199 protein-coding genes, 2 tRNA genes, 9 pseudogenes and 1 riboswitch (2 of these 211 cut by a window edge) are annotated in these 225,145 nt (G+C 70.7%); of the genes and pseudogenes, 106 read left to right on the top strand and 104 right to left on the bottom strand.

Annotated elements, in window-relative coordinates:
- Positions 1 to 175, bottom strand: the 5' portion of a protein-coding gene (locus ACIBJC_RS17300; protein WP_399292838.1) for a Ku protein. Its footprint begins 845 nt before the window's first position; 175 of the gene's 1,020 nt are visible here — the first part of the coding sequence; it begins with the start codon at positions 173 to 175; its stop codon lies off the left edge, out of view.
- A gap of 70 nt (positions 176 to 245) precedes the next feature.
- Here ACIBJC_RS17300 and ligD point away from each other — a divergent pair, with 70 nt between their 5' ends.
- Positions 246 to 1,139: a non-homologous end-joining DNA ligase gene (gene ligD, locus ACIBJC_RS17295; RefSeq protein ID WP_399292836.1), complete on the top strand. Its 894-nt coding sequence runs from the start codon at positions 246 to 248 to the stop codon at positions 1,137 to 1,139.
- 57 nt (positions 1,140 to 1,196) lie between these two features.
- On the opposite strand, the gene ACIBJC_RS17290 is transcribed toward ligD, so the two are convergent.
- On the bottom strand, positions 1,197 to 2,072 hold the full coding sequence (locus ACIBJC_RS17290) for a nuclease-related domain-containing protein (RefSeq protein ID WP_399292834.1): 876 nt from the start codon (positions 2,070 to 2,072) through the stop codon (positions 1,197 to 1,199).
- 189 nt (positions 2,073 to 2,261) lie between these two features.
- On the opposite strand from ACIBJC_RS17290, the gene ACIBJC_RS17285 reads away from it, so the two are divergent.
- The 5 genes from ACIBJC_RS17285 to ACIBJC_RS17265 all read left to right on the top strand — a co-directional run bounded on the left by ACIBJC_RS17285 (position 2,262) and on the right by ACIBJC_RS17265 (position 7,518).
- Positions 2,262 to 2,636, top strand: a complete 375-nt coding sequence (locus ACIBJC_RS17285) for a zinc-ribbon domain-containing protein (RefSeq protein ID WP_399292832.1) — start codon at positions 2,262 to 2,264, stop codon at positions 2,634 to 2,636.
- Positions 2,637 to 2,858: 222 nt separating this feature from the next.
- Complete coding sequence (locus tag ACIBJC_RS17280; protein WP_399292830.1) at positions 2,859 to 3,290, top strand: SH3 domain-containing protein; 432 nt, start codon at positions 2,859 to 2,861, stop codon at positions 3,288 to 3,290.
- A 115-nt stretch (positions 3,291 to 3,405) separates the two neighbouring features.
- The gene (locus ACIBJC_RS17275; protein ID WP_399292828.1) at positions 3,406 to 4,800 is read left to right on the top strand and encodes an FtsW/RodA/SpoVE family cell cycle protein; all 1,395 of its coding nucleotides are present in this window, start codon (positions 3,406 to 3,408) and stop codon (positions 4,798 to 4,800) included.
- A complete protein-coding gene (locus ACIBJC_RS17270; RefSeq protein WP_399292826.1) occupies positions 4,797 to 6,254 on the top strand; it encodes a penicillin-binding transpeptidase domain-containing protein in 1,458 nt (485 codons plus the stop codon). The genes ACIBJC_RS17275 and ACIBJC_RS17270 overlap by 4 nt, the downstream gene beginning before the upstream one ends.
- A gap of 25 nt (positions 6,255 to 6,279) precedes the next feature.
- A complete protein-coding gene (locus tag ACIBJC_RS17265) occupies positions 6,280 to 7,518 on the top strand; it encodes an amidase family protein (RefSeq protein ID WP_399292824.1) in 1,239 nt (412 codons plus the stop codon).
- Here ACIBJC_RS17265 and ACIBJC_RS17260 read toward each other — a convergent pair.
- A complete protein-coding gene (locus tag ACIBJC_RS17260; protein ID WP_399292822.1) occupies positions 7,436 to 8,335 on the bottom strand; it encodes an ADP-ribosylglycohydrolase family protein in 900 nt (299 codons plus the stop codon). The two genes, ACIBJC_RS17265 and ACIBJC_RS17260, sit on opposite strands and share 83 nt — an antisense overlap.
- A gap of 116 nt (positions 8,336 to 8,451) precedes the next feature.
- Between ACIBJC_RS17260 and ACIBJC_RS17255 the strand changes: the two genes are divergently transcribed.
- Both ACIBJC_RS17255 and ACIBJC_RS17250 read left to right on the top strand, forming a co-directional pair.
- Entirely contained in the window at positions 8,452 to 9,378 is a 927-nt protein-coding gene (locus tag ACIBJC_RS17255) for an alpha/beta fold hydrolase (RefSeq protein ID WP_399292820.1), read from the top strand.
- Positions 9,379 to 9,498: 120 nt separating this feature from the next.
- Positions 9,499 to 10,443: a diiron oxygenase gene (locus ACIBJC_RS17250; RefSeq protein ID WP_399292818.1), complete on the top strand. Its 945-nt coding sequence runs from the start codon at positions 9,499 to 9,501 to the stop codon at positions 10,441 to 10,443.
- A gap of 1,227 nt (positions 10,444 to 11,670) precedes the next feature.
- Here the strand turns inward: ACIBJC_RS17250 and ACIBJC_RS17245 are convergent.
- Positions 11,671 to 11,994, bottom strand: coding sequence for a hypothetical protein (locus tag ACIBJC_RS17245; RefSeq protein ID WP_399292816.1), 324 nt, complete (start codon positions 11,992 to 11,994; stop codon positions 11,671 to 11,673).
- Positions 11,995 to 12,197: 203 nt separating this feature from the next.
- Between ACIBJC_RS17245 and ACIBJC_RS17240 the strand changes: the two genes are divergently transcribed.
- From ACIBJC_RS17240 to ACIBJC_RS17220, 5 genes are all read left to right on the top strand, one after another.
- A complete protein-coding gene (locus ACIBJC_RS17240) occupies positions 12,198 to 13,025 on the top strand; it encodes a helix-turn-helix domain-containing protein (RefSeq protein ID WP_399292814.1) in 828 nt (275 codons plus the stop codon).
- 14 nt (positions 13,026 to 13,039) lie between these two features.
- Positions 13,040 to 13,237: a DUF397 domain-containing protein gene (locus ACIBJC_RS17235; protein WP_399292812.1), complete on the top strand. Its 198-nt coding sequence runs from the start codon at positions 13,040 to 13,042 to the stop codon at positions 13,235 to 13,237.
- 21 nt (positions 13,238 to 13,258) lie between these two features.
- On the top strand, positions 13,259 to 13,453 hold the full coding sequence (locus ACIBJC_RS17230) for a DUF397 domain-containing protein (protein WP_399292810.1): 195 nt from the start codon (positions 13,259 to 13,261) through the stop codon (positions 13,451 to 13,453).
- An 11-nt stretch (positions 13,454 to 13,464) separates the two neighbouring features.
- Positions 13,465 to 13,758 (top strand): hypothetical protein, encoded by a 294-nt coding sequence (locus ACIBJC_RS17225; protein WP_399292808.1) that lies wholly within the window; start codon positions 13,465 to 13,467, stop codon positions 13,756 to 13,758.
- A 107-nt stretch (positions 13,759 to 13,865) separates the two neighbouring features.
- Positions 13,866 to 15,107, top strand: a complete 1,242-nt coding sequence (locus ACIBJC_RS17220) for an NlpC/P60 family protein (RefSeq protein WP_399292806.1) — start codon at positions 13,866 to 13,868, stop codon at positions 15,105 to 15,107.
- A gap of 67 nt (positions 15,108 to 15,174) precedes the next feature.
- Here the strand turns inward: ACIBJC_RS17220 and ACIBJC_RS17215 are convergent, their stop codons facing one another.
- A complete protein-coding gene (locus ACIBJC_RS17215) occupies positions 15,175 to 15,966 on the bottom strand; it encodes a helix-turn-helix domain-containing protein (protein ID WP_399292804.1) in 792 nt (263 codons plus the stop codon).
- A gap of 95 nt (positions 15,967 to 16,061) precedes the next feature.
- On the opposite strand from ACIBJC_RS17215, the gene ACIBJC_RS17210 reads away from it, so the two are divergent.
- Positions 16,062 to 16,913, top strand: coding sequence for an NAD(P)H-binding protein (locus ACIBJC_RS17210; protein WP_399292802.1), 852 nt, complete (start codon positions 16,062 to 16,064; stop codon positions 16,911 to 16,913).
- Positions 16,914 to 16,940: 27 nt separating this feature from the next.
- Here ACIBJC_RS17210 and ACIBJC_RS17205 read toward each other — a convergent pair whose 3' ends face one another.
- The 5 genes from ACIBJC_RS17205 to ACIBJC_RS17185 all read right to left on the bottom strand — a co-directional run bounded on the left by ACIBJC_RS17205 (position 16,941) and on the right by ACIBJC_RS17185 (position 22,893).
- The gene (locus ACIBJC_RS17205) at positions 16,941 to 18,176 is read right to left on the bottom strand and encodes a styrene monooxygenase/indole monooxygenase family protein (RefSeq protein WP_399292800.1); all 1,236 of its coding nucleotides are present in this window, start codon (positions 18,174 to 18,176) and stop codon (positions 16,941 to 16,943) included.
- Between the two features lie 89 nt (positions 18,177 to 18,265).
- Entirely contained in the window at positions 18,266 to 18,904 is a 639-nt protein-coding gene (locus ACIBJC_RS17200) for a GTP-binding protein (protein WP_399293203.1), read from the bottom strand.
- A gap of 106 nt (positions 18,905 to 19,010) precedes the next feature.
- Positions 19,011 to 19,424: a DUF742 domain-containing protein gene (locus ACIBJC_RS17195; protein WP_399292798.1), complete on the bottom strand. Its 414-nt coding sequence runs from the start codon at positions 19,422 to 19,424 to the stop codon at positions 19,011 to 19,013.
- Positions 19,421 to 19,927, bottom strand: coding sequence for a roadblock/LC7 domain-containing protein (locus ACIBJC_RS17190; protein ID WP_399292796.1), 507 nt, complete (start codon positions 19,925 to 19,927; stop codon positions 19,421 to 19,423). The genes ACIBJC_RS17195 and ACIBJC_RS17190 overlap by 4 nt, the downstream gene beginning before the upstream one ends.
- On the bottom strand, positions 19,924 to 22,893 hold the full coding sequence (locus ACIBJC_RS17185) for a nitrate- and nitrite sensing domain-containing protein (protein ID WP_399293201.1): 2,970 nt from the start codon (positions 22,891 to 22,893) through the stop codon (positions 19,924 to 19,926). The genes ACIBJC_RS17190 and ACIBJC_RS17185 overlap by 4 nt, the downstream gene beginning before the upstream one ends.
- Before the next feature lie 457 nt (positions 22,894 to 23,350).
- Here ACIBJC_RS17185 and ACIBJC_RS17180 point away from each other — a divergent pair, with 457 nt between their 5' ends.
- Positions 23,351 to 24,133: a hypothetical protein gene (locus tag ACIBJC_RS17180; RefSeq protein ID WP_399292794.1), complete on the top strand. Its 783-nt coding sequence runs from the start codon at positions 23,351 to 23,353 to the stop codon at positions 24,131 to 24,133.
- 85 nt (positions 24,134 to 24,218) lie between these two features.
- Here ACIBJC_RS17180 and ACIBJC_RS17175 read toward each other — a convergent pair whose 3' ends face one another.
- Positions 24,219 to 24,713 carry a MarR family winged helix-turn-helix transcriptional regulator gene (locus ACIBJC_RS17175; RefSeq protein ID WP_399292793.1) on the bottom strand — a complete coding sequence of 165 codons (495 nt, stop codon included), beginning with the start codon at positions 24,711 to 24,713 and terminating at the stop codon, positions 24,219 to 24,221.
- A 208-nt stretch (positions 24,714 to 24,921) separates the two neighbouring features.
- Between ACIBJC_RS17175 and ACIBJC_RS17170 the strand changes: the two genes are divergently transcribed.
- On the top strand, positions 24,922 to 25,770 hold the full coding sequence (locus tag ACIBJC_RS17170; RefSeq protein ID WP_399292791.1) for a lysozyme: 849 nt from the start codon (positions 24,922 to 24,924) through the stop codon (positions 25,768 to 25,770).
- A gap of 73 nt (positions 25,771 to 25,843) precedes the next feature.
- On the opposite strand, the gene lon is transcribed toward ACIBJC_RS17170, so the two are convergent.
- Positions 25,844 to 28,279, bottom strand: coding sequence for an endopeptidase La (lon, locus tag ACIBJC_RS17165; RefSeq protein ID WP_399292789.1), 2,436 nt, complete (start codon positions 28,277 to 28,279; stop codon positions 25,844 to 25,846).
- Positions 28,280 to 28,635: 356 nt separating this feature from the next.
- On the opposite strand from lon, the gene ACIBJC_RS17160 reads away from it, so the two are divergent.
- The 14 genes from ACIBJC_RS17160 to ACIBJC_RS17095 all read left to right on the top strand — a co-directional run bounded on the left by ACIBJC_RS17160 (position 28,636) and on the right by ACIBJC_RS17095 (position 45,035).
- The gene (locus tag ACIBJC_RS17160; RefSeq protein ID WP_399292787.1) at positions 28,636 to 29,211 is read left to right on the top strand and encodes an RNA polymerase sigma factor; all 576 of its coding nucleotides are present in this window, start codon (positions 28,636 to 28,638) and stop codon (positions 29,209 to 29,211) included.
- On the top strand, positions 29,208 to 30,161 hold the full coding sequence (locus tag ACIBJC_RS17155; protein WP_399292786.1) for a zf-HC2 domain-containing protein: 954 nt from the start codon (positions 29,208 to 29,210) through the stop codon (positions 30,159 to 30,161). The genes ACIBJC_RS17160 and ACIBJC_RS17155 overlap by 4 nt, the downstream gene beginning before the upstream one ends.
- On the top strand, positions 30,158 to 31,045 hold the full coding sequence (locus tag ACIBJC_RS17150) for an ABC transporter ATP-binding protein (protein WP_399292784.1): 888 nt from the start codon (positions 30,158 to 30,160) through the stop codon (positions 31,043 to 31,045). The genes ACIBJC_RS17155 and ACIBJC_RS17150 overlap by 4 nt, the downstream gene beginning before the upstream one ends.
- A complete protein-coding gene (locus ACIBJC_RS17145; protein ID WP_399292783.1) occupies positions 31,042 to 32,415 on the top strand; it encodes a hypothetical protein in 1,374 nt (457 codons plus the stop codon). Before ACIBJC_RS17150 ends, ACIBJC_RS17145 begins: the two co-directional genes overlap by 4 nt.
- Positions 32,412 to 33,020 (top strand): hypothetical protein, encoded by a 609-nt coding sequence (locus ACIBJC_RS17140; protein WP_399292781.1) that lies wholly within the window; start codon positions 32,412 to 32,414, stop codon positions 33,018 to 33,020. The genes ACIBJC_RS17145 and ACIBJC_RS17140 overlap by 4 nt, the downstream gene beginning before the upstream one ends.
- Before the next feature lie 114 nt (positions 33,021 to 33,134).
- Positions 33,135 to 33,854, top strand: a complete 720-nt coding sequence (locus tag ACIBJC_RS17135) for a spermidine synthase (RefSeq protein WP_399292779.1) — start codon at positions 33,135 to 33,137, stop codon at positions 33,852 to 33,854.
- Positions 33,855 to 33,953: 99 nt separating this feature from the next.
- Positions 33,954 to 34,691 (top strand): response regulator transcription factor, encoded by a 738-nt coding sequence (locus tag ACIBJC_RS17130; RefSeq protein WP_329829404.1) that lies wholly within the window; start codon positions 33,954 to 33,956, stop codon positions 34,689 to 34,691.
- Between the two features lie 152 nt (positions 34,692 to 34,843).
- The gene (locus ACIBJC_RS17125) at positions 34,844 to 35,926 is read left to right on the top strand and encodes an ATP-binding protein (RefSeq protein WP_399292776.1); all 1,083 of its coding nucleotides are present in this window, start codon (positions 34,844 to 34,846) and stop codon (positions 35,924 to 35,926) included.
- A gap of 292 nt (positions 35,927 to 36,218) precedes the next feature.
- Positions 36,219 to 40,085 carry a multifunctional oxoglutarate decarboxylase/oxoglutarate dehydrogenase thiamine pyrophosphate-binding subunit/dihydrolipoyllysine-residue succinyltransferase subunit gene (locus tag ACIBJC_RS17120; RefSeq protein ID WP_399292774.1) on the top strand — a complete coding sequence of 1,289 codons (3,867 nt, stop codon included), beginning with the start codon at positions 36,219 to 36,221 and terminating at the stop codon, positions 40,083 to 40,085.
- 472 nt (positions 40,086 to 40,557) lie between these two features.
- The gene (locus ACIBJC_RS17115; RefSeq protein ID WP_399292772.1) at positions 40,558 to 42,324 is read left to right on the top strand and encodes an ATP-binding protein; all 1,767 of its coding nucleotides are present in this window, start codon (positions 40,558 to 40,560) and stop codon (positions 42,322 to 42,324) included.
- A gap of 84 nt (positions 42,325 to 42,408) precedes the next feature.
- Positions 42,409 to 42,828: a roadblock/LC7 domain-containing protein gene (locus ACIBJC_RS17110; protein WP_399292771.1), complete on the top strand. Its 420-nt coding sequence runs from the start codon at positions 42,409 to 42,411 to the stop codon at positions 42,826 to 42,828.
- On the top strand, positions 42,825 to 43,178 hold the full coding sequence (locus ACIBJC_RS17105) for a DUF742 domain-containing protein (protein WP_399292769.1): 354 nt from the start codon (positions 42,825 to 42,827) through the stop codon (positions 43,176 to 43,178). Before ACIBJC_RS17110 ends, ACIBJC_RS17105 begins: the two co-directional genes overlap by 4 nt.
- Positions 43,159 to 43,773 (top strand): GTP-binding protein, encoded by a 615-nt coding sequence (locus ACIBJC_RS17100; protein ID WP_399292767.1) that lies wholly within the window; start codon positions 43,159 to 43,161, stop codon positions 43,771 to 43,773. The genes ACIBJC_RS17105 and ACIBJC_RS17100 overlap by 20 nt, the downstream gene beginning before the upstream one ends.
- Entirely contained in the window at positions 43,770 to 45,035 is a 1,266-nt protein-coding gene (locus ACIBJC_RS17095; RefSeq protein WP_399292765.1) for a cytochrome P450, read from the top strand. The genes ACIBJC_RS17100 and ACIBJC_RS17095 overlap by 4 nt, the downstream gene beginning before the upstream one ends.
- Here the strand turns inward: ACIBJC_RS17095 and ACIBJC_RS17090 are convergent.
- Positions 45,016 to 45,666: a TetR family transcriptional regulator gene (locus ACIBJC_RS17090; protein ID WP_399292763.1), complete on the bottom strand. Its 651-nt coding sequence runs from the start codon at positions 45,664 to 45,666 to the stop codon at positions 45,016 to 45,018. The genes ACIBJC_RS17095 and ACIBJC_RS17090 overlap by 20 nt on opposite strands.
- 175 nt (positions 45,667 to 45,841) lie before the next feature.
- On the opposite strand from ACIBJC_RS17090, the gene ACIBJC_RS17085 reads away from it, so the two are divergent.
- Positions 45,842 to 46,588 carry an SDR family NAD(P)-dependent oxidoreductase gene (locus ACIBJC_RS17085; RefSeq protein WP_399292761.1) on the top strand — a complete coding sequence of 249 codons (747 nt, stop codon included), beginning with the start codon at positions 45,842 to 45,844 and terminating at the stop codon, positions 46,586 to 46,588.
- A 58-nt stretch (positions 46,589 to 46,646) separates the two neighbouring features.
- Here ACIBJC_RS17085 and ACIBJC_RS17080 read toward each other — a convergent pair whose 3' ends face one another.
- A complete protein-coding gene (locus ACIBJC_RS17080; RefSeq protein WP_399292759.1) occupies positions 46,647 to 47,333 on the bottom strand; it encodes a transcriptional regulator in 687 nt (228 codons plus the stop codon).
- Positions 47,334 to 47,714: 381 nt separating this feature from the next.
- Positions 47,715 to 48,704, bottom strand: coding sequence for a threonine/serine dehydratase (locus tag ACIBJC_RS17075; RefSeq protein ID WP_399292757.1), 990 nt, complete (start codon positions 48,702 to 48,704; stop codon positions 47,715 to 47,717).
- A gap of 156 nt (positions 48,705 to 48,860) precedes the next feature.
- On the opposite strand from ACIBJC_RS17075, the pseudogene ACIBJC_RS17070 reads away from it, so the two are divergent.
- Both ACIBJC_RS17070 and ACIBJC_RS17065 read left to right on the top strand, forming a co-directional pair.
- Positions 48,861 to 49,598, top strand: a pseudogene (locus ACIBJC_RS17070) (transposase); the annotation flags it as partial.
- Between the two features lie 402 nt (positions 49,599 to 50,000).
- Positions 50,001 to 50,741: an NUDIX domain-containing protein gene (locus tag ACIBJC_RS17065; protein WP_399292755.1), complete on the top strand. Its 741-nt coding sequence runs from the start codon at positions 50,001 to 50,003 to the stop codon at positions 50,739 to 50,741.
- Positions 50,742 to 50,743: 2 nt separating this feature from the next.
- Here ACIBJC_RS17065 and ACIBJC_RS17060 read toward each other — a convergent pair whose 3' ends face one another.
- A complete protein-coding gene (locus tag ACIBJC_RS17060) occupies positions 50,744 to 50,881 on the bottom strand; it encodes a hypothetical protein (protein WP_399292753.1) in 138 nt (45 codons plus the stop codon).
- On the opposite strand from ACIBJC_RS17060, the gene ACIBJC_RS17055 reads away from it, so the two are divergent.
- Positions 50,880 to 51,146: an SDR family oxidoreductase gene (locus ACIBJC_RS17055; RefSeq protein WP_399292751.1), complete on the top strand. Its 267-nt coding sequence runs from the start codon at positions 50,880 to 50,882 to the stop codon at positions 51,144 to 51,146. The genes ACIBJC_RS17060 and ACIBJC_RS17055 overlap by 2 nt on opposite strands.
- 30 nt (positions 51,147 to 51,176) lie before the next feature.
- On the opposite strand, the gene ACIBJC_RS17050 is transcribed toward ACIBJC_RS17055, so the two are convergent.
- On the bottom strand, positions 51,177 to 52,508 hold the full coding sequence (locus tag ACIBJC_RS17050) for a tetratricopeptide repeat protein (protein ID WP_399292749.1): 1,332 nt from the start codon (positions 52,506 to 52,508) through the stop codon (positions 51,177 to 51,179).
- Positions 52,509 to 53,799: 1,291 nt separating this feature from the next.
- On the opposite strand from ACIBJC_RS17050, the gene ACIBJC_RS17045 reads away from it, so the two are divergent.
- A complete protein-coding gene (locus tag ACIBJC_RS17045; RefSeq protein ID WP_399292747.1) occupies positions 53,800 to 54,063 on the top strand; it encodes a delta-aminolevulinic acid dehydratase in 264 nt (87 codons plus the stop codon).
- On the opposite strand, the gene hemC is transcribed toward ACIBJC_RS17045, so the two are convergent.
- The 14 genes from hemC to ACIBJC_RS16975 all read right to left on the bottom strand — a co-directional run bounded on the left by hemC (position 54,056) and on the right by ACIBJC_RS16975 (position 77,206).
- Positions 54,056 to 55,000, bottom strand: coding sequence for a hydroxymethylbilane synthase (hemC, locus tag ACIBJC_RS17040; RefSeq protein ID WP_399293199.1), 945 nt, complete (start codon positions 54,998 to 55,000; stop codon positions 54,056 to 54,058). The two genes, ACIBJC_RS17045 and hemC, sit on opposite strands and share 8 nt — an antisense overlap.
- A 92-nt stretch (positions 55,001 to 55,092) precedes the next feature.
- The gene (gene fxsT, locus ACIBJC_RS17035; protein WP_399292745.1) at positions 55,093 to 58,602 is read right to left on the bottom strand and encodes an FxSxx-COOH system tetratricopeptide repeat protein; all 3,510 of its coding nucleotides are present in this window, start codon (positions 58,600 to 58,602) and stop codon (positions 55,093 to 55,095) included.
- Positions 58,599 to 59,894, bottom strand: a complete 1,296-nt coding sequence (locus ACIBJC_RS17030; protein WP_399292743.1) for a CHAT domain-containing protein — start codon at positions 59,892 to 59,894, stop codon at positions 58,599 to 58,601. Before ACIBJC_RS17030 ends, fxsT (ACIBJC_RS17035) begins: the two co-directional genes overlap by 4 nt.
- The gene (locus ACIBJC_RS17025) at positions 59,884 to 61,911 is read right to left on the bottom strand and encodes a hypothetical protein (protein WP_399292741.1); all 2,028 of its coding nucleotides are present in this window, start codon (positions 61,909 to 61,911) and stop codon (positions 59,884 to 59,886) included. The genes ACIBJC_RS17030 and ACIBJC_RS17025 overlap by 11 nt, the downstream gene beginning before the upstream one ends.
- A gap of 7 nt (positions 61,912 to 61,918) precedes the next feature.
- Entirely contained in the window at positions 61,919 to 62,887 is a 969-nt protein-coding gene (locus ACIBJC_RS17020; RefSeq protein WP_399292739.1) for an AAA family ATPase, read from the bottom strand.
- Between the two features lie 107 nt (positions 62,888 to 62,994).
- Positions 62,995 to 63,417, bottom strand: coding sequence for a CU044_2847 family protein (locus ACIBJC_RS17015; protein WP_399292737.1), 423 nt, complete (start codon positions 63,415 to 63,417; stop codon positions 62,995 to 62,997).
- 145 nt (positions 63,418 to 63,562) lie between these two features.
- The gene (gene fxsT / locus ACIBJC_RS17010; protein WP_399292735.1) at positions 63,563 to 66,601 is read right to left on the bottom strand and encodes an FxSxx-COOH system tetratricopeptide repeat protein; all 3,039 of its coding nucleotides are present in this window, start codon (positions 66,599 to 66,601) and stop codon (positions 63,563 to 63,565) included.
- 78 nt (positions 66,602 to 66,679) lie between these two features.
- The gene (locus ACIBJC_RS17005; protein WP_399292733.1) at positions 66,680 to 68,083 is read right to left on the bottom strand and encodes an aKG-HExxH-type peptide beta-hydroxylase; all 1,404 of its coding nucleotides are present in this window, start codon (positions 68,081 to 68,083) and stop codon (positions 66,680 to 66,682) included.
- Positions 68,080 to 69,381 (bottom strand): FxsB family cyclophane-forming radical SAM/SPASM peptide maturase, encoded by a 1,302-nt coding sequence (locus ACIBJC_RS17000; RefSeq protein ID WP_399293197.1) that lies wholly within the window; start codon positions 69,379 to 69,381, stop codon positions 68,080 to 68,082. Before ACIBJC_RS17000 ends, ACIBJC_RS17005 begins: the two co-directional genes overlap by 4 nt.
- Positions 69,382 to 69,511: 130 nt before the next feature.
- Positions 69,512 to 69,841 carry an FxSxx-COOH cyclophane-containing RiPP peptide gene (gene fxsA / locus ACIBJC_RS16995; protein WP_399292731.1) on the bottom strand — a complete coding sequence of 110 codons (330 nt, stop codon included), beginning with the start codon at positions 69,839 to 69,841 and terminating at the stop codon, positions 69,512 to 69,514.
- A gap of 35 nt (positions 69,842 to 69,876) precedes the next feature.
- Complete coding sequence (locus tag ACIBJC_RS16990; protein ID WP_399292729.1) at positions 69,877 to 73,359, bottom strand: SAV_2336 N-terminal domain-related protein; 3,483 nt, start codon at positions 73,357 to 73,359, stop codon at positions 69,877 to 69,879.
- 7 nt (positions 73,360 to 73,366) lie between these two features.
- Complete coding sequence (locus tag ACIBJC_RS16985; RefSeq protein ID WP_399292727.1) at positions 73,367 to 74,440, bottom strand: AAA family ATPase; 1,074 nt, start codon at positions 74,438 to 74,440, stop codon at positions 73,367 to 73,369.
- Positions 74,441 to 74,567: 127 nt separating this feature from the next.
- Entirely contained in the window at positions 74,568 to 76,688 is a 2,121-nt protein-coding gene (locus tag ACIBJC_RS16980; RefSeq protein ID WP_399292725.1) for a trypsin-like peptidase domain-containing protein, read from the bottom strand.
- On the bottom strand, positions 76,685 to 77,206 hold the full coding sequence (locus ACIBJC_RS16975) for a CU044_2847 family protein (protein ID WP_399292723.1): 522 nt from the start codon (positions 77,204 to 77,206) through the stop codon (positions 76,685 to 76,687). Before ACIBJC_RS16975 ends, ACIBJC_RS16980 begins: the two co-directional genes overlap by 4 nt.
- Before the next feature lie 153 nt (positions 77,207 to 77,359).
- Between ACIBJC_RS16975 and ACIBJC_RS16970 the strand changes: the two genes are divergently transcribed.
- On the top strand, positions 77,360 to 77,542 hold the full coding sequence (locus tag ACIBJC_RS16970; protein WP_003961784.1) for a DUF6104 family protein: 183 nt from the start codon (positions 77,360 to 77,362) through the stop codon (positions 77,540 to 77,542).
- 36 nt (positions 77,543 to 77,578) lie between these two features.
- Here the strand turns inward: ACIBJC_RS16970 and ACIBJC_RS16965 are convergent, their stop codons facing one another.
- On the bottom strand, positions 77,579 to 78,388 hold the full coding sequence (locus ACIBJC_RS16965; RefSeq protein ID WP_399292721.1) for a hypothetical protein: 810 nt from the start codon (positions 78,386 to 78,388) through the stop codon (positions 77,579 to 77,581).
- A gap of 149 nt (positions 78,389 to 78,537) precedes the next feature.
- Here ACIBJC_RS16965 and ACIBJC_RS16960 point away from each other — a divergent pair, with 149 nt between their 5' ends.
- Entirely contained in the window at positions 78,538 to 79,449 is a 912-nt protein-coding gene (locus ACIBJC_RS16960; protein ID WP_399292719.1) for a DUF4097 family beta strand repeat-containing protein, read from the top strand.
- A gap of 1 nt (position 79,450) precedes the next feature.
- Positions 79,451 to 80,416: a helix-turn-helix transcriptional regulator gene (locus ACIBJC_RS16955; RefSeq protein ID WP_399292717.1), complete on the top strand. Its 966-nt coding sequence runs from the start codon at positions 79,451 to 79,453 to the stop codon at positions 80,414 to 80,416.
- A gap of 39 nt (positions 80,417 to 80,455) precedes the next feature.
- Here ACIBJC_RS16955 and ACIBJC_RS16950 read toward each other — a convergent pair whose 3' ends face one another.
- Together ACIBJC_RS16950 and ACIBJC_RS16945 are read right to left on the bottom strand one after the other, a co-directional pair.
- Positions 80,456 to 80,869 (bottom strand): hypothetical protein, encoded by a 414-nt coding sequence (locus ACIBJC_RS16950; RefSeq protein WP_399292715.1) that lies wholly within the window; start codon positions 80,867 to 80,869, stop codon positions 80,456 to 80,458.
- A 94-nt stretch (positions 80,870 to 80,963) separates the two neighbouring features.
- Positions 80,964 to 81,095 carry a hypothetical protein gene (locus ACIBJC_RS16945; RefSeq protein WP_399292713.1) on the bottom strand — a complete coding sequence of 44 codons (132 nt, stop codon included), beginning with the start codon at positions 81,093 to 81,095 and terminating at the stop codon, positions 80,964 to 80,966.
- A 620-nt stretch (positions 81,096 to 81,715) separates the two neighbouring features.
- Between ACIBJC_RS16945 and ACIBJC_RS16940 the strand changes: the two genes are divergently transcribed.
- Both ACIBJC_RS16940 and cyaB read left to right on the top strand, forming a co-directional pair.
- Positions 81,716 to 82,567, top strand: a complete 852-nt coding sequence (locus tag ACIBJC_RS16940; RefSeq protein ID WP_399292711.1) for a helix-turn-helix domain-containing protein — start codon at positions 81,716 to 81,718, stop codon at positions 82,565 to 82,567.
- 19 nt (positions 82,568 to 82,586) lie between these two features.
- Positions 82,587 to 83,180, top strand: a complete 594-nt coding sequence (gene cyaB / locus ACIBJC_RS16935; RefSeq protein ID WP_399292709.1) for a class IV adenylate cyclase — start codon at positions 82,587 to 82,589, stop codon at positions 83,178 to 83,180.
- Between the two features lie 22 nt (positions 83,181 to 83,202).
- Here cyaB and ACIBJC_RS16930 read toward each other — a convergent pair whose 3' ends face one another.
- From ACIBJC_RS16930 to ACIBJC_RS16905, 6 genes are all read right to left on the bottom strand, one after another.
- On the bottom strand, positions 83,203 to 83,799 hold the full coding sequence (locus ACIBJC_RS16930; RefSeq protein ID WP_399292707.1) for a Clp protease N-terminal domain-containing protein: 597 nt from the start codon (positions 83,797 to 83,799) through the stop codon (positions 83,203 to 83,205).
- Positions 83,799 to 84,008, bottom strand: a complete 210-nt coding sequence (locus ACIBJC_RS16925; RefSeq protein WP_329829357.1) for a helix-turn-helix domain-containing protein — start codon at positions 84,006 to 84,008, stop codon at positions 83,799 to 83,801. Before ACIBJC_RS16925 ends, ACIBJC_RS16930 begins: the two co-directional genes overlap by 1 nt.
- A 92-nt stretch (positions 84,009 to 84,100) precedes the next feature.
- On the bottom strand, positions 84,101 to 85,054 hold the full coding sequence (locus tag ACIBJC_RS16920) for a zinc-binding dehydrogenase (protein ID WP_399292706.1): 954 nt from the start codon (positions 85,052 to 85,054) through the stop codon (positions 84,101 to 84,103).
- Between the two features lie 88 nt (positions 85,055 to 85,142).
- Positions 85,143 to 86,729 carry an alkaline phosphatase D family protein gene (locus ACIBJC_RS16915; RefSeq protein ID WP_399292704.1) on the bottom strand — a complete coding sequence of 529 codons (1,587 nt, stop codon included), beginning with the start codon at positions 86,727 to 86,729 and terminating at the stop codon, positions 85,143 to 85,145.
- A complete protein-coding gene (locus ACIBJC_RS16910) occupies positions 86,726 to 87,304 on the bottom strand; it encodes a phosphoesterase (RefSeq protein ID WP_399292702.1) in 579 nt (192 codons plus the stop codon). Before ACIBJC_RS16910 ends, ACIBJC_RS16915 begins: the two co-directional genes overlap by 4 nt.
- Positions 87,305 to 87,505: 201 nt before the next feature.
- Positions 87,506 to 88,723 (bottom strand): NADP-dependent malic enzyme, encoded by a 1,218-nt coding sequence (locus tag ACIBJC_RS16905; protein WP_399293195.1) that lies wholly within the window; start codon positions 88,721 to 88,723, stop codon positions 87,506 to 87,508.
- A gap of 477 nt (positions 88,724 to 89,200) precedes the next feature.
- Between ACIBJC_RS16905 and ACIBJC_RS16900 the strand changes: the two genes are divergently transcribed.
- From ACIBJC_RS16900 to ACIBJC_RS16890, 3 genes are read left to right on the top strand one after another with little or no spacing between them, the layout of a single operon-like run.
- Complete coding sequence (locus ACIBJC_RS16900) at positions 89,201 to 90,157, top strand: ABC transporter substrate-binding protein (RefSeq protein ID WP_399292700.1); 957 nt, start codon at positions 89,201 to 89,203, stop codon at positions 90,155 to 90,157.
- A 36-nt stretch (positions 90,158 to 90,193) separates the two neighbouring features.
- The gene (locus ACIBJC_RS16895) at positions 90,194 to 91,147 is read left to right on the top strand and encodes an amino acid ABC transporter permease (RefSeq protein WP_399292698.1); all 954 of its coding nucleotides are present in this window, start codon (positions 90,194 to 90,196) and stop codon (positions 91,145 to 91,147) included.
- 5 nt (positions 91,148 to 91,152) lie between these two features.
- On the top strand, positions 91,153 to 91,905 hold the full coding sequence (locus tag ACIBJC_RS16890; RefSeq protein WP_399293193.1) for an amino acid ABC transporter ATP-binding protein: 753 nt from the start codon (positions 91,153 to 91,155) through the stop codon (positions 91,903 to 91,905).
- Positions 91,906 to 92,072: 167 nt separating this feature from the next.
- Here ACIBJC_RS16890 and ACIBJC_RS16885 read toward each other — a convergent pair whose 3' ends face one another.
- Positions 92,073 to 92,855, bottom strand: coding sequence for a class I SAM-dependent methyltransferase (locus tag ACIBJC_RS16885; protein WP_399292696.1), 783 nt, complete (start codon positions 92,853 to 92,855; stop codon positions 92,073 to 92,075).
- Between the two features lie 97 nt (positions 92,856 to 92,952).
- Between ACIBJC_RS16885 and ACIBJC_RS16880 the strand changes: the two genes are divergently transcribed.
- Positions 92,953 to 93,582 (top strand): CGNR zinc finger domain-containing protein, encoded by a 630-nt coding sequence (locus ACIBJC_RS16880; RefSeq protein ID WP_399292694.1) that lies wholly within the window; start codon positions 92,953 to 92,955, stop codon positions 93,580 to 93,582.
- Here the strand turns inward: ACIBJC_RS16880 and sodX are convergent.
- Positions 93,486 to 93,938 carry a nickel-type superoxide dismutase maturation protease gene (gene sodX / locus ACIBJC_RS16875; protein ID WP_399292692.1) on the bottom strand — a complete coding sequence of 151 codons (453 nt, stop codon included), beginning with the start codon at positions 93,936 to 93,938 and terminating at the stop codon, positions 93,486 to 93,488. The genes ACIBJC_RS16880 and sodX overlap by 97 nt on opposite strands.
- Before the next feature lie 149 nt (positions 93,939 to 94,087).
- Here sodX and sodN point away from each other — a divergent pair, with 149 nt between their 5' ends.
- Complete coding sequence (gene sodN, locus ACIBJC_RS16870) at positions 94,088 to 94,483, top strand: superoxide dismutase, Ni (RefSeq protein WP_329829348.1); 396 nt, start codon at positions 94,088 to 94,090, stop codon at positions 94,481 to 94,483.
- Between the two features lie 386 nt (positions 94,484 to 94,869).
- Here sodN and ACIBJC_RS16865 read toward each other — a convergent pair.
- Positions 94,870 to 95,189: pseudogene (locus ACIBJC_RS16865) on the bottom strand (hypothetical protein); the annotation flags it as partial.
- 102 nt (positions 95,190 to 95,291) lie between these two features.
- On the opposite strand from ACIBJC_RS16865, the pseudogene ACIBJC_RS16860 reads away from it, so the two are divergent.
- Together ACIBJC_RS16860 and ACIBJC_RS16855 are read left to right on the top strand one after the other, a co-directional pair.
- A pseudogene (locus ACIBJC_RS16860) lies at positions 95,292 to 96,625 on the top strand (ISL3 family transposase).
- 142 nt (positions 96,626 to 96,767) lie between these two features.
- Entirely contained in the window at positions 96,768 to 97,310 is a 543-nt protein-coding gene (locus ACIBJC_RS16855) for an NUDIX hydrolase (RefSeq protein ID WP_399292690.1), read from the top strand.
- Positions 97,311 to 97,314: 4 nt separating this feature from the next.
- Here the strand turns inward: ACIBJC_RS16855 and ACIBJC_RS16850 are convergent, their stop codons facing one another.
- Positions 97,315 to 98,634 (bottom strand): helix-turn-helix domain-containing protein, encoded by a 1,320-nt coding sequence (locus ACIBJC_RS16850; RefSeq protein ID WP_399292688.1) that lies wholly within the window; start codon positions 98,632 to 98,634, stop codon positions 97,315 to 97,317.
- A 154-nt stretch (positions 98,635 to 98,788) separates the two neighbouring features.
- On the opposite strand from ACIBJC_RS16850, the gene ACIBJC_RS16845 reads away from it, so the two are divergent.
- From ACIBJC_RS16845 to ACIBJC_RS16820, 6 genes are all read left to right on the top strand, one after another.
- Positions 98,789 to 99,232 (top strand): ATP-binding protein, encoded by a 444-nt coding sequence (locus ACIBJC_RS16845; RefSeq protein WP_399292686.1) that lies wholly within the window; start codon positions 98,789 to 98,791, stop codon positions 99,230 to 99,232.
- The gene (locus tag ACIBJC_RS16840) at positions 99,220 to 100,332 is read left to right on the top strand and encodes a radical SAM protein (protein ID WP_399292685.1); all 1,113 of its coding nucleotides are present in this window, start codon (positions 99,220 to 99,222) and stop codon (positions 100,330 to 100,332) included. The genes ACIBJC_RS16845 and ACIBJC_RS16840 overlap by 13 nt, the downstream gene beginning before the upstream one ends.
- 3 nt (positions 100,333 to 100,335) lie before the next feature.
- On the top strand, positions 100,336 to 100,473 hold the full coding sequence (locus ACIBJC_RS16835; protein ID WP_399292683.1) for a hypothetical protein: 138 nt from the start codon (positions 100,336 to 100,338) through the stop codon (positions 100,471 to 100,473).
- A gap of 77 nt (positions 100,474 to 100,550) precedes the next feature.
- Positions 100,551 to 101,360, top strand: a complete 810-nt coding sequence (locus ACIBJC_RS16830; protein WP_399292681.1) for an aminoglycoside phosphotransferase — start codon at positions 100,551 to 100,553, stop codon at positions 101,358 to 101,360.
- 292 nt (positions 101,361 to 101,652) lie between these two features.
- Positions 101,653 to 101,817 (top strand): transposase, encoded by a 165-nt coding sequence (locus ACIBJC_RS16825; protein ID WP_399292679.1) that lies wholly within the window; start codon positions 101,653 to 101,655, stop codon positions 101,815 to 101,817.
- A gap of 193 nt (positions 101,818 to 102,010) precedes the next feature.
- Complete coding sequence (locus ACIBJC_RS16820) at positions 102,011 to 102,772, top strand: hypothetical protein (RefSeq protein ID WP_399292677.1); 762 nt, start codon at positions 102,011 to 102,013, stop codon at positions 102,770 to 102,772.
- A gap of 53 nt (positions 102,773 to 102,825) precedes the next feature.
- On the opposite strand, the gene ACIBJC_RS16815 is transcribed toward ACIBJC_RS16820, so the two are convergent.
- From ACIBJC_RS16815 to ACIBJC_RS16805, 3 genes are all read right to left on the bottom strand, one after another.
- Entirely contained in the window at positions 102,826 to 103,938 is a 1,113-nt protein-coding gene (locus ACIBJC_RS16815) for an ATP-binding protein (protein WP_399292676.1), read from the bottom strand.
- Positions 103,939 to 104,712: 774 nt separating this feature from the next.
- Entirely contained in the window at positions 104,713 to 105,111 is a 399-nt protein-coding gene (locus tag ACIBJC_RS16810) for a RidA family protein (protein WP_399292674.1), read from the bottom strand.
- Positions 105,112 to 105,269: 158 nt separating this feature from the next.
- Entirely contained in the window at positions 105,270 to 106,268 is a 999-nt protein-coding gene (locus tag ACIBJC_RS16805; protein ID WP_399292672.1) for a LysR family transcriptional regulator, read from the bottom strand.
- Positions 106,269 to 106,539: 271 nt separating this feature from the next.
- On the opposite strand from ACIBJC_RS16805, the gene snpA reads away from it, so the two are divergent.
- Entirely contained in the window at positions 106,540 to 107,202 is a 663-nt protein-coding gene (gene snpA, locus ACIBJC_RS16800) for a snapalysin (protein WP_399292670.1), read from the top strand.
- Between the two features lie 110 nt (positions 107,203 to 107,312).
- Here snpA and ACIBJC_RS16795 read toward each other — a convergent pair whose 3' ends face one another.
- The 4 genes from ACIBJC_RS16795 to ACIBJC_RS16780 all read right to left on the bottom strand — a co-directional run bounded on the left by ACIBJC_RS16795 (position 107,313) and on the right by ACIBJC_RS16780 (position 111,402).
- On the bottom strand, positions 107,313 to 107,762 hold the full coding sequence (locus ACIBJC_RS16795) for a DUF6304 family protein (RefSeq protein ID WP_329829337.1): 450 nt from the start codon (positions 107,760 to 107,762) through the stop codon (positions 107,313 to 107,315).
- A 236-nt stretch (positions 107,763 to 107,998) separates the two neighbouring features.
- The gene (locus ACIBJC_RS16790) at positions 107,999 to 108,586 is read right to left on the bottom strand and encodes a GNAT family N-acetyltransferase (protein WP_399293191.1); all 588 of its coding nucleotides are present in this window, start codon (positions 108,584 to 108,586) and stop codon (positions 107,999 to 108,001) included.
- A 187-nt stretch (positions 108,587 to 108,773) separates the two neighbouring features.
- Positions 108,774 to 109,823 carry a family 2 encapsulin nanocompartment cargo protein polyprenyl transferase gene (locus tag ACIBJC_RS16785; RefSeq protein WP_399293189.1) on the bottom strand — a complete coding sequence of 350 codons (1,050 nt, stop codon included), beginning with the start codon at positions 109,821 to 109,823 and terminating at the stop codon, positions 108,774 to 108,776.
- A 166-nt stretch (positions 109,824 to 109,989) separates the two neighbouring features.
- A complete protein-coding gene (locus ACIBJC_RS16780; protein ID WP_399292667.1) occupies positions 109,990 to 111,402 on the bottom strand; it encodes a family 2B encapsulin nanocompartment shell protein in 1,413 nt (470 codons plus the stop codon).
- Positions 111,403 to 111,601: 199 nt separating this feature from the next.
- Here ACIBJC_RS16780 and ACIBJC_RS16775 point away from each other — a divergent pair, with 199 nt between their 5' ends.
- Positions 111,602 to 112,534: a 1-aminocyclopropane-1-carboxylate deaminase/D-cysteine desulfhydrase gene (locus tag ACIBJC_RS16775; protein WP_399292665.1), complete on the top strand. Its 933-nt coding sequence runs from the start codon at positions 111,602 to 111,604 to the stop codon at positions 112,532 to 112,534.
- An 80-nt stretch (positions 112,535 to 112,614) separates the two neighbouring features.
- Here the strand turns inward: ACIBJC_RS16775 and ACIBJC_RS16770 are convergent, their stop codons facing one another.
- Positions 112,615 to 114,216 (bottom strand): Na+/H+ antiporter, encoded by a 1,602-nt coding sequence (locus ACIBJC_RS16770; protein ID WP_399292663.1) that lies wholly within the window; start codon positions 114,214 to 114,216, stop codon positions 112,615 to 112,617.
- 155 nt (positions 114,217 to 114,371) lie between these two features.
- Between ACIBJC_RS16770 and ACIBJC_RS16765 the strand changes: the two genes are divergently transcribed.
- The 3 genes from ACIBJC_RS16765 to ACIBJC_RS16755 all read left to right on the top strand — a co-directional run bounded on the left by ACIBJC_RS16765 (position 114,372) and on the right by ACIBJC_RS16755 (position 116,357).
- Complete coding sequence (locus tag ACIBJC_RS16765; RefSeq protein WP_399292662.1) at positions 114,372 to 114,632, top strand: UBP-type zinc finger domain-containing protein; 261 nt, start codon at positions 114,372 to 114,374, stop codon at positions 114,630 to 114,632.
- Between the two features lie 241 nt (positions 114,633 to 114,873).
- Positions 114,874 to 115,287 carry an anti-sigma regulatory factor gene (locus ACIBJC_RS16760; protein WP_329829332.1) on the top strand — a complete coding sequence of 138 codons (414 nt, stop codon included), beginning with the start codon at positions 114,874 to 114,876 and terminating at the stop codon, positions 115,285 to 115,287.
- Positions 115,284 to 116,357 (top strand): SigB/SigF/SigG family RNA polymerase sigma factor, encoded by a 1,074-nt coding sequence (locus tag ACIBJC_RS16755; protein ID WP_399292659.1) that lies wholly within the window; start codon positions 115,284 to 115,286, stop codon positions 116,355 to 116,357. The genes ACIBJC_RS16760 and ACIBJC_RS16755 overlap by 4 nt, the downstream gene beginning before the upstream one ends.
- A gap of 85 nt (positions 116,358 to 116,442) precedes the next feature.
- Here ACIBJC_RS16755 and ACIBJC_RS16750 read toward each other — a convergent pair whose 3' ends face one another.
- Entirely contained in the window at positions 116,443 to 116,874 is a 432-nt protein-coding gene (locus tag ACIBJC_RS16750) for a hypothetical protein (protein ID WP_399292657.1), read from the bottom strand.
- 130 nt (positions 116,875 to 117,004) lie between these two features.
- Here ACIBJC_RS16750 and ACIBJC_RS16745 point away from each other — a divergent pair, with 130 nt between their 5' ends.
- A complete protein-coding gene (locus ACIBJC_RS16745) occupies positions 117,005 to 117,973 on the top strand; it encodes a diacylglycerol/lipid kinase family protein (RefSeq protein ID WP_399292655.1) in 969 nt (322 codons plus the stop codon).
- 316 nt (positions 117,974 to 118,289) lie between these two features.
- On the top strand, positions 118,290 to 118,547 hold the full coding sequence (locus tag ACIBJC_RS16740; RefSeq protein WP_004937597.1) for a WhiB family transcriptional regulator: 258 nt from the start codon (positions 118,290 to 118,292) through the stop codon (positions 118,545 to 118,547).
- A gap of 214 nt (positions 118,548 to 118,761) precedes the next feature.
- Here ACIBJC_RS16740 and ACIBJC_RS16735 read toward each other — a convergent pair whose 3' ends face one another.
- Together ACIBJC_RS16735 and ACIBJC_RS16730 are read right to left on the bottom strand one after the other, a co-directional pair.
- Complete coding sequence (locus ACIBJC_RS16735) at positions 118,762 to 120,267, bottom strand: histidine kinase N-terminal domain-containing protein (RefSeq protein WP_399293187.1); 1,506 nt, start codon at positions 120,265 to 120,267, stop codon at positions 118,762 to 118,764.
- 356 nt (positions 120,268 to 120,623) lie between these two features.
- The gene (locus ACIBJC_RS16730) at positions 120,624 to 121,697 is read right to left on the bottom strand and encodes an SIS domain-containing protein (RefSeq protein WP_399292653.1); all 1,074 of its coding nucleotides are present in this window, start codon (positions 121,695 to 121,697) and stop codon (positions 120,624 to 120,626) included.
- 188 nt (positions 121,698 to 121,885) lie between these two features.
- On the opposite strand from ACIBJC_RS16730, the gene nagB reads away from it, so the two are divergent.
- The 9 genes and pseudogenes from nagB to ACIBJC_RS16685 all read left to right on the top strand — a co-directional run bounded on the left by nagB (position 121,886) and on the right by ACIBJC_RS16685 (position 138,628).
- The gene (gene nagB, locus ACIBJC_RS16725) at positions 121,886 to 122,668 is read left to right on the top strand and encodes a glucosamine-6-phosphate deaminase (protein ID WP_399292651.1); all 783 of its coding nucleotides are present in this window, start codon (positions 121,886 to 121,888) and stop codon (positions 122,666 to 122,668) included.
- Between the two features lie 115 nt (positions 122,669 to 122,783).
- Complete coding sequence (locus ACIBJC_RS16720) at positions 122,784 to 127,142, top strand: LamG-like jellyroll fold domain-containing protein (protein ID WP_399292649.1); 4,359 nt, start codon at positions 122,784 to 122,786, stop codon at positions 127,140 to 127,142.
- A gap of 202 nt (positions 127,143 to 127,344) precedes the next feature.
- Positions 127,345 to 134,199 carry a polymorphic toxin-type HINT domain-containing protein gene (locus ACIBJC_RS16715; RefSeq protein WP_399292647.1) on the top strand — a complete coding sequence of 2,285 codons (6,855 nt, stop codon included), beginning with the start codon at positions 127,345 to 127,347 and terminating at the stop codon, positions 134,197 to 134,199.
- A 76-nt stretch (positions 134,200 to 134,275) separates the two neighbouring features.
- The gene (locus ACIBJC_RS16710) at positions 134,276 to 134,539 is read left to right on the top strand and encodes a hypothetical protein (protein ID WP_399292645.1); all 264 of its coding nucleotides are present in this window, start codon (positions 134,276 to 134,278) and stop codon (positions 134,537 to 134,539) included.
- A 722-nt stretch (positions 134,540 to 135,261) separates the two neighbouring features.
- Positions 135,262 to 136,509 carry a helix-turn-helix domain-containing protein gene (locus ACIBJC_RS16705; protein WP_399292643.1) on the top strand — a complete coding sequence of 416 codons (1,248 nt, stop codon included), beginning with the start codon at positions 135,262 to 135,264 and terminating at the stop codon, positions 136,507 to 136,509.
- Positions 136,510 to 136,666: 157 nt separating this feature from the next.
- Entirely contained in the window at positions 136,667 to 137,005 is a 339-nt protein-coding gene (locus ACIBJC_RS16700) for a hypothetical protein (RefSeq protein ID WP_399292641.1), read from the top strand.
- Entirely contained in the window at positions 136,998 to 137,285 is a 288-nt protein-coding gene (locus ACIBJC_RS16695) for a hypothetical protein (protein ID WP_399292639.1), read from the top strand. Before ACIBJC_RS16700 ends, ACIBJC_RS16695 begins: the two co-directional genes overlap by 8 nt.
- Positions 137,286 to 137,453: 168 nt before the next feature.
- Positions 137,454 to 137,795, top strand: a pseudogene (locus tag ACIBJC_RS16690) (hypothetical protein); the annotation flags it as partial.
- Between the two features lie 68 nt (positions 137,796 to 137,863).
- Positions 137,864 to 138,628: a barstar family protein gene (locus tag ACIBJC_RS16685; protein ID WP_399292637.1), complete on the top strand. Its 765-nt coding sequence runs from the start codon at positions 137,864 to 137,866 to the stop codon at positions 138,626 to 138,628.
- Positions 138,629 to 138,711: 83 nt separating this feature from the next.
- On the opposite strand, the gene ACIBJC_RS16680 is transcribed toward ACIBJC_RS16685, so the two are convergent.
- The 4 genes and pseudogenes from ACIBJC_RS16680 to ACIBJC_RS16665 all read right to left on the bottom strand — a co-directional run bounded on the left by ACIBJC_RS16680 (position 138,712) and on the right by ACIBJC_RS16665 (position 143,437).
- Positions 138,712 to 139,890 (bottom strand): IS30 family transposase, encoded by a 1,179-nt coding sequence (locus tag ACIBJC_RS16680; RefSeq protein WP_399293185.1) that lies wholly within the window; start codon positions 139,888 to 139,890, stop codon positions 138,712 to 138,714.
- 293 nt (positions 139,891 to 140,183) lie between these two features.
- Positions 140,184 to 141,494 (bottom strand): tyrosine-type recombinase/integrase, encoded by a 1,311-nt coding sequence (locus ACIBJC_RS16675; RefSeq protein WP_399292635.1) that lies wholly within the window; start codon positions 141,492 to 141,494, stop codon positions 140,184 to 140,186.
- Positions 141,494 to 141,685 carry a helix-turn-helix domain-containing protein gene (locus tag ACIBJC_RS16670; RefSeq protein ID WP_399292633.1) on the bottom strand — a complete coding sequence of 64 codons (192 nt, stop codon included), beginning with the start codon at positions 141,683 to 141,685 and terminating at the stop codon, positions 141,494 to 141,496. Before ACIBJC_RS16670 ends, ACIBJC_RS16675 begins: the two co-directional genes overlap by 1 nt.
- Positions 141,682 to 143,437 (bottom strand): annotated as a pseudogene (locus ACIBJC_RS16665) (replication initiator). Before ACIBJC_RS16665 ends, ACIBJC_RS16670 begins: the two are co-directional and overlap by 4 nt.
- A gap of 310 nt (positions 143,438 to 143,747) precedes the next feature.
- Between ACIBJC_RS16665 and ACIBJC_RS16660 the strand changes: the two are divergent.
- The 6 genes and pseudogenes from ACIBJC_RS16660 to ACIBJC_RS16635 all read left to right on the top strand — a co-directional run bounded on the left by ACIBJC_RS16660 (position 143,748) and on the right by ACIBJC_RS16635 (position 146,759).
- Positions 143,748 to 144,188 carry a GntR family transcriptional regulator gene (locus ACIBJC_RS16660; RefSeq protein ID WP_399292631.1) on the top strand — a complete coding sequence of 147 codons (441 nt, stop codon included), beginning with the start codon at positions 143,748 to 143,750 and terminating at the stop codon, positions 144,186 to 144,188.
- Between the two features lie 643 nt (positions 144,189 to 144,831).
- On the top strand, positions 144,832 to 145,215 hold the full coding sequence (locus ACIBJC_RS16655) for a type II toxin-antitoxin system RelE/ParE family toxin (protein WP_399292630.1): 384 nt from the start codon (positions 144,832 to 144,834) through the stop codon (positions 145,213 to 145,215).
- Complete coding sequence (locus ACIBJC_RS16650) at positions 145,212 to 145,550, top strand: helix-turn-helix domain-containing protein (protein ID WP_200305578.1); 339 nt, start codon at positions 145,212 to 145,214, stop codon at positions 145,548 to 145,550. Before ACIBJC_RS16655 ends, ACIBJC_RS16650 begins: the two co-directional genes overlap by 4 nt.
- A 35-nt stretch (positions 145,551 to 145,585) precedes the next feature.
- Positions 145,586 to 145,801 (top strand): annotated as a pseudogene (locus tag ACIBJC_RS16645) (helix-turn-helix domain-containing protein); the annotation flags it as partial.
- Positions 145,802 to 145,953: 152 nt separating this feature from the next.
- Positions 145,954 to 146,358 (top strand): annotated as a pseudogene (locus ACIBJC_RS16640) (ParB/RepB/Spo0J family partition protein); the annotation flags it as partial.
- Positions 146,355 to 146,759, top strand: coding sequence for a DUF6896 domain-containing protein (locus tag ACIBJC_RS16635; RefSeq protein ID WP_399292629.1), 405 nt, complete (start codon positions 146,355 to 146,357; stop codon positions 146,757 to 146,759). The pseudogene ACIBJC_RS16640 and the gene ACIBJC_RS16635, both read left to right, overlap by 4 nt.
- Before the next feature lie 133 nt (positions 146,760 to 146,892).
- Here ACIBJC_RS16635 and ACIBJC_RS16630 read toward each other — a convergent pair.
- The 3 genes and pseudogenes from ACIBJC_RS16630 to ACIBJC_RS16620 form a co-directional block, all read right to left on the bottom strand.
- Positions 146,893 to 147,546, bottom strand: a pseudogene (locus ACIBJC_RS16630) (site-specific integrase); the annotation flags it as partial.
- A gap of 21 nt (positions 147,547 to 147,567) precedes the next feature.
- Complete coding sequence (locus ACIBJC_RS16625; RefSeq protein WP_399292628.1) at positions 147,568 to 147,813, bottom strand: hypothetical protein; 246 nt, start codon at positions 147,811 to 147,813, stop codon at positions 147,568 to 147,570.
- The gene (locus ACIBJC_RS16620) at positions 147,801 to 148,052 is read right to left on the bottom strand and encodes a hypothetical protein (protein WP_399292627.1); all 252 of its coding nucleotides are present in this window, start codon (positions 148,050 to 148,052) and stop codon (positions 147,801 to 147,803) included. Before ACIBJC_RS16620 ends, ACIBJC_RS16625 begins: the two co-directional genes overlap by 13 nt.
- Before the next feature lie 273 nt (positions 148,053 to 148,325).
- On the opposite strand from ACIBJC_RS16620, the gene ACIBJC_RS16615 reads away from it, so the two are divergent.
- From ACIBJC_RS16615 to ACIBJC_RS16600, 4 genes are all read left to right on the top strand, one after another.
- Positions 148,326 to 149,045: an XRE family transcriptional regulator gene (locus ACIBJC_RS16615; protein ID WP_399293183.1), complete on the top strand. Its 720-nt coding sequence runs from the start codon at positions 148,326 to 148,328 to the stop codon at positions 149,043 to 149,045.
- A gap of 2 nt (positions 149,046 to 149,047) precedes the next feature.
- On the top strand, positions 149,048 to 149,518 hold the full coding sequence (locus ACIBJC_RS16610) for an NUDIX domain-containing protein (protein WP_399292626.1): 471 nt from the start codon (positions 149,048 to 149,050) through the stop codon (positions 149,516 to 149,518).
- A 1,150-nt stretch (positions 149,519 to 150,668) separates the two neighbouring features.
- Positions 150,669 to 151,025, top strand: coding sequence for a hypothetical protein (locus ACIBJC_RS16605; protein WP_399292625.1), 357 nt, complete (start codon positions 150,669 to 150,671; stop codon positions 151,023 to 151,025).
- A complete protein-coding gene (locus ACIBJC_RS16600; RefSeq protein WP_399292624.1) occupies positions 151,025 to 151,489 on the top strand; it encodes a DUF4304 domain-containing protein in 465 nt (154 codons plus the stop codon). Before ACIBJC_RS16605 ends, ACIBJC_RS16600 begins: the two co-directional genes overlap by 1 nt.
- 162 nt (positions 151,490 to 151,651) lie before the next feature.
- Here ACIBJC_RS16600 and ACIBJC_RS16595 read toward each other — a convergent pair whose 3' ends face one another.
- On the bottom strand, positions 151,652 to 152,374 hold the full coding sequence (locus ACIBJC_RS16595; protein WP_399292623.1) for a GntR family transcriptional regulator: 723 nt from the start codon (positions 152,372 to 152,374) through the stop codon (positions 151,652 to 151,654).
- A gap of 150 nt (positions 152,375 to 152,524) precedes the next feature.
- Between ACIBJC_RS16595 and ACIBJC_RS16590 the strand changes: the two genes are divergently transcribed.
- Entirely contained in the window at positions 152,525 to 152,722 is a 198-nt protein-coding gene (locus ACIBJC_RS16590; RefSeq protein WP_399292622.1) for a hypothetical protein, read from the top strand.
- A gap of 7 nt (positions 152,723 to 152,729) precedes the next feature.
- On the opposite strand, the gene ACIBJC_RS16585 is transcribed toward ACIBJC_RS16590, so the two are convergent.
- From ACIBJC_RS16585 to ACIBJC_RS16570, 4 genes are all read right to left on the bottom strand, one after another.
- Entirely contained in the window at positions 152,730 to 154,253 is a 1,524-nt protein-coding gene (locus ACIBJC_RS16585) for a glycoside hydrolase family 3 protein (protein ID WP_399292621.1), read from the bottom strand.
- A gap of 7 nt (positions 154,254 to 154,260) precedes the next feature.
- Entirely contained in the window at positions 154,261 to 155,130 is an 870-nt protein-coding gene (locus ACIBJC_RS16580) for a carbohydrate ABC transporter permease (RefSeq protein ID WP_399293181.1), read from the bottom strand.
- A 41-nt stretch (positions 155,131 to 155,171) separates the two neighbouring features.
- Complete coding sequence (locus tag ACIBJC_RS16575; RefSeq protein WP_399292620.1) at positions 155,172 to 156,164, bottom strand: carbohydrate ABC transporter permease; 993 nt, start codon at positions 156,162 to 156,164, stop codon at positions 155,172 to 155,174.
- Positions 156,165 to 156,301: 137 nt separating this feature from the next.
- On the bottom strand, positions 156,302 to 157,585 hold the full coding sequence (locus ACIBJC_RS16570) for an extracellular solute-binding protein (protein ID WP_399292619.1): 1,284 nt from the start codon (positions 157,583 to 157,585) through the stop codon (positions 156,302 to 156,304).
- 239 nt (positions 157,586 to 157,824) lie between these two features.
- Between ACIBJC_RS16570 and ACIBJC_RS16565 the strand changes: the two genes are divergently transcribed.
- The 5 genes from ACIBJC_RS16565 (at position 157,825) to ACIBJC_RS16545 (ending at position 165,080) form a co-directional block, all read left to right on the top strand.
- Positions 157,825 to 158,589 (top strand): GntR family transcriptional regulator, encoded by a 765-nt coding sequence (locus ACIBJC_RS16565; RefSeq protein ID WP_329829689.1) that lies wholly within the window; start codon positions 157,825 to 157,827, stop codon positions 158,587 to 158,589.
- A gap of 215 nt (positions 158,590 to 158,804) precedes the next feature.
- The gene (locus ACIBJC_RS16560) at positions 158,805 to 161,024 is read left to right on the top strand and encodes a carbon starvation CstA family protein (RefSeq protein WP_399292618.1); all 2,220 of its coding nucleotides are present in this window, start codon (positions 158,805 to 158,807) and stop codon (positions 161,022 to 161,024) included.
- Positions 161,021 to 161,239 carry a YbdD/YjiX family protein gene (locus tag ACIBJC_RS16555; protein WP_399292617.1) on the top strand — a complete coding sequence of 73 codons (219 nt, stop codon included), beginning with the start codon at positions 161,021 to 161,023 and terminating at the stop codon, positions 161,237 to 161,239. The genes ACIBJC_RS16560 and ACIBJC_RS16555 overlap by 4 nt, the downstream gene beginning before the upstream one ends.
- 104 nt (positions 161,240 to 161,343) lie before the next feature.
- A riboswitch (cobalamin riboswitch) is annotated at positions 161,344 to 161,486 on the top strand.
- A 145-nt stretch (positions 161,487 to 161,631) separates the two neighbouring features.
- Positions 161,632 to 164,058, top strand: coding sequence for a ribonucleoside-diphosphate reductase subunit alpha (locus ACIBJC_RS16550; protein ID WP_399292616.1), 2,427 nt, complete (start codon positions 161,632 to 161,634; stop codon positions 164,056 to 164,058).
- Complete coding sequence (locus ACIBJC_RS16545; protein WP_399292615.1) at positions 164,058 to 165,080, top strand: ribonucleotide-diphosphate reductase subunit beta; 1,023 nt, start codon at positions 164,058 to 164,060, stop codon at positions 165,078 to 165,080. The genes ACIBJC_RS16550 and ACIBJC_RS16545 overlap by 1 nt, the downstream gene beginning before the upstream one ends.
- Positions 165,081 to 165,180: 100 nt before the next feature.
- Here the strand turns inward: ACIBJC_RS16545 and ACIBJC_RS16540 are convergent, their stop codons facing one another.
- On the bottom strand, positions 165,181 to 165,930 hold the full coding sequence (locus ACIBJC_RS16540; protein ID WP_399292614.1) for an SDR family oxidoreductase: 750 nt from the start codon (positions 165,928 to 165,930) through the stop codon (positions 165,181 to 165,183).
- 220 nt (positions 165,931 to 166,150) lie between these two features.
- Between ACIBJC_RS16540 and ACIBJC_RS16535 the strand changes: the two genes are divergently transcribed.
- Entirely contained in the window at positions 166,151 to 167,071 is a 921-nt protein-coding gene (locus ACIBJC_RS16535) for a D-alanyl-D-alanine carboxypeptidase family protein (RefSeq protein WP_399292613.1), read from the top strand.
- Positions 167,072 to 167,220: 149 nt separating this feature from the next.
- Here ACIBJC_RS16535 and ACIBJC_RS16530 read toward each other — a convergent pair whose 3' ends face one another.
- The gene (locus ACIBJC_RS16530) at positions 167,221 to 167,748 is read right to left on the bottom strand and encodes an ATP-binding protein (protein ID WP_399292612.1); all 528 of its coding nucleotides are present in this window, start codon (positions 167,746 to 167,748) and stop codon (positions 167,221 to 167,223) included.
- Between the two features lie 177 nt (positions 167,749 to 167,925).
- Here ACIBJC_RS16530 and ACIBJC_RS16525 point away from each other — a divergent pair, with 177 nt between their 5' ends.
- Both ACIBJC_RS16525 and ACIBJC_RS16520 read left to right on the top strand, forming a co-directional pair.
- The gene (locus ACIBJC_RS16525; protein WP_399292611.1) at positions 167,926 to 168,771 is read left to right on the top strand and encodes a Scr1 family TA system antitoxin-like transcriptional regulator; all 846 of its coding nucleotides are present in this window, start codon (positions 167,926 to 167,928) and stop codon (positions 168,769 to 168,771) included.
- The gene (locus ACIBJC_RS16520; protein ID WP_399292610.1) at positions 168,768 to 169,043 is read left to right on the top strand and encodes a DUF397 domain-containing protein; all 276 of its coding nucleotides are present in this window, start codon (positions 168,768 to 168,770) and stop codon (positions 169,041 to 169,043) included. Before ACIBJC_RS16525 ends, ACIBJC_RS16520 begins: the two co-directional genes overlap by 4 nt.
- 89 nt (positions 169,044 to 169,132) lie before the next feature.
- On the opposite strand, the gene ACIBJC_RS16515 is transcribed toward ACIBJC_RS16520, so the two are convergent.
- Positions 169,133 to 169,987, bottom strand: coding sequence for an alpha/beta hydrolase (locus ACIBJC_RS16515; RefSeq protein ID WP_399292609.1), 855 nt, complete (start codon positions 169,985 to 169,987; stop codon positions 169,133 to 169,135).
- 292 nt (positions 169,988 to 170,279) lie between these two features.
- Between ACIBJC_RS16515 and ACIBJC_RS16510 the strand changes: the two genes are divergently transcribed.
- Entirely contained in the window at positions 170,280 to 170,882 is a 603-nt protein-coding gene (locus tag ACIBJC_RS16510) for a TetR/AcrR family transcriptional regulator (RefSeq protein WP_399292608.1), read from the top strand.
- A 119-nt stretch (positions 170,883 to 171,001) separates the two neighbouring features.
- Here ACIBJC_RS16510 and ACIBJC_RS16505 read toward each other — a convergent pair whose 3' ends face one another.
- The 3 genes from ACIBJC_RS16505 to prcB all read right to left on the bottom strand — a co-directional run bounded on the left by ACIBJC_RS16505 (position 171,002) and on the right by prcB (position 173,410).
- Complete coding sequence (locus ACIBJC_RS16505) at positions 171,002 to 171,601, bottom strand: DinB family protein (protein ID WP_399292607.1); 600 nt, start codon at positions 171,599 to 171,601, stop codon at positions 171,002 to 171,004.
- Positions 171,602 to 171,669: 68 nt separating this feature from the next.
- Positions 171,670 to 172,551 (bottom strand): aminoglycoside phosphotransferase family protein, encoded by an 882-nt coding sequence (locus ACIBJC_RS16500; protein ID WP_399292606.1) that lies wholly within the window; start codon positions 172,549 to 172,551, stop codon positions 171,670 to 171,672.
- 4 nt (positions 172,552 to 172,555) lie between these two features.
- Positions 172,556 to 173,410 carry a proteasome subunit beta gene (gene prcB, locus ACIBJC_RS16495; protein ID WP_399292605.1) on the bottom strand — a complete coding sequence of 285 codons (855 nt, stop codon included), beginning with the start codon at positions 173,408 to 173,410 and terminating at the stop codon, positions 172,556 to 172,558.
- Between the two features lie 164 nt (positions 173,411 to 173,574).
- Between prcB and ACIBJC_RS16490 the strand changes: the two genes are divergently transcribed.
- From ACIBJC_RS16490 to ACIBJC_RS16475, 4 genes and pseudogenes are all read left to right on the top strand, one after another.
- Positions 173,575 to 175,053 (top strand): translation initiation factor 2, encoded by a 1,479-nt coding sequence (locus ACIBJC_RS16490; RefSeq protein ID WP_399292604.1) that lies wholly within the window; start codon positions 173,575 to 173,577, stop codon positions 175,051 to 175,053.
- 31 nt (positions 175,054 to 175,084) lie between these two features.
- Positions 175,085 to 175,465: pseudogene (locus tag ACIBJC_RS16485) on the top strand (DUF2809 domain-containing protein); the annotation flags it as partial.
- 270 nt (positions 175,466 to 175,735) lie between these two features.
- Positions 175,736 to 176,779: a GlxA family transcriptional regulator gene (locus tag ACIBJC_RS16480; RefSeq protein ID WP_399292603.1), complete on the top strand. Its 1,044-nt coding sequence runs from the start codon at positions 175,736 to 175,738 to the stop codon at positions 176,777 to 176,779.
- A gap of 157 nt (positions 176,780 to 176,936) precedes the next feature.
- Positions 176,937 to 179,063 (top strand): transglycosylase domain-containing protein, encoded by a 2,127-nt coding sequence (locus tag ACIBJC_RS16475; protein WP_399292602.1) that lies wholly within the window; start codon positions 176,937 to 176,939, stop codon positions 179,061 to 179,063.
- Here ACIBJC_RS16475 and def read toward each other — a convergent pair.
- From def to ACIBJC_RS16435, 8 genes are all read right to left on the bottom strand, one after another.
- Complete coding sequence (gene def / locus ACIBJC_RS16470) at positions 179,060 to 179,716, bottom strand: peptide deformylase (protein ID WP_399292601.1); 657 nt, start codon at positions 179,714 to 179,716, stop codon at positions 179,060 to 179,062. The two genes, ACIBJC_RS16475 and def, sit on opposite strands and share 4 nt — an antisense overlap.
- A gap of 219 nt (positions 179,717 to 179,935) precedes the next feature.
- On the bottom strand, positions 179,936 to 180,940 hold the full coding sequence (locus tag ACIBJC_RS16465) for a tetratricopeptide repeat protein (protein WP_399292600.1): 1,005 nt from the start codon (positions 180,938 to 180,940) through the stop codon (positions 179,936 to 179,938).
- Positions 180,941 to 181,035: 95 nt separating this feature from the next.
- The gene (locus ACIBJC_RS16460) at positions 181,036 to 182,325 is read right to left on the bottom strand and encodes an HD-GYP domain-containing protein (RefSeq protein WP_399292599.1); all 1,290 of its coding nucleotides are present in this window, start codon (positions 182,323 to 182,325) and stop codon (positions 181,036 to 181,038) included.
- Positions 182,322 to 183,851, bottom strand: a complete 1,530-nt coding sequence (locus ACIBJC_RS16455; RefSeq protein ID WP_399292598.1) for an HD-GYP domain-containing protein — start codon at positions 183,849 to 183,851, stop codon at positions 182,322 to 182,324. The genes ACIBJC_RS16460 and ACIBJC_RS16455 overlap by 4 nt, the downstream gene beginning before the upstream one ends.
- Positions 183,852 to 184,067: 216 nt before the next feature.
- Positions 184,068 to 184,439, bottom strand: a complete 372-nt coding sequence (gene rsrA / locus ACIBJC_RS16450; protein ID WP_399292597.1) for a mycothiol system anti-sigma-R factor — start codon at positions 184,437 to 184,439, stop codon at positions 184,068 to 184,070.
- Positions 184,436 to 185,095, bottom strand: a complete 660-nt coding sequence (locus ACIBJC_RS16445; RefSeq protein WP_365812177.1) for a sigma-70 family RNA polymerase sigma factor — start codon at positions 185,093 to 185,095, stop codon at positions 184,436 to 184,438. Before ACIBJC_RS16445 ends, rsrA begins: the two co-directional genes overlap by 4 nt.
- 249 nt (positions 185,096 to 185,344) lie before the next feature.
- Entirely contained in the window at positions 185,345 to 186,139 is a 795-nt protein-coding gene (locus ACIBJC_RS16440; RefSeq protein ID WP_399292596.1) for an alpha/beta family hydrolase, read from the bottom strand.
- 22 nt (positions 186,140 to 186,161) lie between these two features.
- A complete protein-coding gene (locus ACIBJC_RS16435) occupies positions 186,162 to 186,977 on the bottom strand; it encodes an SOS response-associated peptidase (RefSeq protein WP_399292595.1) in 816 nt (271 codons plus the stop codon).
- Positions 186,978 to 187,152: 175 nt separating this feature from the next.
- On the opposite strand from ACIBJC_RS16435, the gene ACIBJC_RS16430 reads away from it, so the two are divergent.
- The 4 genes from ACIBJC_RS16430 (at position 187,153) to ACIBJC_RS16415 (ending at position 190,842) form a co-directional block, all read left to right on the top strand.
- A complete protein-coding gene (locus tag ACIBJC_RS16430) occupies positions 187,153 to 187,866 on the top strand; it encodes a M50 family metallopeptidase (protein WP_399293178.1) in 714 nt (237 codons plus the stop codon).
- Between the two features lie 132 nt (positions 187,867 to 187,998).
- Positions 187,999 to 189,348, top strand: coding sequence for a 3-phosphoshikimate 1-carboxyvinyltransferase (aroA, locus tag ACIBJC_RS16425; protein WP_399292594.1), 1,350 nt, complete (start codon positions 187,999 to 188,001; stop codon positions 189,346 to 189,348).
- Between the two features lie 4 nt (positions 189,349 to 189,352).
- On the top strand, positions 189,353 to 190,363 hold the full coding sequence (gene rsgA / locus ACIBJC_RS16420) for a ribosome small subunit-dependent GTPase A (protein ID WP_399292593.1): 1,011 nt from the start codon (positions 189,353 to 189,355) through the stop codon (positions 190,361 to 190,363).
- A 155-nt stretch (positions 190,364 to 190,518) separates the two neighbouring features.
- Positions 190,519 to 190,842: a multidrug efflux SMR transporter gene (locus ACIBJC_RS16415; RefSeq protein ID WP_329829283.1), complete on the top strand. Its 324-nt coding sequence runs from the start codon at positions 190,519 to 190,521 to the stop codon at positions 190,840 to 190,842.
- Here the strand turns inward: ACIBJC_RS16415 and ACIBJC_RS16410 are convergent.
- The gene (locus tag ACIBJC_RS16410) at positions 190,808 to 191,551 is read right to left on the bottom strand and encodes a TetR/AcrR family transcriptional regulator (RefSeq protein WP_399292592.1); all 744 of its coding nucleotides are present in this window, start codon (positions 191,549 to 191,551) and stop codon (positions 190,808 to 190,810) included. The two genes, ACIBJC_RS16415 and ACIBJC_RS16410, sit on opposite strands and share 35 nt — an antisense overlap.
- Before the next feature lie 129 nt (positions 191,552 to 191,680).
- On the opposite strand from ACIBJC_RS16410, the gene hisN reads away from it, so the two are divergent.
- Together hisN and ACIBJC_RS16400 are read left to right on the top strand one after the other, a co-directional pair.
- Positions 191,681 to 192,481 carry a histidinol-phosphatase gene (hisN, locus tag ACIBJC_RS16405; protein WP_399292591.1) on the top strand — a complete coding sequence of 267 codons (801 nt, stop codon included), beginning with the start codon at positions 191,681 to 191,683 and terminating at the stop codon, positions 192,479 to 192,481.
- Between the two features lie 407 nt (positions 192,482 to 192,888).
- The gene (locus ACIBJC_RS16400; protein WP_399292590.1) at positions 192,889 to 193,293 is read left to right on the top strand and encodes a cyclic nucleotide-binding/CBS domain-containing protein; all 405 of its coding nucleotides are present in this window, start codon (positions 192,889 to 192,891) and stop codon (positions 193,291 to 193,293) included.
- 164 nt (positions 193,294 to 193,457) lie between these two features.
- Here ACIBJC_RS16400 and ACIBJC_RS16395 read toward each other — a convergent pair whose 3' ends face one another.
- A complete protein-coding gene (locus ACIBJC_RS16395; RefSeq protein ID WP_399292589.1) occupies positions 193,458 to 194,909 on the bottom strand; it encodes a catalase in 1,452 nt (483 codons plus the stop codon).
- 144 nt (positions 194,910 to 195,053) lie between these two features.
- On the opposite strand from ACIBJC_RS16395, the gene ACIBJC_RS16390 reads away from it, so the two are divergent.
- Positions 195,054 to 195,470: a Fur family transcriptional regulator gene (locus tag ACIBJC_RS16390; protein WP_329829278.1), complete on the top strand. Its 417-nt coding sequence runs from the start codon at positions 195,054 to 195,056 to the stop codon at positions 195,468 to 195,470.
- A gap of 107 nt (positions 195,471 to 195,577) precedes the next feature.
- Here the strand turns inward: ACIBJC_RS16390 and ACIBJC_RS16385 are convergent.
- From ACIBJC_RS16385 to ACIBJC_RS16370, 4 genes are all read right to left on the bottom strand, one after another.
- A tRNA-Met gene (locus tag ACIBJC_RS16385) sits at positions 195,578 to 195,651 on the bottom strand.
- Between the two features lie 120 nt (positions 195,652 to 195,771).
- Entirely contained in the window at positions 195,772 to 197,742 is a 1,971-nt protein-coding gene (locus ACIBJC_RS16380; RefSeq protein ID WP_399292588.1) for a tetratricopeptide repeat protein, read from the bottom strand.
- 193 nt (positions 197,743 to 197,935) lie between these two features.
- Positions 197,936 to 198,009: transfer RNA gene (locus tag ACIBJC_RS16375), tRNA-Met, on the bottom strand.
- Between the two features lie 43 nt (positions 198,010 to 198,052).
- Entirely contained in the window at positions 198,053 to 200,998 is a 2,946-nt protein-coding gene (locus ACIBJC_RS16370) for a UPF0182 family protein (RefSeq protein WP_399293176.1), read from the bottom strand.
- A 125-nt stretch (positions 200,999 to 201,123) separates the two neighbouring features.
- On the opposite strand from ACIBJC_RS16370, the gene ACIBJC_RS16365 reads away from it, so the two are divergent.
- Positions 201,124 to 201,684 carry a PPA1309 family protein gene (locus tag ACIBJC_RS16365; RefSeq protein ID WP_399292587.1) on the top strand — a complete coding sequence of 187 codons (561 nt, stop codon included), beginning with the start codon at positions 201,124 to 201,126 and terminating at the stop codon, positions 201,682 to 201,684.
- 106 nt (positions 201,685 to 201,790) lie between these two features.
- On the opposite strand, the gene ACIBJC_RS16360 is transcribed toward ACIBJC_RS16365, so the two are convergent.
- The 4 genes from ACIBJC_RS16360 to ACIBJC_RS16345 form a co-directional block, all read right to left on the bottom strand.
- On the bottom strand, positions 201,791 to 202,879 hold the full coding sequence (locus tag ACIBJC_RS16360) for a PDZ domain-containing protein (protein ID WP_399292586.1): 1,089 nt from the start codon (positions 202,877 to 202,879) through the stop codon (positions 201,791 to 201,793).
- A gap of 105 nt (positions 202,880 to 202,984) precedes the next feature.
- Positions 202,985 to 203,155, bottom strand: a complete 171-nt coding sequence (locus ACIBJC_RS16355; protein ID WP_329829274.1) for a hypothetical protein — start codon at positions 203,153 to 203,155, stop codon at positions 202,985 to 202,987.
- Positions 203,156 to 203,374: 219 nt separating this feature from the next.
- Positions 203,375 to 203,833, bottom strand: coding sequence for a molybdenum cofactor biosynthesis protein MoaE (locus ACIBJC_RS16350; protein ID WP_399292585.1), 459 nt, complete (start codon positions 203,831 to 203,833; stop codon positions 203,375 to 203,377).
- A 99-nt stretch (positions 203,834 to 203,932) separates the two neighbouring features.
- Complete coding sequence (locus tag ACIBJC_RS16345; protein ID WP_399292584.1) at positions 203,933 to 205,045, bottom strand: SDR family oxidoreductase; 1,113 nt, start codon at positions 205,043 to 205,045, stop codon at positions 203,933 to 203,935.
- 237 nt (positions 205,046 to 205,282) lie between these two features.
- On the opposite strand from ACIBJC_RS16345, the gene ACIBJC_RS16340 reads away from it, so the two are divergent.
- Positions 205,283 to 206,782, top strand: coding sequence for a zinc-dependent metalloprotease (locus ACIBJC_RS16340; protein ID WP_399292583.1), 1,500 nt, complete (start codon positions 205,283 to 205,285; stop codon positions 206,780 to 206,782).
- A complete protein-coding gene (locus ACIBJC_RS16335; RefSeq protein ID WP_399292582.1) occupies positions 206,779 to 207,318 on the top strand; it encodes an NUDIX hydrolase in 540 nt (179 codons plus the stop codon). Before ACIBJC_RS16340 ends, ACIBJC_RS16335 begins: the two co-directional genes overlap by 4 nt.
- Before the next feature lie 90 nt (positions 207,319 to 207,408).
- Here the strand turns inward: ACIBJC_RS16335 and ACIBJC_RS16330 are convergent, their stop codons facing one another.
- The 4 genes from ACIBJC_RS16330 to ACIBJC_RS16315 form a co-directional block, all read right to left on the bottom strand.
- Positions 207,409 to 208,167, bottom strand: a complete 759-nt coding sequence (locus ACIBJC_RS16330; RefSeq protein WP_399292581.1) for an AIM24 family protein — start codon at positions 208,165 to 208,167, stop codon at positions 207,409 to 207,411.
- A 15-nt stretch (positions 208,168 to 208,182) separates the two neighbouring features.
- Complete coding sequence (locus ACIBJC_RS16325) at positions 208,183 to 208,863, bottom strand: AIM24 family protein (protein ID WP_399292580.1); 681 nt, start codon at positions 208,861 to 208,863, stop codon at positions 208,183 to 208,185.
- 13 nt (positions 208,864 to 208,876) lie between these two features.
- Positions 208,877 to 210,466, bottom strand: a complete 1,590-nt coding sequence (locus ACIBJC_RS16320; RefSeq protein WP_399292579.1) for a TerD family protein — start codon at positions 210,464 to 210,466, stop codon at positions 208,877 to 208,879.
- 186 nt (positions 210,467 to 210,652) lie between these two features.
- The gene (locus ACIBJC_RS16315; RefSeq protein WP_399292578.1) at positions 210,653 to 211,297 is read right to left on the bottom strand and encodes a M48 family metallopeptidase; all 645 of its coding nucleotides are present in this window, start codon (positions 211,295 to 211,297) and stop codon (positions 210,653 to 210,655) included.
- Between the two features lie 180 nt (positions 211,298 to 211,477).
- On the opposite strand from ACIBJC_RS16315, the gene ACIBJC_RS16310 reads away from it, so the two are divergent.
- Together ACIBJC_RS16310 and ACIBJC_RS16305 are read left to right on the top strand one after the other, a co-directional pair.
- Positions 211,478 to 212,623: a TOMM precursor leader peptide-binding protein gene (locus ACIBJC_RS16310; RefSeq protein WP_399292577.1), complete on the top strand. Its 1,146-nt coding sequence runs from the start codon at positions 211,478 to 211,480 to the stop codon at positions 212,621 to 212,623.
- Positions 212,624 to 212,665: 42 nt separating this feature from the next.
- Complete coding sequence (locus ACIBJC_RS16305) at positions 212,666 to 214,132, top strand: ABC1 kinase family protein (protein WP_399292576.1); 1,467 nt, start codon at positions 212,666 to 212,668, stop codon at positions 214,130 to 214,132.
- 15 nt (positions 214,133 to 214,147) lie between these two features.
- Here the strand turns inward: ACIBJC_RS16305 and ACIBJC_RS16300 are convergent, their stop codons facing one another.
- The 5 genes from ACIBJC_RS16300 to ACIBJC_RS16280 form a co-directional block, all read right to left on the bottom strand.
- Positions 214,148 to 214,342, bottom strand: coding sequence for a hypothetical protein (locus tag ACIBJC_RS16300; protein ID WP_399292575.1), 195 nt, complete (start codon positions 214,340 to 214,342; stop codon positions 214,148 to 214,150).
- A gap of 105 nt (positions 214,343 to 214,447) precedes the next feature.
- Complete coding sequence (locus ACIBJC_RS16295; protein WP_399292574.1) at positions 214,448 to 214,771, bottom strand: hypothetical protein; 324 nt, start codon at positions 214,769 to 214,771, stop codon at positions 214,448 to 214,450.
- Positions 214,768 to 215,136, bottom strand: a complete 369-nt coding sequence (locus tag ACIBJC_RS16290; RefSeq protein ID WP_384847670.1) for a WhiB family transcriptional regulator — start codon at positions 215,134 to 215,136, stop codon at positions 214,768 to 214,770. The genes ACIBJC_RS16295 and ACIBJC_RS16290 overlap by 4 nt, the downstream gene beginning before the upstream one ends.
- A gap of 172 nt (positions 215,137 to 215,308) precedes the next feature.
- Entirely contained in the window at positions 215,309 to 215,644 is a 336-nt protein-coding gene (locus ACIBJC_RS16285) for a hypothetical protein (RefSeq protein WP_399292573.1), read from the bottom strand.
- A gap of 182 nt (positions 215,645 to 215,826) precedes the next feature.
- Positions 215,827 to 218,118 (bottom strand): ATP-dependent DNA helicase UvrD2, encoded by a 2,292-nt coding sequence (locus tag ACIBJC_RS16280; protein ID WP_399292572.1) that lies wholly within the window; start codon positions 218,116 to 218,118, stop codon positions 215,827 to 215,829.
- 162 nt (positions 218,119 to 218,280) lie between these two features.
- Between ACIBJC_RS16280 and ACIBJC_RS16275 the strand changes: the two genes are divergently transcribed.
- Complete coding sequence (locus ACIBJC_RS16275) at positions 218,281 to 218,523, top strand: mycoredoxin (protein ID WP_399292571.1); 243 nt, start codon at positions 218,281 to 218,283, stop codon at positions 218,521 to 218,523.
- Between the two features lie 78 nt (positions 218,524 to 218,601).
- Here the strand turns inward: ACIBJC_RS16275 and nudC are convergent, their stop codons facing one another.
- The 4 genes from nudC to ACIBJC_RS16255 form a co-directional block, all read right to left on the bottom strand.
- Positions 218,602 to 219,546 (bottom strand): NAD(+) diphosphatase, encoded by a 945-nt coding sequence (gene nudC, locus ACIBJC_RS16270; RefSeq protein ID WP_329829257.1) that lies wholly within the window; start codon positions 219,544 to 219,546, stop codon positions 218,602 to 218,604.
- A gap of 112 nt (positions 219,547 to 219,658) precedes the next feature.
- Positions 219,659 to 221,053, bottom strand: coding sequence for a dipeptidase (locus ACIBJC_RS16265; protein ID WP_399292570.1), 1,395 nt, complete (start codon positions 221,051 to 221,053; stop codon positions 219,659 to 219,661).
- 10 nt (positions 221,054 to 221,063) lie between these two features.
- Complete coding sequence (locus ACIBJC_RS16260; protein ID WP_399292569.1) at positions 221,064 to 224,786, bottom strand: UvrD-helicase domain-containing protein; 3,723 nt, start codon at positions 224,784 to 224,786, stop codon at positions 221,064 to 221,066.
- A gap of 147 nt (positions 224,787 to 224,933) precedes the next feature.
- On the bottom strand, positions 224,934 to 225,145 hold the 3' portion of the coding sequence (locus ACIBJC_RS16255) for an ATP-dependent helicase (protein WP_399292568.1). It continues 3,175 nt past the right edge of the window; 212 of the gene's 3,387 nt are visible here — the last part of the coding sequence; the start codon falls outside the window, past its right edge; its stop codon occupies positions 224,934 to 224,936.

Here is a 225,145-nt window from a genome sequence, read left to right as displayed (position 1 = left end):
CGGGGGTCGCCACCTCCTCCTGGTCCAGTTCGCAGACCTTCCGGTAGCGGATCCGGCCGCCGTCCGCCTTGTGGATCTGGCGGAAGGAGATGGAGTGGTTCTCGGTGGCGTTCACCAGCTTGATCGGGATGCTGACCAGCCCGAAGGAGATCGCGCCGTTCCATATGGATCGCAAGGTTCCGCACCTTTCATCCAGGAAGAAGAGGTAAGCGAGGTTCCCGATGAATGTATGGGATTCTCATCTTATGACGCCTGTCACCGAGGTGGAGGGGCGGCGCCTGGCCCTGAGCAATCTGGACAAGGTCCTGTACGCCGCCACCGGCACCACCAAGGGCGAGGTCCTGCACTATTACGCCCGTACGGCGGCCCCTCTGCTGGCCCATCTCAGCGACCGCCCCGTCTCCTTCCTCCGCTATCCGGACGGGCCCGACGGTCAGCTCTTCTTCACCAAGAACCCGCCGCCCGGCACCCCCTCCTGGGTGCGGATCGCCGCCGTACCCCGCCGGACGGCCGACACCGGGAAACAGGTGGTGGTGGAGGGCCTTGCGGCGCTGATGTGGGCGGCGAACCTGGTCGTGGAGTTCCATACGCACCAGTGGCGGGCCGAGGCGCCCGAACGCGCCGACCGGCTGGTGTTCGACCTCGATCCCGGGGCGCCCGCGACCGCCGTCGAGTGCTGCGCGGTGGCGCTCTGGCTGCGCGGGCGGCTGCGCGACGACGGGCTCGCCGCGTATGTGAAGACCTCGGGGTCCAAAGGGCTCCATGTGCTCGTACCGCTGGTACGGACGCCCTCGGCGGAGGTCTCCGCCTACGCGAAGGGCCTCGCCGTCGAGGCCGAGGCCGCGCTGCCGGAGCTGGTGGTGCACCGGATGAGCCGGTCGCTGCGGCCGGGGAAGGTCTTCGTCGACCACAGCCAGAACGCCGCCGCGAAGACGACCGCGGCGCCGTACACCCTGCGGGCGCGCCGGGAACCGACCGTCTCCACGCCGCTGACCTGGGAAGAGGTCGAGCGGTGCACGGCCGCCTCGGAGCTGGTCTTCCGGCTGGACGACATCGCCGCGCGGCTGGAGCGGTACGGGGACCTGCTGGGGCCGCTCGCCGCCGGGGAGGGGGCCGGGGAGCTGCCGCCGCCCGCCTGATGTCCTCCTCTTGCCCGCCTGATGCTCTCTTGAAGGCGGCACCTCCTGGGGACGGCCCTACACGCGTCGCCAGGTGTGGCGGTTCCTCGCCGTCGCGTACAGCGTCTCGATGTCCGCCGGTTTCAGTACGCCGCCGAGCGAGGCCAGCGCCGGAATATCCGTCTCGCGCAGGATCCGTACGTCCGGCGGGGCCGGCAGGGCGCGGGGCGGGTGCGCCTCCACCACGGCCAGTACGGGGCGTACGGCCGTGGCCAGCGCGAGCGAGGCGCGCTCCGCGTCGCGGCGGGCCCAGCGCAGGTGCGGCAGCGGTTCGCCGCGCCCCGTGGTGACCAGCGGGTCGTCCACCCGGACGCGGCGGCCACCGGCCGCGAGGGTCCGTACGGTCAGGACACCCGCCGGGCCGATCGCCAGGTGGTCGATACGGGCGGCGCCGGGGAGCGGGATCGAGTGCAGGACCCGCCAGCCCGCGCCCTCCAGGGCGTCGAGCGCCGCGCCGAGGACCTGCTGGGCCGCCAGCTCCGCGCGGCGGGGGTCCTGGCGGCGCCACAAGACGGAAAGGGCCGAAAGAGCCGGGAGAGCCGAAAGGGCCGGGAGCCGCTGTCTCCGGACGGACTCCTCGGGGTCCTCGGGTTCCTCGTCGTCCAGTACGGCGTGCAGCGCCTCGCCCGGCCGGTTGGGTGCCAGATCGTCGTCGGGGTGGAGCGAGAGCCGGTCGAGTTCGGCGGGGGTCGGCACGGGGGCCGGTCCCACGGTCACCTCGCCCGCGAGATACGGCGCCAGCGCGGCCAGTACGTCCTCGCGGCCCGCGCCGGTGAGCAGATTGACCCGGCCCGTGCCCTTGTCGTACCAGGCGACGGCCGTGCCGTCCCGTCTGCTGACGTAGAGCCGGTCCCGGCCCCGCCGGTACCCCGGTGTGACGCGTAAGCGAGTCATGACGCCCCCATCCCCCGCACCATGGGAACAGCAGTCCCACCGCGCGGGCAAGAGCACGGGAGGGCACCTGCCTGCCCGGACCGCCCGGACTGCCCGGACCGCCTGGACTGCCCGGACTGCCCGAAGCCGGTGGCGTACGGCACACTCTCCTCGAACGCTCTCGGCCATTCCCAGGTAAGGAATCGACTCATGATCATCTTTGGCACCAAGGGGTACCTCTACCAACTGGCGATATTGACGCTGGTCTGCGGCCACTGCGGGAACCCATCGGCGCACACCCTCAGGAAGCGCGTCACCAAGTTCACGCTCTTCTTCATCCCACTGTTCCCGTTCTCCACGAAGTTCGCGACACAGTGCACGTTCTGCGGCGTGGACCAGCAGATCTCCAAGGAGCAGGCCGACCAGCTCCTCGCCCAGAGCGCGGAGCACAACGCCGGCGGCCAGCAGTACGGGCAGCCCGGCGGCGCCCCGGCGTACGGGCAGCCGCAGCCCGGACAGCCCGGACCGTACGGACAGCCGGGGCAGCCGGGGCAGCCCGGACAGGGGAATCCTTACCAGCGGTGAAACGGGGCCATCGCCCCCCTGCCCCTCCGGCCCGGCCTGCCTTCCGCCACCCCTTGACCTGAACCTTTCTGGCGATTTGCACCGTATTGCGGACCCCGAGTGACGACCCTAGCGTGATCACACGAGCACGAGCCACCTGCCGGAATCACCGGCCCCTCGCCCCTCAGATTCGATCAGGTTCGATTCGGTTCGGTTCGGTTCGATCAGGTTCAAGGAGCCACCATGCCCCCGCGTTCCCTCCGCCGCACCGCCGCCGCCCTCGTCGTCGCCACCGTCACCGCCGCGACCCTCGCCACCGCCGTCGCACCCGCCGTCGCGCGAACGGCCGATGACGGGGCGCCGGCCACCGGAACGGCGGCCACGGGCACCGGGGCGTCCACCGGAACGGCCGCCGCCGACTCCCCCCGCGTGGTCCCCGGCAGGTACCGGGGCGAGGTCGTCGCCAGGGCCGGGCTCATCCTCCGCGACAAGCCGACCCGCGCCGGCCGGGACATCGGCGAGCTGCCCTACGGCACCATCGTGCGGATCTTCTGCAAGGTGGAGGGCGGGTCCGTGGACGGCAACGACCACTGGTACCTCCTCGCCGACGGCAGTTACGCGTGGGCGTCCGCCCGCTACATCCGCAGCCTCGACGAGATCCCGCACTGGTGCTGACGGACCGTCCATGAAGGAGGGCCGCCCGCACCACGCGGCGCGCCCGTGAAGGCGGCGTGCCGCATGAATCCGCATAAGCGGACATAAGTCGCGCCGCCTTGCTACGTTGCGAGGCATGACCGCAACGAGGGCGGACGCTCCCCCACCCGAGCTACGTCTCCCCAAGCGCCGCGGCGTCGAACTCTCCCTGCTCCTCTGCGCCGTCCTCATCTCCGTCTTCGGTTACGTCGCCGTCGGCCTCGGCAAGGACCGCGCCGTGCCGCCGGACGCGCTCGGTTACGGCGCCGGCCTCGGCGCGCTCGCGCTCCTCGCGCACCTCGCGGTCCGCCTGCGCGCCCCGTACGCGGATCCGCTGCTGCTCCCCATCGCGATCCTGCTCAACGGGCTGGGCCTCGTCCTGATCTACCGGCTCGACCTGGAGACCCCGGACGACCGGGCCGCGCCCACCCAACTCGTCTGGTCCACCCTGGGCGTGGCCCTGTTCATCGCCGCCGTCGTGTTCCTGCGCGACCATCGCGTGCTGGCGCGGTACGCGTACCTCTCCGTCGCCACCGCGCTCTTCCTCCTCGTCGTGCCGATCGCCTTCCCCGCAGTGAACGGGGCCAAGATCTGGATCAGGTTCGGCGGATTTTCCTTCCAGCCCGGCGAGTTCGCGAAGATCCTGCTCGCCGTCTTCTTCGCCGCGTATCTCGCCGCCAACCGCAACGCCCTGACGTACACGGGCCGGAGGTTCCAGTTGCCCATGGGGCGGGTCCTCGGTCCGCTGGTGGCGATCTGGCTGCTCAGCGTTCTGGTCCTGGTCCTCGAACGGGACCTGGGCACCTCGCTGCTCTTCTTCGGGCTGTTCGTGGTGATGCTGTACGTCGCGACGGGGCGCACCGGCTGGATCGCGGCCGGTCTGCTGCTCGCCGCGGTCGGCGCCTACGCGGTCGGCTCGCTCGAACCGCATGTCCACAGCCGTGTGGAGGACTGGCTCCACCCGTTCGCCTCCATCGCCGCGGGCCAGGGTCCCGGGCAGCTCGCCCAGTCGCTCTTCGCGTTCGCGGCGGGCGGGATGTTCGGTACGGGGCTCGGGCTCGGCCGGTCCATCCTGATCGGCTTCGCCGCCAAGTCGGACTTCATCCTGGCGACGGCGGGCGAGGAGCTGGGGCTGGTCGGGCTGACGGCCCTCTTCCTGCTGTACGCGCTGCTGGTGGCCCGCGGCTTCCGCGCCGGGCTCGCGCTGCGCGACCCGTTCGGCCGTCTCCTCGCCATCGGCCTCTCCTCGCTCCTGGGCCTCCAGGTCTTCGTCATCGCGGGCGGAGTGATGGGGCTGATCCCGCTGACGGGGATGGCGATGCCGTTCCTGGCGCAGGGCGGCTCGTCCGTCGTCACGAACTGGATCATCATCGCGCTGCTGATGCGGCTCAGCGACTCGGCCCGCGGCCCGGTGCCGGGGCCGGCGCCCGCACCGGCCCCGGACAGAGCCCCGGGCCGCGCCCCGGACACGGCCTTCGAGGGGCCACGATGACCCGCTGCATCCGGTGGACCGCCGGCTTCTTCCTCCTTCTCCTCGCCGCGCTGCTCGTCAACGCGGCCAGGATCCAGGTGGTCGACGCGGACTCCCTCGACCACAACCCCGCCAACCGCCGTGACACCGTGGCCCGTTACTCCCAGAAGCGCGGCGACATCCTGGTCGACGGCAAGGCCGTCACCGGCTCCAGGGACACCGGGGAGCATCTGCGGTACGAGCGCACGTACCTCCACGGCCCGCTGTACGCGCCCGTCACCGGCTACGCCTCCCAGACGTACGGCACGACGCTCCTGGAGAACGCCGAGGACCCGATCCTCTCCGGTACGGACCCGATGCTCGCCCCGTTCCCCTTCTGGAACGACATCACCCGCAGCCGGCAGCCCGGCGGCGACGTCGCCACCACGGTGAACGCCTCGATGCAGCGCGCCGCGTACGAGGGGCTCGCCGGGCGGCGGGGCGCGGTCGCGGCGGTCGAGCCGTTCAGCGGGCGGATCCTGGCGCTGGTCAGCAGCCCGTCGTACGACCCGGGGGCGCTCTCAGGCACGGGGAGGAGCGTGGCGGACGCGTGGGCGCGGCTGAACGGCGAGAGCGCGCAGCCGATGCTCGACCGGGCCATCCGGGGGACGTATCCGCCCGGCTCCACCTTCAAGATCGTGACGGCGGCGGCAGCGCTGGACTCCGGGACGGTCACGGACCCGGACGCGCCGACCGACATCGCGGAGCCGTACGTCCTGCCGGGCACCGGCACCACGCTCCCCAACGAGGCGGAGGGATGCGACCGGGCGTCACTGGCGTACGCGATCCAGTGGTCCTGCAACACGGTGATGGCCGGGCTCGGGGTGCGGACCGGGCAGTCCGACATGCTCGACACCGTACGGAAGTTCGGCTTCAACGACACCGGGATCAGGATCCCCTCCGAGGTCGCCGCCTCGCACTTCGACACCCGGATGAGCGACGACCAGCTCGCGCTGTCGTCGATCGGACAGTTCGACACCCGGGCCACGCCGCTCCAGATGGCGATGGTCGCGTCGGCGGTGGCGAACGGCGGGGACCTCAAGTACCCGTACCTGGTGGACCGGACGCTCGCCGCGGACGGCGACATCGTCTCCCGTACGGGACAGCGCTCGTACGCCCGCGCGATGAACCCGCTCACGGCGCAGCGGCTGCGGACGATGATGATCGACGCGGTGGAGGACGGTACGGGGTCGAACGCGGCGATCGACGGGGCGACGGTCGGCGGGAAGACCGGCACGGCGCAGCACGGGGTGGACAACACCGGTACGCCGTACGCCTGGTTCATCGCCTGGGCCCAGTCGGGCACCTCGGGCCGGCCGGGGGTCGCGGTGGCGGTGGTCGTGGAGGACGCGGAGGCGAAGCGGACGGACATCAGCGGCGGGGGCGACGCGGCGCCGATCGCGCGGGCGGTGATGGAGGCGGCGCTGCGAGACTAGGGCCGTTATGGACCTGGGGGGATTCATGAGCGAACCACTGGAGCCGGTCGCGGAAGCGCTCGCGCGGATCGGGCGGCTCGACCCCGCGCTCCACGCCTTCCTCGACGTATGGGACGAGGAGGCGCGGGAACGGGCGGCGCGGGTGGACCGCGCGCTGCCCCTCGCGGGGACGCCGTTCGCGGTGAAGGGGCCGTCCGGGATCCGGTCGTACGCGGCGGGGCGGCTGATCGCGGCGGGCGCCGTGCCGGTCGGTTCGACGGCGGTGCCGGGGCCGGGTACGCACTGGCAGACCTGGGGGCAGGGCAGGAGCGGCCGTACGGTCAACCCGTACCGCGCGGACCGTACCCCCGGCGGCTCCTCGGCCGGTGCGGCGGTGGCGGTCGCGGCGGGGATGGTCCCGCTGGCGACGGGGAGCGACGGCGCCGGTTCCGTGCGGATCCCGGCGGCGTGGTGCGGGGTCTTCGGGCTGAAGACGACGAACGGCCTGCTGCCCTCACCCGACCGTACGGGGCTGGCCTCGGCGGGCGTCCTCGCGCGTACGGCGGCGCAGGCGCGCGGGTATCTGCGGTGGGTCCTGGACGGCCCCGAGGACGTGCCGCCGGTCCCGCTGCCCGTCCCGGCGGTGTACTCGGCGGATCTGGGCTTCGCCGCGGTGGATCCGCAGGTCGCGGCGGTGGTACGGGCGGCGGTGGACCGGCTGGCGGCGGCGGGGGTGGTACGGCTCGACACGCGTCGGCGGCCGTTCGCGCTGCTCGACCCGTGCGAGGCGTGGCAGGCGATACGGGGCGGCGCGCGGCCGGAGGCGACAGAGGCGGTACGGGCCGGGCCCGGGGAACGGCCGGCGGCAGCGGTACGGGCGGCCGAGGTACGAGCGGAGAACGACCGGCGGCTCGACGCCCTGTTCGCCCGTACGACGCTGCTGCTCACCCCGGTCACCCCGAACCGCCCGCATGGTCACGAGGGTCCGGGCGAGCAGTACTCCACGGCGCTGACCTGGGCGTTCAATGTGAGCGGGCATCCCGCGGCCAGCATCCCCGCCGGGTTCACGGCGGACGGCTGCCCGGTGGGGCTGCAACTGGTGACGGAGCGGGGGACGGAGGCGGCGCTGCTCGACATCGCCGTCGCGGCCGAGGCGGCCGAGGCTGCCGAGGCGGTGGCAGTGGGGTCGGCCACGGCTCCGGCTACGGCAGCGGCTCGCGTCGCTCCCGCCACCGCGCCGGTACCGAGCCCGTCCCCGTACGGGCCGCGACGATGCCCCCGGTGATGGCGCAGGTCGTGTCGGTGTCGCCGAACCCCTCCACCGTGGACCAGAGCGCGGCCGTCAGGTCGTCGCGGTGGCGGGCCGCCGTCCAGACCGCGAAGGGGACGGTGTCGTCGGCGCGGATACGCCGGCCGCTGCCGAGCAGGTCCGCCGCCTCGCGGGGCTCGGTGGTGAAGGGCAGCTCCGCCGCGCGGGCCAGGCCGTCCCGTACCGGGCCCTCCGGGGTGGCGCGGGCGACGGCCGCCACGGTGAGTTCGGACCGTACGGACAGGGCCGCCGCCACGGCGACCGCCACCGCGCCCGCGATGCCCTGCGGGTGGACGTGGGTGACCTCGGCCGACAGGACGGCCTGACGCGCGACCTCGGCGAGGTCGCCCGCGAACCGGGCGCCGAGCGGCGCCACCCGCATCGCCGCGCCGTTGCCGAGGCTGCCGCCCTCGAAGAGGCCGGGCGCCAGCGTGCGCCAGTCCTGCGGCCGGTCGAGCAGGGCGGGGAGCAGCATGTGCATGCCGTGGCCGTAGCCGCGCCCCGGGCCCGACTCGTACGCGAGGGCGAACGCCGAGGCCAGCCGGTCCTGTTCGACGGTGCCGTGCTCGTCCAGGACACGGTGGAGGGCGAGGGCCATGGCCGTGTCGTCCGTCCAGGGCCACTCCAGCTCCTGGGGCGTGACCCGGGCCTTGATCTCCTCGTACGCGCGGTCGTGGTCGCGGAAGAGGGGGAACCAGCGTTCGCCGAAGGCGTCGCCCAGGGCGAGCCCTTCCAGGCTGCGGCGGGCGGCTTCGCGGTCAACACCTGTTCGTCGGGCGGTCATACGCACCATGGTGCCGCGCGGGCCCGTTTCTTCGGGCTCTTATCCATTATGGGCTCATGGAAGGCCCGATTCCCTCGTTCCGGCGGACGATCTTATCGTCCAACGGCCGTACTACCGTGAGCCGCATGCCCCCCTCCTCTCTCTCCTCGCCCCTCCATGCCCATGACCACGGCGGCGAAGGACCGCCCCTCGTCCTGCTGCACGGCTCGGGCCGTTCGCTCGCCGACTGGGACGCCGTCGCGCCGCTGCTCACGCCGCACCACCGGGTGCTCGCCGTCGATCTGCCGGGGCACGGACGCTCCCCGGACGCGGGTGAACTGTCCAACGGGGGCTGGTCGTTCGCGGCGGCCTGCGAGGCGATCGAGCAGACCGTGGCGGCGTACGGTCTCTCCGGCGCCCTGCCCGTGGGGCACTCCCTCGGCGGCATGATCGCCCTGCACCTCGCGGCATCCGGCGCTGCTCCGGGCTCGTCTCCTGGCGCAGCTCCCGGGGCCGTGAACCTCGACGGCTTCTGGTGGAGCCGGCTCGCGCACTACCCGGGCCTCGACCCGGCCGCCGTCACCACGGGCCTCGAACGGATCGGCGAAATGGTGCGGTCGGCCGCGGGCCGGATCGCACCCGCCGAGTACGTGGAGCAACAGGTGGCGTACGCGGGCACGTTCGGCGTCCCGCGCGACCGCGCCGAGGCGACCGTCCGCGCCTCGGCGCGCGCACTGCCCGACGGCACCTTCCAGACGCTGCCCCTGCGGGAGACGGCGCTGGAGATGTTCGACGCGCTGGACACCCTCGACCTGTTCGCGCTGGCGCGCCGCGTCCCGTGCCCGGTGCTCTGTGTACGGGGACGGCGCGCGGGGCCCCCGACGCCGGGCATGGAGTGGTTCGAGGAGCTGACGGCCTCGCACGCGAAGGGCCTGGACGGGGACCTCGCGGCGCTCGCGGAGGAGCGTACGCACCCCACCTACACGGAGGACATCGACGCGACGCACGCGATGCTGCTGGAGGAGCCGGAGGCGGTCGCCGCGCTGCTGCTCACCTTCACCCGCACGCTCTGACGCACCGCACAAGGGATCGGCACACAAGGGATTGACGACCTTACTGACAAGTAGTCTCATAAGGGGTGACCGCCGGTAACACCAGTCGTCCGCCAGCCGTGACCGTGAGGTGCGCCCGCCATGACACCAACAACACCAGCGACCGAACGCGACGTACAGCTCCTCCGCGACGCGCTCGGCCCGCTCCGCGACCGCGAGCAGGTCGCGGAGCGGCTCCTCGAATCCTCCGCCAAGCACTCCTTCGACCCCGACAGGGAACTCGACTGGGAGGCACCGCCCGAGGATGGAAAGTGGTACTGGCCGCCCGAACTGGTCTCGCTCTACGACACGCCCCTGTGGCACACGATGCCCGAGGAGCAGCGGATGGACCTGGCCCGGCACGAGGCCGCGTCACTCGCCTCCCTCGGCATCTGGTTCGAGATCATCCTGATGCAGCTCCTGGTCAGGCACATCTACGACAAGCCCGTGACCAGCAGTCACGTCCGGTACGCCCTCACCGAGATCGCGGACGAGTGCCGGCACTCGATGATGTTCGCGCGGCTGATCCAGAAGGGCGGGGCGCCGACCTACCCCGTACCGGGCAGGTACCACAACATGGCGCGCGTCCTGAAAACGGTCTCCACCACCCCGGGGTCCTTCGCGGCCACGCTCCTCGGCGAGGAGATCCTCGACTGGATGCAGCGGCTGACCTTCCCGGACGAGCGGATCCAGCCCCTCGTACGCGGGGTGACCCGGATCCATGTCATCGAGGAGGCACGCCATGTGCGGTACGCACGCGAGGAGTTGCGGCGCCAGATGGTGACCGCGCCGCGCTGGGAGCAGGAGTTCACCCGGCTGAGCTGCGGCCAGGCGGCCCGGGTCTTCTCGGTCTGCTTCGTCAACCCGCAGGCGTACGCGAACGTCGGACTCGACCAGCGCGCGGCCGTCGCCCAGGTCAGGGCGAGCGGCCACCGGCGCGAGGTCATGCAGGCAGGCGCGAAGCGGCTGACGGACTTCCTGGACGACATCGGCGTACTACGCGGCCCGGGCCGCAAGCTCTGGCAATCCTCGGGCCTGCTGCCCTGAGCCGGGGCGGGGGGCGGGGGGCGGGGGGCGGGGGGCGGGGGGTGGGGGGTCTGTTGGGGTGGGGGGTCTGTTGGGGTGGGGGGTCTGTTGGGGTGGAGGGTCTGTTGGGGTGGAGGGTCTGTTGGGGTGGAGGGTCTGTTGGGGTGGAGGGTCTGTTGGGGTGGAGGGTCTGTTGGGGTGGGGGGTCTGTTGGGGTGGGCCGGTGGTGTCTCATGGCGGGCGGTCCGCCCCCTCCCTGGTCCGATGATCGCGGCTCCGGGGTGTGCGTCAAGGGCGCTCCTACGTCGCGTCGGCTTCGCCGATTCCGCTTCGCTCCACCCTTGACCCACACCCCTCCACCGCTGGAAAAGGCGTGGGGAGGGGGCGGGGGGGGGAGGGGTCCCCTGGGAAACACGGCTGTACTCCCGCTCCGTTCCAGGCTTGCGGGTGGGTTCGCCCTGCGGGGCGCGCGGTCGTGGAGTGGGGCGGTGGCGGCTTTCGTCAAGCGGCTCTCCGCCGGATGACGGTTGGGCTTCATGCCCCGCTGGTCACCCGTCGTGGGTGGGAGGGGTCGGGTGGAGTCGGGGCGGATGTGACGTGTGGGACGGGAGAGGTGCCCAACGGGGAAGTGTGTGCCGAGAGTCCCGCATAGGTGCGCTGGCTGCACGCAGTCACGGAACAACGGAGCCAACCCCCCAATCAGCCGGGGCAAACTGGGGCATAACGCATGCTTTATGGATGGGGAAGCGCCCTATCGGCCACCAAGACCGCGCCCTGCCCCCGCACCGCATCCTGCCCCGGCACCCCACCACCCCGGCTCCGCCAAGTCGGCCCTCTCCGTCAAGTCGGTCCCGGCCACGTCGCATTCACCACCGACCCCACCCACGGCGAATGACCAGCGGGGCATGAAGCCCAGCGCACGACCGGTCGGCGGACGCTTGACGAAACCCGTCACCGCCCCACTCCACGAATGCGCGCCCCGCAGGGCGAACCGGCCCGCAAGCCTGGAACCGACCCCAGGGACATCGGTGTTTCCCAGGGGACCCCTCCCCCCCGCCCCCTCCCCACGCCTTTTCCAGCGGTGGAGGGGTGGGGGTCAAGGGTGGCCGGAGGCCATCGGCGCAGCCGACGCGACAAAGGAGCGCCCTTGACGCACACCCCGGAACCGCGATCATCGAACCAGGGAGGGGGCGGACCGCCCGCCATGAGACACCACCGGACCGCCGCGACAGACCCCCAGCCCCTCGCTCACGCCGCCGGGGCGCTCACCTCGGGTGCGAGCCACACCACTCGGGACGCGCACCCGTCACCACGCCCGAAGTACCGCGCCACATTCTCCGGCGCCGCGAGCCGCAACTGCCCGCCGCCGCCCACCCGCGTCACCTCGGCCCCGCCGTCCTCGTGCGCCAGCCCCCAGGCCACGACGGCGGCGTCCCGGTCCCACTCACCCTCCCCGTCGCGGTACTCCACAACGACGGCGAAGAGCCGGGGCGCGGTATCGCGCACGAGTGCGCACAACTCCCTCTCGTAATCGAACGAGTTCAGGGCGGAGTCCTGCGGCGATACGGTCATGACGATCCCCTTCGGTAGGCACACCCGTCCGCCCGCCCGAGACACAGCAGGGCGCGGCGAAGCGAAGACACCTTGCGGCGTGGCCACTTGCTGTGGCGTGCTTCACACCGTAACGACGTCACTATGATTCATCTACCTGCCTGAGGAGAGAGCATCCAAATGAGTGAGGGAGAAAAATGCGCCCGAAGCACCTTCCTGCCACTGTGCGACAGCGGCGTCTCGGCGCTGAACTGCGCAGGCTCCGTCAGCAGGCTGAGCTAACAACGGCCCAGGCGGGCGAGCTGGACGGTTCCTCGCAGCCGCGCATCAGCAGTATCGAATCGGGCCGTTACGCAGTAGGCGCGGATCGGGTCCGCTCCCTGGCCCGAAGCTATAGCTGCACGGATGAGGCGTACATCGAGGCACTCACCGAGATGACCGGAGGACGGACACGTGGCTGGTGGGACGAGTACCGCACCCTGATGCCGCCGGGCGCCCTCGATCTGGCCGAACTCGAACACCACTCCACGTCGATGCGGACCTCAGCCATGGGTCACGTCCCCGGGCTGCTCCAGACCAGGGCCTACGCCCACGCTGTCATCAGCGATGTCGTACCGCCGTTCGCACCCCACGAGGTGGAACACCGGGTCTCGTTCCGGATCAAGCGGCAGGTGGCGGTGTACGGAGAGAACCCGAAGCCGATGACGACCGTCCTTCATGAGGTCGCCCTGCACATGGGGTTCGGTGGCCCCGAAGTGACGCGGGCGCAGCTCATGCACCTGCTCGAAGTGAGCGAACTGGAGCACATCACGATCTCGGTCGTCCCTTTCGGGGCAGGCACGTTCCCGAGCGCCGGAACCGGCATCTACTACATGGCCGGAGCAGTCCCGGCCCTGGACACCGTTCAGCTCGACACCGATCATGGACTGACGTTCCTCGACGCCCCGCCGCAGTTGGCAAGGTATCGGATCATCCTGGACCACATTGAGCGTTGTAGCCTCAAACCATCAGAGTCCCGGGATCTGATCCGCCGCGTCGCAGCAGCGTTGTAAGAAGGGAAAGGCGCATGGCCGCTCTCCACTGGCAGAAGTCCTCCTACAGCGGCGATGGCAACGGCTGTGTCCACATCGCCGCTGCCCCCGACGGCACCGTCAAGCTCGTCGAGAGCGACGACCCCGGCCTCATCCTCACCACCACCCCCGACAAACTCCACGCCTTCATACTCGGCGTCAAAGCCGGGGAGTTCGACCACTTCGTCACGTAGGCCCACCGAGGAGAACTAGGCGTGTCCGCCCTCCACTGGCAGAAGTCCTCCTACAGCGGCGGCGGGAACGGCTGCGTCCACCTGGCCGCCGCCCCCGACGGCACCGTCAAGCTCGTCGAGAGCGACGACCCCGACGTCATCCTCACCACCACCCCCGACAAACTCCACGCCTTCATACTCGGCGTCAAAGCCGGGGAGTTCGACCACTTCGTCTGAGACTGGGACCCGTGAGAAGCGAAAACACCCCCTTCACCGGCGGCCCGCTCGACGGGCGTGTCCTGCCCGTGCTGACCGGGCCGACCGGGAATCCGCCGAAGTGGTACGAGGTCCCCGTACCCGCCGCCGACGGCGGGGCGCCCACCGTGTACGCGTATCTGCGCGAGCCCGCCGGGTACACCAGACGGCTCGGGATCCAGCGCGGCTGGAAGTACGTGTACGTCCCCGAGGGGCGCGGGGAGCGGGGCCCCCGGTGGCCGTGGTCGAAGCCCCGGGGCGCCGGGACCGATCCCGCCGGCCCGTAGGGGTGATGTCGTTGCGCCACACCGCCCATTAGTCGGCTCTTCTCATCATCCGACGCCCTGTCATCTCTTAGGACTGGACACCTCGTCCCGCAACCCGAGGTGATGACGTGTCAGGAAGAGTGCTGCGATCTGTCTGTACGGCGGCGCTGGCCACCGCGACCCTCCTCGTCGCGGTGCCCTTCCCCGCGTACGCCGCCCCGGAGCCTCCGCTCCCGCCCGTACCGTCGGCACCGAGCGCTTCGACTCCGGCGGCTGCCACCCTCGGCGCGCCGCCCGCCACCGTCTCCGGGCTGCTCGGCCGGCTCCAGCTCCTCTACCGGCAGACCGAGCAGGCCACCGAGGCGTACAACGCCACCGAGGTCGAGCTGATCCGGCAGCGCGTCGAGGCCAGGAAGCTGGCGGCCGATCTCACCCGGGCGCAGGCCGCGCTGGAGCGGAGCCGGGGGGACGCGGGACTGCTGGCGCGCCGGCAGTACCAGGGGCAGTCCGACCTCTCCGACTACCTGCGGCTGTTCCTCTCCCCCGACGCCTCGCACATCCTGGACGACGGCCATCTGCTGGAGCGGGTGGCGCGTTCCCGGGCCCGCACGATGCGGGGGCTGACGGCCGGCGAGCAGCGCGCCGACGCCCTCGCGAGCGCGTCCCGTACGGCACTCGACCGGCAGCGGCAGCTCGTCGCGCGGCAGAAGAAGCAGCGCGACACGGTCGGTTCGCGGCTTCGCGAGGTCGAGAAGCTGCTCGCCTCCCTCAGCGGTACGGATATCGCCTCGATCGCCGCGCTGGAGAAGTCCGGTACGGAGCGGGCCCAGCGCGAGCTGATCGGCTCCGGCGCCCTCGGGGACACCGTCGGCGCGGCCGGGGCCCCAGGGGCGCCGGGTGCCCCCGCCGGGTCGCGCGGCACGCCGTCCGCTGCGGGCGGCCGGGCGGTGGAGTTCGCCGCCGGGCAGATCGGCAAGCCGTACGAGTGGGGCGCGGAGGGGCCCGGTTCGTACGACTGCTCGGGGCTCACCTCACAGGCCTGGGCGCACGCCGGGCTCGCCATCCCCCGTACCAGCCAGGAGCAGTGGCGCGACCTGCCCCGGATCCCGCTGCGCGAGCTGCGCCCCGGCGACCTGGTGATCTACTTCCCGGAGGCCACGCATGTCGCGATCTACCTGGGCGACGGCATGGTGATCCAGGCGCCGCGCCCCGGGGCGTACGTCAAGGTCTCCCCCATCGCGGCCAATCCCCTGCTGGGCGCCGTTCGCCCGGACCCCGGCGCTGCCGCCCTGGCCCCGGCGGCCTATGTCCCGCCCCTTCTGCCGGAGGGCGCGATGGAGGGGTCCGACGTGGGATTCGGGGAGAGTTGAGGGACGGGAAGAGCTGAGGGACGGGGAGAGTTGAAGGCCGGGGAGAGTTGAGGGCCGGGCGAGCTGATCAGCATGGTTGTGCCGGGGGCCGGTGGCCCGCGTGGAAGGCCTGGGGTGGGGCTCCCATCACGTCGTGGAAGTCGGCCGTCATGTGGGACTGGTCGTAGTAGCCGGATTCGGTGGCCAGTTGGGCCCAGTGTCGCCGGCCGGGGCGTCGGGCGAGCACGCTGCGGACCCGTTCGATGCGCGCCAGGTGCTTGGGCGAGAGGCCGACGCCGTCGGTGAAGAGGGTGCGCAGGTGGCGTTCGCTGACGCCCAGTCGCTCCGCGAGGGCCGGTACGCGTTCGGGGCGCTGGTGGGCCCGGGTGGTCAGGGCCTGGGTCGCCGTGTGGAGGAGGTCGCTCCGTAACAGGTCGGCGGGTGTGCGGGTGGTGAGGCGGGCCAGCAGTTCCGCCTCCAGGTGTTCCAGGACGAGCGCGGGGTCGGGTCCGAGGTGGGCCAGTTCGTGGGCCAGGCGGTCGGCGGACCCGCCCCACAGTTCGCCGAGCGGGACGACCCGGTCGGCGAGTTCGCCGACGGGCACGCCGAGGAGCGGCCGGGCGCGGCCGGGGCGGATACGGACCTTGAGGCAGAACGGCACGTCCTTGCCGGTGCGGTACGAGGCGCGGGTGCGTGGCCCCATGACCAGCAGGTCGCTGCGCCCGGCGGCGGTCGTGCGGAACACCAGCGCGGTCGCGGTGTCCGGCAGGTGGGTGAAGGGCCGCTGCCCGAATCCGGCGACGGTCAGGACGCTGATGTCGGCGATCCACGGCCGCAGGGCTGCCGACGGAGTCGGTGCGCTCTGGTTGGTGACGGTCACCGCCCCACGGTAGTCGGCCCGGAGTGCGCGCCCCAGGCCGTAGGAGTGCCGAAACTTCCTAGAGGCCGCGGCGGCGCGCCGGCAGCGTGGCCGACATGATTCTGGTTACGGGTGCCACCGGCACCATCGGCAGTGAAGTGGTCCGGCTTCTGGCGGAGCGGGGTGAGCCGGTCCGCGCGCTGACCCGGGAACCGGCCCGGGCGGGCGTGCCGTACGGCGTCGAGGTGGTACGGGGCGACTTCGGCGACCCGGCGTCGCTGGAACGGGCGGCGGCCGGGGCCACGGCGCTCTTCCTGCTGAGTGCGCCAGGGCCTTCGGTGTCGCTCCACGACCGGGCCATGCTCGCCGCGGCGCGAGCGGCGGGCGTCGGCAGGGTGGTGAAGGTGTCGGCCATCGGGACGGGTGAGGCCGACCAGGCCGCGGTGGGGTCCTGGCATCTCCCGGGGGAGGAGGCCGTGCGGGCGAGCGGTATGGCGTGGACGCTGCTGCGGCCGTCGAGCTTCGCCTCGAACGCCTTGGTGTGGGCCCGTCCGGTGCGTACGGGAGAGCCGGTCCCGAACATGACGGGGACCGGTGCCGTGGGCGTCGTCGACCCCCGTGATGTGGCGGCGGTCGCGGTCGAGGCCCTTGTCTCGGCGGGGCATGACGGCCACGCCTATACCCTGACCGGCCCCGAGTCGCTGAGCGTCCCGGAGCAGACCGCGCGGCTCGGCCGGGTCCTCGGACGGGCGGTCGGGACCGTGGACGTACCTCCCGATGTGGCACGGGCGCAGCTGCTCGGCTCCGGAATGGACGCCTCCTTCGTCGAGGTCGTCATCGACGGCAACGCGTTCATCCGGTCGGGACGGAGCGCCGTCCTGACCGGTGAGGTGGAAGGCGTCCTGGGGCGCCCACCGCGCGCCTTCGAGACCTGGGTGTACGACCACCGGGATGCCTTCAGCACCTGACCGGTGGGGCGGCGGGCCCGGTCGCCGTCAGGCAGCGGCGGCCTCGGCCAGGTACGCGGCCGTCTTCTCCGGGTCGTAGAAGTAGTTCTCGAAGTCCGACGGGTCGTCGAAGCCGTTCGCGAACCGGTCCGCGACCGGCTGGAGCTGCCCCGCCGCGCCGATCAGGCCGAGGACGTGCTCCGGCGGCTCGCCCAGCATCGCGTTGGTCCACTTGGTGACGTGTCGCGCCACCTCCCAGTAGCGGTCGAACGCCGTGCGCATCCACGCCTCGTCGAAGGGCCGGTCGCCGTGTTCCACGATCGAGTCGAGGTACGAGGCGGCGCACTTGGCGGCCGAGTTGGAGCCCTGCCCGGTGATCGGGTCGTTGGCGACGACGACGTCCGCGACGCCGAGGACGAGCCCGCCGCTCGGCAGCCGGCCGACCGGGTTGCGTACGGTCGGCGCGTACCGTCCGGCGAGGGTGCCGCCGGCGTCCGTCAGCTCGACCTTCGTGGCGCGCGCGTACTCCCAGGGGACGTAGCGCTCCATCAGCTCCAGCGTGAGCGAGAGGTGTTCCGCCGGGTCCTTGACGCCCCGGAAGACGTCGAGCGGGCCGCCGGGGATCCCCTCCCAGAAGAGGATGTCCGCGCGGCCCGAGGTGGTGAGGGTCGGCATCACGAGGAGTTCGCCGACGCCCGGCACCAGGTTGCAGCGGACCGCGTCGAACGCGGGGTGCTCGGGGCGCGGCCCGAGCCCGTGGACGTAACTGACCGCCAGCGCGCGCTGCGGGGCGTCGTGCGGCGAGCGGGCCGCGTCGCGGCCGAACATCGAGACGAGTTCGCCCTTGCCCGCCGAGATCAGGACCAGGTCGTACGTACGGGAGAAGTAGTCCAGGTCGGAGACCGCGGCGCCGTGGATCACCAACTGGCCGCCGCGTTGCGCGAAGGTGTCCAGCCAGCCGGCCATCTTGACGCGCTGGTCGACGGATTGGGCGTAGCCGTCCAGCGTGCCGACCCAGTCGATGGGGCGCGAGGCGTCGGGGGCCGCGACGGAGACGCCGAGGCCCTCGATGCGAGGCGCGTGCGACTCCCAGAAGTTGAGCTGGAGGTCGCGTTCGTGCTGGAGGGCGGTGTCGAACATGGCCTGGGTGGACATGATCCGGCCGGACCGTATCTCGTCCGCCGTACGGTTGGACATCAGGGTGACCTCGTACCCCCGTGACTGGAGTCCGAGGGCGAGCTGGAGCCCGGACTGACCGGCTCCGACGACGAGTATCTTCCGCATGGGCGGTTCTGTCTCCGTTGCGTGCGAGCGTGCGTGGTGCGGCGGCGCGTGGTGCGGCGGCCCGGAGGCCTGGCCGGCGCCGGCCGGCACTACTCGGGAGAGAACTCCAGGGCATGGCGTACCAGCGCGAGCAGCGAGTCGACGGCCGTGCTCCGGTCCCGCGCGTCCATGATCAGTACAGGGATGCCCGGCGGAATCGTCAAGGCGTCCCGCACATCGTCCGGGTCGAACGCGTCGGTGCCGTCGAAGTGGTTGACGGCCACGACGTACGGCAGCCCGCAGCTCTCGAAGTAGTCCAGCGCCGGGAAGCAGTCGGGGAGGCGGCGGGTGTCGGCCAGCACGATGGCACCGATCGCACCGCGCACCAGGTCGTCCCACATGAACCAGAAGCGCTGCTGGCCGGGCGTGCCGAAGAGGTAGAGGACGAGGTCGTCGTCGAGGGTGATGCGCCCGTAGTCCATCGCCACGGTGGTGGTGAGCTTGTCGGGCGTCGCGCTGAGGTCGTCGATGCCGGCGCTGGCCTCGGTCATCAGCGCCTCGGTCTGGAGCGGGGCGATCTCCGAGACGGCGCTGACGAAGGTCGTCTTGCCGACGCCGAAGCCGCCCGCGATCACGATCTTGGTGGAGATCGGTGCGCGGGTACGGTCCAACTGCCAGGCCTGGACCTTCTCCTCGGGCTCGGGCTCGGGCTCCGCCTCGGGCTCCGGCTCCCGTACGGGGTCGAGCACGGTCTCCCGTACGGGATCGGGCCCGGTTTCCCGTACGGGCGCCGGTGCGGCCTCCGGTACGGAAGCGCGCCCGGAGGCGGCGGTGACGTCCGAAGCTTCGGAGACGTCAGAGACGGCGGAGTCCACTCAGCACCCTTTCCAGCAGCGTATGGTCCGGTTGGCCGGTGCCGTGACCGGTTCCGTACACACGGATCTTTCCCTGATCGGCCAGGTCACTGAGGAGCACCCGGACCACGCCCAGCGGCATCTTGAGCAGCGCCGAGACCTCGGCGACGGTACGCATCCGCCGGCACAGCTCGACGATGGCGAGCATCTCCGGCATGACGCGGGACGGGGCCCCACCGTCCGTCAGTTCCCTGCGGACCTCGCCCGGTTCGAGCGCGGCGACGAAGGTCTCCACCAGCAGGACGTGCCCGGAGCGGGTCCGTCCGCCGGTCAGCGAGTACGGGCGTACGCGGGAGGGCCTGCGGTCCGCCCCGCGCACGGGCAGCCGGGGCGCTCCATCGGCGGCCGGGGTCATCCGGTGCCCTCCACCGAGGCGCGCAGTTCGTCCCTCAGCTCCGGGGTCAGCCTGTGTCCGGCCCGGCCGACGAAGAGGGCCATGTGGTAGGCGACGACGCTCATGTCGCAGTCCGGGGTGGCGTGTACGCCGAGCAGCGAGCCGTCGCTGATGGCCATGACGAAGACGCTGCCCTCCTCCATGGCGATCATGGTCTGCTTGACCCCGCCGCCGTCCATCAGCTTGGCGGCACCGAGGGTGAGGCTGCCGATGCCCGAGACGATGGTGGCGAGGTCGGCGCTGGAGCCGCGCGGGCCTTCTCCGCGTTCGGTGGGGGCGGTGGCCGCCTCGGCGGTTCTGCCGGGGTCGGAGGAGAGCAGCAGCAGTCCGTCGGACGAGACGACGGCGACCGCGTGGACGCCAGGCACCTCCTCGACGAGGTTGCTCAAGAGCCAGTGCAGATTACGCGCTTCGTTGCTCAGCCCGAATGTGCCTGTGTCTGTGCCTGCGCCGGTCGCAGTCAACTGCGTGCCTCCTTGACTGTCTCCCCCGTGGTCTCTCCGGTGTCCAGCTCTGGGGTCCGCTCCGAGGGCGGGGTCTGCTCCGGTGGTTCCACCGCGGCACCCGGTTCCGCCGCGGCACCCGGTTCCGCCTCGGCTCCCAGCTCCGCCTCGACATCGCGGCGGCCCTCCATCACGCCCTGCTGGAAGCCGCCGAGCCTGCGCCGCAGGGCTTCCGCGTCGACGCTGCCGGTGCGCGCGGCGGGCGCGGCGGCGGGCTTGACGATGCAGGGGGTGCGCTTGGGGAGCCCCTTGCCGGTGCGGGGTTCGGCGCCGCCTTCAGCGGCGGGGCCGGTGGTGTCGGCGGCCGTTCCGGCCGGGTGCTGTGGTTGGGGCTGGGGCTGCGCGGGCTGCTGCTGGGGCAGCCGCATCAGGAAGGTGTCCTGGTCGACGCCGGTGGTCCGCGATGCGTCGTCGGGGACGCGCTCGTGGCGGTCGGGGCCGATGCCGTACGGGGCTGCGGGTTCGGTCGGGGCGGGTTCGGCGGGGGCGGGCTCCGTCCGCGCGGGCGCCTGAGCCGCGGCCCGCTCGTCCTCGGCGCGCTTCGCCTCCTCCGCCCGGCGGATCGCCGCCTCGGCCGCGACCACCAGGGGATCGCGCTCCCCGTCCTGGTCCCGGCCCCGGCCCGTACGGGTCGGCAGGGCGGGGGCGTCCGCCTCGGCCGGTACGGCGTCGGGGGCGGCGGCCGACGGTACGGCGGCGGGCTGGACCATGACCGGCGGTACGGGGGCGGGCGGCACGGCCGGGAGCAGCGACTTCGGCAGGACGACGATCGCCGCGACCCCGCCCTGCTGGTGCTCCCGCAGCTCGACCTGTACGCCGTAGCGCGCCGCGAGCAGCGCGGCGACGCGCAGACCCAGGCCCTCGTTCTCGGCGCCGTTCCCGCCGCCCTGCGCCGGGCGCGGCGGCTCTCCGGGGGTCTCCGGGTCCGCGAGGCGCTCGTTGAGCTCGGCGAGCCGGTCCACGGACATCCCGATGCCCTGGTCCTGCACGGAGAGCATCACCTCGCCGCTCTCCAGCATCCAGCCGGAGAGCCGCACCTCGGTCTCGGGCGGCGAGAACGACGCGGCGTTCTCCAGCAGCTCCGCGACGAGGTGGCTCAGGTCGTCCGCGGCGAAGCCGGCCACCTGGGTGTGCGAGGGCAGTTCCTGGATGATGACGCGCTCGTACCGCTCGATCTCGCTGACCGCCGCGCGCAGCACGTCCACGAGCGGGACGGGCCCGGTGGAGCCGTGGCCGTGGTCGTGGCCGGCGAGCACGAGCAGGTTCTCGCTGTGGCGGCGCATGACGGTCGCCAGGTGGTCGAGCTTGAAGAGGGTCGCGAGACGTTCGGGGTCCTGCTCGCGGTCCTCCAGGCCCTCGATGACGCCGAGCTGACGCTCCACCAGGCCGAGCGTGCGCAGCGACAGGTTGACGAAGGTGTGGTGGACGGTGTGGCGCAGCCGCTGGAGCTGGGCGGCGAGTTCGGCCGTACGGTCCTGGAGTTCGGCGCGCTGCTCGGCGACCTTCTCGCGGGCGCCGAGCAGGTCGCTGCGGTCGCTGTCGAGCCGGTCGGCGCGGCCCGCGAGGTCGACCAGCTTGCCGTGCAGGGCGTTGACGGACCGTACGACCTGCGCGAACTCGTCGTTGCGGCCGGTGAAGCGGATCGGATCCTCGGTGGCGGGCGCGGAGGAGAGCCGGGCGGCGCCGATCCGTACGACCGCGAGCGGCCTGGTGAGCGTACGGGCGACGGCGGTGGAGACGCCGACCGCGATGATCAGGCAGCCGCCGAGGAGGGCGAGCTGGAGTTCCAGGCCGGTGACATCGTCGTCACGGAGCTGTTCGAGGCGCTCGATCTGGGCGGCGCCGAGGCTCGACTCGACGCCGCGCATCTGGTCGATCCTGGCGGAGAGCGCGGACTCGACCTCGTCCTGGTCGGCCTTGCGGTCGGCCGCGGAGAGTTCGGGCCGGTCGGTGAGGCGGGTCAGGTAGCTCTCGGCCGTCTTGACGTCGGGCCCGGTGACGGTGGAGGTGAGGGATTCGCGCGCCGCGGTGTCGGCGCTCTGGTCGAAGTCGGCCAGCGCGCCGAGTTCGCGGACGCGTGACTTCTGGGCGTCGGCGCTGAGTTCGTCGCGTACCTGGTCGTTCTTCTTGTTGCTCGCGTCGGCCGAGGACTCGACGGGCAGCCCGGTGACCGGGTCGTACTGGGGGGCCGAGGTGGTGGGGCCCGGCACGGCGAGCGCGGCCAGCAGCAGCCCGCGGGTGGCGGAGGCCTGCTCGACGGCGCGGCCGAGCGCGCCGGGGGCGCGGGTGCCGTCGGCGGCCTCGGGCGGGGTGTTCTCCGCCAGCTCGTCGGCGAGGGCCTGGAGTTTGGCGATGACCTCGGAGTACGCGCGGTACGCCTCCATCGCCGAGCCCTTGCCCGTGAGGGCGGCGCGCCGGATGGAGGGGACGGTGGAGAGGTCGCGCAGCAGTCCGGGGGAGGCCGAGGCGGCGGCGTGGATCTCGTCGATCTGGCGGTCGACCCGGGCGCTGCGCGTCTCGGAGATCGTGTACTTGGCCTTCTCCGGGTCCGTACCGCCCGGCTGCGTGTCGCGGCCGGCCGCGATGTAGACGATGACCTCGTCGCGTTCGTCCGCGAGGGAGTGGCCGAGGGTGACGGCCTGCTGGTTCAGCTCGGCGAGGGTGACCAGGTTCTGGGCGTCCTTGAGCTCGGCGGACGCGCTCAGTACGGCGGGGGTGCCGGCCACGACGACCGTGACGCCCACGAAGGCGACCCCGGCGACGAGCCGGTTGCGTACCCGCACCCGGCGTCCTTCCGGAGGCTTCCCGCCTCCTGCGCCGGTGGCCGCGGTGGCCTCACCGGGCGTGCCGGTACCGGTAGGGGTCACAGCGCTGGTGGCCGTGCCGGTGGCCGTGACACTGTTGCCCCGAGGCCGCTTCTTCTGCACCGGTGCTCGCATTCTTGACTCGTCCGCCCATGAAGCAGAGGTGACGGCCGGTCCGGTCTGACAACGCGGTAACCCCACCCCCACCCCTGGTTTGGCTTTCGGCTGTCGACCATTCCAGCGCTCCGAGGAGGAAGGCGCGCATCGGCCGCTCCGCCACCTGGACGAGTGAACATCACGAGGAGGGGGCGAACAACTCTTCCCTGTCGGGCGGCTGCTGGAACGTGGCGTGCCAGGTGGACCTTCCGGGCGGGCTTTGGCAAGATGCCCGCCCGCAGCTCGCCGGGGCCGCCCGTACGGCCGGTCGGGCCGGCTCGATCCGCTCCTCCGGCGCTCCCGGCCGCGCTGATTCTGACCGAATCACAGCGGTTGACCTGGCGTGACGGGGAGGCCGACATGACGTGTGGAGCATGTGAAGGAACCCTGCGGGTGATGCGAGGAGTCAGGCAGACTGGAGCGCATGCGCGTCGAACAGGCCACCTCCCCCGGTCGCACCGCCCGCCCCAATGAGGACTGGGCAGGCGTGGTGCTGCCCGCGGCGGGCGAGGGCGGGGCTCTGGTGATGCTGGACGGGGTGACGCCGCCCACCGGCGAGGACGGTTGTGTGCACGGCGTGCCGTGGTTCACGTCCAGGCTGGGCGGGGCGCTCACGGAACTGTCCGGTTCGCGACGGGATATGACGCTGGCACAGGTTCTCGCCGCGTCGATCGGCCGCACGGCGGACGCTCACCGCGACACCTGTGACCTTTCTCACCCGCGTACTCCGCAGGCCACGGTCGTCCTGGCGCGCTGGGGCCGGGACGCCGTCGAACATCTCGTACTCTCCGACTCCACGCTGCTGCTGGAGGCCCCTGACGGGGCGGTACGGGCGGTGCTGGACGACCGCCTCGACCGGGTCCCGCGCGAGGTGCTGCGCTCGGTCGCCGCGACGGACGCCCTGCGCAACGCGGAGGGCGGCTTCTTCACGGCGGCGGCGGACCCGTCGGTCGCGGAGCGCGCCGTGACGGGCCGCACCCCGGCGGCGGAGGTACGGTCCCTGCTCGCCCTGACGGACGGGGCGACCCGGTGGGTGGAGGTGTTCCGGGAGGGCGGCTGGGCGGACTGTCTGGCGCTGGTGCGCAAGAGCGGTCCGCAGGAGCTGATCGACCGGGTGCGGGCGGCGGAGTCGGCGGATCCGGACGGTACGGCGTTCCGCAGGGGGAAGACGAGCGACGACGCGACGGTGACATACGTGGAGCTGTGAGACGGCGCCTGCCTGCCCCTGCTTCCAGTGGCTCATGGCGCCTCAGATCCCGGCGGTCAGCTCTCGGCGGTCAGCTCCCCGGCGGTCAGCTCTCGGCGGTGGCGTTGAGCTGGCGCAGCAGCCGGGCCAGTTCGGCGATCTCGGCACGGTCCCAGCCGGCGAGCTGCTGTACGTACCGCTCCCGGCGCGCTCCCCGGACCCGGCGGAAGCGGTTCCCGCCCTCGTCGGTGATCCTGATGAGCCAGGCGCGCCCGTCGGCGGGATCGGGCTCGCGGCTCACCAGACCCAGTTCCTCCAGGGCGCGCAACTGGCGGCTCATGGTGGCCTTGCCGACGCCGAAGTACGTGGCGAGTTCGGTGGCGCGCTGGGGGCCGCCGAACTCCAGACGTACAAGCAGCCCATAAGCCGCCGGTTCCAGTTCCGGATGGACTTCGCGCGCCATTTCCCCGGAGTTGGCGCGGGCGCGGCGCAAAAAGACCGCCAGTTCCCGTTCCAGGGCGAGGAATTCCTGGTCCACACCACTCGTCACCGCGGGGTCCGGTTCCGGTTCCGTACCGCTTCCGTGCACGTCAGCAGCCATCGCGCGCTTTTCCGCTCCTGAAAGTTTCTTTCGCCGGCGGCCATTGCCGCAGCTTGTTCAGTATTTCAGGGGTTTATACCAACGGCACCGGCGTGGCACCCTTCCGCCGTCCCGGTCTACGTGCGTAGCTTCAATACTGACATGTTCACTCCACTGACATGTCGCCAGGTCATGATCTCCCCCCACCGAGGTCTTCGGAGGCACACCCATGCCCGTCCCCAGATCCCGCGCCCCAGGCCGCTCCAGGGTCGCCGCGGCCACCGCCCTCCTCTCCGCTCTCGCCCTGCTCCTCGCTCTCCCCGGTGCGGCGAGCGCGGCCCCCCACCCGGCGGGCCCGCCGGCGCCCCTCCCCCCGCGCGGCTCGGCCCACATGGGCATGGGCGTCCTCGCGCACGACGGCCAGGGCCGGTTGCCCCAGGGCGGCCGTGCCGCCCAGACGGAGGGTGTCGACGTCTCCAGTCACCAGGGGAACGTCGACTGGCCGGCTCTGTGGAGCAGCGGGGTGAAGTGGGCCTACGTCAAGGCCACCGAGGGGAACTACTACAAGAACACCTCCTTCACCCAGCAGTACAACGGCTCGTACAACGTCGGCATGATCCGCGGCACGTACCACTTCGGTACGCCCAACGACTCCAGCGGCGCCAACCAGGCCAACTACTTCGTCGACGGCGGGGGCGGCTGGTCGCCCGACGGCCGGACGCTGCCGGGCGTGCTCGACATCGAGTGGAACCCGTACGGGGCGACCTGCTACGGCAAGACGGCGTCGCAGATGGTCGACTGGATCCGCGACTTCGTGAACACCTACCGGGCGCGCACCGGCCGGGACGCCGTGATCTACACGGCGACGAGCTGGTGGAAGACGTGCACGGGCAACTACGCGGGCTTCGGCACCACCAACCCGCTGTGGATCGCCCGGTACGACTCGACCGTCGGCGAGCTGCCCGCGGGCTGGGGGTTCCAGACGATCTGGCAGTACACGTCGACGGGGCCGATCGTGGGCGACCACAACCGGTTCAACGGGGCCCTGGACCGGGTACAGGCGCTGGCCAACGGCTGACGCCCCGCACACATGAGGCTGCCCGGCCCCCCTCCGCCGAGGGGCCGGGCAGTCCGGTGACGCCGTGGTGCGATCAGGCCGCCGCGGGGACCCGTACGGGCTGCTCCGCGGGGGCGAGCGCCAGCTCCAGGACCTGGCGGACATCCGTCACCGGGTGAACCTCCAGCTTGTCGAGGATCTCGGCCGGGACATCGTCCAGGTCGGCCTCGTTCCGCTTGGGGATCACGACCGTCGTGATGCCCGCGCGGTGGGCGGCCAGCAGCTTCTGCTTGAGGCCACCGATGGGCAGGACACGGCCCGTCAGCGAGACCTCGCCGGTCATGGCCACATCCGTACGGACCTGACGGCCGCTCAGCAGCGAGGCCAGCGCCGTCGTCATCGTGATGCCCGCGCTCGGGCCGTCCTTCGGCACCGCGCCCGCCGGGAAGTGGATGTGCACACCCCGGTCCTTCAGATCGGCCACCGGCAGCTCCAGCTCCGCGCCGCGCGAGCGCAGGAAGGAGAGCGCGATCTGCGCCGACTCCTTCATCACGTCCCCGAGCTGTCCGGTCAGGGTCAGCCCCGAACCGCCCGTCTCGGGATCGGCGAGCGACGCCTCCACGAAGAGGACGTCGCCGCCCGCGCCCGTGACCGCGAGGCCGGTCGCCACACCCGTGACCGCCGTACGGCGCTCCGCCGGGTCCTGCGCCGACTCCGGTACGTGGTGCGGACGCCCGATCAGCCCGCGCAGGTCGTCGGCGCCGAGGGTGAACGGCAGCTCCCGGTCGCCGAGTTCGTGTTCGGCCGCGACCTTGCGGAGCAGCCGGGCGATGGAGCGCTCCAGGTTCCGTACGCCCGCCTCGCGGGTGTACTCGCCCGCCAGCCTGCGCAGCGCGCCGTCCTCCAGGGTGACCTCGCCGGGCTCCAGGCCCGCGCGCTCCAACTGCCGGGGCAGCAGGTGGTCCCGGGCGATGACGACCTTCTCGTCCTCCGTGTAGCCGTCGAGCCGCACCAGCTCCATGCGGTCGAGCAGCGCCTCGGGGATGGCCTCCAGGACGTTGGCCGTGGCGAGGAAGACCACGTCGGAGAGGTCGAGTTCGACCTCCAGGTAGTGGTCGCGGAAGGTGTGGTTCTGCGCGGGGTCGAGGACTTCGAGCAGCGCCGCGGCGGGGTCGCCGCGGAAGTCGGAGCCGACCTTGTCGATCTCGTCCAGCAGGACGACCGGGTTCATCGAACCGGCCTCCTTGATCGCCCGGACGATACGGCCGGGCAGCGCGCCGACGTACGTACGCCGGTGGCCGCGGATCTCCGCCTCGTCCCGTACACCGCCGAGCGCGACCCGGACGAACTTCCGCCCCATGGCGTGCGCGACGCTCTCGCCCAGCGAGGTCTTGCCGACCCCGGGCGGGCCGACGAGGGCCAGGACGGCGCCGCCGCGCCGGCCGCCGACGACCCCGAGACCGCGGTCCGCGCGGCGCTTGCGGACGGCCAGGTACTCGGTGATGCGCTCCTTCACGTCCTCCAGGCCGGCGTGTTCGGCGTCCAGGACGGACTGGGCGCCCTTGATGTCGTAGCTGTCCTCGGTCCGCTCGTTCCACGGCAGTTCCAGGACGGTGTCGAGCCAGGTGCGGATCCAGGAGCCCTCGGGGCTCTGGTCGGAGGAGCGCTCCAGCTTCTCGACCTCCTTGAGCGCGGCCTCCCGTACCTTCTCGGGGAGGTCGGCGGCCTCGACGCGCGTCCGGTAGTCGTCGGACTCGTCCTCGCCATCGTCGCCGTTCAGCCCGCGCAGCTCCTTGCGCACGGCGTCGAGCTGACGCCGCAGCAGGAACTCGCGCTGCTGCTTGTCGACGCCCTCCTGGACGTCCTTGGCGATGGACTCGGCGACGTCCTGCTCCGCGAGGTGCTCACGGAGCTGTTGGGTGGCGAGCTTCAGCCGGGCGACCGGGTCGGTGGTCTCCAGCAGGGCGACCTTCTGGGCGGTGGAGAGGAACGGCGAGTAGCCGGAGTTGTCGGCGAGCGCCGACACGTCGTCGATCTGCTGCACCCGGTCGACGACCTGCCAGGCCCCGCGCTTCTTCAGCCAGTCGGTGGCCAGCGCCTTGTACTCGGTGACCAGTTCGGCCACGGCGCCGGGCAGCGGCTCGGGCGCGCTCTCGTCGACGCCGACCCCCTCCACCCAGAGCGCGGCACCGGGCCCGCTCGTACCGGCCCCGATCCGCACCCGGCCACGGCCGCGGATCAGCGCACCGGGATCCCCGTCGGAGAGCCGGCCGACCTGCTCGACGGTCCCGAGCACACCGGTCCCGGCGTAACTCCCGTCGATACGCGGCACGAGCAGCACCCGGGGCTTGCCGCCGCCCCCGCCACTCTCACCGTCACCGTCACCGTCACGGACAGCCGCCTGCGCGGCCTCCACTGCGGCACGGACCTCGGCATCGGACAGATCGAGCGGCACGACCATGCCGGGCAGCACGACCTCGTCGTCGAGCGGCAGTACGGGAAGCGTGAGCGGTGCGGACGTGGAAGCCATGGTCTCCCCTTCGGCGTGAACAGAGCAGGTAAGGCAGGTGTGGCAGGTAAGGCGGTAACAGCAGATGAGTCGGTGAGATGAGGTGAGGTGATGAGGTGAGCCAGATCAAGCAAGTTGAGCTATACCGACTCAATGCTTATGAGCCTGGGATTGTTCCCCCGCCCTTGTTCGCTCTGAGCGATCGCCCTGTCCCTGTCCCGTGACACCGGGGAACGCAGAGACGTGCAAGCTCGTCTGCACAGCGACAGCGCCTATCCGTACGGCTGCATTCCCCGGGGCACCGTGATCCCCGGCGCGGGCCCGTGAACCGATCCGGGCGCTGTCGGCGATAGAGGGGCGTGAGACTGTTCCGCCCCATGGGGGGAGATCGCGACGACGCCGCGCTGTTGCGTGCCGTCGCGAGAGGTGACGCGGCGGGGGCCGAGGCGCTGGCCGAGTTGTACGACCGGCATTCCGGCTGGTTGCTCGCTCGGCTGGGGCGGCGGTGTGCCGATCCCGAGACCGTGCGGGAGGTTCTTCAGGACACCTTCGTGACCGTATGGCGCTCGGCCGGGACGCATCGCGGTGGTGAGGCCGGCGGCTGGTTGTGGGTGATCGCGGCGCGGCGGCTGGTCGACGCGGTGCGGGTGCGCTCGCGGGCGGAGCGCGCCGCGTACGGGCGGCCCGGGTACGAGCCGCCGGCCGTCGCGCCCTCTGCCGAGGAACGTGTTCTGGCCGGCCTTGAGTACGGCGATGTAGGCGCGGCCCTCGACCGGATCTCCCCCGAGTTGCGCGACGTGCTGCGGGCGACGGTCGTCGACGGGCTCACCACCCGTGAGACCGCGCGGCTCCTCGACATACCGGAGGGCACGGTCAAGACCCGCGCGATGCGGGCGCGCAAGGAACTGCGTGCCGCGCTGGAGCGCATCGCGCCGCTGGGAGGCACCGTATGAGGGACAGGGCAGCCCGGACGGCCGGGGCGTGGCACGTGGACGAGGCGCTGGCCGCCCGGTACGCGGCGGACTCGGCCCCGGAGCCCGACGCCTGGTCGCTGGAGAAGCACATCGAGACGTGCGGCACGTGCGCCGTCCGGGTGTCCGCGGCGGTACGGGGGACCGCCGCGGGCACCGTACTCGCCGACGTACGGGGAGCGGTGCTGGCCGCTGTGGCGCCACCGCCACCGCCCCCGGACGTCGGCCGGGCGCCCGCGATCGGCTTCACCGCGCGCGTCCTGTGGGCGGCGGGGCCCGCGCTGCGCGGGTCCTGGCTGGCGGCGCTGGTGCTGGTCGTGGCGGGGGCCGTCGGGCTGGCGTACGCCACCGGCTTCGCGGGCGCGCGCCCGCTGCTGCTGGCGCTGGCGCCGGTGCTGCCGCCCGCGGGGGTCGCCGTGTCGTACGGGAGGTACGCGGACCCGATGCACGAGATCGGCGCGGCCACCCCGGGCGGCGGGCTGCGGCTGCTGCTGGCCAGGACCGCCGCCGTGCTCGCCGTGAGCCTGCCGCTGCTGACGCTGGCCGGGGCGCTGCTGCCGGACGCCGCGCTCGGTACACCGGGCGCGGCGGCCTGGCTGCTGCCGGGGCTGACGCTGACGCTGGCCGCGCTGGCGCTCGGCTCGTACGTGGGGTGCCGCGCGGCGGCCTGTGCGGTGGGCGCGCTCTGGGTGCTGGCCCTGGCCGTACCGCTGCTGACCACGGGATCCGCCGGGGCGGTCGGGGTGTCGCCGACGGCGCTGACCGGACCGGCCACGCCGGCCGAGCTGTCCGGGCATCTGGCCCGGTTCCTGTCCGGGGCGGCGGCGCAGGGCCTCTGGGGCGCGGGGGCGGCGGGGTGCGCGGTGTTGCTGGTGGCGCGGCGGCGCTCGTTCGACCGGCCCTCTTTCGGGGGCGGGGGATTCGCCCGATGAACGTACGTGAGGGAAAGCGTGTGGGAAAGAGAGAGACCTACGTGACAGCGGTGGCGGTACACGGGTTGACGGTCAGGCATCGCAAGAAGGTCGCGCTCGACACCGTCGATCTCGGCTTCGGCGGTGGTGTGCACGGCCTGCTCGGCCCGAACGGGGCGGGCAAGACCTCCCTGATCCGGGTGCTGGCGACGGTCGCCGCGCCGGCCGGGGGCCGGGTGGAGCTGCTGGGCCGTGATGTCGCGGAGCACCGGGACCGCGCGGCGATAAGGCGGCGGCTCGGCTACCTGCCGCAGGAGTTCGGCTACTACCCGGGGTTCACGGTGCGCGAGTTCGTCGCGTACGTGGCGTGGCTCAAGGAGATGGACGCGGCGCGCGTGCCGGAGGCGGTGGAGCGGGCGGTCGAGCGGGTGGGGCTCGCGGACCGGATCGACGCGAAGGTGCGGACGCTGTCGGGGGGCATGGTGCGGCGGGTCGGCATCGCGCAGGCGATCGTCAACGAGCCGGATCTGCTGCTGCTCGACGAGCCGACGGCCGGTCTGGATCCGGAGCAGCGCGTCGAGTTCAGAGCGCTGCTCCGGGAGGTGGGCACCACTTCCACGGTGATCGTCTCGACGCACCTCGTGGAGGATGTCGCGGCGGCCTGTACGGAGGTGACGCTCCTGGAGGCGGGCCGGGTGGCGTTCCGCGGGACGACCGCGGAGCTGACGGCGCTGGGCGGGAACGCCGGAAACGCCGGGAACGGTGCGGCCGAGTTCGGTGACAACCCGATCGAACGCGGGTACACGGCGGCGCTGCGGTCCCATCGGGCGACGGGCGCGGTACGGGGCCCGGCCACGGCGGGCCCGGCGTCGACCGTCCGCGCCGTCGCGGAGGGGGCCGAATGAGCGCCGCCGGATCCGCCGGGGCCTCCTCGGTCGAGACGGCCGTACCGTCGCGTCGTACGGCCGGCTCCCCCGCGCCCGCCCCGTCCCCGCCCCCGCGCCGGCGGCCCCGCCGCGTCCTGGGGACGGAGCTGCGCCGCGGCCTCGGGCCCTGGTCCGCGGTCGCCGTGGTCGTGGTCTGCGGGGTGACGATGTACAGCAAGGCGCCCCAGTGGCAGGGCCGCTGGACCGGGACCACCGATCTGCTGCGCGTCATGCTGCTGCTCTGCGGGCCGCTCGCCGTCGCCGTCGGCTGCTGGCAGGGCGGGCGGGAGCGGCGGCGCTCCACCGGGGATCTGCTCGCCTCGCTCCCCCGCGCCCCGCTGCGCCGGGCGCTGCTCGCCGTGGCGCCCGCCGCGCTGTGGCCGCCCGCCGGATATCTCGTCGCCGCGGCGGGGTGCGCTCTGGCGACCTGGCCGTACGCCGGCGCAGGGCGGCCGTTCCTGTCGCAGACCGCCGCCGACGCCGTGGCCCTGGGGGCGCTCGGGGTGCTCGGGTTCGTGGCCGGCCGGCTGGTCCGGTGGCGGCTGGCGGCGCCGCTGCTGGCCGCCGTCACCTATGTGGGGCTCGGCATCTCCGCGTACATGGATTCCCCGGTCCGCTGGCTCGGCCCCGCCTACCGGCACGCGGATCCGTGGGACCGGCCGGTGTGGTGGTTCGGGCCCGCCTCGATGGTGTGGACGGCCGGGCTCGCCGGGGCCGCGCTGCTCGCGCTCGCCGCCCGGCGCCGTATCTCCGCGCTGCTGCCGCTCACGGCCGCCTGCGCCGCCGCCGTGGTGCTGACGCAGACCGGCGAGGGGCTGTGGCGCCCCGACCCGGCGGCGGCCCGGCTGGTCTGCGACGACGGCACCCCGCGGGTGTGTGTCACCGCCGTCGACCGGAAGCTGCTGCCGTCGGTGTCGGCCGCGCTCACCGACCTCAACGCCAAGCTGCGCGGCGTCCCCGGCGCGCCGGACCGCTGGGTCGACGGGCCCCGTGCGCCGAGCCCCGGCAGGAATCAGGGGGCCTGGGAGGCGCAGCTTCCCAACCCCTTCGAGCTCTCCGAGCGCGGAACGTTCTCCGATCCGGCGCTGTACGCCAACTGGGCCGCCGGGCATCTCTTCTTGCAGGGGTGCTCGGCCGAATACAACACCCCGGCCGCCCGGCGGGCCTCCGATGTCAACAGCGCCGTCACCCGGTGGCTCGCGCCGCGCCCCGGCGCCACGGTCCTGCCGCCCGAGGGCGAGGTTCATCTGCGGCGGCTCCACGCCATGGACCCGGTCGAGAGCCGCGCCTATCTCGCGCGCTATCTGGCCGCCGATCTCTGCCGGTTCGACGAGGTGCCCGTCCCGTGAATCTCTTCCTGCTCGGGCTGTACGCCCGGTCGCGCGCCCTGCCCGCCACCCTCGGCACACTCGCCGGGGTCGCGCTCACCGCCGCGTGGGCCGCGTGGTGGCTCCAGGCGCAACCGCGCTTCGACCATACCGCCCGGGTTCCGGTGGTGGTGCTCGCCCCGTTGCTCGTCTCGGCGGCCATCGGAACGGGCATGTACACGCACAGCGACGAGCTGGACCGTACGGCCGTACGCCCCTGGTGGCCCCGGCGGCTGGCCGTGCTCCTCGGTCTCACGGCGCTCGCCGCGGCGCTGCTCGCCCTCGGGGTGCCCGGGCACCCCGAGGCGTTCGGGGCGCCCGCGGCCGTACGGAACCTGCTCGGCGCCACCGGGATCACGGCGGGCGCCGCCGCGCTGCTGGGGGCGCGGCTGAGCTGGCTGCCGACGACGGCGTACCTGAGCACGGTCTACCTCGCGGCGCCCCGCGCGCACGGCGGCGCCGCCGCGCTGTGGGCCTGGCCGGTCCAGCCGGGGCCGCAGGCGGGGGCGTGGGCGGCGGCGGTCGTGGCGTACGGATGCGGCGCCGGTCTGTACGTGTGGCGCGGGGCCCGCCGGGAGGGCCGCTGACGGCGCAGGGGGCCCTGGCGGGCTCCGGCCAACGGCGGAAACCGGATTGTCCTGGTCCACCGCTCCCTACCAGGATGTTCCCAGCGTCCGTCAGCCGAGGGAGAAGCCGCCAGCATGTCCGTACCCGTATCCGTCCCGGATTCCGGTCCCGTCACGCTCGACCGTCGCGAGGGGCCGCATGGCGAGGTCGTTCTGCGGCGGCGGGGCGAGGAGCTGGAGATCATCGCCAACGGCTGCTTCCTGATGGACACGTCGGACGGCCGTTCGGAGCGGCTGCTCGTCGACGCCGCGTTCGCGGCCCTCTCCCCGGAGGCCCTCGCTCCGGCGGCGACCTCCGCGGACCCGCGTCCCTCCGTACTCATCGGCGGTCTCGGCGTCGGTTTCTCACTCGCGCACGCCGCCGCCGATCCGCGCTGGGGCGCCATCGCCGTCGTCGAGCGCGAGCAGGCCGTCATCGACTGGCACCGCGACGGCCCGCTTACGCGCATTTCGGGCGGAGCGTTCACCGATCCGCGCGTTGTGATCCATCACACCGATCTTGTGAAGTACGTACAAACGACCACGGAGCGTTACGACGCGCTCTGTCTGGACATCGACAACGGACCCGAGTGGACCGTCACCGAGGACAACGAGAACCTCTACTCCCCGGCCGGACTCGCCGCGTGCCACGGCCGGTTGAAACCGGGCGGTGTCCTCGCCGTATGGTCGGCGAACCCCTCTCCGAGATTCGGTGAAGCGTTGCGGAATGCCGGATTCACCGGGGTAAGGGATGAAGAGATCCAAGTTGCCCGGGGAGTACCCGACGTGGTCCATCTCGCTGTTCGCACTGCGTAGCCGGAACCCTCCCGCTGCCTCTACGCTGCTCCCCACACACGGATGTGCATACTTCATGCACAGATCGCGGATCAAGGAACGCGTACCAGGGGCGGGGCGATGGAGCAGACACACACCAGCCACAACGGGGTCGCGGCGACGCCCGGCGCCCAGCGGCGGGTCCTCGTCGTCGAGGACGACGCGACGATCGTCGACGCCATCGCCGCCCGGCTGCGGGCGGAGGGCTTTCTCGTACAGACGGCGGTGGACGGACCCGCGGCGGTGGACGCGGCGGAGGCATGGCAGCCGGACCTGATGGTCCTCGACATCATGCTGCCCGGCTTCGACGGTCTGGAGGTCTGCCGTCGCGTGCAGGCGCAGCGCCCGGTGCCGGTGCTGATGCTGACGGCGCGGGACGACGAGACCGACATGCTGGTCGGCCTGGGGGTCGGCGCTGACGACTACATGACCAAGCCGTTCTCCATGCGGGAGCTGGCGGCGCGGGTGCATGTGCTGCTGCGCCGGGTGGAGCGCGCGGCGCTCGCCGCGGTGACCCCGCGCAGCGGCATCCTGCGCCTCGGTGAGCTGGAGATCGACCACGCGCAGCGCCGGGTACGGGTGCGCGGCGACGACGTGCACCTGACGCCCACCGAGTTCGACCTGCTGGTCTGCCTGGCGAACACACCGCGCGCGGTGCTCTCCCGGGAGCAGTTGCTCGCCGAGGTGTGGGACTGGGCGGACGCCTCGGGCACCCGTACGGTCGACAGCCACATCAAGGCGCTGCGCCGGAAGATCGGCGCCGAGCGGATCCGTACCGTCCACGGTGTCGGCTACGCCCTGGAGACCCCGGCGCCATGACCCGGCCGGGGGACGCGGGAGGCCGGGGCGGTGACGGTTACGGCCCGCACGGGCGTGAGGGTTCCCGGAGTCCGCACGGGCGTGAGGGTTCCCGGAGTCCGCGCGGAGGTGAGGGTTCCCGGGAGCGCCGGGAGCCGCGGGAGCGGCGGCGGGTGTTCGGTGCGGCCGACCGGTCCCTGCCGCTCTTCTCGATCAAGTCCAAGCTGGTCACCCTGGTCGTCGTCTCCGTCCTGATCACCACCGGCCTGCTGATCGTGGCGTCGCGCACGGAGACCGAGCTGCGCTTCATCACGGTCTTCTCGATGATCGCGACGCTGCTGATCACCCAGTTCGTGGCGCACGGGCTGACCGCGCCGCTGGACGAGATGAACACCGTCGCCAAGGGGATCTCGCACGGCGACTACACGCGCCGGGTACGCGCCGACCGCCGGGACGAACTGGGGGATCTCGCCTCCACGATCAACCGGATGGCCGACGACCTGGAGGCCGAGGACCGGCACCGCAAGGAGCTGATCGCCAACGTCTCGCACGAGCTGCGCACGCCCATCGCGGCCCTGCGCGCGGTGCTGGAGAACGTGGTGGACGGGGTGTCCGCCGCCGATCCCGAGACGATGCTGACGGCGCTGCGGCAGACGGAGCGGCTGGGCCGGCTGACGGAGACGCTGCTCGACCTCTCCCGGCTGGACAACGGTGTCGTACCGCTGCGCGCGCGGCGCTTCGAGGTGTGGCCGTATCTGTCGGGCGTGCTCAAGGAGTCCAATCTGGCGTCCTCGCACCGCAGCCATGTCGCCGGTTCCGGGTCCGGGAACCACGCCCGTACGGACGTCCATCTGCATCTCGACGTCTCCCCGCCGGAGCTGACCGCGCACGCGGACGCGGAGCGGCTGCACCAGGTGGTCGCCAACCTCATCGACAACGCGGTCAAGCACAGCCCGCCGCACGGCCGGGTCACGGTGCGCGCCCGGCGCGGCACAGCGCCCGAGTCACTGGACCTGGAGATCCAGGACGAGGGGCCCGGCATCCCCGAGCAGGAGCGCCACAAGGTCTTCGAGCGCTTCAACCGGGGCACGGTCCCCTCCCCGCACGGACCCGGCAGCGACGGCGGTACGGGGCTCGGTCTGGCGATCGCGCGCTGGGCGGTGGATCTGCACGGCGGGCGGATCGGAGTGGCCGAATCCGCACGTGGCTGCCTGATACGGGTCACTCTGCCGGGGGCACCCCGGGCACACGCTTGACGTAGGGTTCGAGGGAAAGCGCATGATCTCCGGGTACGGAGTCGGGGACGAGCGGGCAACAGGGCCGTGGACCGGCCGTGGCTGGGGAGTGGCCGGTAAGTGATGTGTGCGGTCACATGCCCCTGGCACTGCGGAACCCGGCTTGTTTCCCGCCATTTCATACGCCGAAACCCGTCGTCGGATGTGACTTGCACGACGATGGCATGCCCGGCCTGCACCTCAGGGCCTGGTAGGCGTAGCCTTGATTCCCGCTGTCCATCACCTTGTGAAGCGGAAGAGGGCGGTTCACGCCGTGTCGTCTCAGTCCCCCAGTAACGCGAGCATCTCGACCGACGAAGCGGGCCAGGGCACCAACCCTGCGGCCGCCTTCGGAGCCAATGAGTGGCTTGTCGACGAGATCTACCAGCAGTACCTCCAGGATCCGAATTCGGTCGACCGTGCCTGGTGGGACTTCTTCGCCGACTACAAGCCAGGCACGCCCGGCGCGTCGGGCAGGTCCGAAGAGGCCACCACGGGAGCCCCGGTACCGGCCCCGCAGGCCGCGGCTCCGGCCGCCGCCGCGCCGGCCCAGGCGAAGGCAGCGCCCGCCGCACCGGCTCAGGCCGCTCCGGCTTCGGCGCCCGCTCCGGCAGCGGCTCCGGCTCCGGCGAAGCCCGCCGCGCAGGCCCAGCCCGCCGCCGTACCGCCCGCCCCCGCGAAGGCGGCCCCGGCACCGGCGGCAGCGAAGCCCGCCGCCGCGCCCGCGAAGGCGGCCCCGGCCAAGGCGGCGCCCGCCACCGAGGCGCCCGCGGGACCTGAGTACGTGACGCTGCGCGGCCCGTCGGCCGCGGTCGCGAAGAACATGAACGCCTCGCTGGAAGTGCCCACGGCCACCTCCGTGCGCGCCGTCCCGGTGAAGCTGCTCTTCGACAACCGCATCGTCATCAACAACCACCTGAAGCGTGCGCGGGGCGGCAAGATCTCCTTCACGCACCTCATCGGGTACGCGATGGTGCAGGCCATCAAGGCCATGCCGACGATGAACCACTCCTTCGCCGAGCGCGACGGCAAGCCGACACTGGTCAAGCCGGAGCACATCAACTTCGGTCTCGCCATCGACCTGGTGAAGCCCAACGGCGACCGCCAGCTCGTCGTCGCCGGCATCAAGAAGGCCGAGACGCTCAACTTCTTCGAGTTCTGGCAGGCGTACGAGGACATCGTCCGCCGTGCCCGCAGCAACAAGCTGACGATGGACGACTTCACCGGCGTCACCGTCTCGCTGACCAACCCGGGCGGCCTCGGTACGGTGCACTCCGTGCCGCGTCTGATGCCCGGCCAGTCGGTCATCATGGGCGTCGGTTCGATGGACTACCCGGCCGAGTTCCAGGGCACGTCGCAGGACACCCTGAACAAGCTGGGCATCTCCAAGGTCATGACGCTGACGTCGACGTACGACCACCGCGTCATCCAGGGCGCCGCCTCCGGCGAGTTCCTGCGGATCGTCAGCCAGCTCCTGCTCGGCGAGAACGACTTCTACGACGAGATCTTCCAGGCGCTGCGCATCCCGTACGAGCCGGTCCGCTGGCTCAAGGACATCGACGCCTCGCACGACGAGGACGTCACCAAGCCCGCCCGGGTCTTCGAGCTGATCCACTCCTACCGCGTCCGCGGCCATGTCATGGCCGACACGGACCCGCTGGACTACCTCCAGCGCAAGCACCCCGACCTCGACATCACCGAGCACGGGCTGACGCTGTGGGACCTGGAGCGCGAGTTCGCCGTCGGCGGCTTCGCGGGCAAGTCCATGATGAAGCTCCGCGACATCCTCGGCGTGCTGCGCGACTCGTACTGCCGCACCACCGGCATCGAGTTCATGCACATCCAGGACCCGAAGCAGCGCAAGTGGCTCCAGGACCGGATCGAGCGCGGCGCGCACTCCAAGCCGGAGCGCGAGGAGCAGCTGCGGATCCTGCGCCGGCTCAACGCGGCCGAGGCGTTCGAGACGTTCCTCCAGACGAAGTACGTCGGCCAGAAGCGGTTCTCGCTGGAGGGCGGCGAGTCCGTCATCCCGCTGCTCGACGCGATCATCGACTCGGCCGCCGAGTCCCGCCTCGACGAGGTCGTCATCGGCATGGCCCACCGCGGCCGGCTCAACGTCCTCGCGAACATCGTCGGCAAGTCGTACGCGCAGATCTTCCGCGAGTTCGAGGGCAACCTCGACCCGAAGTCGATGCACGGCTCCGGCGACGTCAAGTACCACCTGGGCGCCGAGGGCACCTTCACCGGTCTGGACGGCGAGCAGATCAAGGTCTCGCTGGCCGCGAACCCCTCGCACCTGGAGGCGGTCGACCCGATCCTGGAGGGCATCGCCCGCGCCAAGCAGGACATCATCAACAAGGCCGGTACGGACTTCACGGTCCTGCCGCTCGCGCTCCACGGCGACGCGGCCTTCGCGGGCCAGGGCGTCGTCGCCGAGACGCTCAACATGTCGCAGCTCCGCGGCTACCGCACCGGCGGCACGGTCCACGTCGTGATCAACAACCAGGTCGGCTTCACCGCCGCCCCGGAGTCCTCGCGCTCGTCCATGTACGCGACGGACGTGGCCCGCATGATCGAGGCGCCGATCATCCACGTGAACGGTGACGACCCGGAGGCCGTCGTCCGCGTCGGACGGCTCGCCTTCGAGTTCCGCCAGACGTTCAACAAGGACGTCGTCATCGACCTGATCTGCTACCGCCGCCGCGGCCACAACGAGGGCGACAACCCGCAGTTCACCAACCCGCAGATGGTCCGCCTGATCGACAAGAAGCGCTCGGTGCGCAAGCTCTACACCGAGTCGCTGATCGGGCGCGGCGACATCACGCTGGAAGAGGCGGAGCAGGCGCTCCAGGACTTCCAGGGCCAGTTGGAGAAGGTCTTCGCTGAGGTCCGCGAGGCCACCTCGCACGCCGGTCCCGTCCAGGTCCCGGACGCGCAGGCCGAGTTCCCGGTGGCCGTGGAGACGGCGGTCTCCCAGGAGGTCGTCAAGCGGATCGCCGAGTCGCAGGTCAACATCCCGGACACCGTCACCGTCCACCCGCGCCTGATGCCGCAGATGCAGCGCCGCGCGGCCTCGGTGGAGGACGGCACGATCGACTGGGGCATGGGCGAGACCCTGGCCATCGGCTCGCTGCTGATGGAGGGCACGCCGGTCCGCCTCTCGGGCCAGGACACCCGCCGCGGCACGTTCGGCCAGCGCCACGCGGTCCTCGTCGACCAGGGCACGGGCGAGGACTACACCCCGCTCCAGTACCTGACCGCCGAGCAGGCCCGCTACAACGTCTACGACTCGCTGCTCAGCGAGTACGCGGCGATGGGCTTCGAGTACGGCTACTCCCTGGCCAGGCCGGACGCGCTGGTCATGTGGGAGGCGCAGTTCGGTGACTTCGTCAACGGTGCGCAGACCATCGTGGACGAGTTCATCTCGTCGGCCGAGCAGAAGTGGGGCCAGACCTCCGGCGTCACCCTGCTGCTGCCGCACGGCTACGAGGGCCAGGGCCCGGACCACTCGTCCGCCCGCCCCGAGCGTCTGCTCCAGATGTGCGCGCAGAACAACATGACGATCGCCATGCCGACGCTGCCGTCGAACTACTTCCACCTGCTGCGCTGGCAGGTCCACAACCCGCACCACAAGCCGCTCGTCGTCTTCACCCCGAAGTCGATGCTGCGTCTGAAGGCGGCGGCGTCCACGGCGGAGGAGTTCACCACCGGCGGCTTCCGCCCGGTGATCGGCGACGGCAGCGTGGACCCGGACGCGGTCCGCAAGGTCGTCTTCTGCACCGGCAAGGTCTACTACGACCTGGACGCCGAACGGCAGAAGCGCGGCGTCACGGACACCGCGATCCTGCGCCTGGAGCGCCTGTACCCGCTGCCGGGTGCGGAACTCCAGGCCGAGATCGCCAAGTTCCCGAACGCCGAGAAGTACCTGTGGGCCCAGGAGGAGCCGGCGAACCAGGGTGCGTGGCCGTTCATCGCGCTCAACCTGATCGACCACCTCGACCTGGCGGTCGGCGCCGACATCCCGCACGGCGAGCGGCTGCGGCGCATCTCGCGCCCGCACTCCTCGTCCCCGGCGGTCGGCTCGGCCAAGCGCCACCAGGCGGAGCAGCAGCAGCTCGCCAGCGAGGTCTTCGACGCCTGACCCCTGACGCCTGTACGGAACGATTCGGAGGGCCCGGCCCCGCGGTGACGCGGGACCGGGCCCTCCGGCGTTGGCCGGTGGCGGCAGGGCGCGGGGGCCGCGCGGCAGACCGCGGGGCCCGTCCCGGATGGCTGGAAATGGGTTACTCCGGCGTGCGATGCCGCCGCCCCAAAACTGGTAGCGATCAGAAGCGATCGCAGATGTTGGCCAAGCGGAAAGAAAGAAGTGAGGATGCTGCACAACACCGGTATGTTGCACGGAGATTGCTATGATCCTCAGATTACTTCCGGACAAAATCTCACCCGGGAGTGGGACGTGATGCCTTGAGTCGGACGCGGCTCATGTGGGTTCGCGTGCGTGCTGCAGGCAGTAGGGGGATCCCCGTACCTGTCGATGGCTCCGTCTCTTCGCAGCAGCAGAAACCAGGCCGATCAGCCTGTCCCCCCGCACTCAAGCACCGAGGGACCGCGGAATGTCAGTGCCAGCCCCCAGCCCGCACCGCACGCCCCAGACCCGGGCGGTGCCGTGGGCCGTGCCGCTCCTCCTGCTGGTGGTGACCGCGGCGGCGGGTGGAGCAGCCGCCGCCGGCGCCCCCGGCCCCGCCCGCACCTGGGTGACAGCCACCGTCGCCGTCGCCTGGACCTGCCTGGCCCTCGTCGTCGTCAGCGCCTTCCTCCTCCTGCGCACCGCCCGGCGCCACACCGCCGCGGCCCTCGGCGAAATCGCCGACGCCCGGACCCAGTTGGCCCGGTTCGCCTCGGACCTCGGGCACCTGCTGAACATCAGCCTGCCCGCCGCCGTCAGCAGACTCCGCGAAGGCGCCGGCGCCCAGGAGGTCCTCACCACCGCACCGTCCCCCACGGAGCCTCAGCTACGCCGCGTTTTCGACCTGTTCACCCGCGAAGTCGCCGACGCCCGGCAACGCGCCGCGGCAGCCGCCGCCGACCGTGACGCGGTCCTGGGCCAACTCACCGAAGCGGCCGACGAACTCGGCCTACTCGCCGGCACCACGCTGCCCGAGGCACTCACCGCACTGCGCTCCGGCCGGTCCGCCGACACCGTGCTCGCCACCATCCCCACCCCCGCCGACCCTCATCTGCGGGCCGTGCTCACCACCGTCGTCAGGGACTTCGCCACCAGCGAGCGCCGCGCCGCCGCCGCCCAGGCGGCCAGCGCCAAAGCGCTCACCCGTGTCCAGGCCAAGGCCGTCAGCATGCTCGCCGACCTGCGCGACATGCAGGACCGCCACGGTGCGGACGTATTCGGGGACCTGCTCAAACTCGACCACAACACCTCCCAGATCGGCCTCCTCACCGACCGTCTCGCCCTCCTCATGGGCGGACGTGCCAGCCGCGCCTGGAACAAGCCCATCCCCATGGAGTCCATTCTCCGCGGCGCCGTGGGGCGCATCGCCGCCTACCAGCGCGTCCGCCTCAACTGCTCCAGCAATGCGGCCATCGCCGGATTCGCCGCCGAACCCGTCATGCACCTCCTCGCCGAACTCATGGACAACGCCGCCAACTTCTCCCCGCCCATCGACGAAGTCCACGTCTACGTCGAGGAACGCACCGCCGGCATCGTCGTCACCATCGAGGACAGCGGCCTCAAAATGGCCGGCGCGGCCATGCGTCGCGCCGAGGAATCCGTCTCCGGCAACAACACCGACCTCGCCCTGCTCCAGGGCACCCGCCTCGGCCTCGCCGTCGTCGGACGCCTCGCCGCGAAGTACCACATCAGCGTCAACTTCCGCCCCTCCTCCCGCGGCGGCACCGGCGTCGTCGCCCTCCTCCCCCCACAGCTCATGGCCCAGCAACGCGACATCGCTCCCCGTCACTCACCACGACGCTCCGTCCCCGAAACCACCCCGCCCGTCACCGGCGCCCCCGTGGCCACCCAGGCCGCTTCAGCCACGCCTCGCCCCACCAGCTCTCCGGCCCCGGTCACACCCCCGGCCGGCCCCTCGTCGGCGACCGCGGCCACCACAGGCGGGCTGCCCGTCCGCCCGCCCGGCCGCACCATGGCCGCCGCCGACCACGGCCGGACACGCCCCCCGGCCGACCGCCCGGAGAAAACCACCTCCGGCCGCGACGCAGGCTCCCAGTTCGGAGCCTTCCACAGCGCCCGCCGCACCACCGACACCTCGGCCACCGGCACCCCGGCCACCGACAGCCCGTCAACCGGTAGCTCATCCAGCGACAGTTCGTCCACCGACACCCCGTCCACTCCTCCGCAGCCATAAGAAACCCATCCCCCCGTTCGGAACGCGAGAATGGAGGCACGGGCAGATGGCCTGTTCTCAGGTCCATCCCGCCTCACCCACACCATGCAGACCACAGACAACAGCCTGACCTGGCTCCTCGAAAACCTGCTGGAGCGCACCCCCGGAACCCGGCACGCCCTCGTGCTCTCCCGCGACGGGCTCAAACTCTGCTGGAGCCGCCACCTCACCCTCGACCAGGCCGACCAGCTCTCCGCCATCTGCTCCGGCATCCAGGCCCTCGCCCAGGGCGCCTCGGTCGAATTCGGCAACGGCAGCGGCGGCGTACGCCACTCCATGACCGAGTTCCACGGCGGGCTCCTCTTCATCGTCGACGCCGGCGACGGGGCGCACCTCGCCGTCATCGCCGGAGACGGAGCCGACCCCGGCGCGGTGGGCCACCAGATGACGGAGATGGTCGAGCAGATCGGTGAGCACCTGCGGGCCGAACCGCGCTCTCCCGCCCGGAACAGCTCTCCGTCATGAGCCGCCGGCCCGACGTCGGGGATCCCGACCGGCTGTACACCGTCACCGCCGGCCGCAGCCAGGCCGACAGCGACACCTTCGACCTGGTCACCCTGATCGTCGCCGAATGCCGGCCGACACCCGGCATGCAGTCGGAGCATGTCCGCATCCTCGACCTCTGCCGTCATCCCACCGCGGTCGTCGAGATATCCGCCGAGCTGAAACTGCCCGTCATGGTCGTACGGATCCTTCTCGGCGACCTCCTCGCCACCAGCCGCATCACGGTTCGGCACCCCACCGCGGCCCGCTCCGACGACCTGCCCGACTCCGCCCTCTTGAAGGAGGTGCTCCATGGACTCCGCAACCTCTGAGCTGCCCGCCCGGACCCCCCTGGCCGACGCCGCCGAGACCGGTCTGAAGATCGTCGTCGTGGGCGGCTTCGGCGTCGGCAAGACCACCCTCGTCCGGTCCGTCAGCGAGATCCGGCCGCTCAACACCGAAGAAGTCATGACCGAGGCGGGGGTCGGGGTCGACGAAACCGCCGGACTGCCGCACAAGACGACCACCACCGTCGCCTTCGACTTCGGCCGCATCAGCCTCAACGAACGCATGGTGCTCTACCTGTTCGGCGCGCCCGGCCAGGAACGGTTCTGGTTCCTGTGGGACCGGCTCTTCTCCGGCACGCTCGGCGCGGTCGTCCTGGTCGACACCCGGCGGATGAGCGATTCCTGGTACGCCATCGACCGGCTGGAACACCACCGGACCCCGTTCGTCGTCGCCGTCAACCGGTTCAACGACGACCCGTCCGAGTTTCCGCTGGAGGAGATCCGGCAGGCGCTCTCCCTGCCGGAGCACGTGCCGCTGATCGACTGCGACGCACGTGTACGTTCGTCCGGCAAGAACGTCCTGATCACCCTCGTGGACCACCTCTACGAACTCGCCATCGCCCGGGAGACCACACCGTGACCGACCCCGCAGGACTCTCCGCAGGCCAGGAACCGCCGCCGGGCTGCCCTGCCCACGCCGGCGCGGTGCGACTGGCCGGTCTTGAGTACCGGCAGACCCCGGCGCAGCTCTACCGCTCCCTGCGCAAGGACCACGGCTCCATCGCCCCCGTCCTGCTGGACGGGGACATCCCCGCGTGGCTGGTACTCGGCTACAGCGAGGTCTCGTACATCACCAGCCATCACGAGCTGTTCGCCCGGGACTCCCGGCGCTGGAACCAGTGGCCGAACATCCCGGACGACTGGCCGCTGATGCCGTTCGTCGGCTACCAGCCCTCGGTCATGTTCACCGAGGGGGAGGAACACCAGCGCCGCGCCGGTGTCATCACCGATGCGCTGGAGGCCGTCGACCAGTTCGAACTCGCCCAGATCTGCCAGGACATCGCCGAAGGGCTCATCGACACCTTCGCGGGCAGCGGCCAGGCGGAGCTCGTCACCATGTACGCCCACGCGCTGCCGCTGCGGACCGCCCTCCATCTCTGCGGTCTGCCGTCCACCAGCACGGAAGCCGACGAGCTCGTACGGGACCTCCGGATCACCCTGGACACAGCCCCCGACGAGGACCAGGTCACCGCCTACGGGCGACTGGCCGAGCGGGTGGACCGGCTCATCAAGGATCAGCGCGACAACCACGGCCTCAACCTCACCTCCCGCATGCTCGCGCATCCGGCAGGGCTCACGGACGAGGAGGTCCGCGCGGACCTGATCGCCATCCTCTCCGCCGTGCAGCAGCAGACGTCCAACTGGATATCGAACGGTCTGCGTCTTCTGCTGACCGACGACCGGTTCGCACTGAACGTGGCCGGCGGACGGCTCAGCGTGGGGCAGGCGCTCAACGAGGTGCTGTGGCTGGACACGCCCCTACAGAACTTCATCGGCCGCTGGGCGGTACGGGACACCCAGCTCGGCGGCCAGCACATCAAGGCGGGCGACTGTCTCGTCCTCGGCCTCGCCGCGGCCAACACGGACCTGAGCATCTGGCCCGAGGGCTACGTCGGCGCCGAGAACTCCGCGCACCTGTCCTTCGGCAACGGCGAGCACGGCTGCCCCTACCCGGCTCCCCTCCTCGCCGATGTCATCGCCCGCACCGCCATCGAGACGCTGCTGGAACGCCTGCCCGACATGATGTTGTCCGGAGAGCCCGAGCAACTGGTCTGGCGCACCTCCACCTGGTCGCGAGGGCTGCTCGCGCTCCCCGTGGACTTCACACCCGTCGCCCAGTAGCCCCCGTACCCGAGCCGGTGGGGCGGAACAGTTCGGCCAGCACGGGGGTGACGCGGGCCAGATTCTGGTCGAGCCGCTCAAGAAAGGCGTCACGCCCCGCGTCACTGTTGAGCCAGCCGCGCAGCTCGGCGATGAAGACTCCCTGACACGCACCGGCCGTTGCCATAGGAATGGCGTCGCCGGGCGATCCGCCCGCGTGCTGCGCCAGATACTCGGCGATGACCCCCTTCCAGCGCTCCCAGTGTTCGTAGGCGCCGATGTACAGGGAAGGGCTGGTGTCCAGGATGTGGAAGCGTTCCAGCCAGACGTCGCTGCTGAACACGGCCGAGCGTGTCGAGGAAACCACCGCCGCCCTGACCGCCTCCATGACGCCCGCGTCCGCGGGAGCGGCACGGAGTTCCGCTTCGAGCCAGACGATGGTCTCGTCGAAGGCGCACCAGATGACGCCCGGTTTCGTACCGAAGTAGCGGAAGAAGGTCGTACGGCCGATGCCTGCCGCCTCGACGATGGCGCCGACACTCACGCCCTCGTAGCCGTGGCGCCGCATCAGTTCGATCGCCACCTTCTCCACCTCCCCGCGGGTCGCGGCGCGCGGACGGCCACGCCCACGCCGGGCAGGTTGCGATGACATTCCAGGATTCTAGCCACTTCCCCAGGGCCGGTACGTACGGCAGAGAATTCAGGCCATGGATTTCGGTACTCAGGCCCACTATTGTCTGAGGTCCGGCAGGCCCTTGGACGGGGCCGCTCCGGCGGGACGCCTGTCAGGCGTTCCTCACTGGCAGTAAGCACGGAAGGCGCACACGATGGGCAAGCTGGACGGCAAGGTCGCCATCATCACCGGGGCCGCACAGGGCATGGGCGCGTCACACGCCCGCAGGTTCGTCTCCGAAGGCGCCAAGGTCGCGCTCACCGACCTCAACGAGGAGCGAGGGCGGGACATCGCCGCGGAGCTCGGCGAGAACGCCCTCTTCCTGCGGCACGACGTCACGTCGCTGGCCGACTGGGGCCGCGTACTCCAGGAGACCGAGGAAGCCTTCGGCACGGTGAACGTCCTGGTCAACAACGCGGGCATCCTCGGCCCCGTGACCCCGACGGTCGAACTCGGCGAGGAGGAGTACCTTCACGTCTGCGCCGTCAACCAGCACTCGCAGTACTACGGCATGAAGACGGTCATCCCCTCCATGCAGCGGGCCGGCGGTGGCTCGATCGTCAACGTCTCCTCCATAGCGGGCATCGTCTCGATCGTCGGCTCGCCGAACCTCGCCTACGTCGGCAGCAAGTTCGCGTCCCGGGGCATGACCAAGCATGTCGCGGTGCAGTACGGCCCCGACAACATCCGCGCCAACTCGGTCCACCCCGGCTACATCAAGACCCCCATGATGGCGGCGGCGACCGACGAGAACGGCGGCGGAATCGCCGAAGCGGTGCCGCTGCGCCGTATGTCCGAGGCGGACGAGGTGTCCAGCCTCGTCCTCTTCCTCGCCTCCGACGACTCCTCGTACATCAGCGGCACCGAGCACATCATCGACGGCGGCCTGACCGCGCAGTGAAGTCCCGATCGGCACGCCGACGAGGCCCCGTCACTCGGGGCCTCGTCGGGGCATCGGGCTATTTCAGGGAAGCCTCGCGGGCGCGTTCGTGCACGTGACGCGCCATCGCGTTGCCGCGGTACGGGGCGAGGAGGGAAGGGATTTTCCGTACGTGCCCGTCGACCCTGCCCGAATGCATCCCGGGGTGCGCTTCCAGCACCTTCGTCCACGTGGCACAGGCTGCTTCGAGGTGACCAATCTCCAGCTGCCTTTCAGCAAGCAGAGAACCGAAGATCACCCCTGATCTCTGCCGGTCGGTGGAGTCCCGCAAGCGAAAATGATCGTGAAGGGATTCGACGCTTCCCTTCACATCGCCGAGCGCATGCCTGACCTCTGATGTGGAGTACGCCAACGTCGCCGAGCTGAAACCACCGAACGTCCCGAGTTGGCTTTCCGCCTGATTCACCGCGCGTTCCGCCTCACGGAGACTGTTCCACGCGTTTGTCCGCTCGCCCGCCAAGGCGTACGCGTGCGCCTGCTGCCCGGCCATGAAGGCCCTCATACGGGGAGTGGACTCGGGGGATGCCTCCGCGGCGGCGTTGGCGAGCCGCATCGCCGGTGTCCCGTGACCCAGATTCGCGGCTTGCACCGACATGCCCCGCAGAACGTGGCAATAGGTCATGTGGTCGCCACTCGCACCCGCAAGCTCCAAGGCTTTCACGTAATACTCCTGCGCCCGGCCATGCGCCCCCTCGTCCACTGCCATCCACCCGGTCAGGTAGCAGAGAAACGAAGCGGCAGACATCATCGCTTTGCGGGTTTCACTGTTCGTGGTGCTGTGTGTAGCCGGGGACGCCCCGCTGGCCCCCGTCGCAGATCGCTTCGCTCATGTCCTTCGCCCCGGGCCCGTGTCCCGGGACGCCCCCGCTCGTTCCTTCGTTCTTCGTGCGTCCGACGCGTGCTGCGTGGTGCAGCTGATCGAGCCACGTATGGAGAATGCGGCACCGGGCTTGCAAGCCGCTTGCACGTCGGTGGTCAGACGCCCGTCCCGACGTGCGTAGGCGGTCCGGCTGAACCGAGCGGGCTCCGGTCGTTCCCTCACCGGGTTGAGGGTGGCGCCGCGTCGGCCGGGGCTCCGACTCGGCGGTCAGTGGGCCGGGAGGACAGGACCCGGATCGTCCGCCCGCGCCGGGTCCGGGGCGAGTTCTTCCAAGAGGCCGTCGGAGAAGTTACTCCCGGTGAGAATCGTGCCCAGCGAGGCGGTGCCGAGGTCGTGCCGCAAGGCGGCGGCAATGCCGACCGCACCGGAGGGTTCCAGAATGAGCCCCAAGGTGTCGCGCACCATCCGCAGGGCGAGGCAGATGTCCTCTTCCTCGACGAGCAAGACGTCGTCGACGACCTCGCGCATCCAGGCGACCGCCGTCGGCACGGGCACCCGTACGGCGATCCCGTCCGCCATCGTGCTCACCGGCCCGGTGGCCTCGGGCACCCCGGTGCGCCAGCTCGTGGCCATGGCCGGTGCGCCCGCCGCGCAGACGCCGATGACCCGGGTACGGGGCGAGCGGGCCTTCGTCCAGCAGCCGATGCCGCTGATGAGGGCCCCGTTGCCGACCGGCACGAGGAGCGTGTCGAGGCTGAGCGGGGCAAGCTCGACGGCAATGGTACCGGCGCCCTCGGCGATGAGCGGTTCCTCGCCGTCCTCCACGAAGACGCATTGCCGGCGGGTGCGGGCGTACGCGCGGGCTGCCTCCTTGGCGGCGTCGAAGTCCTCGCCCGACTGGATGACCTCGGCACCCAATTCCCGCATCCGGGTGACCTTGTTCGGGTTGGCGTCGTGCGCGGTGAACACCGTCACGGGAACCGAGCGGGCCCGCCCGGCGTACGCCACGGCCTGGCCAAAGTTCCCGGCGGAGGCGCAGACGACATGTTTTCCCGCCGTTAGCCACCGCATATACAGGTCCGCTCCCCGGCCCTTGAAGGAACGGAGCGGATTCAGCGTCTCCACTTTGACCACGATGTCCCGGCGGAGCGCACGAGAGAGCGCGGAGTCCCGGAACTGGGGTGTGCGCAGGAAGACCGGGTCGATGAGCCGAGTGGCCTCTTCGATGCCGTCAGGAGACAAACGCATTTTGGTCATGACAGATCCTAGCCTCGGGCTTTCACGAGCTGGTCTGCCCGAGGTTTGATCAGAAACGCGAGAAGTGCTCCTGACCTGGAACGATAGGACTTGTCGCCTGGAACGATAGGACTTGTCGAGGGTCCAGATCGTGCCGTGGAAAGAAGCACTTCTCAGGTGAAGAAGCGTATCGGGTCGTACCCGCGTGTCCGCGTTGAGGGCAGCGGTCGTGGAGTGGTTTCGCAGGCCGGGGCCGTGCTGCTGGTGGAGACAGTCCGCAAGACGGGCCTGGATACTGCGATATCGGGGGCTCTGGCACCCTGGCGCAAGCCGCGGGCGGTGCACGATCCCGGCAAGATCCTGCTGGATGTGGCGCTCGCGGTCGCCCTCGGCGGCGACTGCCTGGCCGACGTCGGCATGCTGCGGGCCGAGCCGGCCGTGTTCGGGCCGGTGGCCTCGGACCCGACAGTCTCCCGACTGGTCGACACGCTCGCAGCCGGCGGCCAACGGGCCCTGAACGCGATCCGCAGCGCCCGGTCCCAAGTGCGCCAGCACGTATGGAAGTTGGCCGGGCAGAGGGCGCCGGATGCGACCGGTTCTGTGACCGTCGACCTGGACGGCGTCCTGGTGATCTCGCACTCCGACAAGGAAGCCTCAGCTGCGACCTGGAAAAAGACCTTCGGCCACCACCCGCTGATGGGCTTCGTCGACCACGGGAAGGGCGGGTCCGGCGAGCCGGTGGCCGCTCTGCTCAGGCCCGGGAACGCGGGCAGCAACACCGCCGCCGATCACATCACCACCGCCCAACTGGCTCTGGCCCAGCAGCCCAAGTCCCATCGGCGCGGGCGCCGGACCCTGATCCGCACCGACTCCGCGGGCGGCACCCACGAGTTCGTGGCCTGGCTCGCCATCAGGCTGGTCAACCATGACGCACATCGAGCGGCGCGGGTCGGGCATCCCGATGGCGTCGGCGTACCCCCCGGTCGGGCTTGCCCCGGTGCCGGACTGCGATGTGTGTGCCTGGTGGGACAAGCGCCGGGACAACGCGCAGCGCGGGATCGGTTCGACCACTCCGCTGGAGTGTGCGCGACTGAAGGACGAGCAGGCGCTCGTGTCCGGCAGGCGCGGCGCGACTGGGCTTCGCGACCTCCAGCGTGAACCTCCGACATGGGCGCCCGTTTGAACCTGGCTACGGCCACCGTGCCGGGCCCCCGCTCACCAGCGGGCACCGACGACCAGCAGCCGACCGGCCGCCCAAAGATTCACTTAATCGGCCGAGTTGGCGGTCACGCCTGGAGTGGGTTCTACGATGAACCGGTGACCGAAACACTGCCCCCCGTGGGCATTGATCTCTTCGACGTCGAACGGCTCCTGCTGACCGAAGCTCCGGAACCGCCGCTGCCGCCCCATGATGCCGAGGCCCGGGACCGGGCGTGGGACATGGCGGTCCGAGCCAACCCCACCCTCTTCGACGGGCCTGTGGTGGCGTGTAGGGGACTGGAGCGGACCGGACCGCGCATCCTGCGCCTCTCCTGGGTGCGTGTGACCTACCGGCACTACGCGCTGCGTCGCGTTCCCGGCGCCACAGCGCTGCCCTCGTTGTTCGTGAACATCGTTCAGCCGACCAGCGACGGCCGTGTGCTGGCAGCGAGGATGTCGCCCTCTACGGCTGCCCCGGGCCGCTGGCAACTGCCGGGTGGGTCTGTGGAGCCTCCCCAGGACGGGGAGGTGCTGGACGAGTCCGCCCTGGCCGGCCAGGCCGCGCGAGAACTTGCCGAGGAGTTGGGGATCAGCACAGCTGCCAAGGATCTGAGGCTGTGGGTCGTCACCCGCGGCGAGAACGGCAGTGTCGGCCTGACCTACCTTGCACCTGCCCTTCCCGAGGCGACCTTGCGCGCGGACTTCACCTCTGCCGCGGCAGCCGAGCGTGTTCAGGGCCGTGAACCTGAACTCGACGACATCGCCCTGGTGCGTTCACCGGACGAACTGGCCACTCTGACGGGTCCACACGCGGACTACCTGAAACCGATCGTTCGCCGCTTCGCCGGGTGCCGCTGAGGTCAGGCGCCGGAGAGGAAGTCGCGTCCCTGTTCGTCGAGATCGGCCACGCACCGCAGGCCACGGGCTCGGAAGCGTGCGAGGTCACCGCGCATACGGGAGACCGCCTTCCGGGTGCGGACGGAGCGGACACCGTCCATGTGGTCGATGGCTCGGTGCCAGGTGGCGCACCCTTGCTCGATGCTCCCGCGCTTGAGGTGCATCTCCGCACCCGCGAACACCGACGCGGCCGGTGGGCCCCAGGCCAGCGCCCAGAACGGCGGCAGAATCGCCGAAGCGGTGCCGCTGCGCCGCATGTCCGAGGCGGACAAGGTGTCCAGCCTCGTCCTCTTCCTCGCCTCCGACGACTCCTCGTACATCAGCGGCACCGAGCACATCATCGACGGCGGCCTGACCCCTCAGTGAGGTCCCGGTGGAGCGAGCAGGAGCATCGGGCTATTTCAGGGAAGCCTCGCGGGCGCGTTCGTGCACGTGACGCGCCATCGCGTTGCCGCGGTACGGGGCGAGGAGGGAAGGGATTTTCCGTACGTGCCCGTCGACCTTGCCTGAATGAATCCCCGGGTATGCGTCCAGTACCTTTGTCCACGTGGCACAGGCCGCCTCCACGTGTCCCACTTCCAGTTGACGCTCGGCCAGCAGCGCACCGAACTTGATTTCCGACCTCTTGCTGTCGCTGGAGTCTCGTAGGCGAAAATGATCGTGAAGGGATTCGACGCTTCCCTTCACATCGCCGAGCGCATGCCTGACCTCCGATGTCGCATACGCCAACGTCGCCGAGCTGAAACCACCGAACGTCCCGAGTTGACTTTCCGCTTGATTCACCGCGCGTTCCGCCTCGCGGAGACTGTTCCACGCGTTTGTCCGCTCGCCCGCCAGCGCGTACGCGTGCGCCTGCTGCCCGGCCATGAAGGCCCTCATACGGGGAGTGGACTCGGGGGATGCCTCTGCGGCGGCGTTGGCGAGCCGCATCGCCGGTGTGCCGTGACCCAGATTCGCGGCTTGCACCGACATGCCCCGCAGAACGTGGCAATAGGTCATGTGGTCGCCACTCGCACCCGCAAGCTCCAAGGCCTTTACGTAATACTCCTGCGCCCGGCCATGCGCCCCCTCGTCCACTGCCATCCACCCGGTCAGGTAGCAGAGAAGCGAGGCGGCGGACATCATCGCTTTGCGGGTTTCGCTTGACGCGCTTGCATTCAAGTAGGGGGCAACCGTGTTGACCAGAAAAGCGGCAGCCATCGGACGGGCGTAGCGCCCGCCGAACTCGCCATCGAGGTCCGACAGGCGATCGGTCATCGCTGATACGGCCTGAACCTCGGACTGCCCGATGCGTCGCTGTGGATCAGCCTTGATGGCCTCCATCCGGCCCACGACATCGGGCCAGCCCGGAATCGTGAGCGCGACGGAGAAAAGCCCCACGCCGAGGACGCTTCTGCGAGCCGGGTCCATGTCGCGCCTCCCGAGGTCGAACAGCCCGTCCACGGTACCGCCGGGTTGTTTCAACTGGTCAGGCGGCAAAGGAAATCCGGCCTCCGCGGACGTGACCGGGCGGTGAAGCCTGCGAGCCAGCGCTTCCAGGATGAGGGGGCGGACCGCCTCGCGCGGCATGTGCCCCTGGAGCCACTGGTGGACGGAGGGCGCGGTGTAACGGAGCGGTCGGCCCTGCTCGGTGCCGAGACGGTTCACCGCCTGGGCAAGTTGACGCAGCGTCAATCCGCTTTCCCGGTGCAGCCGTTCCAGCCCGACGTTCGGCAGCCGTGTCCCCATTCGTCAGCATCCTTCCCGCTGATCCCGCTTAACGCCTTTAACTCTTCGGCCTTCCGTAACGGTACCGCTCTGTGTAGCGGACCGGTTGCCTAGTGCGAGCAACAGCGCTCGCGCAGGGCTACAGAAGGAGGCCACTCGATGGTCCATCAGGCTGGTCAACCATGACGCGGATCGAGCGGCGCGGGTCGGGCGTCCCGATGGCGTCGGCGTACCCCCCGGTCGGGCTTGCCCCGGTGCCGGACTGCGATGTGTGTGCCTGGTGGGACAAGCGCCGGGACAACGCGCAGCGCGGGATCGGTTCGACCACTCCGCTGGAGTGTGCGCGACAGATCGCGGCGCACCCGCACAGACGGGCGGGTGACCTCACTTGACGCCCGAACCGCGCGACAGGCGGCGGCGCCTGATGCAACGTCGCCCCGCGCGTCCCGCTCCGGGTTCCGGCCTTCGGATCGGTATGGCGGTGTTCGATCCCCGGGTGGATATGCCGGGTGTCATCCGGTCCTTCGCCGGACCGGCGGTCTTCCTGATCCGCCCCTCGGGGCGCACCTGGCAGGCGGCGCGTATTTCGCTCCGTCCGGCCACCGATCGGGAGCGGGTGCAACTCCGTGCCCTGGCCGCTCTGCACCGCAAGCAGCAGGGGCCTGCGGGGAGGCAGACGTGAGTACGCGCCTCTACAACGTGACCGTGGTCTGCGAAGGACCGATCCCCGGCACATGGGTACGCGTCGTCCTCGCCGCACGACAGACCCTGTCACCGGACCTGGCCCTCTCGTTCCTGCGCTGTCAGGCCCGGCGCATCGCCGACGGACTCGACCCCGACCCGCACTCCGTGTGGGCCCCGGCGGGTGCGCTCGTGCGCGAGGAGGCCCCCGGCTCCGACGCTCCCACCGAACTCCGTTTCTGGTGCGCTGACTTCCGGGCGCAGGAAGCGGCCCGGAATCAGATCGTCGCGGGCGCCGTGTTCACTCTCAGCACCGTTGACCACACCGGGCGGTACACGCTCAAGGTCCTGCCCGTCCGCGTACTCGCGTACGTACCGCTCCCGGCGCCCCGCGCCGCTCACCGGCGGCGCAGGAAGCCCCGATGGTTCAACCGGCGCCGGCGACCGAGCCGGATACCGATCCGTTCCCGCTCTCAGCACATCATCCGAAACGAGGGACACCACATGACCGTGACCACCGAGAACCGAGCCCGAACGAGCCCCAGGACCACGAGCCCGCTCCGGAGCCGACCGGCCGTCCGGAGCCTGCTCGAACCGCAGATCCTCACCCCCGCCGACCTGTCCATTACGCATGGAGGCGGACGGGGCCGACATGATCCTGTTGGAGCCCGCACAGTTCACGGCCGATGTGCTCGCCTCGCTCCGGACACAGACGCGGGCGCCGCTGTTCCCGTTCTCGGTCTCCGGTGAGTACAGGGCGCTTACGCATGTGGAGCCCGCGACGGGACGACGGGACGTTCGCTTACTGGTCGAGCTGTTCACCATGCTCAAGCGGGCCGGGGCGAGTGGCAGCGTCACCTGTGCGGCACTCGATATCGCCCGACAGCTCAGGTAGCCGCCAGAGCGACCCGCACCGCGTCAAGGATGGAACATGCACCCTGGTCGACAAGGTCTGCGGCCAGGGTCGTACCGAGCTTTTCCGGCTCGTCCGCCGGACCGGTCAGCGCCGCCGAAACACGCTGCCGGCCGTCCAGTGACGTCACTTGGCCGAACAGCTTGAGCGTCCCGTCCGGCAGGGTCTCCCCATAAGCGCCCACGGGCACACTGCACCCGCCGTGCAACTCGGCGAGCAGTGCCCGCTCTGCCCTGATTTCCACGTCAACGGCTACGTCTCCGACCGTGAGCAGGATGTCGCGCAACGGGGCCGACGGTTCGTCCGTACGGACCTGAATGCCCAGCGCCCCCTGTCCGGGGCTCGGCGGGAAGAGGTCGAGCGGCAGCAACTCGCCGATGGCGTCGTCCAGGCCGAGCCGGTGAAGCCCCGCCGCCGCCAGGACAACCGCGTCCAGACCTTCCGTTTCGATCTTCTTGAGCCGGGGCGGCACGTTCCCCCTGATCGGAACGATTTCAAGGTCCGGGCGCACCGCGAGGAGTTGCGCGATGCGCCGGGGAGCACCGGTCCCGACTCTCGCCCCCTTCCGCAGTCCGGCGAGGGTCGAGCCGCACAACGCGTCCCGGACATCCTCGCGTCCCGGTGGGGGCAGCAGTTTGAGCCCGTGAGGACAGGCCGTGGGAAGGTCTTTCAGCGAATGGACCACCACGTCCACGTCACCCCGCGCCAATGCCGCTTCCTGCTCGGTGCTGAATGCCGACCCGCCGTTGGCAGCCGAGACGTTCGACAGCGGCGACTTACGGTCCTTGTCGCCCCCTTCGAGAATCACGCGGTGCGTGAACGTCGTGTCCGGGAATCGCTCACGGAGCAGGCGCAGGTATGCGCGTACCTGGGCTTTGGCAAGGCTGCTTGCGCGCGAGCCGACGAGGTACGGAACCACGGTCACCAACTCTCCGGGCCTGACAGGGTGTCATCAGGTTATGGCTCGGCACGGTGTGCTGATGCAGACACAGGGTCGGCTCAGCTTGAGCCTCAGATGATCTGCGGCTCGAAGTCCCAGTGTGTGCGGGCCCGGCTGCGGGCCCGTACCGTCGTCGGGTGGAGTGGGCCCAGGGTGGCCGACAGGCCGTCCAGGGCCTCCCTCTCCGCTCTCGCCGCGGCCTCGTGGCGGCCTTGTGCCCGGATGCCCGCCGCGTAGCCCACCTGGCAGGCGAGGGTGAGGGGGTGGCGCGGGCCGAGGGTGCGTAGCGCTGTCGCGACCGTGTTGCGGCTCAGGGTGACGGCGGCGTCGTGGTCCTCCGTCAGGAGCCTTGCCGCCGAGGTGTTGAGCGCGCATCCCAGCGTCCAGGGGTGGTCGTCGCCGACCGCGGCGCGCATGCCGGTGTGGGCCTGTTCGATCTCGGCGCGGCCCGGCTGCCGTTCGCCCAGGGCCAGCAGGGTCAGGCCCCTGTTGCCGCGTACTCCGACGGTGAAGGGGTGGGCGGGGCCCAGCATGGCGGTGTAGCGCTCCTCCACCTCCGTGTGGCGGGCGAGTGCGTTGGCCGGGTCGCCCGTCTCGCGTTCCAGCCAGGCGCAGCTCGTCGCGATCATCTGGGTGAGCGGATCGTGGTCGCCCAGTACGCGTTCGCAGCGCTCCAGCATCTGCGCGAAGAGCGGTCGGGCACCGGCCGGGCCCGCGAGGTAGCGGCACAGGGCCAGATGGTGGCCGGCGCGCAGGGTCTGCGGGTGGTCGGGGCCGAGTTCCTGCCGGTGGCTGCGGAAGCTGTGGGCCTGAAGGGCCTCGGCCTGCTGGTAGTGGCCGAGCAGGCGGAGGTCGACGGCGTAGTTGATCTCGGAGTAGAGGCTGGAGGGGTGGGCCGGGCCCAGCACGTCGCGGCGGGTCTCCAGGGTGCGCCGGTTCAGCTCCAGGGACTCCTCGTACCGGCCGAGGAGTTGGAGGGAGACGGCCAGGTTGTTCTGCGCGTTGAGGGTACGGGCGTCGCCGGTCCCGAGGAGTTCCTGGTAGGAGGCGAGGATCCAGCGGGAGATCACCCGCGCCTCCTCGTACCGGCCGAGGCCGCGCAGGTCGGCGGCGAGTCCGCCGGAGGCCCGCAGGTGCTCCAGGTCCTGGGCGCCGCGCGCCTCGCGCAGGTGGTCGACGGCGGCGCGGTCGATGGCTTCCGTACCGGCGTAGTCGCCGACCGCGCGCAGCAGGTTGGCGTAGTGGTGGCTGAGGTCCCAGATCCTGGGGTGGGCCTCGCCGAGCAGCTCCCGCCAGGAGTCCAGGGTGCGCCGGCCGAGGTCGATGCCCTCGCCGTACTCGCCCGAGAGGTAGAGGTAGCGCAGGCAGTCCAGGACGAGGGTGTGCATCGCGGGGTCGGTGCTCCTGAGCACGTCGGCCCACTTGAGGTGCGGGGTGATCTCCGCGTACCGGGGCCAGTGGGCGGTCTCCGCCGGGCTTCCGGGGTTCGCCGTGGTGAGGGTTCGGCGCGCGACGTCGATCAGTTCCGTGTGCTCAGGACCCGACATGCCGAGGTGGACGACCTGGTGGACCATCCGGTGCAGGGAGAGGATGTCCTCCGCCCTGCCGTACGGTCCGGGTCCGGCCGTGCGGACGACCGCGTACTGCCGGAGCCTGTCGATCACCCGGTCCCAGCGGGCGGGGTCCGAGACGAGGGCGGCGATCGGGTGCGGCAGGCCCTCCGGCGACAGGTTCCGCACCAGGTGTACGGGGACGGCGCCGGGCGCGAAGAAGGTGCAGAGGCGGAGCAGGTCGACCGCTTCGGGGAAGGTCTCGCGGAGATTGTTGAGCAGAATCGCCCAGCCGGTCTGGAAGGTGAGCGGGAAGTCCGCGGAGAGTTTGACGACGTCCTGGTCGACACCGTGCCTGAGCAGCTCGATGTACTCCTCGACGGACATGGCGGAGTCGTTGAGCCAGCCGGCCGTCTGGTCGAGCAGCAGCGGCAGGTCCTCCAGCGCCTCGGCGAGCCGGCCCGCCTCCTCGGGGGACAGCCGGGGCGCGCGGCGGCGGACGAACGCCACGGACTCCGTGCGGTCGTAGACGGGGACTTCCAGCAGGGTGCTGTTGTGCTCGCCCCACTGGGAGTTGCGTGCCGTGATGAGGACATGGCCGGGGCCGGTGGGGACGAGGTCCCCGATCCGGTCGGGTTCGTCGGCGCCGTCGAGGATGAGCAGCCAGCGGCCGTAGGGCTCCCCGCGGCGCAGCGCGTCCCGGGCCGCGCGCAGCCGCTCGCCGTACTCCACGCCGGTGGACAGGCCGAGCGCCGGGGCGAGTTCGGCGAGTCCCTGGCGGCAGGGGACCCGGTCACCGGCGGAGACCCACCACACCACGTCGTACTCCAGGCCGAAGCGGTGCGCGTACTCGGCGGCGAGCTGGGTCTTGCCGACGCCCGACATGCCGTACAGCGCGACGGCCCCGGTCGGCTGGTGGAGCGCGTGGTATACGGCGTCGAGCAGCGTGTCCCGGCCGGTGAAGCGGGTGTTGCGGCGGGGCACGCCGCCCCATACGGCGGGGCTCTCGCCCGGGTAGCGGGCGCCGGTGAGCGGGACCGCGCGCTCCGGGGCCGGGTCCGGCGCGTCCGGTGTCTCCGGGGCGAAGAGGCCGAGCAGCCGGCGCGTGGCCTGAGGCGCGTCCAGTTCCGTGAGGGGGACCGGGGCGAGGAGGCCCGCCGCCGGGGGCAGCTCTCCGTTGTGGTCGGGCAGGGTGACGGAGACGGCGCGGAGGCGGCCGGGGTGGCGGGCGAGCAGGTCGCTGAGCGCGGCGTTCCACTCCGCGCCGTCGCGCGGGCTGCGGCGGAAGAACGCGGGGCTCAGGACGAGCAGGACGGGGCCCCGGTCCGGGGCGAGATCCCGCAGGCAGCGGTCGAGCGGGGTCTCGTCCGGCGGGTCCCAGGGGTACGGGGCCGCGCGCACCCCGTGCCGCTCCAGCGTGTCCGCGATCCAGGCGGCCCAGGAGCGGTCGCGGTCCGCGCGGAGGACCGGTACGGGGCGGTCGGCGGCCGGGGGAAGAGGAGGGGTCGGCGCTCCGCGGCGCGTCGCGCGGGACGGGCCGCCGTCGAACCCCGGGCCGCCGAACTCGCCGGCGCCGTACCCGGTGTCGTCCGCCGGGTCTCCGCGCACGTACCCCACGACGGGCGCCCGGGTCTCCGCGCCGGTGCCCGGTTCCCTGATCCGGCAGGGCAGTTCGGCCTTGCGTACGGGCATCCCCCACTGGTTGCTGATGGTCAGCCACAGCCCGGCGGGCCCGGTCAGGGTGCCCGCCGTGACGACGAAGCGCGCGGGCCCGTACGTACCGCCGAAGCGGTGCAGGACGACGCTCGGGTCGTCGAGCACCTCGCAGACGAAGTGCGGGGCGCCGTCGAGCCCGACGGTGAAGGTCAACTCCTCCTCCTGGCAGGGCCAGGCGCGCTCCGGGTCGTCGGTGCCGTCGGGGGCGAGGGGGCCCCGGAGGTCGACCGTGACGAGGTAGGTGCGGCCCGCCTCGGCCTCGCGCGGGCGGCTGACGACGGGCTCGATCAGCAGGGGCTGTTCGTCGCCGTTCACGGCGCACCCCTCTCCGCCTCGTCCGTGGGCCGGTGCGTGAGGAGGAGCGTGGTGTGGGGGTGTCCGTAGTACTGGAACATGAAGCTGTAGAGCAGCCGCAGCACCCGCTTCTGGCCCTCCCGGTCGACCTCCCCGTCATCATGACGGGCCCGGGGGATGTCCGACAGGGGGCCGAAGTCGTCCACCGCGCGGGCCCGGAAGGCGCGCAGCGCCTGGCTGACGGGCTGCTGGGGCCTCGCCATCACCTCCTGGACGAGCCGGCTGACGAGGGCGCGGGCCGCCAGGTCGCCGACCTCGCCCGCGGTGACGATGATGCCCGCCGCGCCCTTGCGGAGGAACAGCTCGGCGAAGCCGCGCAGCGCCTCCTCCCCGCCGCCGTCGTTCTCCACGAAGCGCGCCGAGTGGCAGGCGTTGAGGCAGACCAGCGCCTGGTCCCTGCCGAGCACGGCCATGGCGCGCTCGTCCAGCTCCGCCCAGGTGACCTCGGCGAGCGAGAGCGCGCTGATCCGCTCGTCGTAGGTGCCGTGGCAGGCCATGTAGACGAGTCCGGTGCGTTCGGCGGTCTGCCGGTCCAGCGCGTCGAGGAAGCCGCTCATCTTCAGGTGGGGCTGGTGGGAGTAGGGCCGGAAGGCGGCGATGTCGTGGTGCATGCCGCGGTGGTAGTAGCCGAGCACCCGGCCCTCGCAGTCGCCGGGGACGTGCGGCAGATCGCGGTGGACCTCGTGGAGGGTCGTCCAGCGGGACATCACCACCAGCGCGCCCAGCAGCCCGCCCGCCAGCCCCCGGTCCGGGTCGGCGGGCAGCCACAGGGTCTCCCAGGGCAGTTCGTAACCGGTGTCGTCCCAGATCAGTACGTGCAGATCGGTGCCGTGCTCGGCGCGTGCCCGGTTGATCCAGTCGGCGAGCCCGCGCTGGTTGCCCGACCAGCGGCGGATGGCCCGCAGGATCTCGGACGGCGCCTCCCCGGCCCGCGCGTTGCCGAGGCCGACGGCGGCGGGGCGGAGCTGGGTGGGTCCCGTGGTGTACGGGAGCGGGGCGACGCCCTCGCAGCGGGCGCTGAACCCGAAGGCCTCCCGGCCGCTCGCGTGCCGTCCCCGTACGACCCTGACCACGGCCATCCCGGCCGGCAGCCGCGCTTCCGGGTCGACGGGGGCGGCGCCGAGTCCTTCGGGTTCGCCGTGTTGCGCGTGGGCGGGGACGGGCGTGGTCCGGGGGCGCGCGCCGGGCCGGGTGCTCCGTATCCCGGTGGCGCCGGAGAGCCAGCGGGCGAGCCGGTGCGGTTCACCACCCACCGTCGGTCACCGCCTCCGCCGCATGCCCGTCGGCCTCCGGCCCGTCGGCCGGGGGCTCGTCGGCCGGGCGCGCCTCGATGACGGTGCCGCCGAGGGCGTCCGCGAGGAGGAAGGGCAGATCGGCGTAGGGCCGGCCGCCCGGGTCGACGACCACGCAGTGCAGCCGCGTACGGTCCATGGCGCTGATCCGGGCGGCGACGGCGAGCGCGTCGTCGACTCCCGTACGGGCGACGGGTCCCGGGCCGTTCCGGTCGCGGCGGCTCGCGTCGAGCGGCACATTGCCCCGGCCGTCGGTGACCACGACGAGCCACGCCTCCACCAGCCCGGCCCGGTGGTGCTGGAAGGCCCGGCGCAGCGCCTGGCCCGCCTGTTCGAGGCCGTGGGCGAGGGGGGTGGCACGGCCGGGCGGCCGGGCGAGCGCGGCGGCGATCCGCGGGTCGAGGACGCTGCGGGCGGTGAACGACTCGGCGCGCAGCCCGCTCGCCGCGCTCGCCCCGCCCACCTCGACCACCTGGGCGGACGCCCGGTGGATGTAGGCCCATTGGAGGAACGGTTCGAGCACGGTGCGCCAGTTCAGATCGGCGCGGCAGGTGTGGTCGAGCACGAGGGTGAGCAGCCGTTCCGGCTCGGGGGCGCGTACGTAGCCGCGCAGATCGGCGGGGGCGACGGACAGCCGCTCGGAACGGCCGCGTACCGCCTGGTACTTGGCCGCCTCCATCGCCGTACGGACGAAGGCGAGGTCCCGCAGGTCGTGCGAGCGCCGTACGCCGATGACCGGGCCGCGCGCGGCGCCGGGCCCGGCGGTGCGCCGCCAGGGGGTGCGCAGGGAGGCGAACTCGGGCAGGGGCGCGGCCTCGTCCTCCGGGTACGGGGTACGGGGCGCCGCCGCGCCCGGGGCGGCGGCCGGGCCGGTCCGCTCGGCGGGCTCGGGCGCGAGCACCGGCCGGCCCGGCGGCGCGGCGCGGGGCGCGTCGGGGCCGCCCTCGCCGCGGCGCGGGGTACGGCGGTCACCGGGGTCCCGCGCGGGCGGCGGGGCGGGCCCGGATCCGGTGGGCGCGGCGGGTTCGGGCGCGGGGGACGGCGGCGCCGAGGCCAGCCCGATCAGCCGCGCGGCCTGGTCGGCGCGGGCGGCGGTGACCTCGGTGGCACCGTCGAGCCGGGTGAGGGCGCGGGCGATGCGGGCGAGCGCGAGGGCGCGGCGGTGGCCGGTGTCGGGGCCGAGGAGTTCGAGGACGCGCGGGGCGAGCGTGTCGGAGAGGGTGAGGGGCGGGTGTCCCGGCGCGGCCGACTCCAGCGCCGCCCGCCAGGCGTCCGGGAGCGGGCCGCCGGGGAACGGACCGGCGGGGAAGGGACCGGCGGGGAACGGTCCTGCGGGGAACGGTCCTGCGGGGAACGGTCCTGCGGCAGGGAGCGTACGGAGTCCGGCGACGGAGAGCCGGACCGGGAAGCGGTCGAGGACGTGCGGCGAGACCCGCTCGGTGTCCTCGGCGCGGCAGACGGCCAGCCAGCGGGCGCGCGGGCGCCACCGGTGACGCAGCCCGGAGTGCTCGACGGTGGCCACGTCGGCGCCGAGCAACTGCACCACGGCCCGCATCCCGGTCACCCCGAGCCGGGCGAGATCGGGCACGACGGCGAGCGAGGGGCCGGGGGCCGGTTCGGTGAGCGGGCCCGGTGCGAGGGAGAAGGCGATGCCGTCGGGGCCGCGCCGCAGCCGGGGCCGTATCCACAGGTCCTCGTCGCGGGTGGCGGCGCCGAGGACCGTACGGACGGTGCGGGCGGCGGGCGCGGCCGGTGGCGTCCCGGCGCCCGCCGGGGGAGGGCCCGCGGCGGCCAGGTCGAGGAGGTGGGCGAACATCTCCGTGACGGGGGCGAGGAGTTCGGGCGGCAGGTCGAAGAGGAGCACGCCGGGCAGCCCGGGTTCGACGGCGGCGCAGACGAGCGCGGTCAGCAACCGCCGCTCCAGGCCGACGAGTTCCAGAGGGAGTGGGGAGGGCCGGTGGGGCGTGGGTACGGTCATGGCCGGCTCAGCCGAAGAGGTCGTCGACACGGGCGTCGTCGTCGGGTCCCCACTCGAAACTGCCGGCGTGCGTCGATTCGGGCCGCCGGTGGCGCAGCGCGAACGGCAGGACCCGCCGGACGTGCCGGGGCTCGGTCCGTACGGCACCCTCCAGCGCGGCGAGGGCGCGGGCGGCCTGCGCGGTGACGAGTTCGCCCCGGTGTCCCACGGCGGAGAGCCGCCCCGCACACTCGGCGCAGAGCCTGCCGACCGCGTCGGGCACCTCGACGCCGGGCAGCGCGCCCCTGGCCGCCAGCAGGGTGGTGCGCAGCGCGGCGCTCTCCCGTCCTGCCTCGGCCAGCCAGGGGGACCCGCTCCTGGCGAGCTCCTCCTCGAAGGTCAGCACCGTCATGATCATTCGGTGGCGGGCCTCGGTGTCCAGTTCGGCGGCGGTCACCATCAGGCCGAAGCGGTCGAGGAGTTGGGGGCGCAGCCCGCCCTCCTCGGGGTTCATCGTGCCGACGAGCCCGAAGGAGAGGTGCCGGGCCGCGGCGATGCCCTCGCGCTGGACGGAGAGCACACCGGTGGAGACCACGTCCAGGATGATGTTGACCAGGTGGTCGTCGAGCAGGTTGACCTCGTCGACGTACAACAGCCCTTTGTCGTGGGCCTCTTCGAGCAGCCCCGACTGTTCCCTGGCCTCGCCGCGCATCAGCGCGTCGAGTTCCCAGCCGCCGAGGACCCGGTCGTCGGTCGCGTTGATCGGCAGGGTGACGGGCAGTTCCCCGCGCGCCATCAGCGCGAAGGCGCGGACGACGGTGGATTTGGCGGTGCCGCGCTGGCCGGTGACGAGGACGCCGCCGATGCTCGGCGCGACGAAGTTCAGCTCCAGCGCCAGCTTGAGGTCGTCCTGGCCGACGACACGGCTGTACGGGAGGATCGGGATCGGCGGTACGGGCGCGGCCAGGGCCTCCGGTTCGGGCGCCCTCGAAGACACGGGCCGGGCCGCGACCTCCGGTTCGGGCGTCCCCGAAGACACGGGTCCGGACGCGGGTTCGGCTGTGGGCCCGGACGCCGGGTCGGGTGCGGGTGCGGGTGTCACGGTCACCGGGCGGCCCCCGCCGCGGCGCCCTGTGCGTCCCCCGGATCGGCGGTGTCCCCCGGCTGCCAGCGGAAGGTGACCTGGAGGTGCGCCTCGGCGCCCGCCTTGACCACGGCGGGCAGGCCCGCGCCCGCGTCCAGGGTGATCGAGACCTGTAACTCGATCTCGTCGGGCCGTAACCCCTCCCCCAGGTCGCCCAGTCTCCGCATGGCCTGCGAGGCGCAGCGGCGGGCCAGGTCCAGCCCGTCGCCGTAGCTGTCCGCGGCGACCCTGAGGACGCGCCGCGCGGCGCCGTCCCGGGTCTCCTCGCCCTCGTAGACGGAGTCGAACTCACCGGCCGGGCGCACCGGTTGCCCGGCCGGACCCACCACGACGGGTATCGGCCCGTCCTCCCCCGGTGCCACAGGTCCCACGATGACCGTCATTGCCCCGTTCCCCCCTTCACCACCAGGACGGCGCGCTCACGCGTCCGTCCGCCGACGGTGTCCGACAGTGTCTCCGCACTTTCCCCGGTACGGCCCGGCTCAATCGCGGGCCGTACCGGGGGACGAGTGGAGGCCGGGCGTGGGCTCAGGTCAGTGACGGCTCGAAGTCCCAGTAGGGGCGGTTACGGGAGCGGGCCGCGACCGTGTGGACGTGCTGGGCGCCCAGGGTGGTCACCAGGTCGTCCAGCGCCCCCTGTTCGGCCTTCTCGGCGCGCTGTGTTTCCCGCAGCCCGCGCAGATCGGCGGCGTGCGCGATCCGGGCGGAGAGGGTCAGCGGGTGGGTGCGGCCGAGGGTTTCGGTGGCGCGGGTGATGGTGTCGTTGCTGAGCTGTGCGGCGCCCTGCGCGTCGCCGGTGATGTTGCGCAGCGCGGAGGCGTTGATGGCGCACCCCAGGGTCCAGGGGTGGGCCTCGCCGACGGCCCGGGCCATGTCCGTGAGCGCGTTCTCGGTGACGTCGAGCGCCTGGTCGCGTTCGCCGACGTTGCGCAGGATCAGCGCGTGGTTGGAGCGGGTGCCCGAGACGTACGGGTGGCCCTCGCCCAGCATCGTCACATAGCCGTCGACGACCCCTTCGCTTATGTCCCTGGCCCGGTCGATGTCGCCGTGTTCGCGGGCGAAGCAGCTCTGGCCCGCCGCGGCCATCATGGTCAGCGGGTTGGTCTCGCCGAGGACGCGTTCGCAGCTCTCCAGCACCTGGGTGAACAGCGCCCCGGCCCGGCCCCGTTCGCCCGAGCGGTACAGGCACAGGGCGAGGTTGAAGTCGGCGCGCAGCGTCTGCGGGTTGTCCCGGCCGAGGACGGACCGCTGGATACGGGCGCTCTGCGCCTGGAGCGATTCGGCCTCGCCGTAGCGGCCGAGGAGCCGCAGGTCCGTCGCGTAGTTGATCTCCGAGGAGAGGGTCCAGTTGTGGCGGGGGCGGAGCAGTTGCCGGCGGGCCTCCAGGGTGCGCCGGTTGAGCTCCAGGGACTCCTCGTACCGGCCGAGCAGCCGGAGCGAGACGGCCAGGTTGTTCTGGGCGTTGAGGGTGCGGGAGTCCTGTTCGCCGAGGAGTTCGCGGAAGGAGGTGAGGAGGCCGCGGGAGATCTCGTACGCCTCCTCGTACCGGCCGAGGCCGCGCAGGTCGGCGGCGAGTCCGCCGGCCGCCCGCAGATGCTCCAGGTCCTGTTCGCCGCGCTCCTCACGGAGGTGCTCCACGGCGGCGCGCTCGATGGCCTCCGTACCCGCGTAGTCGCCGACGGAGCGCATCAGGTTGGAGTAGTGGTAGCTGAGGTCCCAGATCCTCGGGTGGGCCTCGCCGAGGAGCCGCTGCCAGGACTCCAGGGCGCGCCTGCCGAGGTTGATGCCCGCCCGGTACTCGCCCGAAAGGTACATGTAGCGCAGGCAGTTGAGGACGAGGGTGTGCATCGCGGGGTCGGTGCTCTTGAGCACGTCGGCCCACTTGAGGTGCGGGGTGATCTCCGCGTACCGGGGCCACAGACGGGTGTCGGTGGGCCGCCCGGGGTCCGCCTCGACGAGCGCGCGGCGGACCACCTCGATGAACTCCTCGTGGTCCTGCGAGGGCATGTCCTGGTGGACGATCTGGTGGACCATGCGGTGCATGTAGAGGGAGTCGCCCGCCGCGCCGGCGAGGCCGGCGTCGCTCACCGAGTCGTGGACCTCGCGCTCGCCGACCCCGGCGGCGCGGACGACCGCGTACTGGCGCAGCTTGTTGATCGCGCGCGCCCACCGCACCGGGTCGTCGACCAGCCCGCGCAGCTTCTCGGGGAGGGTGTCGGGGGGCAGGTCGCGCACCAGTCGTACGGGGATGGCGCCGGGCGCGAAGAAGGTGCACAGGCGGAGCAGGTCGACCGATTCGGGGACGGTCTCGCGGAGTTTGTTGAGGAGTATCGACCAGCCGGTCTGGAAGGCGAGCGGGAAGTCGCTGGAGACCTTGACGACGTCCTGGTCGACACCGTCCCTGAGGAGGTCGATGTACTCCTCGACGGACATGTCGGAGTCGTTGAGCCAGCCGGCCGTCTGGTCGAGCAGCAGCGGCAGGTCCTCCAGCGCCTCGGCGAGCCGGACCGCCTCGTCGTAGGTGAGGCGCGGGGCGCGGCGGCGGACGAACGCCACCGACTCCGTACGGTCGTAGACGGGGACTTCCAGCAGGGTGCTGTTGTGCTCGCCCCACTCCGGGTTGCGTGCCGTGATGAGGACATGGCCGGGGCCGGTGGGGACGAGGTCCCAGATCTGGTCGGGTTCGTCGGCGCCGTCCAGGATGAGCAGCCAGCGGCTGTACGGGTCGCCGCGGCGCAGCGCGTCCCGCGCGGCGCGCAGCCGCTCGCCGTACTCCACACCGGTGGACAGGCCGAGCGCCGGGGCGAGTTCGGCGAGTCGCTGGCGGCAGGTGACGCGTTTGTCGGCGGAGACCCACCACACCACGTCGTACTCCGCGCCGAAGCGGTGCGCGTACTCGGCGGCGAGCTGGGTCTTGCCGACGCCCGACATGCCGTTCAGGGTGACGACCCCGGCGCCGCTGGCGGCCTCCTGGAGCGCGTGGTGGGCGGCGTTGAGCAGGGGCTCGCGGCCGGTGAAGCGGGTGTTGCGGCGGGGCACTCCGTCCCAGATGTCGGGCGACTCGCCGGGGTAACGGGGGCCGCGCCGGGCGCCTTCGGGGTCGGCGTCGCGGTCGCGCGGTGTGTCGGTGGGCAGGCCGAGCTGGGTCAGCAGCCGCCGCTCGGCCTCGCGTTCGCCGACGGTGTCCAGGCCGACGGCGGCGAAGACGGTGGAGGCGCTGGGCAGCGAGTCCGCGTCATTGGTGACGGAGACTCCGACGAACCGCTCGCGCTCGGCGGCGACGACCTCGCGCAGCGCGCTGTTCCACTCGTCGTGGCCGCGCGGGCCGAGCTGGAAGTACCACTGGCTGAGGACCACGAGCACCGGTCCCGGGGCGAGCAGCAGGTCCCGCAGGCACTCCGTCAGGGTCATCTCGTCCGGCGGGTCCCACCGCTGGTAGGAGACGGCCAGTCCGCGCCGTTCGAGGCGGTCTCCGATCCAGGCCGCCCAGGGGCGGTTGTACCCGGCGAAACTGATCGTGACAGACCGGGGCCCGGTGGCTCCAACTGACCTGCGCGCTCCGGGCATTCGACCGTCTCCCTGCATCGTCATACGCCCTTTTAACATACCCCGGACCGGCTCGGATCCATCCTTGTGCGCGCCGCTTCACCTTGCGTTCCTTTGGCGCCAGATCATCCGTGCCGTACGGACGTAGGAGGCGGCCCGCGCGCGGTGTCCCGGCGGGGGCGGGCTGTCGGCCAGCCGGTGGTACATCGAGATCATCTCGTTGACGAGGACGCGGCCCTCCCTGGTGAGCGCCCCCGAACCGGCCAGTACGGGCAGGACCGCGCCGACCTGTTCGCTGGTGCGCGCGTGTTCGGCCCACGCCTGGTCGCGGACGGCGAGCCGGTCGGCGCCGAGGGCGAGGCGCTGCCAGTAGTCGGCGAGCGCGATGTGCGAGTACGCGCCCTGGAGCAGCCCGTCGAAGGGGCGGGGGTCGGAGCGCCAGGGTGCGAAGTGCCGGGGGGCGCCGTCCTCGTGGTGGAGCGGGGCGAGGGCGGCGAGCGCGGCGAGCTTGGTGTGCTGGAGTTCGTGCACCAGGGTCGAGGCGAAGAAGGCGGGGGTGGCGGGGCGGCTGGTGAGGACCGCGCCGAACGCCTCGCGCCGGGTGCCGCTGCACTGTGCTGAGCCGTCACCGGCGGGGGTGGAGCCGGGCGGGGGCGCGAGCGGTACGAGGCAGTGCAGCAGGGTGGCGGTCTCCTCGGCGCGGTGCGCGCCGCCGATCCGCAGCAGGGGCTCCACCTCGGCCCAGGACCGCGCCCACGCCGTACGGTGGCGCGCGTCGAGCCGGGTGACGGCGGACAGCCCGGAGCGCGTCACGCCGGTGTCCGCGGTGCGGTACGGGTCGATGTCGTCCAGCGGTACGGGCGCGGCGCCGGGCCGTACGGGAGGCAGCGCGAGGACGGGCAGCCACCGCGGGTCCCCGCTCCCGGTCCCGCCGTCGGCGGCGTGGGTGTCCGTCCGTACGGTGACGGGCGCGGCGCCCCCCTGGCGCAATGTCAACAAGCCGTTGTCGAGGGCCACTTCGACCGGTACGGGTTCGTCCCGGCCGGTGCTCAGGGCGCCCAGCGTGGGCAGTACGAGCACACCTCCGTGGGCGGTGAGCCTGGCGCGGAAGGGCAGCTGGGCGCGGACCGCCGCGGCGGCGGCCAGGGCGCTGAAGTGGGCCAGATCGGCGGCGAGTTCGGGGGTGCGGGCCAGTCCCGCGGCGATCAGGCCGTGCAGGCAGCGCTGCGCCCAGGGGCCGGCCAGCGGGTAGAGCAGCACGGTCCGCACCGCCGTACGGTCGGTCCGCTCGGCGGCCTCCAGCAGCGCCCAGTCGTCGCGCAGCCGGGCGAGCGCGGCGGGCGGGCAGAGCGAGGCGGGGGCTTCGGCCGCCGCGTCGAGCAGGGCCCGCAGCAGGACGAGGCGGCGGGTGTGCTGGTCGCGGACGAGCAGCCCCAGCGCCTCGGCGCCGCCTTCGGTGCGGCCGAGTTCGCGCAGGGCCCTCTCGGGGACGGCGGCGCTCACCGGAGCGCCCCGGGGGCGGAATCGGGAGCGGATACGGGGGCGCCCGGCGCGGCGGCGCGCGGGGCGGACGCGGCGGCCTCGCTGAGCCGGGCGGCGACATGGCGGATCAGCTTGTCCAGGTCGGCGCAGTAGACGGAGCGCTGGGTGAAGCCGTGTCCCGCGCGGTAGCGGTGGGCGTAGTGGCCGCCGCCGCAGACCGTGAGCAGCGGGCAGGCCCGGCACCCGGCGGCCAGGGCGGCGGCGCCCGCCTGCCGGGCGACGATACCGGGGTGGCGCAGGGCGTCGTCGAAGGAGTGGTTCCGTATGTCGAGCCCGGTGGCGGCGGCCGTGTCGTAGGCGGACTTGAGGGAGTCGACCTGTTCGATCGCGCCGTCCGTCTCCACGACGACGGCGTTGACCGGGTCGAGTCCCAGCGATTCGGTGGCGCCCGGCAGCCCCAGCAGCAGCGCCAGGCACTCCTCGAAGAGCCGCACCCGGGTCTCCCGCCGGCCGGCCCGCCACCAGCGGTCGAAGACGGCGGTCAGCCAGTCGCCGTACGGGGTGGGGCGGCCGGGGCCCTCCGGGATCGGCTCCGGGCCCCCGGGCGCCAGGTCACCGCCCCCGGGTCCGGCGGCGGGCAGTCCGGGCGGCGGGCTGCTCCAGTTGCCGTGCGGCAGCAGCAGATCGAGCGCGGGCGGGCGCAGCTCCAGCAGCGATTCGTACAGCTCGACGGGGTCGGTGCGCGGGTCGACGACGGTCAGGACGCCCGCGTACGCCTCCGGGCGGTGCGTGGCGAGCAGCCGGGCGCCGCGCGCGGCGGCGGCGAAGGACGGGCGCCCCGCGTGGTCGGTGCGCAGGGCGTTGTGCGCGGGCAGCCCGCCGTCGAGGCTGACGCCGATCCGTACGGAGTGCCGGGCGAGGGTGGTGATCGCGCGCTCGGTGAGCAGGGTGCCGTTGGTCTGGACGGTGGCGTGGACCGTACGGGAGGGGCCGGCCCGGTCGCGTACGGCGTCGGCGAAGGCCCCGAGCCGGGCGGCGCCCACGAGCAGCGGCTCCCCGCCGTGCAGCACGAGGGCCACCTCGGGCAGCGCGTGCGCGCGGGCGTGTTCCGCGATCCGGTCCGCGGCGCGGTCCAGGGTCCCGGGGGAGGCGGCGGCGGGGCGGGTGCGCCAGGTGCGGTCGGGGCCCGCGTAGAGGTAGCAGTAGCGGCAGGCGAGGTTGCAGCGGCCGTGGACCTTCACGATGAACTGCGCGAAGGGTACGGGCCCGGAGCCCTCGGCGGGGCGTGCGCCCCGCGCGGGCTCGGCGCCGCGCGGCATCACCCGTCGAGACACTCCGCACCCCCCATGCTGTACGGCGCCGTCGGACGGCCCGGCCCCGGGCGTCGGCCGGCCCGAACTCCCTGCCCAGAAGGTCCTGCCCCGGAACGCCCGTGTCAGAACGCCCGTCTCAGAACGCGTTGTTGAACCCCCAGAGCATTTCACGGGGCTGCTCGGCCCTGCCCCGCAGATCCGCCATCACCTCGCTGAGCACCGGGTGGTCGAGGGTGCGCAGGGCCGCCAGGTCGAGGCCCAGCAGATCCGGCAGTTCACCGGCCGTACCGGCCGCGCCCGGCCCGTCGGGCACCGCCCCGTCCGGCGCCGCGTGGGGCCCGGCGCCGTGCGCCTCGCCCTCGTACCCGCCGCCCTCGCACCCGCCGTCCGCGTACCCGCCGCCTTCGTAACCCCCGTCCGCGTACCCTCCGTCCGCGAACTCGCCGCTGTGCGCCGCGTCGATCATCACGCCTCCCCGTCAGGTCATAGGGCGCGCACCGCTCAGCGTTCCAGCTCGGCCAGCCGGTCCGCGGTCGAACGGGCCGTCTCGCCGCCGCCGTCCGGCAGCTTGCGCCACTCCGTGCGGGCCGACCGGTACGCCTCACGCGCTGCCCGGGGCCGACCCGCCTCCTCATAGGTCTTACCCCGCCAGTGGCCGGCCGCAGCACGCAACGCGACGGCTTCCAGTCGCTGTCGCGGATTCTCCATCTCCTCCTCGGCGGTCCTGGCCGCGTCCGCCGCGTCCCGGAACGCCTCGGCCGCGTCGTCCAGCCGGGCCGGGCGGTGCAGCGTGCGGTAGGCGTCGAAGTGGGAACGGCCCAGCTCCAGCCAGCAGCGCGCGGCCGTCAGCGGGTCGCGGGCCTCCTGCGCGGCGAGCCCGAAGAGGTGTTCCGCCTCGCGCAGATCCACCCGGTCGTCGTTGATCCGGTGGCGCAGCATCAGCGCCTGGCCCAGCATCAGCAGCCGCTCGGCCTGGCGCGCGGTGCCGGTCGCCGTCTCCGTACGGCAGTCGCGCAGCACCCGTACCGCCGCGCCGGTGTACGGCGCCCCGTCCGGCAGCCCCGCGCGCCGCAGCAGGGTGGCGCCCCACTCGGCGAGCAGGTCCGCGTGGGCCCGGGAGTCCCGCGCGGTGGAGCGGGCGGCGCGGGCGAAGAAGTCGGCGGCGTCGTCCAGATCGTCCGGGTCCGCGGAGCGTTCGTAACGCGCCACCCTGACCCGTCCCGCGCGGATCCTGAGCGAGGCGAGCAGCCGCTCGTCCCGTACGGTCGCCAGCGACTGGTCGACGAGGGTCGCCGCCTCCTCCAGGCCCTCGCCGGAGTGGAGCAGCGCGTCCACCAGGTCGAGCAGGATGCGGGCCTGGGTGGAGACGGTGTGGCCGCCCGGTGTGAGCGCCTTGCGCAGCGAGCGGGCCGCCTGGGCCGCGTACACCTGGGCCTGTTCGGGGTCGGCGGTCGCGCCGGAGAGCCGCAGCAGGGTCCTGCCGTGGGCCAGCGGGAGCCCCGTCGGCCGGTTCTCCTGGTCGGGCCAGACGTCCGCGAACGCCTCCAGCATGCCGATCGCCCCCTGGAGCAGCGCGCTGTCGCCGCCGAGCCGCCACTGCGCCTCCAGGGCGCGCACCCGGTCCAGTGTGAGCCGCAGCGCCTCGCCCGGGTCGAGTCCGGGCGCAGCGCAGGCCACGGTGTACTCGCGGTCGGCGCGGCGCAGCAGCTCCAGGGCGCCGCGCCGGTCGCCGCGCCGCCGCCGGTCGTCGGCCGCGGCGTGCAACACCTTGGCCAGGACGGCCCGTTCGCGTACGGCCCGGGGGTGCGCGGCGGCCCGTTCGGCGGCGCGCTCCGCCTCGCCGAGCAGCTCGCCGCCGCCCTGGACCTCCCAGAGCCGCAGCAGACAGCGGGCGAACTCGGCCCACAGCTCGGGGTCGGAGCCGCCGGGCGCCTCGCGTTCGGTGGCGCCGCGCAGGAGCTGTACGGCGTCGATCAGGTACTGGACCATGCTGTCCGACTCGAACTGCGCGGTCAGTTCGCGGGCGCTCTCGACGGCCGCGTTGACCGGCTGCGCCGCGGTGTCGGGACCGCCGCCGTCGAGCCCGTACGCCGCGAACTGCTCGGGCAGCGGCATGAACTGCTCCAGTACGCGGGCGGCGACCTCCGCGAACGGGTGCGGGACGCGCGGCTCACCGCCCTCACCGAAGGCGCCGCCGAACTCCCCGCCGAACTCGGGGTCCTCGTCCGGGTCGCCGCCCGGGTGGCGCGGGCCGTGGCGTTCGTTGCCGAGCTGCGCGAGGGCCAGCGCGGGGAAGTTGGGGCCGCCGCGGCCGAAGCGCTGCTCTATGTACGCGGAGCAGTGCTTCAGTACGAGGACGGCCTCGTCCCGGCCCAGCGGGCCGAGCAGCGCCTCCTGGACGCCCGGGGCGAACTCGTACCAGGGCCCGTCGTCGTCGGCGCCGTCGCCCTTGCTGCGCGAGAGGAGCCCGCTGAGCAGCACCTCCGCGAGTTCGGAGGGGCCCGAGTCGGGCAGCATCGTGCGCTGGACGAGCTGCATCACCGGCAGGCAGAGCGGGGCCGCGGCGAGATAGACGGCGAGCTGTCCGGCGACCGGCGAGGCGGCCGAGCGGAAGCGGCTGACGAGCTGGAGCGAGGACATCCGGTCGCCGGGGCGCGGCGCGGGCGCGGTCGGCTGGTCGGCGCGCACCCAGCCGACCGCGCCGGAGATCCGGCCCGCTCCGGTGCCGGAGAGCAGCCGCGCCCAGGCGCCGAGGGCGCCGGCGACGGGCGGCAGTACGGGGACGGCGAGGGCGCCGGGCCGGGCGGCGGGCGCCGTGGCGGCGTCGCCGCCGACCTTCAGCACGGTGGCGCCGGCCGGTCCCTCGCCCCGGGAGAGGACCCCGTAGGTGACGGGCAGCCTGGTCCGGTTCCACATGCGCTGCGGCAGCGGCTGGAGGACGGCGGTGGGCGCCTGGCGGCCGAGCTGGTGCAGCAGCCGGTGGGCGCGCCCGTTGTGCCAGAGGGGGCCCGCGCAGTCGCTGACGACGACGGTGACGCGGCGCCCGGTCGGGTCGCTGAGCCGGTCGGCGGAACTGAGCGGCGCGGCGGCCGGGTCGGGGCTTCTGCTGACGGCGGGCGCGCCGTCGGGCCCCTGGTGGAGATAGCGGGTCTGCACATCGCGGAAGGCGCCCAACTGGCCGAAGATCTGCTGGAGTTCGGCGAAGAGCCGTTCCCAGACACGCATCGACGACGAGGCGTCCATCACGAGCTGCAGAATCGCGTCCCCGCGCGAGACCCCACGGAACACCGGAATGATCAGCCCGCCGGCGCGGGCACTCAGCTCTACGGTCGCCACCTCGTCAAGGGTACGGCGCAGCGGAGGCGCGGCGGGCCGGTACCGCTGAAGCGGACGGAGGGCGCGCTGGAGTTCGAGGGGCGCGGGGAGCGCGGGGGCGGCCGGTACGCCCAGGGTGAGCGCCGCGGCGGCGCCTGACGACCACGGCCCGGAGGAGCGCGCTCCGTCGTGGCGCGGCAGGTCGTGACGTGCCCCGTCGTGACGCGGTACGGGGTAGAGGGCGATGCGGGGGTCCTCCGGCGGGAGGCCGGGCGGGCGTTCGGGCGCGTCGTCGCCGGCCGGGGGCGTTCCCTCCGCGCCTTCGGGTCCTGGCCGGGCGGGGAGCTCCCCGCCCGGCTCCTGTCCCGGCAGGCCGGCGCGGGAGCCCTCACCGGGGCCCGCGCCGGACGGCTCGGCGCGGTCGCGGCGGGTCTGCTGGGCGAGCCAGAGGGCGTCGCAGAGCTGCTCGGCGTCGGGGTCGAGACCGGCGCCGCGCAGCCGCGCGACGAGCGCGGTGAGTGAGGTGAGCGTGGTGAGTGGAGTGAGCCGCGCACCGTCGGACGGGGACGCCTCCCCGGCGCCGGGCTCCCCCCTGCGCGCGGCAGGGTCGTACCCGTGTCCCGGTTCCGGCTCGTTCGCCGGGCCGTGCCGCACCGTGACGTCGGGCATCAGCGCATCACCTCGGCCGGTCGAGTCGCTGGATGAGCAGGTCGGCGAGGCGGTCACGGCCCGCGGGCGCGGCCGTGTCGGTGAGGTAGATCGCGTTCAGGAGCTGGTCGGTGGCGATCAGTTCGCTGCGCGAGCGCTCCAGGAAGTGCGCGATGAGATCGTCGCCCGCGCGCGCCGCCTCGTCGCCGAGGTGGGCCCGTACGAAGGTGGCGAGACGCTGGTGGTCGGGCCGGCCCAGCTCCAGATGGATGCAGCGGCGCATCAGGGGCGCCGGGAAGTCGCGCTCCCCGTTGCTGGTCAGGACGACGAAGGGAAAGGCGCGGCACTGCACCCGGCCGCCCTTGATCCGTACCTTTCTGCCGTCGTCGGTGAGGACCTCGGCCTCTCCGTCGGGCAGCCGGTCGGCGATCCGCTCCAGCTCCGGGATGCCGAACTCGCCCTCCTCCAGCACGTTGAGGAGGTCGTTGGGCAGGTCGATGTCGCTCTTGTCCAGCTCGTCGATGAGCAGGACACGCGGCTGCTCGGAGGGGAGCAGCGCCGTGCCGAGCGGGCCGAGCCTGATGTAGCTGCCGATGTCCGCCGACGGGTCCTGGCCCGGTGTCACCCCGCTCCCGGCGGCGGCGCTGTGCGCGGCGAGCTGGACGTCCTGGAGGCGGGCGATCGCGTCGTAGTGGTACAGCCCGTCCAGCAGCGTGGACCGGCTGACGATGGGCCAGCGCAGCACCCGGCCGAGCCCCAGTTCATGGGCGACGGAGTGGGCCAGGGTGGACTTGCCCGCGCCGGGGCTGCCGGTGACGAGGAGCGGGCGGCGCAGATAGAGCGCCGCGTTGATCATCTCCAGCTCCTCGGCGCCGGGGCGGTGCAGCTCCGCCTCGTGCCGGTACCCGCCGAGCCGCCGGTCGGCGGAGCCGTCACCACCGGAACCGTCACCACTGGAGCCGTCGCCACCGGAGCCGTCGCCGGCGTCGCCACCGGAGCCGCCCGCGAAGTCCCGCCAGGGCGGCGGCGGGGGCAGTTGGGCGATGCCGTCGTGCGGTTCGCCGGCCCCTCGGTAGATGAGCCACTCGCTGGGTTCACTCATGGTGATGTCCTCGTCCTCACTCGTCCGCCGGGGGCGGCAGCCGCCGAAGGTGCTTCACCGTAGCGATCCGGGCCGTACCCCGTAAGGGTCTTCCAGGAGCCGGGCCAGGGGCGGTGTTCCGCGTCGGTCATGGCGCCTCCAGCAACTGGCCGGACCCGGGCAGCGGATGGTGCGGATCGTCGTAGAACAGCGCCACGCCGTCCGACCAGAACATCTCCGCACGGCCCGCGTGCACGCCCTGCCGCAGCTCCATCAGGATCCGCGGAAGCTGTTCCGCGCCGTCCGCCTCGGCCACGGTGTGCGCGGCCCGCCGGTGGAACTCCGCGCAGACCGCCTCGGGCCGGCTCTCGCCGCGTCGCAGCAGCGCGACATGGAAGCCGCCGCGCACGACCCTGCCCAGACCGGCCGCGGTCTCGCCGTCCGGCCGGGCCGCGTAACGGCAGAGCACGGGCACGGTCTCGTACGCCAGGGAGCGCAGCCGCTCCTCCTGGGGTACGGGTACCCGTAATCCGTCCTCGCAGTCGATGATCTCGGCCCGTATCGCGGCGTCCGCCGTACGGCTCCAGCGCGACCGGTACTCCCTGGCCTCCTCCTCGGAGAGCGGCGGCTCCCGGTCCGAGCAGCGCACCACCACCGGGCGCAGCGCGCCGAGCGGCGGCTCGTCCGGCGCGAGGCGCCACCCCTCGACCTCCAGTCCGAGCTGCTGCCGCACGACGGCGACCTGGAGCACGGCCGGGCTGTCCGGCTCGTCGCACCGGCGGAACGCCTCCGCCAGCGAACCGGTCAGCCGGGTGGGCAGCGCGTTGCCGGGCGTGCCGCGGCTGTCCTCGGCGACCGGCAGCACCTCCCCGCTGTGCCGGGCGACCCCGACGCGCCAGTCGTAGCTGTCACGCTCCCAGCCGCGCGGCTCCAGCTCCAGCAGGACGAAGGAGCGCTCGCCCGCACGGGGCCGCTCCCCGTACGCGGGGGCGGCGCGCCGCTGGGCGCGGTCCGTACGGTGCCGGGCCGCGGACCACAGCAGCGCGATCTCGTTGCGGAAGTCGCGGGAGAGCCGGTCGTCGGCGATGAACTTCACCCAGTCCCAGAGCGCCTCCTCGGCCGCCGCGGTGGCCCCCGTGACATACGGGCGCTCGGCGGCGATGGCGCTCATGCAGTAGCGCAGGACGAGTTCGAGCGCGGCGCCGCCGCCGCGCGTCTCGTACAGCACGCCCAGCCCGTCCCGCCAGCTCCGCGGCGCCGGATAGCGCTCCACGCGGTGCACGCCCGGCAGCCGGACCAGCAGATCGAGCAGGCTGTGCGTGGAGACCGGCGGCGGCAGCTCGGCGAGCCTGCCGAGCAGCAGGATCCGCTGCTGCGGGCTGAGCGCGCGGTCGGCGCCCGCGCCCAGCGAGGTCTGTACGTCCGCCCAGGTCCAGCCGGTGTCCGCGCGGGTCAACTGCCGGTCCGCGTGGTAGCGGTCGTGGGCGTGGAAGACCGCCTGGTAGTCGTCGTCGGCCTCGGCCTCGGCCATCGCGGCGGGCACGGGCAGCGAGCGCAGCCGCTCGATACCGATGGACGTCCCGCCCATGCCGCCGACGAGCTGGGACTTCAGTACGCCGACCACCTCGCCGCGCGCCAGATCGACCGCGGGCCCGCCGGAGACCCCCGGCGGGAGCACGTCCCCGCCGAGCCGTACCTGCTCGTCCTCCGGGTCCGACCAGCCGCCGACCGTCCCCTGGACCGCCAACTGCCCGCTGAGCCGCTTGATCCGGCCGCCCACCTCCGTCCAGCCGGAGTAGAGCACCGCGCCGCCGCCGAAGAACGCGGCGGGGCGCTCCGTGACGTACACACAGGCGTGCTCGACGGGGCGGCGGAGCCGGACGAGCGCGAGATCGGGGGCGGGCCAGCCGCCACCGCGCGGTCCCGCCGGGCCGAGCTCGCCGGGCAGGTGCTCGGGGGCCGGCTCGGGCAACGCGGCGACCACCGTGCCGGCCACGGAGGTCTCGCCGCTGCGGGGACCGGTTTCGAAGATCACTGTCACGTCCCGCCCCTCCCCCTGCAGCGCCACGTGCGCGCATGTGAGAACCCAGCTCGGGGCGATGAAGAAGCCGCTCCCCAGGAAGCTTCCGCCCGACCCCTCAGGGACATACCCGCGCTCCGGGCCATGGATGCGCACGGTCGCCGCCATGACGAGGTCGCGCAGCGCACTGCGGGTGGCCGCGTCCTCGGCGGGCCCGCCCGGCTCGACCCGGCCCAGCCCGTCGATCATGTGCCGCTCCCGGCCGGAGGCGCGGACCCGTCGGGGTGCGCCGGTGCGCCGGGGGACGCGCCCCCGGGCGGCGGCGCGTGGGGCGGCGCGGCGGGCGGTGCCGCCGGCGGCGGTACGGGTGGCCGCTGGGCCTGTGGCGGCACCAGCGGTGGCGCGGACAGGTCGGCGGGCGGTCCACCGCCGGTCCAGGTGAGCGTGACCTTGATCCCTCCCTTGGCCTCGCCGTCGGCGAGCAGCCCGACGACCTTCCCCGATTTCGCGGTGAGCTCGATCCCGAACTCGATGCTGACCTCGTCGGGCCTGACCGCGCGAAGCGGCCCGACGAGCGAACGCGCGACGCTGGTCACGACGCCTTGCAGACTCTCGACCCGGGCCTGTACCTGGTCGGCGAATCCGGTGTCCGAGTACGTCAGCCCCCCGGTAGGGCGGCTCAGCTCCTCGGCACCGGAGATCCGGGCCCATACGGGTGTGCCGTCCGGCATCTCGATGCGCGCGACACTGGCCTCTCCGTCACCCATGGCATCCCCATTTCCCCCAATTCCCCGCAGATTAGCGGCAGTACGCCGCCGATGCGAGGCACACGGATGAGGACGGCGGTTCGCACCCGAACGGTTCTGCGGCCCCTCGCCGCCGATGACCAGGTACGACGACCAGGCATTAGGCTGATGGCCATGTACTTCACGGACCGCGGGATCGAGGAACTGGAGAAGCGGCGCGGCGAGGAGGAGGTCACTTTCGAGTGGCTGGCCGAGCAGCTGCGCACGTTCGTCGACCTCAACCCCGACTTCGAGGTGCCGGTCGAGCGGCTGGCGACCTGGCTGGCCCGGCTGGACGACGAGGACGAGGACGAGTAGGCGACCGGCCGCGTAGAAGAGCGGCGTACCGCCGGATCACTCCCCGCCGGTACGGAGCCGGTCGTACGCCAGTCCCAGCACGCCCTGCGCGATCAGCAGCGCGCCCGCGAAGGCCCAGCCCGTGCTGCGGCGGCGCAGCGCCCACACCACCAGCGGGGCGCCCGCCGCGAGCTGCGCGGCGCCGAGCAGCCGGGCCCGCGGCCCGTGCAGCCAGGGGCCGAGCGGCCCCTCCTCGACCTCGTCCAGCTCGGCCCGTACCGCGTCGCGCCAGCCCGCCCACTCGATCTGTTCGGCGCCCGGCTGGATACGGGCCACCTCGCGGAGCCGGTCGGCCGGTTCGCCCGGGGTGAGTCCCGCCGGGAGGGTGAGGCCGGTGCGGGTGAGGAACGCGGCGAGCGCGAGCAGCCGGGCCCGGGAGTCGGCGTCCGGGTCGCCCAGGGTGAGCGGCTCCAGCGCCTGGAGGTCCAGTACGGGGTCGAGGCCGAGCCGGGCGGCGAAGGTCCGCATCGCCTCGTCCTCACCGGCCGCGGTGCCGTCCGCCAGCCAGGTGTAGCCGACCGTACGGCGGAAGCCCGCGGCCAGGACGTAGCCCGCCCGGTCCGGGTCCCACCAGAGCGCGAGCACCGGCCAGTTGGCGCCGACGGCGAGCGCGGTGGCCCAACCTGCGACCACGCGGTCGACCGGCTCCGTACCGTCCAGCCACGGCTTTCCCTCCGGGACCAGCAGGCTCCAGCCCCGGCCGGCCGGGGCCAGCAGCAGCTTCTCGCGGAGCAGATGGGCGGCGGGCCGTACCGCCGCCGGTTCGGCCCGGCAGAGCAGCAGCGCACCTGTGGATGTCGCGTTCATGGCCCTTACGCTAGGGCACTTTGTCCCGGTACGGGCGCCCGGACGGGCCCGCACCGCCGTCCGGTCTTGACTTCCCGTAACCGCGATATATCGTGTTCTTCAAGAGACGCGATATGTTGCGTCAAGCCGTGCCTCGGGAGGTCAGCACCATGGCGGAGTCGACGTGGCGAGTCACCGAGTCCGAGCAGCTCACCTTCGACGACCGGGTGACCACGCTGGACGTGCGCCTCGTCAACGGCAGGGTGAACGTGGTCGGTACGGACGAGGCCCTGCCGCACCGGCGGGGCGGCACCAAACTGGAGATCTCCGGCGTCGAGGGCCCGCCGCTGATCGTGACCCTGGACGGCTCGACCCTGACGGTCGCCTACGAGGACCTGGCCTGGAAGAGCCTCCTGGACTGGCTCGACCCCAAGGGCAGGCGGCGCAGCGCGGTCGTCACGCTCGCCGTCCCCACCGGGACCGCGGTGGAGGTGGGCGCCGTCGGCGCCGAGACCGTGATCACCGGGATCCGGGGGCGTACGGCGGTCCGCGGCGTCAGCGGGGACACCACGCTCGTCGGGCTGTCGGGTGAGGTGCGCGCCGAGACGGTCTCCGGCGACCTGGAGGCCCAGGCGGTCACCGGCAGCCTGCACTACCACTCCGTGTCGGGCAGCCTGACGGTCGTCGAGGGCTCCGGATCGCGGGTACGGGCGGACTCGGTCAGCGGCGACATGGTCATCGACCTCGATCTCGACCCGGCGGGCGAGCCCACGGACATCAGCCTCAACACCGTCTCCGGCGAGGTCGCGATCCGGCTGCCGCACCCCACGGACGCGCAGGTCGAGGCGAACACGGCGAGCGGTTCGGTGACCAACGCGTTCGACGATCTGCGGGTCAGCGGCCGGTGGGGCGCCCACAAGATCACCGGCACCCTCGGCGCGGGCGCGGGCACGGTCAGGGCGAACACGGTGTCGGGCGCGATCGCCCTGCTCAGAAAACCCCCGTCGGAGGACGCCCCCCACGACGGACCGCACGGCCCCGCCCCGGCCGGCGCGGCGCCCTCCCTGACGAAGGAGCTCTGACATGCCCCCGGTCTTCGCCCACGGCCGACTCCGCCTCTACCTGCTCAAGCTGCTGGACGAGGCGCCGCGCCACGGGTACGAGGTGATCCGGCTGCTGGAGGAGCGGTTCCAGGGCCTGTACGCGCCCTCCGCCGGCACGGTCTACCCGCGGCTGGCCAAGATGGAGGCCGAGGGCCTGGTCACGCACGCCACCGAGGGCGGCCGCAAGGTCTACTCGATCACCGAGGCGGGCCGCGCCGAGCTGGCCGGGCGCGGCGGCGAACTGGCCGATCTGGAGCTGGAGATCCGCGAGTCGGTCTCCGAACTGGCCGCGGAGATCCGCGAGGACGTACGGGGAGCGGCGGGCCGGCTCCGTAACGAGATGCGCGCGGCGGCCTCCCACACCCGCGCCTCCGCCGGTTCCACCGGAACCGCCGGATCCGCCCCTCTGGGGGACACGGAGTCCTGGGGCGCGGCGAAGGAGGAGCTGAAGCGCGCGAAGCAGGAGTGGAAGGAGCAGGCCCGCCGCGCGAAGGACGAGTCCCGCCGGGCCCGCGAGGACGCCCAGCAGGCCCGCCGCCAGGCCAAGGAGGCCCAGGAGAAAGCGCGTCAGGAGATGCAGCGCATCGCCCAGCAGGTCCAGGACCAGGTACAGCACCACTTCGTACGCGGCGACTGGCCGACGGGCCTGCGGGAGGGCCTGTCCGAGCTGGCCGGCCAACTCGGCGGCCTGACCGGGTCCGCGTGGCCCCCGTACACCACCGAGCCGGACGCGGCGGCGCCGGACGCCCAGGAGTGGGCGAAGGACACCCCGGAGTCCGGCGACCCGGCCCGGGACCTGGACCGGCTGCTGGACCGCTTCCGCGACGAGATCCGCGACGCGGCCCGCGACCACGGCGTCACGTCCCCCCAACTCAACGAGGCCCGAAGCCACTTGTCGACGGCGGCAGCCCACATCGGCGCGCTGCTGCGCACCCCTGGGAAGTGACGGGCCGGGCGGGGCGGGGCGGCGGTGCCGCCCGGCCGGTCAGGCAGTAGGCATCACCTCACCTGCCTGTCGGGCCAGTTGTGGGTCGATCAGCGAGAAGCGACCCACGTGGAGGCGGTCGTGTCCGTACATGTTCCGCCCGAGTTCCCTGCTGTCCTCGACCTCCAGGGACCAGTCGGCGCAGCGGAGTTCAAGGCTCCCCGGCTTGGGAACGCTGCGTCCGCTCCAGCCGACACAGATCAGCCAGCACGCCTCGGCGAAACCGGGCCCGCCCGAGGACCCGTACAACCGGGTGGGCTGATGGCGGGCGGCCGTCTCCATGAGCCCGAGGCGCGACGCGCCGGGTGTCGGCAAGTGGCCGACGACAGCGGTGTCGCCGACGTGACCTGTAGTGGTGTAGGCGAGTACGGCGTACCGGTCGGGCCATGTGTGCAGGAGGGGCAACACGGTCACCCGCCCTGTACCCGTCAAGATGCGGTGCACGTTCTCTTCTCTCTGGTGTCGCCGAAGCCGAGCGGCCCCGGGGCCGGGGCCGCTCACCACCGATTCAGACGGTGTATCCGCCGTTGTCACCGCAACCGGACGACGGGTTGGAGCCGCCGCTGTCGCCGTCCTCGATATCGGTGTTGTCCGGGTCCGTCTGGACGACGGCCCGGCGTTGTGCGTGGATAGAGGCCATGTGCTGATCCCTTCTTCACGACGGGTGGTGCACGGACCCGCTTCGGCCGCACTCCTGCCAGGGATATGGGCGGCCGGAGCGGGGATCAGGTGGTGCGCGACGTCGACGCCGTGCCCCGTTCGGGCACAGCCGCAGGCAGCGTGGACGTCTCACCGGGAACGCCGCCGTCCGTGAGCGGCTCGCGATGCCACAGCACTGTCACGCCATGTACCGCGCAATAGGCGCCCGACTCGTCCTCGTACGGAAAGTCATGACCGCCCCTGGCGCACATCACTAGACGGCCTCAGCGAGGTGCCGACGATGAGAGCGCGGGAACCAGCGCGTCCCCCTGTCCACAGGTTCCCCGAGGTCCACAACATCGCCGGGTCTGAGCGTGACGCCGCAGAAAACGCAGTCGGCACCGCGTCGCTGACGCTTCGACAACAACTCCACGGGCAGCGGTTCCCCGGAGATCTCCATCGCGGCGGGCCATGCGGCATGCGGTGCCACCGGACCGGTCGGGGCAGGAATTCTCGTCATACCACCAAGATCCGGTGACCATACGTGCCGCTTCGATACCCGAACGGTAATCTCACCGTGGGATGAATCCCCGCCCGTCAGCCGGCATCTAAGGTCGTCGTATGCCGATGAGACCTGCATCGATCGAGCTGCCGGATTGGGCATGGGAGCGTGCCGAGGTCCGCGAGGCGCTGCGAGCGCGGGACATGGGTGCCGTGTTCCGCTGCGTTCAGCGGTACGCCGGGGTCAGCCAGGCACGTATCGCCTCAGCGGCGGACATGACGCAAGGGCGTGTCAACGAGATCATCAACGGCCGTCGGGAGATCTCACGGCTCGATGTGTATGAGCGGATTGCCGACGGCCTCAATATGCCGGATGACGCGCGACATTTGCTCGGGCTGGCAGCCGGCAGGGAGAAACGCGGCGGCGGTGCGGCCTTCGACCTGGCGGCTTTCCCCGAAGTGGTGAGGGTGTACGCCTCGCAGGCGTCCGCTCGCGAAGAGATCCAGCAGCAGGCGCGAGCCGCCGGACAACTGGATGTTCTCGCCGTGCGCGGGCTCGGGCTGATCGGGCTGAACGATTCCCTGCTGCGTGCCTGTCTGCCACGCGAGCAGGGTGGAAACGGTCTCCGTACACGGGTACTGCTGCTCGACCCGGACTCGGCAGCGTTGGCCCATCGGGCGGCGGAGATCGGCGAGTCGGTCGAATCGCTCGCCGACGGAGTCCGGCTGGCCGAGGCACGGTTGCGCGAACTGGCCGACTCGTGCGACTTACGCGCATACCGGTACGGGATGCTGCCGACCTGGCGGATGATCCGCACAGACGCCACCATGTTCATCAGCGCTTTCGACGCGGGCTGGGAAGGGCACGAGTCCGCCACCTACAAGGTGGTCGAGACGCCGCACGGTCCCCTGTGCCGTGGATTCCGCCGGATGTTCGAGGCCCTGGTCGATACCGCTGAACGTACGATCTGAAGAGAGAGGGATCGCCCCCGTGATCGAGGCAGAGCTGAAGGCTTGTGTTCACGCGCCCGAGGCGGTGACGCAAGAGCTGGAGAAGCTGGCCACCGCGCGGGTGGAGGTGTACCAGGACACGTACTTCGACAGCCCCAACAGGTGCCTCGACAAACAGGACCAGGAACTGCGCCTGCGCACCGTCCATGGCACCGACGGGGTTCGGACGCTCCTGACGTTCAAGGACGCCACAGTCGATGAGACGTCGGGAGCGAAGCCCGAACACGAAACCCTCGTAGCTGACGCCGAGGCGGCCCACGCGATCGTCAAGGGCCTCGGCTACGCGCCTGTGATCACGTTCGAGAAGCGCTGCCGGAACTATCGGTTCGAGGCTGCGGGCCGCGCGATGCTGGCCACCCTCGTCCGGGTCCCTGAAGTGGACGGCACATACATCGAGGTGGAAACCCTCGTTGCCGAGGACGACGTCCAGGCTGCCCTGGCCGATGTCCGTGCTGTACTCCAGTCACTCGGCATCGGCCAGGACGACCTGACGAGAGAGCTGTACACCGACGCGGTCATCGCCCGACGCGGAGAACGAACCGAGTCCCTTGATCACCCGGCTCGAAGGTCCTGAGCGCCTACGCCGACCCCCGCGCTCAGCCTGCCCGCACCCCGCCCGCACCCGTGACGCCCCCGCACCCTTCCTCCTCGCCGAACATCGCCCGCTCCACCGCCGCATAGGTCGCCCCGTGGTCCGCCAGGACCTCCGACACCACCCCCGGGCGCGCCGTCAGCGCCAGCAGGAGGTGTTCGTCGCCGATGACACGGTCGCCGCGGCCCTGGGCGATGCGCAGCGAGCGCACCAGGGCCGCCTTCGCGCCGGGGGCGAACGGGCGGTGCTTTGACCACCGGGTCCGCCCGGGTTTCACGGCGACGCGCAGCGCGCCCTCGCCGTGGGTCTCCTCGACGCGGGCGACGATCTCGTCCACGTCGATCCCGAGCCCCGCGAGCGCCTCCGTCTCCGCCTTCGACAGGCCGCCCCTGCGCCGGGCGTCCCGGAGGGCGTCCTCCACCGACGTGCGGCGGCCGGCCAGGCCCAGCGCGGCGAGGGCGAAGGACGCCCGGGTGCCCTGCCGTTCGAAGAGCGCCAGCAGGAGGTGCTCCTCGGTGACGGTGGCCGCGCCGGTGCGGCCGGCGTGGCCGACCGCGTCCGTGACGACGTCGCGCGCACCCTCGGTGAACCGTTCGAACATCACTGCCTCCCGTGCTTCTTGTGCGCGGCCTGCCGGGTGACACCCAGCTCGTCCGCGATCTCCTGCCACGACCAGCCCTGATTCCGGGCGCTGCGCACCTGTACGGATTCGAGCCGTTCCAGCAGCCGCCGCAGCGCGGCGACCGCCCTCAGCCCGACCCGGGGGTCGCGGTCGCCCGCCCGCTCGGCGAGATCCGTCGCTTCGGTCATGCGTGTCAACTTACGTTGACACGGACCGATGCGTCAACCCTGGTTGACATGGAGGGCGTGGAGAGTACGGGTGGAGAGTGCGGAGGGAGACTTCAGACCGTCAGGACCACCTTCCCGAACAGGCCGCCCGCCGCCATCCTTTCGAAGCCCTCGCGCGCCCGGTCCAGCGGCAGCACCTCGTCGATCACCGGCCGCACCCCCTTGAGCGCGCAGAACGAGAGCAGGTCCTCCAGCTCGTCCCGCGACCCCATCGTCGAGCCCACGACCCTCAGCTCCAGGAAGAAGATCCGGGTCAGCTCGGCGTGGTCGGGGCGGTCGCCGCTCGTCGCGCCCGAGATCACCAGGGTGCCGCCGCGCCGCAGGCACTTGACGGAGTGCGACCAGGTGGCCGCGCCGACCGTCTCGATGACGGCGTCCACGCGGTGCGGCAGCCGCGCGCCCGGCTCGTACGCCTCCACCGCGCCCAGCTCCACCGCACGCGCCCGCTTCGCCGCGTCACGGCTCGTCGCGTACACCCGGAGCCCCGCCGCGCTGCCCAGGACGATCGCCGCCGTGGCCACCCCGCCGCCCGCGCCCTGGACCAGGACCGAATCCCCGGGCCGTACACCGGCGTTGGTGAAGAGCATGCGGTACGCGGTCAGCCAGGCGGTCGGCAGACAGGCGGCCTCCTCGAAGGACAGCTCGGCGGGCTTGGGCAGGACGTTGGAGGCCGGTACGGTGACGCGCTCGGCGAACGTGCCCTGGTAGTGCTCGGTGAGGATCGAGCGCGGCTCGGTGCCGTGGTCGCCCCCGCCGATGACGGAGTGGACGACGACCTCGTTGCCGTCCTCGTCGAGCCCGGCGGCGTCACAGCCGAGGATCATCGGCAGCTTGTCCTGGGAGAGGCCCACCCCCCGCAGCGACCACAGGTCGTGGTGGTTGAGGGAGGCGGCCTTCACCGTGACGGTGGTCCAGCCGGGGCGTGGCTCGGGGGCCGGGCGTTCGCCCAGCTCCAGGCCGTCGAGAGGGTGGGCGAAGTCCGTGTGGGCTGCGTAGGCGGCAAACATGGCCCCGACGATAGGGCGGCGGGGCGGCGGACGGGACCGGACGGGCCGGTGACACGTACGACACGCGCCCCGGCCCGCCCCCTACCACTCAGTCCCTGCGGTACTGCGCGGGCGAATTCCTCGTCGCCGGGTCCTCGTACGCGCCCACCGTGCCCCGGTCGACATGGAAGGTGGTCAGGGTGGAGACGGGCGACGCGGGGTCCCGGCGGTCCTCGATCACCCGCATGTGGGTGCTGAAGCGCTCCGGGGTCACCTCGTACACGTCGTAGCCGTACCGGTTCCCCTCGAAGTACTGGAGGTGCGGGTTGGCCCGGCCCATGAGCGGGCCGTTGGCCGCGTTCCACTCCGCGTCGTACGCGCTGGAGGTCACCGAGTGCGCCGTGAACTCCGTGCCGATGACGGGTGATTCGGGGTTGTCGTAGTCCGGCCGGATGTCGTCGACGAAGGCCGAGTGCCAGTCCCCGGTGAGTACGACCAGGTCCTCCAGACCGCTCGTACGGACATGCTCCAGGACCTCCTTCCGCTCGGCGAGGAAGCCGTCCCACTGATCGGTGAACATGTACCGGCCGCCGGGCGATCCGCGCAGTTGGCTGAGCATGATCGAGTTGCCCCAGACGTGCCAGGAGTCCGGGGCCCGGTCGACGGTCCGCTTGAGCCAGGCCTTCTGCTCCGCGCCGAGGATCGTGCCGTCGGCGAGGTTCTGCGCGGAGCGGTACTGGCGCAGGTCCAGCACCGCCAGCTCCAGCAGATCGCCCCAGCGGCGCACCCGGTGGATCTCCGGGTCGGGAAGCGCGGTCGAGGCGCCGTCGCCGTCCCCCGCGTCGCGGTGCGGCAGATGCTCGTACCAGGCCTGGTACGCGGCGGCCCGGCGCTGGAGGAACGGCGCGCCGCCGCCCGTACCGCTGTAGTCGTTGGCCACCTCGTGGTCGTCCCAGGTCAGGAACCAGGGGTGGGCGGCGTGGGCGGCGCGCAGCGAGGGGTCGCCCTTGTAGAGCGCGTGGCGCTTGCGGTAGTCGGCGAGCGTCTGGATCACCGGGCCGTTGTTGTCGCGTACGACATCGCCGCCCTCGGGCCCGTACTCGTAGACGTAGTCGCCGAGATGGAGGACGAAGTCCAGCCGCTCACGGGCGATCCCGCGCAGCGCCGCGTAGTAACCCTGCGGGTAGTTCTGGCAGTTGGCGGTGGCGAAGCGTACGGAGCCGACGCGTCCGGCGGGCGCGGTCCTGGTCCTGCCGGTGCGGCTGGTCCGGCCCAGCGCGCTGAACGCGTACCAGTACGTACGGCCGGGGCGCAGCCCGGTCACCGGTACGTGCACGCTGTGCGCGAGCGTCGCGGACGCCGGGACGGTGCCCCGGGCGACGACCCGGCGCAGCGCGCGGTCCTCGGCCACGACCCACCGCACCTCGGCGACCTCGGGCAGCGGCTGCTCACCGGGCTCGGCGAAGGGCTCGGGGGCGAGCCGGGTCCACAGCACGACGCTGGTCGGCCGCGGATCGCCGGAGGCGACGCCGAGGGTGAACGGCGCGGTGTCGTACGTCGAGCCGAGCGCGGCGGCGGCCTCGCGGGCCTGCGCGGGCGAGAGTCCGGCGCTCAGTGGCCAGACGGTGCCGAGCGCTCCGGCGGCTCCGGCGGCCTTGAGCAGGTCGCGCCGGTTCAGTCCCGTGGTGGCGTTCACGGCCGCACCCCTTCGGCGTGGAGGGTCAGTGAGATCGCGTCGGCGTAGCCGTCGTTGGAGGTGCCGGAACCGGTCCGGGTGAGGACCAGCAGCACCCGCGCTGAGCGGGCGCCGGGCGGTACGGCGGCCTCGGCGGCGCGCTCCACGAGGGCGGTACGGCCGCCCCGTTCCGCGGCGGTGACCGGGCCGAGGACGGAGAGCGCGAGGGGGGTGCCCCGGCCGTCGCGGAACTCCACGGAGAGCCTGGCGCCGTCCTCCTGCGCCGCGTATCCGCCGAGCCAGGCGGACACCGCGTACCGCACCCGCCCCGCGTCCACGGCGGCGCGGCCGGTGGCGCCCCGCGCGGGCAGCGGTACGTCCTGGACGAGCGCGGTGCGCGGGCTGTTCCCGCCGGAGAAGAACCGGCTGCCACGGCGGGCGGGGCCGGGGTCGCCCGGGGCCGGGTAGCCGTTGCCGTAGGCGTACGCGACGAGGGCGGGCGCCCCCTGGCGTACGGACCAGCCGTCGACCGATGCCACCGGTTCGGCGTTCCCTCCCGGCCCGCTCTCGGCGTCCCCGTTCACAAGCAGGTTCACAAGCGCCTCCTGATGCCGTTGTCAACGCCAGGCATCCCAGCAGCCGCACATGAACCGGTAAAGGCCGCCTGCCGAACTTTCGGGCGTACGGCGGCCGGACGTGGCTGTGAGCACGCGCGCCGGACGGCCCGACCGTGGCCGGCCCGTCCGGCGCGCACGCCGTAGGAAAGTGCGTTGGGCGCGTATACGAAAGCGCGGGCGTCAGCGACGCGCGACGCCCTCCGCACGGGCCGCCGCGGCCACCGCCGCCGTCACCGCAGGTGCCACCCGCTCGTCGAACGGCGAGGGGATGACGTAGTCGGCGGCCAGCTCGTCGCCGACGACGGCCGCCAGCGCGTCCGCCGCCGCGATCTTCATGGACTCGGTGATCCGGGAGGCCCGCACCTGGAGCGCGCCCGCGAAGATCCCGGGGAAGGCGAGCACGTTGTTGATCTGGTTCGGGTAGTCGCTGCGGCCCGTCGCCACGACCGCCGCGTACCGGTGCGCGATGTCCGGGTGCACCTCGGGGTTCGGGTTGGCCATCGCGAAGACGAACGCGCCGGGCGCCATCGAGGCGATCGCCGGCTCGGGGACCGTACCGCCGGAGACTCCGATGAAGACGTCGGCACCGGCGAGCGCGGCCTCCAGCGAGCCGGAGAGCCCCGCGCGGTTGGTCAGGGCGGCCAGTTCGCGCTTGACGTCGGTCAGGTCGTCGCGGTCGGCGCTGACGATGCCCTTGCGGTCGGCCACGGCGACGTCGCCGACGCCCGCCTCCAGCAGGAACTTGGCGATGGCGATGCCCGCCGCGCCCGCGCCGGAGATGACGGCGCGCAGCTCGCCGAGGGTGCGCCCGGTCAGTTTCGCCGCGTTCCGCAGGGCGGCGAGCGTGACGACGGCGGTGCCGTGCTGGTCGTCGTGGAAGACGGGGATGTCCAGGCGTTCCTGGAGCCGGCGCTCGATCTCGAAGCAGCGCGGCGCCGAGATGTCCTCCAGGTTGACCCCGCCGAAGGAGGGCGCGAGCCGGACGACGGTCTCGACGATCTCGTCCGTGTCGGTGGTGGCGAGCGCCAGCGGCACCGCGTCCACCCCGCCGAACTGCTTGAACAGGATCGCCTTGCCCTCCATCACGGGGAGCGAGGCCTCCGGTCCGATGTCGCCGAGCCCGAGCACCGCCGTACCGTCCGTGACGACGGCGACGACCTGCGACTTCCAGGTGTAGTCGTGCACCAGCTCGGGCCGCTCGGCGATCGCGCTGCAGACCTTCGCCACACCGGGTGTGTACGCGAGGGACAGGTCGTCCCTGTTCCGCACCGGCACCGTGGCCTGGATGGCCATCTTGCCGCCGCGGTGCAGCGCGAAGGCCGGATCGAAGGGCTCCTCGGAGGAACCTTCCGCCCCGTCCACGCCGCCGTCGCGATGATTGACGATCTCCGCTGCCATGTAGGTGACCCCTTGTGTCTTCATCAGTTGAGGGTGTCCACTCCCCGGATGAGGAGGAGTGGGGTGGGCACCGCATCCGTACCTGCACCGACGTGCGTATGTACGGAGCGGGCGCGTCGCACACGCGCGCCGCGGCGGTGTCCGCGCGCGGTCCCCCACGGTGAGATGACTCATAGCCGCTCATGCCGTGCAATGCCGCATAATGCCGACACTTCCGGAAAGCAGATGAATCACACCCGGTAGGGGATACGGACCGGAGATTCTACGGCCGCAAGAAGGTGCCTCGACAGAAGGTCCGGCCGTGATGGGCTGCCTCGTCGATATCGCGGGGATCTCCCGTTACCCGATTTTGACATGCCCGGCGCTCTTGAGGGGACCGTCCGAATGGCAAGATGCCACTCATCACACTAGGTCGCGACACTCGAAGACGCGTGCTCGGCCATTGGCAGCTCCCTCATCCGCCGGAGGATCCTGATCATGACCGCAAGCACCACCTGTCGTACGACCACCGCGAGGTCCCGGATGGCCGCGGTTGGCGCGATCGCGGTCGCGGGCACCCTGCTGCTCACCGCCTGCGGTGACCAGACGAAGAGCGGCTCCGACACGGGCGGGGCCTCCTCGTCCGCCGCCAAGGCCCCCCTCTTCGACAAGCTGCCGAAGGAGATCCAGAGCAAGGGGGTCGTCAAGGTCGGCTCCGACATCGCGTACGCGCCGGTGGAGTTCAAGGACAAGAACGGCGCGATCGCCGGTATCGACCCGGACATCGCCGCCGCGCTCGGCAAGCAGCTCGGCGTGACGTTCGAATTCGAGAACGCCACCTTCGACACCCTGGTCACCGGCCTGCGCGCCAAGCGGTACGACATCGCCATGTCCGCGATGACCGACACCAAGGACCGGCAGGACGGTGTCGAGGACGGCAAGAAGGTCGGCGAGGGCGTCGACTTCGTCGACTACTTCACCGCCGGTGTCTCGATCTACACGCCGAAGGGCAAGGACCAGGGGATCAAGACCTGGACCGACCTCTGCGGCAAGAAGATCGTCGTGCAGCGCGGCTCGGTCTCCGAGGACCTCGCCAAGAAGCAGGCGAATGAGTGCCCGGCCGGCAAGAAGCTGACCATCGAGTCGTTCGACAACGACCAGCAGGCCCAGACCCGGCTGCGCGGCGGCGGTGCCGACGCCGGTTCCTCCGACTCCCCGATCGCCGCGTACGCGGTGAAGACCTCCGGCGGCGGCAACGACTTCCAGTTGGTCGGCGAGCCGGTCGAGGCCGCGCCGTACGGCATCGCGGTCTCCAAGGACAACAAGCAGCTCTCCGGCGCCATCCAGACGGCCATGAACGCGATCATCAAGAACGGTGAGTACGCGAAGGTCCTCGCGAAGTGGGGCGCGGACTCCGGCGCCGTCACCGAGGCCACGCTCAACGGCGGCTCGTGACCGTGAGGGAGGCTGGGCGCTGAGAGGCATACATCTGTGACTATCGACATCGACAAGGCGGACCCCGCCGGTCCCACGGGTCCGCCGACCGCCGGTCCCGAGGCCATCAGGGCCATCCCGGTCCGGCACTACGGGCGGTACGTGGCCGGCACGGTCGCCGTCGCCCTGCTCGCGACCCTCGTCTACGCCTTCTCGCAGGGCAAGGTGAACTGGGGGGCGATCCCCGACTTCTTCTTCGACGGCCGGATCATCTCCGGTGTCTGGCACACCCTGCTGCTCACCGTCCTCGCCATGCTGATGGGCGTGGTGCTGGGCGTGATCCTCTCGGTGATGCGCCTGTCGAAGAACCCGGTGACGTCCTCCGTCGCGTGGTTCTACATCTGGTTCTTCCGCGGGACGCCGGTCTATGTGCAACTGCTGGTCTGGTTCAACCTCGGCCTGGTCTTCCAGTACATCAACCTCGGCCCGATCTACAAGGACTACTGGTCCTCGTTCATGACGCCGTTCCTGACGGCGCTGCTGGGGCTCGGCCTGAACGAGGCCGCGTACATGGCGGAGATCTGCCGGGCCGGTCTGCTCTCCGTCGACGAGGGCCAGAGCGAGGCGTCGCACGCGCTCGGCATGAGCCAGGGCAGGACGCTGCGGCGGGTCGTGATCCCGCAGGCGATGCGGGTCATCGTGCCGCCGACGGGCAACGAGGTCATCAACATGCTGAAGACCACCTCACTGGTCTCGGCGGTGCAGTATCCGGATCTGCTGAGAGCGGCGCTGGACATCGGGCAGACCTCGGGCGCGGCGGCGGAGATGCTGTTCCTCGCGGCGGCCTGGTACCTGATCCTGACCACGGTCTTCAGCATCGGCCAGTTCTATCTGGAGCGGTACTACGCGCGCGGCTCCAGCCGCTCGCTGCCGCTCACACCCTGGCAGAAGGTCGTCAGGAACCTCTCCGCCCTGTCAACGTTCCGTCGATCCCCTAAGGCGGTCTCATGAACGCCATGGTGCAGGCCCAGGCCGTACACAAGTCCTTCGGCGCCGCGCACATCCTCAAGGGCATCGACCTGGAGGTGGCGCCGCGCGAGGTGTTCTGCCTGATCGGCCCTTCGGGCTCGGGGAAGTCGACCTTCCTGCGGTGCATCAACCACCTGGAGAAGATCAACGCCGGCCGGCTGTACGTCGACGGCGAGCTGGTCGGCTACCGCCAGAAGGGCGACAAGCTGTACGAGCTGAAGGAGAGCGAGGTCTCCAGGAAGCGCCGGGACATCGGCATGGTCTTCCAGCGCTTCAACCTCTTCCCGCACATGACGGCGATCGAGAACGTCATGGAGGCGCCCGTCCAGGTACGGGGCGAGGCGAAGGCCGTCGCCCGCGCCCGCGCGGAACGGCTGCTGGACCGGGTCGGTCTGGCCGACAAGGCCGCCAACTACCCGTCACAGCTCTCCGGGGGCCAGCAGCAGCGGGTGGCGATCGCCCGCGCGCTGGCGATGGAGCCGAAGCTGATGCTCTTCGACGAGCCCACGTCGGCGCTCGACCCGGAGCTGGTCGGTGACGTCCTGGACGTCATGCGCGACCTCGCGGCGGACGGCATGACGATGATCGTGGTGACGCACGAGATGGGCTTCGCCCGCGAGGTGGGCGACGCGCTGGTCTTCATGGACGACGGCGTGGTCGTCGAGGCGGGCCATCCGCGCGACGTACTGACCCACCCGCAGCACGAGCGGACGAAGTCGTTCCTGTCAAAGGTGCTCTGAGGTCTCCCGAGGCCCTCTGAGGGCCTCTGAGGGCCTCCGCGGGCTCTGATACGAAGAGGGTGCGCCGGGTCTTCCCCAGCGCACCCTCGCACCCTCTGTCGAACCTCTTCCCTCTTCCACCTGTTCACTTCACCACCGACATCGACCAGGACGGCCGGCGATTCCCGCTACTTCAGCGCGAGGACGAGCGAGTCGGACGGCGAGGACCAGACGGCACGGGCCTCCCCGAAGCCGGCCTCGCGCAGGGTGCGCGCGTGCCACTCCACCGACGGGGTGTCCCCGTCCGCGTGCTCGCCGAAGATCCGGAAGCGCTCGGCGGTCGGCTCCGCGAGGACGGGGTCCCGGCCCGCCAGCTCCCACCACCGCGGCCAGTCGACGGCGCCCGCGGCCTTGGCCCGCTCCATGGCGAGGTGCCGGTGGGCGCGCTCGGCCTCGTTGATCCGGGGTGTGGACGCGTCCGGCATATGGTCGGCGTTCATGAAGACGCCGCCCTCCCCGACGACCCCGGCGAGCTGCCCGTACAGCCCGGCCAGCGGCTCCGGGGCGAGCCAGTGCAGGGCGGTGGCGGTCAGGACGGCGTCGTACGTGCGGTACGGCAGCAGCCCCGTCCAGGCGGGGTCCTTGAGGTCGGCGGTGACGAAGGTGACCCGGGCGTCCCCGGCGAAGGTGCCGCGGGCGATGGTGAGCAGGGCGGGATCGAGATCGACCCCGGTACTGACGGCTCCGGGGAACCGATTCAGCAGTCTGTCCGTGATACTTCCCGTACCGCAGGCGAGGTCCAGCACTCGCGGTTCGGGGCCCACCGTGGCCTCGACCATGTCCAGCATCACCCGGAAGCGCTCCTCCCGGTCCGGGAGGTACCACTCCTGCTGGCGGTCCCAGCTCTCCTGCCAGGCCCGCCAGTCGGTCGCGGCGGCCCTTCCGCTCCCCCTGGTCCCCGTCTCCGTCATGACACCCTCCCCACACCTCGGTAATACCCTAGAAGCGTAAACGGCTATTACGCCCCTCACTCGCTCAGACCCTAGACCGCTTCCGTAAGGACTACAAGTGGAACTGGCCTCTTACTCGGACAATGCCGTACGCCTGGTGAACACCGAGGAACCGGCCCGCGGCACGGACACCCTCACCTCGGTCGAGGCCGTGCGTGCCCTCTTCGGACCCAACTCGCAGGCGGCCCGCCGCGCGACCGACGCCGACGTGACGCGCTTCCGTTCCGTACGGACGCGACTGCGGGCCGTCTTCACCGCCGCCGACTCGGGCGAGGCCACCCAGGCGGTGGACCTGCTCAACTCCCTGCTGCTGGAGTTCCCGGTCAGCCCGCAGATCTCCGGGCACGACCTCCTCGACGACGAGGGCCATCCCCGCTGGCACCTGCACCTCGCGGAGCATCCGTCCAACGCGACGGCGGGGTACGCGGCGACCGCGGCCATGGGCCTCGCCTTCCACCTCACGGAGCACGGCGTCGACCGGCTCGGCCTCTGCCAGGCGGCGCCGTGCCGCAACGCGTACCTCGACACCTCCACCAACCGCTCGCGCCGCTACTGCTCCGACCGCTGCGCGACCCGCGCCAACGTCGCCGCCTACCGGGCCCGCAAACGCCTGGAGAACGAGCGCTCCGCGAGCACCGGACGCACCCCGCGGACCAGCCAGGAGACCACCGCGCGCGCCGAGCGCTGATCGCCCAGCGGCCGGTACCGCGCCCTGACCCGCCCCAGCAGCAGCTCCTCGGGCACCGCCCCGAACACCCGGCTGTCCCCCTCGGCGCCCGGATTGTCCCCGAGCACCCACCATCCGCCGTCGCGCCGCTCGGCCAGCCGCTTCACGATGAGCAGATCCTGCTGCAGCGGATGCCTCAGCACGGCCACGTCCCCGGCCCTGACCGGGGCGCCGTAGCGGACCAGAAGCTGATCGCCGTGTCGGAGCGTCGGATACATGGACGGCCCGGTCACCTCCGCGATCCCCCACGGCACCCGCGGCTCCCGCCCCGGCACCGGCTCGGGTCCCAGCCCCGGCACCTGCCCCAGTTCCGTCATACGGCACCTCCCGGTCCCACCGTACGTTCCGCCGCCGGTCCCGCACCGACCCGGACTTTTGTCCTAAGCCCTAGGGGGCACTCGCGAAATACCTCTTCTCACGGAGTAATGTCCCACCTGAGAAGACGATCACGAGGAAGGACCGCACCATGCTTTCCCGCCTGTTTGCCCCCAAGGTGAAGGTCAGCGCCCACTGCGACCTCCCCTGCGGCGTGTACGACCCCGCCCAGGCCCGCATCGAGGCCGAGTCGGTCAAGGCCGTCCAGGAAAAGATGGCCGGCAACGACGACCCCCACTTCCAGGCGCGCGCCACGGTCATCAAGGAGCAGCGCGCCGAGCTCGCCAAGCACCACGTCTCGGTGCTGTGGAGCGACTACTTCAAGCCCCCGCACTTCGAGAAGTACCCGGAGCTGCACCAGCTCGTCAACGACACCCTCAAGGCCCTCTCGACCGCCAAGGGTTCGACCGACCCGGCGACGGGCCAGAAGGCCCTGGACTACATCGCCCAGGTGGACAAGATCTTCTGGGAGACCAAGAAGGCCTGACGCACCGGCCGGGTGCTCTGCGTCCCCGCAGCTCACCCACACACCGGTCCGCACCCGGTCCGCGGGACCGCCGGCAACGGCGTCCTCGGCGGTCCGGGTGCGGTCTTCTTTGCCCGGCCACAGGTGCGCGTAGATCCGCCTACGGCGTGGTGCAGGCGGTCTTCGGGCGTCGCGTGTCTCGTCATACGCCTCGACGGCTTCCCGGACGTGCCGTCCGCTGGTGAGGTCCGGCCCTTCCAACGGGGACATCAGCTCTTCAGGGACAGCTCGAAGACTCGTGCGAAGACGAGCGCTTCGTCCAGAAAACCGAACGGCGCCCAGGCGCAGGCAGCGCTCACAGTGCACCCTGATGCCCTCGCTGCCGGTGGCAGCGAGGGCATCAGTCGTCAAGCGTCACGGGTTGCGGGCAGCTGCGAGACCCACGTCGCGACCTCGTTCAGATGCTCGGGTTGCAGCCCGAGGCGCGGGTCGGGCTGAACGAGAAGGGGCGCTGCTCTCTCGGCGGCGCGCTCCGCCGCCCAGGCGTGGTCGAGACCGATGAAGTCATCGTCGATCCAGACGGCGGGGCGTCTCCCAGCCAGGCGTCGACGTGGTCGCGCTTCCAGAGGTAGCCGTTGGGGTGGCTGATGGTGATCTGGGGGCGCGGCAGGTCGACGTACGGCAGGTCCGGGAGGCTCAGGAGAGGCCCGATGAGGGTGGCGGCGTCCGGGTCTGTCAAACGAGCGGCTCCGGCCCGCAATCGCTGGTAACGAAGGGTGACGGTTGTTGTTGGCATGGTGTACGCGATGTCAATGAGCTTGTGGCGGTGGTGTTTTCAGGGTTGTCGGCCCTGGTCATCGAGGGGGTGACGGGCGAGGGTGAGGTCATCCGGGTGTCGGCGCGGACCCGGGATGATCCGGTGCCGTGCCCCGCGTGCGGGACGCGAACAGCGCGGGTGCACGGGTTTCATCGGCGGGTGCTCGCGGACGTGCCGGTGGACGGACGGCGGATCGTCGTCCCGGTGCGGGTCCGCCGCCTGGTGTGCCGGGTTCTCGACTGCCCGCAGCAGACGTTCCGCGAGCAGATTCCCGGCGTCGTGGAGCACTACCAACGCCGCACCAACCGCCTGACCAGCCAACCGAACTCCGTGGTCAAGGAGTTGGCGAACCGGGCCGGCGCCCGCCTCTGCCGCGTTCCGGCCTGCGCGATCTCCCGCTCGACCGCCCTGCACATGCTCATGCGCCCGGTGGTGACACCGCTGCGCGTACCGCGCGTGCTCGGCGTCGACGACTTCGCACTCAAACGCCACCACCGCTACGCCACCGTGATCATCGACGCCGAGACCGGCGAGCGGATCGACGTCCTGCCCGACCGCACCGCCCAGACCCTGACCACATGGCTACGCGCACATCCCGGGGCCCAGTACGTGTGCCACGACGGCTCCGCCACCTACGCCGAAGCGATCCGCCAAGCCCTCCCCGAAGCGGCACAGGTCAGCGACACATGGCACCTCTGGTCCAACCTGTGCGGCAAGGCACTGGCCGAAGTCCGCTCCCACTCCGCCTGCTGGGCCACAACCGTGAACCCCACCCGCCCCGGGGGCGTACGCGAGCAGACCACCCGCGAGCGCCGGCAGCTGCTCGACCAGGGCGTCGGCCTCCTCGAATGCGCGCGCCGCCTCGATGTCGCCCTGAACACCGTGAAGCGGTACGCCCGCATGAAGGAGCCCACCGGCGACCGCCGCGCACCCCGCTACAAGCCCACACTCGTCGACCCCTACCGCGACCACCTGCGCCGACGCCGAAGCGAAGACCCCGCTGCGCCCGTCACCCACCTCCTGCGCGAGATCAAGGAGCTGGGCTACACCGGCAGCGCCAACCTCCTGGTCCGCTACCTCACCCAGGGCCGCGCCGAGGGTGGCAAGCCGGTCACCACCCCGCAGCGTTTCGCCCGCCTCCTGCCCACCCGCCCGAGAACCGGCGCGACAAGGACACCGCACTACCGCGGGAACTCGCCGCAGCCTGCCCCGAGATGACCGAACTCACCCGCCCCTACCACAACGGCCGCACCGCGGGCGTCAACACCCGAACCAAACAGATCATGAGACAGATGCACGGCCGAGCCGTGTTCCCCCTGCTCCGCCACCGCATCCTCCTCCAATGATCACCACACAGCGCTACCACCGATTACGGGACAGAGCCGCTCGTTTGACAGACCCGCGTGGGCGTTGATGCGCCAACCTGGCGGACGGATTCTCGTCAAAGTGACATGCTGGATACTTCACTGAAACAAGGGAGTTGGGCTCATGCAGTGGACCGTCCATGGCGAGCGGCAGATCTACAACAACCCATGGGTGAATCTCTGGCTTGTGGATGTCCAGCAGCCTGACGGCCGGCGGTGGGAACACCATGTGGTCCGGATGCGGCACCTGGCCGTAGCGGCCGTGGTCGACGACCAGAAGCGCGTGCTGATGATGTGGCGGCACCGGTTCATCACCGACACCTGGGGCTGGGAACTTCCGATGGGCCTCATCGAGGCCGACGAGACCCCCGAGCAGGCTGCCGCTCGCGAGGTGGAGGAGGAGACCGGGTGGCGGGTGGAGGGCGTCAAGCCGCTGGTTTACGCGCAACCCGCGAACGGCATCACGGATTCCGAGCACTTCGTCTTCCGCGCTGAGGCAGCCTCGTATGCCGGTCCACCGACCGAGCTGAACGAGTCCGACCGAATCGAGTGGGTTCCGATCTCCGAGATCCGAGGCATGATCGACCGCCGCGAAGTCGTCAGCAGTGGCAGCCTGGTCGGCCTGCTGTACCTGCTGCTGGACGAGGCGACCGGCAGTTCCTCATAAGAGGTCAGCCAAGGACTTCACGCAGGCGTTGCTCGAAAGCGAGGACGGGGGCTTCGCGCGCGTAGGGCAGCATTCGGCGGTGAAGCTCCTGGACGTGGCCGCTCACTCGTGGCGAGTCAATGGCTGCGGCGAGGTCGAGGGCGAGGCCGGCGCTCGTGCATGCCTCGTCAAGTTTGCCCAGCTGGAGCTGGGCGCTAGCCAGCCAGTAGGCGTGGAAGGCACGGCCTCGCTGTTGGTCGGCATTTTCTCGACGTAATCCCTCAGTGATGAGGGGTTCGGCGCGGGCTGGTTCGCCGAGGCGCGCGTAGGCGATGCCGGTGTCGACGAGGAGTTTCGTCTCGTCGAAGTACTGGACCCAGTCGGGCGCCTCGGCTTCATGTGCGCGTGAGCGTTCGTACTGGTCACGGGAGCGATCCACGGCCTGGTGGCAAGCCTGGGCGTCTCGAAGAGCGGCATGGGCGAACGCTTCACGCAAGTGCAGCATCGACATGACGAGCGGCTGTTCGCCGGCGGCGCGGGCCGCGTCCTGGGCGCGGCATGCAAGGGCCACGGCATCGTTCGGGTTGCCGTCGTAGGTGGCCAGCAGGCTCATGCAGGACAGCACATTGGCCATGAAGAGGCTGTCGCCTTGCGTGTGGGAGAGCTTGAGCGCTTGGGTGAAGTAGGTGCGTGCGGTGCTGTACTGACGGGCGTCGAAGTAGGCCCAGCCGGAAAGCCGTGCCAGCTCGGCCGCGACCCCTTGGAGGTCGTGCCGTAAGCCAGCCTCGGCAGAATCGAGGAGACGGCCGACATAGCGCAGATGCCCCACGACGGCGGGCCGCAGGGTCGCGCCGCCGTGTGCGTTGTCTCGCCGCCAGTAGTCCTGGACCGACGAGCGCAGGGCCGTGAGGGTGGAACGGGTGGCACGGCCGTCGACCAGGGCGAGAAGGTCGTCCAATTCCTCTGCTTCCTCTGCCGGTTCGGTGCGCTGCGGTTCGCGCGGTACGGCAGGAAGGGGCTCGGGCGGCCTCTCGTCGGTGCGGGGCGGGAAAGGAATCTCCCAGGGGCGGTGGGCCAGGCCGAGCATTGCACCAGGGATGCGCAGGCCGTCGGCGACGCGTTCGATCACGTCGATGTGTGCCAAGCCGCGCCGCCCCGCCATGATCTCGCCGACTCTGCTCGGCGTCATGCCGCACAGCGCGGCGATTCGCGACGGGTAGATCCCGGCCTTGACTTTGACCAGCCGGAAGATGCAGGCGAAGTCCCTGGCGCGACAGGCCTCCTGCCAGGCCGCGCTAGCCAGCAGATCGGCCGGCAGGGCCCGGTGGGCCTGCGAGCGTGCCACACATCCCCCTCACTCGTCCGTCCGGACCGGCATGGGACCGATTGCTGATGAGGTTACCCACGTTGGGTAATCACTGTGACCTGATTCTGTGATCGCCGCAGCGGTGAACTTGTGTCCCACAGCCCGCCCGCGACGAGGGGACACGATGCACGCGATGACGACGCACGACCGACACACCACCCCGTTGCGGTGGCAGATGCAGTTCAGCCCGGTACGCAAGTGCGTGCCCCTGGCCCGCGCCCTCGTCTCCAAGACGCTCGCGAGCTGGGGATACGGCCAGGAGGACATTGACCGGGTGGTCCTCGTCTGCGGAGAGCTCTCCGCCAATGCCGTCCAGCACGGCGGCAGACGTGGGCACCTCTTCGAAGTTCGGCTGACTGTTGACGGCCCGCGCTGCCTGGTCGAGGTCTCCGACGCGAGCCGCACCCCTCCCCGCCCCACCAAGGCCGGGGAGGACGACGAAGGCGGCCGAGGTCTGCTTCTCGTCGATTCGCTCTCTGAGGAGACCGGCCACCACGACCGCTATCCGCTCGGCAAGACCGTGTGGGCCCGCCTGATCCTCGGTAGTCCGAGTGAGGAGTCCGTATGCACGACCTGATCGCTGCCCCGTACCTCGACCACCACCTCCTCGTGCAACCTGGCAGTCCGAGGGCAGCCCGCCTTCCTGTTCACCGGTACGAGGAACTGCGCACCGCGCCGGGCACCTCCGCAGCGCCCACCTGGCTGGCCGACGTGGCCCGCCAGGCTTGGGAAACCGATCTGAGCGACCGACGTCTCGGGGAGACTGTGCTGGTCCGCTCCCGCTCTCCATATGGGTACGGACGTGCCTCGTACGAGCTGAACCTCGGCTGCAACTACGACTGCGAGCACTGCTATCTCGGCCTGAAGCAATTTGCCGGCCTGGAGTGGCCTGAGCGTGAGCGCCTGCTGCACGCCATCCGGGACTCCGGGGTGCTCTGGCTCCAGCTCACGGGCGGTGAGCCGATGATCGACAAGCTGTTCCCCGAGACGTACCGACTGGCGTACGAGCTGGGCATGATGGTCGAGATCCTCACCAACGGCTCGCGACTTGCCGCACCGAAGAACCTCGGCCTGCTGACACGCCTGAGGCCGAACCGGATCACACTCAGCCTGTACGGGGCCACCGCCGAGTCCTACGACGGGCTGACCCGGCGTCGGGGCGCGTACCGCATGTTCGTCAAAGGACTGGATGCAGCCCACGAAGCCGGGCTACCCCTCGATCTTGCCTTGATCATCACGCGGCACAACGCCCATGAGGCTGACCAGATGCGCGCCTTCGCCGATCGCTACGGGCTGCCGTACCGCGAGTACACCCATATGTCGCCGACCATCTACGGCGGCGCAGAAACCCTCGCCACCCAGGCCCCGGACCACCTCGCAGATCGCGATCCCTTCAACGGCTGCAACGCCGGCCACACCTTCTTCCACGTCGACCCGCACGGCATGGCTTCCATCTGCAAGGTCGGCCGCGACGCAGCGATCCCCCTCATGACCACGGGAGTCGAGGGCCTGAGCCGCCTCGGCGGCATCGCCGACTCCCTGATGCTTCGCACCGGTGGCTGCGCCGGCTGCCAGCTCTCCGGCACCTGCCGGGTCTGCCGGCCGCTGGCCAAGGTCTACCAGGAGGCGAAGGCACCACTGGACAGGTACTGCCAACACGCGACTACAAGGAGCTGAACCATGACCGCCGTAGCAGTCGAGATCACCCCCATCCGCCCGCCGTCCGAGCCTGATGCGGAGATCATCCTCATCGACGACGTGGACGCCTTCACTGCGGCCACCACGCCCGGCTGTGGGGACGATAACCCGTACAACTGACCATCCCGTCAGGGGCTTTCGGCGGCACCTCGCGCCGGAGGCCCCTGTTGGCGCGTAGATCTGGAAACCTGACGGCCATGCCCGCACCCTCCATCACCTTCGCCGGTCTCCCCTATGGCGCTCGTACCGCCATCGAGGCCGAGACCGGCTCAATTCTCAGGATCGAAGACGTCAGCACCGGTCTCAACAGCTCCCTCTCCGCGCTCGCACACACCGCCGGCGGAGTCGTCTTCCTCAAGGGCCTGCGCGCCGACCACCGCTGGGTCTGGACGCAGCAACGCGAGGCAGACATCAACCCGTACGTGACCCCGCTCGCCCCGCGCCTGCTCTTCCACGTCATCGCCGAGGGCTGGGATGTCCTCGGCTTTGAGGCCATCGACGACCACCATGCCGACTACTCCCCAGGCTCCCCTGACTTGCCCAAAGTCACCGCCGCCCTCCAAGAGCTCGCCTCTCTCCCTTGCCCTGACATCGAGCTCCGGCACGCCGAACAACGCCTGGCCAGCTATGTCGCCGATCCCGCTGACGCGGAAGCTTTCGCCGGGAACGCGCTGCTCCACACCGACTGGAACAACCACAACGTTCTCATCACCCACGACCGTGCTCACCTCGTCGACTGGGGCTGGGCCACCCGCGGAGCGGCCTGGCTCGATCCGGCCCACTGGATCATCTGGCTCATCTCGGCCGGCCACACGCCATCAGCCGCAGAGGAGGCGGTCGCGTTTCTTCCTACCTGGGCATTGGCACCACCCCGAGCAGTGGACGCCTTCGCTGACGCCAGCGCGAACCTCTGGGAAGAGATCGCAGGGTCCGCACCGGATGATTGGACAAGGAGCTTGCTTGACGCCGCACGACGCTGGCAGCAGCACCGAAACGATCGCTCCTGAGGAGACCGGAAGTTCGCCCCGCACAGGTTGTGGCGCAACTCGACTTGGCGTTCCGGGCGCTGCTGTCGCCACCCAACCTCGGGCATTCCCGATCATGCTTCGGACAGGCCATCTCGTGAAAGCCCGAGGCTTTGAGGGTGGGCTTTGAGGTCCCGACAGAGCTGTCAGATGATGTGACTGTTGGCTTGGATGGTCGTTGGACTGTTTGGGGACGAGAGAGCCACGTCCGTGGACAGTCTCGGATGAACTGTGGGCGTTGGTATAGCCGTTGTTGCCGATTACGGCGCCGAAGGTGGCGCTCGGCAGGCCGAGAGTTCCTGACCGCAAGGATCTGTGCGTCATTCGGTTCGTGCTGCATGCCGGGATTCAATGGGAGTATCTGCCGAAGGAGCTGGGCTTCGGTTCGGGCATGACGTGCTGGCGCTGGCTCGCTGCCCTCAACGAGGCTGGAGTCTGATGCTGCTCCACGTCGTGCTGCTGGCCAGGCCGCGAGCGGCAAAGCAGCTCAACTGGTCGCGGGCGGTGATCGACTCTTCCCGCGTTCGGGCCGCTCGGCGAGGCACGAAAGCGGCCCAGCCCGGTTGACCGAGTTGGTCTGCGTGCACGCGAGAACCGAGACAGCACAATCAGGCTGACCGTAGGATCGGCGCATGTCTCAAGATGACGTGAGCCCAGAGGTAGAACCGGCTGAGGAGGCGGGACCGCCGCTCAAGACCAGCGAGCGATGGATAGCGGGGATCGTCGGCTTTCTGATGATTGGTGCGGGTACTGCGGCCGTGTTCCTGCGCAAGGTTGAAGCGGGCCCGACTGCACTCATTACTCTCGGCGCCCTTTTGACCGTGATCGCCATCTCAGGTGTTTCGATTAAGCGTGCCCGGATCGGCGACAATGAGATCTTGCTGCACAATCGACAAGCGGCAGCAATTGAGATCGCCAACACGCCCGCAGAAGACTTGAACTCTGCCCTAGGTGTTCTGGCGGCCTATGACCCCGGGGCGGTCACGGACCCAGCAATTCAGATGGCTCTTGCTGCGGCTTACGACTCTGCAATGAAGTCGAAGCTAAGGGAAGCTTTTGGAGACCGGTACATTGGTGGGGGTAGAAGTAGTGACGGTCATATCGATTTACCTAGCGGAAGAGTGCATGTCGAGATTCAGCACTTTTCTCAAACTGAGGGTGATCGCCTTCGGTTTCGCTATCAAAAATTGACGCAGTCACCGAGGATTAGGGATATGGGTGACCAAATTCTTGTCGTCCTCAATGTGGCCATTCCGGAGCCGATGCCGTCGAAGGCGGAAAAAAGGGCACTGGCGCAAGGGCAAATATTGAAGACTGTAACCTTGTCGAGTATGCATACACCCGACGAGGTGCGGGAGTTGATTAGCCAAGAATTTTCGTCTGCCAGCGCCTAGCTAACTCGCAACTATAGGACCCCTGCCGTCATCGAACCTCAACTTGGATGGGCTCACTGGTTGTGCGGATCGGTGGGGAGCTGGCCGCGCCGCAGCAGAGCGCGACCAGCGGCCAAGGTGGAATGAATTGCGGGAGCTGTAATGGGGATCGACCCTTCACCTCGGCGGCGGACGATGCTGATGAAGGCGCCCTCGACTTGGCCATCTACCACTGCCCCGTGGACGAGAAATGGCTTGAGTTCTTCAGGTTGAGGCGGAATATGGACAAACACGATGCCCTGCCCCCGCCCGTTCGAGAAATCCTCAATCTCAAGCAAATCAGGGGGAGGGTACAAGTGATTTTCCAGGGCGCTCTGATAGCGCCGCAGTGTGCGCCCGTCGATGGGTACGGGGCATGAGCTATGAATTATTTCACCCGAGGGGACCTTTTTCCCACGCATGCCTACTACTACGATGCCGCCGTGTTCAGCGTTTGCAAACCTTGCTACCGCCTGGGCAATTGCAAGCTTTCCGTGTTGTGTGTCGAGGTCGTAATGGGCACTTTTGACGTCGAGCCATGAGCCTTCTGGTTGACCGATTAGTGCGTCGGATCGCCCCGCGCGAAGCAATTCAATAGTTGTCTCGCGGGTGAGTTGACCGCTCTCTACAGCTTCCAGCAACACGATTGCGTCACTGCCTACCTCGAACAGATCGCGTGCTAGTCGATTACGTAGATCGCATTCGATGTCAATGCGCCATACGTAGGGGGCTGTGTGGTATTCGACGGTCATTTCGATGTCACGCAGTTTCGCCTTCCGTCTGGCTAGGTATGGCGCAAGGATCAAGCGGTAGACCTCGGGAAGCGTTTCTTCGTCGTATTCTTCCGCTCTCGTGACAATGTGAATCTCTACGAGGAGAATCCCCTTTTTGATTGTGATCTGTACTGGGCCCGGGGGTGACCATTCGTCGTCAAACTCGCCCATATCGCCTTCAACGATAAATGCGCCCATTTCGTCTGCTTCGTAAAGATTTGCGGCACTCTGGAGCGCATTCTTGAGGTCGACGGCTTTGAACTGGGCAAGTTCGGACTCATGGAATACGTATCCATCGACGTCCCGGTATCTGCGGCTGGCGCTCTCAAAATGCAGCTCCTCGGATCGCCTGTCGAAGCGGATGGTTCGCGGCAACGTACGACCTCTCATTGGGCGTGCAGCGGCTCTGCGCGACCCGCTCTGGAGCACGCTCTCTAGAGCGGTCGGTTAGGGTCAATTATGAACCTGCGGACATCAGATGAGGCGCAGGGCTGAGATTTGGCTGCCGGGCACATCGACGGCATGGCCCCCGCGGCATGCCTGTCGTATGAGGTGCGTGGCAGGCTAAACAGCGAGATAGACGGCCGCGACGCGGTGCGCGAACGAAACGCCACCACCGCCGGTGGCGTAGGTGCTCGATCCTCGCTCAGTTTCGCCGGCCGCGGCGGTGGCGCCCCCGGCGGTCACATCCTGGGGAACGGTGGCAGATCCGGATGTCGTCTCGCCCTCAGACCGAGCAGCAGCATCCGGTGCAACAGACTCGTTCGTGTGTTCCTCGGTGGCATCGTGCTATCAGTGGCGGCACTGCTCACCGTAGCGGTGCCGCGAGAGCCGTGAAGTGATATCGCATCAGTCCTAGCCCAGTCCGCACACAGTCCGCAGGACACCCGATCAGGACCGTCTCGGCCCATCGCTGACCAACAGCAAAAGACCAGGTCAGCAGCCCATGGAGAAGATCCCCGCAGGTCGCCGACCCGGCCCGTTACTTGGAGACCAAGAAGGCCTGACGCACCGGCCGGGGTGCCCTGCGTCCCCGCAGCTCACCCACACACCGGTCCGCACCCGGTCCGCGGGACCGCCGGCAACGGCGTCCTCGGCGGTCCGGGTGCGGTCGTGTTTCCTGACCCCGTGCCCATCCCGGATGCCGGATCAGGGGATCTCCGCCACCGCCGTGATCTCCACGAGCTGGCCCGTGTAGCCCAGGCACGCCACCCCGAGGAGCGTCGACGCGTGCGGGCCCAGGGTCAGGCCGCCCGCGCGGACCACTTCCCAGACGCGGCTGAGGTCCGCCGGGTCCTGGGTCGCCCCGTACACCGTGGTGGAGACGACGTCGGCGAGGCCGCAGCCGAGGGCCGCCAGCGCGCTCTCCAGGTTGGCGAGGACCTGTTCCGTCTGGGCGACGAAGTCGTCCGGGCCGACCAGTTTGCCGTCGCTGTCGAGCGGGACCGCGCCGGCCAGGAAGGCCAGTCGTCGGTCCGTCTCGACGATCGCCGCGTGGGCGTAGTCCGGCGGCGGGAAGAGGCCGGGCACGGTCATGCGGTGGGCCATCTCAAATCGCTCCTCAAGTCGCCCCTGGGGTGTCCACCTGGGGATACGGCTGAACACCCCGGCCTGCTCAGCGTGATCGACCCTATTCGTACCGCTGAACGGTTTCCTCCGCCCCCCCCCCCCCCCCGGATGCCGGTACGCGGATGCCGGTACGGGGGTCAGGCCGCCGGGGCGTGGAGCAGGGGGCTCTTGTGGCGGGTGAGCCAGCGCCGGTAGTCCACCGCCCGTAGCGCCGCCTCCCGGTACGCCGCCTCCAGGTCCGCGAACACCGCGGCTTCGAGGGCGCGCCCGCCGAGGGCACCGGCGTCGCCGGGCGTGCCGTCCGCGTGCGGGAACCGCGAGAAGAGCAGTAGCCGGACCGCCAGCGGGTCGTCCCGCAGCGGCCGGATCACCATGTCGTCGCGGGGGCCCGAGGTGGGCTGGCAGGGCGCGACCGCCTCGCCGACCGCGATCAGTGAGGCGGCGGTAAGGTAATCGCCCTGGAGGACCCGGGGGTTGAGACCGGCGGCGCCCAGTACCCGGCGCAGTCCGTCCCATTCGCCGTCCACCGACGGATCGACCATCCAGCGGTCCCCGGCGAGATCGGCCAGTTCCACGATCTGGCGGGCCGCCGCCGGATGGTCCCGGGCCATGGAGACGAACTGCGGTTCCCGCTCGACCAGGACGCGCCGGGCGAGCCCCTCGGGGACGGCCAGCGGGCAGCCCTCCACCTCGTGCACGAAGGCCACGTCGAGTTGGCCCGCCGCGAGCATCCGCAGCAGCGCGCTGGGCGAGACGTCCATGTGGAGCGAGATGTCCGTGCCGGGCAGCCGGTGCCGGAGCCTGCGCAGCCAGCCCGCGAGGGCGCGGCTCGCGGTGGAGCCGACGCGCAGCCGGGGCCCGGCGCTGCGGTCGGCCGCCGCGCGCGCCTCGGCGACCAGGGTGGCCATTCCGGAGACGAGCGGCCTGGCCCGGCTCAGGACGGAGTGGCCCAGCGGGGTCGGCCGGCAGCCGGTGCGTTCGCGGGAAAACAGCTCGGCCCCCAACGCGTTCTCTATGCGCCGCAGTTGCGTCGTGAGGGACGGCTGGCTCATCCCCAACTGGCGGGCCGCTTTGTGCAGGCTGCCGGTGTCGGCGATGGCGCACAAGGCGCGCAGGTGTCTCACCTCCAGCTCCATGCCCAGAGAGTAGAGCGGAGGTCTGAGCCGCACCAGATGGTCAAATCGCAGTAATTGGAGCCTGATTCGAAGAAATACCGCCGGGAATCTACGCGGGGTGATGTGTCAACGGGAGGCGCCAGGAGGTGGGGTGGGAGACCCGGCGGGAGACGCCTCGGGTGATGCGCTGGTGTTATCGGCGGCTGACATCATCCGCGTCGGGGCGAACTCATCGAGACTCTGCGGTACCCGAATCCGTTCACCGGACGAGCAGGAAGCAGGAGCCCCCCACATGCGACACCCCAAGTCCGCACTTTCGGCAGCTCTCTCCATCGGTATCGCCTTCGCGACCGCCTTCGCCTTCGCCCCCACCGCGTCGGCGTCCGCCACCGGCACCGAGGCCGCGCCGGCCGCTTCGTACGCCGCGTACGAGGGCTCGAAGGAGGAGGCCGCGAACAACAAGGCGTTCTTCGACGCCGTCGTGAAGTCGGTCGCCGAGAAGCGCGCCGCGAACCCCGGCATCCAGGCCGTCACCGTCGTCTACAACGCCTCGGCCGCGCCGCGCTTCGCGAGCCAGATAGCCGCGAGCACCTCGATCTGGAACAGCGCCGTCTCCAACGTGAAGCTCCAGGCGGGCACCAGCGGCGTCGACTTCACCTACCGCGAGGGCAATGACTCGCGTGGCTCGTACGCGAGCACCAACGGCCACGGGTCCGGCTACATCTTCCTGGACTACGCGCAGAACCAGCAGTACAACTCGACCCGGGTCACCGCCCACGAGACCGGGCACGTCCTCGGCCTCCCCGACCACTACACGGGCCCGTGCAGCGAGCTGATGTCGGGCGGCGGCCCCGGCACGTCCTGCCAGAACGCGCAGCCGAACGCGGCGGAGCGCTCCCGGGTCAACACCCTCTGGGCGAACGGCCTCGCCGCCGCGCTGGCCAAGATCTCCTGACCTCTCCCCCGCACCGCACGCGAAGGGGCGTCCCCGTATCCACCCCCCACGGGACGCCCCTTCCGTGTGCCCGCATGCCCCATGCCCTCCCGGCCCCGGAACTCAACGGGTCAGGACGCCCCCACCAGCGGCCGGTCCGACAGCTCCGTGTTCGTCGGGAGCTGTCGCCTGATCCGGCCGAGCGCCTCCTCGAAGCCGCCCCCGGCGATCCCCGACGCGTACGCCGCCCCGCCGCAGTGCAGGGTCAGGCTCAGCTCCGCGCGGCCGACCGGCCCCTCCTCGCCCCGCTCGCCGAGCGCGAGCAGACAACTCAGCGTGGCCTGTTCGACCGCGCCGTCCGAACTGACGGGCAGCGGGATGTCCCACTCCATGACGCAGGAGGACAGCACCCCGCCCGCTTCGGCTCCCACCGCTTCAAGTACGGCGAAATCCACCCCTTCGTACTCAACTCCCCTGATCTGCGTACGCACTTGCTGCCCACCCGCGGTAAGGGTGATCGCTTCCGCCCCCTGGCGGTCCCGGTACCAACCCGCCCATGAATCCGTCGACTCCGCTGTCATGGCGCGGACTGTAGCGGTAGCAGATCTTCCGCCGCAGCACGGGTCACCGCTTCCTTGCGTAGTTCCTGACGAGTACTCCGTTTTCGATGGCTCACAGGGGCTCCGGGATGATCACGGTGATGGCGGAATCCTTCCCGCGCATCGGCAGCTCCGAGCCGGTGACCAGTGGATATGCTGCGAGGGTCAACTCGCGGATGTTTCCGGCCACATCTTCGGCGTACGGTCGGACGGAGGGCTCAGTGGGCCTGCGGCTCGCGCCACATGGGCCACATGTGCGGTCCGTCCGGCAGGTCGACGGTGGTGCCCGTGAAGTCGAATCCGAGCCGCTCGTAGAGCCGCTTGCTCCGCGCGCTGCTCGCTTCCAGATACGCGGGCACGCCGTCCCGGTCGCACCGCTCCAGCACCGATTCGATCAGTTTGCGGCCCAGTCCCTGGCCCTGATGGTCCGGGGACACGGCTATCATCAGCAGGTATTCGTGCGCGCGGTCGTGCGGGTGGACGGCGCCCGTCAGCCGGCCGACCAGCTCGGTCCGCTCGTTGTCCGGGTCGGAGACCGCTCGCATCCGCGCCGGGGTCTCGTCCTCCTCGGGCAGTCCCGCCTCCTCCTGGAGCCAGAGGGCCATCGCCGTCCCGTCCTCCAGGAGGTCCACCCGGCCCTCGGCCAGGGCGACATCGGCGAACACACCGAAGAAGAGGCCGCTCAGCTTCTGCCGGTTGTCCGCCTCGGGGAACACCCACCGGGTGACCGGGTCGGCCTCGAACGCCTCCTCCAGCAGCCGGATCAGCGTCGGCCGGTCCGCCTCGGTCGCCCGTCTGATCCCGATGGCTCTTGCTCTGTCCCCGCCGTCCGCGCCATCCACCGCGCCCGCGCCATCCACCGTGCTCACGCTGCCCGCGTTGTCCACGCTCACGTTCCGGCCCTCCAGATCCGACGTCAACTTGCCGCCCTGATCTTAGAGTTGGGCCATATGCGCTACGTAAGGGGCCGGAGGCTTTCCGCGACGACAAAGGTCAGCGGGTGCGGCGGGTGACGAACTCCGCGAGCGAGAGCAGGTCGCCCGCCGCCGCGAGGTCGGGCACCGCCCGCGAGAGCTGCTGGACGGCACGGGACATCCGCTCGGCCGCTTCCTGCTGCGCCCAGTCCCGGCCGCCGGCCCGTTCCACGGCGTCGGCGGCGCGCCGTACCCCCTCGGCGTCCAGCGGGCCCCGGTACAGCTCGGCCAGCTCCTCGGCGGCCGGGGTGCCGGAGGCCAGCGCCGCGACGACCGGCAGCGACTTCTTGTGGGCGGCCAGATCGGCGCCGGCCGGTTTGCCCGTACGGTCCGGGTCGCCCCAGATGCCGATCAGGTCGTCGATGAGCTGGAAGGCGAGCCCCGCCTCCCGGCCGAAGGCGTCCACGGCCTCGGCCTGCTCGGGGCCCGCGCCCGCGTAGAGCGCGCCCAGCGCGCACGAAGCACCCAGCAGGGCACCGGTCTTGGCGGTCGCCATGGCGACACACTCGTCGAGCGAGACCTCGTGCGGATCGCGGGACTCGAAGGCGCAGTCCGCCTGCTGGCCCGCGCACAGCTCGATCACACAGGACGTGAGCCGCACCGAGGCGGCGGCCGACGCCGGGTGCGGATCCTCCGCGAGGAGCCGCAGCGCGAGGGCGAGCATGGCGTCGCCCGTGACAATGGCGTCCGGCGCCCCGAAGACCGTCCAGGCGGTGGCGCGGTGGCGCCGTACGGGGTCCTCGTCGATCACGTCGTCGTGGAGGAGCGTGAAGTTGTGGGCCAGCTCGACGGCGACGGCCGCCCGTACGGCCGGGCGCGGGTCCCCGCCGAGCGAGCGGGCGGCGGCGAGGACGAGCGCGGGCCTGATCGCCTTGCCGGTCTGCCCCGTACCCCCCTGCACCGGGATCCCGTCGGCGCCCGCCCAGCCGAAGTGGTACAGCGCGACCCCGCGCATGGCGGCGGGCAACGACTCGACGGCGGAGCGCAGTTCGGGATCGACCGCGGTGCGGGTGCGCTCCAGGAGCCCCACGGCCTCATGGCCCTCGGTGGCGGCACCGCTGCTGGTCATGGTCACGGGTCAACTTCCTCTTGACGGCTTCACGGCACTACTGCATGGCGTGCGGCCATGGCGCTCACTTCGGTCACGTCCACGCGGCTGTACGAGGTACGGGCCCGGGCGGGGCGACGGTCGGCCCGCCCGGGCCCGTACCTCACGTCACACGTCGTACGTCACCTCAGTGCCAGCGGCCGACTTCCACGTTCTCCAGCACACCGAGCGCGTCCGGCACGAGGACGGCCGCCGAGTAGTACGCCGTGACCAGGTACGAGATGATCGCCTGCTCGTCGATGCCCATGAAGCGGACCGACATGCTCGGCTCGATCTCGTCCGGGATGCCGCTCTGCTGAAGGCCGACGACCCCCTGCTCGGTCTCGCCCGTACGCATGCAGATGATCGAGGTCGTCCTGGCATCCGAGACGGGGATCTTGTTGCACGGGAAGATCGGCACTCCGCGCCAGGCGGGCACATGCGTGCCCGCGACCTCCACGCTGTCCGGGTAGAGCCCGCGCTTGTTGCACTCACGGCCGAAGGCCGCGATGGCCCGCGGGTGCGCGAGGAACAGCTTCGAGCCACGGCGGCGCGACAGGAGCTCGTCCATGTCGTCCGGGCTGGGCCCGCCGTCGTGCGGCTGGAGCCGCTGGCCGTAGTCGCAGTTGTTGAGCAGACCGAACTCGCGGTTGTTGATCAGCTCGTGCTCCTGGCGCTCCCTGAGCGCCTCGACCGTGAGCCGCAACTGCTGCTCGGTCTGGTTCATCGGCTGGTTGTAGAGGTCGGCGACCCGGCTGTGGACCTTCAGCACGGTCTGCGCGACGCTCAGCTCGTACTCGCGCGGCGCCCCCTCGTAGTCCACGAACGTGTGCGGTACGACCGCTTCGCCGACATGGCCGGCGGACAGCTCGATGGCGGCCTCGCCGTACTTGTTGGTCCGCTGTTCCGGTACGGAGTTCAGCGCCTCCAGGTGGAGGCGCAGGGAGCTCTCGCGCTCCGCGAGGTTCCGCACCTCCCGCCTGCTCAGCACCAGCACCGTGCACGCCGTCGCCGCGCGTGCGGTGTAGGCCCAGGTGGCCTCCCCGTCCACCAGGGCCTGGTCGCCGAAGTACGCGCCGTCGGCGAGCACTTCGAGCACCGTCTCGTCACCGTAGGGACCCGTGCCGGTCTTTTCCACGCGGCCGTGCGCCAGCAGAAAGACCTCGTCCGCCACGTCACCGGAGGCCGCCAGCACCTGTCCGGCGTCGAACTGCCGCTGCTCGCAGCGGCGCGCCAGCTCGGCCAGCACCCCCTCGTCGCCGTACTCCCGCAGCGCGGGCAGCTCGCCCAGCTCGGCGGGGATGACCGCGACGCGGTCGCCCGTCTGGACGAACGTCACCCGCCCGTCGCCGACCGCGTAGCTGAGCCGGCGGTTCACCCGGTAGGTGCCGCCCTGCACCTGGACCCACGGCAGCATCCGCAGCAGCCACCGCGAGGTGATCTCCTGCATCTGCGGTGCCGACTTGGTGGTGGTCGCCAGGTTCCGGGCGGCATCCGTCCCCAGACTCTGCTGGGGCGGCGGCTCCACCGCGCGGACCTCGTCACCAACCGAAACCGACATGAAGTCTTCCTCTCAAAACTTTCGATCATGTACGACCTGCGAGAAGAATGGTTCCATCACGTGGCGTGCAGGCGCCATTACACAAACGAGTGGGACTGAACAGCGCGATACGGGGCACAACACGCGGAAGTTCATCCCGACGGCGCACGCCGGGGGCCGCACGGCTTCCCGGAAACGGCCCCCGGCCGACAATGGGAACGTGACCCCGCCCGGATCCCCCGACCTCGCCGCCCTGCGCCCGCGGCTCCCCTCGCCGCTCCACCCCGCCGAGGACGAGCGCTTCACGCGCCGGGGCGTGCGGCTGCTCCTCAAGCGCGACGACCTGATCCACCCCGAGCTGGCGGGCAACAAATGGCGCAAGCTGGCGCCCAACCTGCGGGCCGCCGCCGACTCGGGCCGGCGCACGCTGGTGACCTTCGGCGGCGCGTACTCCAACCACCTCCGCGCGACCGCCGCCGCCGGGCGTCTCCTCGGGTTCGCCACCGTCGGTGTCGTACGGGGCGAGGAGCTGGCGGACCGGCCCCTCAACCCGTCGCTCGCCCGGTGCGCCGCCGACGGGATGCGGCTGCTCTTCGTCGAACGCGCCGAGTACCGCCGCAAGGCGGAGCCCGCCGTCGTCGCCGCGCTGCTGGCACGGGCGGGACTGGACCCCGGCCACGCGTACGTCGTACCGGAGGGCGGCAGCAACGCGCTCGCCGCGCGCGGCTGCGCCGAGCTGGGCCGGGAGCTGCGCGGCGCGGCCGACGCCGTCGCGGTCGCCTGCGGCACCGGCGGCACGCTCGCGGGGCTCGCCGCCGGGCTGGGCGCGGGACAGACGGCGCTCGGCTTCCCGGTGCTCAGGGGCGGCTTCCTGGACGGGGAGATACGGGGGCTCCAGCGCGCCGCGTTCACGGGGCCGGCCGGCGACTGGCGTCTCGACGACCGCTTCCACTTCGGCGGCTTCGCCCGTACCCCTCCCGAGCTGGACGCCTTCGCGCGGGACTTCGAGGACCGGCACGGGTTCGCCGTGGAACGTCTCTATGTCGCCAAAATGCTGTACGGGGTCACCACGCTGGCCGCGGAGGGCGCCTTCCCGCCGGGCACGGCGGTCGCGGCCGTCATCACCGGCAGCCCCGAACCCTCCGCGCCGTAGCCCCGTAGAGCCATGGAACCGTAGCCCCGTAGCCCCGTGGAGCCGTGGAGCCGTGGAGCCGCGAGGCAGGTCCGCCCCGCTCAGTCCGAGCCGTCCTCCCGGTACGCCGCCGCCTCCTCCAGGTCCAGCCGGCGCAGCAGTGTCCGCAGCATCTCGTCGTCGATCCGCCGCCGGTCGCGCAGTTCCACGAAGACGGTGCGCTCCGCCTCGATCATCTCCGTGGACAGCCGCCGGTAGGTGTCGTCCGCCGACTCCCCGGTGATCTCGTTGACGGCGCCGAGCCGCTCCCACACCGCGTTGCGGCGGCGCTCCAGCACCGTACGGAGCCGGTCGGCGAGCGGCTGCGGCAGGGCGTTGCGCTCGTCGGCCAGCAGTTCGTCCAGCCGCTGTTCCGCCGCCGCTGACGCCTCGCTCTGCGCCTGTGCCTCCGCGAGCGTCTCGGCCTGCCGGTCGCGGCCCGGCACCTTCAGCAGCCGGATGAGCGGCGGCAGGGTGAGCCCCTGTACGACGAGGGTGCCGATGACCGTCGCGAAGGTCAGGAACAGCACGAGGTTGCGCCCCGGGAACGGTGTGCCGTCGTGTGCCGTCAGCGGGATCGAGAAGGCGATGGCCAGCGACACCACACCGCGCATCCCCGCCCAGCCGACGATCAGCGGCGCGGTCCAGGTCGTGTCGGGCTCGCGCTCCCTGATCCGGGGGAAGAGCAGGCGCGGCAGGAAGGTCGCCGGGTAGACCCAGACGAACCGGACGACGACCACGGCCACGAAGACCCACAGGGCGTAGAACACGGCTTCGGCGACCCCGTACTCCCCGAGCCCTCCGAGGACGAAGGGCAACTGGAGCCCGATGAGCGCGAAGACCGCCGACTCCAGTACGAAGGCGACCATCTTCCACACCGCGGCCTCCTGGAGCCGCGTCGCGAAGTCCACCTGCCAGGAGCGGTGGCCGAGATAGAGCGCCACCACCACGACGGCCAGCACACCGGACGCGCCGACCTGTTCGGCAGCCGCGTAGGCCACGAAGGGGATGAGCAGCGAGAGTGTGTTCTGGAGCAGCGCCTCCTTGAGGTGGGTGCGCAGCCAGTGCAGTGGGACCATCAGGACGAGTCCGACACCGACACCGCCGAGCGAGGCGAGCGCGAACTCCCCCACCCCGCCCGCCCAGCTCGCGCCGGCGCCGACCGCCGCGGCCAGCGCCACCTTGAAGGCGGTGATGGCGGTCGCGTCGTTGAGCAGCGACTCACCCTGAAGGATGGTGGTGATCCGGCTCGGGAGCCCCAGTTTGCGGGCGATGGCGGTGGCCGCCACGGCGTCGGGCGGCGCGACGATCGCGCCCAGAACGAGCGCCGTGGTCGGTGGCAGGCCGGGGACGAGGAGGTGCGTGAGCCAGCCCACCGCGAGGGTCGCGAAGAGGACGTACCCGACCGAGAGCAGTGCCACGGGCCGGATGTTGGCCCGCAGATCGAGGTACGAGCTGTCCACGGCGGCGGTGTAGAGCAGGGGCGGCAGGATCAGCGGGAGCACGATGTGCGGGTCGAGTGTGTAGTCCGGCACACCGGGCACGTACGCGGCGCCCAGTCCGGCCGCCACCAGCAGCAGGGGCGCGGCGACCGGTGTCCTGCGGGCGGCCCCTGCGATCGCCGCGCTGGCCGCCACCAGTGCGATCAGCGGCAGTACATCCATCCCGGTTCCGTCTTTCCATCGTGTGCGTACGTCCGTGTGTGTACGTCCGCGTGTGTGTACGTCCGTGTGCGTGCGGTGTGCGCGCTTCGTCTGTGCGCGCGTTCGTCCGTGTGCGCGTTCGTCCCTGTGCGCGCGGAGGTCGTAATCTCGCCATCATGAGCCAGTGCAGCCACATTGCGGAACTTCCCCGCCCCGAGCCCGCCCCGAGGGGTGACACCTGCGCCGAGTGTCTGGCCGCCGGCAGCCATCCCGTACAACTGCGGCTCTGTCTGGAGTGCGGGAACGTCGGGTGCTGTGATTCGTCGCCGTACCAGCACGCGACACTCCATTTCCGGCAGACGGGCCACGCCGTGATGCGAAGCTTCGAGCCGGGGGAGAGCTGGCGCTGGTGCTTCGTGGACGGTTCGATCGTCTGACGACTGGGTACGTCAACCCTCCGCCGGTTGTTCTGAATTGGATGCCGCAGACCCCTAGCCACTTTCCGTGGTCATATGCTTACCATGAGTGACGGTATCGGATAGGGGTCCCGGCGACACGGCACCATGGATCGCGATAGCGTCGCCACCCAGACCGGCTACGTAATGACACGTACCAGCAAGGCTCCGCGACATGTCCTGTCCGGAGCCCTGAAGAGCTTGTGCCACCTTGGAGGTGAGGGTGTCCCAGATCGCAGGCGAGCCCGGGACCCAGGACTTCGTGGAAGTCCGGCTGCCCGCTGCGGGTGCCTACCTGTCCGTGCTGCGTACGGCCACGGCCGGCCTCGCGGCGCGCTTGGACTTCACCCTCGACGAGATCGAGGACCTCCGCATCGCGGTGGACGAAGCCTGCGCGATCCTGCTCCAGCAGGCCGTACCGGGCTCCGTTCTCAGTTGTGTCTTCCGCCTTGTCGAGGACTCGCTCGAAGTGACCGTCTCGGCCCCCACCACCGACGGACGCGCCCCCGAGCGCGACACGTTCGCGTGGACGGTGCTCTCCGCACTGGCCGGCAAGGTCGAGTCGACGGTCGCCGAGGACCGTACGGTCACCATCAGCCTCTACAAACAGCGCGGCGCGGGACCCGGGCCGGCGTGAGGAACGGGGACGGTCCGGTGCGTGACGAGGGGCGCATCCCACCAGAGCCGCGGGGAGGGCACGAGGCTCCGGCGGAGCCGGTGCTCGCCCCCGCGGGGATCCCCGAGCAGCAGGCCCGTCCCCATCCGGAGGACGGACGTGAGGGCCAGACGGCCGCGGCGGAACAGGCGCGGACAGAGCGGGCGCAGGCAGAGCGGGCGGCCTTGATGAGCGAGCAGCACAGCGAGCAGGAGAGCGCGCCGCGGGGCGAACCGCGGAGCGAGCGGCCGAGTGAGCCGCGCGGCGAGTCGCGCGGTGAGCGGCGGCACCACGACCCACATGACCGCAGCGGCGCGCGGGCGATGTTCATCGAGCTGCGCGAACTGCCGGACGGCTCGCCCCAGAAGGCGGCCCTGCGCAATCAACTCGTCCGGATGCACCTGCCCCTGGTCGAGCATCTCGCGCGGCGGTTCCGCAACCGCGGCGAGCCGCTGGACGACCTCACGCAGGTCGCGACCATCGGGCTGATCAAGTCGGTGGACCGCTTCGACCCGGAGCGCGGTGTCGAGTTCTCGACGTACGCGACTCCGACGGTCGTCGGGGAGATCAAGCGGCACTTCCGGGACAAGGGCTGGGCGGTACGGGTGCCGCGCCGCCTCCAGGAGCTGCGGCTGGCCCTGACGACCGCGACGGCCGAGCTGTCGCAGCAGCACGGCAGATCGCCGACGGTGCACGAGCTGGCGGAGCGGCTCGGCATCTCGGAGGAGGAGGTCCTGGAGGGCCTGGAGTCCGCCAACGCGTACTCCACGCTGTCGCTGGACGTCCCGGACACGGACGACGAGTCCCCCGCGGTGGCGGACACGCTGGGCGCCGAGGACGAGGCGCTGGAGGGCGTCGAGTACCGGGAGTCCCTCAAGCCGCTGCTGGAGGATCTGCCGCCCCGGGAGAAGCGGATTCTGTTGCTCCGGTTCTTCGGCAACATGACGCAGTCGCAGATCGCCCAGGAGGTCGGCATCTCGCAGATGCATGTCTCGCGACTGCTGGCCCGCACGCTGGCGCAGTTGCGCGAGCGGCTGCTCGTCGAGGAGTGATCGAGGAGTAGCGGTACGGACAGGTCCCGCAGCCGTGCGGACGCGGGACCTGAGCTGATCCGCCCGTCCGCCCGTCCACGCGTCGCTACGCGTCTCCGGCCGGGCTCCCGATCCCCAGGGCCTCGGTGGTCGTCGGATTGACGAGCAGGACGAGCCCCGCCACGGCCACGGCCGCCAGCGCGATCCCGGCCGGGATCCCGGAGCCGATCGAGGTCAGCAGCGTGTAGGCGACCGGCAGCGCGAGGATGTGCGTGATCAGCGCGGGCCCCCTGCTCCAGCTACGGCGCAGCAGCAGCCCCCGGGCGGCGAGCAGCGGGATCACTCCGAGTGCGACCAGGGTCACCCCGCCCATCTCGGCCTGCTGCGGGGAGTCGGGGCGTCCGAGCACCCCCATCACCAGCAGATATCCGCCGCCGGCGATCAGCGCCAGGGCCTCCAGAGCACTGACGGCCGCGGCTGCGGTCAGCCGGGCGGGGCGCGGGATCGGCTCGGGGTCGGGCTGCGTCGCTGTACTCACCCTTGCAGGGTATCGGCCCCCGGCTCCGGGCCCGGAGCCCCGCCCGTCCCGCTCGGGGTCCCGCTCGGGGAAGACCGTCCCGTAATGCCCGAGGACGACCCGTCGTCCCTCGGCCGGTAATCTGCTGGGCATGCGCGCACTCCTCGTGGTCAACCCGGCAGCAACCACCACCAGTGCCCGCACGCGTGACGTACTGATCCACGCGCTGGCCAGCGAGATGAAGCTGGAGGCGGTGACGACGGAGTACCGCGGGCACGCCCGTGACCTGGGCCGGCGGGCCGCCGACTCCGAGGACATCGAGCTGGTCGTGGCCCTGGGCGGGGACGGCACGGTCAACGAGGTCGTGAACGGTCTGCTGCACAACGGCCCGGACCCCGAGCGGCTGCCGCGGCTCGCGGTCGTCCCCGGCGGCTCGACCAATGTCTTCGCCCGCGCGCTCGGGCTGCCCAACGACGCGGTGGAGGCGACCGGCGCGATTCTTCAGGCGCTGGACGAGAAGAGCGAACGTACGGTCGGTCTGGGACTGGCGGCCGGAACGCCGGGCTCGGAGGACGAGGCCGCGCCGTCCCGCTGGTTCACCTTCAACGCGGGGTTCGGATTCGACGCGGGAGTCGTCGGCCGGGTCGAACAGCACCGGGAACGCGGAAAGCGTTCGACGCACGCGCTCTATGTGCGACAGGTGATACGCCAGTTCCTTGAGGAACCTCACCGCCGCCATGGAATGATCACCTTGGAACGGCCCGGTGAGGATCCGGTCGAAGATCTCGTCCTGTCGATAATCTGCAACACCGCTCCCTACACCTACCTGGGGAATCGGCCGCTGTACTCGTCCCCCACGGCGTCCTTCGACTCGGCGCTCGATGTCCTCGGGCTGTCCCGGATGTCGACCTCGGCGGCGGCCGTATATGGGACGCAACTGCTCACTTCGACCCCGGACAAGGGCCCCCACGGACGCCATGCGGTGTCCCTGCACGACCTGACCGACTTCACCTTGCATTCCAAGGCGCCCCTGCCCTTCCAGATGGACGGCGACCATCTCGGAGTGCGTACGAGCGTGACGTTCACAGGCGTTCGCCGTGCACTGCGTGTGATTGTGTGAGTGGAAGGGGTCAAACTCCTTTCACTCGAACGTTTAGGCTGGCATCCACCCCATGGAAGTACGGCTGTGACCTAGTCGACACCGAGGAATCAAAAAAAACTTTCCAGAAGGGGTTGTATCCGCCGCCGAGGTTTGCGAATCTCTACATGGCGCTCGGGACGGCCCGCAACACCGGCCTCCCTGAGAACCAGAACCCCTCCTCGATGCAAGGACCCCGCCGGTTCCGCTGGCGGTCGACCCTTCCCTTGTCGAGGGATTCGTGAAAGCGTTCACATTCACAAGCAACCTGCACGTAATACCAAGAGAGGTAGCAGCCATGGACTGGCGTCACAACGCCGTTTGCCGCGAGGAAGACCCCGAGCTGTTCTTCCCCATCGGCAACACCGGTCCTGCGCTGCTGCAGATCGAGGAAGCCAAGGCCGTCTGCCGTCGCTGCCCCGTCATGGAGCAGTGCCTGCAGTGGGCGCTCGAGTCCGGCCAGGACTCCGGCGTCTGGGGTGGACTCAGCGAGGACGAGCGCCGCGCGATGAAGCGTCGCGCCGCTCGTAACCGGGCGCGTAACGCGACCGCCTGAACCACCCTTGTAACAGCCTCAGCCGGCGGAGCGTACAGCGTGTACGCATAGCCCCGCCCCCGAACCGCAGCGCGCAGTACCCCCCGATGCGCATCGCACAGTGAGCTTCGAACCGAGCCCCGGACCGTAGAACGGTCCGGGGCTCGATGCTGTCACCGGGGTACGCGCCTCCGCCGACGCGGCGATGCGGCTACATGCCGATGCGGCGACGCGGCTACTTCTGCGGCTCCACCGGAATGTCCAGCAGAACGCGTGTGCCACGGACCGGCGCTGGCACCATGTCGAACGTGCCGCCCAACTCGCCCTCCACCAGCGTCCGTACGATCTGGAGCCCGAGATTCCCGGCCCGCTGCGGATCGAACCCCTCGGGCAACCCGCGCCCGTCGTCCTGGACGGTGATCATCAGCCGGGTGTCCGAGGTGCCGGAGGTGCCCGTACGCCGCCGCTCCTTGGCCGGCGAGTCCCCGCTGCGGACCGCGGAGACGTCCACCCGACCCTCCTCCCCCGGCTCGAAGGCGTGCTCCAGCGCGTTCTGGAGGATTTCGGTGAGCACCATGGAGAGCGGGGTGGCCACCTCGGCGTCCAGGATGCCGAAACGTCCCGTACGCCGGCAGAGAATCTTGCCGGGCGAGATCTCGGCCACCATCGCCAGAACGCGGTCGGCGATCTCGTCGAACTCGACCCGCTCGTCCAGGTTCTGAGACAGCGTCTCATGGACGATCGCGATGGAACCGACGCGCCGCACGGCCTCGTTGAGCGCTTCCCTGCCCCGTACGGAGTCCATCCGCCGGGCCTGGAGGCGCAGCAGCGCCGCGACCGTCTGGAGGTTGTTCTTCACCCGGTGGTGGATCTCCCGGATGGTGGCGTCCTTGGTGATCAACTCGCGCTCGCGGCGGCGGAGTTCCGTCACGTCGCGCAGGAGCACCAGGGAGCCGATCCGGATGCCCTTGGGCTTGAGCGGGATGGTGCGGAGCTGGATGACCCCGCCGTTGCCCTCGACCTCGGTCTCCCGGGGCGCGTAACCGCTGGCCAGTTTGACCATGGCCTCGTCCACCGGGCCACGGGCGGGCGCGAGGTGGTCGGTGGCCTGGCCGAGGTGCTGTCCCACCAGGTCGGAAGCGAGTCCCAGCCGGTGATACGCGGAGAGTGCGTTGGGGCTGGCGTACTGGACGATCCCGTCGGCGTCGAGCCGGATCAGCCCGTCCCCGACGCGCGGTGAGGCGTCCATGTCGACCTGCTGGCCGGGGAAGGGGAAGGACCCGGCGGCGATCATCTGCGCGAGGTCGGAGGCGGACTGGAGATAGCTCAGCTCCAGCCGGCTCGGGGTGCGCACGGTGAGGAGGTTGGTGTTGCGGGCGATGACCCCGAGGACACGGCCCTCACGCCGTACGGGGATGGACTCGACCCGTACGGGCACCTCCTCACGCCACTCGGGGTCGCCCTCGCGGACGATCCGCCCCTCGTCCAGGGCGGCGTCCAGCAGGGGCCGGCGCCCACGGGGCACGAGGTGGCCGACCATGTCGTCCTGGTAGGAGGTGGGCCCGGTGTTGGGCCGCATCTGGGCCACGGAGACATAGCGGGTGCCGTCCCGGGTGGGGACCCAGAGGACGAGGTCGGCGAAGGAGAGGTCGGAGAGCAGTTGCCACTCCGAGACCAGCAGATGCAGCCACTCCAGGTCGGATTCACCGAGGGCTGTGTGCTGGCGTACGAGATCGTTCATGGAGGGCACACGTGCGAGCGTACCCGTGGCACAGAAACCTCAGAAACCTCGGACGGCCCGTGGTCTGTACCGGAGGGTAGGGGCGGATTAGGCTCACCGTACGCACCGTGGGCATGGACACCCCCGAATGGTCTAGTCCACAATGGGTGCAACAGACTTCCGTCCTCCCCGCACAGGAGGGCGGAACGAGGTGCCGGCGCTCTCTGCCCTGACTGCGGCGGAACCTCTCCCCACGGCCGCCGGGACCGCACACCTGTCGGCCGTAGCAACTCCGGGCTGCGGTGCCGTACGGGTTGAGGGTCCCGTCGCGGCGCCGCGGCCCGCGGGTGTGTCCTGGGCCCGGTCACGCCCGCCCCTCAGCTCGACTCGGGGGTCTTGGCCATCGTCCGGGGAGCGTCCGGGTCGTAACCGCGGGCGAGGGCGATCTCGTAGGCCAGAAGGTGGAGCGGCAGGATCTCCAGGATCGGCTGTAGCTCCTCCCCCACCCCCTCCACCGGCAGGACGAAGCCCGCCGAGGCCCGCCCGGTCTCCGCCGCCGGGCCCACCACGCAGAGGTCGGCGCCCCGGCCGCGCAGCCGGTCCAGGACCGGGCGCAGCGCCTCGCCGCCCTTGCCCTCGGGGACGACGGCGATCACCGGCGAGCGGTTGTCGATCATCGCGAGCGGGCCGTGCAGCAGGTCGGCGCCGGAGAACGCGAGCGCGGGGAGATAGCTGGTCTCCATGAGCTTCAGGGCCGCCTCCCTGGCCGTGGGGTAGCCGTACCCCCGCGAGATCACCACCATCCGCCCGGCGAAGCGGTAGCGGGTGGCGAGCGTCCGCACCTCCGCGCCGCGGGCGAGGACACCGTCCGCGAGATCCGGCACGACGGACGCGGCCTCGGTGCCGTCGTCGCCGCCGAGCCCCTCGGCGAAGAGGTACAGCGCGAGCAGGGAGGCGGTGTACGACTTGGTGGCGGGCAGCGCCAGTTCCGCGCCGGCCAGGACGTCGATATGGAACTCGGCGACGGCGGCGAGCGCCGAGTCGGGGTTGTTCGTCACGGCGAGCGTGATGGCGCCCGCCTCCCGCGCGGCCCAGGTCGCGGCCACCAGGTCCGGCGAGCCGCCCCACTGGCTGACGCTGATGAAGAGCACGCCGGTCAGATCGGGGCGCGCGCCGTACGCCGTCATGGTGGACATGGAGGTGAGCCCGCAGGGCAGCCCGCGCCGGATCTCCAGCAGGTACTTCGCGTACAGCGCCGCGTGGTCGGACGTGCCGCGCGCCGTGAGCAGGACGAAGCGCGGCTTCCGTGCCGCGATGGCGTCCGCCACCTCACGGATCGGGGCCGCCCCGTCGCTGAGGAGCCGCCGCAGCACCCAGGGCTGTTCCAGCACCTCGGTGAACATGATCCGGCCCGGGTGCTCGCTCGGCCCGGCGGGAAACGCGGCAGACATGCTGGGTGCCCTCCAAGTCGCTCACGCCCCCGCCCACCCATCGAACACGCCCGGTGGAGCCCCCGCCACCGGGCTCGACGGCTCCGTCCTCCTTCCCCTTCCCCGATCGAAGAACCGATCAGGGCCCCTCTGCTAGAATTGGTCTATACCACAAGAGACTCTCACCCATCAGATCGGCAGGGCCCAGCGTGGAAGTGGTCATCGTCCAGGACGCCGCCGCGGGCGGCGCGCTCATCGCCGACAGCATCGCCGCACTGCTGCGCCGTAAGCCCGACGCCCTGCTCGGCGTGGCCACCGGCTCCACCCCCCTGCCGATCTACCAGGCCCTGGCGGCCCAGGTCAGGGCGGGCACCGTGGACGCCTCGGGCGCCCGGATAGCCCAGCTCGACGAGTACGTGGGGCTCCCGCAGGGCCACCCCGAGTCGTACCGCTCCGTCGTCCTGCGCGAGGTCGTCGAACCGCTCGGCCTGGACCCGAGCGCCTTCCTCGGCCCCGACGGCAGCGCCGAGGACATCCAGGCCGCGTGCGAGGCCTACGACCGGGCACTGACCGAGGCGGGCGGGGTCGACCTCCAGCTCCTCGGCATCGGCACGGACGGCCACATCGGCTTCAACGAACCCTGCTCGTCCCTCGCCTCCCGTACCCGGATCAAGACCCTGACCCGCCGGACCCGCGAGGACAACGCCCGCTTCTTCACCAGCCCGGACGAGGTCCCGCACCACGTGATCACCCAGGGCATCGGCACCATCCTGGAAGCCCGCCACCTGGTCCTCCTCGCCACGGGCGAGGGCAAGGCGGACGCGGTGGCCCAGGCGGTCGAAGGCCCGGTCGCCGCCCTCGTACCCGCGTCCGCGCTCCAGCTCCATCCGCACGCGACGGTGGTCGTGGACGAGGCGGCGGCCTCACGCCTGAAGCTGGCCGACTACTTCCGCGCGACGTTCGCGTCCAAGCCGGAGTGGCAGGGCATCTGACAGATTCGCCCCGCTCAGGCCTGGATGGCCCCATAGATCTCCGTTGACAACCCTGCGCGACGGTACTTAACTCTGCGAAGTTGTGTACTTCCTGTGACGCTTGGGGTGGGGATCCATGGGTGGGGCGTGGGGAAATCGTGATGGCCGGGAGAAGAGACGCAGGCGCGGTCCGCCGTACGCGGGGGGCCTGGTGTGCGGGCTCGCCGTCGTCCTGGCGGCGGGACTTGTCCCGCTGAGCGCTCTGCCCGCCGCCGCACGACCGTTACCCGCGTCCGTCGGCTCCACGTCGGCCGGCTCTACGTCCGTCGGTTCCACGTCCGCCGACTCCACATCGGTCGCCGGCGCGCGTCAGGAGCCGGGCGAGGCCGCCGCTGAGGCCACCACCGACGGCGCGCTCGCCGAGGCGAAACGTTCAGGTCGGCCTGTCGAGATCGCCTCCCTCCGCAGTGAGCACAGCGATGTGTTCGCCACCCCCGAGGGCGCGTTGGAGGCGCGCGAGTACCTGCGTCCCGTACGGGCCCGCGTCGACGGCGCGTGGCAGCCCGTCGACACCGAACTGGCCAAGGCCTCTGACGGAACGGTCGCCCCGAAGGTGTCCACCGTGGGCATCCGGTTCTCCTCCGGGGGCGCCGAGCCGCTCGTACGGATGGACAAGGCGGGGCGCGAGGTCGCGCTCTCCTGGCCCGGGCCCCTGCCGGCGCCGGAGCTGAACGGCTCCATCGCCACGTACCGCGACGTACTTCCCGGGGTCGATCTGCGGATGGGCGCGCAGGAGGACGGCTTCACCCAACTCCTCGTCGTGAAGACGGCCGAGGCCGCGGCGAGCGAGAAGCTGGCCGCGTTGCGCCTCGGCCTCGCCGCGGAGGGCGTGGACGTACGCGAGACGGCCGAGGGCGGCCTGGAAGCGGTCGACCAGGGCGCGCAGGGCGCGGTGTTCGAGGCGCCGAAGCCGATGATGTGGGACTCCAGCGCCCCGGCCGGCGACGGTACGGGATCGGCCCGCCGGCGGGCGGCCGTCGAGAGCGGCGAGGGCGAAGGCGCGGCGCGCGAACCCGGCGCGAGCGAGTCGGGCAAGCTGGCGGCCGTGGAGGTGGCCGTGCCCGCGGCGGGCGACGCCCTCGTACTGACCCCGGACGCGGAGGTGCTGTCGGGCGCGGACACGGTGTACCCGGTGTTCATCGACCCGCAGTGGTACTCGCCGAGGGCGTCGGCCTGGACGATGGCGTCGGAGTACTGGGCGTCGTCCCCGCAGTGGAAGTTCAACGGCGAGTCGACGGCCGGTATGGGCTTCTGCAATTGGTCCTATTGCCAGCCGAACGACACCAAGCGGCTCTTCTACCGCATCCCCACCTCGAAGTTCGCCGGGAAGACGGTCCTGTCGGCCGAGTTCGTGGTGCGCAACACCTGGTCGGCGTCGTGTGATGCGCGCAGCGTGGAGCTGTGGCGTACGAAGGACATCTCCTCCTCGACGACGTGGAACGCGCAGAAGGCCTCCGGCTTCTGGATCAAGGAGCTGCGGTCCAGCTCGTTCGCCTACGGCTACGACGGCTGTTCGGCGAAGGACGCGGAGTTCGACGTGAAGTCGGCCGTGCAGGAGGCCGCGAACGGCAAGTGGTCCACGATGACGTTCGGGCTGCGCGCGGGCAGCGAGTCGGACGCGTACGGCTGGAAGCGCTTCTCGGACAAGGCGTATCTGCGGGTGAAGTACAACCGTCCGCCCCCGCAGATCAAGATGTCGCAGCTCACGATGGAGTACGGCGGGACCTGCAAGAAGCCGGCGAACGCGGCCAGGGTGCGCACCCTGGGCAAGGTCCAGGCGAGCAAGGTGACCGATCCGGACGGCGACAACGTCTCCGTGCAGTTCCAGGCGTCCTGGGACACGGGGGACGGCAAGGGGACGGTGGCCCGCTGGAGCCCCGCCCGCACCACGGCGAAGCCGTCGGGGTCGGGCTTCTCGATCGCCCTGCCGTCGTCGGTACCGAAGAACAAGCAGGTGGCCTGGTACGTGAGGTCGTACGACGGGGCGCAGTACTCCCCCTGGTCGACCGCCGGGGACCCGACGGGCTGCTATTTCACGTACGACACGAGTGTGCCCAGGGCTCCGGCGATCGCCTCCGGGGAGTATCCGGCCTCGGACCCGGAGGATCCCGACGACCCGTGGTCGGACGGGGTCGGCAAGTACGGCGCGTTCGAACTGAAGGCCGCCGACAGTGACGTGGTCAGGTACTGGTTCGGGGTCGACACCGACCCGTCCTCGAAGAACGCGCTGGCCACCACGGGCGGCGCGGCGAAGACCACCCAGGTGCTTCCGTCCGAGCCGGGGCTGAACTTCGTCACCGCCCAGGCCTTCGACGCCGCCGGCAACGGCAGTGAGATCCGCACCTACCAGTACCGGGTCAAGGCCGGCCAGCCCGAGCGGGCCGCCTGGAACCTCGACGATCCGGCCGGCGCCACGTCGGCCGAGGGAACGGCCGGCTCCCGCGTCGCCGACCTGCGCGGCGGCGCCGCACCGGGCGTGGCGGGCGCGATCGGCACGGCGGTCTCCTTCGACGGGGTCGACGACTACGCGCAGACGGACATCCCCACGGTGGCCACCGAGAGCGGCTTCTCCGCGGCGGCCTGGGTGAAGCTGTCCAGAGCGCCGGAGGCCGCGGCGATCATCGCCACGCAGCCGGGCAACCACAGCCCCGGCTTCGAGTTGTACTACTCCAAGTCCTACGACCGCTGGGTGTTCAACCAGTACCTCTCCGACACCGCGGATTCCAACGCGGTGCGCGCCATGTCGGCGGCGCCGGGCGACGCCAAGGCCGGGGTGTGGACGCATCTCGCCGGTACGTACAGCCAGACCGACGGCGAGCTGAAGCTGTACGTCCAGGGCAAGCTGGTCGGCACGACCCCGTACACGACGCCGTGGGACGCGCGCCGCGGACTCCAGATCGGCGCGGGCTCGTACAGCGGGAAGGCCGCGTCGTTCTTCCCCGGGACCATCGACGACGTACGGATCTACGACAAGCCGCTCACGGCCACCGAGGTCACCCGCCTGCACAACAAGCAGCCCATCGGAACGGGCCGCCCCGCCCGCGCGGTCTTCCCCCTCGACGAACCGGCCGACGCGACCCGCGTCACCGGCCGCGCCGACATCCACCCGGCGGTCCTCAAAGGCGGCGCCACCCCGGGCCGCGCCGGGATGAACGGCAAGGCCCTGACGCTCGACGGAAAGGACGACTACGCCACCGCCGCGGCGCCGCACGTCAACAACCGGCGCAGCTTCACGGTCTCGGCATGGGCGAAGCCCTCCAAGACCAAGCCCGACCACGCGGCGATCATCGCGACGCAGGCCGGGGACCACAAATCCGGCTTCGAGCTCTACTACTCCAACGCCTACGACCGGTGGGTCTTCAACCAGTACATCTCCGACACCCCCGACTCCAACGCCATCCGCGCCATGCAGGCCGAGGGCAGAACCGCGTACGGCGGCGAATGGACCCACCTGGTGGGCGTCCACGACACCGTCGCCAACCAGCTCACCCTGTACGTCAACGGCGTCGAGGCGGGCCGGGCGGCCGTCTCCCAGACCTGGTACGCGGGCGGCCCGGTACAGATCGGCGCCGGCTCCTACGAGGGCAAGCCCGACTCGTACTTCCCCGGCCAGATCGACGAGGTGAAGATCTTCGACCGCCCGGTCTCGGCGGACGAGGTGCGGCAGTTGTTCAAGCAGAGCCCGGTGGTCAAGGGCCGCTGGACGTTTGAACAGAGGAGTGGGAACAGCAGCCCGGACGCATCCGAGGAAGGAAACGATCTGGCTCTCGGCGCCGGTGCGCAGATCGGGTCCGGCTGGGTGGACGGCGGGCTGGTCCTGGACGGCGTCGACGACTACGCGACCACTGCTGCCGTACCGGTGGACACCGGCGCCAGTTTCACCGTCAGCGCCTGGGCGCAGGCAGCGGCGCTGCCGAAGTCCGGAGTGACGTTGCTCAGCGTGCCAGGGGCGCAGAAGAACGCCTTCTCCCTCCGCTACATGCCGAGCGCCACACCGGATACGGATGCCGGTCGATGGCGGATCGCCATGGCCGACCAGGACAGTTCTTCGGCAGCATCCACCGAGGTGGAGAACGGACAGTTCTACGGCCCCACGGACTGGACGCACTTGGCGGTGGTCTACGACGGATTCACCAAGGAGCTGCGGCTCTTCGTGAACGGCGAGCTGGAAGAGATCGCCTGCGCGGACGAGGACGAGAACGGAGAGGCCGACGGCACCTGCGCCGACAGGGCTTCCTGGGCCGAGGACGTGCTGTCGTTCAAAGCGACCCAGCCTCTCCACATGGGCCGGATCAAGAGTGGCTCCACCTGGGGACAGTTCTGGCCCGGAGTTCTCTCCGACGTATGGGCGTTCCAGGGCACGTTGACGGATCCGCAGATCAGCCAGCTCTCCGTCGGCGCTCCCGGGATGGCTACGGAAGTACCCGCCGACTGACCGGTGGAGCGGGCATGGAGGGCACAGCCATCCATGCCCGCGGCAGGTTTTGATCACTCCGCTGTATGGCTTCCGCTCCGCCTTGTGCGACCTCTGTCGCCGGGTGGCTGTAGTGAGGGGTTGAAGAACAGGCATGAACGGCAGACAAGGCTCACGGTTCCGTCCTCTGCGGCGTCGCGTCGCGTTGGCCTCCTCGGTAATCATGGTCGCCACGCTCCTCCAGGGCGTGGTCCAGCCGACCGTCGCCGTGGCGGACGAGGGGATGGAAGGAGTCGCCCTCCCCGCGTCGGAACGGGTCGTACCGGGCAGCCCGGGTGAGGTGAAGCCGCGTGCGGTGATGAAGGGGCCGCGAACCCCCGAGGAGCGTCCCGGCGACGCATGGCCGAAGGCCGCTTCTGCGCGGGTGCGCCTGCCGGAGCCGACTGCCACGCGTGCCACGAGATCCGGCGCGGTGGCCGTGCCGGGCGTACCCCTGTCCTTGGCGGCTCCCGAGGCGAAGAAGGGCCGCGCCGCCCGTGGAGAGGTCGAGGTGCGGGTACTCGATCGCGCCGCCTCGGAGAAGGCCGGTGTGGACGGCCCTCTGTTCGCTCTGCGTTCCGTACATACCGAGGGATCCGTCCGCACCCAGGTCGACTACTCCTCCTTCGGCCAGGTGTACGGGGGCGGATACGCCTCCCGCCTGCGCCTTGTCGAGCTGCCCGCGTGTGCACTGTCGACCCCGAATGCCCCGAAGTGCCGTACAGGGAAGCCGCTCCCCGCCTCCCATGACGCCGAGCGGAACACCCTCACCGCCGACTCGGTCTCTCTCACGTCCGCCGAGGCGACCGTGCTGGCGGTCCAGGCCGATGCCGAAGGGGACAAGGGAAGCTACAAAGCCACATCGTTGTCACCGTCAGGGGCCTGGAACACCAATCTGAACACCGGGGACTTCACCTGGTCGTACGCTCTGCCCGCAGCGGAGGTGCCGGGAGGGCTGAAGCCCAGCGTCGGGCTCTCGTACTCGTCGGGTGGTGTCGACGGCCGTACCGCCAACAGCAACAACCAGTCGTCGTGGGTCGGTGACGGCTTCGACCTTTCTCCCGGCTTCATCGAACGCCGCTACAAGCCATGCGCGGACGACGGGGTGGAGAACGCGGACGGCAACAAGCCCGGCGATCAGTGCTGGGGCTACGACAACGCGTTCATCTCGTTCAACGGGAAGGGCGGTGAGCTCGTACCCGCGGGCGACGACAAGTGGAAGCTGAAGGACGACGACGGCACCGTCATCGAACACCGGAAGTCCACCAACCGTGGAAACGGTGACAACGACGGTGAGTTCTGGCAGCTCACCGATCCGGCCGGTATCCGCTACTACTTCGGATTCAACCGGCTGCCCAACTGGGTCGAGGGAAACGAAGAGACAGACTCCACCTGGACGGTGCCGGTATACGGAAATGACGCCGCCGAACCCTGTCACGCCTCGACGTTCGCCGACTCCTGGTGCCAGCAGGCATGGCGGTGGAACCTGGACTATGTCGTCGACACACGCAGCAACGCTGTCGCGTATTACTACGACAAGGAAGCGAACTCGTACGGTCGGAATCTGAAGGAGGACGACAACACCCGTTACACCCGGGGCGGTTATCTCGACCGGATCGAATACGGCTTGAAGTCCTCGGCGATGTACACCGCCAAGGCGCTGGGCAAGATGAACTTCACCAGCAGCGAGCGGTGTCTGGCCAACACCCAGACGACCTGCGGATCGATCAGTACGGACGCTGCTTACTGGTACGACACCCCGTGGGACCTCAACTGCAACACGGGCGAGAAGTGCGACAAGGGCCGGCTCTCACCGGCGTTCTTCACCCGGAAGCGGTTGACGGGCGTCGACTCCCAGGTGTGGGACGGCAGCGCCTACCAGAAGGTCGACTCGTGGAAGATCGGCCATCGCTGGGGTATGGCCGACACGGACTACCAACTGCTGCTGGATTCCGTCCAGCACACCGGTCATACCGCGAGCCCCGCGGTCACCCTGCCGAAGACGACGTTCGCCTATACCCAGCTCTCGAACCGTCTCGACAAGACCGGTGACGGTTACGCGCCCTTCATCAAGAGCCGGCTGTCATCGATCGATGACGAATCGGGCGGCCAGGTCTCGGTGAACTACTCCGACGCGACCTGCGACTGGAACGCTCTGCCGACGCCGCAGTCGAACTCCACACGCTGTTTCCCGCAGTATGTGGGCGGCAGCACCACCGAGGACCCGACGCTCCAGTGGTTCAACAAGTATGTGGTCGCCTCTGTCACCTCCACCGACCGGACCGGCGGCGCTCCCGACCAGGTTGCCCGCTACCAGTACCTCGGCGCCGCGGCCTGGCACTACGACGATGACGACGGTCTGACGGAGGAGAAGCAGAAGACCTGGTCACAATGGCGTGGATACGGCCAGGTCCGGGTCCAGACCGGCGGACAGGGCGGTGCCGCCGCGATGAAGACGCAGACCGACACCTATTTCCTGCGTGGCATGGACGGCGACCGCAAAGACACCACGGGCGGTACCAAATCAGTCTCCGTGTCACTCGACGCGGGCGAGGGCGACGCGATCACGGATCACAGATCCGCAGCTGGCTTCGCGTACAAGAACGTCACGTACTCCGGTCCCTCGGGGAAGATCCTGAGCAAGACGGTGAACCGGCCGTGGCATCACGAGACGGCGAAGAAGGTACGGGACTGGGGCACAGTCACCGCGAACTTCACCGGGAGCGCCAACTCCAAGGTATGGACGTCGCTCGACGACGGGGCAGGCGCCGCGTGGCGCGTCACCGCGTCGTCGACCACGTACGACACCGTCGCGGGACGGCCCGTCCGCACGGACGACTCCGGTGACCAGGCGACCTCGGCCGATGACCGCTGCACCACCATCGCCTACGCCACGAACACTGAGAAGAACATCCTCACCCTGCCGTCCCGGGTGGAGGTGGTGGCCAAGCCGTGTGCCGCCGATGTCTCCCGCCCCGCCGACGTGGTCTCCGATGTCAGGACCACGTACGACGGTGCCGCGTACGACGCGGCGCCGTCGAAGGGCGACGCCACGGCCACCGCACAGCTGAAGAAGTACGACGGCACCACCGCGGTCTACCTGGAGACGGGATCCACCTTCGACTCCTACGGTCGCGCGACCAGCAGCACCGACCTGACCGCCGACGTCTCCGTGACCGCGGCAGGTGTGGTGACCCGGACCGCGCGCACCGACGGGCGGACCACCGTCACGGCACGCACCCCCGCGACCGGCTTCGCCACCAGCGTCCGTGTGACGAGTCCGCCCGCGGCGGAGGATGACACGGCGACGGCACAAACCTCGGTCACGGCCCACGAGATCCTGCGTGGCCAGCCGTTGACCCAGACCGACACCAACGGTGGGGTGACGACTTTCGCCTATGACGCTCTCGGTCGCTCCACCAAGGTCTGGCTGGCCGACCAGCGCACGAATCAGACGCCCGCCTATGAGTTCACGTACAGCGTGGACGAGGGCCAGCCCGTCGTGGTCGGTACCAAGCTGCTGGGCAACAGAGGCGTACAGCGCACCTCCTACACCATCCACGACGGACTGCTGAGGGAGCGCCAGGCCCAAGTGCCCGGACCCGACGGCGGACGCATCATCACCGACAACTTCTACGACGAACGCGGGCTGCTGGCCAAGAGTTTCGCGCCCTACTACACGACCGGAAAACCGGCGGCGGGCAAACCCTTCGAGCCGGACAACGCGCTCTCCGTCGAGACGCAGACCCGCTCCACGTTCGACGGACTGGGGCGGCCGACGGAAACCCGGCAGATCGCCGGAAACGGCGACGGCGGCACCGTACTGGCCACCACCAGGACGACCTACGGCGGCGACCGCGTCACGGTGATACCGCCGGTCGGCGCCACCACCACGACCACGCTCACGGACGCGCGCGGCAAGACCACCGAACTGCGCCAGCACCAGCAGCGCTCGGCGGACTCCGCCTACAACTCGCTGACCTACGCCTATACCAACCGCGACGAACTGTCCGAGTTCACCGACACCGCCGGCAACAAATGGACGTACTCCTACGACCTGCTCGGCCGCCAGACCAGAAGCACCGACCCCGACAAGGGTGCCACCACCAGCACCTATGACGACCGCGGGCAGTTGACCTCCACCAAGGACGCGCGCAACACCACCCTCGCGTACGTGTACGACGGCCTGGGCCGCAAGACCGAACTGCGGGAGGGGTCCACCACCGGCACCCTGCGCGCGAAGTGGGCTTACGACACGATCAGCGGAGCCAAGGGACAGCCGTCGGAGTCCACCCGCTACGTCGGGGGCGAGGCGTACACCTCGAAGGTGGTCGCCTACGACCGTCTCTACCGGGTGCTCCGCTCCAGCATCACGATCCCCACCACAGAGAACGGGCTGGGCGGTACCTACCTGTCGACAAACTCGTACAACGTGGCCGGCGACATCGAAGGGGTCGGCTACCCCAAGGCGGGCGCCCTCTCCGCGGCGACGGTCGCCTACACGTACGAGGACGACACTCAGCGGCCGATCGCGACGACCGGCAGCGCCGAGGGTGTGAAGTCCGAGGTGAGCTACAGCTACACGGGCAAACCCCTCCAGTACCGGCTGCCCGGCATAGCCGGCAAGCAGACGCAGGTGACCAACACGTACGAGTGGGGAACCCAGCGGCTGTCGACCGCTCGTGTGGACCGTCTGAACGTCTCGGGTGTCGATCAGTACAGCACCTTCCGCTACGACGAAGCGGGCAACGTTCTCGCCGTCTCCGACGTGGCCCGCGCCGGCAACGACACCCAGTGCTTCACCTACGACCACCTCCGTCGCATGACCGAGGCGTGGGCCCAGGGCCAGTCGAGCTGCGCCGCTCAGCCGAGCAGTAGCTCCCTCGGAGGACCGGCGCCGTACTGGAACTCGTACACCTACGACCAGGTCGGCAACCGCCGCACCGAAACGGTCCATGACGCGGCCGGGAACAGCGCCAAGGACGTCAAGCGCTCCTACGCCTATCCGGCTCCGGGAGCCGCGCAGCCGCACACACTGACGTCGGTCACCTCCACCGGCCCCACAGGCACCGCTCAGGACACGTTCACCTACGACAAGACCGGCAGCACCGCGACCCGTACCCTCGGCGGCGACAAGCAGACGCTCACCTGGGACGCCGAAGGCCGGCTCACCAAGGTGACGCAGCCGGTCGAAGGCGCCGCCGACAAGGTCACCGAATACCTCTACGACGCCGACGGCAACCGGCTCATCGGCCGTACCCCGGAAGGCACGACCCTCTACCTCGGCGGCACCGAAATCGTCCTGCCCAAGGGGGCATCCCCCCCCAAGGCCACGCGCTACTTCGACCTCGGCGGCGGCCACCAGGCCATCCAGGAGAACGACGGAAAAGTCTCCGTCACGATCGCGGACCACCACGGCACCGCCCAACTCGCCGTCGACGCGACCTCCCACCAACTCATGCAGCGCCGCACCCTGCCCTTCGGCGGAACCCGCGGCACGCAACCCGCCACCTGGCCCGGCACCAAGGGCTTCGTCGGCGGCACAGCCGACACCTCGACCGGCCTGACACACCTCGGCGCCCGCGAATACGACCCGGCAACGGGCCGCTTCCTCTCCGCCGACCCGGTCATGAACCTCACCGACTCCCAGCAGATCAACGGCTACGCCTACGCCGGCAACAACCCGCTGACCTGGTCGGACCCGACGGGCCTCTGCCCCGCGGACATGTGCGGAATCGGGTATCCGATCGGCGGCACAGGCCAGGTGGCGGGCGACCCGACCCGCTACGTCACGGACGACTCGGGGGCAAAGGCCCGGTACGAAGTCGGCAGTGGAGGCAGCGGAGGCGGGGGCAAGAGCGGCGGGGGCGGCGGCGGAAAGAGCTCGACGAACCGGCAAGGGTCGAGCGGATCGTCGAGCCAGCAACCAGTCATCGCGGGCGTCCGGGTTCCCACGCAGGAGGAGCTCTTCGCGAGAGGGCACGGCGGAGCCTATCCGGACGCCTCGTACAGCCAAATGCTGGTGAGCTGGGCAGGGGGTCAATGCCAGGGCAATTCCGCTGGTGATCTCTGTTCGGCGCTTCACGAACTCGGGTGGGTCAAGCCGACAGCAGATTTCCTCGAAGTCATCGGGGTCCGCGATGCGCAGCGATGCGCCAAGGGAAGCGTCAGCGGATGCGTCTGGACCGTCGCCGGTCTCCTTCCAGTAGGAAAGATCGGCAAGGCCGCCAAGCTCCTCAAGCAGGGTGACCATGCCACTGCGGCGAAACTCGGCACTTGCAAAGTCAGCAGCTTCCTCCCAGACACCGAAGTGTTGCTGGCCGACGGCACGCGCAAGAAGATCGCCGATGTCAAGATCGGCGACAGGGTTCTGGCAACCGATCCCGAGACCGGCAAGACCGTCGCAAAAACAGTGACAGCGGAAATAACCACCAAGGGACTCAAAAACCTCGCCAGAGTCACCATCGACCTGGACGGAGAGAAGGGCAACAGAACCGCCTCGGTCACGGCCACGGCCAGCCACCCCTTCTGGGTCCCGGAGCTCGCCGAGTGGATCGACGCCACCGAACTCCGCACGGGCCAGCAGCTCCGTACGAGCACGGGCGACCACGTCCGGATCGCTGCGGTCAAGCGCTGGACCGAGTACAAGACGGTCCACAACCTCACCGTGATGGACCTCCACACGTACTATGTGCTGGCTGGGGCCACGCCGGTCCTCGTTCACAACTCAAACTGCGATCCCTGGACCTCTTACCGAAAATTTGATGCCGACGGTCATCCGGTGGATGGAACCCGAGTGCCTACGAACGAAGCACTCGACGCCGCGGAGAGGTGGGTTGGGCCCGGCTATTCCGAGCCCGTGAAGGGCAGTGGGCGATACGTCTCAAAGGACGGCACGCGCGTTGCCAGGATGGGTGAATCGGATATCACAGGACAGCACGGCGGTGGTCCGCACATGAACTTTGAGCGAATGGTGCCGAATCCGAGAAAGCCCGGTAAGTCAATGGTTGTAGAAAATCGACACATCTACCTCGAATAGAACCTGCAGGCCGGGGGGCCGCCGAACGAGACCTCGACGGCTCCCCACTGCGTCGGTACAGGAAGTGATAGTAGTGATGGATCGTGTGATCGATGTTCCAGAATATCGGGCTGGCGAAGGACTGCACTTCGTCTGGGACGATGATTTCGAAATTGAATTGACGGTCAGGTCGACGGAGGTAGTCATCAAGGCGAATCGCGCCGGATTGACTTCACTGGCACGTCACCTATTGACGCTTGCTCAGCAAGGTGTTCATGAAGGTTCTCATATTCACCTAACGGCGGATCAAGAGATCGAATCTGAAATCGACCTCATTCTTGAGCGGGTTGAGAAACATTGATCTTCTCGTGTCCGGCGGGCCGTTGACGGCAACGGCTGACGGCAACGTCGGCGGACTGTTCGCCGAGCATGGTGCTGTGCCCACGCGCGATGGCGCCGGGCGTCTGCGCCATGTCCGACGCCACCCAAAGCGAAGGCATCGGCACTGAAACGCACGTTCCGGAGTGCGGGAGCCGTCCGCGCTCGGTCAGCGGGTGAGCTGTTCAGAGTTTCTTTACTTGATCAAGGCGGCCCGCTGACGCGGCCCGCGCGCGCTCCGGCCCCTCGGGGCCGCCGCCCGCTCCTGTCTCCGCCCCGCTGGCGACGGCCCCGCCGGTCCGGGCGCGCAACAGCCAGCACAGCGAACCATCCTGGGGCCCTGCCCCAGACCCCGGCCCTCTCTCTGAGGGGCAGGGGGCGTGTGCGGGTGCGGCTTCGTCGTGGCGTGGGGGCGGGGTCGCGGGAGGGGGTCCCTCGCCGCCCGGTCACCGGAGGCGTACCAGGAACCCCCGGGGGCCGCCAAGGCCGAGCGCACGCGTCACGGTGTGAGCCTTGGCGGCCCCCGGGGAACCCTGGCACGGCGAAGCTGCCCGATCGACGAGGGACCCCCTCCCGCTCAGGCGTGGATGCTGCCGGAGTTCCGGCCAGCCACGTGGTGGGGCACTCCTGTGGGTGGGTGTCTGCCGGATCGCCCCCGGCTGATGTGCCGGCCGGGCGTACCGTGGAGTGGGAGGTGGTGAGTTGATGATTACGGAGTTGGCCGACAACGTCCGCAGGTACCGGCGTCGCGCGGGGATGAGCCAGGAGGAACTGGCCCATGCCGCAGGCGTATCGCCGGGCACGGTACGCAAGGCCGAGCAGGGCGGCACTCTCCGCATGGAGACCCTGCATACGCTCGCCCGCGCACTGGGCGTGACCACGGCCGCGCTGATGGCCTCGGATGCCCCTGAGCCCGTCGGGCGGACCGAGGAGCCTAACCGGGTCAACCTGATCCAGCTCCGCGCCGCCCTCACCCCGGCCGTCGGACTCGTGGACCAGGACGCCGAAGTCGTGGGCGAGGAACCGAACCTGCGCACCTTCCGGCGGTCGCTGCAAGACGCACGGGTGCTGTACTTCTCCGACAGCTACAAGAGTGTTGCGGCCCAACTGCCGGGCCTGCTGCGTGATGCCGCACAAGCTGTCGCCTACTACGGCAGCGGGGACGAGCATCGGCAGGCCCTGCTGGCACGCGCCGAGGCGCTGCGTCTGGCCGGCACCTACCTCACCCAGGTACGGCAGTACGACATTGCGTATGCCGCTGTGCGCGGCGCCATCATGGATGCCCGTCAGGCCGGAGACATGCTTGCGGCGGGCTCCGGTGTCGGCTGCATGTGCTGGCTGCTGGTGAGACAGGGCCGTTTGGACGAGGCGGAACAGGTCGCCGCCCGGAGCATGGACGCGGTGGAGCCGAAGATCACCGGGGCCGAGCCGGACCACTACGCGGTGTGGGGCGGCCTGGCGATGGAGGCCGCCGCCGCAGCCGCGAGGAACAACCGTCCCGACGAGGCGAAGGCGTACCGTCAAGCCGCCCGGGTCGCGGCAACCGCGGTCGGGACCGCACATCGCAACGTCTCCCGGCACTGGTCCGTCTTCGGACCGGTCACCGTCGCGGTCAAGGCACTCGAAGACTCCCTGGTCATCGGCGACGCCCGCGCGGTGGTGCGCAAGGCAGGCGAGCAGGAGGAGTTGTCGCCCAAGGCGTGGAAGCGCCTGGGCAAGCCCAGCACCAACGACGGGAACCGCTTCACCCTCGATGTGGCGCGCGCCCACACCCGGACCGGCGACCTGTCCGCCGCCATGGACGAGTTGACCCGCGCGCGCGAAGCCGCCCCGCAGTGGCTGCGGCACCAGAACGGGGCAGCCGAGACCATGCAGGAGATCCTGGGCAAGCGCAAGCGCACCCTCACGACGGAGATGCGCGAAATGGCCGACTACCTGGGCGTTGTCGGGTAGCTGCCACGCAGAGTGGCAGTTCGTGAACCAAGAGTCGCGAACTGCCATGGCTCCCACCTGGGGTGACGGCCAGTCAGTACCTACGGTCGGTGTGTCCACCATCAGTGACCCAGGCCGGGGGTGCCCAGTGAGCCAGCCCAGGAGCGATGCCGACCGCATGCGTCGCAGAGAGCTGTACGACGCCGCGTCGGGTGGGGGAGGTCCCCGCTTACTTCCGTGGACCAGCCCGGAGGGGAAGCCCTGCTACCTGAGCACCGATGGCCGGGGCTACCTCTCCACCCTCGCCGACAGCATCGAGACAGTACAACTTGGCATGGGTCAGGAGCTGCTGGAGTACGCCCGCGACGCCACGGCACCCGGCGCGAAAGCCCTGTCGGCCACCGAATGCCGCTGGTTGGCCCGCCGGTTGACAGAAGCGCTGGCGGACGTGCTCAGGGTCGCGGACTCGCGCGGACAGCGCATCCCGGATCAGGACGAGGCGACCGAGGATGCCTGACTCTCCGACCGCCGGCGCACCAGTACGCGATGCCTCTCGGGGGCGCTACCGCTTCCGCGAGTACCGCGTGACCACCGCCCCCGACCCTCTGGCGCTGCCGACCATGGAGGCGGTCTGCGTCACCGGCGAAGAGCGCAACTGCGGTGCCACGTCAGGCACGCTGCACACCCCGGACGAACTGACCCGCTGGATCGCCGGACACTGCGCACAGAGCGGCCGCGAACTGTATGAGCAGACCGTCCGAGCCCTCGTCCGTGCCGAGCCTGGCGCATGGCAGTGAAGTCCCCAGGGGCGACACCACGCCAGCGGCAACGCGACCGCGCGGCCCGAGCCCTTGACGGCAGTACCGACGGCAACACCCACGGATTCCCCCGCACAACCACGGACGCTAGCGGAACCCGAAACCGCCGCTGATCTGCGAATATGCAGATAGAGAAGGGCCGCGTAGCACACGTACTATGTACTCGCTGGTCAGACGCCGGTCTTGGTTCACAACAGCAACTGTCCCAAGCTGTCGGATCCTCTACCCAGGGGGATGAATAACAAGATCGCTTCAGCCTACGACGACGTGAAGGCGGGGCGGATTCCCTCGCACGACACGTACGGGGGACGCGAACACCCGTGGTGGGCAGGTTCCAAGGAGTACCGCGTGCCGGGCAGGCCGGAAACTGACAGAATCCTGGAAAAGGAGCTGCCGAACGGCGTCAAGGTATACGGCTGGACGTCCACGCATTACACGAAGATTCAACGCTTCAGTGCACCCCACTTCCCTGACTCGGGGTGGAATTAGTAGCTCTATTGGTTAACTGGTGCAGCGACTTGATTGTCGCTGCACCAGTTCCGGTTTGGGGATTAGGTATGGCTGGCGAACTGCCGGTAGCGGGAAAGGTGGATTTTCCGTTGTACGTGGTATCGGATGAAGAGTCCGGGGGGGTGCTTGTTGCCGCTGAGGGAGTAGAGGGGTTTTTTGTCGACCCGGAAGAAGAAGTACCGGAAGTGGCTTTCCTGAGGGCCCATGAGGTCGAGAAGGGAAGGCGGAGGGCCGAAGATGCAGTAATGGCGGTCATGAATCGCCAACGGGGGAAGATTGGTGAGTACTTCATTGGTCGAGTTGTACTCGGCGATACGGGCGTAGAGGAGCCAGGCGGAAATATTTCGAGAGTCGCTTACCGGGTTTTTGGTAATCGCTGCGAGTATCCCGAAGCTGAGAGGATTTGGCCGCGTTGGGCATCAGGGATCGCCCTGGAGGAGGGTGAATGGGTTCGGTGGCCGGCGAACTATCAGAGTGCATGGCTGCACGTCGTTCAGAATTCCTGGTTCGCATCGAACCGTAGGGCTGCGCGCTATGGAGTGAAGGAGGTTGTCCACTTGGACGGTGGGCAAATTTCCACGAAGTCGGGGTTCTACTGTGCATTGGGTGAGGCGGTCAACGGGCCGGGTGGGTACTTTGGATCGAATCTCGACGCTCTCGCGGACTGTATTTCTTCGAGTTTCGGCGAGGGTCCCCCGGCCAGGATTGTTTGGCGGAACTTTCAGGCGTCTCAAGAATCTCTTGATCACGCCTTCCTGGATTCGATTGTGGGACTAATGCGCGAATTCCGCTTAGATCTCACCACTTGCTGACTTTGGAGGCGTGCGCGCGAGCAAATATGACGCCCCGCCAGGTGGCATGGCGGATTCTCGGGGTCCTCGCAACACCTGATGGCTTACGCGGTCGTCAGTAGATCACGCAGGCGCTCGGCTGGGGTTTTCCAGCCGAGCGTTTTGCGTGGCCGGCCGTTGAGTTGCTGGGCGACGTGTTCGAGGTCTTCGGCACTGTGCACGGACAGATCGGTGCTCTTGGGGAAGTACTGCCGCAGCAGGCCGTTCGTGTTCTCATTCGACCCGCGTTGCCAGGGCGAGTGCGGATCGCAGAAGTAGACCGGCACTCCCGTGGCCACGGTGAACTGCTTGTGGGCGGCCATCTCGCAGCCCTGGTCCCAGGTCAGCGAGCCGCGCAGGTGCTCGGGCAGGGTCTGGATCAGCGGTACCAGCACGTCGCGGACCTCCTCGGCGGTGTGTCCGCCGGGCAGATGCCCGAGCATGACGTAGCGGGTGGAGCGCTCGACCAGGGTGACGATCGCGCTGTCGCTGCGGGGGCCGACGATCAGATCGCCTTCCCAGTGGCCGGGAACCGCCCGGTCTTCCACCTCGGCAGGCCGCTCGGAGATCATCACCATCTCGTCGACGAAGCGGCGAGTGCGCTGCTCCGGGCTGCGGTGAGGCTTGCGGCGGGTGCGACCGCTGCGCAGTGCGACCGCGATCTCACGGCGCAGGCCGCCTCGGGCCTGGACGTAGATGGCCTGGTAGATCGTCTCCGGACTCACCCGCATGCTCTCGTCGTCGGGGAACTCGATGCCCACAGCGTGACTGATCTGCTCTGGGGACCAGCGTTCGCGCAGCTTGTCCTCAACGTATCGACGCAGCGGCCCGTCTGCGGCGAGCTTCGAGGCCCTGGGCCGTGACCGGCTCTCAGCCCAGGCCCGCTGGGCCCGGTGCGGCCGGTAGACGCCGTCGACCGGCCGGGCGTCGATCTCCCGCTTGACCGTGGACGCCGGCCGTCCCAGGGCCCGTCCGATCGCCCGCAGCGAGTGGCCGGCCCGGTGCATGTCCGCGATCGTCTCCCGCTCGGTCACGCTCAGGAACCTGGGGTGCAGCGGCGCGTCGACTGCCGCGAGGGACGGTTGGATGATGGTCACACCGGTCTTATAGACGATCAGGCGGCCGTCAGGGCGCAGTCGCGAATGGCCGATCTGCCGGATGCCCTGGTCCCAGTCGTCGGCGGTGCGCACGTGAACACCGACCTGCGCGGCGGCATCCCGGCGTCGGACTCCGGCTGCACGCAGCCGCTCGTACTCCGCCCGACCGGGATGCCCAGACGTGCCGGGCTTGCCGCGACCGCGGACACCAGCCTGGCGGGCCCATGCGAACGCCGTATTGCGGTTCACTCCGGCAGCGCGAGCGGCAGCGGTGACGCTGCCGCCCTCCCGATCCAGTGCCTCGAAGAACTTCGCCTTCAGCACCTCAAAATCCACGATCCCCGCAACTCCCTGAACTCCAGGGTGTTGCGGGGATCAGTAGAACCCGCCGCATCTGGCGGGGCGTCTGGGTGGGGTGACGGCAGTAGTTGACGGCAACGTCAGCGGACGGTGGCTCCGACGAGGGGTGGTTCGTCGCCGTCGTCGGGCCCCCTGGCGAGCTCCGCGGGGTTGCGGAGGGCGTGGCCGAGGAGGTCGATGGCGTCGCGTTGGAGGCGGAGCCGGACGTGGGCGTAGACGGTGGCGGTGACGCCGATGTGGGCGTGGCCCAACAGTTCCTTGATCACGACGAGTTCCACTCCTTGCTCCAGGAGGAGAGTGGCCGCCGAGTGGCGGAGGTCGTGGAACCGGATGCGGCGGAGTCTGGCCTGGCGGAGCAGGATGTTGAAGTGCCGGGTGAGGGTGGACCCTTCGATCGGGGCGCCGTCGAGGCGGGTGAAGACGTAGCCGCTGTCCTTCCAGCCCGTCCCCGCCGCCTCGCGTTCCTTGCGCTGTCGGTCGCGGTGCTGTTCGAGGGAGCGCTGGCACGGCGTCGGCAGGGCGATGCGCCGTTCGGAGCTCTTGGTCTTGGTCGGGAGGGCGGTCAGGCCACCGGAGTTGGTGCGCTGGAGGGTGCGGCGGATGCTGGCGGTTCCGCCGGCCAGGTCGAGGTCTTCCCAGCGCAGGCCGAGGAGTTCGCCCTTGCGGAGGCCAGTGTGCAGAGCGAGTTCGAACAGCGGCTGCAACCGGTGACCGTTGGCGGCGGCCAGGAACTCGCGGGCTTCGTCGGCAGTGAGGGGTTCGAAGCGGCGGGGGCGGGGTGTGCCAGTGCGGACGTTGCGGGCGACGTTGCGCGGGATCTCCTCCTCACGCACGGCGTGCTCCAGGGCGGACTTGAGGACAGAGTGCACGTAGGCCAGGGTCAGGGGCGAGAGCCGCTTGGAACAGCACTTTCCGGCGGCACAGCAGAGGGGCTCATCGCGGGCGGTGTCAATGTTGCGGGTGCAGCACTGGCAGGTGGTGCGGAGCTGGTTGAGCCAGGTACGGACGTCCTTGGCGGTGAGCTTGGCAAGCTTCCTTTTGCCCAGTCCGGGGATGAGGTAGAGCCGGGTGACGGCGGTGTAGCGGGTGTGCGTGTTCTCACGGAGCTGATGGACGGCGACAGCGTCGAGCCAGTACGTCAGGTACGCGGCCAGGCTTCCCTGCGCGGACGGGATGGGGAGGCCGCGGTTGCTGGCGGCGATCTTCTCGGTGAGCTTGGCGAGGGCTTCCTTGCGGGTGATGCCGTAGACGCGGACGCGGCGGCGGGTGTTGCCGGGGGCGAGGACGTATCCGGCGGCTTCCCAGCGGCTGTCCTTGCGCTGGTAGACGGTTCCGTCGCCGTTGGCGCGGGAGCGGGTGCGGCGGGATGAGGTGGGGCGCGGCGTGGTCATCAGGCGGCGGCTTCCTGTTCGAGGCGGGTGCGGATGAAGTCGGTGAGGGCGTGGGTGGGGATGCGGCGGGCGCGGCCGAGGGTGAGGGAGGGGAGTTGGTGGGTGCGGATGAGGTCGTAGACGGCGGTGCGGCCGAGTTGGAGGCGTGCCATGACCTGGGGGACGGTGAGGAGTTCCGTGCCGGCGGTCACGCGACGGCCCCCGCTCGGACAGCAGGGGGCAGCCGATCGGTGGAGTGACCGACCGGGTGAGCGGTGCGGTCGCCAGCGCGGTCACTGGAGCGCTTCGAGCGCCGGGTGTGGGTCGGTTGCCCGGGTCGGGTCTGCCGTGTGGCGGTCAGGAGGTCGGCGAGGTGTTCGTGTTCGGGTAGGAGGCCGGTTCCGGCGTACTGCCAGTGGGAGATGACCAGCGTGGTGTCCGAGTCCACGCGTTGACCGGCGCTGTTGTGGTGACCGGGACGGTGACCGGCGGTCAGGTCAGTGGAGTGCTGGGCCTGGTCACCGATCGGACTGCCGCTTGTCTGACCGGCCGACGCCGACGCCGACGCCGACGCCAGGGCGGGGGCGGGGGCCCGGGTGTCGGGTTGGCTGGTTCGCCAGGTGGTGCGTTCGGCTCGGAGGTGGGTGAGGGTGGTGGAGTAGTGGCGGGTGCGGGTGGAGAAGTGGCCGCGGAAGCCGAGCATGTGGGCCCATTGGCGTAGGTGGAGGTGGGCGTGCGCGCGTTTGGTGGCGAGGTGCCAGGCGGTGTGGATCATGTGGCGGGCGTGGTCGGTGATGTCGTGGGTGGCGAGTTCGGCGAGGAGGCGGAGGCGGCGGTCGAGGGTGCCGGTGGTGGTCTCGGCTCCCTTGGTGGCGTACTTGGCGATGTAGGCGGCGACGTGCCGCTCGGTGACCGGGCCGCCGCCGGTGAAGTCCGTGCTGCGGATCGCCCGGACGTCGATCTGCCGCCCAAACCGGAACACCAACCACCGCGCCCGATCTGAGACTTGAGGCTGGGACGCGGGGACGCGCCCGGCGGGCTGCGGTTGCTTCGGCGGTTCGCCCTCGTGGTGGACGCGGGTGCGTGTGGCAGCGGTGTGGACGGCGTGGTCGAGGAGCTGGGTGGTGGCCCAGGCGGGCGGGGTGCTGCCGGGACCGCTGGGTCCGTCGAGGCGGATGACGGCATGGAAGTGGACCTGACCGCGCTTCTGGTACTCGGCGACCTTGGCGTACGAGAGCGTGGCGTGGTGGCGCAGCGTGCGCTGGGTGAGGCCGGCGGCTTTTGGCGATCTCGCGGCGCAGGTGGGTGGTGAAGCGTGCCCACAGGGCCGGGGCGTGCGCGTTCCACAGCACCGCGCCCGCGTAGTCGTACCGCTCGGGGTCGAGCGGCGTGCCGAGCAGTCGGTCGTTGTCGGGGTGGGTGTGGCCGCAGTGGCAGCGGCCGGTGTCGGGTTGGTTGTGGACGGGGCCGAAGCCGGGTGCGGTGAGGGTGGCGCAGACGCGGGGGTGGGCGGCGACGCTGGTGGGGACAGTTTTGCCGCCGCGCAGGCCGGCGGCGATGAGTTGGTAGGTGTCGTAGCGGTAGACGGTGGAGCAGGCGGGGCAGCGGGTGGCGCGGCGGTTGCCGCAGCGGACCAGCAGTTCGCCCGCCGGGAGTTGACCGGAGTCGAAGTGGTCGAGGATCTCGCCGGTCGCGCTGTCGAGTCGGGTGCGGTGCCCGGTGAGGCGGATCGGGTGCGCGCAGCCGCCGAGTCCGGCTATCTGCCGTGTGAGGGGTGCGAGTTGGCCGGTGGCGGCGAGCTTCGCCAGCTTGGCGGTGAGCCTGGCGCGGCGCTCCAGCGCCGACCGCCCTGCCGTCGAGGCGGTGACGTCCGCCGGGCAGGTCGGCGTCGTCAACGCCGACGACGAGGGACGCGAGGCGGCTCGAACGGCTGCGGAGCACGGGAGTTGGAGCTGTGCGGGCATACGCGAAGGGGCCTTTCGGCGGGAGCGCGGAAGAGGTACGGCGCGGGGCGGCGTGGGCAGGCCGAAGTGATCGGCTCACAGGGGAACGGGGGCGCCTCGAAGTTGGGCGCGGGGGCCGGACCAGGGGGCTGGTCGGCGGGGCGCGGTGGTGATCACCGGCGGGTGTGGGACGTTAACATCGCCTCACCGGCGCATTCAAGTGCATCCCTCCTGATTCCTTTCTTGTGGGTGGTGGGACGCGGGTAGTGTGGGGCCGGTTTCCCGGTTTGGACGGGCCGGATTTCGCTGGTAAAGGGCGTGGAAAGCGGGGGTGACCGGCGTGGTGGTGGCGAGGCGCGGACGGAGGCCGGCGGGCAGCGGGGTGCCGCTGACGTTCGAGGTGATCGCCGAGACCCTGCGCGAGCGGATCCACTCCGGTGGGCTGCGGCCGGGGGACGCGTTGCCGACGCAGGCCGTGTTGATGCGGGAGTTCGGGGCGGCGAGCCTGACCGTGCAGAAGGCCATGGCCCTGTTGAAGCAGGACGGGTGGGCGGTCTCCCGCCCCGGCAAGGGCGCCTTCGTCGCCCACCACGACCACGTCGCCGACGACGCTGATGACCTCGACGGCCCGGAGGCGACCGCACCCGTCGGCGGGACGACGGCCCGCGTCGAGGCGCTGGAACGGGCACTGGTCGACGCCGTCGAGCAGCTGGCCGACCTCCGTGGCCGCGTCGAGGCCCTGGAGACGGGCAGCGGCAAGCGGGGCCACTGATCCGCCTTGCCGGGACGATGGTCAGGGCTGTGTCAGGGCGGTGCGTTCAGATTTTCTCTACGAGGTTCAAGGCGGGCCCCGCCCGCATTGACTGACCGCCGTCGCCGACAAGCCCGCCGTTCGCTCGGGAGACCAGCCGCCCCGGCAAGCGGCCCAGGATTGCGAGAGCAGCAACCGGCCAGATTGCCGGGATGACCGGAACCGGGCTCCTGGCGGAGCAAGTTGTCGCCCACGACCGTCCTACGGCCGAATCGCAGGCACATGGCCGACCAGGGGGCCGACCCTCACGCCCGCCGCCGGACTCGCCGAGGGTGGTGGCCTGCGTCGCCTCCGGCGGGGAGCGAAGCTCCCGGCCACCCGTCGGAGGCCCCCCCTCCCGCCCCGGCCCCGCGCCGCCAGACTGGGTGACGCACCAGCCCGGCCGTACGCTGCCTCTCCCGCTCGGTTCCGATCCTGCCGAAAGAAGCCGACCCTGCGCCGCCTCGGCAGGTTGCCGCTGGTTTGCGGGCGGCGCCGTGGCGTCAGGACGAAGGGGGGTAGTACGGGGGTGTGCGACGCTGGAGTGGCTGCGGTCGCGGCGACGGCACACGACCTGAGTCACGAAGTCGCGCTCTCGTGCCCCGTGCCATATATCATCGATGCTATGGACAGTAGGCGGTACTCGATCGAGATCGAGCCGGAGGTGCGGCTGTGGCTGGAGAACATTCCCGCCCATCACTACAAGCAGGCCGAACGCGTCGCCGACCTGCTCGCCGAGCAGCCCACCACGCTCGACGAACCGCACTCCCGCCACCTGGGCGGCAAGCTCCGCGAACTGCGCTTCCGCCTGGGCGATGCCCATCAGCGGATCACCTACTGGCTGGCGCCCGGCCGACGTGTCGTGCTGCTCACCGTGTTCCGCAAGACCAAGATGCGCGAGCAGGCCGAAGTGGACCGCGCCCACGCCGCACAGCGATTGTGCGAGGCAGAGCATGAAGCCGCCGCCGAGCACGACCTCTACAGCCGCAACTCCAAGGAGAACCGATGAACCACAGCGAATGGAGGACCCGTCGCCACCGCCAGCTGCTGGGCGAACACCTGGACGCTGACCCCGAGTACGACCGGGTCTACGAAGAGGCCGGCCTGGCCATGACGTTGGGCAAGGCCGTCTACGACCGGCGTAAGCAGCTGGGTCTGAGCGAGGCCGATCTCGCCGAGCGCATGCACGTCGGCGTCGATGACATCGAAGGCATCGAGACGGCCACCGAGCTGCCGCCCATCGCGGTCATCATGCGCCTGGCCCGCGCACTGGACCTCACAGTGGACGTGCACCTCGCCGGCGGAGACGAACCCACTGTCACCATCGTCGCCCCAGCGGCCTGAGGCGGGGAGGAACCATGCAGGACCCGCCTTCCGCGCTCGGACGTGAGCTCGGGCAACTCGTCCACGACCGGCGCATCGAGCTCGGGCTGTCCCAGGCCGAGCTGGCCGAGCGGTGCGGGATGAAGCAGCCGCAGATCTCCCGCTTCGAAGGCGGTGGGACCGTGCCCACGCTTCCCCTCCTGCGCCGCCTGGCTCAGGCTCTCGGCGCCGACCTGACCATCAGCCTCACCCCGCACGACAAAGCCGCTTGACACGCATTCGGAATTCCTGGAATTCCCCAGGCGGTATAGACCACTGACGGCAGTAGTGACGGCAACACCAGCAGACTCCAGCGCACGAGCACGAACATCCGGCGACTGTCAAATCGCTCGCTGACCAGCAAACTTGCAGGTAGGAGCGGCCTGACCTGCACACGTACTATGTGCTGGCGGGGCAGACGCCGGTCCTCGTTCACAATTCGAATGGAATTTGCGGAAGTGCGGATGCGTACAGCTTCAGGCGTACGGAGGATCTGTCAGGCAACGCGTCCAAGAGGAACGTCGATTCGCTAACTGCTTCAATGAAGGAGAATGGATGGCAGGGAGATCCGATATCCGTGGCGAAGATCGGTGATGACCTGTACGTCCTGGACGGTCACCATCGTGTTGCCGCGGCGAAGCGTGCGGGGATTGATGTGCCGTATCGGGTGCGTTCGGATGCTGACATTCGTGCCAGGTATCCCGGGGGCGCCGATGACATCACAACTGCCTGGGCCGAGGTAGGGCCGGACCGTCTGGTGAACAAGCACAAGAGACCGGGGTATCGATGACGGGCCAGATTTTGAGGGAAGTCGAGGCGTACTTGCAGGCCCTCTCCCGGGTGCGCAGCGCTGTTCAGCACTGTCACCCGGGTGGGCAAGGGCTGGCTAGCATCCTCCATCTGTATCGGTCGCGAGCCCTGGAGAAGGCCGGGCATATCCGGGAAGGTGTTGAATACAACGTCCACGGTTCTGGATGCCTTTTCATTGAGGCCAGTGGGGCCGAAGTGGACGTGGACTTCCTAGAGGAAGGGACGGAAGTATTTGATGCCTGGAGGGTCAGGAGGCTTTCGATAAGCCTCGGTGAAGAATCCACGGAAAGCCTGGACGAAATCGTTCCCGCGTGCAGAAGTTTGGTCTCGCTGGGACGCTTGTCGGAGCCGCGCAGCAGATGGTTTTCGACAGTTGAGTAGCACCATCCCCTGGTCGGTCTGAAGGTCGATTCCATTCCTATCCGGGGTCGAATTAAAATGACGAGGCCCCCTCTTCCTGCAGCTCTTGGAGAGGGGGCCTCGCGGTGCTTTGACGGCAACGGTGACGGCAACGTCAGCGGACGACGGCTGCGGTGGGCGGGTCGTCCGGGGCGTCGGTCTGGCTGAGGATGCTGCCGAGGGTGTCGATGGCCTGGCGCTGGAGGCGGAGTCGGACGTGGGCGTAGACGGTGGCAGTGACACCGATGTGGGCGTGGCCGAGGAGTTCCTTGATCACGACGAGTTCGACGCCCTGTTCCAGGAGCAGGGTGGCTGTCGAGTGCCGGAGGTCGTGGAAGCGGATGCGGCGGAGGTCGGCCTTGCGGAGGAGCGTGGTGAAGGCGCGGGTGAGGTTGGTCGGGTCGATCGCTTTGCCGTGCGGGGTGGTGAACACGTGCCCGCTGTCCTGCCACGTGGTGCCTGCGGACTCCCGTTCGCACTGCTGCTGCTCGCGGTGGAGCTTCAACGAGTGGACGCAGCGGGTGGGTAGGGCGATGCGGCGCTCGGAAGCCCGCGTCTTGGTCGGCAGTGTGGTGAGCCCACCTGCGGTGGTGCGCTGCAAGGTTCGGCGGATGGCGGCGGTGCCGACGTCGAGGTTGAGGTCTTCCCAGTGCAGGCCGAGGAGTTCGCCCTTGCGGAGTCCGGTGTGGAGAGCGAGTTCGAACAGGGCGTGCAGGCGGTGGCCGTTTGCGACGTCGAGGAACTGGCGGGCTTCGTCTGCGGTGAGCGGCGCCTGGGCGAGCGAGGTATGTCACGTCTGGCGCCAGGTCTGCCAGGGGCGGGTGATGATCTCCCGGTAGGTGTGGTGGGACGGGTTCTGGCCGCAGTGCCGCAGGACCCAGTCCTGCGGTTCGGCGAAGTCCTCGCTTGTCGGCGAGGTCTCTCCGTCCACGGCGCACTGCATCGCGTAATGGACCGGCTCCGCGTCCGGCTCGCGGTCGGGCTGGAGCGTCCAGGTCTCGTAACGGAGGACCGAGCGAGGCGTCACCGTCCCCACCTCCGGTTGGCCACAGCCACCTTGGCACTCAATTCCTCGGCCTGGGTCGGCGGACGAACGTACTCGGGCGGCACGTCCCACTCCCGGCCACCGCGCGGCGGCCGAAGCTGCACGTACGGCCCCACATGCCCCATCACCACGCCCACCTTGCCGCTCCGCCGGTCGACCACCAGGGCACCGGCATCGGGCGAGACGGGATGCCCGTCGGCACCAGGGGTGGGGGCCGTCATCGTGACCACCCCGGCGAGGCGGCGCGCGACCGGGCGTCCAGTCGCAGGGCGGGAACACATGGGGTGGCGCTCATTCGCACGTTGACGCTCCTCGGCGGCGTTGATGCGGGCCCCTGGGCCTGTTGATGCCGCGGGGTCGGCACCGATCCTCACGCCGGTCACCGGGACGAAGGAACCTCCACCAAACCCCACTCCGGGACGTCCTGCACCATGTAGAACGTCCCTGGTGCCGTCCTGAGACGAAGAGGGAGACTCGTGCCGAACGAGAGACTACGAGCCGTCATGGCGGCGGGAGGCTGGACGTACGCCGCACTCGCTCAGCAGGTCGAGGTCGACCCCAAGTCGGTCGAGCGCTGGGTGAACCTCGGGCGTATCCCACGTCGTGCCACCGCCCTCCAGGCGGCCAAGGCCCTGGGAGAAGACGTGCACGCACTCTGGCCGGCGCTCCGCCAGGCCCGCCCCGCCCGCGCCGTCAGCCCTGAGCTGGTGGCGCTCTACCAGCAGCGGGCCGACCTCCCCGTTTCGACGTTCACCGACCTCTTAACCCAGGCCCGGGAACGGATCGACATCCTCGTCTACGCGGCCGTCTTCCTCCACGAGGCGTACCCGCGGCTGAACGAACTCCTCGCCGAACGTGCCGCCGAAGGCTGCACCGTCCGCATCGCGATCGGGGACTCCGACAGCGACAACGTCCCAGCCCGCGGCCAGGAAGAGCGGTACGGCCACGGCATCGAATCCCGCTGCCGCCTCGCGCTCATGCACTACAGGCCACTTACCGGCACCCCCGGCATCGAAGTCCGCACCCACGAAACCACGCTCTACAACTCCCTCTACCGCGCAGACGACCAGCAACTCGTCAACGCCCACGTCTGGGGCGTCAACGCCTACGCCGCCCCCGTATGGCATCTTCGCCGACACGAGACAGGCGGCATGTTCGACACCTACGCCGACAGCTTCAACGCCGTGTGGGCGACGGCAACCCCCGTACGAGAGGAAGGCTGACCGTGGCCCGCACCGAGTACTACGACGACCCCAGCGCGCCCAAGCCGAACAGCATGGTCGTCGCCGCCTCCGCCGTCGTCACCGACGACCACGGGCGCATCCTCCTCCAGCGCCGCCGCGACAACGACCTATGGGCCCTGCCCGGAGGCGGCATGGACCTCACCGACTCCCTGCCAGGCACAGCCGTCCGCGAGGTCAAAGAGGAGACCGGCCTCGACATCGAGATCACCGGCCTGGTCGGCACCTACACCGACCCCAAACACATCATCGCCTACACCGACGGCGAGGTCCGCCGCCAGTTCAACGTCTGCTTCACCGCCCGCATCACCGGCGGCCAACTGGCAATCTCCGACGAGTCCACCGAACTCCGGTTCGTACCGCCGGAAGAGATCGAACAACTGCCGATGCACCACACCCAACGACTCAGGCTCCAGCACTTCCTGGAGCAGGGCGAGAAGCCGTACCTGGGCTGAACCGTCTGACGGCAGTAGCGACGGCAACAACCCCGCACAACCACGGACACCCACGCACTTCACCGGACCAGCAAACTGTGCTTGACCTGCGAGAAAGCAGGTATAGGGGTCCGCGTAGCACACGTACTATGTGCTGGCGGGGCGGACTCCGGTCCTCGTTCACAATGCAACGCCAGGGCAGAAGTGCGACTTGACTCTGGGTGCTGGTCCTCACGCCAAGGAAGGAGTGGCCCTGGTCGACGGCGACATCGAAGCACCTGGAGTTCGGGAGCTGATCAATGAATATGGCAACGCGCACGGTTGCCATACCTGCACTACCAAAACTCCAGGCACTGCGTCTGGAGACTGGATTCCGGATCACCAGCCTCCAACTAGCCTCTTGCCTCCCGGGTCTCCTCAGACGGCATATCCACACTGTCTGATTTGCGCCAGGACACGAGGGGGCGTCGTGTCACAACTTTCGCAAGGAAGGAGCAAAAAATCATGGTAGCCAGTCCAGTCGCTTCATTTCGGGTGAAAATTGAACACGGATGCCTGATCCTGCAAGATGCAGGCAGCGATAGCGACATCACGAACTGGGATCCAGCATCAAGCAATTGGCATAGAGAGGGGAGTTCAATAATCTTCGGCGTCCGGGCTAGTGTTGACGGGCCAGTTGAATGCGATGTGTGGAAATCCACTCCACCTGCCGTGCTGCCCGCGAAGCTCCTCGAAGACGAACTCCCTTGCCCGTCCGGATGGCTATCCATCCATGACCCGAATGACCACGTTCGAATGAAATTCAGAGGGAGCCGCGGGGCAGTACTCTGTTCAGTAATGGTAGATGATCCTCAATTTCCGTCGAAGGTACAGGTCATCCTGGAGGGTATTTCTTCCCAGGCTCCGTGATGGCGCGTGCCTGCGCGAGGTGAAACGAATTCGCGACTTCAGACGACACCTGTGAGGTCCTGCCGTAGGCGTACGGCAGGACCTCACGAGGTTTTGAGGAAAGTGGCGGCCGGGAGTTGGCTGGCCCCCAGCCCGTCCGACGGCAGCGCCGAGGGCAAGGGGGCGCACAACACGGCACTCCCACGCACATCGACAGGCGGGGGCACTCCTTCCACCCTGCCAAAGTTCAGGCAGAAAGGAGGGTACGCAGCACACGTACTATGTGCTGGCGGGGGCGACACCGGTACTCGTCCACAACAGCAACGGATGCACGGTTGCCCGTAACGAGAAGGGTCAATTCACTTCTGGGGAGAACGCGGACGCTGCCCGAGGTCGCCAGACGCACTTGAACTACAAGAATGCCCTGGGGGCTGGGTATAACTTCGAGGTCCGGCTCCCGAGCGGGCTCAGGCCCGATGCGGTTGACTGGGAGAATCGAGTAGTGCGTGAGTTGAAGTCGGATGCGCCGAGCAGCCAGGCGACAGGTCGGCGGCAGTTGCAGAATTACGTTGACGAACTGGAGGAGATGACCGGCCAGAGCTGGACTGGCCATCTCGACACTTACAAGAGGTTCAACTGATGGCCAATTCGGTTTTCCTGGAGGCTTTCAATGAAGTCTTCAAGCCGCTCGGGTTTCGCAAAAAGTCGGCGAACTGGTACAGGGTTTCCGGAGAGCTCTACTGCGTAGTTGGCCTACAGGAATCCGGTTGGGACAAGTCGTGCTATGTGAATGTCGGGTTTGCGCCGGCCGAGAAGGCGAAGGCGGGTTGGCTGCCCGAATCCCAATGCCTGGTCAGATTTAGAGTGGATAGCCTTGCCTCAATTTCTGACGACGGACTTAAGCTGCTCTCCGGAGATGCGGCGGAGGGCGGCAAGGAGAGTGAATTCCGAGTGTCGCTGGTCGAAAGGATTGCAGCCCCTGCGGCTCTGGCGGTCGACCCGATTGAAACTCTGGAGGATTTGAAGTCCCTACTTCAGTCCGGCGTTTCTGGGCAGGTGTTCGTTCACCGTGAGATCAAGGATGTGTTGCTCGATTCGGAGTAGGGCAACGCATGCCGTGCCCCCGGTCATGTCATTCAGTTTCTTCAGGTCATCGCGACAGCGACTTTGACCTTGAGCGATCGGGCGTTGCAGACTGTGTGACGGCGGTAGCTGACGGCAACGGTGGCGAACATGAGCGTGTTCGCCACCGTTGCCGTGCGTGTGTCAGGGCTGGTACTCGTAGCCGATCGTGAACCGGGGCGGCAGGCACCACTCCCCGTATTCGATGATCCCCTCCGCATCCGACCAGCGGTGAGCCCCGGCCAGGATCGGCGAGCCGACCGGGAGCCCCAGCGCGCTGGACTCGCGGGCGTCGGCGGGGCGGGCGTGCATGTCGTCGCGGGCGTGGGTGATCGTGCGCCCGGTGGCTTCGAGGACACGGGCGGACAGGCCGTGGTTGCGGCCCGGGGCAGTGTTCAACAGGTCCGGGACCAGGGCGGCGAACGGGGCCGGGTACCAGGTGACCGCGAACACCGTCCTCGTCTTGCCCCGGCCGGCCAGCCACTCGCGTCGGACCACCTGGTCCCCGGTGTCCAGGTCGAAGATCTCCGCCACATACAGCGGCGGGGCGATCAACTCGGCGGCCGTGACCCGGCTCGTCTCGCCCTCCGCGAGGAACGACTTCACCCGCTGGACCCTGGCCAGCCGGTCCTGCGCGGACAAGGTCCACCTCGGGTCATCGACGACGAACGTCCCTCTTGGCGTGGTGCGGATGTAGTTCTCGACCTGGAGAGCTTGCAGGGCCCTGGAGACGGTGGCGGCGGCGGCCTGCCACTGCCCGGCGATCTCCCGGTTCGTCGGCAGCTTCGCACCCGGTTCGAGCTCCCCCGCCAGGATGCGCTCCCGGAAGTGATCCGCGATCTTCGTGAACGTCTTGGGGGTAGGCATATGTGGTGCCCCTCCGCTGAGTTGACGTGCCGTCAGGAAGAGCACACTAGTGCACTACGAACCGTAGCGGGAGTGCTTCGGCCACTCGAATACTGAACTAGAGCACCGACCTGTCAAGAGGTTGGCCATGTGATGTTCGAGAGGTGTCCCGTGACTGAGCCGACCCGGTACTCAACCCCGCCGGTCGAACTGCCCCTGCGCTTGGGGCTGGAGCCGACGCCCGTACAAGGCTGCGCAGGCTGTGCCGAGCTGGCCAACGTCCGTGAGCGGGCCCGGGCAGTCGGCGACATGACCAGTGTCACCGACTGCAACGTCTACCTGAGACGGCACCCGGAGGGCCACCGGTAAGCCCTCATCAGCGCCCCGCGATGACCTCCGCCGCCGCCTCGGCGCAGACGCGGGCCGCGCCGTGGGTGGCGATGTGGAGGGCTCCCCTCGGCGGGGCTTCGTTGAGGCCCATTTCGACCACCACCATGTCCGGGCGTGCCGTGAGCAGGGCGTCCAGGGTGGCCGACATCCAGGGGTGGCGGTGGGCGTCGCGGACCACTGCGACCAGGGTGCGGTCGCCCGCCGCTGTGAGAATGCGGGCCGCCAGGGCGTCGGGGGCCGGCGCGTCTCCGTACGTGGCCGTCTCCGTGCCCGGGAGGAGGCGGGCCAGTTCGGTTGCCGGGCCCCAGGGGGTTTCCTCGCCGACCGCGATGTTCGCCACCGGGGTGAGGGTCGCGACGTACGGGGCCCGGGTGAGCGGGGCGGCTGTGCCCGTGACGCGCAGGGCCCGGCGCGCCGCCACCAGACCGATCGCGGGGTGCTCCGCTCCGGGCGCGGTCCCCTCCTGTGTGGCCGCGCCCGGCGCCGAAGCCGTCCTGGCCCGACGGGTCCAGTCGGCGAGTCCGCGCACCCGCGCGGCCGCGTCGGCCAGTCGCTCCTCGGGCAGTTCACCGCCGTGTACCGCGGCCACCAAGGCGTCCCGCAGTCGCAGTACGGTGCCCTCGTCCGTCAGGCCGCCGCCGACGCAGATGGCGTCGGCGCCCGCCGCGATCGCGAGGACGGAGCCGCGCTCGATCCCGTACACCTCGGCGATGGCCCGCATCTCTATGCCGTCGGTGATGATCGGGCCCTGGAAGCCCAGTTCCTGGCGCAGCAGTCCGGTCAGGATCCGCGGGCTCAAGGTCGCCGGGCGTTCGAGGTCGAGCGCGGGGAGCAGGATATGCGCGCTCATGACCGATTGGGAACCCGCCGCGACGGCCGCGCGGAAAGGCAGCAGTTCGCGGGCGTGCAGGGTGTCGAGGTCCACGTCGATGCGGGGCAGCGCGTGGTGCGAGTCGACGGCCGTGTCGCCGTGGCCCGGGAAGTGTTTGACGCAGGCGGCGACCCCGGCGGACTGGAGCCCTTCGACGTACGCGGCGGTGTGCCGGGCCACCAGTTCCGGGTCGGCGCCGAAGGACCGTACCCCGATGACCGGATTGTCCGGGTTGGAGTTGACGTCGGCGGAGGGCGCCCAGTTGAGGTTGACCCCGCACGCGGCGAGCCGCAGGCCCAGTTCGTGGGCGACGTCGCGGGTGAGGCCTGTGTCGTCGACGGCGCCGAGCGCGTGGTTGCCGGGGAAGGACGAGCCCTGCCGCACTTCGAGGCGGGTGACGTCGCCGCCCTCCTCGTCGATCGCGACGAGGACGTCGTCCCGCTCCTCCCGCAGCCGTCGCGTGAGCGCCGCGAGCTGTTCGGGGGTGGCGATGTTACGGCCGAACAGCCCGACCGAGGTGAGGCCGCCGCCGATCGCCCGCAGCAGCCAGTCGGGCGCCGTCGTGCCGGCGAAGCCCGGCTGGAGGACGGCGAGGGCGTCGCGGGTGAGGGTGTCCGCACGGGACATGGTTGTGGTCATCGTCGTTCTAACCCTTCACTGCGCCGGCTGTCAGACCCGCCGCCATCTTGCGCTGGACGAGCAGGAACAGAATCACGATGGGCACGGCCATCATCGTGGAGCCCGCCATCATCGGGGCGAACTCGGTTCCGTGTTTGGTGGAGAAATTGGAGAGCCAGACGGTCGCGGTCTGGTTCTGCTGGCTCATCAGCATGAGCGCGTACAGGTACTCGTTCCAGGCCTGGATGAAGCCGTACACCGAGGTGGCGACCATGCCGGGCGCGAGCAGCGGGAAGACCACCCGGACGAAGGCGCCGGTGCGGCTGCATCCGTCGACCATCGCCGCCTCCTCCAGTTCCTTCGGGATGTTGACGATGAAGCCGCGCAGGGTCCACACCGTGAAGGGGAGGATGAAGGTGAGGTACGTGATGACCAGGCCGGAGAGCTTGTCGTACTGGCCGAGGTCGTTCAGCAGCAGGAAGACCGGGATGATCATGGCGACCAGCGGGACCATCTGTACGGCGAGGATCCCGACGATCACGACCTTGCGGCCCCGGAACGCGAACCGGGAGATGGCGAGCGCGGCGAGCAGCCCGACCGCGACGCCGATGACGACCACGACGGACGAGACGAGCAGGGAGCGCCCGACCGGCCCCCAGAAGTCGGCGATGTCCAGCGCCCGGCGGAAGTTGTCCAGGGTGAACGTACGGGGGAAGAAGTGCGGGTCGGGGTCGATGGCGTCGCCGGCCGGTTTGAACGCCGTGTTCAGCATCCAGTAGACGGGGAAGCCGAGGACGACGAAGACGAGCACGCCGAGCACGTTCCAGCCGGCCTTGCTCTTGCCCTTGACCTTGCTCTTGCCGGGGGCCGTCTGCCGGGGGGTTCTCGCCCCGGGCACCTTCGACGTCGCGGGGGCCGTAGCGGCGGGGGTCGAAGCGCTCACTCCACCTCTCCGATCTTGAGCATCTGGCGCATGTAGACCGCGATCACACCCAGCAGGAGCAGGACCGTGAGCAGCGCGATCGCCGACCCCTGGGAGTAGTCGTTGACGACGAACGCCTTGTCGTACGAGTAGGTGGTGAGGAGCTGGAACTCCGCCTCGGGGTGGCCGTTGCGCATCACGAACACCTGTGGGAAGACGCCCATGTCCCAGATCACCGAGAGCGTCGCGAGCATCACGATGACGGGCTTGAGGATCGGTACGGTGACATGGCGGAAGACGCCCCAGGCGCCCGCGCCGTCGAGCCGCGCGGCCTCCTCCAGCTCCGCGGGTACCTGGGTGAGCCCGGCGGTGAGGGTGATGGCGACGAACGGTACGGCGCCCCAGACCACCAGCAGCATGATCACGGCGAGGCCCTGCGGGCCGCTCGCGAACCAGTTGTGGCCGATGAGGTCGACGCCGGGGATCCGGGACAGCACCCAGTTGAGGACGCCGTAATCGGTGTCGAACATCCACTTGAAGATGGTGACGGCGACCAGGATCGGCATTCCCCAGCTCGCCACCAGGGCGATGTTGATCAGGGCCTTCACCCAGCCGGATACGCGCTGCTGGAGCAGGGCGATGAGCATGCCGAGCACCATGGTGAGGATGACGGCTCCGGCCGCGAAGACGATCGTACGGAGGACGACCGCCCAGAACTCCCCGTCGCCGAGGATCGCGGTGAAGTTGTCGAGGCCCGCGGACTCCGGGGCCTGGAACCCCCAGAGCTGGGGCTGCCCGAACTTCTGGAAGGAGAGGGTGACCAGCCGCGTCAGCGGGTAGCCGAGCACCAGCGCGAGGACGCCCAGGCAGGGCGCGAGGAGCAGCCAGGGTACGGAGCCTCCGCCTGCGCCCCGGCCCTTGCCCGGTCTCTTCGCGGGCCCGGCGCTCCCCGGCGGATCGCGCCGTACCGGAGGATCACCGGCGGTCGTCGGGGTCGTCGTCATCTCCATGGCACTGCCACCGGTACTCGTAGGGGCACTGGCACTGGCACTCATCGCGCGCTCCTCAGCGGGCCGGGCGGGCCTCCCGTCCGGCAGATCGTGCCGGACAGCGGCAGATCGTGCCGGACAGGAGCCCCGCCCTCAGGTCACTTGGTGTTGATGACCTCGTCGATGGCGGCGTCCGCCTCCTTCGCGGCCTCCTCCACCGGCTGCTTCCCGGTGGCGATGGACTGCAGCATCTTCTGGAGCACCTGGGCCTTCTCGACCTGGCCCCAGCCCGGCGCCATCGGCACGAACCAGCTCGACTCGGCCGCCGTCGCCGGGACCGCGGTCGCCGGGTCGCTCTTCAGCGTCGCGAGGTCGGTCTTGTTGTTCGGCAGGTTGCCCTTGCCCATCAGGCCCTTCTGGCCCTGGGCGCCGGTGAAGGCGTTGATCCACTCGGCGGCGGTGGCCTGCGCCTTCGACTTGACCGGTACGGCCAGGTCGGAACCGCCCAGGAAGACGGGCATGTTGGCGCCGGAAGGACCCGGCATCACGAAGTTCTCCAGGTTGCCCTTGAGCTTGCCGGTCTTGTCGCTCTTCGGGTCCTCGGCCGTCGCGCCCTCCCAGGCGGCGCCGAAGATCATGCCGGACTGGCCCTGGCCGTACACGATGTAGCGGTCGGACTCGTCCTTGGTCTTGTCCGCGTGCATGTACGCGTCGAGGACCTTCTTGTACTCCGTCAGCCCCTTGAGGGACTCGGGCGAGGAAAGGTTCGCCTTGAACGTGCCGCCGCTGTCCTCGGCGATGGAGCCGCCGGCGTCGTACACGAAGGACATGGCCGCGTACCAGTCGCGGGAGGGCTGGTACCAGGCGCTGAACTTGTCGCCCTTCTTCGCCTGGATCTTGTCGAGTCCGGCGGTCAGTTCGGCGTACGTCTTCGGTACGGCGGTGACCCCGGCCTCCTTGGCGACGTCCTTGCGCCAGTTGGCGACGCGGCCCCCGGCGTAGTACGGCACGCCGTAGGTCTTGCCGTTGTACGTCACCGACGACTTGAGGCCGTCGAGCCAGGTGTCCGCGTTGTCGAACTTCGCGGGGTCGAGCTCGGCGAAGGCGCCCTTCACCGTGTAGCCGAGCATCTCCGTGTTGCCCATCTCGACGACGTCGGGGGCCTTGTCGGTGGCGAGCACGGCGTCGAGCTTGGTGTTCTTGTCGGGCCAGCCGTAGTACTCGTGCTTGATCTTGATGCCCGGGTGCTTCTTGACCACGGCGTCGTCCGCGGCCTTGACCAGCTCCGGCCAGTTGTTCTGGGCGTCCACCGTCAGCCAGACGGTGAGTTCCTTCGCGGAATCTCCCCCGGCCGCCCCGCCCTTCGGGTCGTCGGAACCACAGGCCGCGAGGCCGATCACCATGCCTGCGACGCCGACCGCCGCGATGAGCTTGCGCTTCACGCCACCCTCCTCAGGGACACTGCAACCCCCCTGGTCCCATTAATGGTTTAGACCAGTAGGGGGGAGCTTGGCCTAGACCTTTAGGGGTGTCAAGGGTGTATAAGAAGGGCAGTCGTGTCCGTTATCGGACCGACACCTGAGCGAGGGCGACGCCTCGTGGCAGGACCGTGCCACCATGTGAGCCGCGACAGACGGAGGAGCCGGTGACGGCAGCAGCGCAGGAGTCGGGAAGGCAGGCCATGGCCACGGACGGGGTCGGTACGGAGACCGAGGGCGGACCTGCCACCCGTACGGCCCGCGTACCCAAGTACTACCGCTTGAAGCGGCACTTGCTCGACATGACGGAGACGCTGCCGCCCGGGACACCCGTACCCCCGGAGCGCACCCTGGCCGCCGAGTTCGACACCTCGCGTACGACCGTGCGCCAGGCGCTCCAGGAACTGGTCGTCGAGGGCCGGCTCGAACGCATCCAGGGCAAGGGCACCTTCGTCGCCAAGCCCAAGGTCTCCCAGGCCCTCCAACTCACCTCGTACACCGAGGACATGCGCGCCCAGGGCCTCGAACCGACCTCGCAACTCCTCGACATCGGCTACGTCACGGCCGACGACACCCTCGCGGGACTCCTCGACATCACCGCCGGCGGGCGCGTACTGCGGATCGAGCGGCTGCGGCTGGCGAGCGGCGAGCCGATGGCCATCGAGACCACGCACCTCTCGGCGAAGCGCTTCCCCGCACTGCGCCGCTCGCTCGTCAAGTACACGTCCCTCTACACGGCGTTGGCGGAGGTGTACGACGTCCATCTCGCCGAGGCCGAGGAGACGATCGAGACGTCCCTCGCCAACCCGCGCGAGGCCGGGCTGCTCGGTACGGACGTGGGCCTGCCGATGCTGATGCTGTCGCGCCACTCGCTGGACGCGGCCGGAGAACCGGTGGAGTGGGTACGGTCGGTCTACCGCGGCGACCGCTACAAGTTCGTGGCGCGCCTCCAACGCCCGCGCCCGTGAACGAGAACCGGAACGCATCCGTGAACGAAACCTGGAAGCGGACCCCCCACCGGACCCCGCACCAAAACCCGCACCGAAATCCCGCCACGCCCGCATAAACCCACCGGGCGTGGGCACGTAACGTACCGGGATATGGGCTGGTGGTGGCGTGTCCCGGGATGGTCCCCTAGATTTCCTGCGCATTAAGCAGGTGACCAGTGAGGGGACGACTCGCCATGCCAGAGCCCGCACCGACCGACGCGCCGTCGACGGACGACCGGCCGAAAACCATAGGTGGTCTCACCCCGAGATCCATCCTCGTCTGGGCACTGGTCGCCCTGGTGGGCGCCGCGGGCTGGGCGGTGCTCGCCCTCTCCCGGGGCGAGGAGGTCTCGGCCGCCTGGATGCTGGCCGCCGCCCTCGGTTCGTACGCGATCGCCTACCGCTTCTACTCGCGCTTCATCGCGAACCGGGTCCTCAAGGTCGACAAGACCCGGGCCACCCCGGCCGAACGGCTCGACAACGGGGTCGACTTCCACCCCACCGACCGGCGCGTGCTCTTCGGCCACCACTTCGCGGCCATCGCGGGCGCCGGGCCCCTGGTCGGCCCCGTACTCGCCGCGCAGATGGGGTATCTGCCCGGCACCATCTGGATCGTCGCGGGCGTCATCTTCGCCGGCGCCGTCCAGGACATGGTGACGCTGTTCTTCTCCACCCGCCGTGACGGCCGTTCCCTCGGCCAGATCGCCCGGGACGAGATCGGCCCCTTCGGCGGCGCCGCCGCGCTGATAGCCGTCTTCATGATCATGATCATCCTGCTGGCCGTGCTGGCACTGGTCATCGTCAACGCGCTGGCGCACTCGCCGTGGGGCGTCTTCTCCATCGCGATGACCATCCCGATCGCCCTCTTCATGGGCGTGTACCTGCGGGTGCTGCGCCCCGGGCGGGTCACCGAGGTCTCGCTCATCGGGGTGGCGCTGCTGCTGCTCGCCATCGTGGCGGGCGGCTGGGTCGCCGAGTCCTCGCTCGCCGACACCTTCACGCTGGAAGCCGGCACCCTGGTCATCTGGATGATCGCGTACGGCTTCCTCGCCTCCGTACTCCCGGTGTGGATGCTGCTGGCGCCGCGCGACTACCTGTCGACCTTCATGAAGGTCGGCACGATCGTGCTGCTGGCGCTGGGCGTGGCCATCGCGCTCCCGACGCTGAAGATGGACGCCGTCACCGAGTTCGCGAGCCGCGGTGACGGCCCGGTCTTCGCCGGGTCCATGTTCCCGTTCGTCTTCATCACCATCGCGTGCGGCGCGCTCTCGGGCTTCCACTCCCTGATCTCCTCGGGCACGACGCCGAAGATGGTCCAGAAGGAGACGCAGATCCGGATGATCGGTTACGGCGCGATGCTGACCGAGTCGTTCGTCGCGATCATGGCGCTGATCGCCGCCTGCATCATCGACCCGGGCCTGTACTTCGCGGTCAACTCCCCGGCCGGTGTCATCGGCGGTACGGTCGACTCCGCGTCGCAGGCGGTCGCCAACCTCGGCTTCACCATCTCGCCCGACCAACTCGCCCAGGCGGCGAAGGACGTCGAGGAGACCAGCCTGCTGTCGCGTACCGGCGGCGCGCCGACCTTCGCCCTCGGCATGGCGGAGATCTTCTCGTCCGTCGTCGGCGGCACCGCCATGAAGGCGTTCTGGTACCACTTCGCGATCATGTTCGAGGCGCTGTTCATCCTCACCACGGTCGACGCGGGGACCCGCGTCGGGCGCTTCATGCTCCAGGACATGCTCGGCAACGTGTACAAGCCGATGCGCCAGGTGAGCTGGAAGCCGGGCGTCTGGTTCGCCAGCGCGGTCGTGGTCGGCGGCTGGGGCTACTTCCTCTGGGTCGGCGTCCATGACCCGCTGGGCGGCATCAACCAGCTCTTCCCGCTCTTCGGCATCGCCAACCAGCTCCTGGCGGCCGTGGCGCTCGCCGTCTGCACCACGCTCCTGGTCAAGTCCGGCCGCCTGAAGTGGGCCTGGGTGACAGCCGTACCGCTCGCCTGGGACGCGGCCGTCACCCTCACCGCGAGCTGGCAGAAGATCTTCTCGGGCGACCCGAGGGTGGGATTCTTCACCCAGCGCGACGTGTACCAGTCGGCCATCGACCGGGGCGAGGTGCTGGCCCCGGCCAAGACCATGGACGACATGCACACCGTCGTCACCAACTCCACGGTGGACGGGGTGCTCTCGGCCCTCTTCGCGGTCCTCATCCTCGTGGTCATCGCGGACGCGGGACGGGTCTGCTTCAAGGCGATCCGCGATCCGGAGTCGGTCCGGCTGGTGGAGACCCCGTACACCGAGTCCAGGATCGTCGCCCCGGCCGGCATGATCCCCACCAAGGAGGAGAAGGCGGAGCTGGCCGCCGCCGAGGCCACGGCGCGGGAGAGCGTCCCGGCGGGGACGGGCCCGGCATGACCTGGCCCCGGAGCCGGGCGGAGCGGGTACGGCACGTGGCCCGGCGGGTCCGCTGGTACGTGCGGGAGTTCACCGGCGAGTCGGCGTACGAGCGCTACGTGGCCCACGCCACCGCCGGTGACCCGGCCGGCCAGGTCATGACCCGCCGCGCCTTCGAACGCAGCCGCACGGACGCCCGTGAGGCCGACCCGCGCGAGGGGTTCCGCTGCTGCTGAGCGCCGGCCGAACGCTCGCCGAGCCCTTACCGAGCGCTCGCCGAGCCCGCCGCTGAACTCGTACCGCGGCGACGCACGACACAACATCTGGGGGGTGGCGCACCGCGCGCCCCCCAGATGTATGCTCGACCTCGCTGTCGACGCAGGGGAATCCGGTGTGAATCCGGAACTGTCCCGCAACGGTGTACTGTGGCGCGCTTTGTCGTGCCCTCCAGTCCGAACACCTGCCGGCAGTGCGTCCGGCTCGACCGAACCGGACGCCCAGACGTCCGGGCCTCGCGGTTGGGCCGGTGGACGCGGCGCGGTGTGCCTCCCCGCAAGGGCATGGGTACGTCCGTGCGCGCGGACCCGTGCCTCCTCGTGGCCCAGAGCCGAGCGAGGGAGAGCACCACGTGACCATCGCGCCAGCGGATCCGGTTTCAGTTGTCTCGGAGGCAGAGTCCGAGCACGGGGCGGCGCCCGCCGCCGGGCAGGCCGACGCCCCCGGCACCGCGCTGCTGCGGACCCTGACCGAGCTGACCGCCGATCTGCCCGACGCCGACCCGGGCAGGATCGCCGCCGCCGCACTGCGTGGCCGCAACGCCCGTTCGGACGAGGCCGAGCTGCGCGAGCTGGCCACGGAGGCGGCGGCCGGACAGATCTCCGAGGACCCGGTCTACTCCCGTCTCGCCGCCCGGCTGCTCACCCGTACGATCGCCGACGAGGCGGCGTCCCAGGGCGCCGTGTCGTTCTCCGCGTCCATCGCCGTCGGGCAGCGCGAGGGCCTGATCGCGGACCGTACGGCCGCCTTCGTGACGCGCCACGCAGACCGGCTCGACGCGCTGATCGACCAGGACGCCGACGACCGCTTCGGCTACTTCGGGCTGCGTACGCTCTACAGCCGCTACCTGCTCCGGCATCCGCTCACCCGTCAGGTGATCGAGACGCCCCAGTACTTCATGCTGCGGGTCGCCGCCGGTCTCGCCGAGGACGAGAGCGCGCACGCGCTGGAAGAGGTCGCCGCGCTCTACCGGCTGATGAGCCGGCTGGACTACCTCCCCTCCTCCCCCACGCTCTTCAACTCCGGCACCCGCCACCCGCAGATGTCGTCCTGCTACCTGCTGGACTCGCCGCTGGACGAGCTGGACTCGATCTACGACCGCTACCACCAGGTGGCGCGGCTCTCGAAGCACGCGGGCGGGATCGGGCTCTCGTACTCCCGTATCCGTTCGCGCGGTTCACTGATCCGGGGGACAAACGGCCACTCCAACGGCATCGTCCCGTTCCTGCGGACCCTCGACTCCTCCGTCGCGGCCGTCAACCAGGGCGGCCGGCGCAAGGGCGCCGCCTGCGTCTACCTGGAGACCTGGCACGCCGACCTGGAGGAGTTCCTCGAACTGCGGGACAACACGGGCGAGGACGCGCGCCGTACGCACAACCTCAACCTCGCGCACTGGATCCCCGACGAGTTCATGCGGCGGGTCGAGTCGGACGGCGTGTGGTCGCTGTTCTCGCCGGTGGACGTGCCGGAGCTGGTCGACCTGTGGGGCGACGCGTTCGACACCGCGTACCGCAAGGCGGAGGCCGACGGTCTCGCCCGCAGGACCATCAAGGCCCGTGAGCTGTACGGCCGGATGATGCGCACCCTCGCGCAGACCGGCAACGGCTGGATGACCTTCAAGGACGCGTCGAACCGTACGGCGAACCAGACCGCCGAGCCCGGCCACACCGTCCACTCCTCCAACCTCTGCACGGAGATCCTGGAGGTCACGGACGACGGCGAGACGGCCGTCTGCAACCTCGGCTCGGTCAACCTGGGCGCGTTCGTGGACGCGGCCACCGGCGAGATCGACTGGGAGCGGCTGGACGAGACCGTCGTCACGGCCGTGACCTTCCTCGACCGGGTCGTGGACATCAACTTCTACCCGACCGAGCAGGCGGGCCGCTCCAACGCCAAGTGGCGCCCGGTGGGCCTGGGCGCGATGGGCCTCCAGGACGTCTTCTTCAAGAAGCGGCTGCCCTTCGACTCCCCCGAGGCCGCCGCGCTCTCCACCCGGATCGCCGAGCGGATCATGCTCGCGGCGTACGAGGCGTCCTGCGCCCTCGCCGAGCGCGACGGCCCGCTCCCCGCCTGGTCGAAGACGCGGGCCGCGCGCGGGGTGCTCCACCCCGACCACTACGACGTGGAGCTGAACTGGCCGGAGCGCTGGGCGGCGCTGCGCGCCCGGGTGGCGAAGACCGGCATGCGCAACTCGCTCCTCCTCGCCATCGCGCCGACGGCGACCATCGCGTCGATCGCGGGTGTGTACGAGTGCATCGAGCCGCAGGTTTCGAACCTGTTCAAACGCGAGACGCTCTCAGGGGAGTTCCTCCAGGTCAACTCCTACCTGGTGGACGAGTTGAAGCGGCTCGGCGTCTGGGACGCGCAGACGCGCGAGGCGCTGCGCGAGTCGAGCGGCTCGGTGGCGGGCTTCACCTGGATCCCGGCGGAGGTACGGGAGCTGTTCCGTACGGCCTGGGAGATCCCGCAGCGCGGACTGATCGACATGGCGGCGGCGCGTACACCGTTCCTGGACCAGAGCCAGTCCCTGAACCTGTTCCTGGAGACGCCGACCATCGGGAAGCTCAGCTCGATGTACGCGTACGCCTGGAAGAAGGGGCTGAAGACGACGTACTACCTGCGGTCCCGCCCGGCGACCCGGATCGCGCGGGCGGCCGGCGGGCAGTCGGCGCCGGCCCCCGCAGCCGCCCCCACCCCCATCCCCGTACAGGCGACCCCGACCGACGAGGCGATCGCCTGCTCCCTGGAAAACCCCGAGTCCTGCGAGGCCTGCCAGTAATGACGTCCACCGAATCAGCGCGGAAGAACCTCCTGGACCCGGGCTTCGAGCTGACGCTCCGCCCCATGCGCTACCCGGACTTCTACGAGCGCTACCGCGACGCGATCAAGAACACCTGGACGGTGGAGGAGGTCGACCTCCACTCCGACGTCGCCGACCTCGCCAAGCTGTCCCCCGGCGAGCAGCACATGATCGGCCGGCTGGTCGCGTTCTTCGCGACGGGCGACTCGATCGTCTCGAACAACCTGGTGCTCACGCTCTACAAGCACATCAACTCCCCGGAGGCGCGGCTCTATCTCTCGCGCCAGCTCTTCGAGGAGGCCGTGCACGTCCAGTTCTATCTGACCCTGCTGGACACGTACCTCCCGGACCCGGAGGACCGCGCGGCGGCCTTCGACGCGGTCGAGGAGATCCCGTCGATCCGCGAGAAGGCGCAGTTCTGCTTCCGCTGGATGGACTCGGTGGAGAAGATCGACCGCCTGGACTCGCAGGCGGACCGGCGCCGCTTCCTGCTGAATCTGATCTGCTTCGCGGCGTGCATCGAGGGCCTGTTCTTCTACGGGGCGTTCGCGTACGTCTACTGGTTCCGCTCGCGCGGCCTGCTGCACGGCCTGGCCACCGGCACGAACTGGGTCTTCCGTGACGAGACCATGCACATGAACTTCGCCTTCGAGGTCGTGGACACGGTCCGCAAGGAGGAGCCGGAGCTGTTCGACGACGCGCTCCGGCAGCAGGTCACGGACATGCTGAAGGAAGCGGTGGAGGCGGAGCTGCAGTTCGGCCGCGACCTGTGCGGCGACGGACTGCCGGGCATGAACACGGAGTCGATGCGCGCGTACCTGGAGTGCGTCGCGGATCAGCGGCTCCAGCGCCTCGGCTTCCCGCCGGTGTACGGATCGCAGAACCCGTTCGCGTTCATGGAGCTCCAGGGCGTCCAGGAGCTGACGAACTTCTTCGAGCGCCGCCCGTCGGCCTACCAGGTGGCGGTGGAGGGCACGGTCGGCTTCGACGACGACTTCTAGTCGTACGGCCGGGGTGAGTTCGGGGCCGGGGCAGGGGCTGGGGGCCGGAGCAGAGGGATTCCCCCGCCCCGGGCCTTCCCCGGCCCCGGCCCCGGTGCGTTCACCAGGGCAGCGGATGCTGGCTCAGGTCCTCGTCCGCGGTGACGGCCGTTCCCGTCGGGCCGCCGGCCGGCAGGGTGGCCATCCTGATGGGGAGCAGGGCCCCCTCCGCGGCGGTCAGCGCGCCCGCGTGCCCGTTCTGGTCGGTCGCCACGGATCCGGGTGAGACGGCGTTGACGAGAATCCGCTCGGCGCGCAGCTCGTTGGCGTACGTGACGGTGAGGGCGTTCAGCGCGGCCTTCGAGGAGTTGTAGGCCAGCAACTGCGGAAAGGCCCGGTTCGACGCGGCGAGGGACACCGAGCCGAGGTTGCTCGTGAGGTTCACGATGCGCGCGGCCTGGGACCGGCGGAGCAGCGGCAGCATCGCGTTGGTCACGGCCACGACGCCGAACACGTTGATCTCGTAGGTGGCGCGCACCTCGTCGACCGAGGTCCGGCTCGGCGCGTGGATGGGCGTGGCGAGCACCCCGGCGTTGTTGACCAGGATGTCGAGCTCGCCGGCCTCGCGGGCGATCGTCTGGGCCGCCGCGTCGACCGACGCCTGGTCGGTGACGTCGAGCTGGACGAATCGCGCGTCGTATCCACGCGCGGCCAGGGTGGAGACGGCCGAGGTCCCGCGGTACGTGTCGCGGGCACCGAGGTAGACCGTCATCCCCATCCCGAGGAGCCCTTCGGCGACCGCGAACCCGATGCCCTTGTTGGCGCCGGTGACCAGGGCCAGCCGCTGCGTGGGACTGATGTGAGTATCCATGATCTGCCCATACTGACCGAGCGGGGTCACCCTGGTTCGGCGGTTCACCGGAATCGTCCCGATGACCGGCCCTCGAACAGGTTCCCCAGGATCTTTACAAGGTTGAACGCAACCAACCGACCCGGTCAGCACGTTTTCCGTGTAGGGGCCACTCACACCCCACGGGCCCCTTCAGCACGACAGTTCCACCACAAGCAATGCAGAGACGGAGCATTTCCTCTTGACTGCCAAGATACTGACCAAGCGCAGGGCCGCCGCCGTCGCCGGTGGCGCGCTGCTCGCGCTCTCCCCACTGGTCGCCCAGACCGCCGCCGCCGCGCAGCCCGAACCCACGGTCTCCGCCAAGGGCGCCGCCCTGTTGGACGGCGACAGCGGCGAGACGCTCTACGGCAAGGACGCGGACACCGTCCGCCCCATGGCCAGTACGGCGAAGATCATGACCGCGTACGTGGTGCTCGACAAGGGCGTCGACCTGGACCGCCAGGTGCCCGTCAAGCAGGAGTACCGCGACTACGTCACCGAGCACAGCACCAGCACCGCCGATCTCCAGACCGGCGACAAGCTCACCGTCCGTCAGCTTCTCTACGCGTCGCTGCTCCCCTCCGGGGCCGACGCCGGCTACGCCCTCGCCGACACCTTCGGCACCGGCGCCACCACCGAGGAGCGGGCCGAGTCCTTCGTCTCGCAGATGAACGCGAAGGCCGACGAGCTCTACCTGCCGAAGACCGAGTTCGACTCCTTCGACGGCGTGGGCACCGACTCCAGCACCCCCACCGAGCTGGCGAAGCTGGCCCAGCACGCGATGACGAACGACACCTTCCGTACGGCCGTCGCGACCAAGCAGTACAAGGCTGAGGCCCCGGCCGCCAACGGCCGTACGCGCTACTACACCTGGAACAACACCAACCAGTTGCTCGGTTCGTACGACGGCGTCATCGGCATCAAGACCGGTACGACGACCCCGGCGGGCGAATGCCTGGTCTTCGCGGCCACCCGGGGCGACAAGACCCTCGTCGGCACGGTCCTGAACAGCACCGACCGGTACGGCGACGCGGCGAAGATCCTGGACTACGGGTTCGGCTCGGACACCGCGGAGAACATGAAGCTCCGCAAGCTCCCGGCGAACGCGCAGCGCGACTGATCACGCTCCGCACCCGCTCGCACAGGACGGCCCGCCGGTACTTCCGGCGGGCCGTTCCCGTGACGGGGCGAAAACGCCGACCACGCCGTCACGCCAAGGGCACGGAAACCGTGCTCCGCCTCAACGTCTGTGCCACGAAGGCCAACGGCTCATTCCCCCTCGGGGAGGAAGAAATACTCGGCCGCGCGATACCCCACCTCCGCCCAGACGGTCTTGGTGTACGGATCCCGTACGCCCCACCCCCACCGGTCGGCATACGCGGCGACCAGCAACAGCCCCCGCCCACCGGTCGAGTCCGCGGCGGGCGACGGGAAGGCCCCGGGCGCCCGGGGCAGCCGGTCGGGCCGGGTGTCGATCACTTCGACCCGCACCCGGTCGGCACCGAGCCCGAGCCGCACCTCGAAGTCCCGTCCAGGGGGACGGCCGTGGGTCACGGCGTTGGCGGCCAGCTCGGCGACGACGGCGGAGACCGCGCCGGAGGCGGGAACGGTACGCGGAATGTCCCATGCGTCGAGCTGCTGAGCACAGAGCAACCGGGCCAGCCGTGCACCACGATGGCTGGAACTGAGCCTGATCCGGGAGAGCGGAAAGAGCGGCGAGAAGGCCGGCGGGGCGCCGAGTTCGGGCGGCGTGGCCAGTCCTGTGGAGACGGCGGCGGGGGGAATTTCCGACTTCATACGGTAACCGTCCCGTCACCCGTATAGCGTGACCAGGGCAGACGTCCGTACCTGACGCGCTGGTACGGACCGCCCCCGGGTTCTGTACGGGTCGCGGCCCGTGACGGGGCCGGGGCGCGGCGCGTTGCGCAAGGAAGGTCATTCACGCATCGGCACGCACGATGGAGTGTGAGGCATATGGGAACCAGCCGTAAGAGCCAGAAGAAGCAACGGACCCAGGACGACGACCGCCCGGGCATCTGGGTCGGCTACGGAAAAATGGTCCGGCTCCACCGCGACCGGGTGGGCCTGACCCAGCAGGAACTCGCCGACGCGGTGGGCTACTCGTACGAGCAGGTCGCCTCGATCGAACAGGGTCGGCGACCGGCGAAGTCGGCGTTCACAGATGCGGCGGAGACGGTACTGAAGGCGGCCGGAACGCTGGCGGTGCTTCAGGAGCTCGTGGACCTGGCCAAGTTGCCATTGTTCTTCCAGAACTTCGCGAAGATCGAGTTGGAGGCAGTGAGCCGATTCTCATGCGATCCGTTGATGATCCCCGGATTGCTCCAGACAGAGGAGTACGCGCGGGCGCTCTTCACAGCACACTGCCCTCCGCTCAGCGACGAGGTGATCGAGCAGAACGTCGAGGCCAGGCTCAGCCGCCAGAGGTTGCTCACACGCACGCCCATGGTGGAGACGTGTTTCATCATCGGTGAACTGGCATTGACCAACATGGCGGGCAGCGCAATGGTGAAGAAGGAGCAGCTTCAACACCTTCTGAAGCAGGGCGCAGCGCGCAACGTCGAGATCCAAGTTATGCCGTTGGAACGTAGCTTCCACCCGGGACTCAGCGGCCCTATGGTGCTGTTGGAGACCCTGGAACATCGCCAGGTCGGGTACATCGAATCCCAGGACGTGGGGTTGGTCGTGACCGGCGCCGCAACAGTCAGCACCTTCGGACTGCGCTATGGCAAGCTGCGTACGCAGGCGCTGAACGTAGAGGAGTCTGCACGCCTGATCGAGCGCATGGCAGGAGAGCTATGAACACCAACGACTCCACGAACCGGCCTTCCCACCTGGCGTGGTTCAAGAGCAGCCACAGCGGCTCGGATGGTGGGGACTGCGTGGAAGTCGCCTGGTTCAAAAGCAGCTACAGCGGGCCCGGCGGCGGAGACTGCGTAGAAGTCGCCCTCGCTCCCACCGCCGTCCATATCCGCGACTCGAAGGCCGCCCCCGGCCCCATACTCCGCGTCGCCGCCGAGCCATGGTCCGCGTTCGTCGCCTTCACCAGCACCCGGCCGGACGCCACCGCCTGACATGTGACCCTCACTCGCTCAACCCAGACCGTCCACGGCCGACCGGATCAGTTTCGCGCGCCGGTCAGGCAGAGCCGCGGCGTCCAGGCTTACTGGGCACGGCAGGTCCTGAGGTAGCTGAGGAACGATGCCTGCAGCCCAGTCACGTGCGTTTCGTGCATGACCGCGCTGGTGACGGATCCGCTGCGTGAGGTGAGGCGGTGAAGGAACGTGGCCGCGTTCTTCGCGAGATTCTGGTAGACCGCCAGGTCTCCGAGGATCTCTCGGTCGTTGAAGGTCACGTGAAGCTTGGTAGCAGGCAGGGTGTCACCCATTGCTTGAAGCTGGGCGAAGACCTGACTGTCCGTACTGATGATGCCGGGGCTGCCCGCACCGATACTGTCGAAGAACGTGCCGCCGTTGAGCCAGGCGTAGAGACCGAAGAGTCCGCCGTGGGAATAGCCGAAGAGACCGTGACCGCTCGGGGCTGTGCCGTATTCGCGTTCGATCCGCGGGTGTAGTTCGGCGGTAAGGAAGTTCAGGAACACATCCCCGCGGGTGTCGTTCAGTTCAGCGAGGTAGGCGTCAGCTCGCTCGCGAGACGTCACGCCCGTCTGCACCCCCGTCTCCACCGCATCGATGAACTCCTTCGCGAGGGGTTCGCCGGGGGGCAGGAGGTCTCGGCTGCGCAACCGCTCCCAGTGCTCTGCGTCCTCGCCCGCGTAACCCACGCTGACTTGGACGTAGGGCTGAATCGGCTGCATGAAGTCCAGTTGGGTGATGATGAGTGGGGCGGTCATGCCCACGGTCCAGTTGCCGTCGAGCACGTACACGACAGGCGCTTGCGCGGCGACAGGGTCGTAGTTCGGTGGCGTGGTGACCCAGACGCCGTAGTCGTGCCCACCGCTGGAGCGCATCTCGAAGTAGTCGGTGTGGGCGAGGCAGCCCTGCCACATGGTGCTCATCTGAGGTCCTTCACAATTTGGCCGGCCTGGATGACGAGGACGGCGTTGGTGGGGTCGGAGAACAGCCAGGGCAACCTGGCGAGCGCGCCATCAGGGTCGCTGTGGATTCGTCGAGGTGGTGCCGCTCTCGACAGTGATGTCGACGTTTCCGGGATCGCGCCCCGACCCGTCGATGACCGCCGCGCCGACCACATGAGCAGGCCCCATAGCCGATCCTCCGCCGTTGCGAGCTGACTGCGACCATGTGTGAAGCAACACGGGGCCGCCGAATTTCTTTTCCAATGGATAAACTGTGGGAGTGATCCTGTCAACCTCGGAACGCAAGGGCAGCGCGCGCGAGCGACTCCTGGCACGGCTTCTCGACGCCTTCGGCGAGGCCCTTCCCCCGCCGGAGATGTCACTCCGTGAGATCGCCGCCCGGATCGAGACCAGCCACGCCCTGTTGCGATACCACTTCGGGTCACTCCCGGGCGTCTTGGCCGCCATGCTCAAGGCGCAGCGGGCCCGTGACAACGAGGCACTTTTGGAGGCCGCCCAGCAGGGCACCTTCGACGATTTCGTTGGGGCGATCTGGCGTACTTACACCCGGCCTGAGCATCTGTCGCGTGTCCGCGGCTTCTTCTACGTCGTCGGACTGGCCGCGTACGGCCCCGAGGACTTCCGTGAGTTCGTAGAGTCGATCGGCGACCTGACCGTGATGCTGTCCTCACTCGCGGAACGCGAAGGTCTCGACACGAAGGAAGCGCGGGATGTCGCCACCGTCACCATTGCCGCGATGCGCGGCCTCCTCTTGCAGGAAGTCCTGACTCCTGGAACCCGCCCGGAGGACGCGGTCACCTTGATCCTGCGCATGCGAGAGGGCCGATCCGTTCCACGGTCACGTCCGGAGCGTTAAGCAGGCCCCGGCCCCTGGGGCTTGGCGCCGCACCGGGGGCGAGTGGAGCCTGACGCACCGCACGCACGGCGTTCCAGGGCCCGCACTCGCCGACCTCGGCACAGCTCTCCCCGGACGCGTCAGTCTCTGCCCGCTTCCCGCGCCACGCGCTCCAGTTCGCGCCGGTACGTCTCCCAATACGCCTCGTCGCCCGGTGGCATGATGTCGTTGCCCTGACGCACACCGGCGGCCCCGTCGATGAGTTCCCGCACGATGTCGGCGTGACCGGCGTGGCGTTGGGTCTCGGAGACCATATGGACCAGGATGCGGTGCAGGGTCACCTCCCGGTGTTCCTCCGGCCACCACGGGACGTGGCCGAGCGCGTCGAGCGGCAGCGCCGCGATGGTGGTGTCGGAGTGCTCCCACGCCCGGTGGTAGAGCCCGACGATGTCGTCGCGTGACTCGTCCGCGGTGGCCCACATGTCCGCGTTGGCTTCGGGGTCCTCCGTGTACCACCAGGGCGGCGGCTCCGCCACGAAGAACGGACGTCCGAAGGTGTCGCCGAAGTAGCCCAGTTCCACACCGGCGACGTGCTTGACCAAGCCGAGCAGGTTGGTCCCGGTGGGGGTCAGGGGGCGGCGTATGTCGTACTCGGAGAGCCCGTCGAGCTTCCACATCAGCGCGTCACGGGCAGCTTGCAGATAGCGGAGGAGGTCTGCTTTCGGGTCTGGTTCGGTCATGCCGGGCAGTCTCGCAGGCACCACTGACAATCGGGCCGCGTGAGATGACGAGGCAGGTCACGGCCGCGTCACCGCACCACCACACGGTCGAGCGTCGCCCGGCCCGCCGGCCCCCATGTGACCTTGCCGCCGGGAAGGCCCAGGTCACCGGCCCGGCCGACGCTGAGGAGCATCATGCCGCGCAGGACCGCCCACCCCCGGGCGCGCCGGATCATCGCCTCGTCCGCGTGTCCGTATCCGTTCAGGAACCGGGTGGCCGCGCCCTCGGGAAGGAGCACCCACGCGGCGGCGAGGTCCGTCGCCGGGTCACCGGCGCCGAGGTCGCCGAAGTCGACCACGCCCGCGAGGGTGCCGTCCGCGACGACGACGTTCGCGGGGTGGAGATCGCTGTGGATCCACATCGGGGGTCCCTGCCACACCGGGGCCGCGAGCGCGTCCTCCCAGACCTCCCGGACCTCGTCGCCCACACCGTCGACGGACGCGAACATCTTGTCGACATCGGACCGTCTCCCTTCGAGAGGGCCCCCGCGGTCCGGCTTGACCGGCACTTCGGCGGGCGCCTCCCGGTGGAGCAGTCCGAGGAAGCCCGCCAGGGCGTCGGCCGCGTGCCGCCCGCGTGTGACCGGCGTCCGGTCGGCCGGTTCGCCGGGCACCCAGGTCGTGATGGTCCACAGGCGCGGGAAACGCGCGGACGGTTCACCGACGCGTACGGGAACCGGCACCGGAAGCGGCAGGCGCGGGGCGAGTCCGGGCATCCACCGGTGCTCGGTACGCAGCAGGGTCGGGGCCCGCTCCGTACGCGGCATGCGTACGGCCAGCTCGTCCCCGAGGCGCCACATCTGGTTGTCCCAGCCGCCGTCCACCGGACGCAGGTCCAGATCGGCGAGGTCGGGATGCTGCTCGCGGATCAGGGTGCGCACCAGGTCGTCGTCGATGTCGAAGCCGTTCATGGGGTCAGAGTGTGGCAGTCGGACCGTCCGGCCGGTCGAGGCGTCCGGCGACCATCTCGCGGCTCAGGGCCTCCGTCTCCGGCTCGGGCAGCCGCTCGAAGCCGTCCTCCGTGATCACCGAGACGATGGGGTAGATCCCGCGTCCGATGTCCGGGCCGCCGGTGGCCGAGTCGTCGTCCGCCGCGTCGTACAGCGCCTGGAGCGCGGCCAGGGCCGCGTCGTGCCGGGACATGTCCTTGCGGTACAGCTTCTTCAACGCGCCCCGGGCGAAGGGCGATCCGGAGCCCTCCGCGTAGAAGTCCGTCTTCTCGTACGGGCCGCCGGTGACGTCGAAGCTGAAGATACGTCCGCGCGCGCCGTCCGGCGCCGTCTCGTCGTACCCGACGAGCAGCGGCACCACGGCGAGGCCCTGCATGGCCTGGCCCAGGTTCTCCCGGACCATGCCCGCCAGCCGGTTCGCCTTCGCGTTGAGGGTCATGGGGATGCCCTCCATCTTCTCGAAGTGCGTCAGCTCGACCTGGTAGAGCTTCACCATGTCCAGCGCGAGCCCGACCGTGCCCGCGAAGGCGACCGCGGTGTAGTCGTCCGTGGGGTGCACCTTCTCCAGGTCGCGCTGCGCGATGAGGTTCCCCATGGTGGCCCGCCGGTCACCGGCGATCAGGACGCCGTCCCGGTAGATGAGCGCCAGGATCGTGGTGCCGTGCGGGAATTGATCGGGTACGGGCCTGACGCCGTCCGCGAGAAAGCGGCGCGTGCCCAGCAGTTCCGGACGGTGGGCCGTCAGAAAGTCGGTGAACGACGAGCTTCCCGGAACAAAGAACTCATCCCCCGGCATGCCCCCGGTCGCACTGCTCGCCATGCGTCTTCCCCCTCATGTGTGTCCGCCCCCAGCACACTCCTACCATGGGCGCGCGGCGGGGAAACGCCCACTAGAGGGAGCAGGGGGGCCATGCGGTCGGCAGTGAAGTCCGTGCGTGCCGTCAACCGCGGAGGCCGTCGCATCCCGCGCGCCGGTGCCCGCACATGAGCGCCACTCCCGTCACCCCCGCCGTCCTCTGCGGGCTCGCCGTCAATCCGGCCACCCCGGCCGACCTCCTCCTGCGCCTCCTGGAGCCGGAGTACGCGACGTCCTGGAACGCGCTGGGCCGTGAGCGGCGGGCGTTCCCGCCCGAGGTGGCCGCGGCCGTCGTCGCCCACCCCGAGCCACGGGTGCGCGGGGCGCTGGCCCGTAATCCGTACGTGGATCCGGAGGTGCGGGGGCTCCTCGTGGACGATCCGCACTGGAACGTACGGTCGCGCCTCGCGAGCCTGCCGGACCGCGACGGGATCGCCGGGGCGCTGCCGGAGTGGGTCATCGACCGCATGTACACGACGTACGACCACCAGGAACTCCAGGATCTCGTCTTCTCCCGCCAGATCCCCTTCGCCGTACGCCTCGCGCACGCCACGCATCCGATGGCCTCGGTCCGGGCGAACAGCACCGGGATGTGGCGGTACCTGTCGCCGGAGCAACGCGCGACGCTGCTCGCGGATCCGCATCCGGCGGTCCGGCGGTCGGCCGAGAGGCGGGTACGGGAGGACGACGCGGTCGCGATGGAGAGGGAGTTGGAGGGCATGCCCGCCTGTCACGCGCGCTCCCAGATCCTGGTGAACCACCGGCTCTCCCCCGCCGTGGTCGACTCGCTGCTCCGCGCCCCGGACGCCGACAGCCAGTGGACCCTCGCCCACAACTACAGCACCCCGCCCGAGGTCCTCGCGCGCCTGACCGGCTCCCCCCACGCCAAGGTCCGGCTGGAACTGGCCCGCCGCCCCCACCTGCCGCGTCCTCTCGTCGACGCGCTCACCCGGGACGCCGATCCCGGCGTCCGTACCGCCGTCTCCGTACGGCCCGAACTCACCGAGGACGAGCGGGCGTCGATCGACTACACGGTCGAGGCGGAAGAGAACTGCGGGCCGCGTGAACATCATTGGCTGCCGCCCCTCGATCCGGCGGAGTCGGCCGCGTACGCCCGTTCCCGCCATCCGCTGCTGCGCCGCCGCGCCGCCGTGGATCCGGCACTCCCGCCCGAGCTGGTGCGACGCCTCGCGGGGGACGAGGACGTCGGCGTACGGGTGCTGCTCGCCCAGAACCATCCGGGCGCGCCGCCGGAGCTGCTGCTGCGCTGCTACCAGGAGTACCGGGGCCCGCACCGGGAACGGCTGGCCGCGAACCCCCGCTTCCCCGTCGCCGGGCTCGCCGAACGGTTCGCGGCGGCCGGGGAACCCGGGCTGCGCCGGCTGGCTGTGCTGGATCCGGGGCTCTCGCCCGCGCTCGCCGACCGGCTCAGCCGTGATCCGGCGCCGGAGATCCGGGCCGGGGCGGCCCGGCATCCACGGCTGCCGGCCGGGCGGGTCCTGGAGTTGCTGGCCGACGAGGAGCCGGCGAGGAGCGCCGCCGCCAACCCCGCGCTGCCGGTGCCGGTGATGCGGCGGCTTCTCGGGGGTGCGGGGACCGCCGCGTAGAGTCCGTCCTCATGTCGACGACTCCCGCCTCATGAGAACGCGCCTGGTGGCGTGTGGCGCCGCCGTGCTGACCGTCGCCGCCGGGCTGGGGATCCGGTCCTTCGGCTCCGGCGACGTCGCCAAGTACGGGGGCGACGCGCTCTACACCGTGCTGGTGTACGTCCTGGTGGTGCTGGCCGTGCCGCGCGTACGACCCCGTACCGCGGCCGGGGTCGCGCTCGCGTTCAGCGTCGCCGTCGAACTGCTCCAGCTCACCGGGGTCCCCGCCGAGCTGGCCGCGCGCAGTACCGCCGCGCGGCTGGTGCTCGGCTCGACCTTCAACGCGCCTGACCTGCTGTGGTACGCGGTCGGTGCGGCAGCCGGATGGGGCGTGCACGCGGGGTGTGCGCGGGCGTCGCGCCCGTCGTCGTCGCGGGGGCGGGATCGGTCCGTACGGACGACGGAGCCGCCCGTGGTCCCGCTGGTTCCGGATGCTCGGCGCGGCGTATCCGGCGGTCGACCGCCCGGTCCTTGAGGTGCCAGAACACCGGCGGCGCCAGCACCAGGGCGAAGAGGGCGATCAGGGCGAGAACAGTCAGGAAGTTGTCCATGTCCCTACTGTCGCCGTCCGGCGCCGGAGGCGGCAGTGGCAGGACCGCCACCGACCCTCGAATTACTGCCAGCGCGCTGGCACACTGGAACCATGCTGACCAATGTGGCCGCCGTACTCCTCGACGGCGTGCACCCCTTCGAGCTGGGGGTCCTCTGTGAGGTCTTCGGCCTCGACCGCAGCGACCAGGGCCTGCCCGTCCACGATTTCGCCGTCGTCTCGGCGGAGGGGCCCGTCCTGCGGACCCACGCCGGGTTCACCCTGAGCGATCTGCACGGCCTCGACCGGCTGGAGGAGGCCGACCTGATCGCCGTGCCCGCCGGGGACACGTACACCACCCGCAGCTACCCGCCCGAGCTGCTGGACGCGCTGCGCCGCGCGGTGGACCGGGGCTCCCGGGTGTTCAGCGTCTGCTCCGGGGTCTTCGTCCTCGGCGCCGCCGGGCTGCTGGACGGCCGGCGCTGTGCCGGGCACTGGCGGCACGCGGAGGAGCTGGCCCGCGCCTTCCCCCGGGCCACCGTCGAACCGGATGTGCTGTACGTGGACGACGACCCTGTCATCACCTCGGCGGGCACGGCGGCCGGCATCGACGCCTGCCTCCACCTCGTACGCAAGGAGTACGGGCCCGAGGTCGCCAACGCGATCGCCCGCCGCATGGTCGTACCGCCGCACCGGGACGGCGGCCAGGCGCAGTTCATCGACCGCCCGCTGCCGGCCTCGCCCTGCGACACGGTGGGCGAGGTCCTCGGCTGGATGGAGCGGCACCTCGACCGGGAGATGACGGTCGAACAGCTCGCCGTACGGGCGCACATGTCGCCGCGTACGTTCGCGCGCCGCTTCCAGCAGGAGACTGGGACGACCCCGTACCGCTGGCTGCTGCGCCAACGGGTGCTGCTGGCACAGGAGTTGCTGGAGGGTACGGACGAGACGGTGGACAGTGTCGCGGGGCGGGCCGGGTTCGGGAACGCGGCGGGGCTGCGCCATCACTTCCTGCGGACACTCGGGACGACGCCGAACGCGTACCGCCGTACCTTCCGGGGACCTTCGAGCCCGTCTGCCCTCTTGGGCTCCTCGGCCCCCTCGGACCCCTCGGACCCCTCGGACCCCTCGGACCCCTCGGACCCCTCGGACCCCTAAGCGGTCCCCAAAGCAGACGTCCCGTCCGATAAACCCCTCCGCATGTGAAGATTCCGGCGCAGGAACAACGGCCTCCGCTTTCCGTACCTCTTCCCTCCCAAGTCCGAGCAACCACCTCCCCGCGGTGGGCTCTTGACCGATGAGGAGGTCCGCGCCGATGAGACTGCCCCCCGCACTCCGGCCGCGACGCACCACACACGCCCAGGCACAGGCCGAGGCCCAGGAAGGCCCGCACGCGGAACCGTCGGCCGCCCCGGCCGGCCGACGGTTCATCGACTTCCCCCGCCACGGCCGGCGCGGCCTGCGGCGCTGGACTCCGTCCTGGAAGCTCACGTCCGGCCTCGCCGCACTCTCCGCCGTGTCCCTGGGCGGGGCCTTCGCGGCCGTCTACACGCAGGTCGAGATTCCCGGCGCGCACGACTCCGCCCGCCGCCAGGCCACCGTCTACTACTGGGCCGACGGCAGCCGCATGGTGAGCGTCGGCGACGTCAACCGGCAGGACGTCACGCTCGCGCAGGTCCCCGTCTCCGTGCAGCGCGCCGTCATCGCGGCGGAGAACGCCGACTTCTACTCCGACGCGGGTGTCTCCTTCACCGGCATCGCCCGCGCCGCCAAGAGCGTCGTCGAGGGCAAGGAGACACAGGGCGGCTCGACCATCACCCAGCAGTACGTGAAGAACACGTATCTCACCCAGGACCAGACCGTCAGCCGCAAGGTCAAGGAACTCGTCCTCGCCCTGAAGGTCAGCAACAGCAAGAGCAAGCGGGAGATCCTGGAGGGCTACCTCAACACCTCCTGGTTCGGCCGTGACTCGTACGGCGTCCAGGCCGCCGCCTACGCCTACTACGGTGTCCCCGCCAAGGACCTGAACCCCAGCCAGGCCGCGCTGCTCGCCACCCTCCTCAAGGGCGCCGACAGTTACGACCCCTCACTCGGCCCCGCCAACCACCGGCGGGCCGTGGAGCGCTGGAACTGGGTGCTGGACCGGCAGGTCGAGACCGGGGTGATGAGCGCCGCCGAGCGCGCCCGCCACAAGGACTTCCCCGAGCCGAAGAAGCCGGTCAAGCCGACCAGTCAGGCCGGGCAGACCGGCTACCTCGTCGACATCGCCAACAAGTACCTCAAGAGCCGCGGCGGCATCACCGGCAAGGATCTCGCACACGGCGGCTACCGCATCCACACCACCTTCGAGAAGGACAGGGTGGACGCGCTGGCCGAGGCGGTCGAGAAGGTACGGAAGGACGGCCTCGACCCGAAGAAGCGCGCGGCCGACCGGCATGTGGAGGTGGGTGCGGCGTCCGTACGGCCCGAGGACGGCGCGGTCGTCGCGGTGTACGGCGGCGCCGACGCGATCACCCACTTCAGCAACAACGCGGACACCTCGGGCGTGCCCGCCGGGTCCGCGTTCAAGCCGTTCGTGTACGCCGCCACCCTGGAGCCCGTCACCGCCGGGGCCCGGGGTCCGGCGGTGACCGGCGAGCGAGGTCAGGGAGAGCCGGGGCTCTCGGTCGCCGTGCCCGTGCCCGTGCCCACGTTCGCGGGGATGCCCCTGGTCGAGGCGATGACGGGCACGAGCCACACCCCGTTCGTCGAGGCGGGCAAGAAGATCGGCCTGCGGAACGTCAAGCGGATGGCCGTCTCGGCCGGGCTGCGCGAGGAGTCCATGGCGAAGCTGGAGCCGACGTTCTCCATCGGCACCTCGACGCCCAGCGCCGTCCGGCTGGCCAGCGCCTACACGACCTTCGTCAACGAGGGCAACCAGACGGAGCCGTACTCGGTGACGAAGGTCGAGCGGGACGGCGTCCCCGTCGACGGCTTCGCCAAGCCCGAGCGGCGGCGCGCGATGAGCGACGCGGTGGCCGCACGGGTCTCCGGGGCGCTCCTGAACACGGGGTGGAGCGCCCTCGACGCCAAGAGGGCGGACGGAGCGGACGGAGCCACGTCCGACGCGTCCCGGGGGCCGGTCTGGGCGGGCGCCACCAACGCGGGCGACTACATGCGGTCCGCGTGGTTCATCGGCTCCACGAGGAAGCTCTCCACGGCGGTCGCGATGTTCCGTACCAAGCCGGACGCCCCGCAGCTCCTGGGCATGCAGGGCGTCGGCGGCCCGGACTCCGAGCGGGGCAACGTCTTCCCCGTACGGATCTGGGAGACGTACCAGCGGATGGTCGGCCCCGCGCCCTCGGACCGGCGGGCCGACCCCCTCCGGCCCACGGAGGAGGCGGCGCCGGGAACTCGGGGGCGCGGAGGACCTGAGGAGACCCACGAGCCCACGGAAACCTAGGAGTTCGGGACGACCTCGTAGCGCGGCGTGTTCTCCTCCATCTGCCGCAGCGCGTCCTTGCGGTCGCGCTTCGACAGCCGGTCGATGTACAGGTAGCCGTACAGGTGGTCCGTCTCGTGCTGGAGGCAGCGCGCGAAGTAGCCGGTGCCCGCGACCCTGATCGGGTTGCCCCGGGCGTCCTGGCCGCGGACCACCGCGTAGTCGGGGCGCGCCAGCGCGGCGTAGGCCGTCGGCACGGACAGGCAGCCCTCGTTGGAGTCGTCGAGATGACGCTCCGACGGGGGCAGCTCCTCCAGCACCGGGTTGCAGACGGCGCCCACGTGCCGTGCGCCGTCGTCGTCCGGGCAGTCGTAGATGAAGACCTTCAGGTCCACACCGATCTGGTTGGCCGCCAGGCCCACGCCCTCGGCCGTGCGCTGGCTGGCGAACATGTCGTCAATCAGCGCGGCGAGCTCGTCGCCGAACTCCGTGACGTCCCGGCACTCCTTGTGGAGCACCGGGTTCCCGACGACGGTGATCGGGCGGGACGTGCCGCGCTCGCGGTGCGCCAGCTCACGGGCCGCCGCGTCCTCCGTGTCCACGACGAATCCGTCCCCCGGCTCCGCCACCGAGGTCCCGCCCTCGTATCCCTGGTCCGTCTCCTGCTGCGCCATGTCCGCAGTACGCCTTCCTCGGTACCGATGCTGCCCGCACGATCCGTCCGCCGTGGCTGGTGTGCCGCGCGCGGAGTCTGCCGGGCCGGAGTCTGCCGGGCCGGCACCCCGTAGCGGTCCGGTGTGCGCGTACAGCCTAAGGGCAGCCTTCAGGGGCGCGTCGCAGCTCCCGGACCCGTCAGGTGAGTGGACCGGTCTCCGCCGCGCACACGTCCCTGTTCAGCACACCTCTTCGAGGTCGCGCCACTCCCGGGTGTCCGGGCTGTCGGCCACCCACCCGTCCAGCAGCCCGCGCACCAGTCCCGGCGGCGCCGCGATCCCGCACTCACGCTCCGGTGCCCACTGCTCGCCGGCCGTACGGTGGCCCAGCGGCCCCGGGTGGCCCGGCTCGCTGTGGTCGTGCGGGTCGAGGTGCTCGCCGTCGCCCTCGGCGCTCGGCATCGTGGACTCCGAGCAGGCGCGGCAGAGCAGCCGTACGGAGGAGGACCAGTCCTCGGCGGCGAAGCCGGCGTCGGCGGCCAGCCGCTCCAGGGCGTCCCTGTCCCCTTCCGTGGCCGCTTCGAGCAGCACGACCCAGGTCGGTACGGGCGAGGGCGCCCACAGCTCGATCTCGTCGAAGACGGGGTAGGCGCGGACGGCGCCGTCCGGGCTCGCGGCGGTGGTGCGCTCACCGTTGGGTACGCCGTCGTGCAGGACGACCTCGCCCCAGCGGCGGCCCGACGAGGGCAGCGGGATCGACAGGATCTCGATCCGCGCCGGGTCGAGCCTGCGCCCCCAGACCACCTCGGCCTCGCCCTCCGGGGAGAGCCGGACGGCCGCGCTGCCCAGCTCCATGCCCTCGGGCTCGCCGTTCGCCTCGGCGCTGTGCGGGTTGCCCGGCACGCGCAGCCCGTACGCCTGCCAGGCGCGGCGGGCCAGCGGCCAGTCCTGGAGCGCGGTCGCCGCGATCCCGACGTTCCACCAGTCGGGGGCGCCGGTCTCCTTGTCGAGCAGGGCCACGGCGCGCAGCCCGGCGGCGCGCGCCTGCTCCCAGTCGTGCCGGAACTTGTGCAGCAGCGCCAGATTGAACCAGGACTCGGAGAGCCACGGTTCCAGATCGGCGGCGCGCGTCAGCAGCGCGCCCGCGTCCTCGTACCGGCCGTCACCGATCAGCGTGAACGCGCGGTCGGTGGCCTGCCGCCACGAGGCGGAGGGCCGATGCCGTACCTTCCCGAAGATCCTCACGATTCCCGCCTGCCGGTCGTTCGGGCAGTGCCCCCTGACACCCTCTTCTTCGCATCCAACCATGCCCGGTCGGACGCCCGCTCATTACCCATGGGTTACCCCGCCCCACCAGGGGCCGGGCCGCCCCGGGAGAGGACGCGCGCCAGGGATTCGACCACCTCGGGCTGGTAGTCGTGCCCCGTACCGAGCCGCAGCCGCTCCAGCGCGCTGAGCGGGCCGCTCGCACTGGCACTTTCCCCGGCCAGGTCGTCGTACGCATTCACGGCGCGGACAATCCGGGCCGACAGCGGCTGCTCGCGGTACGGATCCGCCTGGCGCTCCACCACCATCGCGACGGCGGCGGGCACCCCGGTCTGGCGGACCACGGCGCCGCCGAGCAGCGCGATACGGCGCTGCTCGGCGACCGGGAGCAGTGCGGTGGCGCCCTCGGGGACCGGGTCGACGAGGGAGAGCTGGCCGATGTCGTGCATGAGCGCGGCGTACTCCAGGACGGTCAGCTCGGGCCCGGAGAGCCCGAGCTCGCGGCCGACGGCGCGGCTGAGGTCGGCGACTCTGCGGGCGTGTCCGTGCCGGGTGTATCCGGCGATCTCGGTGGCGCGGGCGAGCGAGGCGATGGTCTGGCGGTACGTGGTGCGTACGGCGGCGTACCGGCGGAAGGAGAGCTGCGTGAGCAGCAGCGGTACGCAGAACACGGGCAGCGCCCAGAGCCCGGCGACGGCGACGCCGAGGGCGATGACGGCGCCGGTGGCGCAGACGGCGGAGCCGATGTGCAGCAGGGCGCGCAGCTCGTCGCGGAGCAGCGGCCCGAAGGGGTGGCGGGTGCGGGCGCGCAGCGTCAGGGCCGCCAGTACGGCGTCGCAGAGCGCGGTGAGGGCCAGCAGGACGAGGAGCAGGAACGCGTAGCCGGGACCGGCGCCGATGTGTTCGCGCAGTTCGCCGGAGTTGTAGAGCGGCTGGAAGCAGATGGCGGCGAAGCCGACGGTGAGGACGCGTCTGACCAGGTGGTCGAGGGTGGGGCCGTGGCCGCGCGCGACATGGGGGACGGCTCCGGCGAGCGTGGCGGCGAGGACGACGGTGACGGTCTGGAGCACGCCGTGGCTGGTCTGCTGCCCGGCGTTCTCGCCGAGGAGGGCGTAGGCGAGCGCCCCGGCGGCGCCGAGCGGGGCGGGCTCCCGCTCGCCGGGGAGCGCGCCCCAGCGGGCGAGTTCGCCGACGGCGATGAGGACGCCGAAGGCGAGGGCGATCCGGGGTTCCGCGAGACCGTGCCAGAGGGTCGAGGCGAGGCCGGCGGCGGTGAGCAGCCCGGCCGTGCCGTACACGGCGACGACGGTGAGAGGGACGGTGCGGGCGTGCCCGGCCGGGGCCCGGCCGGTGGTGGCGGTCATCGGGGACCGCCCCGGCTGCCCCGTCCGCCCCGGGACGTGGCGCCGCCGGCCGTACGGGGGCCGCGCGCGCCGGATCCGGTGGGCGCCCCGGACGGGGCCGCCGCGCCCGGCTGGGCGGTGCGGGCCGGAGGGACGTTTCCGCGCGGTCCCGGGGCGGACGGGGACGCTGCGGCAGGTGGGGACGCCGGGGCGGGCGGGGCGGGCGGGGTGGTCTCCTCGTCCGCCGTGACCGCCGTCCGCCAGCCGTGCCGGTCCAGGGCCCGGACCAGCGCCCGTACCATCGCCGGGTCGAACTGGGTCCCCGCGCACCGCTCCAGCTCCGCAACCGCCGTGCCGACCGGCCGGCCGCGCCGGTACGAGCGGGTCGAGGTCATCGCGTCGAAGGCGTCGGCCACCGCCACCACCCGCGCGAACTCGGGGATCCGGTCCCCGGCGAGCCCGTACGGGTAGCCGCTGCCGTCCAGCCGTTCGTGGTGGTGGAGGATCGCGCCCCGCGCCTCGCCCAGGAAGGCGATGCCGCGCACCATCTCGTGCCCGTACTCGGGATGCAGTTCGATGACGCGGCGCTCCTCGGGCGTCAGGGGGCCGTCCTTGCGCAGCACCCGGGTCGGCACGCCGAGCTTGCCGACGTCGTGCAGGATCCCGGCGAAGCGGAGGACTTCGATCCGCTCCCGCTCCATGCCCATCTCCTGGGCGATCAGCACGGAGGCGTGCCCGACGCGCTCGCTGTGCCCCCGGGTGTACGTGTCCTTGATGTCGACCGCCTGGACGAGCGCCCTGATGGTGGCCTGGTGGGCGGCGCGCTCGCGGTGGTACTGGGCGAAGACCCAGCAGGAGATGTACATCGGCAGCAGCACCAGCAGCGCGGAGAGCGGCCCGTACGGGCTGCGCCACAGGACGGCCATCATCAGCCCGGCCAGCCCGTGCGCGGCGTGCGGGGCGAGGGAGCTCGCCAGCAGCCCGCGCCAGGCGGCGCGCGGCTCCATCCGTTCCGCGACGACGAGGATCGAGCCGTCCAGCGCGGTGAGCACCAGGCAGAACGCGAGGGCGGCGGCGCCCGCCGGGAGCAGGACGTACGGGAAGTCGGGCACCGTGAGCCCGTACCCCCCGCCGCCGAGCGCGACGGGGCCGCCGAAGAGCACCTGCGCCCGGGAAGCCGCCCAGGTGGCGAGGGCGAGCTGAGCCGCCCGCCAGACCCGCCTGGCGCTGCGCGGGCGCTGCTCGATCCGGCCGAGCAGCACGCCCGGCACGGCGACCAGCGCCGCGGCGGCGGGCGGCAGCAGCAGGGCGGCGGCGAGCAGCACGGGGAAGAACGACCTGGCCGCGACGGGTACGGAGCCGTTCAGCGAGCGCCCGAGGACACGGCAGCGCGCGGGCAGCTCGCAGAGCGCGTAGAGCCCGGCGAGCAGCCCGGCCGCGAGCCAGGGCGTGGAGCCGGGGTCGCGTACGGCGGGCTGGACACAGGCGGCGGCGCAGAGCGCGGTCACCAGAATGTACGCGCGCGCCGCACCCGGTATGGCCCTCACGCGTCTCCGCCCCTCCCTCGGCTCCGCCCAAACAGAGGGTCAGGCTAGCGAGTTGGGGGGCGTTCATCGGGAAATTGGCGTCGATTAGCACCTTCGGGTGAAAAAGGTGCTATGAACCGCGACGGGGGCGCACCGCACCACGTGCGGTGCGCCCCCGTCAGGGCACCGGCGGTCGCGCCGCCGTCCGTCACGCACGGCGGCGCGACGGCGCCCGGCTCACTCCTTGGCGACACCCGGCAGATCACTGCCGGACGGCTTCGCGCGTGCCGCGGTGGTGACGGCCGTGGTCGACACGTCGGGGGCCGTCGACACGTCATGGTCGGGCACGGCCTCGCCCGACCGGATCAGGTCGATCCGTCCCAGCACCTTGGAGCGCAGGTCGGCCGGTACGTCGTCCTGCCCGCAGCACCGTTTCACCAGCTTCTTCACGGCCTGTTCGAGGCCGTACTTCTCCAGGCACGGGGAGCACTCCTCGAAGTGGACCTCGAACTTGGTGCAGTCGCTGTCGGGCATCTCCCGGTCGAGGAACTCGTAGAGGTGGTCGAGAACCTCGGCGCAATCCGTCTCATGCGGCTCTCCGCAGCTCATGAGCCCGAACCTTTCCGATCGTCCGACGACTCCCCGGCACCCGCCGGGACGAGCCCGCGGTCGCGGGCGTAGTCCTCCAGCATGCCGCGCAACTGGCGGCGCCCACGGTGGAGTCGCGACATCACCGTACCGATGGGTGTCCCCATGATGTCCGCGATCTCCTTGTAGGCAAAGCCCTCTACATCGGCGAGATAGACGGCGATCCGGAACTCCTCCGGGATCGCCTGGAGCGCCGACTTCACATCGGAGTCCGGCAGGTGGTCCAGCGCCTGGGACTCGGCGGAACGCAGCCCGGTCGACATGTGCGACTCGGCGCGCGCGAGCTGCCAGTCCTCGATCTCCTCGGCGGCGCTGCGCTGGGGTTCCCGCTGCTTCTTGCGGTACGAGTTGATGAAGGTGTTCGTGAGGATGCGGTACATCCACGCCTTGAGGTTGGTGCCCTCACGGAACTGGTGGAAAGAGGCGTACGCCTTGGCATAGGTCTCCTGCACCAGGTCCTCGGCGTCGGCCGGATTGCGCGTCATGCGCAGCGCGGCCGAGTACATCTGATCGAGGTAGCCCAGGGCGTCACGCTCGAAGCGGGCGTTGCGCTCGGCAGTGGTCTCTTCGATGTGGCCGTCGTCGGTCGCTCCGTCGGTCCCAGTGACCGGACCCACCTCCTCCAACGCTGTGGCGGACCCGAATGCGGACCCACTCGAATCGGAGAATAGTCGACCTTGCTGGGACGGGGCCTGTCGGTCCGTCCCGGCGCCGGCCCGACCGGGGGCGTTCCTGGCCACGGAAAGCACAGTCCACTCCAGGTCAGTGGCTTCTGAGCGGCGCGGGCAGATGGTCGAACCCATACGACGGACTCCCTTTCGATGCGCTGTGTACCGATGTTCGTCACAACAGCGTCCCCCTGCGCATCATTCCCGCACGGACCGACCTGGAGCCTCTCCTTCCGATCGGGCCGCATCGAGACCGTCCAGCCACGCCGCCACGCCCCCGGTGATCGTCTCCAGAGCCTCGTCCTGCCCGAGAGGCGCCTTCTTGGGTACGGCGAAGGAGTGATCGCCGTAGGGCACCTCAAGAAGCCCGTACCCCACTCCGGAGGACCCTGAGGACCCGGAGGACCCGGAGGACCCTGAGCACTCGAAGGAATCGGAGGACTTCCGGGACTCCGGGGCCTTCCGGGACTCCGAAGGCGCCGGGAACTCCGCGGGCTTCCCGAAGGGGTCGTTCCCGCCCTGGACGACCAGGGTGGGCACCCCGGAGCCGAGCAGCTCCGCCGCCCGGGACTTCTCGGGGCGGCCCGGCGGGTGCAGCGGGAAGCTCAGCGCGAGTACGGCGCGGGCGCCCAGCTCACGCGCGGTACGGCAGGCCACGCGCGCCCCCGCGCTGCGCCCGCCGGCGACGAGCCCGAGCCCCGGCTCCCGCCCGGCCAGCGCGGGCCACAGCGCCCGCCAGCCGGTGTCCAGGGTCGCGGGCGCGGGCGCCACCTTCTTCCCCGCCACCCGCCAGGGCTGCTCCACCAGGGCGACGGTCACCCCGAGCGGGGGCAGCGCGGCGGCGAGGGCGCGCAGGTCGCGCGCCTCGATCCCGCCGCCCGCGCCATGGCCGAGGGCGAGGACGAGCCGCGGGTGCGGGGCGGGGTGCCAGGTGATCCTGGCGTCCCCGGCGGGGGTGTCGACGGTCCGGGTGTCTGTGGTCACCCGGCCCATCCTGCCGCCCGGGGAAGGATCCTCAGAAGAGCGTGCTCTCCTCCGGCGCGGCCAGCTCCTCCAGCAGCTCGGGCCCGTTGTTGCGGACGCTGCTGACCGCCGTAGCGACCGGGTACGCCCGCATCAGCCCGCCCGGCGGCGGCGTCAGCAGCCCCCGCAGGTCGTCGGGGTCCGTACGGGACGGGTCCAGCCAGGCGTCCCAGCGGTCCGGGGTCAGCATCAGCGGCATCCGGGGGTGGATGTCGGCCAGCGCCGCCGGACCCTCCGCGGGGGCCACCCCGAGCGGGGTCGTCTCCGCCTCCGTGGTGATCACCGAGCAGGTCGCCCACCAGGCCAGCGGATGGTCGGGCGGCAGGGTCGGGTCGCGCCAGAACTCGTACACCCCGGCCAGTGCCATCACCGAGCCGTCGGCGGGGGTCACGAAGTACGGCTGCTTGCGCGTCCGCTTCTTCTTGCCCTGTTCCTCCAACTGCCGCTCGTCGGAGCCGGTGACCCACTCGTAGTAGCCGTCGGCGGGCAGGATGCACCGCCGTGAGGCGAAGGGCCGACGGAAGGACGGCTTCTCGTGGACGGTCTCGGCCCGCGCGTTGATCATCCGGGCGGCGCCCTCGGGCGTCTTCGACCAGGACGGTACGAGCCCCCATGTGAGCCGCCGGAGCTGGCGCACCGGCCGCGGCGTAGGCGCGTCCTTCAAGGGGCGCTCAAGGACCGCGTAGACCTCTTTGGTGGGCGCCACGTTCCAGTCCGGGGCGAACGTCTCCTCCGGCTCCCACTTCTCGATCCCGAAGATCCCCTGAAGCTCCTCGGGCCGGCGGCTCGCCGCGTACCTGCCGCACATTCCCCATCACCACCTTGAGCCGACCGCAATCGCCGGTCGGTCTTATGAACTGCCTGTGCGTTCTCGTCCGCCGGAACGGAGGGCGGCGGGTGAGCGTCTTTCACCCGTACCGCGTATGAGTGCCAGACTGCCACGACGTACACCCAGTTGAGGAGCCGCCCGAGAAATGGCCAGCATCGACCCGACCTCGCTCGGCGATCTCTGGGATCGCGTCTTCGGCACCCAGTCCCCTCCGGACGAGTGGCTGGTGATCGCCACGGCGGCCGTCGCGCTCGTCGCCGTCGTGCCCCGCGTGCTGTGGCGGCTCTCCCGTAACGCGATCACCATCGCGCACGAGGGCGGCCACGGGCTGATAGCCCTGGTCACCGGGCGCAGACTCGACGGAATACGGCTGCACTCCGACACTTCGGGGCTCACCGTCAGTGCGGGGAAGCCCACCGGCCCCGGCATGATCCTCACCGCCGCCGCCGGCTACACCGCGCCGCCCCTGCTGGGGCTCGGCGGCGCCTGGCTGCTCTCCGCCGACCACATCACCCTGCTGCTGTGGCTGACCACCGCGCTGCTGCTCGCGATGCTGGTGATGATCCGTAACGCGTACGGGGCGCTCACCGTGATCGTCACCGGCGCCGCCTTCCTCCTCATCTCCTGGCTGACCAGCCCCGACGTCCAGGCCGCTTTCGCGTACACCGCCGTCTGGTTCCTGCTGCTGGGCGGCGTGCGCCCGTCCTTCGAGCTCCAGTCCAAGCGGCGGTACGGCGGCGCGGGCGACTCGGACGCGGACCAGCTCGGCCGGCTCACCCACACGCCGCCCCTCCTGTGGCTGCTCTTCTTCCACGCCGTCTCGCTCTGCTCCCTGATCGGCGGCGGACGCTGGCTGCTGGACCTCTGACCTGCCCGGCCTCCGCCCGGCCCGGGGGGTCCTCCCGCGTCTCCACACTTGGTCACGACGCGCGGGTTACGCCCGGGTTACCGCCCATTTGGTCAGGATCGGGCTCCGTCAAGAGCCACTAAAGTGTGGGGCATGACCGAGAGCTCCGTGCAGTCCGCCCCCTGGCCCGCCCCCTACGCGAGCGGGGCCGTCGAAGCGACGGTCACCGTGCCCGGATCGAAGTCGGTCACCAACCGCGGTCTCGTCCTCGCCGCGCTGGCCGCCGAGCCCGGCTGGCTGCGCCGTCCGCTCCGCTCCCGCGACACGCTGCTGATGGCGGAGGCGCTGCGCGCGATGGGCGTCGGCATCGAGGAGACCGTCTCGTCCAGCTCCGGCGGCGGCCCCAGCGGCGAGGCATGGCGCGTGATCCCCGCCGGGCTGCACGGCCCAGCCTCGGTCGACGTCGGCAACGCCGGTACGGTGATGCGCTTCCTGCCGCCCGTGGCGACCCTCGCCGACGGGCCCGTCCGCTTCGACGGCGACCCCCGGTCGTACGAGCGCCCGCTGCACAGCGTCATCGACGCGCTGCGGGTCCTCGGCGCCCGGATCGACGACGACGACCGCGGCTCGCTCCCGCTGACCGTGCACGGCGGCGGCGCGCTGGACGGCGGCACGGTCGAGATCGACGCCTCCGCTTCCTCCCAGTTCGTCTCGGCGCTGCTGCTCTCCGCGCCGCGCTTCAACCAGGGCGTGGAGGTGCGGCACACGGGCTCCGTGCTGCCGTCCCTGCCGCACATCCGGATGACCGTCGACATGCTGCGCGGGGTCGGCGCGCAGGTGGACGAGCCCGAGACGGGCGGCGAGCCGAACGTCTGGCGGGTCTCCCCCAGCGCCCTCCTCGGCCGCGATCTGACGGTCGAGCCCGATCTGTCCAACGCCCAGCCGTTCCTGGCCGCCGCGCTGGTCACCGGCGGCCGGGTCACCGTCCCCGACTGGCCCGCGCGGACCACCCAGCCGGGTGACACGCTGCGCGAGATCTTCACCGCCATGGGTGGCTCCTGCGAGTTCACCGAGACCGCCGAGGGCACCAGCCTCACCCTCACCGGCTCCGGCCGGATCCACGGCGTCGACCTCGACCTGAGCGAGGTCGGCGAGCTGACGCCGGGCATCGCCGCGGTCGCCGCACTCGCCGACTCGCCGTCCACCCTGCGCGGCGTCGCCCATCTGCGGCTCCACGAGACGGACCGGCTGGCCGCGCTCACCAAGGAGATCAACGAGCTGGGTGGCGATGTCACCGAGACCGCGGACGGTCTGCACATCCGCCCGCGCCCGCTGCACGGCGGCGTGTTCCACACGTACGACGACCACCGCATGGCCACGGCGGGCTCGATCATCGGCCTCGTCGTGCCCGGCGTGGAGATCGAGAACGTCTCCACGACCGCCAAGACCCTGCCCGACTTCCCGCGGATGTGGACAGAGATGCTCGCGGGAGCGGGAGCCTGAGGGCATGCGGCGCTACGGCAAGAACCCCGACGAGGACGACATCCGCTCCCGTCCCAACCCCAAGGGCAACCGGCCCCGCACCAACATCAGACCCAAGCACGAGGACGCCTCGGAAGGCATGGTCCTCACCGTCGACCGCGGCCGGCTGACCTGCCTCGTCGACGACCGGGTCGTCCTGGCGATGAAGGCGCGCGAGCTGGGCCGCAAGGCGGCCGTCGTCGGCGACCAGGTCTTCCTGGTCGGGGACCTGTCCGGCAAGAAGGACACCCTCGCCCGGATCGTACGGATCGAGAAGCGCCGCTCCGTGCTGCGCCGTACCGCGGACGACGACGACCCGTACGAGCGCGTGGTCGTCGCCAACGCCGACCAGCTCGCCGTGGTCACCGCGCTCGCCGACCCGGAGCCGCGCCCCCGGCTGATCGACCGCTGTCTGGTCGCGGCGTTCGACGGCGGTCTCGAACCGCTCCTCGTCCTCACCAAGTCCGACCTCGCGCCGCCGGACGAGCTGCTGGAGACCTACCGGGCGCTCGGCATCCGCCATGTCGTCACCCGGAGGGACGAGCTGATGAGCGGGCACGCGGCCGAACTCGTACGCGAATACCTCGACGGCCGGGTCACCGCCTTCGTCGGCCACTCCGGCGTCGGCAAGACGACCCTGGTCAACGCCCTCGTACCGGACGACCGGCACCGGATCACCGGTGACGTCAACGCGGTGACGGGACGCGGCCGGCACACCACCACCTCGGCGCTCGCGCTGCCGCTGGCCAAGGCGGAGGGCTGGGTGATCGACACCCCCGGCATCCGCTCCTTCGGGCTCCACCACGTCGATCCGTCGCGGGTCATCCTCGCCTTCCCCGACCTCGTGCCGGGTACGGAGGGGTGTCCGCGCGCGTGCAGCCACGACGAGGCGGAGTGCGCGCTCGACGCCTGGGTGGCCGAGGGCCACGCCGATCCGGCGCGGCTGTACTCGCTGCGGCGGCTGCTCTCCACGCGGGAGCGGCGCGAGGGCGACTGACCGGGCGACGGACCGTGCCGGGCCGTGGCCACGTTTGCGAACCACGGCGACTGGTAAGGGCATAATCACACCAGGTGGGCCGGTTGGTCACGGACGGTTGTCAGGGCCTGCCGACCGGCCGGCAGGGCGGTCACCGACGTGGGGAGACGTTTGACATGGCGTGGCTGCTGGTTGTGGTGGCGGGGATCCTGGAGACCGGCTTCGCCGTCTGTCTCAAGCTGTCCCACGGATTCACCCGGCTCTGGCCGACGATCGCCTTCGCGGCCTTCGCCCTCGGCAGCTTCGGACTGCTGACCCTCGCCCTGAAGAAGCTCGACGTGGGCCCGGCGTACGCGGTGTGGACGGGCATCGGCGCGGCCGGTACGGCGATCTACGGCATGATCTTCCTGGGCGACATCGTGTCCGTGCTCAAACTCGTCTCCATCTCGCTGGTGATCGTCGGCGTCATCGGGCTCCAGCTCTCGGGCTCGGCGCACTGAGCAGCGCGGACGGCGGCGCGGTGACGGCGGTACGGACCAGCGGGCCCACCGGCTCGGCGCCGGGCGCGACAAGATGGGCGAGCGCGAGCCGCATGGCCAGTTCGCAGCGGTAGAGCAGCTCGGTACGGCCGTACGCGGCGAACCGGCTGTGGCCGACGGGGCCGGTGTGGCCCCCGCCCGCATGTCCGTGCTCGGTACGGCCGTGCTCCGGGCGCCCATGCTCCGGACGCCCGTGATCCTTCCGGGTGGGATCCAGCGCCGCCGCGGACCTGTCCCGTACGAGCGCCACCAGCTCCGTGGTCGCGGGCGGCCCCGCGTCGGCCCTGCGCTGCGCCGGGATGCCCGACGGGACGGCGTCGGCCCGTGCGGGGCGCGGGGCGGGCAGCCACTCGCCCCAGCAGCCGGTGAGCAGCGCCCGTAACAGCGGCCGGGCGCGTGCCTCCCCGACCGTCCACTCGGCGACCGCCACCAGCCGGTCGGCGGCGTCGGCGCGTTCGCGCAGCAGCCGCTCCACACCGTGCAGATAGCGGTCGGCCTCGCGCCGTACCAGGGCGCGCGCCAGACCGTCCTTGCTGCCGAACTCGTTGTACAGGGTCTGCCGGGAGACCCCTCCCGCCGCCGCCACATCGACCATGCGCACCGCGGACCAGGGCTGGTCCGCGAGGGCCGAAAGGGCGGCACTGAGTAGGGCTTCACGCGCGCTGGGCATCGTCGCCTCCGGGGCCGTGCGGCTCTGCGCTCAGAGTTGACGGACCGTCGCTCACTGTCAAGACCGTCGTCGGGTTCCGGCCGAAGGGGCCCGTGGCAGCCGCACCGCCCCGGTGGATACTGTGGCGGCATGTCCGACTACCACGATGACCTGCGTCTCGCCCACGTACTGGCGGACGCCGCCGACGCCGCGACGATGGACCGGTTCAAGGCCCTGGACCTCAAGGTCGAGACGAAACCGGACATGACCCCGGTGAGTGAGGCCGACAAGGCGGCCGAGGAACTGATCCGTGGCAACCTCCAGCGGGCGAGGCCGCGCGACGCGATCCTGGGCGAGGAGTACGGCGTCGAGGGCACGGGCCCGCGCCGCTGGGTCATCGACCCGATCGACGGCACGAAGAACTATGTACGCGGGGTACCCGTCTGGGCGACGCTGATCGCGCTGATGGTGGCCGGTGAGGGCGGTTACGAGCCGGTGGTCGGCGTGGTCTCCGCGCCCGCCCTGGGCCGCCGCTGGTGGGCCGCGAAGGGCGGCGGGGCTTACACGGGACGCAGTCTGTCGTCCGCGACCCGGCTGCGCGTCTCGGACGTCTCGCGCGTACCGGACGCCTCGTTCGCGTACTCCTCCCTCACCGGCTGGGAGGAACAGGGCCGGCTCGACGGCTTCCTGGATCTGTCCAGGGCATGCTGGCGCACGCGCGGTTATGGCGACTTCTGGCCCTACATGATGGTCGCCGAGGGCTCGGTGGACATGTGCGCCGAGCCGGAACTGTCGCTCTGGGACATGGCGGCCACCGCGATCGTCGTCCAGGAGGCGGGCGGCAGCTTCACCGGCCTCGACGGCCGCCCGGGCCCGCACAGCGGCAACGCGGCGGCGTCGAACGGAGTCCTCCACGAAGAACTCCTGGGCTACCTGAACCAACGGTACTGATAGGGGCTCGGTTCGCCTCCGGGGCGCTTCAAGTCAACGCCGACGGTCGACCGTGCTCGGTTCGCTCGTTCCTCACGAACCTGCGCCCACGCGGCGGAGCCGCATATAGAGCACAGCCTCTCTTGCGGCGCCGGCGCGCCCCTTCGGCTCACTCGCCGGCCAGGCGGGGAGACGGGTCGAAGACATCGTTCCGGGCACCCTGCGGCGAACCGCTCTTTCTCAAAAGAGGGTTGTTTGTCCTCTTTACGAGCGCCCCCAGTGGTGCGCCGCCCGCCCCCTTGTTGACTCTGGGCAACCGTGTCACCCTGAGAGTCCCCCCACTTGTGAACTTGTGAATCGTTTCTCCAAGGTCCCACGCTCCCACCGGGACCCCGGAAACCGGCTCACCAAGGAGGTGGCTCCACCCCATGCTTGTCCGTGACGCCATGAGTTCGGTGGTCCTGACCATCGGGCCCACGCATACGCTCCGCCAGGCCGCCGGGCTGATGTCGGCCCGCCGGGTCGGCGCCGCCGTCGTCCTCGACACCGATCACTGCGGCATCGGCATCCTCACCGAGCGTGACATCCTCAACTCGCTCGGCGCGGGCCAGAGCCCGGACGTCGAGACGGCCTGCTCCCACACCACGACCGACGTCGTCTTCGCCTCGCCGGCGTGGACGCTGGAGAAGGCCGCGGCGGCCATGTCGACCGGCGGGTTCCGCCATCTGATCGTGCTCGACGAGCGTGAGCCCGTCGGCATCGTCTCCGTACGCGACATCCTCCGCTGCTGGGCCCCGGTCCGGCACGAGACGGCCGTCCTGACCGGCTCCTGACACCGGCCGCGGCCGCCTCCCCGTCTGGCCGGCGAGTGAGCCGAAGGGGCGCGTCGGCGCCGTAAGGGAGAGCGCGCGCAGGTTCGTGAGGAACGAGCGAACCGAGCACGGTCGACCGTCGGCGCCGACTTAAAGCGCCCCGGAGGCGAACCGAGCCCTAAAAACTAGCGGCGCAGGGCCTGGACCGCGGCTTCCAGTCGCTTGCCGAAGTCTCCGTCCACCCGGCGGAAGTTGTCGACCGCGCGCTCGGCGATGTCGTCGCGCGAGACCTGGGAGATGAACCCGGCCAGGTTGTCGATCAGGCGGCCCTTCTCGTCCTCCGTCATCAGGCGGTAGAGGGTGCCCGCCTGGACGAAGTCGTCGTCCTCCGCGTGGCTCGGGGCCTCGTGGTTGCCCGTGCCGCCGGTGACCGCCGTGGACTGCCACAGCGGCCGGTCCGTCTGGAAGGGGCCGCCGAAGCTGTTCGGCTCGTAGTTCTTGGCGCCCTGATGGCGGCCGTCGTACAGGAAGCCGTCCCGGCTGTTCGTGCGCGCCTCGGTGGCGTGCGGGCGGTTGACCGGCAGGTGGTCGGCGTTGACGCCGACGCGGTAGCGGTGGGCGTCGCCGTACGCGAAGAGCCGGCCCTGGAGCATCTTGTCCGGGGACGGTCCGATGCCGGGCACGAAGTGGGCCGGCGAGAAGATCGACTGCTCGACCTCGGCGAAGATGTTCTCCGGGTTGCGGTTGAGCTCCAGCTTGCCGATCTCGATCGGCGGGTAGTCCTCGTGCGGCCAGACCTTGGTCAGGTCGAACGGGTTGAAGCGGTACGTGGCGGCGTCGGCCGCCGGCATGATCTGGACCTGCACCGTCCAGGACGGGAAGTCGCCGCGCTCGATGGCCTCACGCAGGTCGCGCTGGTGCGAGTCGGCGTCCTGGCCGGCGAGTACCGCGGCCTCCTCCGAGGTCAGGTTCTTGATGCCCTGGTCGGTCTTGAAGTGGTACTTGACCCAGAAGACCTCGCCCGCCTCGTTGTTCCACTGGAACGTGTGCGAGCCGTAGCCGTTCATGTGCCGCAGTGTGGCCGGAATACCGCGGTCGCCGAAGAGCCAGGTCACCTGGTGCGTGGACTCGGGCGACAGCCCCCAGAAGTCCCAGACGTTGTCCGCCTCCTGGGAGCCGGTGTACGGGTCGCGCTTCTGGGTGTGGATGAAGTCGGGGAACTTGATGGCGTCCTTGATGAAGAACACCGGGGTGTTGTTGCCGACGAGGTCGTAGTTGCCCTCTTCGGTGTAGAACTTCAGCGCGAAGCCGCGCGGGTCGCGCACCGCGTCCGCGGAGCCCAGGTTGCCCGCGACGGTGGAGAAGCGCAGGAACGTCTCCGTCTCCTTGCCGACCTCGGAGAGGAACTTCGCCCGCGTCCAGCGCGAGACGTCCCGGGTCAGCGTGAAGGTGCCGTAGGCGCCGGCGCCGCGCGCGTGGACGACGCGCTCCGGGATGCGCTCCCGGTTGAAGTGCGCGAGCTTCTCCAGCAGCGCCTGGTCCTGGACCAGCACGGGGCCGCCGACGCCCGCCGTCTCGCTGTTCTGGTTGTCGGCGACCGGAGCCCCGGCCTCGGTGGTGAGCGGTCCCTGCGTCACGTGCGCCTCCTGCGTCAATCGGTGCAAGTTCTGTCCCTCTCGGATTCCGTCCTCGATCCTATAATGGACTTTGTCCAAGTCAAGCGAGCATCCAAAGTCACACTCGTTCGGGACCTGGGGTCCTTCACTGTTAGGCTGGATTTCATGAGTGACCTGTTGGAACGACTTCGCGAACGTGGCTGGCGCATGACGGCGCAGCGACGCGTCGTGGCCGAGGTCCTCGATGGGGACCATGTCCATCTGACCGCCGACGAGGTGCACGAACGGGCCGTGGCGAGACTCCCGGAGATCTCCCGCGCGACCGTCTACAACACGCTGGGCGAGATGGTGACGCTGGGCGAGGTCATCGAGGTCTCGACGGACCGCCGCGCCAAGCGGTACGACCCGAACGCGCACCGGCCGCACCACCACCTGGTGTGCGCGCGGTGCGGTGCCATCAGGGACGTCCACCCGTCGGGCGACCCGCTGGCCGATCTGCCGGCCGGTGAGCGCTTCGGCTTCACGGTCTCGGGCGTCGAGATGACGTACCGGGGCACCTGCCCCAACTGCGCGTCCGCGTAACGAAAAGGCCCCGGAGACGGGGCCTTTCGTCTGTCCCGGCTCGCGTATCGCCGTACACACGCCTGAGGCCCGGATCTCGTAAGGAGATCCGGGCCTCAGGACTTCAGTAGCGGGGACAGGATTTGAACCTGCGACCTCTGGGTTATGAGCCCAGCGAGCTACCGAGCTGCTCCACCCCGCGCCGTTGAATGAAACATTACGTCACGGTGCCGGGCAGTGCAAATCCCTTACCCCGCGGGCCCGACGCCATCGGCGCAGGTCACACGGAGAGGGCCGCGGGGTGCGGACCCGGTGACCCGGGTCACGCGGTCAGCTCCTGGTGCAGTGCCTCGCGCAGCCGCGCCGCGCGCTCCGCCACCTCCGCCGGGCCCAGTTCCACGGCGCGCGCGCACCAGCGCTGCCCCTCGGTCAGCTCGCCCCGGCGCGCGGCCAGCAGCGCGAGCCGCAGCGCGGCCCTGCCGTGCCCGGCCTGGGCGGCCCTGGTCCACCACAGCGCGGCCTCCCGCTCGCCGCCCTCGCGGGCCAGGAGCAGCCCGAGGTTGAAGGCGCCGTTACGGCTGCCCGCCTCCGCGGCCTCCCGGTACCAGCGGGCGGCGTCGTTGATGTCGCCCCGGGCGGCGGCGAGCATACCGACGCGCACCTGGGCACGGCGGTGGCCCTGCTCGGCGGCACGCTCGTACCACTGCTCGCACTCGCTCTTCACGCCGTGCGGCTCGCCGAGCGCGGGCGGCCCCGACGGGGGCTCGCGCGAGTCGAGGACGGTGGCCAGCCGGAAGGCGGCCTCCGCGCTGCCGCCGCCGGCCGCGCAGCGCAGGTGGCGCTCGGCCGTGCGGTCGTCGCCGTCGCGCAGCCGGGCGATGCCGACCTGGAGGGCGGCTTCGGTGTGTCCGGCCGCCGCGGCGCGCTCGTACCAGCGCAGGGCGGCGCCGTCGTCGTCGCGGCCCGCGTACAGGATGCCGAGGTTGAACGCGGCGTCCACACTGCCCGCCTCGGCGGCCTTGGAGAACCAGGGTTCGGCGCCCGTCGCGTCGTCGGCCTGGAGGAGCAGGACGGCGAGCGCGTTGGCGGCCTCGCGGTGGCCCGCGTAGGCGGCGCGGCGGTACCACTGCTCGGCCTGGACGGTACGGTCCTGGGCGGCACAGAGCAGCCCGAGGTTGTACGCGCCGTTGACGTCGCCCGCGTCCATGGCGGCGCGGTACCAGCGTTCGGCGGTCTGCGGCTCGCCCCGGGCCGCGTGCAGCGCGCCGAGGGCGTTGGCGGCGTTCCCGTCGCCCTCCTGGGCGGCGCGCAGCCACCAGACGGCGGCGCTCTCCTCGTCCCCGGCATCGCGCAGCAGGAAGCCGAGGGCGCAGGCGGCCCGCGCCTCGCCGTCCTTGGCGGCGCTGAGGTACCAGCGGCCGGCTTCCTTGAGCTCGCCGCGCCGCTCCAGGATCGCGCCGAGGTGCAGGGCGGCGCGGCGGTGGCCGCGTGCGGCGGCCTGCTGGTACCACTGGGCGGCCTCGCTGACGAGGGAGGCCGCGGGCCCGGACATGGTCGCGGGGCCCGGTGTCCCGGTGTACGCGGGCAGCCGGGGGTCGGTGCTGGTGACGGGGTCCATGGAGAGCAGCGGCTCCTGGCCCGTACGGCGGCCTCGTGGGGCCGGTCCGGCCGTACCGGCCCGGTAGACCACGTCGGCGCCGGAGCGGGCGCTCTCGCGGGCTCTGCGCTCCAGTGCGCGGGCGAGCCGGTAGGCAGCCTCGCGGTGGCCCTGCTCGGCGGCGGCGCGCAGCCAGCGCTCGGCCCCGACGTCGCTGCGGTGCTCCAGCAGGTCGGCGAGGGCGTAGGCGCCCAGCGCGTGCCCCTGTTCGGCGGACTGGCGCAGCCAGTACTCGGCGGCGGGTTCGTCGCCGAGTTCGCGGTAGTGGCGGCCGAGCGCGTGGGCGGCCGGGGCGGAGCCGGCGACGGCGGCGATCCGCCACCAGCCGGCGGCGTCGTCGACGTATCCGCGCTGGTGCAGGAGTACGCCCAGGTTGTTGGCGGCGGCGCGTTCGCCCTCGGCGGTCGCGGCGCGCAGGTACGGCTCGGCGCCGTCGAGATCACCACGGCGCAGCAGCAGGGCGCCGAGCACGCTCATCGACGCGGTGTCCCCGGCGTCGGCGGCGCGGCGGTGTCTCGCCTCGGCCTCGGTGTCGGGCCCGTCGGCGGCTCCGGTCCCACCGGCCGCGTCGTTCACGTGTGGCTGCACATACCGCCCTGTCTCCAACAGAGTTGCCCTATCCCCCATATTTTCCATCGTCGCACCACCCGCCGGCCGCGTACAGCCGGTATACCGCGCCCCACAAGGTCACTACAGCGTTTTGTCGACATGCCCACAGAGAGACACATCAAACCCTCCGGGGACCAACTGAGCCCATCTGCTGCCCAGTTGGGACGGACACATGGCAAGGGCCCGGATCCTAGAAGGATCCGGGCCCTTGACTTCGCCGTAGCGGGGACAGGATTTGAACCTGCGACCTCTGGGTTATGAGCCCAGCGAGCTACCGAGCTGCTCCACCCCGCGTCGTTGTGTCCCAACCGTACCACGGGGCGGAGGTGAAGCCAGGTCAGCTCGTATCGCCACCGCCGTCCGCGCTGCCGGAGTCGGCGCCGGAGTCGCTGCCGGCCCCGTCACCGGCCCCGTCGCCCGAGCCGGGCTTCGCCTTGGCGGCCCTTTCGAGCGCGCTCTGCAGGTCCTTCTGGGCCTGGGCGTACGCGTCCCAGTCCGGCTTCTTCAGCGCCTCCTCGCCCGCCTCGTACGCCTTCTGGGCGTCCGCGATGGCCTGCTGGAGGGCCTTGTCGCCGGTGGCCGGCGGCGTGGTGGTGTCGCCCGGCGGCTCCGTGGTGCCCGGCTGCTCCGTACCCTCCGCGCCGAACACCGCGTTCAGCGCCTCGGGAAGGGTGTCCTTGAAGACCGGCTTGCCTCCGTAGGAGACGGCCACCTTCTTCAGTAGCGGGTAGTTGGCGCTGCCACCGCGCGCGTACACCGGCTCGATGTAGAGGAAGCCTCCGTCGAGCGGCACCGTCAGGAGGTTGCCGTACTCGATGTCCGAGTCGGTGCCTCTCAGGTTCCTGACGAACTCGGCGACTTCGGGCACGCCGTTCAGCTCGCTCTGCACCTGTTGCGGGCCCTGGACCGTGGACGTCACCCTCAGGACTCTGATCTTGCCGTAGTCCGTGCTGGTGGCGTCGGCGTCCACCGCCATGAACGCCCCCAGGTTGGGGCGCCCGTTGGGCGTGAAGGTCGTCGTCAGCGAGAACTTCTGATCGTCCTGGCCCGGCATCTTCAGGCTCAGGTAGTACGGCGGGACCGAGTTGCTGTCCTTGGTGGTCGGGTCGTCCGGCACCTGCCACGCGTCACTGCCGCTGTAGAACTGCGCGGGGTCCGTGACGTGGTAGCGGGTGAGGAGTTCCCGCTGCACCTTGAACATGTCCTGCGGGTAGCGCAGGTGGTCCAGCAGCGTCTTGTCGATGTCGGCCTTCGGCTTCACCGTGCCCGGGAACGCCTTCATCCAGGTCTTGAGCACCGGGTCCTTGGTGTCCCACTGGTACAGGCTGACCGAGCCGTCGTACGCGTCGACGGTGGCCTTCACCGAGTTCCGGATGTAGTTGACCTGGTTCTGCTGGGCGACGACCGCGCGCTGGCTGTCGGTCAGCGAGTCGGCCGTCGTGTCGCCGAGCGTCGTACGGGACGCGTACGGGTAGCCGTTCGTCGTCGTGTACGCGTCGACGATCCACTGGATCCGGCCGTCGACCACGGCGGGATACGCGTCGCCGTCGATGGTCAGCCAGGGGGCGACGGCCTCGACGCGCTCCTTGGGCGTGCGGTTGTACAGAATCCGCGAGCCGTCGCCGATGGCGCCGGAGTAGAGCATCTGGGGCTCGCTGAAGGACACGGCGTACGCAGCGCGGTTCAGCGGGTTGGAGAGGTCGACGCCGCTCTTCCCCCGGTAGCTCGTGGTCTGCTCGCCGTTCTTCTCGTAGTCCAGCTCCTTCTGCGGGCCGCCCACGATCGAGTACTGCTCGGTCTTCTCCCCGTAGTAGATGCGCTGCTCGTACTTGGGGATCTCACCGGTGGTCGGCAGTCCTGACTCGGTGAAGTCGGGGGCGCCGATGGTGCCCTCGTTCTCGTCCGTCACCGTGTTCGTGCCCTTGGACGCGATCAGCCCGTACCCATGGGTGTACGTGAAGTGATCGTTGATCCAGTTGCGCTTCGGGATACCGGTGATGTTCAGCTCGCGCAGACCGACGACCGTGTCCTGCGGCTTGCCGTCGGGGCCGGGGTACCGGTCGACGTCCAGCGTGGAGGGGAACTGGTAGTACTTACGTTCCTGCTGGAGCTGCTGGAACGCGGGCGAGACGACATTCGGGTCGACCAGCCGGTAGCTGGCCGCCGAGTCGGCCGCCTTGCGCTGCTCGGCCTTCTTGTCCGGGTCGCCCTTGCCGCCGTAGTCCTGCACATCGGCGGTGTCGATGCCGTACGCCTGACGCGTGGCGTCGATGTTCTTCTTGATGTACGGGGCTTCCTTGGCCTGCTCGTTCGGCTCGACCTGGAACTTCTGGACGATCCCCGGGTAGAGGCCGCCGATCAGGATCGCCGAGAGCACCATCAGGCCGAAGCCGATCACCGGAAGCTGCCACGTACGGCGCCAGAGCGTCGCGAAGAACAGCAGGGCGCAGATGACCGCGATGCAGAAGAGGATCGTCTTGGCGGGCAGGAACGCGTTCGCGTCCGTGAACCGCAGACCGGTCCAGTTGCCCGTCGCCTTGAAGTCGCTGGACTTCACGGCCAGGCCGTACCGGTCGAGCCAGTACGCGACCGCCTTGAGCGAGACGAAGACACCGAGCAGCACCGAGAGATGACCGGTGGCCGCCGCGGTGGCCCGCGCGCCGGGGCTGGTGATCCGCAGCCCGCCGTACAGGTAGTGGGTCAGCGCGGCGGCGATCAGCGACAGCACGGCCGCCGCGAAGCCGAACGCCAGCATGAAGCGGTACCAGGGCAGGTCGAACGCGTAGAACGCCACGTCCAGCTTGAACTGCGGGTCCTTCTGGCCGAACGGCACCCCGTTGACCCACATCAGCCACGTACGCCACTGGCCGGCGGCGGAGGCTCCCGCGATCAGCCCGACCAGCGCGGTGATCCCGAGGAGCACCCACTTCTTGAACGGGGCGATCCCCATCCGGTACCGGTCGAGGTTCTGCTGCTCCATGGACATCGCGCTGAGCGGCGGCCGCAGCCGGTGCGCCAGCCAGATGTTCAGCCCGACCGCGAAGGCCATCAGCAGTCCGAAGACCGCGAACAGACCGATCTTGGTCCAGAGAGTGGTGGTGAAAACCGATGAGTACTTCACCGAGCGGTACCAGAGCCAGTCGGTCCAGAACCCCGCGAACATGACGAAGAGCATGGCCAGAACGGCCAGCACGCCCAAAGTCATGAGCAGGGTCCGAGCCCGACGGGAAGGCCGGCCCACTCTGATCCGTGGCCCGGTCGGGCCTCCGCCGCGGTCCGGCATCTGGAAAGCCAACGTGCGCACCTCGAAGTTCGCGGTCGTGTGAATGCGTGTGGTTCAGCTTGTTCAACTTACTGAGGCTTTACCTAGTTCCCGCACCCGGGTCCGAAGGAGGCAGGATATTGACCATGTCCACTGTTTCTCCCTCAGGCACCCCCATGGCCGCGAGCCCGCTGACCCGAGCGGTTCTCGAAATCGACGAATACGCCTCGACGCTCGGCTGGGACCAGCCCGCCCGGCTCTTCGCGCTCGTCGACACGACGCGGCTGCGCACCGACGAACCCGAACTCGCGGCCCAGTTGGGTCTCGACGAGGACGGCGGCTCCGCCGCCCCCCTCACCCCCGTGGAACAGGACGAGATCCCGGCGGGCACCCCGCTGGACGAGTTCCTCGGCACCATCGCGTGGCCCGGGGCGGTGGCGGGCTGCGCGATGACCGTGGAGCGGCTGATGCTGCCGCCGTCCGCGGAGGCGTCCGTACCGGACAATCTGGACGAAACGGCGCTCGCCGCGTGGGTCGCCTCCCACCCGGAGCGCCAGGAGGTACGGATGACCGTGGCCGTGCTGCGGGACGGCGCCCGGGAGTCCGCGCTGCGGCTGCGCGAGAAGGACTCCCCGAACGAGGTCCTCACGGGCTCCGGGCTGGTCCCGGGGCTGGCGGAGGCGCTGTCGGCCACCTTCGAGTCGTAACCCGCCTTCGAGTCGCGACAGGGCCCTACAGGCAGCAGGAAGCCCTACAGGCGCGCTCAGGCGCCGTACCGCGCCGCCTGAGCGCGTCCTCCGCGGGTACGGCCGGTCAGCTTGCCGAACAGCTCGGCAGGCCGGCCGTGTCCCCGGTACGGATCTTCTCCAGCGACCGCGTCGCGTCCTTGATCGTCTTCACCCGGACCAGGGTGAGGCCGCTCGGGATGTCCGAGGCCGCGGTGGCGCAGTTCTGGTCGGGCGTGAGGAAGTACCGCGCGCCCGCGTTCCGCGCGCCGACGAGCTTCATCTCGATACCGCCGATCGGGCCGACCTCGCCCTTGTCGTCGATGGTCCCCGTACCCGCGACGAACTTGCCGCCCGTCAGCGAGCCGGGAGTGAGTTTGTCGACGATGCCGAGCGAGAACATCAGCCCGGCGCTCGGACCGCCCACGTCGGCCAGCTTGATGTCCATGGTGAACGGGAACGTGTGATCGGTCCCCGCCTGGATGCCGACGATCGCGCGGTCGCCCTCGTCGGACTTCCGCGTGGTGATCGTGACCTTCTCGGTGGCCGTCGGCTCCTTGCCGGACTTCTCCGCCGCCTTCGCCTCCTTGGCGGGCACGAGGGTGAAGACGACGTCCTCGCCCGGCTTGTGCTTCGTGACGAGCTTCGCCACGTCCTCGGGCGCCTTGATCTCCGTGCCGTCCACGGCCTTGATCACATCACCGGCGTGCAGGGTGCCCTCGGAGGGGCTGTCCTTGATCACCGAGGAGACAATCGTGCGGGAGGAGTACGGGATGCCCAGTTCGGCCAGGGCGGAGACCTTGGCGCTCTCCTGGGACTGGCTGAACTCCTCCGCGTTCTCCTGCGTGGACTGCTCTTCCGTCTTGCCGTCCGGATACAGGGTGTCGTGCGGCACCACGACACTGTCGTGGGCCAGCCAGCCGTAGACCGCCTCGACGATGTTCATGTTGTAGTCCGCGCCCGTGACCCTGACCGTCGTCATGTTCAGATGACCCGATGTCGGATACGTCTTACGACCGGAGATCTGAAGTACGGGCTCACCGCCGGCGTCACCCAGTGTGTTCACCGTCGGCCCCGGGCTCATCTCCGAATACGGGACCTTGATGAGCACACCCGCGCAGAGCAGCGCGATGAGGACGAGGGTGGAAGCGAGCATCGTCGCGGTGCGGCGTGGCATGGAACGACAGTACGGGAAGGCTCTGTCAGTGCACCCCCGGGGCCGGTCCGTACGAGGTCACAGGGCCCGTGGCCGCGGACCGACGGGCCCGCGGGGCCCACGGACTCAGACCGGCTCGGACTCGGTCTCCGCCTTCTCCATCGCGTCACGGAACCGGGCATAGCCGTTGAGCTCGGCCATGTCCCCTATCGTGCGGTCCCTGGAGACCCAGCTTCCCCATATCGCCGCGCCAACAGCAGCGAAAAGCGGGATCAACAACCAGGCAAGTGCGGCCATACCGACCTCCCGACCCATGAGTGTCTGTGAACTGACCGATCAGCAGATTAACCATCTGCAGCACCAACGCTGCTGGCCGGAAGGCGGTTACGCAAATCGGGCCGTACGGGTGGAGGCCCCCGGTGGAGCCCCCTGCGCCGAGGGCGCTCCCTCTCCTCAACGAGGCGCTACGCGCCCACCCGCCCACCCGTCGCCCGACCGCCACCCCTCAACGAGGCGCTACGCGCCCACCCATTCTTCTGTTCCGTCCGAGAACTTCTGGTGCTTCCAGATCGGCACTTCGTTCTTGAGGTCGTCGATCAGCTTTCTGCACGCCTCGAACGCCTCCGCCCGGTGCGGACAGGAGACCGCGACGATCACCGCCAGATCCCCGACCTCCAGATCCCCCACACGGTGGACGGCGGCCAGCGCGCGCACCGGATGACCGGCGACGATCTTCTCCGCGACCCGCCGCAGCTCGGCCTCCGCCGACGGATGGGAGGAGTAGCCGAGGGCGTCGACGTCCGCGCCGCCGTCGTGGTTGCGCACCGTGCCCACGAAGAGCGCCGTACCGCCCGCCGCGTCCTCCCCCACCGCGCGGAAGACCTCGTCGACGCTGAGCGGGGTGTCACGGATCGCGAGCAGCCGGATGGGATCCTGCGCCGCCTGCTCGCCCGGGTGGGAACGCGTACTCGCCATGGACCCATCGTGCCGTACGGCACGAGCGCCATGGAACATCCGTTCCCCCGGACCGGAGCAGGACGAGCAGGAGCGCGGCGCGGGGCCCGCGCGGGTGGCTCAGATCCGGCGCCGCGCCTTACGGGCCCGCCGTACCAGCGCGGCCGTACCGAGCAGCGCGACCGTCGCGCCCGCCGCACCCGCCGCCGTGGCATCCTTGCGGCCCAGACGGCGTCCGGCGACCGTGTGGCGGCCCTCCACCTCTTCGAGGAGGGCGGTGAGGACTTCCTCGTTGGTCCACCGGGGCCGCCAGCCCGCGTCGTGCAGCCGGCTCACGCTGACCACCCAGGGGTGCATCGTGTACGCGAGATCGCCGGCCGGGGACGGCGTGAGGCCGATCCGGTGCAGCCGGGCGGCGGCGCCCAGGGCGACCGCCGAGGGCAGCTCCATGCGGCGGATGCCGCTCAGCTCCTCGACCTCCTCCTGTTCCAGCCAGCCGTCGCAGCCGACCGCGAACTCCCCCTCGGCCTTTTCGAGCGCCGCGTACTCCAGCGCGCTCACCAGGTCATCGACATGGCAGAACTGCCAGGTGGGGCGGGATCCGGCGACGACGAGCAGCCGTGGCGACTCGAAGTAGCGGGTGAGGGCCGTGTCCGTACCGCCGACGAGGACGGCGGGCCGTACGACCGTCACATTCAGGCCGGGGTGCGCGCGGGGCGCGCGGCGGCCGAGCCGCTCGATCTCCAGGAGGTCGCCGACGCCGGTGGCCTCGGCGGTCGCCCGCAGCTCCGCGTCCTCGGAGAGCGGGATGTCGTTGTCGGGCAGGGCGCCGTAGACCATCGCCGAGGTGCAGAGCACGACGCGGTGCACCCCGGCCGCCGCGGCGGCCGTGAGCACGGTCTGTGTACCGCGCACGTTGTACGCGGTCCGGGCGGCGGCGTCGGTCTCCAGGTCGAGGTCGAGCGCGAGGTGCACGACGACGTCGGCCCCGCGCAACTTCTCCGCGATGGCCGGGTCACGGACGTCGAGGATGTGCCACTGGGCCTCGGAGACCTCCCCCCGGCGCTCGTCGATGGCGATGACCTGCTTGATCTCCTCGGACGCGGCCAGGCGCCGGGTGAGCAGGTCACCGACGCCGGAGGCGGCGCCGGTGACCGCGACGACGGGGCCGCGGGACGGGGTCGGGGTTGAGCGGTTTCGCGCTGCGCGAACCTGCGGATCTGGGGAACTCACCGGGCGTCTCCAGCGGTTGTCTTCAATACGTACGTGAATGGCGCGTACGTACCAGGTGACGTCCATCCTGCCGCAGGCCATCGGCCGACGGAGCATCGAGCCCGGAAGCCACCGGGTGTCGAGCCCGTTCCGACCCGCGGCACCGCCCGTACGAACCCTGTGCCGCTTAGGCTGGGTGGTGAAGTCGGGCAGTCGCCGCCGGCAGAAAGTCGGCGGCCCTACGAGCCGAGGAACCCCGTGAGTGACACACCATTCGGATTCGGCCTTCCGCCGGAGGAGCCGGAGGACGGCGACGGCAAGAAGAAGGACCCTGCCGGAGGTGGTCAGGGTGCCGGTGGCCAAGGCGCTCAGGGCAACCCCTTCGCAGGATTCGGGCTGCCCGGTGGCGGCGGCGCGGGCGGCGCGGACAATCCGTTCGCCGCGATGTTCGGTTCGCTGAACCCCAACGACCTGGGGGCCGCGTTCCAGCAGCTCGGCCAGATGCTGAGCTACGAGGGCGGTCCCGTGAACTGGGACATGGCCAAGCAGATCGCCCGCCAGACGGTCGCCCAGGGCACCGCCGACGGCACGAAGGACGAGAGCGTCGGCCCCGCGGAGCGCGCGCAGGTGGACGAGGCGGTACGGCTGGCCGACATCTGGCTGGACGGCGTGACGTCGCTGCCCTCCGGCGCCAACGCCTCCGTGGCGTGGAGCCGCGCCGAGTGGGTCGAGGCGACGCTGCCCGCGTGGCAGCAGCTCGTCGACCCCGTGGCGGAGCGGGTGGGCACGGCCATGAGCGAGGTGCTGCCCGAGGAGATGCAGTCGGTGGCGGGCCCGCTGATCGGCATGATGCGCTCCATGGGCGGCGCCATGTTCGGCCAGCAGATCGGGCAGGCCGTGGGTGTGCTGGCCGGTGAGGTGGTCGGCTCGACGGACGTCGGGCTGCCGCTGGGCCCGGCGGGCAGGGCCGCGCTGCTTCCGCTGAACATCGAGGCGTTCAGCAAGGACCTCGGTGTCCCCAAGGACGAGATCCGGCTCTATCTGGCGCTGCGCGAGGCCGCCCACCAGCGGCTCTTCGCCCATGTGCCGTGGCTGCGGTCGCACATGTTCGGCGCGGTCGAGGGCTACGCCCGCGGGATCAAGGTGGACACCTCCAAGCTGGAGGACGTGGTCGGCCAGTTCGACCCCGGCCACCCCGAGGAGATCCAGGAAGCGCTCCAGCAGGGCATGTTCCAGCCGGAGGACACCCCGGAGCAGAAGGCCGCGCTCGCCCGGCTCGAAACGGCGCTGGCGCTGGTCGAGGGCTGGGTGGACGCGGTGGTCCACGAGGCCGCGAAGAACCGGCTGACGGCGGCGGACGCGCTGCGCGAGACGCTGCGCAGGCGCCGGGCCTCCGGTGGTCCGGCCGAGCAGACCTTCGCGACGCTCATCGGGCTCCAGCTCCGGCCCCGCAGGCTGCGGGACGCCTCCCGGCTGTGGGCCTCGCTCACGGACGCGCGGGGTGTCGACGGCCGCGACCGGCTCTGGGAGCACCCCGACATGCTGCCGACGGCCTCGGACCTGGACGACCCGGACGGTTTTGTCCACCACGAGCAGCTCGACTTCTCCGAGCTGGACAAGATGCTCGGTGAGGCGGCCGACGGCAAGCCGAACCTGCAGAAGGACAACACCGGCAACGTCGACAACAACGACAACAACAAGGGCGCCGAGAGCGACAAGGGCGACAAGGGCGACAAGAAGGACGACACCGACAAGTGAGCCTGCATGACGACGCGATCCTCGTCCTGAAGGGGTACGAGGGGGACGAGCCCGCCCAGCGGGAGCTGCGCGGGCTCTATCTGGACCACCTCTCGGCCCACCCGGACGGGATGTGGAAGGCGTGCGGGGCCGGGCATCTGACGGCGAGCGCGCTGGTCGTCGACCCGGAGCGGGGCCGCGTGCTGCTGACCCTGCACAAGAAGCTCGGCATGTGGCTCCAGATGGGTGGCCACTGCGAGCCCGGTGACACGACGCTGGAGCGCGCGGCGCTGCGGGAGGCCTGGGAGGAGTCCGGGATCCCGGACCTGACCCTGCTGACGGGTGGCCCCGTACAGCTCGACCGGCACCCCATCCCGGCGCCCTGTCACTGGCATCTGGATGTCCAGTACGCGGCGCTGGCGGCCCCCGGCGCGGTCGAGGCCATCAGCGAGGAGTCGCTGGACCTGCGCTGGTTCGCGTACGACGAGGTGGCGGAGGTGGCCGACGGCTCGGTCGTCCGGCTGCTGGAGCGTACGCGGGTACTCCTGGGCGCCTGAGACGACGCGACGCACGCGAGGGGACGCGACGCACGCGAGAAGGGGGGGCGGGTTCCGTGGAACCCGCCCCCCTGACTTGGGCGGACCGGGTCACCTGCTCCAGGCGTTGTTCTGGTTCTGCCCGTGCGCGCCGCTCTGCCCGACGCCGTACTGCGCGCCCAGCCCCTGGCCGATCTCCGCCTGCTGCGGCGGCATGACCTCGCTCGGCTGGACAAGGGCGAAGCCCTGCCCCAGGAAACTCAGTTCCCAGCCCTCGCCGGTGGAGCCGCGCCGCCGCCGTATCCCCGAGGAGTGCGTCTGTGCCTGCATCTGCACCCGCAGCGCGGAGGACCAGGCGACCACCGCGTCGGAGTCGGCGTTGACGTACTTGTCCGGCGTGACCTCCATCATCAGCGGCTGGCCCGAGGTCATCAGCGCGACCTTGCCCCGCCCGGAGATGTTGAGCTGGTACTTGCCGGAGCCGGAGATTCCGTACTGGCTGTCCACCGCGACGACCTCGCTGTGGAGCGTGGAGTCGAGCGCCAGGACGTAGGCGCTGTCCACCGTCATCCCGTCGTGGTCGACATCCACCACATGGATGTACTGGGCGAGGTTGGCCAGATAGACCGTGCCCTGCCCGGAGCAGCGCATCAGGTCAAGGCCCTCGCCGGTGGTCGCGCGCGCCCGGCGCTGGCCGTGCGACTGGTACTCACCGTCGAACTCGATGAGCCCCTGGTAGGCGACCATCGCGCCCTTGCGGGCGAGGACGTCGTCCTGGCCGGTGAGTGCGACCCGCAGGAGCTGCGGGTTCTGGACGGCGTAGCGGTCCTGGGACTGCTGTTCCGTGTACGCGAAAAGCGGACTCTGCATGGTTCCTCGCTCCCCTCAGCCCCGGGTCCGCAGGCGGTCGGTGCTGTCCTCGCTGGGCTGGACGACGACGATGCCCTGGCCGGAGAAGGCCATCTGGTAGGCCTCTCCGCTGCCCCGCCCGATCAGCGAGGACGCCTTGAAGCTGCGCTTGCCCTTCACCTTGAGGCCGGGCGACCAGGCGACGAGCGCGTCGGGGTCCACATAGGTCTCGTCCTCGCCGCGTCCGCAGTCGACGACGACCGGGGTGCCGCGCGAGGTCAGGGCGACCCAGCCCGTCCCGGAGATCTGTACGTTCCACAGGCCCTGGCCGGCGAACTTGGCCAGCCCCTTGACGCGCTCGACGCCCCATTGGAGGTGCGCGTCGAAGGCGAGCAGGTTGGAGCCGTTGACGGAGAGCGCGTCGTTGTCGAGGTTGATGACGACGACATCGGCGCCGTAGTCGGCGAGATAGAGCAGTCCGTCACCCGCGCACTTCATCACGGGGGTGGTCTCGCCGGTGACCCACTGGGAGGCGATCTGGCGGACGGCGGGCGGGTTCGGCTCGTACTGGATGAAGCCCTCGTAGGCGACCATCGAGCCGGTGCGCGCGTAGAGGTCGTGGCCGGAGGCCATGGCGACCTTGAGCATGGAGCGGCCGTGATTCTCCATCCGGGCCGCGACGGGGGTCGGGGCGAAGCCCGCGAGCTGCTGGTTCATTGTCCGGGCTCCCTCAGACCTCGTACGGCTGGACGACGATGAAATTGCCGGGCGCTCCCCGGAACTGGAGGTTCACGGTCTCCCCGCTGTGGCCGGGGTACGCGTTGCGGCGCAGCCTGACCTGGCTGGAGATGATCACCTGCGCGGCCGACGACCAGGCGACGACGGCGTTGCAGTCGGCGAAGGTCGTGGGCGTGACGGGCAGCACCACGGGGGTGCCGTGGGTCTTCACGACGACGGTGCCGGTGCCCTGGAACTGCATGGTGAACAGGGCGCCGCCGGGTATGCCGTGGCCCTCGATGCGGCGGACCTCGTACTGGAGGCTCTCGTCGAAGGCGAGGACGTTCTCCGCCGAGACGCAGATGCCGTCACCCTGGAGTTCGACGGGGTGGAGGTGCGCGCCCTCCTCCGCGAGGAAGACCTGGCCGCGTCCTGTGCAGCGCATGAGCTGCATCTCCTGGCCGGTCGCGTTGCCGACGACGCGGCCGACGAAACCGGCGCCCTTGTAGCCGAAGTCGACCTTGCCCTGGTACATGACCATGCTGCCCTGGCGGGCCAGGACGGGGCTGCCGCCCTCGCCGAGGTCGATCCGCACGAGCTGGCCGTTCTGCGAGGTCCAGCGCTGCCCTGTGGGCGCTTCCTTGTACGGCTGAAGGGCCGCCTGAAGACCGGCGCCGCCGGCGGGCACACCCTGCGGGACGCCCTGGGGCGCGCCGGGCGGCTGCTGCCCGAAGGGGGCGGGGGCACCGTACGGGGACGGCGCCCCGGGCGGCATCTGTCCGGGGACCTGGCCCGGGACCTGTCCTGGGACTTGGCCGAACTGGGGCTGTTGCGGCTGCTGGGGCGGCTGCTGGCCGTACGGGGACGGCGCGGGCGGCGGCGGTACGGTGCCGCCCTGCGGGGGCATCGGCGCCACGATGGTCGGCGCAGCGTGCACGGACTGCGGAGCCGGGGCCGGAGCCGGTGGTCCGGCGGGGGCGCCGAAGGACGGCGCGGGCGCCGTGGGCGCGGCGGGCGGGGCGAAGCCCGGGACCGGGCCACCGCCCGCCGGGGGCTGCGGCGCGGCGGGTTCCTCCTCGGCGACCTCGCCGCCGAAGTTCTTCAGCAGCGCGTCGAGTCCGCCGTCGAAGCCCTGGCCGACGGCGGCGAAGCGCCAGACGTCCTTGAGGTAGAAGTCACCGAGCATGACGGCCCGCTCGGTGGTGAACTCCGCGCCCGTGAAGGCGTACCGGACGACTTCCTCGCCACCCGCGACGATCCGGATATATCCGGGGCCGACCTGCGACATCTGTCCCGCGCCGTCGATCGTGGCGGTGAACGACAGCTTGTGGACGGCATCGGGGACACGGTCCAGCGTGACCCGGAAGGACTCCGTGTCGCCGGCCTGAGCCCCCAGCAACTGGATGGATTCCTCCGGCGACTTCGGCTGGTTGAAGAAGATGAAGTACCGGTCGTCCGAAAGCTGTTCGTCGGCGTCGAGACCGAAACAACTGATGTCGAAGCTCAGCCCCGGAGCCGCGATCTGCACGCCCACGTACAGATCCGTCCCCGCCGTGAGATCACTGACCTTGGCCTTGTGGCCCCGCTGGAATTCCCGTGCCATACGTAACGACCGTCCCCCATCCCGAATGCCAATGCGTCGCGCCAGGCTAACGGCTGGGTCGGACAATCGGCCAAGTCGGTACAGACTCGGTACAGGACCGGTGAACGGAGTTTCCCCTGACGGCGGTGGCTGCGGGCGGTGGCGACCGGACCTTCGCGGACGCGCTGTTCCGGGCCTGCTCCGCGCTCATTCCCCGGCTCCGGCGTCGGCCGTGTCCGCTGTCCCGTCCGTGTCCACGTCGTCCGCCTCGGCGCCGTCCGGGCCGTTCCCCCCACGCGTGAGGGGCAGATGCGGAAGCCGGTCCGCCGCGACCACGCCTTCGAGATAGCCGCGGGCCCGCTCCGTGCGCGGGTAGGACTCCAGCAGCCGCCAGAAGCGCGGGCCGTGTCCCGGCACCAGCAGATGGGCCAGCTCATGGACGAGGACGTAGTCGACGACGTACTCCGGCATGCCCTGCAGCCGGTGCGAGAGCCGGATGCTGCCCTCGGCGGGGGTGCAGGAGCCCCAGCGGGTGTTCTGGTTGGTGACCCACCGGACAGAGGCGGGCCGCGCCCTGCCGTCGAAGTACTGCGCGGAGAGCTGTTCGGCGCGCTCGGTCAGCGCGCTGTCGCCGAGGACCCGCTTGCTCTCCTGGGCGGCGAGTTTGTCGAGCATCACCGAGACCCAGCGGCGCTCCTCGGCCTCTGACATCCGGGCGGGGATGAGCACGATCGTGCGGTTGCCCTCGCGGTACGCCGAGACCGTTCTGCTGCGGCGGGCGCTTCTGCGGACCTCGACAGCGCTCGTCCCCGAGCCGCGGAGCGGGCGACTGGGGGAAGGGTCGGCGGGCACGCCCTGACGTTACCCGCTCAGCGCGGCGGAAGTCCTGCCTCCTGAAGGGTTCCGCCTCGTTCCCCGCATTCGCGCGCACTATTCGAACGACTAATGCCCGTGGCTGTGGATAACTTTCTGCGCGGTCGGCCGCCGCCTTGCATTCTGGGATCACGGATCAGCGGGAACGGGGAGGCCGACATGCATCCGATGATGAAGCCCGCGCTGCGGCGCGCCTGGCGGGACCGGCACACGGTGCAGTTCGGGGTGACGCCCGCGCACGCGGTGGTGATGGGGCCGGTCGACACGGCCACGGCCAGTTTTCTGGGGCTGCTGGACGGGACGCGCGGGCTGCCACTGCTGCGAGAGGAGGCCCGCACGATGGGGCTGCCGGACGGACTGGTCGAGGAGCTGGTACGGCGGCTCACGGCGGCGGGGGTGCTCGACGACCCGGGGGCGGGCGGCCCGGCGGCCGACGCGCTGCGCGGCAGGACGGGGGAGGTCGAGCGGCTGCGGCCCGACCTCGCGTCGCTCTCCGTCCTGCATCCGGAGCCCGGGGCGGGGCTGCGGAAGCTGGCAGCGCGGCGGTCGGCGCGGGTACAGGTCAGGGGCGCGGGCCGGGTCGGGGCGGCCGTCGCGGCGGTGCTCGCGGCCTCGGGGGTGGGCCGCGTCGATGTGCTGGACGGCGGATGCGCGACGGCGGGGGACGTGGCGCCCGGCGGACTGCCGGAGCACTCCGTCGGTGAGCGCAGGGACCTGGCGGCCCGGCAACTCGTCCGGCGGTCCGCGCCCGGCCGGCCACCACGGGCGTCGGGGTCCCCGGAATCGGCGGAGGGCGAGCCGCCGCTCGCCCTGGTGATCGTCGCGCCGCGCGACGGGCTCGCGGCGTACGCACCCGATCCGGTGACGGCGGAGCCGTGGCTGACCACCGGTACGCCGCATCTCTACGCGGGGGTGATCGAGGCCACGGGGCTGGTGGGGCCGCTGGTACTGCCCGGCGGCACGGCGTGCGCGGGGTGCGTCGCGCGGCTCCGGGCCGATCACGATCCCGGGTGGCCGAGGATGCTGGCCCAGTGGCGCTCGGGACGCGGGGCGGGCGCCGTACCGGCCTGTGATCTGGCGCTGGCCACCACGGTGGCCGGGCTGACGGCGGCTCATGCTCTGTCGTTCCTCGACGGGGAACTTCCGGCGAGTACGGGTGCACGATGGGAGGCGGCGCTGCCGCTGCTGGACTGGCAGCCGGAGCGGATCGCGCCCCATCCGGACTGCCCGTGCGGGGCGGCCGGACGGAGAAGGGGGGAGCGCGTCGCCGGAACGGGGGCGTCGCACGACACAATGGCGGGGTAACCGCCGTACGCGGCACGGCTGTCTGGGATTAGGAGGGGCTTCATGTCTGATCTTCCCCGGAAGGCGGTCACCCGCACCGCGAAGCTGGCCACGCTGCCACTGGGCTTCGCAGGCCGGGCCACCTGGGGTCTGGGCAAGCGGATCGGCGGCAAGTCGGCCGAGATCGTCACCCGGGAGCTCCAGCAGCGCACGGCGGACCAGCTCTTCAAGGTCCTCGGGGAGCTGAAGGGCGGCGCGATGAAGTTCGGGCAGGCCCTCTCGGTCTTCGAGTCGGCGCTGCCCGAGGAGATCGCCGGGCCCTACCGGGCGGCGCTCACCAAGCTCCAGGAAGCGGCGCCGCCGATGCCGACGCACACGGTGCACGCGGTGCTGGCGGAGCGGCTGGGCGAGGAGTGGCGGGAGCTGTTCCTGGAGTTCGAGGAGAAGCCCTCGGCCGCCGCGTCGATCGGCCAGGTGCACCGGGCGGTGTGGCACGACGGGCGCCAGGTCGCGGTGAAGGTGCAGTACCCGGGGGCCGGGGAGGCACTGCTCTCCGATCTGACGCAGCTCAGCCGCTTCGCGCGGCTGCTGGGGCCGCTGATCCCGGGGATGGACATCAAGCCGCTGATCACCGAATTGCGGGACCGGGTCTCCGAGGAGCTGGACTACGCCCTGGAGGCGGAGGCGCAGCGGGCGCACGCGGTGGAGTTCGCGGACGATCCGGACGTGGTGGTGCCGGAGGTGGTGCATCAGGGCGAACAGGTCCTGGTGACCGAGTGGATGGACGGGGTTCCGCTGGCGGAGGTGATCTCGGACGGCACGCCCGAGCAGCAGGACCGGGCGGGCCAGCTCCTGGCGCGGTTCCTCTTCTCGGGCCCGGCGCGTACGGGGCTGCTGCACGCCGACCCGCACCCGGGGAACTTCCGGCTGCTGCCACCGGCGGACACCGGGGAGTCGCGGGACGAGGAGTCGCGGGACGAGGAGGAGGCGCGGGAGGGCGCGTACCGGCTGGGGGTGCTGGACTTCGGGACGGTGGACCGGCTGCCGGGCGGGCTGCCCGGGATCATCGGTGAGGCGCTGCGGCTGACGCTGGAGGGCGACGCCGAGGCGGTGTACGAGCTGCTGCGCGAGGAGGGGTTCGTCAAGGAGTCCATCGATCTCGACCCGGACGCCGTGCTGGAGTATCTGCTGCCGATCATCGAGCCGGCCGCGGTGGAGGAGTTCACCTTCACCCGGAGCTGGATTCGTACACAGGCGGCGCGGATCGCCGACCCTCGGTCGCCCGCCCATCAGTTGGGCAAGCAGCTCAATCTGCCGCCGTCGTATCTGCTGATCCACCGCGTCACGCTGAGCACGATCGGGGTGCTCTGCCAGCTCAACGCGACGGTACGGCTCAGGGACGAGCTGGAGGGGTGGCTGTCCGGATTCCTGCCCGAACCGGCCCCGGACTCGGAGCCGGACGCCGATTCGCTTCCGGACCCGGTTCCCGACGCGGGTCCGGTGGAGGCGGCGGTGGACGCGGGAGCCTGAGCGTCATGGCCCGCGTCACCACCAGCTCGGGTCGAGTCTGCTCTCGATCGCCGCGATGTGCGCGCGGCAGCAGTCGTCGCAGAGATAGGAGCGGCTGCCGTCGTCGATGGCGCAGCTCCAGGTCGGTGGCGGGGCTTCGGCCGTGACGCCGCAGCGGGCGCAGACCGCCTTCTCGGCGTTCTCGGCACCCGGCGGTTCGAAACTCGGCACGGGCCGACGATAACCCCGCCGGGTGCCCCGGCGCAGGACAACGCACGGAGCGGGGGCCGGTCCCTCAGGACCGACCCCCTTGTGTGCGTCCGTTGTGTCCGACGCCTACTGCATGACGGCCATGGCCAGCGCGCGGCGCGCGCGCATCGACACGCGCTCGGCACGACGCTGCATACGCCGCGCGGTGACCAGGCGCACGGCCCGGCGTTCCGCGTTGGCCTCACGCATACGTTCGTTCATATGCGCGCGAGCCAGGGCTTCTGGAATGAGTTGCATCTCGCGGGTCCTGTTCTGACGCGAGTCGTTCGCGCCCATGGTGGTGACAACTGGGGTGGCGGAGCCGGAGGGCTCGCTCAGGGAAGAGGTCATCGGAGCCTGCTTCTGGGGATCGTGCGTGAAGGGACGGTCGATGGTGCCGACGGTGTTCATGCCGTGACCGGGTTCTTGCGCGGACGGCCACGCGGCCGCTTGCGGGCCACGACGACCCCCTGGACGAAGAGTTCGCCACCCCAGACACCCCACGGCTCGCGCCGCTCCTTGGCGCCGGCGAGGCAGGCCTCGATCAGCGGGCAGGTGCCGCAGAGGGCCTTCGCGTACTCGACGTCGGCCGGGGACTCGGCGAAGAAGACCTCCGGGTCGTAGGCACGGCAGGGAACGGGTACGCCGAGGTTCTCGATGGCGTCGTCGAGCGCGGTGAGCGCGGTCAGCGGGGTCAAGGTGGAGTCCTCCGTGGGGACGGGCGGGGAGATCGCTTCGGAAGGCGGTACGGACGGGGCGTGCGCTTCGAGTTGCACGGGTTTTGTTCCTCGTCTGGTCGGTCCGGCCTGTTTGGCCAGTTGTCGGCTGGTACCGGGTGGTGCGTGTCCCGAGGCCCCTTCGCTCCGGCTGTCCCGTTCGGGACAAACAGAAGGGCCGCGGATCCCGGGTGGGGTTCCGCGGCCCTGAAGGCGCCGGCCTGATCGTCGATCAGGCTGGATCACTCCAGGGTTCGAGCCCACGGAAGGCCCACATCAGGTGATGCTGCGTCTGCTGCTTCGTTGCGGCACCGGTCGCCGCAGAGGCATAGGCATTGCCTGCTGCTGCTACTCCTGCTTCCGGTGCCTTGGTCGGTCGCTCATCGCGGACCATGACGGGCCGCTCACGGGTCAGCAGACCCGAGAGACCGGCGGGCTTGACGGCGGAGGCGCCGGGCAGTCCACTGGCGATGAGTTCGGTACGGGAGAAGCCGAGCGAGCAGGCGGAGACGACCGAGAGATCGGTCATTTTGACGGTGCTGATGGAGCTGACGTTGATGCTGATCACTGGAATCGCCTCCTCTCGGCGTCTCAAGGACAGGTCCAAAGACCCGTCATACGTATTGTGGGCACGTACTGCTTGACAAGTAGAGCACGGGGACCGGGCTTCGGAGAAGCCCGCCGTTCCGTGGTTAAGAACCTATGGGGATTCCCCGCGCGGGCGCAAACTATTTTTTCGACGAGTTTGCCTCAGTCGTCTCCGTCCTCGCCCACACCTTCCTCACCTGCGCAGATGGCCAGTACATCGGCTCCGAAGCGATCCAGTTTCCGGATCCCGACCCCGGAGATGCCCGTCAGCTCGCCCGCGCTGCCCGGCACGGCCTCCGCGATCGCCATCAGCGTCTTGTCGGTGAACACGCACCACGCGGGCTGACTGATCCGCCGGGCCTGCCCGGCGCGCCAGTCCAGCAGCCGCTCATACAGCCCCTCGTCCATGTCGGAGGGGCACTCCTCGCAGCGCATGAGCTTCATCTCACCGGCGTCCGTGAGGGTCCTGCCGCACACCCGGCAGCGGGCCGGGCCCCGCCGCTTGCGCCGAGTGGCGCCGCCGGCCGCGTCGCCGGTGGCACCGCCCCGCTCGACGGAGCCGCCCGCGGCCGTGCCCGCGCCACGGGCCCCGGGGGCCGTGGAGCCCGGACGCAGCCCGTTCAGGAAGCGGGTCACCCGCCGGGAGGCCCGGCCCCCCGGAGAGCGCGAGAGCGCCCAGGAGAGGTGGAGATGGAGCCGCGCACGGGTGACCCCGACATAGAGCAGCCGCCGCTCCTCCTCGATCTGCTCGTCCGTCTTGGCGTAGGTGATCGGCATCATCCCTTCGGTGAGGCCGACCAGGAACACCGCGTCCCACTCCAGGCCCTTGGCGGCGTGCAGCGAGGCGAGCGTGACGCCCTGCACCGTGGGGGCGTGCTGGGCGGCGGCGCGCTCGTCCAGCTCGGTGACAAGATCGGCGAGCGTCGCCGACGGCTTGGCCCGGACGAAGTCCTCGGCGAGCCGCACGAGCGCGGCCAGCGACTCCCAGCGGTCCCGGACCGCGCCCGACCCGGCCGGGGGCTCGGTGGTCCACCCCTTGGTGGAGAGCACGGCCCGCACCTGCGAGGGCAGCTCCACCACATCGTCCAGCAGCGAGTCGTTGGACCCGAAGCGCGCGGCTCCGCGCAGGGCGGCGCCCGCCTCCCGTACCTCCTGGCGCTCGAAGAACCGCTCGGCGCCCCGGAGCTGGTACGGCACGCCCGCGTCGGCGAAGGCCTGTTCGTACACCTCCGACTGCGCGTTGATGCGGTACAGCACCGCGATCTCGCCGGCCGGGATGCCCGCGGCGATCAGATCGCGGATCCTGCGGGCGGTGCCCTCGGCCTCGGCCGGTTCGTCCGCGTACTCCGTGCAGAGCGGCTCGGGGCCGGGGTCGCGCTGCGAGATCAGCTCCAGGCGGTGTTCGGCGGCCCGGCCGCGCGCCTGGCCCAGCAGGCCGTTGGCGAGATGGACGACCTGCGGGGTTGAGCGGTAGTCGCGGACGAGCTTGACCACCGTGGCGCTCGGGTGCCGGGTACGGAAGTTGAGCAGATGGTCTGGGGTGGCGCCGGTGAAGGAGTAGATCGTCTGGCTGGCGTCCCCGACGACGCAGAGGTCGTCCCGGTCGCCGAGCCAGAGGTCGAGCAGCCGCTGCTGGAGCGGGCTCACGTCCTGGTACTCGTCCACCACGAAGTGCTGGTACTGGCGGCGGACCTGGTCCGCGATGTCGTGCCGGTCCTGGAGGACGCCGACCGTGAGGAGCAGGACGTCCTCGAAGTCGATCACCGACCGCTCGCGTTTGAGCTGCTCGTACATCCCGTAGATCTGGCCGATCTCGGCCGCGTCGCGCGGGGCGTCGCGGTGGGACTTGGCGACGGCGGCCGGATAGTCGGCGGGCACGGTCTGGGTGACCTTCGCCCACTCGATCTCGCCGGTGACGTCCCGCAGCTCGTTGCGGTCGAGCCGGACCCGGCAGCGGGCCGCGGCCTCGGCGACGAGCTGGACCTTGCGGTCGAGCAGGCGCGGCAGCGTGCCGCCGACGGCCTTGGGCCAGAAGAACTGGAGCTGGCGCAGCGCCGCCGCGTGGAACGTCCGCGCCTGCACGCCGCCCGCGCCGAGCTGCCGCAGCCGTCCGCGCATCTCGCCCGCGGCGCGGTTGGTGAACGTGACGGCCAGCACGCTGGCGGGCTGGAGTATGCCCGCGCGCACCCCGTACGCGATCCGGTGGGTGATCGCGCGCGTCTTGCCCGTGCCGGCCCCGGCCAGCACGCACACCGGGCCGTGCAGGGCCGTCGCGACCTCGCGCTGCTCGGGGTCGAGCCCGTCGAGCACCGCGTCGGCGTCGCGCGGCGGTGCCACGATCTGGCCGCCGTCGGATTCCCGCGGGAACAGTGGGGAGTGCGTTGCTGCTGTCACCCCGCCATGCTGCCAGGTCCCCCGGGGCGGGTGCGGCGGTTGTCCACAGGGGCGCCGCATCGGTCCTACCAGTCGTACCGACCGACTGCGGGAAACGTGACGAGAAGGGCGCCGGGGGCGATGGCGGGAATGGTCGCCGGGTCCGTTACGTTCAGGAGTTTGCGGGCGACGTACCGGTACGACGGGCGACGCATCCAGCGAGACAGAGGAGTGCGAGAGACCATGCCGGGCACTGTGACGATGTACAGCACCACGTGGTGCGGATACTGCCGTCGGCTCAAGGGCCAGATGGACCGCGAGGGCATCACGTACACGGAGATCAACATCGAGCACGACCCGGAGTCGGCGGCGTTCGTCGAGAAGGCGAACGGTGGCAACCAGACGGTGCCCACGGTTCTCTTCCCCGACGGTTCGACGCTGACGAACCCCTCGCTGGCGCAGGTCAAGCAGAAGGTCGGCGCCTGACGGCCCCTCCTGTGGGGAGGTGCCTCGAAACCCCCGTCACCCCCGTCGGACCCGGTCCGGCGGGGGTTTCGTCGTCCGTCAGTTCAGCGGCTTCGGGAGCGGCTTGCCGTACCAGAGCTCCACCAGCCGCGCGGCGATCGAGATGCCCAGCGGGGGCAGGATCTCGCCCGTCTCGATCGCGGTGCGCAGGTCCTCGCGGGAGAACCAGCGCGCCTCCTCGATCTCCTCGCCGTCCACCGTGATCTCCGACGAGGTGGCGCGGGCCATGAAGCCCAGCATCAGGCTCGACGGGAAGGGCCACGGCTGGCTGGCGATGTACTCGACCTCGCCGACCGTGACACCCGCCTCCTCGAAGACCTCGCGGGCCACCGACTGCTCGATCGACTCGCCGGGCTCGACGAAGCCGGCGAGCGTGGAGAACCGGCCCTCGGGCCAGTGCACCTGGCGGCCCAGGAGCGCGCGGTCCTCCTCGTCCGTGACCAGCATGATCACCGCGGGGTCGGTACGCGGGTAGTGCTCGGCGCCGCACGCCTGGCAGCGCCGGATGTGGCCGGCCGCGGCGATCACCGTACGTTCGCCGCAGCGGGAGCAGAAGCGGTGCAGCCGCTGCCAGTTCTCCAGCGCCACGGCGTGCACCATCAGCCCCGCGTCGCGCGCCGAGAGCAGTACGCCGGCCTCGCGCAGCCCCGCGGGCCGCGCCGACTGGTCCATCCGCCCGGGGAGCGAGTCCTTCTGGAGCGCGAAGTAGCGCACTCCGGCCTCGTCCGTGCCGAGGAAGTAGCGGTGGGTCTCGGTGAGGGGTGCCTCGAACGCCGGGGTCATGACCAGTTCGGTCCGCCCGTCGGGGGTGTCGTCGATCAGCACCTGGCCGCCGGACACCACGAAGACCCTGGTCGTCGGGTGGCTCCAGGCCGCCGCAAGCCACGCCTCGTCGAGACGGTGGTGCGCCGCGCGGTCGATGCCGCTGTGCGCGGTCAGGCCGATGGGCTGGTGTGCGGTGGCGTCACTGCTGATGGTGCTCACAGGTTCTTTCTACTCCCCCGGGGTGATGTGGGTGTCTGGTCAGCGGAGTGGTCGGTGGGCTGGTGGACGGCGTGGCGGGTGCGGGGCTCATGGGGTCATGGGGGGCGTGGGGTCAGCTCCGGGTGGCGGCGAGGTCGCCCCACAGGTAGGCGGTGGTCTCCACGCCCTTGAGGAGCAGGTCGATCTCGACCTTCTCGTTGGGCGCGTGCCAGCCGTCCGACGGAACGGAGATACCCAGGAACAGTACGGGTGCGCCCAGCACGTCCTGGAGATCGGCGGCCGGTCCCGAGCCGCCCTCGCGCGTGAAGCGGACCTTCTGCCCGAAGGCGCGGGTCATGGCCCGGACGACCGACTGGAGCGCGGGATGGTCCAGCGGGGTCAGACAGGGGCGGGTGTCCGCGCCGAAGCTGATCTTGTGCCGGATCCCGGCCGGGATCCTGGCCTCCGCCCAGGTTCTGACGGCACGCTCCACCTGGTCCGGGTCCTGCCCGGCGACCAGCCGGAACGAGAGCTTGAGGTGGGCGGAGGACGGGATGATCGTCTTGCCGCCGGGGCCCTGGTAGCCGCCGCCGATGCCGTTGACCTCCGCGGTGGGGCGGGCCCAGACGCGCTCCAGGGTGGAGTAGCCGGCCTCGCCGAGGGTGCCGTGGGACGCGGCCGTGCGCAGCCACTCCGTCTCGTCGAAGGGCAGCTCGGCGATGAGGGCGCGCTCGGCGTCGGTGAGCGCGGCGACGCCGTCGTAGAAGCCGGGGACCGTGACGCGTTCGTCCTCGTCGTGCAGCGCCGCGACGAGGCGGGCGGCGACGGTGGCCGGGTTGGGGACGGCGCCGCCGAAGGAGCCGGAGTGGATGTCCTGGTCGGGGCCGTACAGCTCTATCTCGCAGTCGGCGAGGCCGCGCATGCCGGTGCAGACGGTCGGGGTGTCCTCGGACCACATGCCGGTGTCCGAGACGATCACCACATCGGCGGCGAGGCGCTCGGCATGCCGCTCGGTGAGGGCGCGGAAGTGCGGGGAGCCCGACTCCTCCTCGCCCTCGATCAGCAGCTTCAGATGGACGGCCGGGGTGGCGCGGCCGGTGGCGGCGAGGTGGGCGCGCACGCCGAGTGTGTGGAAGAACACCTGGCCCTTGTCGTCGGCGGCACCGCGCCCGTACATCCTGCCGTCCCGTACGACCGGGTCGAAGGGGTCGGTGAGCCAGCCGTCCTCGCGGGCCGCGGGCTGGACGTCGTGGTGGCCGTAGACCAGCACGGTCGGGGCCTCCGGGTCCTCGGAGGGCCACTCGGCGAAGACGGCGGGGGCGCCGGGTGTGTCCCAGATCTCGGTGACCGGGAAGCCGGTCTCCTTGAGTTTGGCGGCGAGCCAGTCGGCACTGCGTCGCACGTCAGCGTCGTGGTCGGGGTGGGCGGACACGGAGGGGATGCGCAGCCAGTCGGCGAGGTCGTCGAGGAAGGCCGTGCGGTGGGTCTGGATGTACGTACGGACGACGCTGTCCGGCATGTCGCTCATGACGTCGAGCCTAACGGGCCCGGCGGGCTGTCTCGTCTGCCCGTTGCGAAGATCGCTCGTCCGTGGGTGTGTCGGGATCGCCGTAACCGCCTTCCGTGTCGTAAAGGGCGCCCGCGGTGAGGAGCCGTTCCAGCTCGGGGCGGCCGGGGAGCGGGGCGGGGCGGACGACCTCACCGGTCCGTACGTAGAGGAACGTGGCCGTCACGGCCTCGGGCGGAAGGCCGTGCTGCTCGGCCCACGCGAGGCGGTAGACGGCGAGCTGGAGGGGGTCGGCGGTACGGGTGCGGCCGGTCTTCCAGTCGACGATCTCGTACGTGTACGGGGCTGACGGGTCCGTACCCACATCTGTCTCGGTGTTGGTGCCGGTGTCGGTCACGGGGCGGCGGTAGACGGCGTCGATACGGCCGCGGATCACCCGGCCCGCGAGGGTGAGCTGGAACGGCTCTTCCACGCGGTAGGGCGTGCGCCGGGCGTACGGGGTGCGCTCGAAGGCCTCCTTGAGGGCGGCGAGGTCGCGTTCGTCCGCGATCTCCGGCTCGTCCTCGTGACCGCCGGGCAGCTCGTCCGGGCCGAGCATCGGGAGCGGCAGCTCCTCGAACCGCGACTCCACCCAGGCGTGGAACCGGGTGCCCCGGCGCGCGGCGGGCTGCGGGGGCCGGGGCATGGGCCGGGCCAGCTCCTGGGCGAAGGCGTCGGGGTCGGCGGCGAGGCGCAGAAGCTGGGAGGCGGAGAGCGACGGCGGTACGGGGACGTCGCGGACGGTGGCGCGGGCGCGGGCGAGTTCGCCCGCGAGGGCGTCGAGGTCACGGTCCCAGGAGGCGAGGGTACGGGCCTCCTCGGGGGTCGGGCCCTCCCCCGCCCCGCCCCTTCCCTGAACCGGGTGCCGGGGGGCCGGGACGGACGGCGCGGGTGCGGTGACGGGCGCGGGCGGGGGCGAGGCCGCAGGGTGCTCCTGGGGGCCTGGGGAGTCCGAGGTGTCCCAGGTGTCCCAGTCGGACAGGTCCGCCAGGTCGGACAGGTCGGACAGGTCGGGCCGATCCGGGTCGCCGGGGCCACCGGGATCGCCGGGGTCGAAAGAGTCGTCCCAGATCTCCGGGGCGTCGGGGTCGTCCGGAGCGTGCATGTCGTGCGGGTCGTCCCAGAGGTCCGGCGCCCCGGAGACGTCCCCCCGTACCGGCTCCGCCGGGGGCCCGGCCTCCTCGGTCCTCGCCCCGCTCCCGGAGCCGTGCTCCGTGTTCCGCAGCTCCTCCAGATACGCCAGTACCGTGTCCGCGGCCTCCCGGCGGCGGGTCAGGGACTGCGGGTCCAGAGGAAGCGGCCAGGGGTGCGGGGTGGTCTCGGCCGCGAGGGACGGGTTCTCCTCGGTCTCCTCCGGCTCGTCCGCCCATGCCTCGATCTCGCCGTACCCCGCCTCGCAGTGCGCGTACAAGGCGTGCAGGAAGTCCGACGGGCCCCTCGTCCGCTTCTGGGTGGGTCCCCACCAGTGGCCCGAGCCGAGCAGCAGGGAGCGCGGGCGGGTGAAGGTGACATAGCCGAGGCGCAGCTCTTCGGTGTGCTGATGCGCCTTCAGGTCCTCCTTGAAGGCCTTGATCCCCTTCGCGTCCCAGGAGGCGATCACCGGGAGCGTCGGCGCGTCCCCGCGCAGCGCGTGCGGAAGGACCTTCGGCTGAGCCGTCCAGGCTTCACGCGCCTTGGTGTTCGGGAACTGCCCGGTGACCAGCCCGGGGACGGCGACGACATCCCACTCCAGCCCCTTGGACTTGTGGGCGGTGAGCACCTTGACCGTGTTCTCGCCGCCGGGGAGCGCGTTGTCCAGGCCCTTCTCGTACTGCGCGGCCGTACGGAGGAACGCCAGGAAGGCCAGCAGTCCGGCCTCCCCGTCGAGCGCGGCGAAGGAGGCCGCCGTGTCGAGGAAGTTGCTCAGGGTCTCCCGGCGGCGGGCGGCCAGGGCGTGCGGGGACGCGGAGAGTTCGACTTCGAGGCCGGTGGTGGCCAGGACGCGGTGCAGCACGTCCATCAGCGGGTCGGCCAGGGAGCGGCGCAGGTCGCGCAGTTCGGTGGCGAGGCGGGCGAAGCGGACGCGGGCGGCGGCGGAGAAGGGCAGGTGGTCCGCCGGGGCTCCGGCCTGCTCCAGGAAGGTGTCGAGGGCGTCCGCGAGGGAGATCACCTCGGCGGGGTCCGTGCCCTCGACGGCCGCGGCCAGCCGCGCGTCGGTGTCGTCCGCGTCCCCCGCCGGGCCGCGGTGGACGAGGAGCCGGGCCCGGCGGCCGAGCAGCGCCAGGTCGCGCGGGCCGATGCGCCAGCGGGGGCCGGTGAGGAGGCGTACGAGCGAGGCGTTGGCGCCGGGGTCCTGGAGGACCTCGCACATGGCGACGAGGTCGGCCACCTCGGGCAGGTGCAGGAGCCCCGAGAGGCCGACGACCTCGACGGGGACGTCACGGGCCACCAGTGCGCCCTGGATCTCGGGGAAGTCCCCCGCCGTACGGCACAGCACGGCGATCTCGCCGGGTTCCTTGCCCGTACGGACGAGGTGGGCGATGGAGTCGGCGAGCCAGTCGATCTCCTCGGCGTGGGTCGGGAGCAGGGCGCAGCGTACGGAGCCGTCGCGTTCGGCGCCGGGTGCGGGGCGCAGCGCCTCGACGCCTTCGTGCATGGCGCGCAGGGGTTTCGCGAGGCCGTTGGCGAGGTCGAGGAGCCGGCCGCCGCTGCGGCGGTTCTCGCTGAGGGAGAAGCGGGCGGCGGGCGTGCCGTCGGCGTAGGGGAAGTGGGCCGGGAAGTCGTCGAGGTTGGCCACGGAGGCGCCGCGCCAGCCGTAGATCGCCTGGCAGGGGTCGCCGACGGCGGTCACGGCGTGTCCGGTGCCGCCGCCGAAGAGTCCGGAGAGCAGGAGCCGCTGGGCGACGGACGTGTCCTGGTACTCGTCGAGGAGGACGACCCGGAACTCGTCCCTGAGCAGGGCGCCGACCTCGGGGCGGGTGGTGGCGAGTTCGGCGGAGAGGGCGATCTGGTCGCCGAAGTCGAGGAGATCGCGGGCGCTCTTGGCGGCGCGGTAGCGCCCGACGAGGTCGAGCAGCTCGCGGCGGGCGACGGCGGCCTCGGGGACCTTGCGCAGATCGGCGTTGGAGAGCCTCACGCCGTCGAGGGCGCGCAGCAGTTCCGTGTCGTACGAGCCGAGCCGGCCCGGCGGGACGAGATGCTCCGCCAGTTCGGCGTCGAGGGCGAGCAGATCGCTGACCAGGGCGGGGAGCGTCTTGGTCAGGGCGGGGTACGGTCCCGGCGCCTCCCGCAGGACGCGGGCGGCGAGCTGGAAGCGGGTGGCGTCGGCGAGGAGCCGGGCGGTGGGCTCCAGCCCGATGCGCAGCCCGTGGTCGGTGAGCAGCCGGCCGGCGAAGGCGTGGTACGTGGAGATGCGCGGCTCGCCCGGGGGGTTGTCCGGGTCGATGACGTCCGGGTCGGTGACGCCGGCCCTGACGAGCGCCTTGCGGACGCGCTCCGCCAGTTCGCCCGCGGCCTTGTTGGTGAACGTGAGCCCGAGGACCTGCTCGGGCGCGACCTGTCCGCTGCCCACGAGCCACACCACCCGGGCGGCCATCACCGTCGTCTTCCCCGACCCGGCCCCGGCCACGATGACCTGCGGGGCGGGCGGCGCGGTGATGCAGGCCGTCTGCTCCGGGGTGAAGGGGATGCCGAGCAGCTCCTTGAGCTGCGCGGGATCGGTGAGATGTACGGACACCTCAGGAAGGCTATCCGGCACCACTGACAGCGGGCGGGGGCGGTCGCGGCGACCGGTGGCCAGCTGTCCAGTTGTCCGGCTGTCCGGCTGTCCGGCTGTCCAGTTGTCCGGCGTCCGTGACACGCACCCCCACGGCCCGGCGGCGGCTCATTCCACGACCTGACGGCCCTCCGGCTGCGCGCTGCACGAGGCGCGGAACGCGCAGTGGCCGCAGTGCTGGCCCGTGGTCGGCGTGAAGCGTTCGTCGAGTACGCGGCCCGCCGCCGTGGTGAGCAGTTCGCCGACCCACTCCCCCGTGAGCGGCTCCTGCGCCTGGATCCTGGGGAGCGCGTCGCCGCCTTCCTTCTTGGGCGCGGGCT

This window comes from Streptomyces sp. NPDC050509, from assembly GCF_044457965.1.
In the GTDB taxonomy this organism is placed as follows: domain Bacteria; phylum Actinomycetota; class Actinomycetes; order Streptomycetales; family Streptomycetaceae; genus Streptomyces.
The sequence above is the reverse complement of the archived record's forward strand: the minus strand, read 5'-3'. Positions and strand labels throughout refer to the sequence as shown.

Excerpts from the sequence above, each read along its gene's own strand:
- ligD (WP_399292836.1), top strand. The coding sequence starts at position 246 with ATGACGCCTGTCACCGAGGTGGAGGGGCGGCGCCTGGCCCTGAGCAAT.
- ACIBJC_RS17290 (WP_399292834.1), bottom strand. The coding sequence starts at position 2,072 with ATGACTCGCTTACGCGTCACACCGGGGTACCGGCGGGGCCGGGACCGG.
- ACIBJC_RS17285 (WP_399292832.1), top strand. The coding sequence starts at position 2,262 with ATGATCATCTTTGGCACCAAGGGGTACCTCTACCAACTGGCGATATTG.
- ACIBJC_RS17280 (WP_399292830.1), top strand. The coding sequence starts at position 2,859 with ATGCCCCCGCGTTCCCTCCGCCGCACCGCCGCCGCCCTCGTCGTCGCC.
- ACIBJC_RS17275 (WP_399292828.1), top strand. The coding sequence starts at position 3,406 with ATGACCGCAACGAGGGCGGACGCTCCCCCACCCGAGCTACGTCTCCCC.
- ACIBJC_RS17270 (WP_399292826.1), top strand. The coding sequence starts at position 4,797 with ATGACCCGCTGCATCCGGTGGACCGCCGGCTTCTTCCTCCTTCTCCTC.
- ACIBJC_RS17265 (WP_399292824.1), top strand. The coding sequence starts at position 6,280 with ATGAGCGAACCACTGGAGCCGGTCGCGGAAGCGCTCGCGCGGATCGGG.
- ACIBJC_RS17260 (WP_399292822.1), bottom strand. The coding sequence starts at position 8,335 with ATGGTGCGTATGACCGCCCGACGAACAGGTGTTGACCGCGAAGCCGCC.
- ACIBJC_RS17255 (WP_399292820.1), top strand. The coding sequence starts at position 8,452 with ATGCCCCCCTCCTCTCTCTCCTCGCCCCTCCATGCCCATGACCACGGC.
- ACIBJC_RS17250 (WP_399292818.1), top strand. The coding sequence starts at position 9,499 with ATGACACCAACAACACCAGCGACCGAACGCGACGTACAGCTCCTCCGC.
- ACIBJC_RS17245 (WP_399292816.1), bottom strand. The coding sequence starts at position 11,994 with ATGACCGTATCGCCGCAGGACTCCGCCCTGAACTCGTTCGATTACGAG.
- ACIBJC_RS17235 (WP_399292812.1), top strand. The coding sequence starts at position 13,040 with ATGGCCGCTCTCCACTGGCAGAAGTCCTCCTACAGCGGCGATGGCAAC.
- ACIBJC_RS17210 (WP_399292802.1), top strand. The coding sequence starts at position 16,062 with ATGATTCTGGTTACGGGTGCCACCGGCACCATCGGCAGTGAAGTGGTC.
- ACIBJC_RS17205 (WP_399292800.1), bottom strand. The coding sequence starts at position 18,176 with ATGCGGAAGATACTCGTCGTCGGAGCCGGTCAGTCCGGGCTCCAGCTC.
- ACIBJC_RS17195 (WP_399292798.1), bottom strand. The coding sequence starts at position 19,424 with ATGACCCCGGCCGCCGATGGAGCGCCCCGGCTGCCCGTGCGCGGGGCG.
- ACIBJC_RS17180 (WP_399292794.1), top strand. The coding sequence starts at position 23,351 with ATGCGCGTCGAACAGGCCACCTCCCCCGGTCGCACCGCCCGCCCCAAT.
- ACIBJC_RS17175 (WP_399292793.1), bottom strand. The coding sequence starts at position 24,713 with ATGGCTGCTGACGTGCACGGAAGCGGTACGGAACCGGAACCGGACCCC.
- ACIBJC_RS17170 (WP_399292791.1), top strand. The coding sequence starts at position 24,922 with ATGCCCGTCCCCAGATCCCGCGCCCCAGGCCGCTCCAGGGTCGCCGCG.
- lon (WP_399292789.1), bottom strand. The coding sequence starts at position 28,279 with ATGGCTTCCACGTCCGCACCGCTCACGCTTCCCGTACTGCCGCTCGAC.
- ACIBJC_RS17160 (WP_399292787.1), top strand. The coding sequence starts at position 28,636 with ATGGGGGGAGATCGCGACGACGCCGCGCTGTTGCGTGCCGTCGCGAGA.
- ACIBJC_RS17155 (WP_399292786.1), top strand. The coding sequence starts at position 29,208 with ATGAGGGACAGGGCAGCCCGGACGGCCGGGGCGTGGCACGTGGACGAG.
- ACIBJC_RS17150 (WP_399292784.1), top strand. The coding sequence starts at position 30,158 with ATGAACGTACGTGAGGGAAAGCGTGTGGGAAAGAGAGAGACCTACGTG.
- ACIBJC_RS17145 (WP_399292783.1), top strand. The coding sequence starts at position 31,042 with ATGAGCGCCGCCGGATCCGCCGGGGCCTCCTCGGTCGAGACGGCCGTA.
- ACIBJC_RS17135 (WP_399292779.1), top strand. The coding sequence starts at position 33,135 with ATGTCCGTACCCGTATCCGTCCCGGATTCCGGTCCCGTCACGCTCGAC.
- ACIBJC_RS17130 (WP_329829404.1), top strand. The coding sequence starts at position 33,954 with ATGGAGCAGACACACACCAGCCACAACGGGGTCGCGGCGACGCCCGGC.
- ACIBJC_RS17115 (WP_399292772.1), top strand. The coding sequence starts at position 40,558 with ATGTCAGTGCCAGCCCCCAGCCCGCACCGCACGCCCCAGACCCGGGCG.
- ACIBJC_RS17110 (WP_399292771.1), top strand. The coding sequence starts at position 42,409 with ATGCAGACCACAGACAACAGCCTGACCTGGCTCCTCGAAAACCTGCTG.
- ACIBJC_RS17105 (WP_399292769.1), top strand. The coding sequence starts at position 42,825 with ATGAGCCGCCGGCCCGACGTCGGGGATCCCGACCGGCTGTACACCGTC.
- ACIBJC_RS17100 (WP_399292767.1), top strand. The coding sequence starts at position 43,159 with ATGGACTCCGCAACCTCTGAGCTGCCCGCCCGGACCCCCCTGGCCGAC.
- ACIBJC_RS17090 (WP_399292763.1), bottom strand. The coding sequence starts at position 45,666 with ATGTCATCGCAACCTGCCCGGCGTGGGCGTGGCCGTCCGCGCGCCGCG.
- ACIBJC_RS17085 (WP_399292761.1), top strand. The coding sequence starts at position 45,842 with ATGGGCAAGCTGGACGGCAAGGTCGCCATCATCACCGGGGCCGCACAG.
- ACIBJC_RS17080 (WP_399292759.1), bottom strand. The coding sequence starts at position 47,333 with ATGGCAGTGGACGAGGGGGCGCATGGCCGGGCGCAGGAGTATTACGTG.
- ACIBJC_RS17075 (WP_399292757.1), bottom strand. The coding sequence starts at position 48,704 with ATGACCAAAATGCGTTTGTCTCCTGACGGCATCGAAGAGGCCACTCGG.
- ACIBJC_RS17055 (WP_399292751.1), top strand. The coding sequence starts at position 50,880 with ATGTGGTCGATGGCTCGGTGCCAGGTGGCGCACCCTTGCTCGATGCTC.
- ACIBJC_RS17060 (WP_399292753.1), bottom strand. The coding sequence starts at position 50,881 with ATGGACGGTGTCCGCTCCGTCCGCACCCGGAAGGCGGTCTCCCGTATG.
- ACIBJC_RS17050 (WP_399292749.1), bottom strand. The coding sequence starts at position 52,508 with ATGGGGACACGGCTGCCGAACGTCGGGCTGGAACGGCTGCACCGGGAA.
- ACIBJC_RS17045 (WP_399292747.1), top strand. The coding sequence starts at position 53,800 with ATGGAGGCGGACGGGGCCGACATGATCCTGTTGGAGCCCGCACAGTTC.
- ACIBJC_RS17025 (WP_399292741.1), bottom strand. The coding sequence starts at position 61,911 with ATGACCGTACCCACGCCCCACCGGCCCTCCCCACTCCCTCTGGAACTC.
- ACIBJC_RS17015 (WP_399292737.1), bottom strand. The coding sequence starts at position 63,417 with ATGACGGTCATCGTGGGACCTGTGGCACCGGGGGAGGACGGGCCGATA.
- fxsT (WP_399292735.1), bottom strand. The coding sequence starts at position 66,601 with ATGCCCGGAGCGCGCAGGTCAGTTGGAGCCACCGGGCCCCGGTCTGTC.
- ACIBJC_RS17000 (WP_399293197.1), bottom strand. The coding sequence starts at position 69,381 with ATGCCGCGCGGCGCCGAGCCCGCGCGGGGCGCACGCCCCGCCGAGGGC.
- fxsA (WP_399292731.1), bottom strand. The coding sequence starts at position 69,841 with ATGATCGACGCGGCGCACAGCGGCGAGTTCGCGGACGGAGGGTACGCG.
- ACIBJC_RS16990 (WP_399292729.1), bottom strand. The coding sequence starts at position 73,359 with ATGCCCGACGTCACGGTGCGGCACGGCCCGGCGAACGAGCCGGAACCG.
- ACIBJC_RS16985 (WP_399292727.1), bottom strand. The coding sequence starts at position 74,440 with ATGAGTGAACCCAGCGAGTGGCTCATCTACCGAGGGGCCGGCGAACCG.
- ACIBJC_RS16980 (WP_399292725.1), bottom strand. The coding sequence starts at position 76,688 with ATGATCGACGGGCTGGGCCGGGTCGAGCCGGGCGGGCCCGCCGAGGAC.
- ACIBJC_RS16975 (WP_399292723.1), bottom strand. The coding sequence starts at position 77,206 with ATGGGTGACGGAGAGGCCAGTGTCGCGCGCATCGAGATGCCGGACGGC.
- ACIBJC_RS16970 (WP_003961784.1), top strand. The coding sequence starts at position 77,360 with ATGTACTTCACGGACCGCGGGATCGAGGAACTGGAGAAGCGGCGCGGC.
- ACIBJC_RS16965 (WP_399292721.1), bottom strand. The coding sequence starts at position 78,388 with ATGAACGCGACATCCACAGGTGCGCTGCTGCTCTGCCGGGCCGAACCG.
- ACIBJC_RS16960 (WP_399292719.1), top strand. The coding sequence starts at position 78,538 with ATGGCGGAGTCGACGTGGCGAGTCACCGAGTCCGAGCAGCTCACCTTC.
- ACIBJC_RS16955 (WP_399292717.1), top strand. The coding sequence starts at position 79,451 with ATGCCCCCGGTCTTCGCCCACGGCCGACTCCGCCTCTACCTGCTCAAG.
- ACIBJC_RS16945 (WP_399292713.1), bottom strand. The coding sequence starts at position 81,095 with ATGGCCTCTATCCACGCACAACGCCGGGCCGTCGTCCAGACGGACCCG.
- ACIBJC_RS16940 (WP_399292711.1), top strand. The coding sequence starts at position 81,716 with ATGCCGATGAGACCTGCATCGATCGAGCTGCCGGATTGGGCATGGGAG.
- ACIBJC_RS16930 (WP_399292707.1), bottom strand. The coding sequence starts at position 83,799 with ATGTTCGAACGGTTCACCGAGGGTGCGCGCGACGTCGTCACGGACGCG.
- ACIBJC_RS16925 (WP_329829357.1), bottom strand. The coding sequence starts at position 84,008 with ATGACCGAAGCGACGGATCTCGCCGAGCGGGCGGGCGACCGCGACCCC.
- ACIBJC_RS16920 (WP_399292706.1), bottom strand. The coding sequence starts at position 85,054 with ATGTTTGCCGCCTACGCAGCCCACACGGACTTCGCCCACCCTCTCGAC.
- ACIBJC_RS16905 (WP_399293195.1), bottom strand. The coding sequence starts at position 88,723 with ATGGCAGCGGAGATCGTCAATCATCGCGACGGCGGCGTGGACGGGGCG.
- ACIBJC_RS16900 (WP_399292700.1), top strand. The coding sequence starts at position 89,201 with ATGACCGCAAGCACCACCTGTCGTACGACCACCGCGAGGTCCCGGATG.
- ACIBJC_RS16890 (WP_399293193.1), top strand. The coding sequence starts at position 91,153 with ATGGTGCAGGCCCAGGCCGTACACAAGTCCTTCGGCGCCGCGCACATC.
- ACIBJC_RS16885 (WP_399292696.1), bottom strand. The coding sequence starts at position 92,855 with ATGACGGAGACGGGGACCAGGGGGAGCGGAAGGGCCGCCGCGACCGAC.
- sodX (WP_399292692.1), bottom strand. The coding sequence starts at position 93,938 with ATGACGGAACTGGGGCAGGTGCCGGGGCTGGGACCCGAGCCGGTGCCG.
- sodN (WP_329829348.1), top strand. The coding sequence starts at position 94,088 with ATGCTTTCCCGCCTGTTTGCCCCCAAGGTGAAGGTCAGCGCCCACTGC.
- ACIBJC_RS16855 (WP_399292690.1), top strand. The coding sequence starts at position 96,768 with ATGCAGTGGACCGTCCATGGCGAGCGGCAGATCTACAACAACCCATGG.
- ACIBJC_RS16845 (WP_399292686.1), top strand. The coding sequence starts at position 98,789 with ATGACGACGCACGACCGACACACCACCCCGTTGCGGTGGCAGATGCAG.
- ACIBJC_RS16840 (WP_399292685.1), top strand. The coding sequence starts at position 99,220 with ATGCACGACCTGATCGCTGCCCCGTACCTCGACCACCACCTCCTCGTG.
- ACIBJC_RS16835 (WP_399292683.1), top strand. The coding sequence starts at position 100,336 with ATGACCGCCGTAGCAGTCGAGATCACCCCCATCCGCCCGCCGTCCGAG.
- ACIBJC_RS16830 (WP_399292681.1), top strand. The coding sequence starts at position 100,551 with ATGCCCGCACCCTCCATCACCTTCGCCGGTCTCCCCTATGGCGCTCGT.
- ACIBJC_RS16820 (WP_399292677.1), top strand. The coding sequence starts at position 102,011 with ATGTCTCAAGATGACGTGAGCCCAGAGGTAGAACCGGCTGAGGAGGCG.
- ACIBJC_RS16810 (WP_399292674.1), bottom strand. The coding sequence starts at position 105,111 with ATGGCCCACCGCATGACCGTGCCCGGCCTCTTCCCGCCGCCGGACTAC.
- ACIBJC_RS16805 (WP_399292672.1), bottom strand. The coding sequence starts at position 106,268 with ATGGAGCTGGAGGTGAGACACCTGCGCGCCTTGTGCGCCATCGCCGAC.
- snpA (WP_399292670.1), top strand. The coding sequence starts at position 106,540 with ATGCGACACCCCAAGTCCGCACTTTCGGCAGCTCTCTCCATCGGTATC.
- ACIBJC_RS16795 (WP_329829337.1), bottom strand. The coding sequence starts at position 107,762 with ATGACAGCGGAGTCGACGGATTCATGGGCGGGTTGGTACCGGGACCGC.
- ACIBJC_RS16785 (WP_399293189.1), bottom strand. The coding sequence starts at position 109,823 with ATGACCAGCAGCGGTGCCGCCACCGAGGGCCATGAGGCCGTGGGGCTC.
- ACIBJC_RS16780 (WP_399292667.1), bottom strand. The coding sequence starts at position 111,402 with ATGTCGGTTTCGGTTGGTGACGAGGTCCGCGCGGTGGAGCCGCCGCCC.
- ACIBJC_RS16770 (WP_399292663.1), bottom strand. The coding sequence starts at position 114,216 with ATGGATGTACTGCCGCTGATCGCACTGGTGGCGGCCAGCGCGGCGATC.
- ACIBJC_RS16765 (WP_399292662.1), top strand. The coding sequence starts at position 114,372 with ATGAGCCAGTGCAGCCACATTGCGGAACTTCCCCGCCCCGAGCCCGCC.
- ACIBJC_RS16745 (WP_399292655.1), top strand. The coding sequence starts at position 117,005 with ATGCGCGCACTCCTCGTGGTCAACCCGGCAGCAACCACCACCAGTGCC.
- ACIBJC_RS16740 (WP_004937597.1), top strand. The coding sequence starts at position 118,290 with ATGGACTGGCGTCACAACGCCGTTTGCCGCGAGGAAGACCCCGAGCTG.
- ACIBJC_RS16735 (WP_399293187.1), bottom strand. The coding sequence starts at position 120,267 with ATGAACGATCTCGTACGCCAGCACACAGCCCTCGGTGAATCCGACCTG.
- ACIBJC_RS16730 (WP_399292653.1), bottom strand. The coding sequence starts at position 121,697 with ATGTCTGCCGCGTTTCCCGCCGGGCCGAGCGAGCACCCGGGCCGGATC.
- ACIBJC_RS16720 (WP_399292649.1), top strand. The coding sequence starts at position 122,784 with ATGGGTGGGGCGTGGGGAAATCGTGATGGCCGGGAGAAGAGACGCAGG.
- ACIBJC_RS16715 (WP_399292647.1), top strand. The coding sequence starts at position 127,345 with ATGGTCGCCACGCTCCTCCAGGGCGTGGTCCAGCCGACCGTCGCCGTG.
- ACIBJC_RS16710 (WP_399292645.1), top strand. The coding sequence starts at position 134,276 with ATGGATCGTGTGATCGATGTTCCAGAATATCGGGCTGGCGAAGGACTG.
- ACIBJC_RS16705 (WP_399292643.1), top strand. The coding sequence starts at position 135,262 with ATGATTACGGAGTTGGCCGACAACGTCCGCAGGTACCGGCGTCGCGCG.
- ACIBJC_RS16700 (WP_399292641.1), top strand. The coding sequence starts at position 136,667 with ATGCGTCGCAGAGAGCTGTACGACGCCGCGTCGGGTGGGGGAGGTCCC.
- ACIBJC_RS16695 (WP_399292639.1), top strand. The coding sequence starts at position 136,998 with ATGCCTGACTCTCCGACCGCCGGCGCACCAGTACGCGATGCCTCTCGG.
- ACIBJC_RS16685 (WP_399292637.1), top strand. The coding sequence starts at position 137,864 with ATGGCTGGCGAACTGCCGGTAGCGGGAAAGGTGGATTTTCCGTTGTAC.
- ACIBJC_RS16675 (WP_399292635.1), bottom strand. The coding sequence starts at position 141,494 with ATGACCACGCCGCGCCCCACCTCATCCCGCCGCACCCGCTCCCGCGCC.
- ACIBJC_RS16655 (WP_399292630.1), top strand. The coding sequence starts at position 144,832 with ATGGACAGTAGGCGGTACTCGATCGAGATCGAGCCGGAGGTGCGGCTG.
- ACIBJC_RS16650 (WP_200305578.1), top strand. The coding sequence starts at position 145,212 with ATGAACCACAGCGAATGGAGGACCCGTCGCCACCGCCAGCTGCTGGGC.
- ACIBJC_RS16635 (WP_399292629.1), top strand. The coding sequence starts at position 146,355 with ATGACGGGCCAGATTTTGAGGGAAGTCGAGGCGTACTTGCAGGCCCTC.
- ACIBJC_RS16615 (WP_399293183.1), top strand. The coding sequence starts at position 148,326 with ATGGCGGCGGGAGGCTGGACGTACGCCGCACTCGCTCAGCAGGTCGAG.
- ACIBJC_RS16600 (WP_399292624.1), top strand. The coding sequence starts at position 151,025 with ATGGCCAATTCGGTTTTCCTGGAGGCTTTCAATGAAGTCTTCAAGCCG.
- ACIBJC_RS16595 (WP_399292623.1), bottom strand. The coding sequence starts at position 152,374 with ATGCCTACCCCCAAGACGTTCACGAAGATCGCGGATCACTTCCGGGAG.
- ACIBJC_RS16585 (WP_399292621.1), bottom strand. The coding sequence starts at position 154,253 with ATGACCACAACCATGTCCCGTGCGGACACCCTCACCCGCGACGCCCTC.
- ACIBJC_RS16575 (WP_399292620.1), bottom strand. The coding sequence starts at position 156,164 with ATGGAGATGACGACGACCCCGACGACCGCCGGTGATCCTCCGGTACGG.
- ACIBJC_RS16565 (WP_329829689.1), top strand. The coding sequence starts at position 157,825 with ATGGCCACGGACGGGGTCGGTACGGAGACCGAGGGCGGACCTGCCACC.
- ACIBJC_RS16560 (WP_399292618.1), top strand. The coding sequence starts at position 158,805 with ATGCCAGAGCCCGCACCGACCGACGCGCCGTCGACGGACGACCGGCCG.
- ACIBJC_RS16555 (WP_399292617.1), top strand. The coding sequence starts at position 161,021 with ATGACCTGGCCCCGGAGCCGGGCGGAGCGGGTACGGCACGTGGCCCGG.
- ACIBJC_RS16545 (WP_399292615.1), top strand. The coding sequence starts at position 164,058 with ATGACGTCCACCGAATCAGCGCGGAAGAACCTCCTGGACCCGGGCTTC.
- ACIBJC_RS16540 (WP_399292614.1), bottom strand. The coding sequence starts at position 165,930 with ATGGATACTCACATCAGTCCCACGCAGCGGCTGGCCCTGGTCACCGGC.
- ACIBJC_RS16530 (WP_399292612.1), bottom strand. The coding sequence starts at position 167,748 with ATGAAGTCGGAAATTCCCCCCGCCGCCGTCTCCACAGGACTGGCCACG.
- ACIBJC_RS16525 (WP_399292611.1), top strand. The coding sequence starts at position 167,926 with ATGGGAACCAGCCGTAAGAGCCAGAAGAAGCAACGGACCCAGGACGAC.
- ACIBJC_RS16520 (WP_399292610.1), top strand. The coding sequence starts at position 168,768 with ATGAACACCAACGACTCCACGAACCGGCCTTCCCACCTGGCGTGGTTC.
- ACIBJC_RS16515 (WP_399292609.1), bottom strand. The coding sequence starts at position 169,987 with ATGAGCACCATGTGGCAGGGCTGCCTCGCCCACACCGACTACTTCGAG.
- ACIBJC_RS16505 (WP_399292607.1), bottom strand. The coding sequence starts at position 171,601 with ATGACCGAACCAGACCCGAAAGCAGACCTCCTCCGCTATCTGCAAGCT.
- ACIBJC_RS16500 (WP_399292606.1), bottom strand. The coding sequence starts at position 172,551 with ATGAACGGCTTCGACATCGACGACGACCTGGTGCGCACCCTGATCCGC.
- prcB (WP_399292605.1), bottom strand. The coding sequence starts at position 173,410 with ATGGCGAGCAGTGCGACCGGGGGCATGCCGGGGGATGAGTTCTTTGTT.
- ACIBJC_RS16490 (WP_399292604.1), top strand. The coding sequence starts at position 173,575 with ATGAGCGCCACTCCCGTCACCCCCGCCGTCCTCTGCGGGCTCGCCGTC.
- ACIBJC_RS16480 (WP_399292603.1), top strand. The coding sequence starts at position 175,736 with ATGCTGACCAATGTGGCCGCCGTACTCCTCGACGGCGTGCACCCCTTC.
- ACIBJC_RS16475 (WP_399292602.1), top strand. The coding sequence starts at position 176,937 with ATGAGACTGCCCCCCGCACTCCGGCCGCGACGCACCACACACGCCCAG.
- def (WP_399292601.1), bottom strand. The coding sequence starts at position 179,716 with ATGGCGCAGCAGGAGACGGACCAGGGATACGAGGGCGGGACCTCGGTG.
- ACIBJC_RS16460 (WP_399292599.1), bottom strand. The coding sequence starts at position 182,325 with ATGACCGCCACCACCGGCCGGGCCCCGGCCGGGCACGCCCGCACCGTC.
- rsrA (WP_399292597.1), bottom strand. The coding sequence starts at position 184,439 with ATGAGCTGCGGAGAGCCGCATGAGACGGATTGCGCCGAGGTTCTCGAC.
- ACIBJC_RS16440 (WP_399292596.1), bottom strand. The coding sequence starts at position 186,139 with ATGGGCCGGGTGACCACAGACACCCGGACCGTCGACACCCCCGCCGGG.
- ACIBJC_RS16435 (WP_399292595.1), bottom strand. The coding sequence starts at position 186,977 with ATGTGCGGCAGGTACGCGGCGAGCCGCCGGCCCGAGGAGCTTCAGGGG.
- aroA (WP_399292594.1), top strand. The coding sequence starts at position 187,999 with ATGACCGAGAGCTCCGTGCAGTCCGCCCCCTGGCCCGCCCCCTACGCG.
- rsgA (WP_399292593.1), top strand. The coding sequence starts at position 189,353 with ATGCGGCGCTACGGCAAGAACCCCGACGAGGACGACATCCGCTCCCGT.
- ACIBJC_RS16415 (WP_329829283.1), top strand. The coding sequence starts at position 190,519 with ATGGCGTGGCTGCTGGTTGTGGTGGCGGGGATCCTGGAGACCGGCTTC.
- ACIBJC_RS16410 (WP_399292592.1), bottom strand. The coding sequence starts at position 191,551 with ATGCCCAGCGCGCGTGAAGCCCTACTCAGTGCCGCCCTTTCGGCCCTC.
- hisN (WP_399292591.1), top strand. The coding sequence starts at position 191,681 with ATGTCCGACTACCACGATGACCTGCGTCTCGCCCACGTACTGGCGGAC.
- ACIBJC_RS16400 (WP_399292590.1), top strand. The coding sequence starts at position 192,889 with ATGCTTGTCCGTGACGCCATGAGTTCGGTGGTCCTGACCATCGGGCCC.
- ACIBJC_RS16390 (WP_329829278.1), top strand. The coding sequence starts at position 195,054 with ATGAGTGACCTGTTGGAACGACTTCGCGAACGTGGCTGGCGCATGACG.
- ACIBJC_RS16380 (WP_399292588.1), bottom strand. The coding sequence starts at position 197,742 with ATGGAAAATATGGGGGATAGGGCAACTCTGTTGGAGACAGGGCGGTAT.
- ACIBJC_RS16370 (WP_399293176.1), bottom strand. The coding sequence starts at position 200,998 with ATGCCGGACCGCGGCGGAGGCCCGACCGGGCCACGGATCAGAGTGGGC.
- ACIBJC_RS16365 (WP_399292587.1), top strand. The coding sequence starts at position 201,124 with ATGTCCACTGTTTCTCCCTCAGGCACCCCCATGGCCGCGAGCCCGCTG.
- ACIBJC_RS16360 (WP_399292586.1), bottom strand. The coding sequence starts at position 202,879 with ATGCCACGCCGCACCGCGACGATGCTCGCTTCCACCCTCGTCCTCATC.
- ACIBJC_RS16355 (WP_329829274.1), bottom strand. The coding sequence starts at position 203,155 with ATGGCCGCACTTGCCTGGTTGTTGATCCCGCTTTTCGCTGCTGTTGGC.
- ACIBJC_RS16350 (WP_399292585.1), bottom strand. The coding sequence starts at position 203,833 with ATGGCGAGTACGCGTTCCCACCCGGGCGAGCAGGCGGCGCAGGATCCC.
- ACIBJC_RS16330 (WP_399292581.1), bottom strand. The coding sequence starts at position 208,167 with ATGCAGAGTCCGCTTTTCGCGTACACGGAACAGCAGTCCCAGGACCGC.
- ACIBJC_RS16325 (WP_399292580.1), bottom strand. The coding sequence starts at position 208,863 with ATGAACCAGCAGCTCGCGGGCTTCGCCCCGACCCCCGTCGCGGCCCGG.
- ACIBJC_RS16320 (WP_399292579.1), bottom strand. The coding sequence starts at position 210,466 with ATGGCACGGGAATTCCAGCGGGGCCACAAGGCCAAGGTCAGTGATCTC.
- ACIBJC_RS16310 (WP_399292577.1), top strand. The coding sequence starts at position 211,478 with ATGCATCCGATGATGAAGCCCGCGCTGCGGCGCGCCTGGCGGGACCGG.
- ACIBJC_RS16305 (WP_399292576.1), top strand. The coding sequence starts at position 212,666 with ATGTCTGATCTTCCCCGGAAGGCGGTCACCCGCACCGCGAAGCTGGCC.
- ACIBJC_RS16295 (WP_399292574.1), bottom strand. The coding sequence starts at position 214,771 with ATGAACACCGTCGGCACCATCGACCGTCCCTTCACGCACGATCCCCAG.
- ACIBJC_RS16280 (WP_399292572.1), bottom strand. The coding sequence starts at position 218,118 with ATGCGGCGCCCCTGTGGACAACCGCCGCACCCGCCCCGGGGGACCTGG.
- ACIBJC_RS16275 (WP_399292571.1), top strand. The coding sequence starts at position 218,281 with ATGCCGGGCACTGTGACGATGTACAGCACCACGTGGTGCGGATACTGC.
- ACIBJC_RS16265 (WP_399292570.1), bottom strand. The coding sequence starts at position 221,053 with ATGAGCGACATGCCGGACAGCGTCGTCCGTACGTACATCCAGACCCAC.